This window comes from Nonomuraea sp. JJY05 (genome assembly GCF_043496855.1).
Classification (GTDB): domain Bacteria; phylum Actinomycetota; class Actinomycetes; order Streptosporangiales; family Streptosporangiaceae; genus Nonomuraea.
The window spans coordinates 57,057-229,364 of record NZ_JBIEIS010000017.1 but is presented as its reverse complement, the minus strand read 5'-3'; the positions used below and the strand labels follow the sequence as shown (position 1 = coordinate 229,364).

Sequence of the window (172,308 nt, the reverse complement as noted above, 5' to 3'; positions counted from 1 at the left end):
AACCTGCTCAAAGGCAACCGCGGCATGGCGACCCGTTACGACAAGCTCGCCGTCCGCTACGAAGCCGTCGTCATCATCGCTGCGATCAATCAGTGGCTCAAGGCCTTATGAAACACGGCCTAGGCGTGCCAGAGGGCGGCAAGTTGTCGGGTGGCGAGGCGGGAAGGGACGGCGCGGAGCAGCGTGTCGCGCAGCCATGCGGCGAGGCCGGTCTGGGACGTCAGCCGCGACTGCCGGGACGCCGCCCGCATCATGCGGTTGGCGCTGGGTCTGCGCTCGGCGTCGTAGCGCAGGAGCCGCTCGGCGACGTCGGCCGGCGCGGCGCCGGTCAGGTGGCGGCTCAGTGCGGCCGCGTCCTCGAACGCCTGGCTGGCGCCCTGGCCGAGGTCGGGGGGCATGGCGTGCGCGGCGTCGCCGAGGAGCGCGATCCGCCCGGACACGAACGAGGGCAGGGGTTCGGCCAGGCGGGTGATCGGGTCGACGTAGATGTCGCCGGCCGGCGTGGCCTCGATCAGGGCGGTGACGAGGGGGTGCCAGTCGGCCATCAGGGACAGCATCTGCCGGCGCGCCTCGTTCGCCTCCGGCGGCGTGCCGTGCAGGACGGAGTCGGTGAACCAGTACAGGCGGTCCTCGCCGACGGGGAACAGGCCGAACATCGCCCCGCTGCGGCGATCGACCAGCTGACTGACGAGCAGGTCGGCGGCCAGGCCGGCCGGGCGGGGCAGCATGCCGCGCAGGTCCATCCGGCCGGTGCGCCGCAGCCCGGGGTGGCCGGGGAAGAGCTGCGCGCGCAGCTTGCTGCCGATGCCGTCGGCCGCGATCACGGCGTCCGCCCTCGCGACGGGGCCGCCGTCGCTGATCACGGTGACCCCGTCGGGGTCGGGCTCCAGGCGCTCGACGGGGGTCGCGGCACGCACCAGGGCGGCGGGCAGCGGGGCGCGTAACGCTCGGTGCAGTTCGGCCCGGTCGACGATGGCGGGCGCCCCGACCTCCTGCTGCGCCCGGGCCAGGTCGGTGACCAGCAGCGGCCGCCCGCGCCAGTCCCGCAATCCCCCGAAGGTCGCGCGCATGACGTGCCCGCGAACGTCGTCAGCCAGCCCCACCGCGTCCAGCGCGCGAAGCCCGTTGGGCATGACCACGATCCCGGTGCCGGCCTCCCTGAGCTCGGCGCCCCGTTCGAAGAGGGTCACCTCATGGCCCAGGCGATGCAGCCCCACCGCGGCCGCCACTCCTCCGAGCCCGGCACCGACCACGACGACCTTCATGGGACCTCCTCGGTCGATTCACTACGATCGTACTAGTACGGATATTGGTAGCATGACCGCATGCCCCCCACGAATCCAGCCCGTCGCCAAGCCCTGACCGATGCGGCCATCGAGTTGCTGGCGTCGTCGGGCGTGCACGGGCTGACGCACCGCGCGGTGGAGAAGGCGGCGGACCTCCCGCCGGGAACGGCCTCCAACTACTTCCGCAGCCGGGAAGCCCTGCTGGTGGCCGCCGCGGAGCGCATCGCCGAGCTGCACCACGCCGACACCGGCCGGGCCATGGAGCGACCCGCGACGCTGGTCGACCTGCTGGCGGAATCGCTGCTCACAGCGGCGACCACCCTGCGCAACCGCTATCTGGCGATCTTCGAACTGCAGCTGGAGGCCACGCGCCGGCCGTCGCTCGCCACGGCGCTCGCCGGCCTGCAGGACACGGCGCTGCTCGTCACCGCCGGACACCACGACCGGCTCGGCCTCACCATCCCGCGCGAGCAGATCCCCGCCATGATCGCGCTCTACGGAGGTGCGCTGTTCACCCTGGTCAGCGCGCCGCCGGGGAGTGTCAGCAGGGACGCCGTCCGGGACGTGGCGCAGACCATCGTGTACGGCTGCGCCGGAAGAAAAGGTCAATCCGGGGCAAAAAATATCGAGGGCAGCGACAAATAAGAAAGCTTCGTCAGGCCGCACTGGAAGCGTGTGCTAGGGTGGGGCAAGTTGCAGTTGTGGTACCCATGAGACTTGCGCGCCCGACGAAATACGATCTTCGGGCGCGTTTTTGCTTGCCGGTCATTTCCGGGATGGGTCATGTTTTCTGCACTTATCTAAAGGAGATCGGCATGGCAACCGGAACCGTCAAGTGGTTCAACTCTGAAAAGGGCTTCGGCTTCATCGCGCAGGACGGCGGCGGCGCCGACGTCTTCGCGCACTACTCCAACATCGTCTCCAACGGCGGCTACCGCGAGCTGAACGAGGGCCAGAAGGTGTCCTTCGACATCGTCCAGGGCCAGAAGGGCCCGCAGGCGGAGAACATCGTCCCCGCCTGACTCGCCGGAAAACGGGCCCGCACCCAGGGGGTGCGGGCCCGTTTTTCTTCAAGGAGCCTGGAAGGCCACCTCGGGGTTGGCGGCGGACGGGCCGTCGAGCAGCGGCCGGTGCTCGCCGCGTAGGTGCTGGTCGAAGAAGGCGCCCACATAGGCCGTGGTGATCTCGCCCGACCGTTCGCCCGAGAGCGGGGCGGAGGGGTCGCTGGCTCCCGCCTGCCCGCCGATGATCGGCAGGTCGATGAAGGTGAAGTGGCCGGAGTCGGCGACCGTCAGCCAGCGCTTCCAGCCGTCCAGCCGCTGCCAGGCCGTCGGCCAGCTCGTGTCGACGCCGTCGGGCGAGTGCTGGGCCTTGGTGCCGAGCATGAGGAAGGGCCGCTTGCCGAGGCCCGACCGCGGCACCTGCGCGAAGAACGTACCGTCCAGGTCCACCCCGGCGCGGATGCGGCGGTCGGCGGCCATGGCGACGGCGGCGGCGTTGCCGCCCAGGGAGTGTCCGGCGGCGCCGATCCGCCTCGGGTCGATCATCTTCCAGCGCTTCCAGTGGGTCAGCTCGCCGGCCACGAAGGAGAGATCGGTTCCTCGCCCTTCGGCGGCCTTGGCCATCAGCTTCTTCTCCGTTTCGTCGGAGGGGGCCCGCTCGATCGTCTCGCAGGCGACGCAGGTCAGGGTACGGCCGCCGGGGAAGGCGGTCCCGTACGACTCGTAGGCGTGGTCCACGAGCGCGACGACGTACCCCTTGGACGCCAGTTCCTCGGCGAGCGTCGTCAGGGTGGCGCGGTTGAGCGTGAAGCCCGGCGAGAGCAGCACCAAGGGATGCCTGCCACCGACCGGGCGGGCGCCGACGCGGGCGTTCACGCGGACGCCGGCGAGTTGCCCCGCCTTGAACCTGGTGTCCAGCTTCAGCCCCTTGAGCAGGAGTCCGGCCTCGTCGACGGTCATGTACGGGGCGGGGCTGCCGCCGGTGGAGGCGGGGTAGTACATCGACACCATCAGCTCCCGCCCGCCGGCGGTGGGCACCCACGGGTCGGGACGCTTCTTGTCGACGAGGTGCAGGGTGTCGCGCCCGACCGCGTACTGCCCGGTGGGGCGGGGTATGGAGAGGGCTTCCGCGGTGGCGGAGGCCGCGGAAGCCGGAAACATGGCGCCGAGCAGAGCGACGATTGCGGCCGCAAGACGAGATCTGGTCATGGCAGGAGCGTAGAAATAGCCCCTCTGTGACTAATACTCCCGAAAGACCCGTTCGCCCCCTTACTTTCGTCAACCTATTCGCCGGCGGCGCTCCGGTATTGGGCGGCGAGGGCGGTCGTCTGCTGCGCGGTGTACGGGTCGAAGGTGCGCAGCGCCCGGGCGTCCAGGCCGGCCAGCAGCTGGGCGGCCTGCGCGGGGTCGCCGTCGCGGCGGACGTACTCGTTGTCCTGGAAGCGGATCGACGGGCGGGCGGCGTCGAGCGCGGCGGTACGGACGATCGCCGCCACGACGGGGTCGTGACTCCCCGTCTCGGCCTGGCGGCGCTCGCGTACCCCTTCCAGCGCCTCGCCCGCCGAGGCGAGGGCGTCGCTGCCGCCGAGGGCGAACCACGCGCCGACCTCCGACGCGTGCAGCACCTCGGCGTCGCGCTCCTCCGCCACGCCCAGCGGGGGCGTGATGCGGACGCGCAGCGGCTCGCCGGTGACCACCCACTGCACGGGCTCGCCCGCCGGGTCGCGGGCGGGGATGCCGAGGACCGGCGTGATGTCGTATTCGCCGGGTTCGGCGAAGGTGAAGCCGGCCGAGCCGAAGGTGAGGTTGACGTTGTTGCTGAGCGCCCCGCCGGGCGGCAGGGTGAGCTTGGCGGTGGAGTCCATGCACCGCTGGGCGATCGGGGTGAACGCGGTCACGTCCGCCGGCGGGTCGCTGCGGCGGCGCACCAGGATCTCCAGCGGCCCGGCCTTCGGGTCGAGCACCCAGCGCTCCACCTCCAGGTCCGCCGCCGTGCGGTTCTCCAGGGTGACCTTGAGGAACACCGGCTGGCCGAAGGCGAAGACCGGCCCGGATTCGGGCGCGGCGAGCGCCAGCCGGTAGCCGTCGAACGGGATCTCGGGCGCGTACGGCGAGTGCCCGCCGCCCCCGTCGGCCCAGTAGCGAACGGAGTGGAAGGGCTCGCCCCCGGGGATCAGCGCCGTCAGCGGCCCGTGGCGGAGGAACGCCAGCTCGTCGGCGTCGAAGGTGAACGCGAACTCCCGCCAGTAGTCCTGCTCGTGCCCGCCGCCCAGGTAGCGCCAGTCGTAGTTCATGAAGGAGGTCGAGTCGGCCCGGCCGACCACGCGCTCGAAGCGGTGCGCGAGGTTGAGCGCGTGCCCGAGCTCGTGGACGATGGTCCTGATGATCTTCTGATCCCTGGTCGCCCCCTGGAACCCGGCGGTGAAGACCGCCGCGCCCTGCCGCTGGAGCAGCCCTTCGGCGTCGAACATCACCCCGGCCAGCCCGGGGATGGCCGCCCGGGACAGCAGGAGCAGATGCAGCTCCCATGCCCTGGCGCGCAGCGACGCGTCGCCGGTGATGAGCATGAGATCGCTCAGCATGGTGTAGAGCAGCGAGTCGTCCCACGCTCCGGCGATCCCGGCCGGGATGGGGCTCTGCCGCCCGACGTCCTTGACCGCGAACCCGGCCCCCCGCAGGCAGCCGTTGATCGTGCGCTCCACGCCCTGGAAGATCACCGGGTTCGGCGCCGGGACGTTCTGCTCCAGCTCGATCTCCAGGCCCAGCTCGCGCAGCGCGTCGTCCTTGTGCTCGACGGGCACGACCACCTCGGTCCGGGCGGGCAGCCCGTTCAGCGGGGCGTCGAGGGTGAACGTGACCGACACGCCGCCGGTCTGTGCCTGGGCCAGGGCCAGCGACCCCGTCGTCCTGTTCGTGGGACCGGCCTGCCAGATCGCCGGCCACGTCCCGTCGTCGAGCGCGACCTTGGTGCCGGGCGCGGTGCGCGCCGACGCCAGGTATGCCTTCCGGCCGTCCGCCGCGACCTGGAACACGTCCGCGCTGATCACCCCCGAGCCGTCCGCGTCCACCCGCAGCGTGAGCGCGATGCCGCCGCTCTGCCCCTCATAGCGTCCGTCCCTGATCATGGGATCTCCTCGATGTCGAATGCACCGTTCCAACGATGACGCACGGCAGGCCGGGATCGCATGAGTAAGCCCTACTCAACCGCCGCCTGGGCGATGGAGCGGTCGTCGTCCACCAGGAAGCCGCCGGACTGGTGGCGCCAGAGCCGGGCGTAGGGGCCGTCGGTCTGGAGCAACTCGCCGTGGGAGCCCTGCTCCACGATGCGGCCCCGGTTGAGCACGACCAGCCGGTCCATGCGCACGACGGTGCTCAGGCGGTGTGCCACCACGAGCGCGGTGCGGTCGCGCATCAGGTGCCACAGGGCCTCCTGGACGAGGAGCTCGCTCTCGGAGTCGAGGGCGCTGGTGGCCTCGTCCAGCAGCAGGATCGGGGCGTCGCGCAGGATGGCGCGGGCGAGGGCGAGGCGCTGCCGCTGGCCGCCGGAGAGCTTGACGCCGCGCTCGCCGACCAGGGTGTCGAAGCCGTCAGGCAGGGACTCGGCGAACTCCGTGACGTGCGCCGCCCGCGCCGCCGCGAGGATCTCGGCGTCGCTCGCGCCCGGCCGGGCGAACGCGATGTTGTCGCGCACCGACCGGTGGAACATGGCGGGTTCCTGGGGGACGTACGCGATGAGGCTGCGCAGGTCGGCCTGGCGCAGCCGGGTGATGTCCTGGCCGCCGATCAGGATCCGGCCCGCGTCGACGTCCATGAGGCGCAGCAGCAGCCGGGTGAGGGTGGTCTTGCCGCCGCCGGACTGGCCGACCAGCCCGATCTTGGTGCCGCTGGGGATGTCCAGGTCGAGGCCCTCGAACAGGGGCGCGGCGCCGTCGTGCGCGAACCTCACGCGCTCGAAGCGGACGCTCGAGTCGGCCGGGCGCAGCGGCTGCGGGTCGGCGGGGTCCAGCACGGTCGGCGGCACGAGCAGCAGCTCGGTGAACTGGGCGGCCTCGGTGAGGACGCTCTCGATCCGCCGGTAGATCTGGTTGAACTCGAACATGATGCTGATCGTGTTGGAGTAGTAGGAGAACACCACCACGATGGCCTCCACGCCCAGACCGCCCCGCAGCGCCACGGCGAGCAGCAGGCCGATCGCACTGGTGAGGACCGAGATCGGGGCGACGACCGTGTCCACCCGCAGGTTGCCGTAGTCCCAGGACCGCAGCGTCAGCCGCTGCTGCTCGGCGATCCTGGCCCGGTGTTCGGTGGCCTCGCGGCCCTCGGCGGCGAACGCGCGGACCGTCTCCATGTTGGCCAGCACGTCGGCGACGTGGCCGGACACCAGCACCTTGGCGGCCTCGCGATCGTCGACCATCGCCTGGCGACGGCGGATCAGCGGGGCGACGAGCACGCCGGTGACGATGATGAGACCGACGAGAACGAGGACCAGCAGCGGGTGATACTGCCACAGCACCACCGAGGCGAAGATCAGCGGCACCAGCTTGGCCATGATCGAGAAGGTGAGCAGGTCGGCGAAGTCCTCGAACCGGGAGGAGAACCCCAGCACCCGTTTGGTCAGCGAACCGGCGAAGTTGTTGTGGAAGAACGCGGCGTCCTTGGCCAGCAGCTCGTCCATGCCGACCACGCCGAGCCGTTCGATGCCCCGGGCGTCCGTGCGGTTGAGGAAGTGCAGCCCGATCCGCCACAGCACCTCGCCCCCCAGCAGCAGCGCGCCGAAGCCGAGCACGTACGGCAGGAGCGCGGCGACGCTGCCTTCCCCGCCTCCCGCCAGATGCCCCACCAGCCCGGCCACCGCCAGCGGCGCCAGGTAGAACAGGCAGATGTTGCCCAGCGCCGGCATCGTCAGCGCGGGCACCGCGACCCACCGCTGGCGGACCAGCTCCCCGCAGTAGTAGCGCAGTGCGAGCAGCACCGCCGACCTCCGCGCAGATGGAGCGCTTTGGGATTCCTCAAGTGATCCGAGCACAGCCATCCGCCCTCCCGAATGCAGACACCGCCCCGTTCATGCTGCCGTCCGGGGGTACGAGGGAGCGAACGATTTTTGGCCGCCGCCCCCTCGTACGACGCGGGTTTTACTGGATTGCTCCGAATTGGGAGAGAAGGTTCTGGTACCACGTGTCATACGGGTGGTTGGTCGCCGGATAGTTGGCCGGCGGGCTGGTCGCGTCGCCGGTGGAGTCGAAGTCCCAGCCTCGTACGATCCGTCCCGCCTGCCGGGCGGCGGTGATGAACGAGGACTGCGTGGCGGGCGCGGCGTAGAACAGCGCGCCCTGCTGGAGCTCGGCGCTGTCGCCCTGCTGGAACTCGTCGAAGGCGACCTGCTGGTAGCGGATGCGGTCGCCGGTGTACCTGTCGGTGTCGATGCGCAGCGTCTGCGACGGGGTCGGGCCGTCGGCGCCGGTCCACACGCGCACGCGTGACGTGCCGCTGGCCGAGGTGGCCTTGTCGTAACGGGCGTCGGAGGTCTTGGCGTTGCCGCTCCACGACACCGTCATCGCGCCGGCGTCGAGCACGCCGTCCCAGTTCCAGTTCTGGCTGCTGCTCTGGCTGCGGTGGATCTCGCGCAGCCGGGTGCCCGCCGGATCGGTGAACCTGATGGTCGGCTGGACGCCGTCGTCGTACTTGCGGCTGGCCGACCAGGTGATCTCGCCGTCGGCGCCGAGGCGGCCCACGCGGTACCACAGCGTGGTCGCCGTCTGCGACTGGTGGACCTCGACCAGGTCGCCGTTGTCGTTCAGTGCGACGGCCGGCGTCACGCCGTTGTCGTACTTGCCGTGGCGCAGCCAGGTCACGCGGCCGTCGGCGCCGTACGTGCCGGACCAGTACCAGAGCGCGCCCGCACCCGAGTCGTGCACCTCGACGACCTGGCCGCGGCCGTTGATCGCGATGGCCGGGTTGGAGCCGACGTCGCGCTTGTACAGGGTGCGGGTCGTCCCGTTGCCGGAGATCAGGGGCAGCACCCGGCCGCGCAGTTCGTCCACCGTCGGCGGGGTGGCCGGGTAGTCCTCGGCCCAGAGCAGCCGCGGGCCGAAGACGGAGACGAGCTCCTGGTTGAGCGCCGCCAGGTTGCCGGCGGCGTACGAGGTGTTGTCGGTCAGGTCGTCCTTGATGTCGAGGGCGACGACGATCGGGGCGGCGGCGGGATGCTGCGCCGACCAGGTGTTGATCACGTTGAGCCAGTCGCGCAGGAGGTTGGAGGCGGGGTTGCCGGTGTGGTCGACCTGGTTGCCCGGGGAGTCGTGGCCGATGGAGTAGTCGTTCGAGGTGGCGTAGCCGTTGTCGTGTATGTCGAGTTCGATGAAGCGGATGCCGTGGTCGAGCTGGTAGGCGATCGAGTTCCTGGCGCCGGCGACATTGCCCGAGTAGCTGTTGTGCGTGGCGCGGAAGATCGCCGAGGGTAACGGCTGGTCCGCCTGCGCCTCGGCGGGCCCGCTGATCAGCAGCGCGGACACGGCGATGGAGAGCACGGACAGGACGGTTCTTGATCGGAGCATGCTCTGATCATCACGTCGTGGATCTTTCCCGACAATACGGCTGCCGAGGCCGTTCAGGTAGGGCTGGCCCTACCACGTACACGCCCGCGCGCAGGGTCGATGCGCCATGGGCCCGGCTCGTAGCGTCTTCCCCATGAGAACCCTCCAGCGCCGCCTCGCCACCGACACCCGCTACACCCTGCTCGGCCTCCCGCTCTCCGTCGCCTCCTTCGCCACCACCGTGATCGGCGTCTCGGCCGGCCTGGGCAGCGCGGTCGCCTTCGTCGGCCTGCCGGTGCTGGCCGCGACCGCCGCCACGGCCAGGCACCTCGCCGACCTCGAACGCGTCGCGCTCCCCGGCGTGCTCGGCCACCCCGTCGCCCGCCCGGCGTACACGCCCGTCCCCGAGGGCGCGGGCTGGTTCCGCCGCGTGATGAACCCGCTGACCAGCGGGCAGGCGATGATGGACCTGCTGCACGGGATCATCGCGCTGCCGTTCGCGCTGGTCGCCTTCGTCCTCAGCGCCGTGTGGTGGGCCGGGGCCGTCGCCGGCCTCACCTTCCCCATCTACGGCTGGGCCATCGCCCGGATCCCCGGCGCCCTTGAGAACGGGCTGCCCGAGTGGCTGGGACTCGCCGCCACCCCCACGACGTTCGTGCTGGTCACCACGGCGGTGGGCGCCCTGTTCGCGCTGACGCTGGTGCCGGTGGTCCGGATGGCCGCCCTGCTCAAGGCGAGCGTGGCGCAGACCATGCTCACCCGCGCCGTCCACCCGGAGCCCGCCGTGAGCCGCGAGGCCGCCTGGGTGATCGCGCGATAGCCCGTCGCACTGACGGGTCAGGCGCGCAGCGCCTGGACCACGCGTACGCCGCTGAAGACCCCCATCGCCAGGTGCGCCCCGACGAGGGCGATCTGGAAGAGCCGCAGGGACGCGGTGAGCCGCGGGTCGTCGTAGCCGCCGTCGTAGAAGCCGGAGACGAACGCGAGACCCCCCGCGATCGTGAGCAACCCGGCGCAGACGGCGGCCACGCCGCGGTTGCGGCGGGTGGTCCCGAAGGCCAGGACGGCCTGGGCGATCATCATGGGGAGCGGCGCGGACAGGCGTGCTTCCGAGCCGAGCGCGTCGAGCAGGGTCGGGCTGAGCCCGGTGCTGAGGGAGATCAGGGCGCCCGTGACGTCCATGACGAGCAGCAGGGCGACGAGGGCTGGAACGGTCCGGTTCATGGTGATTCCTCCGTGTGTCGATGGATCAACCATGGGCGCCCGGTCGTCCGCGTTTCACGAGGCCACGGTCATGATCGCGACGGGACCTCCTGTCCCGTCCGGGCGGGACGTGACAGTCGGGACATCCTGTCCCGTGACCCGCGCACGCGCGGCGGGCACAATGGCGCCGTGCCACCACGCGACAGGCAGATCAAGGCGGGCGCCGCCGTCGGCGCGGCCCTCACGCTGGGCCTCACCGCGGCCGGCATCGTGCTGCACGTCGCCGACGGGCAGGCGCCCGGAAACCCGGATCTCATGGCGTGGTGGCCGATGAGCGCGACGGCCGCCTGCTCGTACGGCCTGTTGGGCGCCTGGCTCGCCGGCGCGCGCCCGCGGCTGGTCATCGGCTGGCTGCTGCTGGCGATCGGACTCCTCCAGGCGATCAGCTTCGCCGGCCCGCAGTATGCCGTGCACGCGCTGGCGGTCGGGCACCCCCTGCCGGGCGCCGAGGCCGCGCTGTGGGTCGGCAACTGGACGTGGCGCACCGGGTTCGCCCTCATCGCCCTGGTGCTGCCGCTGCTGCTGCCCGACGGGCGGCTGCTGGGACGCGGCTGGCGCCCGGTGATGTGGCTGGCGGCGGCCGGCGTGCTGGCGGCGAGCGTGGACGCGGCGAGGACCGGCTACACCGTGGACGCGCCCAGCCTGACCGGCACCCACCTGCGTAACCCCGTCGGCGTGGACCGGCTGCCGGCGTGGCTGGAGCTGGCGGTGAACGCGGTTCCGGCGGCCGCGCTGGCGTGCGCCCTCGTGTGCCTGTGGCGCAGGTGGCGCGAGGGCGGGCTGGCGCAGCGGCAGCAGCTCAAGTGGATCGGGCTGGGGTTCGCGGCCACGGTGGTGCTGTTCGGGCTGGGGTTCCCCGTCGGCCCGGTGGTGACCGCGGCGGCGATGCTGCCGTTGCCGCTCGGGTGCCTGGTGGCGGCCATGCGGTACGGGTTGTGGGACGTCGACGTGATCGTCAGCCGGTCGCTGCGCTACACCCTGCTCCTGCTGTGCGCCCTGGTCGGTTACACCGCGCTGGTGGACATCCTGAGCGGCGTGCTGGGGCGCTCGACCGGCGCGCCGCTGGTCGCCGTGGCCGTGGTGGCGCTGGCCGGCCGCCCGTTGGAGGGCCTGCTGCGGGGCCGGGTCAACCGGCTGGTGCACGGCCGGCGCGAGGACCCGTACGCGGTGCTGGCCGGCATCGCCCGGCGCCTGGACGCCGCCCGCGACGCGGACGTGGTCGGGGCCGAGCTGCTGCCCGAGATGACCCGTACGGTGGCCTCGACGATGCGCCTGCCGTACGTGGCGATCGAGCTTGCGGACGGCCAGCGCGTCGCGCACGGGAGCCCCGTGGCGGAGACCGAACACCTTCCCCTGCGTTACGGCGGGGCCGACGTCGGCACCATGCTGGTCGGCCACCGCGCCGACGGCCTGAGCCGGGTCGAGCGCAGGCTGCTGGCCTCCCTCGCCGAGTCCGCCGCAGTGGCCGTGCACACGGTCGCCCTCACGCGGGACCTGGTTCGCTCGCGCCAGCAGCTCGTCACCGCGCGGGAGGAGGAGCGGCGGCGGCTCTACCGGGAGCTGCACGACGGCTTCGGCCCCCTGCTGGCCGCGGCGGCGCTGCAGGCCGAGACCGCCCGCGACCTGATCGGCGAGGACCGGGCGGCGGCGACGCGGCTGCTGGACAAGGTGGTGCCGCGGCTGCGCGGGGCGGTGGACGACGTTCGCGGGATCGTGCACGGCCTGCGGCCGCCCGCGCTCGACGATCTCGGCCTGCCGTCGGCCGTGCGCGAGCTGGCCGGCCGGTTCGCCGGCGCGCGCCTGCGGATCGACGTCGAGATCGCCGAGCCCCTGGATCAGGCGCCGGCCGCCGTAGAGGTCGCCGCGTACCGCATGGTGGCCGAGGCCCTGACCAACATCACCCGCCACGCGGGCGCGGCCACGGCCCGGGTCGAGCTGCGACGCGAGGCGGACGATCTGCGGGTCGTGGTCGAGGACGACGGCCGCGGCATGCCGCGGGCGCCGGTGCCGGGCATGGGGGTGGCGTCCATGCGGGCCAGGGCGCGCGAGCTCGGCGGTGACCTGACCATCGGCGCCGGGGCCGGTGGCGCCGGAACCCGCGTCGAGGCCCGCCTGCCGCTGCACACGCGCGGCGAGATCGAGCTGACCGAGGAGGTGCCCGCGTGAGAGTGCTCGTCGTCGACGACCATCCGCTCTACCGGGAGGGACTGATCACCGCCTTGGAGGCCCTGCCGGACGTGGAGGTGATCGGCGAGGCGCCCGACGGGCACGAAGCCGTCCGGCTCGCCGCCGAGCTGACACCGGACATCGTGGTGATGGACCTCAACCTGCCCGCGCGTGACGGCGGCCCGGCGCTCAACGGCATCGACGCCACCCGCGAGATCGTCCGGCACCGGCCGGAGACCGCGGTGCTGGTCCTGACGATGCTGGACGGTGACGACTCGGTGTTCGCGGCGATGCGGGCGGGCGCGCGCGGCTATCTCGTCAAGGGCGCCGACCGGCAGGAGATCGCGCGGGCGCTGCGGGCCGTCGGCAGCGGGGAGGTGGTCTTCAGCGCGGCGATCGCGGGGCGGGTGCTGTCGTGGTTCGCCTCCGGCGGCCGGGCGGCGACCACGCCGTTCCCCGAGCTGACCGAACGCGAGCGCGAGGTGCTCGATCTCGTGGCCCGTGGCCTGACGAACGCCGCCATCGCCAAGAGGCTGTTCCTGTCGGACAAGACGGTCCGCAACCACGTGTCCAACGTCTTCACCAAGCTGCAGGTCGCCGACCGCGCCGAAGCCGTCGCCCGGGCCAGGGACGCGGGCCTGGGCTCGGGCGGGTGATCACCCCGTACGGACCGGGGCGGCCGGCCCGACGCGGGCGGCATGTGGTCAACTGGCGGCATGACCGCGGAGAGCTGGGACGGGATGATTGTGCGTGAGCTGGGCCGCACGGGGCTGCGGGTGACACCCGTGGGGATCGGGCTGGCCGCGCTGGGCCGGCCGGCGTACATCACGCTCGGCCGGGAGGAGGACCTCGGCGGTGATCGCAGCGTCGACGCGATGCGGGCCCGGAGCTGGGCGGTCCTGGACGCGGCGCTGGCGGCCGGGGTGCGCTACTTCGACGTGGCCCGCTCCTACGGCCGGGCGGAGGAGTTCCTCGGTGGCTGGCTGCGCGAGCGCGCCATCGCGCCCGGGACGGTGACCGTGGGATCGAAATGGGGGTACGCCTACGTCGGCGACTGGCGGATGGACGCCGACCGGCACGAGGTGAAAGAGCTGTCCGCCGGGCGGTTGCGACGGCAGCTCGACGAGACCAGGAAGCTGCTGGGCGAGCACCTGTCGCTGTACCAGATCCACTCGGCCACCGTGGAGAGCGGCGTGCTCGACGACCAGGACGTCCTGGCCGAGTTGCGCGAGTTGCGCGCCTCCGGCGTGTCGGTCGGCCTGTCCACGACCGGCCCGCGTCAGGCGGACACCATCGACCGGGCGGTCGAGGTCGGCCTGTTCGACGCGGTCCAGGCGACCTGGAACCTGCTCGAACCGTCCGCCGGCCCGGCCCTGGACCGGGCGCATCGAGCCGGCCTGGGAGTGATCGTCAAGGAGGGCGTGGCGAACGGCCGCCTCACCGCCCACGCCGCGCCGGGCGCGCTCGCCCGGGCCGCCCGGGAACGCGGCCTCACCCCGGACGCTCTGGCCCTGGCCGCCGTCCTGGCCAGGCCGTGGACCGGCGTGGTGCTGAGCGGGGCCGCCTCGGTGGAGCAGTTCCACAGCAATCTCGCCGCGGTCCACGTCGCCTGGGGCCCGGAGCTGGACGAGCGGCTCGCCGTGCTGGCCGAGGACCCCGAGACCTACTGGACGACCCGGGGCTCGCTGGCCTGGCAATGACCGCAGGCGGCCGGCCGGATCGAAAGGACGGCGACCCGGCCGCAGGCGGCCGGCCGGCTCGGAAAACGCGTGCGGCGGCCTGGCCGCCCGCACCGAGGAGGCGGCGCTGCGGCCCCGCGCGGACTCACGTGACGGGCCGCTGAATCATCGCCGCCCCGCGCGGACTCACCTGACGGGCCGCCCGGCTCGCGCGGCGTCGAGGCGGCGCCGGGCCAGCTCCGTCGCGGCCCGGGCGGGGGTCACGTTCCGGTGTTCGGCCTCGCGGAGCAGTTCGGCGACGGTGAGCTCGATGGCCTCCACGCGCAGGCGGGCCTCCTCGGGAGTCTCGTGACGCAGTTCGACGGCGAGCGCGTTGATGGCGCCGCCCGCGCTGACGACGTAGTCCGGCACCCAGACGATGCCGCGCTCGTGCAGCAGGTCGGCGACGGGCTCGGCGGCGAGCTGGTTGTTGGCGGGCCCGGCGATGGCGGCGCAGCGCAGCTCCGGTACGACGTCCCCGGTGAGGATGCCACCCAGCGCGGCCGGGACGAGGAGGTCGGCCTCGGCGGTGAGGGCCTCTCCGGGCGAGGCCCAGGTCGCGCCGAGCTCGCGGGCCGGGGCCCGCTTGGCGGGGTCGATGTCGCCGACCAGCAGCTCGGCTCCCTCCTCGGCGAGCAGACCGGCCAGGCGAAGGCCCACGCTGCCGAGTCCCACCAGCGACACGCGCGCGCCCTTGAGGGTCCGGGTGCCGTGGAGGCGGTGGCGTACGGCGCGCAGGGCCGCCAGCGTGCCGAGCGCGGTGGCCGGCGAGGAGTCCCCGCTGCCGCCCCGCCCCACCGGCCGGCAGAAGACATGGGCGGTACGTTCGCCGATGACAGCCATGTCCTCGGGGCTCGTCCCGACGTCCGGACCGGTCGCGTACGTGCCGTCCAGGGCCGTGACGGCGTCCGCCACGTCCTCCAGCACCCTGCGGCGCAGCGCCGGATCCAGCTCGGTGCCCTCGGGCACGGCGACGACGGTCTTGCCGCCGCCGTTGGCCAGCCCGGCCACGGCGCACTTGGCGGTCATGCCGGCCGACAGGCGCAGCGCGTCGGCGAGCCCGTCGCGCCAGTCGGCGTAGCGCCAGACGCGGCATCCGCCGACCGCCTGGCCGAGCGCGGTCGAGTGGACGGCGACGATCACCGGCAGCCCGGAGCGCGGGCCGGTGCGGATGGCGACGTGTTCGTGGTCGAGTCCGGGCACGGCTGCGGTCCTTCCGGTCGAGCGGCATCAGGGCTCCAGCGTCCGCCATACGCCGGTGCGCGTGCCCTTCGGCCCGAACGAACGGCCGGAAATCGGCGTGACTCCGCGAACGAGGCGAACTTCGTTCGGCGATCGGGCAGCTCCGCCGACCGATCGGTGAGACATCGGATGAACGCTCCCCGTCGGACCTGCCCAGGCCGGGAAAGGTTCCGGAAATCGGCGATATAGCTCCGATCTAAGGCATTGACGTCCGCCACATCGCAGGGTCATATCGGTTGTAACACCCGACGGAAGGCAGGTACACATATGTCCCAGCCGAAAGAGCAGGGCAAGAAGCAACCTCGCAGGATCCACGAGAAGAAGGTCAGGACCCGCGGCGAGGAGACGACCTGGCACAAGCCCGACTACCAGGTCGTCGAGGCATCGATGGAGATGACCGCGTACTTCCTGGCCACCCGGTAACCGGGCGCCGCCATGCGACTGCAGGTGCTCGGCACCGCGGCCGGTGGCGGCGTGCCCCAGTGGAACTGCGCGTGCCCCGGCTGCTCCGGGGCGCGCGCCCATCCGGGCCGCCGCCGACGTCATGCCAGCCTGGCCGTCCAGCTCGACGACGGCGCTTACGTCGTCAACGCCACGCCCGACATCGCCGAGCAGATCGAGTCTTGCGCGTGGTTGCGCCCTGGGCCCGGTCCCCGCGAGTCGCCGCTCAGGGGCGTGATCCTCACCGACGCCGAGCTCGACCACACGATCGGCCTGCTCAGGCTCAGGGAGGCCGACGCGCTGGAGGTGCGTTCCACCCCGGTCGTACGGCACGCGCTGCGCCCCTTCGCCGAGCTCCTGCGCCCCTACCTCCAGCTGACCTGGGCCGACGCCGCCACCATCCCGGTGTCGGGCAAGCGGCCCCGGTACGCCGCCGACTCCCCCGAGGCCACGGGCTGGGTGTCGGCGCTGCGCCTCGGGCCGCTGGTGTACGCGCCCGCCATGGGCGAGTGGCCGGACGAGCTGGACGAGGCGTTCCGGCAGGCCGCGTGCGTGATCGTCGACGGCACGTTCTGGGACGACGAGGAGCCCCGCCGTACCGGGATCTCCGCCAGGACCGCCACCCAGATGGGCCACCTGCCGATCGAGGCGACCATGGAACGGCTCTCCAAGCTGCCCGGCCGCCGCCTGTACACCCACCTCAACAACACCAACCCCCTCGTGGACCCGGCGGCCGAGCAGCACGAGGTGCTCGCCGAGCTGGGGATCGAGGTGGCCGCGGACGGGATGGTGATCGACCTTTGAACGGCTTCGAGGCCGAGCTGCGCGCCGTACCGGAGAAGCGTTACCACCACCTGCACCCGTTCAACCAGCGCATGCACGCGGGCGAGCTGACCCGGGACGAGCTGCGGGGCTGGATACTCAACCGCTTCCACTACCAGCGGCACATCCCGGTCAAGGACGCGTTCATCCTGGCCAAGCTGACCACGCCCGAGCTGCGCAGGATGTGGTTGCGCAGGATCCAGGACCACGACGGCGCCACGCCCGGCGAGGGCGGCATCGAGCGGTGGCTGCGCCTGGGCGAGGCGGCCGGGCTGGAGCGGTCGCTGCTGCTGTCGGGCGAGGGCGTGCTGCCCGGCGTGCGGCTGGCCGTCGACGGCTACGTGAACCTGTGCCGCAACGGCTCCGCGCTGGAGGCCGTCGCGGCGTCGCTGACCGAGCTGTTCGCCCCGGACCTCATGCGTACGAGGATCGCGGCCTTCGAACGGCACTACCAGTGGATAGACCCGAACGGACTGCGATATTTCCAGGTACGCGTCTCCCAGGGCCGCCAGGACGGCGGCGAGGCCCTGGCCCTGGTGCTCGACTGGGCGCGGACGCGCGCCGACCAGGAGAAGGCCGTCGCGGCACTCGCCTACAAGTGCGACCTCCTGTGGTCCTTGCTCGACGCCGTGGACGGGGCGTACCGATGACCTGGCGACCGGGGCTGTCCCGCTCGGCCATGCTCCGCCACGACCCCGTACGCGGGGCGGACCTGCTGATCGTGCCCGAGCGGATCGTTGTGCTCAACGCGGAGGCCGCGGCCATCGTCGCCCTGTGCGACGGCGCGCGGACCGTGGCGGACATCGTGGCCGAGCTGCCCGAGGGCGCGGAGCCGGACATCGTGGAGTTCCTCGAACGGGTCCGGGCCGAGGGCTGGCTCCGGTGAACGCCCCCTGGGCCATGCTGGCCGAGCTCACGCACGCGTGCCCGCTGCGCTGCCCGTACTGCTCGAACCCCACCGAGCTGGCGGCCAGGTCGAGCGAGCTGGACACCGGCGAGTGGCGGCGGATATTCGGCGAGGCGGCGGCACTGGGCGTCGTGCACGCGCATCTGTCCGGCGGCGAGCCGCTGCTGCGACGCGATCTACCGGAGATCGTGGCGGCGGCTGACCAGGCGGGCGTCTACACGCAGCTGGTCACCAGCGGCGTCGGGCTGACCGAGCGCCGGATGGGCGAGCTCGCGGCGGCGGGGCTGCGCAGCGTGCAGCTGTCGGTCCAGTCGGCCACGGCGCAGGAGTCGGACCGGATCGCCGGGGTCGCGTCGTTCGCGAGGAAGGAGCGGGCCGCCGCGGCGGTGGTCGCGAGCGGGCTGCCGCTCGGGCTCAACGTGGTCCTGCACCGGGCCAACCTCGACGCCGTCGGCGAGATCATCGAGCTCGGGCTGGCGTGGGGCGTGGAGCGCATCGAGCTGGCCAACACCCAGTTCTACGGGTGGGGGCTGCTCAACAGGCCGGCGCTGCTGCCTACGAGGGAGCAGCTCGCCCGCGCCGAGGCCGTAGTCCAGAAATATCGGGAAAAAACGGCCGTTGAGCTGATCTGGGTGATCCCGGATTACTTCGACGGCGTGCCCAAACCCTGCATGGGCGGCTGGGGCGCGATCTCGATCACCGTCGCGCCCGACGGCCGGGTGCTGCCCTGCCCGGCGGCGTACGACCTGCCGCTGGACCTGCCCAACGCCCGCGATCACTCGCTCGGCTGGATCTGGGAGCACTCGCCCGCCTTCAACGCCTACCGGGGCACCGGCTGGATGCGCGAGCCGTGCGCGAGCTGCCCGCGCAAGACGCTCGACTTCGGCGGCTGCCGCTGCCAGGCGTACGCGCTGACCGGCGACGCCGGCCGTACCGATCCGGCCTGCGGGCTCTCCCCCGACCACCACCTCGTCACGGAGCTGACGGCGGGCGGCACGTACACCTACCGGCAGCCGGCGCGCTAGGAACGGCGGCGTATGCGCGGCGTCAATCCCCCATGGATGACCGCGCGGCCGCCGCCGAACTCGCCGGTGGATCAGCCCATGGGCAGGGCCGCCGGTCGCCGTGAGTGGAACCGCAGCAGCCGGCTCAGCGCGGCGTCGCACTGTTCGACGCCCTCGCACGCCCAGGCCTGCCGCCTCGCGAACGCCTGGACCAGGCCGTGGTACCGGTAGGTACCGCCCGGCCCGGCCAGCAGCAGGTGGGCGTCGACCAGCGACTCCAGCAGCCGATGGGCCCGCGGTCGCGGCAGGCCGAGCAGCGCCGCGACCGACTCCGCCGTCAGCTCGCCGTAATCGGGCAGCGCGGCGAGCCGGAAGGCCGTGGCCTGCTGCGGATCGAGCCGGCTCTGCGCCAGCAGCAAGGGGGCCTCGATCAGGGCGCAGCCGTCGTTGGCGCCCGCGGGCCGGTACAGGTCGTCCTCCAGGCGCATGCGGACCTGCCGTACCGTCCAGTGCGGCCTGGCCTGCAGCAGGTCGGCGGCCACGCGTACGGCCAGCGGCTGGTGCGAGCACAGATCGACCAGCTCGACCGCGTCCTGCCGGTGCCCGAGGACCCGCCCGTGGCCGGCCAGCCGGGCCAGCAGCTCCAGCGCGTCCGCCGGGGGCAGGGCGTCGAGCCCGATCCAGCGGACGCCGGGCAGGTCGATGAGGTGCCGCCAGGTGGTGACGATCGCGGCACAGCCGGGTGCCGCCGGCAGCAGGTGGCGTACCTGGTTCGCGTCGGCGGCGTCGTCCAGCAGGATCAGCGCCCGCCGGTCGGCCAGCACGGTTCGCCACAGCGCCGCCCGCTCCTCCAGCCGGTCGGGCAGCCGATCCGCCGGCACGCCGAAGGAGCGCAGGAAGAAGCCCAGGACCGCGGCGGGGTCCGCCGGGCGACCGGCGGACGTTCCGAGATCCGCGTAGACCTGGCCGTCCGGGAAGCGGTCCCGCATCGCGTGCGCCGCCTGCACGGCCAGCGCGGTCTTCCCCACCCCGCCGAGCCCGGTGATCGCCACCACCGGCGTCCACCCGGCGGGACCGAGCGTGTCGTGGACGGCGGCCAGCTCCGCCTGCCTGCCCACGAAGCCGGGCGGCGCGGCGGGCAGCTGGGCGGGCGGCCGCTCGGCCGCGACGGCCGCAACCGGGCGCGGCGCCGGCGGCGCGAGCCCGGGGTCCGCGCGCAGGATGCGCTGACGCATCTCGCGCAGGCCGGCGCCGGGATCGATGCCGAGCTCCGTGGCGAGCAACCGCCGCACCTCGTCGTACGCGGCCAGCGCCTCCGCCTGCCGGCCCGACCGGTAGAGGGCGAGCATCTGCAGCTCGCGCAGCCGCTCGCGCATGGGCTCGGCGGCGACGGCCCCGGCCAGCTCCTCGCTCGCCTCGGCGTGCCGGCCGAGCTCCAGGTCGAGCGACAGCCGCTCCTCCAACGCGGCGACCCTGCGCTGGACCAGGCGGGTCCGCTCCTGGTCGACGTAGTCGCCGCGGGCCCCGCCCAGCGGCGGCCCCTGCCACAGCCGCAGGGCGCTGCGCAGCAGGCCGGCCGCCTCGGCCAGGCTTCCCCCAGCACGTACGGCCGGCGCCTCGGCCAGGCTTCCCCGAGCGCGCACGGCCTGCGCCTCGCGCACCTGCCCGAGGAAGGTGTGCCAGTCCACGGCCACCGCGCCGGCGGATATGGCGTAGCCGCAACCGGACGACCTGATCACCCGGTCGTCGTCCTCGGCGGCCGACACGACGCGGCGCAGCCGGCACACGTAGGTACGCACGACGGCCCGCGCGCTCTCCGGCGGCCGCTCCCCCCACAGCGCGTCCACGATCTCGTCCATCGACGCCGCCTCGCCCTCGCGTAACAGCAGGAAGGCGAGCAACGCCCGCTGCTGGGGCGCGCCGAGGTCGAGCTCCGCGTCACCGCGCCACCCCCGGACCGGCCCCAGCAGGGCGAACCGCAACCCCGTCCTCATGATCGATCGTTCCTTCCCCGCGCTTCACAGTTCGGTAAGACTCCTGGTCAGACCGCGGGAAATCGTAGGCCGCCCTTGTGACCAAGAACTGACCGAAGTGTGATCGCGGCTCACCCTCGACGAGCCGCCACCAGTTCGGCGATCGACTCCAGGGCGTCGAAGCGGGCGATCTCCTCGCGCAGCTCCCGTGCGCGGGCGCGGTAGGACGGCGTCGACAGGACGGTGTTCACGGCCGAGCGGAGTGCGGCGTCGTCGGGTCGCGCCGTGCCCAGGTTGACGCCCGTACCGCTCCACTCGACCCGGGCTGCGATCAACGGCTTGTCCTCCGTGACGCCCCCGACGACGAGCGGGACACCGTGCCGCAGGGCGGTGTGCACCCCGCCGTAGCCACCGTTGGTGACCAGGACGTCGGCATGGGGCAGCAGCAGGTCGAAGGGGATGAAGTCGGCAAGCCTGGCGTTGCCGGGCACGGTCCCCATGATGTTCCGCACGTCCTCGACGCCGCCCGGCCGCGCGGTGGCCGCGACGACGAGGGCGTCGGAGTCGGCGAGGACGCGCAGCGTGGGGACGACCAGCTCCTCCAGGTCCACGTTGGCGAACGTCCCCTGCGTGGTCACCACGACCGGGCGGCCGTCCGACAGTTCCTTCCACCACGACGGCCGCTCGAAGGCCCCGGCAGCTGCCGACGGCACGGGGCCGACGAAGCGGAAGGAGCTCGGGAGGTCGTCACGGGGGAACTCGAACCCGGGGACGGTCAGCTGCAGGTAGTGGTCGGGGACGGTGATCAGGCCGGTGAGCGCGAACTCGGGAAGGGCCACCCCGACCGACTCGAACAGCTTCTCCAGGTGCTGCTGCGCGTCCACGTGGATCTCCGGGCCCCAGCCGGTCGCCGGGGGCGGCGGCGAGACGCCCACGCTGACGGTGATCGGGCGGGTGCCCGGCCCGGCGGCCAGGGAGAGCGGCAGGGCCCCGAGGAACAGGTTGTCGGTGATCACCGCGGTGGCCGGGATGTCGGCCAGCAGCCGCCGCAGCGCCTCGTACTGGGCCGGGATCGGGTCGCCGAAGATGTGCTTGACGTCGAACCCGAGCTGGACCGGGCCAGGAGGGAGCTGGCTCCGTTCGGGAAACTCCAGGTCCATCCGCCGGTCGTCGTAGTCGGCTCCCTCGGGCAGCGCCGTGAAGTACGCGCCGACGGCCTCCGTACGCTCCTTGAACCTCGAGCCGGTGAGGAAGGTCACCTCGTGACCGCGCCTCACCAGGTCGGCGGCGACGGTGAGGAGGGGCGCCACGTGCCCGTGGGCGGGTGTGGCGGCGATAATGATCTTGGACATTGACATCTCCACTGTCAGAACGTGCGAAACAAGCGGTGGTCGTACGTTCGCTCTTGTGTATGGCCAGTGACCGGAGCCGGCACATGCGAACGGCCGTCGCCGGAGCCCGGTGCTCCGGCGACGGCCGCGCCCGTTACCTCAGGACCTGCTTTTCTTGCCCAGCATGCTCGTGGCGGCCGCCACGCAGATGACGGCGAGGACGAGCTGCACGACGATCACCAGCCAGGTCTTCTCGCTGAAGCCGAAGAGGTAGGCGATCCCGGTGCCGACACCGGCGGCCACGATGCCCGCGGCGATGGTGGCGAACCAGCCGATGTCCTGGCGTCCGGGCAGGAGCAGCCGTCCCAGGCCGCCGACGATGGCCCCGCCGATCACGGCGCCGAGCAGGATGGTGAGCATTCCGTTCTCCTTGTGTGAGTGTTCTCCGGCGGGCCGGGGCTTAGTTGCCGCCGTCCTGCTGGGCGAGGTCGCCGCAGGTGAAGCCCGCTCTGCGCTCGGGATCGAGCTGGATCTGGCCGAGGTTGGTGGTCTCCATGGGCCTGCGGAAGGTCTCGAGCTTGTCGCAGTCGTAAAGGACGTACGTGCCGTCGCTCTCGCCGAGCAGCATCATCCAGCGGCCGTCGTAGAGCGGCTTGTCGTCCTCGGCGCTCTTCACCACCGCCCACTGGTCCTGGAAGCCGACCGCGTTCAGCAGCTCGCTGGCCTGGCCGGTCTCCTGGACGTCGATCGCGCCCTCGACCAGGCTCAGGATGAGCAGGAACCCCAGGCCGACGCCGGTCAGGCCGCCGACGATCACCTTCGTCCCGGCGCGCCCGACGGGCTTGCGGCGTAGCAGCCGGAACGGGATCAGGAAGGCCAGCACGCCCAGCCCCACCGCGACGACGACCATGACGAACAGGTCGAGCGTGCCGAAGATGCGGAAGACGCCCCAGTACGTAGCCCCGCACCACAGCGCCGCCACCGTGGCGGCGATCCAGGGCCGCTTCCTGATCCCCTGGTAGAACCTGTTCGCCGCGCCACCGGTGATCTTGTCGATCAGCCATGCCAGGCCGGCGATGACGCCGAGCAGCGGAATGGCGACCAGCAGGAGCAGGACCAACGTGCTCGTCAGCCGGCCGAGCAGGACCGACTGGTCGACGCCCACCTGCTGCGGGTTGACGCCGAAGACGGCGTACATCTGCTCGACGCCGATGTAGAGGACCGCGTAGAGCGCCACCGTGATCGGCACGACGACGGATCCGATGCGTTCGAGCAGCGCCATGACGCCGCCCCCGTCCTCCTGCTCCTGCTCCGTGGTGACGGCGCTCTCCGGAGCTTCGGGAGGGTACGGGTGCTCCGGCGATATCCGATGACTCGACATGGCCCACGACCGTAGGACCCGTTTGCATGCGGAACGTTGACGGCGCGTATATGTGGCCTCGAGCCTCGGTCGCCTAGTGCGCGCCGCCCGGCTCGGTGAGGTGATCGAGGAGGACCTGGCTGATGTCCTCCAGCTGCCGGAGCTGCTCCGGGGTGAGCAGGTCGATCAGGTGCTCGCGCACGCCGGCCACGTGGCGGGGAGCCGCGGCCCGCAGGGCCTCCAGGCCGTCGTCGGTCAGGACGGCGAGCCAGCCGCGCCGGTCGCCCACGTAGTGCTCCCTGCGCACCCACCCCTTCTCTTCGAGCTTGTTGACCGCGTGGGAGATGCGGCTGGGCTTGGAGTTGGTCCAGTGCGCCAGCTCGCTCATGCGCATGGTCCGCTCAGGCGCCTCGGAGAGCAGGACCAGCAGCTCGTAGTAGGTCGGCGGCATGCCGGCCCCGGCCAGCAGGTCGCGCTCCAGGCGGTCGGTCAGCAGGCGGCTGGCCAGCCCGAAGGCCCGCCAGGCGCGCTGCTCGTCGTCGTTGAGCCATCGTGTCACAAAGTCATCGTACTCAATAGTTTCGTGCTGAAATAAGCTTAGGACGCCTTCGCGGGAGCGGAGTCGATGAGCTTGAGGGGTTCGACCCTGCCCATGATCACCAGGTAGTTGAACGCGCCCACGAGGGCGATCACCCCGATCACCAGCAGCGGCACCACGAACGACCCCGTGGAGTCGACCAGTGCGCCCACCACGATCGGCGTGATGATCCCGGCGAAGTTGGACGCGAAGTTCTGGACGCCGCCGATGGATCCCACGTGCTTGGAGCTGGGCGCGACGTCGGCGGGCAGGGACCAGATGCCGGTGCCCGCGACGGTGAGGCTGCCGTACGAGATCGACAGCAGCGCCAGCGCCATCCACGCCTCGGGCACCACGGCGGCGAACATGATCACCGATCCGCCGGCGAGGCCGCCGACGATGACCGTCTTGCGTACGCGGGTGACCGAGGCGCCCCTGCGGATGGCCCGGTCGGCCAGGAAGCCGCCGGCCCATCCGGACAGCACCGCGAACAGGCCCGGCACGGCCCCGAAGAAGCCCAGCTTCAGCAGGGAGAAGCCGCGTTCGGTCACGAGGTACGTCGGGAAGAAGGTGATGAAGAAGTAGATGGCGCTGTTCAGGCAGAAGAAGCCGAACATCATGCTGAGCACGGTGCGATAGCGGAACAGCGACCGCCACGGGATCCGGGCGGCCCCCTCGGCGTCGGTCTCCGCGGTGCGGGCGCCGCCGCCCTCGATGTACTCGATCTCGGCCGCGCTCGCGGCCGGGTGCTGCCGCGGGTCCCGGTAGACCTTCCACCAGAGCAGCGCCCAGGCGACCCCGAGCACGCCGATGACGACGAAGACGGCCCGCCAGTGCAGCAGCGCGATGAGGCCGGTCACCACGGGGAGCGCGATGACCGCGCCGACCCTGGAGCCGGAGTCCCAGATGCTGGTGGCGAAGGCCCGCTCCCTGGTCGGAAACCAGGTGCCCACGACCTTGGCCGCGGTGCTCGGGGCCGGGCTCTCGCCCACGCCGAGCAGGAAGCGGAGCATGATGAGGGACCAGAAGCCGCGGGCCAGCCCGGTCAGCGCGGTGAAGATCGACCACCACACCGCGGCGAGGAAGAACGAGCGCCGCGGCCCGACCTTGTCCACGTACCATCCGGCGACGAGCTGGCAGGCGTCGTAGGCCCAGAAGAAGGCGGCGAAGACCAGGCCCTGCTGGGTCGCGGAGAGGTGGAAGTCCTCTCCCATGAACGGCAGGGCGACGCTGAGACTCGCGCGATCGAGGTAGTTGATCGACAGCCCGGCGAACGCCAGCCAGATGATCATCCATCGGACCCGCGTGACTCCGGTGCGCGGCGTGAGCGGTGGGGGATGCGCTTGCGCCATAGCGACGCCTCCTTCGTACAGCTTTCCAAAATCATCTGATGAATAGTCGCGTAACGTCAAGGTTTCCTGGGGATTTTCCGGACGTTACCTCACTAGAGGCTCAATTGGTCTGATGATTGCCGTGTTGTTCGGCAAGGGACTGCGGCCCGGGTCCTAAACTGGGCGGATGACTACCCGCGAGCCGCGCGCATCGCAGTCCGACATCGTGGTCGAGGGCATCAAGCGCATGATCATCAGTGGCGCCCTCACGGCGGGATCCCGCCTGCCCGTGGAGAAGGACCTGGCCGCGCAGCTCGGCGTGTCCCGCAGCTCGCTGCGCGAAGGGGTGCGCGCCCTGGTCATCACCGGGGTGCTGGAGACGCGGCAGGGCGACGGCACCTACGTGACCGCGCTCGACCCCGGGATCCTGCTGAGCCCGATCGGGTTCCTGGTCGACCTCCACCGGCCGGAGAACGTCGCCGACCTGCAGGCCGTGCGGCGCGTGCTGGAGACGGAGGCCGTGGGGCGCGCCGCGATGCGCGTCACCGAGGAGGAGCTCGACCAGGCCGAGCAGATCCTGGCGTCCATGGAGCTGCTGCTCCAGGCCGAGCGGGTCGACCACGAGGCGATCATGAACGCCGACATCACGTTCCACCGCCTCATCGCCTCGGCCTCGCACAACACGACGCTGGAGGCGCTGATCGAGGCGCTGGCCAGCCGTACCGTGCGGGCCCGCCTGTGGCGGGCCATCAACGCGGAGGGGGCCGAATTCGACACGCACAAGGAGCATCGGGCGATACTCGACGCGCTCAAGAAGCGCGACCCCGACGCGGCCCGGCTACGGATGGGGGTGCACCTGCTCGCGGTGGAGCAGTTCCTGTCGGCGCATCAGGACTCCGTGGCGCTGGCCCAGTAGTCGCCGTCCGGGAAGGTGAACGTCTTGAGCGTGGCGTCGTACATCCGGGCGCTGTAGCCGGGCTGGACCGGCAGCACGTACGCGCCGTTCTTGACGACGCAGGGGTCGACGAAGTGCTCGTGCAGGTGGTCGACGTACTCCGTCACCCGGCCCTCGAGCGAGCCCGAGACCGCGACGTAGTCGAAGATCGACAGGTGCTGGACCAGCTCGCAGAGGCCGACGCCGCCCGCGTGCGGGCACACCGGCACGCCGAACTTCCTGGCCATCAGATAGACCGCGAGGATCTCGTTCACGCTGGCGAGCCTGGCCGAGTCGAGCTGGCAGTAGTCGATGGCCTCGGCCTGGAACATCTGCTTGAACAGCACCCGGTTCATCCCGTGCTCGCCGGTGGCCACCCCGATGGGGGCGACGGCCGAGCGGATGGCGGCGTGACCGAGGATGTCGTCGGGGCTGGTGGGCTCCTCGATCCACAGCGGCCTGAACTCCGCGAGCGCGCGTACCCACTCGATCGCCTGCGGCACGTCCCACACCTGGTTGGCGTCGATCATCAGGTTGGCGTCCTCGCCGATCACCTCGCGGGCGATGCGCAGGCGGCGGACGTCGTCGTCGAGGTCGGCGCCGACCTTCAGCTTCACGTGCTTGTATCCGGCGTCGACGGCCTCCTGGCACAGGCGCCGCAGCTTCTCGTCGGAGTAGCCGAGCCAGCCCGCGCTGGTCGTGTAGCAGGGGTAGCCGGCCTCGGCCAGCTCGGCGACGCGGTCGGCGCGGGTCGGCGCCAGCTCCTCCAGCAGCGCCACCGCCTCGTCGCGGGTGAGCACGTCCGACAGGTACGACAGGTCGGCGACGTCGGCCAGCTCCTCGGGGGTCATGTCGACCAGCAGCCGCCAGAGCGGCTTGCCCGCGACGCGGGCGGCCAGGTCCCACACGGCGTTCATGACCGCCGCCAGGGCGAGGTGCTCGACGCCCTTCTCCGGGCCCAGCCAGCGTAGTTGCGAGTCGGACTTGAGGTGGCGGTAGACGCCGCCCAGGTCCCGGACCACGTCCTCCACCGCCATGCCGACCAGAGGGAGGCCGCGCTGCTCGGCGGCGAGCACGCAGATGTCGTTGCCCCTGCCGATCGTGAACGTGAAGCCGAATCCGGACAGGTCCGGGTCGTCGGTCCTGATCACGACATAGGCGGCCGAGTAGTCGCCGTCCTTGTTCATCGCGTCGGAGCCGTCCTGGCTCAGCGACGTCGGGAAGCGGACGTCGTGGACATCGACGCCGGTGATTGCGGTCATTCGCCTCTCCTGCGGGCTCGAGTCGATCGCTTGCCACGATACATCTGATGACTGGCTGCCATAAACCGCCATTTCTGGGATAATTGGCTAGCCTTGACCATCTTTCGTCTGATGTTTCCTGTGTATGCTGCTGCCCGCAAGACCAGAACGATGGGAGCCCGAACGGTGCTAACCGCCAACTACCTGGGGGAACGGAAGATCGGCGTCCGTGAGGCGGATCCGTCTCCCCCGAAGGCCGGTCAGGTGCAGATCCAGGTCGCCTACACCGGCATCTGCGGCACGGACCTGCACATCCTCCACGGACACATGGACGCCAGGGTGCGACCGCCCGCCGTCGTCGGCCACGAGATGAGCGGGGTCATCGCCGGCGTGGGCGACGGGGTGAGCGGATGGGCCCCCGGCGACCACGTCACCGTCATGCCCCTGGACTGGGACGGCACCTGCCCCGCCTGCCGCGCGGGCAACCAGCACATCTGCCAGAACCTCGTCTTCGTCGGCATCGACTCCCCCGGCGCCCTCCAGGGCCTGTGGAACGTCGACGCCGATCTCCTCGTCCGCCTGCCCGAGACCCTCCGCCTGGACCACGCGGCGCTGGTGGAGCCCGTGGCGGTGGCCGTTCACGACGTACGGCGGGCCGAGCTCGCGCCGGGCAATCGCGTGGTGGTCGTCGGCGGCGGCCCCATCGGCGTGCTCATCGCCACGGTCGCCCGGCACGAGGGCGCCGAGGTGGTGGTCGTGGAGATCGACCCGCTGCGCAGGCAGGCCGCGGCGGCCATGGGGTTCACCGTGCTCGACCCCTCGGCCACCGACCAGGTCTCCTGGGTCGAGGAGTGGACCGAGGGAGCCGGCGCGGACGTGGCGTTCGAGGTGTCCGGCGCGGCGGCGGCGGTCCTGGGCGTGACGGACCTGGTGAAGGTGCGCGGCACCGTCGTCGTGGTGGCCATCCATCCGCAGCCGCGGCCGGTCGACCTGCAGCGCGTCTTCTGGCGCGAGCTGCGGCTGCTGGGCGCGCGGGTCTACCAGCGCGCCGACTTCGAGCGTGCCGTCGAGCTCCTCGCCACGGGGGTGATCCCGGCCGGCGAGCTGATCACCGAGATCGTGCCGATCACCGAGACGGCGAACGCGTTCGCGGCCCTGGAGTCGGGCCGCGCCATGAAGATCCTCGTCGACGTCTCAGGGGGTGCGGCGTGAGCGAGGGCCGTTCGGCTCATGACGACTCCGGAGGAGGCGGCATGAGCCGGGAGTTGTTCGACCTGACGGGCAGCACGGCGGTCGTGACGGGCGCGCGCCGCGGCATCGGCCTGGCCATCGCCGAGTCGCTGGCCCGGGCGGGCGCCGACATCATCGGCGTCAGCGCGGCCATGGAGCCGTCGGGCAGCGAGGCGGCGCGCCGCGTGGAGGCGGCGGGCCGGACCTTCACGCCGCTCCAGGCCGACTTCTCCGACCGGGCGGCCGTCACCGAGCTGGCCGCCCACCTCGAAGGGCTCGGCGTCGACATCCTGGTGAACAACGCGGGCACCATCGAACGCGAGCCGGCCGCCCAGCACTCCGGCGAGATCTGGGACCGGGTCATCGAGACCAACCTCAACAGCCAGTTCGTGCTCAGCCAGGCCGTCGGCCGGTCGATGATCGAGCGGGGTCGCGGGAAGATCATCTTCATCGCGTCGCTGCTGAGCTTCCAGGGCGGCATCAACGTGCCCGGTTACACCGCCTCCAAGTCGGCGATCGCCGGGCTGACGAAGGCGCTGGCCAACGAGTGGATGGCGAAGGGCGTGAACGTCAACGCCATCGCGCCCGGCTACATCGCCACGGACAACACGCAGGCGCTCCAGGACGACCCCGACCGCAGCCGGTCCATCCTGGAGCGCATCCCGGCCGGCCGCTGGGGCACGGCCGGCGACCTCGGCGGCGCCGCGGTCTTCCTGGCGAGCCGCGCCTCCGACTACGTCTCCGGCGTGGTGCTCCCCGTGGACGGCGGCTGGCTCGCCCGCTGACCACCCCCCTCGCCGAGCCCGGCCCGCGGGCCGGGCTCGGCGGGTGAGCCGGGCTCGGCGGGTGGTCAGAATCGGAGTTTGCGCAGGTAGCGGTATCCGACCTCCGCGGTCTGCCGGGGAGTCACGTCAGGGGTGTCGTTCTCCACGATGTACTCCTTCACCTGGTGCTTGTCGAAGATCCGCCGGAAGTCGATGGTCCCGGTGCCGAGGTCGGCCATGTCGCCGTCCAGGTGCCGGTCCTTGACGTGGAACTGCAGCACGCGCTGCGGCGCCCGGCGGATGACGTCGAGGGCGAAGCGCACCGGGTCGGCGGCGCCGCGCCCGACGCCGCCGGTGACCGCCCAGTAGATGTCGATCTCCAGGTGGACCAGGCGGGGATCGAGCTCGGAGGTGAGCACGTCCCAGGGGGTCTTCCCGCCTCCGAGGTCGGTCGTGAACTCGTGGGCGTGGTTGTGGTAGCCGTAGCGCAGACCCGCCGAGCGGGCGGCCTGGGCCTCGACGTTCATGCGCTCGGCCCACGCCTTCCACTCGTCCAGGCTGGTGGAGTTCAGGTAGGGGACGACCATGAAGGACTGGCCGAGGGTCAGCGCGTTGTCGATCTTCGTGTCCAGGGCGGCCTGGTCGGCGGTGAGGCCGTCGTGGCTGGAGGAGGCGCGGATGCCGAGCCCGTCGAGGAACGCGCGGAGCTGCTTGGCCGTGCGGCCGAAGTAGCCGAGCGCGACCTCGATCTTCGGGTATCCGGTCTCGGCCAGGTAGGCGAGGGTGGCGTCGTAGTTCTTGGCGAGGTCGTCGCGTACCGTCCACAGCTGGATGCTGATCTGGTCCCGGGGGATGCGGTTCCGGCCGGGGTGGTGGGAGGTGGCCGCGGCGGCGGCCGGGGAGGCGGCGGCGACGGCCGCCGCCCCGAGTCCGAGGCCCGCGGCGAGCAGCGAGCGCCTGCTGGGGCCGTATCCGTAGCACATGGGGGGGTCTCCTAACGTGTGGGCTGGAGGATGACCTCGTCGCTGCCGGTCAGCGGGGGCAGGTCCGCGCCGCCGGGGTCGGTGTAGGTCGCGACGAAGACGCCAGTGAGGTGGTCGCTTTCCGGATCGTGCCCGCTCGGCACGGTGGTCTTGATGGAGCCCGTGCAGCCGCGGGCCGTGGTCTGCGGGTGGCCGTGCTCGTCGTGGCCGAGGATGTAGTCCACGGTCACGTTGGCGCAGTCCACCGCCTGGTCGTCGGTGATCCGCACCTCGAACTCGACGGTGTCGCCGAACGTGAACGTCTGCCCCTCGGCGGGCCGGACCAGCTCGACGACCGGCGCGGCGTTGCCGACCACGATCCGCACCGACGTGGCCGCGGACCGGCCGGCGTCGTCGCTGACGCGCAGCGTGGCGTTGTAGAGGCCGTTCTGCCGGTACGTGTACGACGCCTGCGGGCTGCGGGAGTCGACCCGGCCGTCGGCGTCGAAGTCCCAGGCGTAGCGGATCCGGTCGCCGTCGGCGTCGGTCGTGCCGGCGCTGGTGAAGTCGACGGCGAGCGGCGCGTGGCCGGCGGTCACCGACGCGGCGGCGACCGGGACGGGAGTGTGGTTGCCGGTGTTGCCGATGTAGTCGAAGCGCGCGAGCTGGGCGTCCGGGTTCTCCTGGAAGTAGCCGTCGCCGTACTCCAGCACGTAGAGCGCCCCGTCGGGGCCGAACTCCATGTCCATCGGGTTGTCGAGCACGAGCGACGGCAGCACGTCCTCGATCCGCCCGTCACGGTGGAAGGCCTTGACGTAGTCGCGGGTCCACTCGTAGAAGAGCGGGACGCCGTCGTAGTACCTGGGCCAGGCCACGGTGGTGCGGCCGTGCGCGGCGCGCGGGTCGTAGTCGTACGCCGGCCCGGCCATCGGGCCGATGCCGCCGGTGCCCAGCTGCGGGAACTCCTGCGACGGCCCGTACGAGTACCACACGTCCGGCTGGACCGCCGGCGGCAGCCTGCGCAGGCCGGTGTTGTGCGGCGACTCGTTGACGGGCGCGGCGCAGGCGAACGCGCTGCCGGACGCGCCGGTCGCGAAGTCGTAGTCGACGTACGGGAGCCGCGCCGTCGCGCAGTACGGCCAGCCGTAGTTGCCCGCCTTGCGGATCTTCGTCCACTTGCCGTGCCCCGCCGGCCCCCGCCGGGGATCGGCCTCGGCCGCGTCGGGCGAGTAGTCGGCGACGTAGAGGTCACCGTTGGATCGGTTGACCTCGATGCGGAACGGATTGCGCAGGCCCATCGCGTAGATCTCCGGCCGGGCGCCCGCGGTCCCCGGCGGGAAGAGGTTGCCGCGCGGGACCGTGTAGGACCCGTCCGGGCGGACCTTGACGCGCAGGATCTTGCCGCGCAGGTCGTTGGTGTTGCCGGCGCTGCGCTGGGCGTCGAACGCCGGGTTCCGGTCGGACCGCTCGTCGAGCGGGGCGTAGCCGCCGGAGAAGAACGGGTTCGTGTCGTCGCCGGTCGACAGGTAGAGGTTGCCGGCGGCGTCGAAGACGATGTCTCCGCCGACGTGGCAGCAGATGCCGCGGTCCACGGGCACGTCGAGGATGCGCTGCTCGGTGCGCAGGTCGATGGTGGCGCCGGTGAAGCGGAACCGGGACAGCCGGATCAGCCCCTTGAAGGGCGCGAAGTCCGCCGGCGTGCCCGTGAACGGGGCGTCGCCCTCGTTCACGTCCGGCGTCGCCGGGTCGTCGATCGGGGTGTCGAGAGGCGGCGAGTAGTAGAGGTAGACCCAGTCGTCCTTCTTGGAGCCCGTGCCGAAGCCGGGGCCGAGGGCGATGCTCTGCAGCCCCTCCTCGTCGTGCCGGTAGACGTCGAGCCGGGCGGCCAGCGTGTTGAGGCCGGTCTTCGGGTCGTGTAACCAGACCTCGCCGCGCCGGGTGGTGTGCAGGACCCTCGAATCCGGTAACACCGCCAGGTCCATCGGCTCGCCCGGATTGTCGTTGAGCGTCACCTTCTGGAAGTCGCTGTCGGGCGGCGGCGCCGCGGCGCTCCCGGAGGAGGCTTGGGCGGCGGCAGGCAGGAGGATCGCCGCAGCAGACATGGCCGCGATCGCGGTTCTCACTCTCATTGCCTCTCCCTTCGGTCTACTCGGGGGATAAGAGAGGGCAAATCACCGTGAATGTAACCCGAGTTACGCCGATAGAGGAGGGGGCAATCGCGGATGATCGAGCATCTTTCGCCTTCTTCTCGGACTAAGTGGTCTCCAGCGGCTCCAAGCTTCGCTGCAGTGTTCTCCAAGTCGGCCTGATCACACTTGACCGGTGGAATTCCGAGTTCTGGGGCCCTTGGAGGTCCGTGCCGGGGACGGGCGGGCCGTCGCGCTGGGCGGGGCGCGCCCGCGGGCGGTGCTGGCGCGGCTGCTGGTCGCGCGGGGAACGGTGGTCTCCGCCGACGCCCTGATCGACGACCTGTACGGTGGAGCGCCGCCGCCCAGCGCACTGCCCACGCTGCACTCGTACGTGTCGAACCTGCGCCGTGCCCTCGAACCGGGCCGCCTCCCGCGCGCCCGGCCCGGCGTGCTGATCGGCCGGCCGCCCGGCTACCTGCTCGCCGCCGATCAGGTGGACGCCGACCGGTTCGGCGAGCTGCTGCGCCGGGCGGAGCTGCGGCCACCGGTGGAGGCGCTGGCCTGCCTGGAGGAGGCGCTCGGGCTGTGGCGCGGCACGCCGTACGGGGAGTTCGCCGAGGAGCCGTGGGCCGTCACCGAGGTGGGCCGGCTGCGTGAGCTGCGGCTGGTCGCGCTCGAACGGCGCGCGAACGTGCTGCTGGAGCTGGGCCGGGCCCAGGCGGTGATCACGGGCCTGGAGACCGAGGCGGTCGCGAACCCGCTGCGCGAGCGGCTGTGGAGCCTGCTCGCGATGGCCCTGTACCGTACCGGCCGCCAGGCGGAGGCGCTGGGCGTGCTGCGCCACGCGGCCGAGCTGCTGGCCGACCAGCTCGGCCTCGACCCGAGCCCCGAGCTGCGCGCGCTGGAGCAGGACATCCTGCGGCAGTCGGGTTCGTCGCTCCCCGCGCACGACGCCGCCGCGTTCGTCTCCGCGCTCCCGTCCACCCCCGCCATGCGCGGGCGTGACCGGCAGCTCGCCGAGCTGACGGCAGTGGCCGCGCGGGCGGCCGACGCCGGTCTGTCACTGGCGGCGGTGAGCGGCGAGCCGGGGATCGGCAAGACGCTCCTGCTGGAGGAGTTCGGGACGCACTGCGCCGCCCGGCTCGGGCAGCTCGTGCTCCGCGGACGCTGCCACGACGCCGAGGGAACGCCACCGCTGTGGCCGTGGATCCAGGTGCTGGAGGCGCTCGAACACCACTGCCCGCCGCCGGACCGGCAGGCGCTGGCCGGGCTGCTCGACGCGGGGACCCCGGCGGGTCCGGCCGACGGGATGCTGTTCCAGCGGAACCAGGCCGTCGCCCATTGGCTGTCGTCGGCCTCGCGCACCCGGCCGCTGGTGATCGTCCTGGACGACCTGCAGTGGGCCGACGCCGCGTCGCTGGACCTGCTCAGGGATCTCGTCGTGCTACTGCAGCGGGCCTCGATCACCCTGGTCATGGCCTTCCGCACCGGGTGCGACGACCCGCTGGGCCGGCTCGCCCGCTACGACCTGCTGAGCCTGCGCGTGTCCGGCCTGGAGCCGGCGGCGGTGCGGGCCATGGCGGCGGACCTGGGGGTGGAGCTCGACGCGGACGCCGCGGTGCGGATGGCCGGCCGGACCGCGGGCAACCCGTTCCTCATCCGGGAAAGCCTGCGGCTGCTGGCCCAGGGACGGGCCATGGACGCCGTCCCGGACGGCGTCGCCGAGCTGGTGCGGCAGCGGCTCGACGCGCTGGCCGGGGACCCGGCGGCGCTGGAGGTCGCCGCCGTGATCGGCAGGGAGTTCGACCCCGCGATCGTGACCGAGGTGGCGGGCCAGGAGGCGGGCGACCTGCTCGACCGTGCGGTCCGCTCGGGTCTCCTCCAGATCGCCGGGGGCGGCCGGCTGGCCTTCGCCCACGACCTCGTCAGGGAGGCGCTGGTCCGGGATCTCCCGCCGCTGCGCAAGGCCGCCGTCCACCGCGACCTGGCCGCCGCGCTGGCCGCCCGCCCGTCGACCGACGTGGCCGTCATCGCGCACCACGCCGTACAGGCCGGGCAGGAGTCCTACGGCCAGGCCGTGCACTGGGCCACCGCGGCGGCCGAGCAGGCCGGCCTGCGCCTGGCCTATCAGGAGGCGGCCACCTGGTGGGGGCACGCCGTCGCCGCTCACGACGCGGCCGGTGGTGACCCCGCGCAGCACGTGGAGCTGCTGCTCTGCCACACCCGCGCACTTCTGGCCGCCGGCGATCCGGCCACCGCCCGCCGCAGCGCCGCCGCCGCCCTGCGCACCGCCGACCGCGTCCCCGCTGGTCATGACCTGGTCGTACGGGCTCTCACCGCGCTCGACACCCCCGCCCTCTGGGTGCTGCGCGATCCCTACGAGACGATCCACCGCCCTCTCGTGCACCGCCTCGAAACCGCCCTCGACGACCTCCCGGCCACCGACTCCCCCGAACGCGCGCTCCTGCTGGCCCGCCTCGCACAGGAGCTCTACGACGGCACCGCCGACCCCCGCTGCGACACCCTCTCCGCCCAGGCCGTCGCCATGGCCCGCCGCCTCGGCGACCCCCACCTGCTCATCCGCGCCCTCAACGCCCGCCACCTCTCCATCCCCCAGCCCCAGTCCGTGCCCGAGCTGATCCGGCTCACCGGCGAGCTCCACGAGCTGGCGCGGCGCACCCGCAACCCCCGCGTCGAGCTGCTGGCCGGCATGATGGACACGCACAACCGGCTGGAGACCTTCGACATCGCCGGTGCCGACCAGGCCGCCGCCCGCTGCGAGGCCCTGCTGGAACGCCTCCCGCTGCCCTGGCCCCGCTTCCAGCACACCCTCTGGCGGGCCAACCGGCTCGCCCTCGACGGCCGCTTCGAGGAGGCCGACCAGATCTACGACGACGCCGACGTCCAGGCCCGCGACCTCAAGGTCTGGCACGCCCGCCCGACCGTCGCGGCCGGCCGCATCGCCCTGTCCTACCACCGCGGCGCCATCGCCGACGCCGCGCCCCTCATCGCCGCCGTCCGCGCCCACCCCACCCTGCACCACGACGCCACCACGCTGCACCTGTGCGCCCAGGGCCGCCTCGACCACGCCCGGCACCTCAACGGCGGCCCCCGCCCGGCCCCGCCCCGGGACTGGTCCTGGCTGTCGGCCACCTGCCTGCGCGCCGCCGCCGTCGCCGCGGTCGGCCGCACCCACGAATGCCGCACCGTCTACACGGCTCTGCTCCCCTACAGCGGCCGCATCTCCGCCCTGTCGGCGGTCCTGTGCCTGGGCCCCGTCGACTGGTACCTCGCCCTGCTCGCCGCCGCGACCGGACGCCACGACACCGCCGCCGCCCACCTCACCGCCCTCGAACAGCAGGCCGACGCCGCCGGCCTGCACTGGTGGCGCGACCGCGCCGCCGCGACCCGCAAGCCCCTTCAAGTGGCCACCAGTGGATGACAAGCGCGGCCTGGCCCGAAAGGCGTGCCGTTCAAGGTGTCCACCGGCAACAGCGGGGCTGCGCGACCGGCCCCAGGCGCCGCCCGGCCCACCGCCCGGACCACGGGCGCCGCCCGCTGCGGCCGAGCAGCGGCGGCGCGCACGCCCACGCCACCGTCCTCCGGTCAGCTCAGCAGCTCGCGGACCAGTGGCGCGCACGCCCACGCCGCCATCCCGGGTCAGCTCAGCAGCTCGCGGACCAGTGCCTCGCTCCACCAGCGCTCGACCTGGTCGGGTGACCAGCCGCGCTCGGCGGTGAGCGTGGTGTAGACGTCGATGCTGCACATGCCCGCATAGACGTCCACTGCCGTCGGCACGTCCAGGCCCGGGCGGAGCGCGCCGGCGGGCCAGGAGGAGAACACCGCCGTGCGGGTCTCGTCGGCCCGCCTGCGACCGTCGCGGTAGACCGTCGCCAGCTCGGGCTCGACGCGGCCGGCTTCGCGCAGCAGGGTGATGACGTCTCCGGCGCGCTCGTACAGGCGCCGGTCGAATCCGGCCATCGCGGCCAGTTGCCGCGCGGGATCCGTCCCGGGGGTCTCCAGCTCCGCGAGCTGCTGGGACGGGTCGGCCGACAGGTCGGCGGCGTCGGCCAGGGCCCGGGTCAGGCCGGTCTTGTTGCCGTACACCGAGTAGACCGTCGGCACGGAGACCCCCGCCTCGCGGGCCACGTCGCGTACGGTCGTCGCCGCCCAGCCACGCTCGACGAAGAGCCGCCGCGCGGCTCGGGCGATCTCGGCCCGCGTCTCCAGCGCCTGCGTCGTCCGGCGCAACGAGTCGTAACGGCGCGGCCCCGCCTCTGCCTCCATGACTTGCACCCTAAGGCTTCACGCTTCTCCGGCCGGACTGCGCTCACGAGCACCGGACCGTCGACCTCTCTCCGACCGGACTGCGCTCACGAGCACCGGGCCGTCAGCCTCTCTCCGGCCGGACTGCGCTCAGGGGCGCCACGTCGTCGGCCTCGGATCCGCTGCCCGGGCGCCGTCCCGCGTTGTGGGTGTCCGAACGGGGGCGGGCCAGTCGTGGCAGGTCCACCTGGAGCTCCTGGCCGGTGTCCTCCGGCGCTCCACCGAGCCCGGTGAACGGCGTGCGGCTCACACTGTCCCCATGGCCACGGCGATCGTGCTGTTCAACAGGGACCTGCGCGTCCACGACCACCCCGCCCTCGTCGCCGCCTGCGAGCGGGCCGAGCGGGTGGTGCCGCTGTTCGTGCTGGACCCGGCCGTACCGGAGGGGAATCGGCACGGCTTCCTCCTGGAGTGCCTGGCCGATCTGCGGGCCGCGCTCCGCGCCCGCGAGGGCGACCTGGTCGTACGGCAGGGCGACGTCGTCCGCGAGACGATGAGGCTGGCCGCCGAGGTGGACGCGACGACGATCTGCGCCAGTGCGGACGTCAGCTCGCTCGCCAGGCGGCGCGAGGAGCGCTTCACCCGGGAGCGGATCGAGTACCTGCGTTTCCCCGGCGTCACCGTCGTGCCCCCGGACGTGCTGCGGCCCTCGGGCGGCGGCGACCACTACCGGGTCTTCACCCCCTACTGGCGTGCGTGGGCCCGCCACCCACGCCGCCCGGTGCTGCCGCCACCGCGCGCGGTGCGGATGCCCTCGGGCCTGGCCGCCGGACGGCTGCCCGGGCCGCAGCCGCCCGGGCCCCAGCGGCCTGAGCACCAGCCGCCCGAGCACCAGCCGCCCGGGCCGATTGCCGGCGGCGAGTCGGCGGCCCGCGAGCGCGCCGACCGCTGGCTGCGGGAAGGGCTGGACGGCTACGTCGACGGGCACGACGACCTGGCGGGCGACCGCACCTCGCGGCTCAGCCCGTACCTCCGCTTCGGTTGCCTGTCGCCGCTGGAGCTGGCCTGCCGCGCCGAGCGCAGCGAGGCCTTCGTCCGCCAGCTGTGCTGGCGGGACTTCCACCACCAGGTGACGTACGCGTTCCCGCAGATCACCCGCGAGAACTACCGCCACCCCGAACGGCGCTGGCGGCACGACCAGGACGCGCTGCAGGCGTGGCAGGCCGGAATGACCGGCCTGCCCATCGTGGACGCCGGGATGCGGCAGCTGCTCGCCGAGGGCTGGATGCACAATCGGGCCCGATTGATCACGGCCGCCTATCTCGTCAAACATCTCGGCCTCGACTGGCGGGACGGTGTACGACACTTCTTCCAGCACTTGCTCGACGGCGATGTGGCCGACAATTCGGGCAACTGGCAATGGGTCGCGGGCACCGGGAACGACACCCGCCCCAATCGCACCTTCAATCCCCTGCGTCAGGCCAAGCGCTACGACCCCTCAGGCGACTACGTCCGGCGTTATGTGCCCGAACTCGCCGACGTGCCGACCCCCTACGTCCACGAGCCCTGGCGGCTGTCCCCGCCGCCCGCCGAGTACCCCGCGCGGCTTGACAGTGCCGATGACCAGGCATGACTCGCGGACGATCTATTGCACCGGCCGTGTCACGAAGATTCCGGTAACAAACATTTCCCGAAATAACCGGTCTATCGTATTGTCATTGACTGGAATTGTTGGAACATATGGTCAGAGTCATCGAGTGAAGTCCAAAGATCGCTTACCGCAAAAAGGTCAGCGGCGAGGGGAAAGGGGCAACGCTCATGCACCAACGTGCTGTCCGAAACCTGGCCAGGCTCGACACGACGCAAGCCAGAATCACTCGGATATTCGACGCTGCCGCAGGTGGGAAGGACAACTTCCTGGCGGACAAAGACGTGGTGCGCCATTTTGATCAAGTTACACCTGCCCTCACGACCGCGGCCCGCGCCGTTCTGCAATTCCTGTCCCGGGTGGTGGCACACCTGGCGGCCGAAGGCGTGGACCAATTCATGATCGTGGGCAGCGGCGTCCCCAGCGGCCTCTCGGCCGGCAACCGGTTACACGACATAGCCCGCCGGGCCTCGCCCGGCTCCGCCGTACGCGTCGTGTACGTCGAGAACAACCCGATGGTGGTGGCCACCGCCCAGGCCACCATCGAGCCCTTCACCGACCTGGTCCGCGTGGTGGACGGCGACATCCGGGAGATCGACGAGATGCTCCAGGACCACGTGGTCCAGACGTTCGTCGACTGGGAACGGCCCCTGGCCGTGCTGCTGCTGTCGTCGCACAGCCTCGACGACGACGAGTACGCCCACTACGTCGTCAAGCGGCTCCAGCACACGGCGCCCAAGGGCAGCTTCCTCGGCCTGCTGCACACCACGTTCGACGCCGTCCCGACGGAGTTGCTGCCCGCCATCCGCGACATGGTCTCCATGACGCTGCCCCGCCTCGCGATCCGCTCCCGGGACGAGGTCGCGGCCCTGCTCGACGGCCTCGACCTGGTAGAGCCCGGGCTGGTGTGGGTGCCGGAATGGCGTCCCGCCGGGCGTGACCTGGCCTGCGCCGACGATCCGAGCGCGTCGGGCAACTACGGCGCCGTCGCCCGCATCCCCTGACGCGTCTCTCCGGGCCCGGAATCGTAACAAAATCGCATTCGCATAAGTGAAGGCAAGAGCTTATCGTGGAGTTGGGAGCGCTCCCAATCTGAGAGACGTGATGCGTATGTCCCCCCGCCCCAGCTCCTTGTCCGCCGCTCCGATCCGCGCGGTCGCGTACCTGCTGCCGTCGGTGCCGGCCGGTGTCGGCGAGGCGCGCTCCCTGGTCCGGACCGAACTGACCGGTTGGGGCCTGGAAAGACTGATCGACGACTGCGTGCTCATTGTCAGCGAACTGGTGACCAACGCCGTCCGGTACGGCGGCTCGGCGTACGCGCTACGCCTTGAGGACCGTGCGGACCGGTTGTACGGGGAGGTCTTCGATCCGGGCGCGGGCGAGCCCCGCCCGTGCGCGCCCGACGCCGACGCGCTCTCGGGACGCGGATTGCAGATCGTATCGATGATCGCCGACGACTGGGGAGTGACCGCGACGGACGGCGGCAAGGTCGTCTGGTTCTCGGTCCTGAGCACCATCTGACCCCCGCCTGACCGCGGGACGGGACGCGAAACCGGCCGCGGGACGGGACGCGAAACGGGCCGCCGGACGGGCCGCGGGGCGGGACGCGGCGTCAGCGGGCGAGGACTCGTGCCAGGGCGTGCAGGGTCTCCAGGGGCGTGCCGGGTGGCGGGGAGACGCGCAGCACGGGTTCGCGCAGATCCAGCGGTGCGCGGGCGGTCGGCACGACGTTGACCAGCAGCGACGCCTCGGCGGCCCGGACGGCGGCGCTCTGCGCGCTGTCCCCTGGGGGCGGCCGGAGCGTGACGAGGGCGGACGGCTCGTCGAGCGGCTCGACCACGCGCCACCCGCCGGCCCCGTCGAGCACGCCACGCGCCGTACGACCGAGGTCGGCCAGGTGCGCGTGGACCGCGAACGGCCCGAGCTCGTGATGCTCCAGCACGGCCACCCCGAGCCCGGCCCGCGCCGCGACCGCCGCCTCCGAGCTCTCGAACCGCACCGCCCCGGGCAACGGCACCGGCCCGTCGCGTTCAGAACTCCACTCGTGACCCCCGAGGGCGGGGACCGCGGCGTCCATGGCCGGCGTGAGCCCGGGGACGATCAGGAAGCCGACCCCGCGCGGACCGGCCAGCCACTTGCGCGAGGTTCCCACGTACGCGCTCGCGCCCGCCCCGCGTACCTCGACCTGCCCGAGTGACTGGCAGACGTCGAGCACGAGCGGCACCCCCGCCGCGCGGCACAGCGCCCCGATCTCCTCGGCGGGCTGCACGACGCCGCGGTGGGAGGCCACGTGGGAGACGATCACCAGGTCGAGCCCGGCCGCCAGCAGGGCCCGCAGCCCGTCGAGGTCGAGGCGGGCGTCGCCGTCCGCCGGGAGCTCGACCGGCTGCCAGCCCCGCTGGGCGGCCAGGCGGTGCAGCAGCATCAGCGTGCTGCCGTACTCGGCGCGGGCGTGGCCGACGCGGCTGCCCGGCGGCAGCCGCCACCCGCCCAGGAGGGCCGCCATCGCCGCCGTCCCGCTCTCCAGGAACGCCACGTCCCGCGGACCGGCCCCGACCAACCCGGCCAGGGCCGATCTGGCCGGGGTGAGGTCGGGGACGGCCGCGTAGCCGCCGCGCTCCCGTTCGAGCCGCAGGTGCCCGGCGACCGCGTCGAGCACCCGGTCGCTGGGCACGTTGCAACCGGCCGCGTCGAGGTGCCCGGGCAGCACGACACTGCGCGCCGCCCGCCACAGCTCACCGGCCCGCGCCGCCCACCCGGCTCCGGCGGGCGGCGCCGCCTGCCCCGTTCCGGGGATCACGCCTCCGCCAGGATCAGGGTGAAGTCACCGTCCGGGTCGGTGTAACCGCGGCGGACGAGGAAGCCCGCCGCGGCCAGCTCCGTCCGCAGCCCCTCCGGCCGGAACTTCGCGCTGATCTCGGTACGCATCTCCTCCCCCGCGGCGAAGTCCACCTCCAGCCCGAGCTCCGCGACCCGCACCCGCAGGTCCCTGGCGGCCCGCAGCCGCATCTCGATCCATTCGTGCCGCTCGTCGTAGAGCGCCACGTGCTCGAACGCCTCGGGCTCGAAGTCGGCCCGCAGCTGCCGGTTGATCACGTGGAGCACGTTGCGGTTGAAGGCGGCCGTCACTCCGGCCGCGTCGTCGTAGGCGGCCACCAGCCGCTCGGTGTCCTTCACCAGATCGGCCCCGAGCAGGAACGTGTCGCCCCGCCGGAGCGTTGCGCGCACTTCCTTCAGAAACATGCTGCGGGCGACGGGTTCGAGGTTGCCTATCGTGCCGCCGAGGAAGGCCACCATCCGCCGCCCGGTACGCGGCAGGAGCCCGAGGTGGCGCTCGAAGTCGGCGCACACCGCCCGCACGTCGAGGCCGGGGAAGCGCCCGGCGACCCGGCGCGCCGCCGCCTCCAGGGTGACGGCGTCCACGTCCACCGGCGTGTACGCGCGCAACGTGCCCGCCGCGGAGAGCGCCTCCAGCAGCAGCTCGGTCTTCTCGCTGGTGCCCGAGCCCAGCTCGACCAGCGTGTCCGCGCGGGAGGCGGCGGCCAGGTCCGCGGCACGGCTGCGCAGGATCGCCAGCTCGCGCCGGGTCGGATAGTACTCGGGCAGCCGGGTGATGCGGGAGAACAGCTCGCTGCCCGCCGTGTCGTAGAACCACTTGGGCGGCAGCCACTTGGGCGAGGACGTCAGGCCCATCCTGACATCACGTTCGAGCGCCTGCCGCAGGTAGTCACGGTCGAGATGGTTGATCACATGCACGGACGACTGGCTGACGGCCATGAGGCCTCCTTGGTGAGATCACAACGGCTGCACGGCAACGCGGTCAGGGGTGACGGTCAGCAGGCTGCGCTCGGGAACGGCCTGCCAGCCCGGCAGGTCGTCGAGCGGCTCGCTGGCCACGCGCACGCCGTCGTGGCTTCGGTGGTGGAAGAGCGTGTCGCCCCAGACGGTCGCGGCGATCGACGCGCCGTCGCAGGCGAGCAGGTTGAGGCGAGCGCCGGGGTCCCTCTTTCCGGCGTGCACGACGACTTCGGCCATCGCCTCGCCCAGCCCCAGCCCGGCGCGCCCGCGCAGGAACACGGCGGTCGCGAGCCAGGCGGCGTCGCACGCGCTCTCCGCGCGGCCGGCCAGGTCGTCGGCGAGGTCGCGCAGCGCGTCCTTGCTGACGCGCCCGTTGTGGCTGAGCAGCCACCCCTTGTCGGTGAACGGCGCGGTGGCGCTCTCCTCGATCGGCATGCCCGCGGTGGCCGAGCGCACGGCCGCGAGCAGGCAGGTGGAGCGGGCGATCTGGGCGAGCGCGGGCAGGTTGGCATCCGACCAGATGGGCACGGTACGGCGGTAGCGCACGGGCTCGGGGCGCGTGGAGTCGTACCAGCCCATGCCGTAGCCATCGGCGTTGATCATGCCGTGGCGCTGGTGCCGGGGCGCGTAGGACTGCTTGAACAGGCCGTGCTCGGGTTCGTGGATGAGCCAGGTGAGCGGGCGGGGATCGCCCAGCCAGGCCGCGTGCCTGCACACCTAGACCAGCTCCGAACGCGCGCAGCGGAACCCGGTGAAGATCTGCCGCCGGATCGGGTAGTCCCAGTTCCTGAACGTGGTGCGCACCGCCGCCGGGTCGGCCGCCCAGGAGCCGCCGCGCAGCACCCGGTATTCCTGGCCGAAGAACACCTCGCTGTACTCCTTGTAGGGAAACGCGCGGAAGCCCGGGTAGGGCTGGAACCAGGAGCCGGTCCACTCCCACACGTCTCCGACCATCTGCTCGGCCCCGTACGCGCTGGCCCCGGCCGGGTAGGCGCCCAGGGGCGCGGGACGGGCGGCGCGATGGCCGAGGTTCGCCCTGGTCGGGTCGGGGCTGTCCGCTCCCCACGGGTAGCGGCGGGCGCGGCGGGCCTCCGGGTCCCAGCCGCAGGCCTTCTCCCACTCGGCCTCGGTGGGCAGCCGCTTGCCGGCCCAGCGGGCGTAGGCGTCGGCTTCGTACCAGCTCACGTGCTGGACGGGCTCGTCCATCGGGACCGGCTCGGTCCGGCCGAAGCGCCTGCGCCACCAGGCGTCGCCGTCCCTGACCCAGAACAGGGGCGCGGACACCCCGCTGCGCTGCCGCCACTGCCAGCCCTCGGCGGACCACCAGCGGGGGTCGTCGTAGCCGCCCTCCTCGATGAACGCCGCGTACGCGCGGTTGCCGACGGGGAGCCGGTCGATCCAGTACGCGGGCAGGTCCACCTGGTGGGCGGGGCGTTCGTTGTCGTAGGCCCAGGGCAGCGTGGCGGTGCCCATCATGAAGGGGCCCGCGGGCACGTACACCTCTTCCGGGCCGCCGCCGCGGCCCTGCGGCAGGTCGCCCTCGCGCACCAGGCCGGGCTGCCCGGACAGCTGCAGGGTGGCGAGCATGGTCTCGTCGTGCTGGTGCTCGTGCTGGATCACCAGGCCGAACACGAAGCCGTCGCGGTGCAGCGGGTCGGCGCTCTCCAGGTCGATCGCGTCGAGGACGTCGAGCACGCGCCCGCGTACGCCCTCGATGTAGCGGCGGGCCTCGGCCGGTCCCAGGAGGGGAAGGGTGGGGCGGTCCTTGCGCGGATGTTTGAACGCGTCGTAGATGTCGTCGATCTCGGGGCGGATCGGCTCGATGCCGCCGGCCGCGCGCAGCACCCAGAGCTCCTCGTAGTTGCCGACGTGCGCGAGGTCCCACACCAGCGGCGACATCAGCGGGGAGTGCTGACGCACCAGCAGGTCGTCGTCCGCCTCGGTGTAGGCGAGCGACCGGTCGCGCACGGCGAGGAGCTCGGCCGCGATGCGTTCCTTGGAGTCGTTCATTGCCGTCCTTCCCCGTTCAGCCAGGCCGGCACGCGCCGCCCCGGCACCGGATCCATCAGGTCGGCCGCCGGTGAGCGGCCCGGTGTCACGTGCCGGTCGGCGAACGCGGCCACCGCGCCGACCAGGCCGGGGTCCGCGCCGAGGCGGGGCAGCGCCTCCAGCGCGGCGCGGAAGCACGCCTCGGCGGCCCGGCCCAGGCGCGGCTCGCTCAGCCCGCACCGCGCCGCGTCCCTCCACAACTCGCGGCCTGGCGTCCGGCCGGACCCCAGGTATGGCTCCACCGCGGCCAGCGCGGCGTCGGCGGCCCGGTCGTCGGTGACGAGGGCGTGGGTCACGGCCACGCACACCGGCCAGGCCGCCGGGTGCTGGGCGTCGAGGTAGCGGATCTCCAGCCAGCCCCTGGGCCGCACCGGGGGGAAGACCGTCGTGGCGTGATAGGCCAGGTCGTCTGCCGTGGGGCGGCGCTCGCCGGCGCCGTTCAGCCAGTCGCGGAACGTCGAGCCGTCGCGAACCGGGCGACATCGCTCCCCGTCCTCGCGGACCAGCATGAGCCGGGCGTCGAGCAGGTACTCGGCCCAGTCGACGGCGGGGTCGACGGCGGGGTCGGCGGCGGGGTCGGCGGAGGCGGGCACGGGCGCGGTCCGGGTGCGGTCGAGGCGGTCCCAGACGGCCTGGCGGCCCGACATCCAGCCGCACGGCCGGCCGCCGCTGAGCGGCGAGTTGGCGAAGGCCGCCATCAGCACGGGGCCGAGCGCGTGCGCCCGCTCCCAGCGGGCCTGCGGACGCTCCCCCAGGTCCAGGTTGACCTGGACGGAGGCGGTCGAGCACATCATCAGCGCCCCGTACGGCTCGCCGAGGAACTCGGCCATGGCGTCGTACCTGGGCAGGTGGAGCTGGCGGCGGGCCGGGCGTACCGGGTCGAGGCCCACCCCGGCCAGCACCAGGCCCGCCGGGCGCAGGGCGGCGCGCACGGCGGAGACGTCGGCGGCCAGGAGGTCCAGCGCGTCCCGCAGCGGGGCCGCGGGGCCGGACAGCTCCAGCTGCCCGCCCGGCTCGAACGTCACCCGGCTGCCGCCCGGCAGCGCCGGAACGGCCCGCTCGACCTCGGCCATCGGGACCTGCGCGGCAGCCGCCGCACGGTCGAAGACCAGGAACTCCAGCTCGACGCCCACCCGCTCCTCGGCGTCCGGACCCCGCGCGGCCGGCTGGAAGCAGCGGCGCGCGAAATCCGCCACCTCGGAGGCGTCCCGCAGCGGCGTGCTCTCGGACGTCAGCCCGATCATCGTCGTCCCCTTCGCGTGGCGCACAGGTCTACAGACCCGCGAGCCGCGCGAACGTTACAGGCGGATTTTCGTGTAACGGATGGGGCGTGACCGGCACTAGGTCACATGGAGCGCGCAGCGGACGACCTCGGGTGCGACGACGTGCTGGAGCTGCTCACCGACTATCTGGAGGAGGCGCTCCCGGCGGGCCGACGTCGGCTGGTCGCGGACCATCTGGCTGCCTGCCCGGCGTGTTCGGGGTGGCTGGCGCAGGTTCTGGCGACGATCGCGGCGCTCGGCTGCCTGCGCGACGACGTCATGCCGGCGCCGGTGCTCGCCGCGCTGCGGGCGAGCTTTGACACGGGCCCCAGCTGGTGACGCGACTCGTGACGCCGCTCGTGCCGCCGCTCGTGACGCGGCTCATAACCGGCGCCGCTCGCGGAAGGCGGACATGAGCCGGTCGCGCACGTCGGCAGGCAGCTTCTCCGGATATGGGACACCGAGGGCGTCGATGGTCGCCTGGAACTGCTCGAAGTAGCGCTCGCACCCCTCGCAGCAGGCCAGGTGCGCCTGCACGCCGTCGCGGGCGGGCCGGTCGAGGGCGTCCTCAAGGTAGGCGGTGATGAGTCCCGCCAGCTCGTCGCAGGTGAACCGCTTCACGACGTCGACCGCCCTTGCCTCTGGATATGAACCGTTTCACTTATTGTCGCCGCTTCGCCGCCCAGGAGAAGCCCGCCGGCTACTCCGGCTGCTTCACGGACTCGAAATAGTCCGCCAGCCAGCCGCGCACGGCCGTGCGGGCGCGATGCAGCAGCACCCGCTGGTTGGCCTCGGAGATCTCCAGGATCTCGCACACCTCCTCGGACGTGCACCCTTCCACGTCCCGCAGGGTGATCACGATCCGCTGCCGGGGAGGCAGCCGCGCCAGCCCCTCGGCGATCATGCCGCGCACCTCCGAGGCGAGCGCCTCGCTCTCCGGCGTCGGCCAGGCCGCGGGCAGCTCCTTCCAGCCGCCCGGCAGCACCGCGTCGAAGCCCTGGTCCGCCACCGAGACGCCGTCGTGCTCGAAGGAGCTCCACGGCAGCGTGCGGCTCTCGCGGGCGCCGCGCTTCTTCGCGGTGTTGATCAGGATGCGGTAGACCCACGTCTTGACCGACGACCGGCTCTGGAACGCGTCGATCCCGCCGATCACCGCCAGCCACGTGTCCTGGACGACCTCCTCCGCGGAGTGGTCGGTGGACACGTAGGACCTGGCCACCCGCAACATGCCCCCGGACCAGGTGTCGAGCAGCGCCGCGAACATCGCCTCGTCCCCGGCGCGCAGGGCCGTGACGACGACGTCATCCGGGGGCAGCTCACCGCCCGCGAAAGACCCCACGATCGCTTCCCTCCGCTCGAACGCTGAGACACATCCACGGCGTCGGGACCGATCGCCGGCCCTAGCCCGGGACGTACCGCCCCACGCTAATCCTTCCCACTGACGTTCTTCCGTCTCGGCGAACGGCCACAAGATGCGTATTTTTCGGATAAACAGGTCAGAAGCTTCCCAAAGGCACAGTTCATGACGTTCCGGTGCCCGTGATCCGTTCTCTTAGGACCAGACCCCCAAGGTTCCGGACATCCTCGGCGCAACGTTCTGGTGGGGGTCCGTTATCGGGGCGATAGTCGCCTCATGTCTGATATCTCCGCCAACCCCGGTGCCCGCCTCGCCGTCCAGGGGGCCTGGGCATCCTGATGCCGGTCCGGACGTACGGCTCCGGCGGCCGCGGGCGCGACCGCCGGAGCAGGCATGACGCCCACCGCGGGCCACGGGTTCACTTGCGGTTGATCAAAAAAGCTTGAGCGTCGCCTTCCGGGGTGGCTCGCATCGCAATCCCCCTCACGGAATTACTTTCCGTCATGGCATACATCTGTCTGTAACCGAGGGGGACTTCATGCTCCGTCGTATCCTGGCGGGCGGGCTCGCTCTGACCGCCACAGGTCTCGTCCTGGCCACCGGCCCCGCCGCGTACGCCGACGACCTCAAGGCCCCGTACGCGCGGGCCGGGGCGGTCGTCGACGCGGACGGCAGGCTCAACCTGGGCAAGAACATCGTCGCGACCTGGCGGGCGGCCACCGGCAAGTACTGCGTGCAGGTCAGCCACGACGTCGACGTGACCGAGGCAGTCATCCAGATCACCGCGCGCCACGCGCTGCGGCTGCCGCACATCGCCTTCAGGAACCCCTCGGCGACCTGCCACCGGGACAACACCATCACGGTCAACGTCTTCAACCCTCACACGGCGCGGCTCGCCGACTCCGGTTTCGACCTCTCCATCTCCTGATCTGGCCCGAAGGGACAAACCAATGAAGAACATCAGGCGCATAGCCGCAGGGGTGCTCGCCGCAGCCGCCGTCCTGACACCGGTCGCCGCCCACGCGGACACGCCGTACGCCCAGGCGTCGGCCGAGGTGGACCTGGACGGCTCCCTGATCGAGGGCAGCCACGTCACCGACGTCTGGCACCCGTACAGGGGCGTCTACTGCGTGGCCGTCGACGAGAGCGTCGACCTCACCGGCTCGGTGGCGATCCACGCCACGCCCATCGGCGAGTACTCCGCTCCGCGCTCGCTGTCCGTCGAGCTCAACCCCTCGGCGTGCGGCAAGCAGCGGCTGGACACCATCGCCGTCTACAGCCAGGTCGGCTTCAGGGTGCGGGCCGACTCGGCGTTCTACCTGACCGTCTCCTGACGCCACCAGGGCCGCGCGCGCTGAACCCGATGCGCGCGGCCTCCCCCAAACGACGTCAGCCGTCGATCCGCAGCACCCGCATGTGTACGGCCAGCAGCCGGTAGTAGCCGACCAGCGTGACCAGCCCGTAGAGCCGGGCCTGGTCGAGCGACTCCAGCGCCGCCGCGAACGTCGCGTCCCCCAGGTCCCCCGTCTCCAGCAGCTCGCGGACGATCTCCAGCACGAGCCGTTCCCCCGGGTCGTCGAAGGGAGCCGGAGCGCGGTCGCGCAGGGCGGCGAGGTCATCCTCGGTCAGGCCCTCCTCGCGGCCCGCGTGGCTGTGCACCTCCCACTCGTAGTCGGAGCGCTCGTGCGCGGCCACGGCGAGAATGGCGATCTCCCGCTGCCGGGGCGTCAGGCCGGTGCCGAAGCGGACGGCCCCGCCCAGTTCCTGCAGGGCGTCGCCGAGCTCCGGGTTGAGGAGCATGGCGTTGAACGGGCCCTGCAGCCTGCCTTCCCCATCGGTCAGCGGGAAGGGCCGCGGCCCGCGGGCGCGGCGGCTGCCGAGCAGGCGGTCGTAGAGGCGGCGCTGCTCCGTGGTCAGGTCGGCGGGCTGGAAGGGTTCGAGACGGGCCGGCATGGTGTTCCCCCGAAGGTGAGATGGTGGGCGAAGAGGCGGCGTTCGCTCCTCGGGACCGAGGCCATCACTCTGGCACGCCAGGGAGTGCCGATGGCCGCGCGGTAGGCGTCGACAACCCGGCGGCGGCCTTCGGCTTCTAGCGGAGGAGTTACGCCGCATTTCCTGGCAAAAGCGCTGATCAGCGACCTGCAGTCGGAGCGAATCCCCTCCGGAACGCCGGCGAATACAGCATTCTGGGCATGCCATCACGCTCACCCCGCCCCCTTCAGCCAAGGAGGTCGCGTGACCCGGTACGCCATAGATCACAGCCGCAACGTGCTCATCGCCCAGTGGAGCACCGGCATCGGCGACACCGCCACCACCGTGGCCGAGCTGCCCCGGGCCCGCTCCCCCTGGGACGCCCTGCGGCTGGCCACCTCACTGACCGACCTGTCGCAGGCCTGCTGGCGCTGCTACACCCATCCGGCCAGCACCGCGGAGCGGCACGGGCCGAACAGCCTGGGCTGGTACCGGCAGTGCGAACGCGACGCCTTCGCCGCCATCGTCCCGGCGCTGACCAGCCCGGGCCCCACCGTCGACAGCCCGTTCGCCCCGTCGACCACCAGGGTCGAGGACAGCGCCCATCGCGTCGGCCGTTCCCTGCGCGCCTTCGACCTCTCGCCGCTCACGGTCCGCATCATCACCGAGGTCACCGACGAGCTGGCCGCCATCGAGCAGGCCGAGCTCGGCGACCTGTCCGACCGCGCCCAGCAGGCCGTCGTCCTCAGCCGCGAGGACGCCTCCCCTCTCCAGGTCGCCCAGGCCGACGACCTGCTGCACCGGCACCCCTTCGGCCCCGAGGAGCTGTTCACCCACGTCGATCCGGCCGCGGCCGCCATCGCCGCCGCGCACTGGCTCTACGCGGCGGCCTCCACCACCGGCCGCCGCGCCCGCCTGCACCCGGCGCAGGTCGTGGCCCGGGTCGACGGCATCAGGTCCCTCGTCCAGGAGAGCCTCACCGAGATCGTGACCTCGATAGGCACGGGCACGTCGCCGCGTCAGGCCGTCATGCCGATGATCCGCCACGCGCTGCACGTCGCCGAGGGCCACCTCAGCGGCGTCACGGAGGCCAGATACCGCATCACCGCGGCCGAGGAGCTCGCCGAGCGGGCCCATGCCGACCACCCCGAGCTCGGGCTCGACTTCGACGCCGTCTACCTGCCGATCAGCCCCCTCGACCCCGCCCGCCCGGCCCTCGACCTGCTCGAGAGCCTGCTGGAGGCCATCCACGGCTGCTGGCTGCTGGACGTGCACCGCGTGCACCCGCTGGGCACCCTCGTCGACGAGAGCACCGAGCCGCTGCGGCGGGGCCCGGTCGAGGCGTTCCTGGCGGAGGTCAGGCAGGAGGCGGCCGTCCGCCGCGAGGACCTGCTGTAGCGGGCCGACAGTTTCAGGCCTTTCGAAATGAGCCGGCCCCATGGCGGCCGCCGGTTAGTGTCGCTCTCCTTGATCGCCTCACTGGGGAGCAACATGCGAAAGATATCGGCATACGTCGGGGCGCTGGCGCTGGCCGGCGCGGTGGTCGTGGGTTCGGTCGCCCCCTCCGCGGCGGCGGCGACGGCTCACAGCGCCACGGCCGGAGTCGAGCGTACGACGTGGTTGAACCCGGGCCAGCTGCTCAAGGCGGGTGACTCCGTACGGTCGTCCGGCGGCGACTACGTCCTGCAGCAGCAGGCCGACGGCAACCTGGTCATGTACCGGGGCAGCACGGCGCTGTGGAGCAGCCAGACCGGCGACAGCCCCGGCGCGTTCACCGCCATGCAGGAGGACGGGAACCTGGTCGTCTACCGCGGCAAGACCCCGCTGTGGGCCTCGAACACCGACACCCCCGGCGCCCGCCTGGGCGTCCAGGACGACGGGAACCTGGTCATCTACGCCGGCAAGACCCCGCTGTGGACCCGCCACGCCACGATCAGCGTGCTCAAGCCCGGTTACGGGCTCAAGCCCAACGAGTACGTACGATCCCGCAACGGCGACTACCAGTTCGCCATGCAGGAGGACGGCAACCTCGTGCTCTACAAGGCCGGCAAGGCCCTGTGGGACTCGAAGACCGGCGGGAACCCGGGCGCGCGGGTCGAGATGCAGAAGGACGGCAACCTGGTCGTCTACAAGGGCACGACGCCGCTGTGGAACTCCAAGACCGGCAAGAACCCGGGAGCGCGGCTCGAGGTGCAGGACGACGGCAACGTCGTCATCTACGACGGCAGGCGCCCGCTCTGGTCCACCGAGACGGGCCGCTAGCTCCGGGACGGCCTCCTCGGCGACGGCGGTCAGTCGCCGAGGAGGTCTGCGTGATCGCGGCCGGCGGGGTTGTCAGCGGGTCCTGGCGACCTCGGCCGCCACGGCGCGGAACGCGGTCAGGGCCTCCTCCTGGTCGGGCCGGCCCCCGGCGACGGCCGACTTGACGACGACCACGCCGTGCCGGGGCGAGACGTAGATGTACTGGCCCCGAACCCGGCCGCCATGAAGTCGCCGCTCCCCCCGAGCCACCAGTGCAGGCCGTACCGCGGCCACGAGCCGCCAGCTCAGCCGCAGCACCAGCTCGCCCAGGTCGAACGGCTTGACGACGTAGTCGTCGGCGCCCGCCGCCAGGCCCGCCCGGCGGTCGGCCACCTCGTCGATGGCCGACAGCATCAGCACGGGGACCTGCGAGCCGGTCCCCCGTAATCGACCGCACACCTCGATGCCCGACATTTCCGGCATGGATACGTCGAAGATGATCGCGTCGGGCCGTTCGGCCACCCGTTCCAGCGCCTGCCGCCCGGACTCGGCGGTGTCCACGGCGAAGCCCTCCAGCCGTAGGCCGCGCCGGAGCGAGCGCAGGATGGCCAGGTCGTCGCCCACGGCCAGGATCCGGTACGCGGTCACCGCCGCAGTCTATTTCGCCCGGATCCGGTGACTCCCGGTATCGGCAGCAGTTCGTCCGGCAATGGCTCCATATCAATATGTGCATGCCTTGAGGAAGATAGTTGGCGCCGTACGTACCTCCATGCGGCAGATTCCGCGTTTCGGGAGGTACGTATGCATCGCAGAGTCGTCCTGCTCTCCGCCGTCGCGCTCGCCCTGGCGGGCGCGCTGGTACCGGCGGGCGCCGCCCAGGCGAGCGCACCGAGCGGCCTCGGCCCCAGGCCCGTCGGCTGGTCCGGCGCGGACTCCTGGTCGGAACGCAGGAGCGTCCTGCAGTACTGGACATCACAGCGCATGCTGGCGGCGCAGCCGCTGGGGGACCCGCCGCCACGCCGCAGCCAGTCGAGCGGACCGACCGAGGGCAGCCCGTGGGCCAGCCGGAACGGCTCGGTCCAGCGCTCTTCCTGGTCGACCGGCGGCGCCACCACCCAGGGCGCGGCCTGGTCGGTCCCCGGCACCCAGGCCGCCAACGCGCGGCTGCAGGCCGTGGTGCCCAACAGCCCCGGCCTCCGGTGGACCGACGGCGGCGCCGTCGTCCGCACCACCGGGCGCGTCTTCTTCACCACCGCCGACGGCGGTAATGCCTCCTGCTCGGGTTCGGCAGTGACCAGCGCCAATGAGAGCGTCGTGATGACCGCCGGGCACTGTGTGAAGATGAACGGGGCCGCGCACCGCAACTGGGTGTTCGTGCCCGGCTTCGACAACGGGCGGCGCCCGTTCGGCACCTGGGTCGCCACCAGCCTGCTCACCACGCAGCAGTGGAACGCCAACGAGGACATCAACTTCGACGTCGCCGCCGCCGTGGTCGCGCCGCTGCAGGGGCGGACGCTGACCGACGTGGTCGGCGGGCAGGGGATCGCGTTCAACCAGCCCAGGGGCCGGCAGATGTTCTCCTTCGGCTATCCGGCGGCCGAGCCCTTCGACGGCTCCCGGTTGATCTACTGCAGCGGGCGCACGTTCAACGACACCGTCCAGACCAGGGACCAGGGCCTGCGCTGCAACATGACCGGCGGGTCGAGCGGCGGACCGTGGTTCCAGGGGTTCAACGAGTCCACCGGGCTGGGCTGGCTGAACTCGGTCAACAGCTTCAAGTACGACTTCGCCCCCCAGTTCATGTTCGGCCCCTTCTTCGGGAACGAGGCCATGGCCGTCTACCAGTCCGCCCAGCGATCCAACGCGCTCTGAGACCGCTCGGTGGGGGCGCCGTCGTCCGGCGGGCTTCAAGGCGATTGTCTTAATAAGGCGGCCGACTTATATTCGGAAGGGTCAGGCTTCCGAGCTGGAGGACACATGACCGCTGACGCGATCCCCGATTTCCCGTTCGACCGCCCCACCGCCCTGGAGCCGCCGCCACAGCTGGCGGAGCTGCGGGACAAGTGCCCGGTGTCGCACGTACGGCTGCCGAGCGGGGACGTGGCCACCCTGGTGACCAGGTACGACGATGCCCGCGCCGTCATGGCGGACCCGCGCTTCAGCCGCAACCTCGCCAGGGAGGGCGCCGCCCGGCTGTCCACCACCAAGGACGGCGGCCTGTTCAACCGGCGCAACGAAGGCACCATGGACATCAGGGAGGGGCAGGGCCACATGCGGTGGCGACGCCTGCTCAGCCGCTGGTTCACGGCGCGGAAGATGGAGGTGTGGCGGCCCAGGGTCCAGGCGATGACCGACGACCTGCTGGACGCGATGCTGGCCAAGGGCTCCCCCGGCAATTTGTCGGCCGGGCTGAGCCTGCCGCTCCCGGTGCGGGTCATCTGCGCGCTGGTCGGCGCGCCCAGCGAGGACCAGGACAAGTTCGCGCACTGGTCCAGGACCATGCTCACGCTGACGCGCAACACGCAGGAGGAGGTCGACCAGGCGTACCAGGAGTTCACCTCGTACGTGTCCGACCTGGTCGACCACAACCGGGAGAACCCGGGCGACGACCTGCTCAGCGAGCTGACCCAGATCACCGACGCCGAGGACGGCCGGCTCAGCCAGGACGAGCTCATCTCCACCGTGCGCGGCCTGCTGCTGGCCGGCCACGAGACGACCTCGAACATGATCGCGATCATGGTGGCGATGCTGCTCGCCGACCGGGAGCGCTTCGAGGCCGTGATCGACGACCCCGACCTGATCCCGGGCACCGTCGAGGAGGTGCTGCGCCTGGACAGCACGCTGTCGGTCATCGGCGGGGTGCCCCGGTTCATCACCGAGGACGTCGAGCTCAGCGACGTCACGGTGCCCGCGGGCAGCACGCTGATCCCCAACATCACCGCCGCCAACCGCGACCCGGCCAAGTTCGCGGACCCCGAGCGGTTCGACGCGCGGCGGCAGAACGGCAACCAGCATCTCACCTTCGGCGCCGGGCCTCACTACTGCCTCGGGCAGCCGCTGGCCCGGCTAGAGCTCCAGGTCGTGCTGAGCACCCTGACGCGCAGGCTGCCCGGCCTGCGGTTGCGGGACGCCCCCGACGACCTGCGCCTTCGCACCGGAGGGCTGTCGGGCGGGCTCCAGGACGTCTGGGTCACCTGGTGACCTCCTGAGCACGGCGCCGGCGGACCGCACGGCGGGCCGCCGGCGTCATCCGTGCTCGTGGCGAGGGCGATAATCGATCGGGGGACGGCACAGCAAGACGAGCTCAAGGATCGATCATGAAAGTCAGCACGGCGGTCGCCACGCCGTCACCCCGCTCGCTGCGCGCCCGGGACAAGCTCATGCACACCGCCGAGCGGCTCTACGCTGAGCACGGGTTCGCGAACGTCTCGATCAGGATGATCCGCGAGGCGGCGGGCCAGCGCAACAAGTCCGCCGTCCAATACCACTTCAGCACCCGCGACGAGCTGATCCAGGCGATCCTCGCGCGCCACGCGGCCGAGATCGACCGGCTCCGGGCCCCGATGGTGGCCGAGCTGGAGTCCGCCGCCGAGGTGTCGCGCCGCGATCGGATGGCCTGCGTCATCGCCCCGAGCATCGAGCACCACATCGAGCTGGGCACCCCGTCCTGGTACGGACGCTTCCTGGCCCAGGCCGTCGTGGAGCCCACCCTGCGCGACTACACCACCCAGGCGACCGTGAGCACGCCCTCGTTCCAGCGCCTGGAGCAGCTGCGGCCCCCGGGCGGGCAGGAGCGCGACCCCGGGCTGTTCGAGCGGTACGCGTCCATGACCCGGCTGCTCATCGTGCACATGTGCGCCGAGCTCGAGGGCGACCTGGCCACCGGACGGGTCGATCCGGCCACCGCCGAGCGGTCGTGGCGCGAGCTGGGCGAAACCCTGGTCACCGCCGTCTGCGGTCTCAGCTCCGCCCTCCTCGACCAGGAGACCGGCCCCGAGCCGGGCTAGGGACGGTCAGCGGTGGCGGCGTGGGCGGGCCAGGAGGACGACCATGGCTCCGGCGCCGATCGCGAACAGCGCCGCGGCGGTGACCAGCCAGGGCATGCCGGTGTAACCGGTGAGCCGGTACGCGGTCGCCGGTCCGGGCTGGGCGCCCGCGCCGCCGGCGGCGGGAGCGGCGGCGGTGTTGCGGAAGACGACGTCAGAGCAGGAGTAATAGGTGTCCGGCGTATCGGAGTTCTGCCAGATCGTGTAGATCAGGTGACGACCGGTCCGGCCCGTGGGCAGGCGGCCCTTGATCACGTACGAGCCGTCCGTCAGCTTCGGGTCGGTGGCCTGGAGGAAGGGTTTGCGCTCCAGGTCAGACCACTTCAACGCCTTGGTCGGGTCGTAGCCCTTCTTCGTGACGTACAGCCGGAACGTGCCCTGGTGCGGGATCGTGCCACGGTAGCGGAAGGTGAAGCGCGTCCCCGGCTTGAGCGTGGTCGCGGGCCAGTCGGCGCGCGCCAGGTCGAGCCCCTTGAACGCGGGGATGCCGCCGCTGCACAGCTTGCCGTCCGGGATCGTCTCGCGATCCCGGCCGGCGACGTACGCCACCCGCAGGTTGTCCCATTCCGCGGTCGCGGTCCTGCCCCCGGCCGCCACGGCGGCGCGGCAGGCGGCCGGCCGCGTCTTCAGCGGGCTGTCGGCGCCGCAGGCCGCCGCCCGGCTGAGCGGGCTCTCCAGCGCTCCGTGCGCGCCCGCCGGAGCGGTGATCAGGCCCAGCGACAGCAGCGCTCCGACGCCTACGCTCGTGATCCGGTGCCGCACGTGGCCGACCTCCTCGCATAGTCCTGCAACGAGGTACGGCCATCCGGCTCCACAGGTTCATTCCGCCAATGACATACGTAATGAAGACCTGGTAGAAAAGGCAAAAACCGCAGATGCGACATATGAGGTGAAGCTCTCGTGACAGATCATTCACCCCTGGATCCCGCACTCCTCTCCAGGATCGACACCAGCAAGCCGCATCAGGCCAGGGTCTGGAACTTTTGGCTGGGTGGAAAGGACAACTATCCGGCCGACCGGCAACTGGCCGAGAAACTGCGGGACATCTATCCGGGCATGGAGGACATCGCCCGCCATTCTCGGGTCTTCTTGGGACGTGCCGTTCGATATCTCGCCGGAACGGTAGGTATCCGGCAGTTTTTGGATGTCGGTACGGGGCTGCCGACCGTTGATCACACCCACGAGGTGGCGCAACGGGTGGACCCCACCAGCCGAGTGGTCTACGTGGACAACGACCCTCTTGTCCTGGTGCACGCGCAGGCCCTGCTCACCAGCGACCCCCGCGGCGCCTGCGACTACATCGAGGCCGACGTCCGCTACCCGGACACCATTCTGGAGTTCGCCTCCCGGACGCTGGACTTGAGCCGCCCGACCGCGCTCATGCTCCTCGGCGTGATGGGCACGGTCTTCGACGACGACGAGGCGTACCGGCTGGTCGGGCACCTGCTCGGCGCGCTGCCCGCGGGCAGCTACCTCGTGTTCGAGGACGGCACGAACACCGTCAAGCCCGACGCCGCCGCGGAGGCCGAGCGGCTGCGCGACAAGGGCGAGGTCTACGAGTACCGGCTGCGGACCCCCGAGGAGATCGCGCGGTTCTTCGACGGGCTGGAGCTGGTGGAGCCGGGCATCGTGTCCGTCTCCCGCTGGCAGGTGGAGTCCGACGTGTTCGGGCTGCCCCCGGAGGTCGACGCGTTCTGCGGGGTCGCGCGCAAGCCGTGACGGTCAGAGCGCGTCGATGATCTCGCGCAGCAGCGCCGGCGTGGCGGTCGCGGGCAAGGCGTGCACGCCGAGCTCGTCCATCAGCCTCTGGTACGGCAGGACGTCCGTGTCCTTGGTGAGGTATTGGGCGTTGGTCAGCTGTTCGAGGTAGACGACGTCGTGCAGCTCGGACTGCGGGAAGCGCAGGATGGTGACGGGGCCGACGCCGCCCATGGCCCAGCCGGAGCCGAACGGGACCACCTGCACGGTGATGTGCGGTCGCGCGGCCATCCGGCCGAGGTGTTCGAGCTGGCCGAGCATGGTCTCGCGGCTGCCGACCTGGTGCCGGAGCACCGCCTCGTCCAGCACCACCCAGAGCCTGCGCGGCGCGGGCGGCTCGAGAATGCGCTGGCGCCGCATCCGCACCTCGACCCGGCGCTCGATCTGCTCCTCGGAGTCGCCCTTGTGGCCGATGGTGAAGATCGTGCGGGCGTAGTCGGCGGTCTGCAGCAGGCCGGGCACGAACTGCACCTCGTGGGTGCGGATCAGCGAGGCGTCCTGCTCCAGCCCCAGGTACGCCTCGAACCAGTCGGGGATCACATCGCGGTAGTCGTGCCACCAGCTGGGCTCGTTGGCCTGCTTGGCCAGGGCGAGCAGGGCCGCGCGCTCGGCCTCGTCGGCGACGCCGTACATGATGAGCAGGTCGGAGACGTCACGCGGCTTGAAGCTCGTGCGCCCGCCCTCCATGCGGCTGATCTTGGAGTGTGAGCTGCGGATGGCGTAGCCGGCGTCCTCCCGGGAGATGCCGGCGGACTCGCGCAGCCGTCGCAATTGCGCACCCACCAGAATACGCAGCGCGGTCGGCCCGGACTGGACGGCATCACCGCCGAGCGTTTCCGCCAGGTCACCCATACCGTGAGCAGTCGACATCCATATCCTCAATCGGCAACTCGCCACAGTCCGGCCCCGCCGTCAATATTGCCACGGGAGTCGCGACAGAGCGGATATTTCCTTGTGGCGCCGGAGGCGTGGTGCGGTGACCCCGCTCTTCCGGGTTCGTGAGCGGGGCCGCCGTGCTCGGGTGCGCCTAGATGGCGACGTCCCCGCACACGTGCACCTCCACGCCGAGGCGCTGGAAGAACGCCGCCTTCGCCACCAGCGCCCTGTCGGCCGTGGCGGCGTCGGGAGCGTAGGCGACCTGGACGTGGTTGGCCTTGTGGCGGGCCATGAACTGGTCGCGGTCGACCCCGTGGTGCACGACGTGCGCGATCGGCCACTCGGGGTTGGTGGCCGCCCACCGCCGTTCGGTCTCCTCCTCCGGCAGCTCCACGACGGAGGCGCGGCCGAGGTCGAGGTGGAGCCGGGCGCCCGCGATGTAGAGCCGGGACCAGACGATCTCGCCCGGCCTGCTCACGCCCTTGATCGTGCCGCCGCCGGCGGGGAAGTACATCGGGTTCTGCCGCCGGCTCACCGCGCCCTCGTACCCGCCGGTCAGGTGGGACGGCGGCACGGAGCCGGAGATCTCGTAGACCCAGACGAAGTCGTCGCCGTACTGCTCGCCCCAGCGCACGTCGTGCAGCGTGGTCGCGGGGTCGAGGCCCATGGCGGTCCACACCCGGTTGGTCACCAGCGCGTCCACGGCCACGCCCTCGTCCGCCTCGTTGAAGTGCGGCAGCGGGGCGCCGTCGTAGAGCACGCGGGCGCCGTCGCGGCTGGTCACCGGCGGGCGTACGACGTTGTTGAGCAGGCCCTCGGCCAGGTCGGAGGCCGGGGTCAGGTCCTTCAGGCCCTGCTGGTACTGGATCCCGACGGCGTCGAGGCCGAAGTCGTCGGCGATCCGCAGCGCGGCGACGTACATCTTGAACTGCTCGTGCAGCTGCCGGTCGGTGAGCTCCGTGGCCTCGTCGGCGCCGGTGGCGAAGCGCATCCCGGCGGCGTCGAGCCACTCGCGCACGGCCGTCGCCTCGGCGTCCGGCACCTTGAGCATCTCGGCGTACAGGGCGCTCTGCGACAGCCGCTCCTTGTAGATCCCGAGGGGGTTGAGCAGCTCGTCGTCGATGATCGCGTTGTACATGCCCATGCAGCCCTCGTCGAACACGCCGATGATGGCCTTGTCACGCAGCAGCTCCTCGGCCAGCGCGAGGCCGAGCTCGGTTTCCGGGCCGGGCGGCAGCGGGGGCAGCGGGCGGACGTGCGAGGAGTCGTGCTCGATGTGGCCGGTCCGCACCCAGCTCGCGAGGCCGTCCAGGAAGTAGCGGTCGGTGAAGTCGACCGACCAGATCGTCGAGTACGCGCGGCCCATCTTGGTCAGGCCGGCGTTGAGCCCGAGCAACCCGACCAGGCCCGGCCAGGTGCCGTCGAAGTTGGCGACGGTGAGGATCGGGCCCCGGTGCGTGCGGAGCCCGGCCAGCACGTGGTGGCTGTACTGCCACACGGCCTCGGCGACGATCAGCGGCGCGTCGGCGGGGACGGTCTTGAAGACCTCCAGGCCCATCCGCTGGCTGTCGATGAAGCCGTGCCCCTTGACGGGATCCACCTCGTGCGCGCGGACCACCGTCCAGCCGAGGTCGGCGAACGCCGCCGAGACGGCCTTCTCCAGGCCCTCCTGGGCGGGCCAGCCGGCCACGTTGGCCGACAGGCGCAGGTCTCCGCTGGCGATCAGGTACGCGGTGCGCGGCGCCACGGGCCGCTCAGCGCGCGGAAGCGGCATACGGTACGGGCTGGTCATGGCGTCTTCGGCTCCAGATCCGCGAGGGGCAGCCGGGCGAGGACGATCCCCCTGCGCTGCCAGGTGTAGGTGACGAGGAGGTCGCCGGGGGTGACGACGGCGAAGGGGTAGCTGTACTCGGCGACTCCGCTGGTCACGACGCCGTCGTCACCGGGCGCGAACCCCGGGACGGTGGCGCCGGACGGCAGCAGCCGGGGCACGGCCGGGTCCACGGAGAGCACGCCGTCGTCCAGGGTCGGCCCGGCGTGCCAGGTCAGCCCGTCGTCGTCCGACAGCGAGACGACGAGCGGGCAGCGGCTGCCCCACGACTCGGCGGCCGGGTTGTGCACGCAGGCCACCCGCCCGGACGGCAGCGCGACCACCGTGAGGCCGCTGTTGTTGTTCGGCAGGCCCGTGGGCTCGGCGGGCGTCCAGGTGCGCCCGCCGTCGAGGGAGAGCGAGCGGTACGCCCGCCCCTCGGTGCTGCGCATCAACGCGACCGGACCGCTCGCGCCCCACCACAGCGCGGGCTGGATGTGGCCGGCGCCGGTGAGCGCGTCGTGGTCCACGGGGATCGGGGCAAGCGTCCAGGTCAGCCCGCCGTCGTCGGAGACGTCCACGAACGGGTCCCACCGGGGCGGCGCGCCCCACCGCTCCGTCGAGCCGGGCGCCAGCCAGGGGCCGCCCCCGGGGGCGAGCAGCGGCGGGTTCTTGACGGGGCCACGGCCGCCGGACCGGTCTCCCGGGACGAGCTCGCGTACCGACTCCCAGGTGAGGCCGCCGTCGTACGAGCGGGTGACCAGCGTGATCCACTCGGAGATGCGCGCGCCGGCCTTGCAGAACAGCCACAGGGCCCCGTCGGGGCCGATCGCCAGCACCGGGTTCCAGTGGGCGACGTCGCGGCCCGTCTCCAGGGTGCGCACCTCGCCGCTGCCGCGGGCGACGCGGATGCGGTTGTCGGGCGTGCCCTCCCTGGTGCCGGCGAACCACGCGACGACGGTGGTGCGGTCCACCACCGCGAGCGTGGACGCGTGGCACTGCGTCCAGCGGGGGTCGTCGACGGTCACGAACTCCCGGTGGATCCGCTCGTCCTGTCTCATCTGGTCGTCCGCGCCGGGATCATCGTGCCTGAGCGGTCTCGACCAGCCGCGCGATGCGCTGCCGCTGGTCCGCGCCGATCTCGGGAGCCGGCATGCGCAGGGCGCCCGTGCCGCGGCCCAGCCGGCTCAGCGCCAGCTTGATGCCCTCCACGGTGCCGCCGAGCGCGGCCAGCACCTCGTCCACCTGAGCCTGAGTGGAACGTTCCGCCTCGACGTCCCCGGCGGCCACGGCGTCGGCCAGCCGCGCGAACGGGTCCGGGAACGCCGACGAGAGGCCCGAGACGACCCCGTTGCCACCGCCGCGGACGACCTCGGCGAGCCTGGTGTCCGAGCCCGACCACAGCCCGGCCGACGCGGGCAGCGCCGCGCGGTACTCGGCGAACCGGTCGGCGGCCAGACCGCTCAGCTTGGCCCCGGCCAGCCCGGTCTCGGCGGCCATCACGGCGAAGTCCGCGGGCTCGACGACCACGCCGGAGCGCTCGCTGAACAGGTAGCCGTAGACGGCGGCCGGACCGGCCGCCCGCGTCACCGCGGCGAAGTGCCGCAGCACGGCGCCGTTGTCGGCGGGCAGGTAGTACGGGGTCAGCGTGGCCAGCCGGCGTGCCCCCATCGCGACGGCGTCGCGGGTCAGCGCCACCGCCTCCCGGGTAGCCGCGGCGCCGACGTGCACCACGACCCGGTCGGGGCCGAACACGGCCAGCGCGGCCTCGGTCAACGCCCGGCGCTCGGCCCGGTCCAGCGCCGGGAACTCGCCGGTGGTGCCGCACACGAAGACACCGTCGACGCGACTCGCGAGATCCGTGAAGTGCGCCTTGGTGGTGGCGTGGTCGAGCTCGCCCGCCTCGTCGAAGAAGGTCGGGACGGCGGAGAGGATCTCGGCGCGGCGCCGGGTGTTCTCTGGCATGGCAAGGCCTCGGTTCGTCAGTGGTTTTCCGTTGTTGAGGCGCGGCGGGCCTCGGCTGGTGAGGGGTGGCGGGCGAAGGGGTGACGGCAGGCTGAGGACTGCCCCGGACCCCGGGGAGGTCCGGTGCGGGCGGTGGGACGAGAAGGCTAGAGGGCGGCCTGGGCGCGCTCCCGCTCGATCAGCGTCGCGCGGATCCGGTCGCAGGAGCCGTCGAGGTGCGAGGCGAGCGCGGTGAGCGCGGCGTCGACGTCGCCCGAGCGGACGACGTCGCGCAGATCGGCATGGTCCTGCGCGACGGGGACCAGGTCACGGGCGGTGTTGGTGATCTCCAGCACCGCCGCGAACAGCGGCCGGTGCAGCGCCCACGTGGCGGTGAGCCAGCGGTTGTCGCCGATCACGTAGAAGCCGCTGTGGAAGTCGAGGTCCGCGGCGGCGAACTTGGCGGCGTCGCGGTCGTCCGCGGCGGCCTGCATCTGCCCGACGGCCTCGTCGATCGAGGTCCAGTCGGCGGCGTCGAGGCGCGCGATGGTCTCCTTGATGGCCAGGCTCTCCAGAGCGCCGCGCAGCGAGTAAAGCTCTTGGAGATCTTTGTCGGACAGCCCCCGGACGAAGACGCCCCGCTTGCGCGTCTCGACCAGCCCTTCGATCTCCAGCTGGCGAAGCGCGTCGCGGACCGGCCCGCGACTCACCCCGAACTGCTCCGCGATCCGGCCTTCGACCAGGTGCGTCCCCACGATCAGCTCGCCACGCACGATGAGCGAGCGAAGCTGGATGAGCAGCTGGTCCCCGAGCGGTGGATTACGCAGCGGATTGGTGATCGTCACCAGCTCTCCTCTCGTCTTCCCGCCCGAAGGTTCTTCGCCGAACGGAGACTATCCCGGGCAGCTCCATACGGTCAACGTTAACCGATGACCGTTGACGGTTAACCGTCTTCCAAGTAATAGTGTGCGACAACTGAACCACTGCGGAAACTCAGAAGCCGCCAGCAGAAAGGGAGGCGCCATGGTCGCGACCCTTCCGAAGACCGATCTTCGCTACACATGGAAGGTCACGGCCTCCAGCTTCCTCGGCAACACGCTGGAGTACTACGACTTCCTCGTCTACGGGACAGCTGCCGCCGTCGTCTTCCCCAAAGTCTTCTTCCCCGACGCCAGCGGCTTCGTGGCCACGCTGTCCGCCTTCGGCACGTTCGCCGTCGGCTTCCTCGCCAGACCCCTGGGCGGGCTCTTCTTCGGCAGCCGGGGCGACCGGCACGGCCGCAAGTCCACCCTGATGGTCACGCTCGTCGTGATGGGCCTCAGCACCATCCTCATCGGGCTGCTGCCGAGCTACGGGACGATCGGGATCTGGGCCCCCGTCCTGCTGGTGCTGCTGCGGCTGCTGCAGGGGTTCGCGGTCGGCGGCGAGTGGGGCGGCTCCATGATCATCGTTTTGGAGTCGGCGCCACCGAACCGCCGCGGCTTCTTCAGCGCCTGGCCCAACACCGGCGGCTTCTCCGCGCAGATCCTCATCACCGGGATCTTCGCCTACATCTACACGCTCCCCAACGATCAGTTGCTGAGCTGGGGATGGCGGATCCCGTTCCTGCTGTCGGCCGTCGTCCTCATCGTGACGTTCTGGATGCGGCGCACCCTGCACGAGACCCCCGTCTTCACCGAGGCCGTGGCCGGTGACAAGCAGGGCGAGGCGGGCGCGGTGGAGGCCGAGCGTCCCAAGCACGGCCCGATCCGTACGATCTTCGTGGACGACTGGCGCAACCTGCTGCTGATCATCGGTCTGCGCTTCGCCGAGTCCGTGCCGTACTTCCTGCTCACGGTGTTCGCGCTGTCCTACGGCACCAGCGCGCTCGGCCTGGAGAAGACCCAGCTGAACAACGCGATCCTCATCGCCGCCGTGCTCTCCTTCGTCAGCCACGGCGTCTTCTCCGCCATCTCCGACAGGATCGGGCGGCGTCCGGTCTACTTCTTCGGCGCGGTCGTGGTGTTCGTGATGGCCTTCCCGTTCTTCGCGATGCTGCACAGCGGGTCGATGGTGCTGATCGTGCTGGGTTACGTGCTGGTGCTGAACCTCGGGCACAATGCCATCAACGCCATCCAGCCCGCGTTCTTCGCCGAGCTGTTCCCCGCCGAGCGCCGCTACACCGGCGCGGCGGCCGGCCGCGAGATCGCCTCCATCTTCGCGGGCGGCCTGACCCCGTTCATCGCCACCGCCCTGGCCGGCGCGGACGGCACCCGCTGGCCGCTGGTCGCCGGGTACGTCATGATCGGCGCCCTGATCACCATGTTCGCGGTGTGGAAGGCGCCGGAGTCCTTCCGCCGCGACCTCAGCGCCACGGGCAAGACCGTCCGCTGATCAAAACCTCCAGTCCTCGACCGGCCCCTGACCGACGGGGCCGGTCGGGCTGAACCCGACGGGCAGGGCGTCGAGACCGCGCATCCACACCGACGCCCGCCAGCGCAGCTCCTCCGGAGCCCCGAGGAGATGGACGTCGGGCAGCCGGTCCAGCAGCACCTCGATGGCCGTCTTGACGATGATCTCCCCCAGCTCCGGCGCGGGGAACGGGCAGCCGTACTCGCCGTGGCTGAACGACATGTGCGCCCGGTTGGCGCCCGAATGGGCGTGCGCGACCGGCTGCACCTGCGGATCGGCGTTGGCCGCCGCGAACCCGAGCAGCAGCAGGTCACCCCTCCGCACCCGCTTCCCGCCGAGGTCGCAGTCGCGTACGGCGAAGCGCGAGGGCATGTTCTGCACGGGCGGGTCCTTCCACAGCACCCTGATCAGCGCCTCGCCGACGCTGCTGCGGCCGCCCTGGAGCGTCATCGAGAAGTCGTCGTCGATCAGCATGAGCCGCAACGTGTTGCCGATCCAGTTGGCGGTGGCGGTGTGGGAGGCCGCCACCAGCACCAGCAGGTCCTGGATGATCTCCAGCTCGGCCAGCCCGGCCGGGTGCGCCAGCAGGTAGGAAGTGAGGTCGTGCCCCGGCCGGTCGCGCTTGGCGGCCATCAGCCCGCCCATGCGGTCCTGGACGCGGAGGAACCCGGCGAAGGACTCCTCGCCGCCGTCCAGCATGAAGCCCAGGTCCTCGACCAGCTCCGGCAGCTCGGACTCCGCCAGGCCGTAGAGGCGGGCGATGACCCGGGCCGGGATCCGGTTGGCGTACTGGGCGATCAGGTCGGCCCGGCCGTTCCCGGCGAACTCGTCGATCAGGAGATCGGCGACCTGCTCGCAGATCGCGGTCAGCTCGGTGCGGTCGATGGTGTCCAGCGCGTCGCCGATGGCGCCGCCGCGCCGCTTGCGCTCGGCGCCCTCGGTGAACATCAGGGACGGCGTCCACTCCAGGTACGCCCGCGACGGCCAGTCGTCGTGGATGCGGTCCTTCAGGTTCCAGCGCCTGGGGTCGCGGCCGAAGAGCTGCGGCTGGCTGGTCACGTGGTGCAGCTCGCGGTAGCCGGCCACCAGCCAGGCCGGTACGTCGTCGTCGAGCAGGATCGGCACGATCGGGCCGTGCTTGCGGCGCATCTCCTCGTACACCGCGGCCGGGTCGGCGAAGACCTCGGGCCCGTACAACCGCACGGCGTCGGCGTGGCCGGGGTAGCCCTCCAGGAGTGGGTTGGTCACGACTTGCTCTCCGGGGCCGAAAGGGCGTTCATGCGGGTGATGTGCTCCACGAGCGTGATGAGCACGTGCTTGGACGAGGACCGCTTGCGCGCGTCGCACTCGATGAGCGGCACGTCGGGCGACAGCGCGAGCGCGTCGCGCACGGCGTCCAGCGAGGGCCCGTCGGCGAAGCGGTTGACGGCCACGACGAACGGCATCCGGTGGTGCTCCAGCCGGTCGATGGAGTACCACGAGTCCTCCACGCGCCTGGTGTCCACCAGGACGACCGCGCCCAGGCTGCCCGCGAAGAGCTGATCCCACACGAACCAGAAGCGCTCCTGCCCCGGCGCCCCGAACAGGTAAAGGACCTTGTCCGGCGTCACCGTGATCCGGCCGAAGTCGAAGGCCACCGTGGTGGTGGTCTTCTCCCGCACCCGGCTGGCGTCGTCGATGCCCACGCTGGCCTGGGTCATGACCTCCTCGGTGCTCAGCGGGCGGATCTCGCTCACCGAGCCGACCATGGTCGTCTTGCCCACGCCGAAACCGCCGACGACCACGATCTTCAGTGCGTCCAGGGCGGTCTCGCGCAGCGGTGTGCGTACGTCGTCAGAGGTCGTGGAGGGCACTGAGCACCTGCCTCAGAGTTTCGGGATCCGGCCGCCCGGACTGGAGAGCGGCCGACGGATGGCGGACGGTGATGCGGCCGGTGTCCAGCAGGTCGCGCAGCAGGATCTTCACCACGCTCACCGGCAGCCGCAGCTCGGCGGAGATCTCCACCACCGCCGTCGGCTGCCGGGTCAGCTGAAGGATCCTGACGTGCTCCGACTGCATTCCGGGGGCCGGCTCGCACTCGCTGACGATCAGGGAGACCGAGTCGAACGCGTTCTCGTCGGCGCGGGTGCGGCCGCCGGTGACCGTGTAGAGCCGGTCCGGGTTCTCCCGGTCGATCGGGCGCGGCGTCATGGGCGATCGCCGCTTGGCTGCGCTCGCCGCGGCGCCGCGGAGAGGAAGACCCCGATCTGCTCGACCATCTCGTTCATGTTGTGCGCGATCAGGCCCACGTCGCCGTCCTCCTCGGCCACCACGGCGAGGTGGGCGCCCTCGCCGGCCGGCACGATGAGCAGCAGCCCGCCGGCGAACTCCACCATCGCCTGCCCCGCGCCGATGCCGTCGCCGAACTCGGCGGAGGCGCTCAGCGACAGGCTCTGGATGCCGGCGGCCAGGGCCGCGAGCTGGTCCGCGCGGTCCCGCTCCAGGCCGGCGGTGACGCACATCTTGAGTCCGTCCCTGGTCAGGACGAGGACGTACCTGACCCCGGGGGTCTTCTCCTTGAGGTTCTCAAGCAGCCAGTCGAGCTCGCGATCGGTGGTGCCTGCAGCGTCGATTGTGCTCATCGAAACGACGGGGCGGGCGTCCGGCGCGGGCGCCGGAGGGGCCGCCCCTGCCTCCTTACTGTGATCCGATAAGTTCCGGTGACCGGCGGCGCGTGCTCACGCGTCGTCCGCGGCCGGAGAAGTGGCCGGAGAGGTGGCCGGAGGAGACGTCCGATTGCGGCCGCCCGCCTGGCGGAACGCGGCGAACCTGGCCGCCGAGTCACGCCCCTCGCGCGCCACCGGCCGGGCCGCCGGCGACTGCCGCGCCTTCATCGCCTCGGCCAGCGTCTGCCCGCGCTGCCTCCGGGGCAGCAGCTCCTCGCCGGTCGGATGCTCCTGCGCGGGCTCAAGTTCCGCGGGCGGCGCGGCCTGGGCGGGCACGGCCGGTGGCTCGGCGGCCGCCGTCCTGGGCTGCGTGATCAGTACGCGCGGGATCAGCACGACGACCCCGGTGCCGCCGCGGGCCGACGGCCGGAAGCTCACCGTGAGGCCGTACTTGTCGACCAGGCGCCCCACGACCGCGAGGCCCAGCCTGGTGCCGGAGAGCGTGCGCAGGTCGAGCGGCTCGGACACGAGCTTGGTCGCGTGCTGCCGCTCGCGCGGCCGCATGCCGAGGCCGCTGTCGTCGATCGTGATCACCACGCCGGCGTCCTCCTCGTCCGCGTACACGTGCACCTCCGTGCCGTGCGCCGAGAACGTGGCGGCGTTGTCCATCAGCTCGGCCAGCGCGTGCATCACGCCTTCGGCGGCGTACCCGGCCACGGCGACGGTGCTGGTGGAGTGGAGCCGGATGCGGCGGTAGGCGCCGATGCGGCCCATGGCGCCGCGCAGGATGCTCTCCATGACGATCGGCCGCGTCCACCGCCGCCCGGACCGGCCGCCGCTCAGCAGGGCGATGTTGTCGGCCAGGCGGCTCAGCTGGGAGACCCGGTGGTCGAGGTCGAGCAGGTCGCTGAGGATCTCCTCGTGCTCGCCGTACTGCTCCTCCAGGCCGCGCAGCTGGGCGAGCAGGCTGGTCGCCTGGGCCTGCACCCGGGCTGCGGCGCCGGCGCAGGCGGCCATCACCGCGGCGCCCCCGCGCTCGCTCTCGCCGAGCTGCTCCGCCGTCTCGCCGAGCAGGTCCCGCAGCGGGCCGTAGGCGGGCTGGCCCACCTCGGCCAGCGCCGCGCGGACCGACATCCGGTCCGTCCGGATCCGCCGTACGAGCTCGGGCAGCTTCTCGGCGGACAGCCGCGAGATCTCGTCCTCGATCGCCTGGCGGGCCGCGCGGGCGTTGGTCTCGGCGACCGCGCGTGCCTTCTGGGCGGCGGCGCGGTCGCTCTGGAGCAGGTCGAGCTCGTTGCCGATCGCCTGGACGAGCGGCTGCACCGAGGTCTCCACCATCCGCGACACGCTGGCGAGCGCGTCGGCGAGCGGCACGCCCTCGCGTACCTGGCGCCCGAGCGCGGGCAGCGCCTCCTCTGCCACCCGCGCGTTCTCGCGGCGCAGCCACAGGTAGCGCGCCTCCGCCCACCTGGCCTGCTCGCGCAGCTGGCGGGCGGTGGCTGCGTGATGCACGGCCGCGCCGACGGCGCCGGTCAGCAACAGGGCCGAGCCTCCGCCCGCGGCCGCCATCAGCCCCATGGCGCCGGCGGGGGCGGCCAGGAGTGCCCACAGCCACAGGCCGGCCGTGACGATCAACGTGCCCAGGGAGGCCGTGACCGCCAGCTCCTTCGGGGACAGCCTTCGCTGTGTCGTCCGTTGAGGTACGTCTGCTTGCATGTTCTGGGAGTCCTCAGAGCGGGGGGTGGTGTGCCCTTTTCACGCATGCGATCGGGAACGGCACACACCGTAGCACCAGGGGTATCTTCAAGAACAGACAAGCACTCCTTAACCAATCGCTTCAGCAGCAACCAGGACAAGCCACCGCCCGCGGCCGGGTGGCTACACCTCCTCGCCCACCCCCAGGTACATCACTCCGGGGTTCGACGGGTTGAAGGCGATGGAGGTGACCCGGTCGTAGGCGTTGTGGTTGACGGTGACGCGGTTGCGGCGGGCGTCGTACTTGTAGAGGTCGGTGCCGGTCGCCGCCCAACCCGTGCCGAAGTCGAAGTAGAGCACCCCCGGGTCCGTCGGGTGGGGGGCGAGCAGCGGGCCGTTGGGGATGGTGACCCCGTTGCCCTGGTCCACGACCGGGGCGAAGCGCCGGCCCCCGTCGAACGAGCGGTAGATGTGCCGCCCGCCGGACGGCGCGCCCGCGTCGGCCTCCGCGATGTCGAGGCCCATCGCGTACACGACGTTGGGGGCGGCCGGGGAGATCGCGGCGCTGAACACGTTGACCTTGCCGCCCGTCCCGCTCAGGCCGGTGGCGGCGGTCCAGGTCCGGCCGCCGTCGAAGGTGACGCGGGCGCCGGTGTCGGAGCCGCCCACCACCACGTGGTTCAGGTCGTACGGGTCGAACACCGCCGTGTAGACCAGCACGAGGTCGCCCTGCGCCCAGGCGGGCGCCCCGACGGTCCGCCAGGTGCGCCCGCCGTCCCGCGACTCATGCAGCTGCCCGCGGCCGTCGGCGACCCGCAGGCGGTCGGCGCGGTAGCGGTCGACGCCGAGCCCGGCCACCTCACCGGCGGGTGAGGTGAGCTGGGTGACGGCGCCGGACGTGGCGAGGGCGAGGTTGCCGTCACGGTCCCAGGCGTAGGCGCGGCCGCCGCGGGCCGCGACCAGCTCGATGTTCCTGCCGTTCACCTTGCCGGCCGTCGCCCAGGTGCAGCCCGCGTCCTTCGAGGTCAGCAGCGCGTTGTTCGACATGGCGAGCAGCTCGTCAGGACGGTCGAGGGCGACGAGTCCGGTGGTGTAGACGATCGGCCGCAGCACCTGGCTGGTCGGCGTGATCGTCCTGCCGTCATTACGCGTGTACGTCACCGAGCCGTCGCCGGTGACGGTCCCGCAGGCCGGCTGGCGCCAGCGGCCGAAGGGCTCGTCCACCGCGGCGGCGGGCCCGGCTGCAGACAGGACCGCCAGCGCGGTCGCGACTCCGATGGTGAATGCCTTCTTCAAGACTGCCTCCCCGAACAGGCCGGACTTACGGATCCGTCCTATCGGGGACGGGATCGCACGGGCCAGGGCGTATGGAGGCGGATTTATGACATTGCAGGTATCTGACACACTTGCCGACCATGGACACGGATGACAACGCGCTTGCCGCCGTCGGGGTGGACGCCGAGGACGAGCGGATCTACCGCGACCTGCTGCGCCGGCCCCGCGCCACGCTGCCCGAGCTGGCCGCGCACACCGGCCGCACCACGGTGGCCCTGCGCCGGGCCTGCTCCCGGCTTGAGGCGCTGGGCCTGGTCAGCCGCATGGCGGGCCGTCCGGTCCGGTTCCTGCCGACCCGGCCCGACGTCGCGGTGGCCGCCCTGATCTCGCGCCGGGAGGAGGGGCTGGCACAGGCGCGGCTGGCCGCCCTCGCGCTGCTCGCCGAGACGCCGCGGACGGAGAACCAGGCCCCCGAGGAGCTGGTCGAGGTCGTGCAGGGCCAGGCGGCGGTGGTGCAGCGGTTCACGCAGCTGCAGCAGACCGCGACCGAGGAGCTCCTGGTGCTGGACCGGCCGCCGTACGCGCAGGACCCCGGCCGGCAGAACGCCGCCGAGATGGACCGCCTCGCGCACGGCCTCCTGGTGCGCGGCATCTACGACGCCGCGGCCCTGGAGATCCCCGGCAAGCTGCGCCTCGCCCAGGAGGCCGTGGCCGCCGGCGAGCAGGCCAGGATCAGCCCCGAGGTCCCCATGAAGCTGGCCATCGCCGACCGGAAGACCGCCATCCTGCCGCTGAGCACGGCCGCGACCTCGCACGCCGACAGCGCGGTCATCGTGCACTCCTCGACGCTGCTCGACGCGCTGGTCACGCTGTTCGAGGTCCTGTGGCGGTCGGCGTTGCCGCTGCCCGCCAAGCCGCTCGCGACGCTCCCCTCCGGCCCGGCCGAGCTGCCCGACCCGGAGCTGTTCACGCTGCTCGCGGCCGGTCTCAAGGACGAGGCGGTCGCGCGCCAGCTCGGCGTGAGCCTGCGGACCGTGCACCGGCGGGTCAGCGAGCTGATGGACCGGCTCGGCGCCCGTACCCGCTTCCAGGCCGGGCTGCTCGCCGCCCGCCGCGGCTGGTGGGGCGCGAATTAGAGGGTGTCGCCGTGGGCCATCAGGTGGGCGGCGCGGTGCCGCCGCTCGCGTAGGTCGGACGGCGCGGCGCGGAACACCTCGCGCTGGTCCGGTTGAACTGCCGCAGGCTCCCGAACCCCGAGGCGAGGGCCACGTCGAGCACCGTCAGGTCGGAGTCGTCCAGGAGCCGCCGGGCGAAGTGCGCCCGCCGCGAACGCGCGAGCTGGTCGGCGTCGCGCCCAGGTGCCTGAGGAAGAGCCGGCGGATCGAAGCCCGGCTCCTCCACAGCCGGGTCCGTCTCCAGGAAGAGCGGCGGTTGCAAGCTGGGACCTCCCGATGTCGCGTACCCGGAACATGGTGCGCGCGAGCCCGGGGGCGAGTCCGGCCACATCCGGACAGACGAGTCAGCTAGCTTCCGAACCCGGTGCGCCAGGTGGCGTGCCGCGGCCTCCAGCCGAGCGAGCGGGCGAGGCCGTTGTCGGCGCCGCGCTGCCAGCCGGCCCGCCCGGTGGTGGGAGCGGGGGCGGGAGCCCCGACGGCGGCGGCCAGCGCGGGCAGCCACTGACGGGCGGGGGCGGGCTCGTCGTCCACGATGTTGACGGTCCCGCTCGGCCAGCTCAGCGCGGCGACGGTGGCCTCGGCCGCGTCCTCGACGTGCACGAACGAGCTGACCGCGTCGTCGGCGGCCAGGCGGCTGAGGAAGACCGAGGCCGGGTCGCCGGTGGGGCCGCCGTTGCGCAGCACGTCCGCCACGAGGCCGCCGGGCCGGTACCACGTGCCGGGTCCGTAGAAGAGGCCGTAGCGCAGCACGACGTGCTCGTCCAGCTCCGCGACGGCCTCTTCGAGCGCCTGGACGCCGCCGACCACGCCCGAGCGCGGCGCGGGCGCGGTCACGTCCAGCGGCGTGTCCTCCGTGGCCGGGGCGTCGCCCGCCTCGTACGCCCAGGCGATGGACTGGGCGACGACGCGCCGCACGCCGGCCCGTTCGGCGGCGTCGACCAGGTTGCGGGTGCCGATCCTGCGGATGCGGCCGTTGTCCGCGGGGGTGCCGCCGTTCAGCGCGGTGAGCTGGTGGACGATCGCGTCGGGCGCGGCATCGGCCACCGCGCGGGCGACCGCCTCGGCGTCGAAGACGTCCAGCCGTACGGCGCCGGCGCTCTGGGCGCGCAGCCGGTCGAGGCCGGAGTCGGTACGGGAGGTGCCCGTGACGCGGTGACCGGCCTCGATCAGCCGGGGGACGAGGTAACGGCCGATGGCGCCCGCGGCACCGGCGACGAAGACGTGCATGCGGAGGTTTCCTTGCGTTAGGCGGCGTGGGCGGTCGGGTGGATCGACGCTCACACGGCCAGGCTAGGAGACAACTGTCCCAGTATTATGGTCCAGTCATCGGCCGGAAAATTGGACCATTCACATGACCGACGCGCTCGGGCCCGAGCTCCTGCTGGAGCTGCCCGGCTGGGGTTCTCGTGGCAGGGCGCTGGAAGAGGCGCTGCGGTCCGCGATCCGCGGCGGGCGGCTCGTGGCCGGGACGCGCCTGCCGTCGAGCCGCGATCTCGCCTCCCAGCTGGGACTGTCGCGGGGGACAGTGACGCAGGCGTACGAGCAGCTGGTGGCCGAGGGCTGGCTGACGGCGCGGCAGGGCTCGGGCACCCGCGTGGCGGCGGGCACCGCGGAGCCCCCGGCCCGCTCCGGCGCCCAGGTGCCGAACGTATCGACGCAGGCCCGCTCCGGCGCCCAGTCGCCGAACGGACCGACGCACGCTCGCTCACCGCTTCACGACCCGCGGCCCGGGCGGCCGGTGGAGACCCGCTCACCGCGTCACGACCTGCGGCCCGGGCGGCCGGACACGTACGCGTTCCCCCGTGAGGCGTGGGCCCGTGCGATGCGGCACGTGCTGCGGGAGGCGCCGACCGAGGTGTTCGGGTTCGGCGACCCGCGGGGGCGCATCGAGCTGCGCACGGCGCTGGCGTCGTATCTCGGCCGGACCCGCGGCGTCCGGGTCGACCCCGCGAACCTGGTCGTCTGCTCCGGGTACACGCAGGCGCTCGGCCTGCTGGCGGAGGTCTTCACCGAGCTGGGCGTGCGTACGGCGGGCATGGAGGACCCGGCCATCGGCGACCACGTCCGCCTCCTGGCCGGCCGGCTGCGCGTCGCCCCCATCCCGGTGGACGCCTCGGGCATGCGCGTGGACGCGCTGCGCGACTCGGGCGCCGAGGTGGCCGTCTGCACGCCGGCGCACCAGTTTCCGCTGGGCGTGAGCATGGCGCCGGAGCGCCGCTCCGAGCTGCTGGAATGGGCGGACGACAGCCTCGGCTGGATCGTCGAGGACGACTACGACGGCGAGTTTCGCTATGACCGGCATCCCATCGCCGCGCTCCAGTCCCGCCGCCCCTCCAGGATCGTGTACGCGGGCTCGACCAGCAAGACCATCGGCCCCGCCGTCCGGCTGGGCTGGATCGCCTGCCCGCCCCTGCTGCTGGAGCCGCTCGCGGAGGCCAAGCGCCGCGCGCGCGAGACCCGGCCTCTGGAGCAACTGGCCCTCGCGCGCATGATCGAGCTGGGCGACTACGACCGCCACCTGCGCACGATGCGCCGCGGCTACCAGCGGCGCCGGGACACGCTGGTCGCGGCCGTGCGATCCGGCCTGCCGGACGTCCGGGTGCGCGGCATCGACGCCGGCCTGCACGCCCTGCTCGAACTGCCCTCCGCGCCGTCGGAGCGGGCCGCCGTGGAGGCGGCGCGGGCGGCCTCGGTCGACGTGCATCCGCTGGGCGAGTACATGCGCGGCGACCGCGACCGGCACCCGCCGTCGCTGGTCGTCGGGTACGCCACGCCGCCGGCCCACTCCTACCCCGCCGCGCTCGACGCGCTGGTCCGCGGCCTGCGCGGGCTCTGACCGGAACCCCGCGGCCGACTGATTCGTTTTCCCATCAGCACGGGCCCCCGGGGGAAAGGCGGACATGGGCACGAGCAGAACGAGTGAGCGGCGGCTGAGAAGGCGCGCCCGCCGGCAGGCGGGCAGATTCGTGTCGGTGCCTCCGGAGCAGCGCCGGCGCCTGACCCAACGGCAGCGGCGGCGGATGGCGCGGCAGGCCGGGGCGGACGCCGCGCGGCGCCGCTCGGCGTGGCGGGAGTGGGGACCGGTCACGGCGATCACGCTGGTCGTCTTCGAGCTGATCTACTTCTTCCTGGTCGCCGACATGGTCGGGGGGACGAGCATCGCCGGTGTGATCGTGACGGGCGCCATCGGCTGCGTCACGGTCTGCTCCAGATTCGTACAGGAATATGCGGGGTCGAACAGCGCCGATTCCAGGGCCGTTCCGTTCCTCGTCGTGGGCCTGGTCTCGGTGGCCGTGACGCTGGTCGCCCTGGGCGCCGAGACGCTGTCGAAGATGATCTGATCACGTCTCGTGCGAACGTGTTTTCGAGTAAACTGCCTGCCATGCCGAACCCGCTGGTCCTCAGCCTGGAGAGCGCGCGACGCCTGGCCGTGACGTGCCAGCACCTGGCCGGCCCGCGCCCCGGCGGCGGCCTCGACGGGCTGCGGCAGGTGCTGCGCACGCTGCGGTGCCTGCAGCTCGACCCGATCGACGCGGTGGCCCGCAGCCACTTCCTGGTGCTCTGGAGCAGGCTCGGCGGCTACGACCGCGCCGACCTCGACACGCTGCTGTGGCAGGAGCGGTGGCTCTTCGAATACTGGGCGCACGCCGCGTCGATCGTGCTGGCGGAGGACTATCCGATCCACCACGTCATGATGCGCGGCTACGCGCAGGGCGAGTCCCCCTACGCGCAGCGGGTCCGCGGCTGGATGGAGGCCAACGACGGGCTGCGGCAGCACGTCCTCGACCGCTTACGCACGGCCGGGCCGCTGCCGCCGGGGTCGTTCGACGACCTCACGAGCGTGCCCTGGCAGTCGAGCGGGTGGACCAACGGCCGCAGCGTCGAGCGGATGCTCGACTTCCTGTGGTCCCAGGGCCGCATCATGGTCGCGGGCCGGGCAGGCCGCACGCGCCACTGGGACCTGGCCGAGCGCTGGCTGCCCGCCTGGGCCGACGCCCCGCCGCTGTCCCGGCGGGAGGCGGTGTCACTGGCGGCCGAGCACGCGCTGCGCGCCCTCGGCGTGGCCCGCGTGGCCGACATCGAGCGCCACTTCATCCGCGACCGCTATCCCGAGCTGCCCGAGATCCTCGACGAGCTCCAGCGCTCCGGCCGCGTGGTGTCCGCCGAGGTCGAGGGCGGCACGGAGCGCTGGCACGTGCACCGCGACGTCCTTGAGCTGCTGGAGCGCGAGTGGCAGCCGCGCACCACGCTGCTGTCGCCGTTCGACAACCTCATCTGCGACCGGGCGCGCACCGAGCGGCTGTGGGGCTTCGAGTTCCGTACGGAGATGTACGTACCCAAGCACAAGCGGCGCTACGGCTACTACATCATGCCGATCCTGCACGGCGAGCGGCTCATCGGCCGGCTCGTGCCCCGCTTCGACCGGCGCAAGCAGGTGCTGGAGATCGAGGGCCTGTTCCCGGAGTCCGGATTCCCGGGCGACAAGGTCTCCGTACGGGCCGTCGGGGCGGCGGTGACCGAGCTGGCCGCGTTCGCGGGAGCCCGAGAGGTCGCCTACGCGGGCACCGTACCGGCGACCTGGCGGGCCGCCTCGGGCTGAACGGCCGCCGCGCATATCCCCGTTCGATTCCCTCGATCGTGGGCAAGTAGGGCATGCTAATGATCCGTCAGCATCCGCCCATGCATCACCACGAGAGCCGTAGTCATCCACCGCATCACCGCCCGCAGCACCCGGCGATGGATCCCCGTAGGACGTCTGACCAGTGACGACGCCCCCCGTCCCATCGCCCGCGCGACGGTGCCGTGTCGCCTCCCCCCATCCGGCCGTGAGCGCCGATCAACGAGGCAATTACCGCTTACCCTGCAGTGATAACATATCGCAATCATATGGCTACTTTTCGTTAATCGGCGGTTGCGAGACTCATCGAAAAGCTTGAGGGAGGTCTCATGCCGTACCTGACACAGCTGGCCGACGTCGCCCGCCGCACAGGATGCCCAGTGACCGAAGTGGCCGGGTGGCAGACCCGCGGCCACGGGCCGCAGCCCCAGGTGCAGGGCATCGTGTGCCACCACACGGCGGGCCCTGCCGGCGGCGGCGACTACCCGTCGCTCGCGGTGGTCCGCGACGGCCGCCCCGGCCTCGACGGGCCGCTGTCCCAGTTCGGGCTCGGCAGATCCGGCCACATCTACGTCATCGCCGCCGGACGCTGCTGGCACAACGCCCCCTCGACGTCGACGATGCACACCAACTCCGCCTCCCTCGGCATCGAGGCGGAGAACGACGGCACCCAGCCCTGGCCCGATGTCCAGAAGGACGCCTACATCCGGCTGTGCGCGGAGTTGTGCCGCGAGTTCGGGCTGCCCGCCTCGCGCGTGAAGGCGCACCGGGAGGTCAACACCTCCAAGCCGGACCCCCACTCCATCGACATGAACGACTTCCGGGCGGCCGTCGCCGCCCTCATCCAAGGCGCCCCGGCGCCTCAGCCATCCTGGACGGAGGAGATCGTGAAGCAACTGCCCATGATCCGGCCGGGCGACGACAACTTTGACGTCAAGACCGTCAGAGGCTGCCTGTTCGCCCGGGGCCGGGTTCCCGTGTCCGCTTACGCGCAGGTCGGGCTGGAGGACTGGCTCAAGTCCACCCGCTGCGACCCGGGGCTCGTCGAGCTGGTCCGCGGCTTCCAGCAGGCGGAGGGCATCGGCGCGGACGGCGTCGTCGGCCCGAAAACCTGGCCGTCCCTGCTCCGCGTCTGACAGCCGCAACCTCCCGCCGCCGCCCCGACAGCCCCGCCACCGTCCGACGGTCCGGGCCCACCACCGCCGCCGTCCGACGGCCCGGGCCCACCTCCCAGGCCCAGCGGCAGGGGCCTGATTCGCAAGGATTCCCGGCGGCATGCGTCCCTCGGGATGGCCGGCGGCCCTCGGCGGCAGGCGCCCCACGGAGGAGCAGGCGACCCTCGGTGGCAGGCGGCCGTCGGCGGCAGGTGCCCCTCGGAGTGGCAGGCGACCCTCGGCAGCAGGCCGCCCGACGCTGGGCGGTCCAGCGGTAAGGGCGCCGGCAGCAAGAGCTCCGCGGCAGGCGAGCCGGTGGGGCAATGGCGCGGAGCTCGGGTGAGGGGGCGTCACTTCTCGTTGCGATGGAGGGCGTCTGGCGGGTGGCGGGCGAAGCGGGCCGGGCGTCCGAGGCGGAGGGGCCCGAGCGGAGCGACGCGGGCGTCCGAGGCGGAGGGGCCCGAGCGGAGCGACGCGGGCGTCCGAGGCGGAGGGGCCCGGGCGGAGCGACGCGGGCGTCCGAAGCGGCGGCGGTCAGGAGGCACCGGCCGCCCACCGGCGTACCCGGCCCGATGCGGCCGGTTGCGGCCCGGTGCGGCCCGGTGCGGCCGGTTGGGGCCCCGCCCTATGCGGCCCGGTGTGGCCTGGGTGCGGCCCGCCCGCCCTATGCGGCCCGATGCGGCCCGCCCGATGCGGCCCCCCGATGCAGCCCGGCGGGACCCTGGTGTGTCAGCTGTCGGGATGGGGTGTTGGGCGGGGCTCAGTCGGAGACCTTTGGGGTGGCGCGCATTCCGACGTAGCACACCAGGGTCCCGTCGGGCAGGGTCGAGAAGACGACGGGCATGTAGTCCTCGCTGAACGACGCGCCGATGCCCGAGGCGGCGAACACCGTGTCCGAGACCGGGGTCAGATCGGCCTCCAGCGGCGGGGACAGGTCCTTCATGCCGTCGACGAACTCGTACCGGATCCGGTTCGGGCTGATCGTGATGACGACGCCCTCCCGCTTGTACGTGCCCACCAACGGCGTCATGTCCACCACGGGCGGCTGCGCGGGCGGGGCGAACGCGTCCGGCATGCGGACCCCGGCCAGCTCGGCCAGCAGCTCGCGGAACAGGGCGGCGTACACCGGCCGGGCCCCGCCCCCGTTGGTCATGAGCGCGACGGCCAAGCCGGCCTGCGGGACGACGCGCAGGTAGGCGTACTGGCCGATGGCGGCCCCATCATGGCCGTAGCCGAAGACGCCGTCCCAGTCGTAGAGGGTCCAGCCCAGGCCCCAGCCGTCCGCGCTGACGGTCCACTTGTCCGGGACGTCCACCTCGCGCCGTTGCATGGCCGCCACCGCGTCGGCGGACACGACCCGCGTGCCGTCGGGGGCCAGGCCGCCGGCCAGGTGCATCTGGGCGAAGCGGACGAGGTCGCCGGACGAGGTGATGATCCGCCCGGCCGGGCCTGCCGAGCGCGGCATCATGTCCCAGACGGGCGCCGGGTCGGGGTCCTGGCCCGGCTCCCCCAGGTGGCTCATCGCCGCGCGGAAGCGCAGCGCCTCTTCCGGCAGCGTCATGGAGCGTTCGAGCCCGAGCGGCGTGAACACCAGGTCCCGCAGCGCCTGGTCCCAGGTCGTGCCGGTCAGCACCTCGACGAGGCGGCCGAGCACGACGTAGCCGAGGCCGCCGTAGGAGACGGCCATGCCGGGCCGGCAGTCCAGGGCCACGTCTCTGGCCGCCTCGACGTACCTGGCCAGGCAGTCGTCGCCCCGGCCCGAGTCGTGGTTGAAGTCGTTGGTGACCCCGCCGGTGTGGCTGAGCAACTGCCGGACGGTGATCACCTTGGTGGCCTCCTCGTCGGGAGTGGCGAACTCCGGCAGCACGTCCACCACCCGGGCGTCCAGGTCCAGCCGGCCCTCGCCGACGAGCCGCATGACCAGCGTCGCGGTGTAGACCTTGGCGATCGAGCCGGACAGGAACACCGAGTCGGGGGTCATCGGCACGCCGGTGGCGCGGTTCAGCACGCCGGTGGCCAATTCGTGGACGTTCCCGCCGGTCAGCACGGCCAGGGTCGCGCCGGGCACGTGGTGGGCGGCGCACAGCTCGTCGAGCCGCCGCTGCCAGTGCTCGACGTAGAAGCCGCGGCCGGTCGAGTCCAGCGTGCCCAAGTCGCCCGTGGCGTTCCAGTTCAGGTTCATGATCTCTCTCCTTCGAATGTCAGGTCAGTTGCTCAGGACGGTCTTCTTGGGCATCACCAGCAGGGCCAGTACGGCGGCCGCCACCACGCCGGCGGCGCTGATGAGGAAGGCGGACGACATGGCCGCGGTGAAGGCGTCGCGGGCGGCGGCCGCGATCCCGGCGTCGCCGAGGCCGAGCGCGTTCCCGATCGAGAGGCGGGCCGCCGCCGGTGCGGTCGCGGGCATGGCCGCGGTGTAGGCACTGGCGAGCACGCTGCCCAGGACGGCGATGCCGAGGGCGGCGCCGGCCTGCTGGATGGTGTCGTTCAGCGCCGAGCCGACGCCGGCGTGCTCGGCCGGGATCGTGCCCATGAGGGCGGAGACCGCGGCGGGCATGGCCAGGCCGCCGCCGGCGCCCATGAGGAGCAGCGCCACGGCCGCGGTGGCCAGGCCGCTCGACGCGTCGAGGGTGCTCAGCAGGGCGAATCCGGCGGCGCTCACGGCGAACCCGGTGACGATCAGCTGACGGTTGCCGATCCGCGCGCCGAGGGTCGCGCCCAGGGTGTTGCAGGCCAGCGAGGCGACGGCCATCGGGATGAAGGCCAGGCCCGACTCGGTGGGCGTGTAGCCGAGGACGTACTGCAGGTACTGGGTGAGCACCAGCAGCAGGCCGCCGTTGCCGATCTGGACCAGGGTGAGCGAGAAGCTGCCGCCGCTGAAGGTGCGGTTGCGGAACAGGCTGAGCGGGACCATGGGGTGCGGCGTGCGCAGCTCCCAGATCACGAACCCGGCGAGCGCGACGACCGCCACGGCCAGCGCCGGCACCGACAGCCCGTGCGGCAGCTCGATGATCGTCCAGACCAGGGCCGACATGCCGGCCACCGACAGCACGGCGCCGATCGGGTCGGGCCTGGTCTGCGGCCCCTTGGACTCGGGCATGAGCACCAGCGAGGCGACGATGGCCAGCGCCGCGATCGGCACGTTGATCAGGAAGACGGCGCCCCACCAGAACCACGCGATCAGCGCGCCGCCCAGCACCGGCCCGCCGACCAGGCCGACCATGGCGACCGCGCTCCAGGCGGCCATCGCCTTGCGCCTCTCCTGCTCGTCGAACACGGTGATCAGGATCGACAGGGTGCTCGGCATGATGAGCGCGCCACCGATGCCCATCACCGTACGGGCGGCGATCAGCGTCGCCGGATCGGCGGCGTAGGCGGCCGCCAGCGAGGCCACCCCGAACAGGGCCAGCCCGATGACCATGACCCTGCGCCTGCCGAACCGGTCGGACAGGCTGCCCGCCGTCAGCAGCAACCCGGCGAAGACCAGGATGTAGGAGTCCAGGATCCACTGGATGTCCTGCGCGCTGGCGCCCAGCTCGGCGGTCAGCGGCGGGATCGCCACCGAGAGCACCATGTTGTCGATCACCAGCACGAGCGTGCTGAGACACAGCACCACCAGGATCAGCCAGCGGCGCGAATCACGTGCTTGCATCAAACCCTCCCAGGCCGCGAGTACGTCGTCCTCACTATGCGAACACTGTACGCATGAGGGAGAGGCGTGCGCAACCCGTGGGCGGGCCCACGATCGGACGCGGGCCCGCCTACCAGGTCAGTCCCGGTTGCGGGTGAAGTGGAACGGGCAGTGGCTGCCGCCCAGGCCGATGGTGGTGCGGCGCTCGAATCCGAAGCCGTGCCTGTCGGGCTCGATGGCCTCGATCCAGTTGGCGTCGAACGCGCACATGACCGGGGTCAGCCCGGGGGCCCCGTTGGCGGTCAGCACGTCGTGGTAGAAGCAGCGGCGGACGTCGACGTGGTAGCGCCGGTCGTCGTCGGCCGGCCGGTCGAAGAGGAACCCCTTGCCGAACGCGTGCTCCTCCCGCGACTTGGACACCGCCACCATGGCCAGGAAGGGGTCGGGAGCGGTGTCCAGCATGGCCCGGGTGCCCTGCCGGGTGGCCTCGCCGAGCGGCTCGACGAACGCCGCGCGCACGGCGTCGATCGTCGCCGGCCGTCCCAGCCTGGGCGACAGCAGCTCGTACGCGGCCACGAGGGCCAGGGTCATACGCAGGTTGTGGCGGGCGGGCTCGTCGACGATCAGGTGCCGGTTCGCCGCCTCGAGCTCCTCGTGACGCGCCCGCATGGCGGCCACGAGATCGCCGTGCTCGCGGGCGAGGTGGTCGTAGAAACCGTCGAGGAGAAGGGCGGTGTCGCGATCGGGGTCGGGAACGTAGTCGCCGTCGGTGAGCCCGAACTGGTCGGTGGACATTGCGGTCCTTTCGGTACGGTGCTCGGTCCGTACACGGCCGCGATCTCGCCCGGAGGCGTGCCTGGCCGTGCTCGCGACCGAGCGAGCACGCCAGCGCGCTCCACCGACCTACCAGGCGCTGACAAGCTTGAGTTGATGTTGTCCCGGCCAGTCTAGGCCCTGGACGGCACCCGCCGGGCGGCGGAGAGTGGCTGTTGCACACCGAACCCACGGCCGACGCGGACCCCCATCGGACGTCCCGCGCCCCTGAACACCGAGGAGGAAGTATGCCCGCGAACCACCACGCCGAACATGTCGGCAGCCTCTTGCGCCCGCCCGAGCTGCTGCGGGCCCGGGAGGCGCGCGAGCGCGGCGAGCTGAGCGCCGAGGAGCTGGCGCGGCTGGAGGACGAAGCGGCGCTGGCCGCCATCGACGTCCAGCGCGAGGCCGGGATGGAGGTCTTCACCGACGGCGAGGTACGGCGGGCCACCTGGATGGCCGGCCTGCTGGAGTCGCTCGGCGGGGTCGAGCCCGTGGAGGTGCCCAGCTCCGCCTGGTTCCGCGACGACGGCACGATGCCGCCGCCCGAGGAGACCTCCTTCCGGATGGTGGCCGTGAGCGGCAGGCTCACCCAGCAGTCCGGCCTGACCGCCGTCGAGGCGGACTTCCTCGCCCGGCACGCTCCCGGCCAGTTCAAGATCACCATGATGAGCTCGTCGATGGGGAACCTGCTGTGGCGGCCGGGCCTCAGCGACGCCGCCTATCCCACGCCCGGCGACATGATGCGCGACCTCGTCGCCCTGCGGATCAACGAGATCAAGGGCCTGCTGGACCGGGGCGTCAACTGGATCCAGCTCGACTCGCTGGGCTACAACCACATCATCGACCCGGAGTTCCGCCACCGTCTCTTCGGGCCCCACGCGCCCGCCCCGGAGGCCATCCTCGACTCGACGATCTCGGTGGACGCCGAGCTGGTACGCGCGACCAAGAGCATGAACCCGCAGGTCACAGTGGGCATGCACATCTGCAGGGGGAACAACCGCAGCGCGTGGATGTCCAAGGGCGGCTACGAGCCGATCGCCGAGCGGCTGTTCGGGGAGGTGCCGGTGGACCGGTTCCTCCTCGAGTACGACACGGACCGGGCCGGCGGGTTCGAGCCGCTGCGCTTCATCCCCCAGGGCACCACCGTCGTGCTCGGGCTCGTCTCCTCCAAGACGCCGCAGCTGGAGTCCCAGGACGAGCTGCGCCGCCGCATCGACGAGGCCGCCAAGTACGTGCCGCTGGAGAACCTCGCGATCAGCCCGCAGTGCGGCTTCGCCTCCACCGCCAGGGGCAACCTGCTCACGGTGGACGACGAGCGCCGCAAGCTGGAGCTCGTCGCGGACACCGCCAGGAAGGTCTGGGGCTGACCGCTCAGGCGAACAGCGACAGCGTGGCGAACATGACCGCCCCGGCGGCCGCAGCCGCTCCTGGACCCGGCGCGCTGGCAGGAGAGCCTGGGCCACTACTGCAGGGAGCTGCGGGGCTGGTACCGCTCGCACCGCGGCATGCTGGCCCTGGCCCGCACGGAGGACCTCACCTACCTGGTGGCGTCCGGCCACCTGAGCGCCGACGACACGCTCGTGGGCTTCTTCCTGGACATCGGGCTGGGGCCGCAGGCCGCGTACCGGGCCTGGACGATCACCGTGCTCCAGGTCGCCGGGTTCGCCGAGATGTGGGACTCCTGGCACGACAATCCGCCCGCCGGCGCCGACCCGGCGAGCTGGACGGCGCCGGCGGCCTCGGCGAAGCCGCCGCACCTGCGGCGCCTGGCCGGGGAGGCCGCGGCGGAGCCGCCCGACGAGCTGTTCGAGTCGGTGATCGCCATGCTGACGTCGGGCATCGCGGCGATGGCCGGCTAGATTTTTTCGGCCTGTTCCGGCCGTGGCGGGACCGTCGCGGCCTGCGGCGATAAGGCGCGCGTCAGGGTGGGCCGGGTGCCGGGATCTTGGCCTTAAGCAGGACTTACCCGCCGTTCGTCACGCTTGTGTCATCGGGACTCTAGGAGATGACATGGACGCGAACACGCCTCGCGAGGACAGGGCCGGCGGCTGGAGCCAGTTCGGAGACACCCCGCCCACCACCGGGACCTTCACCCGGCCCGGGCCGGTGCTGCCGCCTCCTCCGCCGCCGCAGCCGCGGCGGGCCGGGTTCGTGCTCACGCGCAAGGCGGTCGCCGGGCTGGCGCTCGCGGCGTTCACGGCGCTGACGGCGGCTGCGCTCGGGGGCGGCGCCGTCGGCGCCTACGTCGCCGGTGCCGGGCAGCCGGTCCCGACAGTGACCAAGACCGTGGCGAGCCCGGCCTTCCGAACGGCCTCCGGCCAGCTCACGATCGCGCAGGTGGCGGAGAAGGTACAGCCGTCGGTCGTGATGATCCAGGGGCAGTCCGCCGAGGGCTCCGGCGTGGTGCTGTCGGAGGACGGGCTGATCCTCACCAACAACCACGTGGTGAGCGGGCAGGGCAGGCAGCTGACGGTGAAGTTCAGCGACGGCAAGACGGCCAAGGCCACCGTGGTCGGCACCGACCCGGCCACCGACCTCGCCGTCATCCGGGCCGAGGGCGTCTCGGGGCTGGCCAAGGTCACGCTGGGCGACAGCGACCAGCTCAAGGTGGGGGACGACGTACTGGCCATCGGCAGCCCGCTCGGCCTGGACGGGACGGTGACGTCGGGCATCATCAGCGCGCTCGACCGTACCGTGACCGCCGGGAGTGGCGGCCGGGGCGACCAGCAGCTCCCGCCGGGCTGGGGCGGGCAGCAGCAGAGCCAGGCGGAGGAGCCGACCACGCTCGGCGGCATGATCCAGACGGACGCGGCGATCAACCCGGGCAACTCCGGCGGCGCCCTGGTGAACGCGGCCGGCGAGCTGGTCGGCATCAACAGCGCGGTCGCCGCCGACGGCGTCAACCTCGGCTTCGCGATCCCCGTCAACACCGCCAAGCAGGTCTCCGATCAGCTCATCAGCCAGGGCAAGGTGACCCACGCCTTCCTCGGGGTGAGCGTCACCGACGCCACCGGCGACGTGCCCGGCGCGCTGGTGCGCCAGGTGAGCGCCGGCAGCCCGGCCGAGAAGGCCGGGCTGAAGCAGGGGGACCTGATCACCAAGATCGGTAACACGGCGGTCTCCGGTGGCGACACGGTGGTGGGGCAGGTCCGCGGGTTCAAGGTGGGCCAGCAGGTGCCGGTCACGTACCAGCGCGACGGCAAGACCGACACCGTGACCGTGACCATGGAGGAGAAGAAGTAATCCGGCTCCCGCGAGCTTCCCGGTCAGGCACCGACCGGGAAGTTCGCGCGGAAGACGCCCTGCGGGTCGCGGGCGCGCTTGAGCTCGCGCAGCCGGGCCAGAGTCCCCTCGTCGAACGCGTCCGCCGCCCGCTCCCCCGCCGTCAGGAACGTGTACGGCTTGCGCCCGCTGATGCGCAGCTCCCCGACCAGCTCGGCCCGCTTGGCGGCCACCGCGTCCTTGAGGTGCGGCAGCCCGAGCCCGATCAGATAGAGCAGGTACGGCTCCGCGACCGCGCCCCGGGCACCGGCCCCGGCCCGTTCCTCGGCCAGCGCGCCACCCAGGTGCCGCACCTGGAGCCCGAGCAGCGGCGCCAGCGGCGCGTCGAGCAGGACCGCCTCGTCCAGCTCCGTCAGCAGCTCGGCACGGGCCATGGCGGGAGCCGGGTCGGTCGGCTCGGCGGTGATGTCGGCCAGGTTCGCGACCGGCAGCGCGGCCCGCTTGTCCACGACGGCTCCGTCGATCTTGTCCAGGGCGGCCAGCAGCGCGGCGCCCTCGGCGGCGTCGCCCAGGTAGGCGGCGTCCACGGCCACCATCGGCGGCCCGTCAGGGAGCTGGACCCGGTTGAACCAGACCGACAGCTCGTCCGGCGCGTTCTCGGTGATCCGCCGGTAGGCCTCGAACACCTCCGCGGTCCGCGCGCCCGGCCACATCACGCGCCCTCCGTACAGCTGCGGCGCCGGGTGCAGGTCGAACTCCACGGCGGTCACCAGCGCGAAGTCGCCCCCGCCGCCCCGCAGGGCCCAGAACAGGTCCGGGTCGGAGCCGGCGGTCACCCGGGACCGGTCGCCGTCGGCGTCCACGACGTCGAAGGCCCGCACGGAGTCCGAGGCCCAGCCGTACTTCCTGCCGAACCAGGACAGCCCGCCGCCCAGCGTGTAGCCGACCACGCTGATGGCCGGCATGCTGCCGGCCAGCCCGGTCAGGCCGTGCGGCCCGGCCTCCTGGAGCACCTGACCCCACCGGGCGCCCGCGCCCGCCCTGGCCACGCGCTGCCCGGCGTCCACATCGACGGCGTTCAGGCGCCCCGTACGCAGCAGGATCACGCCGTCGGTGGCACCGGAGGCGCCGTGGCCGTTGGGCTGGGCCGCCACCGTGAGGCCGGTCTTGCGGGCGTAACGCACGAGGGCGGCCACGTCGTCGGCGTCCTCGGCCGTGACCACGGCGGCCACCGGCTGGGCGACCGTCAGGTTCCACGCCTTGGCGGCCGCGTCGAACCCGCCGTCCTCCGGCAGCAGCACCTCGCCCTGCACGGCGTTCCGCAATTCGTTGAGTGTCATCATCTCTCCTGTTTCTGAGGTCGTCCGGGGCTATGACGGAGCGGGGGACGAGAAGGTGACCGCGATCTGCGGTCACCTTTGGCGGAGCTGCGCCGTCATGAAGGTAAAAGCCCTGATCGAGGATGTGACCGTGGACGCCGACGACTTTCTTGCCGACCGGTTCGAGGAGCACCGCACCCATCTCAAGGCGGTGGCCTACCGGATGCTCGGCTCCCTGACCGAGGCCGAGGACGCTGTCCAGGAGTCGTGGCTGCGGCTCAGCCGTACGGACTCGGGTGAGATCGACAATTTGGGGGGTTGGCTCACCACGGTCGTCGGCCGGGTCTGCCTCGACATGCTGCGCACGCGTACGTCACGGCGCGAGGCCCCGCTGGAGCAGCGGCTGCCCGACCCGATCGTCAGCCCCGAGCACGGGGGCGACCCCGAGCAGCAGGCGCTGATCGCCGACTCGGTCGGGCTGGCGCTGCTCGTGGTGCTGGAGTCGCTCAGCCCCGCGGAGCGGCTGGCGTTCGTGCTGCACGACATGTTCGGGGTGCCGTTCGAGCAGGTCGCCCCGATCGTGGACCGCACTCCCGCGACGGCCAAGAAGCTCGCGAGCCGGGCCCGGCAGCGCGTACGGGGGACGGTCCCGCCGCCCGACCCGGACCCGAGCCGGCAGCGCCAGGTCGTGGACGCCTTCCTGGCCGCCTCACGCGACGGCGACTTCGAGGCGCTGCTCGGCATCCTCGATCCGGACGTGGTGATGCGCGTGGACGTGGGAGCCGCGGCCGCGGGCGGGATGCGGACGATCGTCGGCGCGGCGGCCGTGGCCGGCGAGGCGGCGAGCTTCCGGCGGTTCAGCCGCGCCTACACGGTGGAGCCGGTGCTGGTCAACGGCGCCGTCGGGCTCGTCAGCAGGGAGAACGGCCGGCCCCGGTCGGTGCTCGGCTTCACGGTCACCGACGGCAGGATCGTCGCGGTGGAGCTCCTCACCGACCCGGAGCGCCTCGCCCTGCTCGACCTGAGCGCGCCGGCCGAGTGAGCGTCAGCGCAGGGAGATGTAGAGGGCCTCGCCGACCTTGCTGTAGCCGACGCGGGCGTAGACCCGCGCGGCGCCGTCGTCGGCCGGGGTCAGGAAGGGGGCCGAGACCCCGGCGCCCGCACCCTCGCGGGTCAGCAGCGCCGTGACCGCGCCCGCGATGCCGCGCCGCCGGTGCGAGGGCAGCACCGCGATGCCCGCGACCTCGGCGACCCCCTGGTGCGGGCGGCCGAGCTGCCCGGCGCCGACGGCCTCCCCGGCGTCGAAGGCGGCGGCGATCAGGCCGCCGCCGTCGAGGACCCGCCGGAACCGCGCGATGTCGTGCTCGGTGGGCTCCGGCGCGTCGAACGCCTCGTTCATCACCCGCGCGACCTGCCAGAGGTCGGCGTCCTCGGTCACGAGCGCGACCCGTACGTCCACCGGCCGCTCCACCACCTCGTCCGGCGGGCACACCAGCAGCGGGTAGCGCCCCTCCTGGGTGAACCCGGCCGCGAGCAGCGCGTCCTCGACCTTCGGGGACACCTGCGGCACGTATTCCAGGCGGGGCGTCCTGGCCCGCGCGCGAAACGCCTCGATCAGCGCGGCGACCTCGTCCGCCGTGGGCGCGGCATCGTCGTCGGGAATGGCGTAGTTGAACGGGAGCGCGTCGTCGTGCTCGTCGAACTTGATGGTGAACGGCCCGGACCGGACCGCCCGGTCCCCCGCCATCGACCTGAGATAGGCATGCACGTGAGCGCTCAGCAAATGCGTTTCCCTTCCCTGAGGATCCGACGCATACGCTATCGCCGGCGCCGCCTGATCACCCCGCACCTGGGACGATCAGGCCGCTCTCGTAGGCGGCGATCACCGCCTGCACCCGGTCACGCAGCCCCAGCTTGGTCAGCACGTTGCTGACGTGGGTCTTCACGGTGTGCTCGCTGACCACCATGGCCTGCGCGATCTCCGCGTTGGACAGGCCGCGGGCGATCATGCTCAGCGTCTCCTGCTCGCGGGCCGTGAGCACGGCCAGCCGCTCAGACGGCGGCACGGCCGGACGGGCGGCCGTTCTGGAGGTGAACTCGGCGATCAGCTTCGTGGTGACCGACGGCGCGAGCAGCGACTCGCCGGCCGCCACCACCCGTACGGCGTGGATGAGGTCGTCGCGGCGGACGTCCTTCAGCAGGAACCCGCTCGCCCCCGCGCGCAGCGCGTCGTAGACGTAGTCGTCCAGGTCGAACGTGGTCAGCATGAGGACGCGGCAGCCGCTCTCCGCGCACACGATCCTGGCCGCCTCGATGCCGTCCATGACCGGCATGCGGATGTCGAGCAGGAGCAGGTCGGGACGGTGCTCGCGGACGGCCGCGACGGCCTGTTCGCCGTCTCCCGCCTCGGCGACGACCTCGATGTCCGGCTGGGCGTCGAGGATCATGCTGAACCCGGCGCGTACGAGCTCCTGGTCGTCCGCGACCACCACGCGCACGCTCACGCCGCCACCGCCCGGCCGGCCAGCGGGAGCCGTACGAGGACCCGGAAGCCCGGCCCGTCGGCGCGCCGGCCGACGTCGGCGCTGCCGCCGCAGGCCGCGGCCCGCTCGCGGATGCCGATCAGGCCGTTGCCGCCCGAGGGGAGCGAGGTTCCGGAGCCGCGGCCGTCGTCGGCGATGTCGATCATGAGGGTGTCGTCCTGCCAGGTGAGTCTGATGTCGGCACGGGCCGCGCCCGCGTGCTTGACGATGTTGGTGAGGGCTTCCTGGGCGATCCGGTAGACGGCGATCTCCGTGTCGGGAGTCACCGGCCCCGGCTCGCCGGAGGTGGAGTATGTCACGTCGAGCCCGGTGGCCCTGACCTGCTCGGCCAGGGTGGTGAGCGCGGCGATCGTCGGCTGCGGCGCCCGCGGGCCCTCTTCCTCCTTCAGCACGCTCAGCATGCGGCGGAGCTGGACCATGGCGTCGCGCCCCGCGGCGGCGATGGCGTCGAAGACGGCCTCCGCCCTGGCCGGGTCGCTCCTGACCACCACCGGTCCGGCCTCGGCCTGGACGACCATGAGGCTGACCGCGTGGGCCAGGATGTCGTGCATGTCGCGGGCGATCCTGGCCCGCTCGCGCTCGGCGGCGCGCTCGGCCTCGGCCTGGCGCTCGCGGGCCAGCTGGACGGCGCGTTCCTCCAGCGCGGCGGCGTGGGCGCGGGAGGCGGCGGCGGCCCGGCCGATGGCGTAGGCGGCGGCGAAGAGCACGATGCCGCGCATCGCGGTCTCGGACGAGCCGACGATGAGCAGGCCGCCGGCGATCGTGAAGACCAGCATGATCAGGCGGGGCCACCTGGCGGAGTAGGCGGCCACGGTGTAGAGCGCCATGAGCGAGCCGTACCAGACGGGCTGCGCGGCCACCTCGTCGACGACGTCGTAGAGCGCGGTCGCGATGAGGCTGGCCACCAGGACGGCCACCGGCGCGCGGCGCCGCCAGATCAGCGGCACCACGGCGACGACCACGACCGCGTAGCCCCACCAGTGCCAGGGCCCGCCGTACGGGTTCTCGCGGGAGAACAGCGGCCACAGCTGCGCGATCAGCGCCAGCAGCGCGAGCGTGGCGTCCAGCCAGATCGGTGGCAGCGAGCTCGACCACCGGCGAACCTGCGCGAAGAACCGTAGATCGGACACGGCATCCCATCTTGCCTCGTACGTCATGCGAGCGCGGCGGCGGGCCTGGGCGTGGCGGGGGCCTGGCGGGCGAGGGGGACGAACGAGACCAGCAGGCAGAGGGCGCCGAGCGGGATGAGGTCCTTCTCGATGAACGGCAGGACGAGGTCGGCCAGGACCAGCAGGGGCGTCCACACCCGGACCCGGCGCAGCACCGCGAGCTGGACGACGAGGGCGAGCTGGCCGGCGAAGAACAGGAGGGGGACAGCGTCGTAGACCACGATCGATACGCCGGGAACGCTCCGGACCTGGTCGAACAGCACGCCCATCGCCTCCTTGTCGGCGGACATGAAGCCGACCACGATGTCGATGCCGAACTGCCCGAGCAGCGCCACGACGCCGACGGTCCCGGCCGCCGCGCTCGCGGTGGCCAGGGCGTTCCCGCCGGCCATCCGCCGCATCTGCCAGAAGACGGGGACGAACAGGACGAGTGCCGCCATGAAGGCGAGGTGGCCGGTGGTCCACGCGAGGCCGGGGCCCCTGCTGCCGTCGAGTCCGTCGAGGATCCGGATCACGCCGTAGGCGAGCACGAGCAGGGGCGCGGCGATGAAGGCGATACGGAAGTTCATGGGGACGATCCTCGGCGTCGCGGGGGTCCTCGGACATCGCCGGTGAGGGTGATTCCGCGGCTCCCTCTCAGGAGCGAGGACGAGTCCGCCTAGTCGCGCCGCCGCGCGTAGTGCTGCTGGATCAGCGCGGCCGCGCAGGCCAGCGTGGCCAGTCCGAACCCGAGGCCGACGAACAGGTTGAGATCGGAGGTCGAGGTGACCATGTTGGCGACCGCGAAGATCGCCAGCAGCAGCCACAGCAGGGGGCGGGGGATACGGACGGGGGTCATGACGTGCTCCTCGCAAGATCGGGTGACACCCGAGACGCTACGGATCGCCGTCCGCCACGGGCGATCCCGCCAGTGCGACAGCCCGAGGTACAGCAGGCTGTACTGTTCATCCTGGATCGCCGCTTCGCCCTGGGAGATGCCCTAGGGTCTGAGGATGCCGACTCCCGACGCGGGGCCCTTACGCCGGTGGGACGTGACGGCCCGGGCTCGTGCCACCTTCGACGCCCTCGAACACCTCGTCGGCGGTGTCGGCACCGCGATCCTGGCGGTCCTGGCCGTGTTCGTCCTGGCCCTCACCGCGCTGGCCTGCCTCGTCGGCGTGGGCTTCCTCCTGGTGCCCACCGCTCTGCGCGTGCTGCGCATCGTCGCCGACCGGGAGCGGGGGCGGCTCTCCCGCTGGGGCCCGGACGTCGTCATCAGTCCTGACCCGGTTCCGTCCGGGTCGCGGGCGGCGATCATGAATCCGGCGAGCCGGCGCGAGCAGTGCTGGGCGCTGGTCCACGCGTCCCTCGGGCTGATGCTCGGGGCGATCGGCATGACGCTGCCGCTCAGCGCGGTGCGCGACCTCACGTTCCCGCTGTGGTGGCGGCTGCTGCCGGACGGGGCGGGCGTGGACCTCTGGGTGGTGCGCGACCTCCCGAGCGCCCTCGCGGTCGCCGCGCTGAGCGTGGTCTGGATCGCGCTGACCCTGGCCCTCGTCCCCGGCCTGGCGCGCCTGCAGGCGTGGCCGGGGCGGCGGCTGCTGGCCGCCGATCCCAGCACCGACCTGGCGCTGCGGGTCGCCCAGCTCACCGCCACCCGCGCGGAGGCGCTCGACGCGCACGCCGCCGAGCTGCGGCGGATCGAGAGATCGCTGCACGACGGCACGCAGAACCGGCTCGTCGCCGTCAACGTCATGCTCGGCGCGGCCCGCCGCGCGCTGGCCCGCGACCCGGCCACCGCCGACGCCATGCTCGAACGCGCGCAGGACGCCGCCGAGCAGGCGCTGGCCGAGCTCCGCGCGGTCTCGCGCAGCATCCTGCCCCCGGTGCTGACGGACCGCAGCCTCGCCGACGCGCTGACCGGCCTGGCCGCCGGCTGCCCCGTCCCCTGCCGGATCGACGTCGACATGCCCGGCAGGTGCGCCGCGTCCGTCGAGGCCACGGCCTATTTCGTGGTGGCCGAGGGGCTCACGAACATCGCCAAGTACAGCCGGGCGCGGCGGGCCACCGTCACGATCCGCAGGCACGACGACCGGCTGGACCTCCAGATCACCGACGACGGCCGCGGCGGAGCGGACGAGCGGCGCGGGTCGGGGCTGGCCGGGATCCGCCGCCGTGCCGAGGCCCTCGACGGGACCTTCGCGCTGACCAGCCCAGAAGGCGGACCTACCACCATGAATGTGAGCCTCCCATGCGGATTGTGATCGCCGAGGACGACCCGCTCCTGCGCGAGGGCCTCGCGCTGTTGCTGCGGGCGGAGTCGCTGGACGTCGTGGCCACCGCGCCCGACCCGGACGGCTTCCTGACCGCGATCGACGCCCACAAGCCGGACGTCGCCATCGTGGACGTCCGGATGCCCCCGACCCACACCGACGAGGGCATCGTCGCGGCCGTCGAGGCCAGGCGGCGACAGCCGGAGCTGGCCGTGCTCGTGCTGTCGGCGTACGTGGAGCAGGCGTTCGCCACCGACCTGCTCGCCCACGGCAGCGCCCGGTTGGGCTACCTGCTCAAGGAGCGGGTCGGACGGGTCGAGGAGTTCATGGGCGCGCTGCACCGGGTGGCGGAAGGGGGCACGGCCATCGATCCGGAGGTCGTCGCACAGCTGCTGGCCCGCAGCAGGCCCGACAACCGGCTCGACCGGCTCAGCCCGCGCGAGCGCGACGTGCTGGCGCTGATGGCCGAGGGCCTGGGCAACGCCGCCATCGCCGAGCGGCTCTTCGTCACCGACGGCGCCGTGCACAAGCACATCCGCAGCATCTTCTCCAAGCTCGACCTGGCGCCGACCGACCGGACCGACCGGCGCGTGGCGGCCGTCCTGCACTACCTGGAGAGCGGGAAGTAGCTGATCAGGCGCCCAGGTCGCGGGCGATGTTGTCCAGCCGGGTCGCCAGGTCCTCCAGGGCCTCCTCGCTCAGGCCGTCCTGCGGCAGCCGGGCCGCGAGCTCGTCGCGGTGCGCGATGACCAGGCCCTTGTGCGCGTCGTCCACCTCGTCGGCCGGCAGCACCACGCAGTCACCCCGGACGAACACCAGCGTGGCGTCGGGTTGCTCCGACTCCAGCAGCCGGCGGACGCATTCAAGATCGATGAGAGACATTTCGGCTCCTCTTCCCCGGCGGACCTCAGCTGGGCGCTTACCCAGACGGCACTCATCCGAACGTCGGGGGGCCGCCGTCGGCGTGTGAGCGCCGCACGCCGAACGTCACCAGATACACGGCCGACCCCAGTGCCACGAGCGCGGGCGGCACGGCGAGCAGCGGCCGCGCGGCCAGCAGGGCCAGCACGGTCAGGACCACCCCCACCAGCAGCCCGAGCGCGGCCGCCAGCAGGCGCACGCCGAGCCAGTTCGACGGCGGCGGCGCCTGCGGCCACTCGCCATGGCCGCCTCCGTGCACGTCGGGCACGCCTGTGTCGCTCACCACGCCGGAGGAGGTGATCTCCTCGGGAGGCGGCGGCTCGCGCAGCACGGGAGCGAAGAACTCGTCCTCCGGATCCTCGTCGCGCCTGTTCATCCAGGATCACCTCGCCGGATCGGCTTCCTCCAGCTCGTGCAGGAACGGGTTGACCACGGCGTTCAGCTCGGCCAGGAGCGCTTCGAGCGAGGCCTGGGCGTCGTCGAGGTTCGGCAGGCCCTCGGCCCGCGCATGGGTGGGCGTGGGCAGGCGCTCGACCGGCAGGGGCACGCGGAGCTCCAGCGTGCTCAGCGCGGTCGGCCGCTCGTACGGCGGCGGCACGTAGGTGGGCTCCTGGCGCTGCCAGCTCGACCAGCCCTGCGGCAGCGGGACCGAGGGCGGGGCCGCGAGCTCGACCACCGCCAGCAGGCCCGCCGCCTCCTCCGGGCGGTGGCAGGCCGCGTCCAGCACCCGGGGGTGGCGGCGCACGTAGGCGTGCTCCGCCACCGGGCGCGTGGCCACCTCCCACGCGCCCAGCGCGAAGTGCAGCGGGTCCAGCGTGACGCCGCCCGCGGCCGGCTCGCCGTCCACGGCTTCGAAGGCATGCCGCCATCTGCGCAGCTCCTCGCCGTAGCGCTCCTGCGCGCTGCCCGGCTCCGCGCCGTCGCGCCCTCGCGCGGCGCCGATCCAGAACGCCTGCGTGCCGGCCATGCGCCTCCCCCGGGGTCAGCCCTTGATCTCGATGCGGCGGGCCCGGCCCTTCTCGGTCTTGGGCACCCGGACGATCAGGATGCCGTCCGCCAGCTCGCCACCGATGTGCTCGGTGTCGGCGTCGCTCGGCAGGATCGTCCGGTAGACGAACCGCCCGGTGCGCCGGCGCAGCATCTGCCCCTTGTCCTCCTCGTTGATCTCGCCGGACACGCACAGCTCGCTGTCGTTGACCTCGACGTTGATGTCCTCCCGCTTCAGGCCGGGAAGCTCCGCCCGTACGATGTAGGCGTCCGGGGTCTCCTCGGTCTCCGCCACCGGCCGCCAGGCGGCCGTGTCGCTCTCCACGCCCTGCTCGAAAAGCCGTCCCATCTGATCCCACAGCTGCTGGAACTCGGTGAAGGGATCCCAGGACCGCCTCTGCCAGGGAACACCCGCCTGCATCGCTCCGCGATTGCGCCTTATCGGCAAAGCCACTGCTTTCTCACCTCCGTGACGTGAGGGACACCGTCGTCCCCCTCCCCCAAATTCACCTCTTACCCGCAATCTCCCGCCGTGAACGGTTCCGTCGCAGGTCAGAGGGCGTGTCGAAGCCATCGGACGGGGAAGCTGGGTGGACATGACCGACGGAACGGGGAGCATGCCGGACCCGGGCGCCGGGGAATCCGCCACCCCCACGGTCACCCTGGCGCTCGCGGGCGACACCATGCTCGGCCGCGGCGTGGCCGAGCGGCTGAGGCTGAGCGCCGACCCGGCCGACTTCTTCGACACCGGCGTGCGCGCGGTGCTCTCCCGGGCCGACCTGGTCCTGTTCAACCTCGAATGCTGCGTCTCGGACCGCGGCCGGCGCTGGGACCCGCTGCGCAAGGCATTCCACTTCCGCGCCCCGCCCCAGGCCGCGGCGATGCTGGCGGAGCTGGGCGTGCACGCGGTCACGCTGGCCAACAACCACGCCCTGGACTACGGCCACGAGGCCCTCCTCGACACCCTCGACCACCTGGCGGCGGCCGGGATCCGCACCGTGGGCGCGGGCGCCGACCTGGCGCGGGCCTGGGAGCCCGCTGAGCTGAAGGTGGGCGACCTCCGCCTGGCGGCACTGGGAGTCACCGACCATCCCGCCGACTTCGCGGCCACCGAGCGCAGGCCGGGCGTCGCGTACGCCGACCTCGGCTACGGCGTGCCGGACCGGCTCACGAGCACGATCGCCAGCCTGGACGCCGACGTCGTCCTCGTCTGCGTCCACTGGGGCCCGAACATGACCTCCAAGCCCGTCACGCACGTCCGCCGCGCCGCCCGGACGCTGGTGGAGGCCGGCGCGTCCCTGGTGGCCGGGCACTCCGCGCACGTCTTCCACGGGGTGGCCGGACCGGTCCTGTACGACCTGGGCGACCTCATCGACGACTACATCGTGGACCCCGAGCTCCGCAACGACCTCGGGCTGATCTTCCTGGTCACCCTGGACGAGCAGGGCCCGGTACGGCTGCGCGCCGTCCCCATCGCGCTGGACTACTGCCGTACCAGGATCGCGAACGACATGGAGGCCCGCTGGATCCGGGCCCGGTTCACCGCCGCCTGCGCCGACCTCGGCACCGAGGTCCGGCCGGAGGCCGGCACGCTCACCGTCGAGCTCCGGCCACCGGCGGATTGACCGGACGCGCCACCCACTTCGGGTACACGGTCAATTACCCATAGTGACCATATGGTGAGGTCAGTGGCCCCTTTGGGGTCCGGCACCCAGCGAGAGGATCGGCATGGCGCACGAACCCAGAATCGACGTCGAGAGCAGAGCCCAGTCGGTCAGGAACAGCCTGACCGAGGAGCAGTCCGAGCGGATCGCGGACGCGCTCGGCGAGCAGGGGATCTGGTTCGCCACCCCGCATCCCCCCGTGAACGAGGCGCCCAGGGCCGACCGCGTCTGGGAGCTGGTGGGCGACAAGCCGCACCTGGGGCGCACGGCCACCGGGCGGGCCGCCATCTACCTGGCCGACGGGCACACCGCGCTGACCCGGCCGCTGATCTTCGCCGACGGCTTCGGTTACGGGCCCAGCGACCTGGACGCGTTGTGGGCCCACTTCAACAGCGAGCGCAGCCCCGGGTTCCTGGACCAGCTCAGGACCATGGGCATCGACGTCATCCTCCTGGGCTTCGACCAGCGGCAGACGTACATGCAGGCCAACGCCGCCGTGGCGGTCACCTGCGTCCAGCGCGCCATCCAGGAGCGGCAGGGTGACCTCCCGCTGGTCGTCGGCGGCGTCAGCATGGGCGGCATGGTCACCAGGTACGCGCTGGCGCGCATGGAGACCGAGGGCGCCGACCACCAGACCGACAAGTACTTCTCCTACGACACGCCGCACCTCGGGGCCTGGATCCCGCTGGTGCTCCAGCAGCTCGCCTACCTGCACGAAGCGCTGGAGCCGCGCTCGAACGGCCCCGGGCAGGCCGAGCTGATCCGCAGCCCGGCCGCGCAGCAACTCCTGTGGGCCTGGGTCGAGAACGAGGACTACTCGGGCCCCGTGACCACCGCCAGCCCGCTGCGCACGGAGTTCCTGGACGACCTGCGCCGGGTCGGCTGGTTCCCCATCCGCCCGTACAAGCTGGGCCTGGCCAACGGGGTCGGCGACGGCGCGGGGCGCGACCTGCCGCCGGGCACGCCGGTGTTCGACCTGCACTACGACCCGCTGCAGCTCACGGCCAGGATCCAGCCGGACATGGGCCAGCTGCAGAACGTCGGCACGGTCAAGTTCGGGGCTCCGACGTGGACGAGCGCCACCTCGCACGTGGCCGCGTTCGACGGGGCGCCGGGCGGCACGCTCGACTCGTGGGGCAGGGTGGCCGACGCGATCGGGCTGCCCGTCCAGGAGCGGCTGCGCCACAGCTGCTTCGTGCCCGCGGTCAGCGCCATCGCCCTGGCCAGGGACCCGTACCAGTGGCAGACCGACCTGTACAGGGACCTCACCGAGCTGCCGAAGGACGAGACCTTCCTGGACGCGTTCTGCTGCGACACGGCCAACACCGAGCACGGCAACGTCTCCGAGGTGCTGGTCGACTGGTTCCTGGAGCAGCTCGCCGGCTGGTAGCGGCGGTGAGGCGCCGGCTCACACGCGGTCCGGCGCCTCTTCGTGTCTAGCGGGTGCCGCGGTGCACGACCAGGAGCTGGTCGCGGGTGGCGTTCCGGTCACGGTAGGCGATCGCGGCCGGGGCCTCGGCGCTGTGATGGCCGGGCAGCCGCTCGTCGGCGCTCCACGAGGAGCCGTCGAAGACGGTCCACCACAGGCGCTGGTCGGTGGCGCCGCGGTGGACGCAGTAGAGGCGGTCCTTGTAGACGGTCAGCGCGGGGCCCTCGGCGGCCGAGTGCATGGTCAGCTTCTGGTCGGGCGTCCAGGCGGAGCCGTCCCAGCGCGTCCACCACAGGCTGGAGTCCTTGCCGGTGTGCACGCAGTAGAGGTGGCCCCGCCAGACGGCCAGCGCCGGGTTGGACCGGCAGGCGTGCTCGGGCAGCTGCGTGCAGGGGCTCCACGAGGCGCCGTCCCACCGCGTCCACCACAGGGTGGAGTCGGTGCCGGCGTGCACGCAGTAGAGCTGCCCGTCGAACGTGGCCAGCGCGGGGGCCGAGGCGCTGGGGTGCTCGGGCAGCCTGGCGTCGGGGCTCCAGGTAGAGCCGTCCCACCGCGTCCACCACAGGTTGTCGTCGCCGTCGCCACGGTGCACGCAGTAGAGCCGCCCGTCGTACGCCGCCAGCGCCGGGGCCGAGTCGCTGACGTGTCCGGGCAGCCTCCGGTCCTCGCTCCAGCCCTCCTGCGCGTCGTAGACCGTCCACCACAGGCTGGGATCGTCGGCCCTGCCGCGGTGGACGAGGACCAGCCCGTCCTGGAACTCCGCGAGGGCCGGGGCCGACACGCCGAAGTGCTCGACGAACGTCTGGTCAGGGGTCCACCCCTCGCCGGGCTCGTGCACCGTCCAGTACAGCCGCTCGCCGTCGCGCCGGTCCTCGCGGGCCGGCACCATCATGGCGGGCGCGACCCACGGCGAGACCAGCTTCACCCCGTACGGCCGAGCGACCGAGGTGATCCAGTCGGCCTTGGCGCGCACCTGCCGCTCGATGAGCGGCGCGAGCCAGGAGCCCAGCACGGTGGCCGCGGTCTCGCCGACGAGCTGCGGGATCTGCGCGGCCAGCAACGCGGCGCTCTCGTTGAGGTGGATCTCGAAACCCCACCACCTGGAGACCGGCCAGACCTCCGCGCCCATGGTGCCGAGCTCGCTCTGGAGCCGGCGTACGCGGTCCTGGGCCTGGGGCGACAGCGCGGCGACCTGGCGCCCGCTCTCCCGCTTGGCCGCCGACCACTCGACCTCGACGGCCTCCCGTACGGACGACTCGTCCAGCAGCTCGCTCTCGACGGCCGCGTCCACGGCGGCGGCGGCCACCGGGTCGTCCGCGCTGTGCAGCAGCACCTCCTCACCGTCCACCGCCGCCGTGTCCAGCCCCGCTCTGTCGGCCCGGGTGTCATCAGTCATTTCCAGCCCCCCTGGAGTGATACGCAGCATTCGATGCGCATATGTACCAACCATGGTAACCAGACGTAGTCATCCGATTACTCTCCAGGGGGCTGAGACTACCTCTCGATGTCCACGGTGAACGCCTCGAAAACCGCCTGGCCCGCGCCGTCCCCCGCCGCGAACAGGCCCAGCACCGCCCCCACCCACCGGCTCTGCGTGGCCTGGAAGGGAGCGCCGACCTCGCGCAGCCCGTCGCCGGTGTCGGCCAGGAACGTGACGAGCGCGCCCTCCCCGATCCGCGCGCCGACGGTGACGGGTGTGCCGTCCTTGACGGGCACGGGCTCCATGTCGCCGCACACCAGGACGGTCCCGTCCGCCGTGCGCTCCAGCCCGACGTAGGCGTAGGTGAAGCCGAGCACGACCAGTCCCGCCCGCCCCTCGCCGTCCAGGGTGAGGCCGGTGGTGACCGTGCACGAATCGCCGGGCAGCCGCTGCCCGAGCACCGACGGGCGCTCCCTCAGGTCCTCCGGCCCCGGCGCGCAGGTCAGGCGGAGGGCGCCGTCCCGCAGCTCCCACCAGGAGGGGTCGGGGTTGGCCTGCCAGCTCCACTGCAGGCCGAGCTCCGGCCCGGCGAAGTCGTCGGAGGTGGCGGGCTCGGCCGGCATGCCGCCGGGAACGGGCACGGGGCCACCGGGCACCGGCTCGCCGTTCGCGCCCATGACCGGCCAGCCGTCCTCCCAGGTCATCGGCTGCAGGTGGACGACCCTGCCATAGGCGCCGCGGTCCTGGAAGTGCATGAACCAGTGCTCGCCCGACGGGGTGTCCACCCAGCCGCCCTGGTGCGGCCCGTTCACGTCGGTGCCGCCCTGCTCCAGCACGATCCGGTCCTCGTACGGGCCGAAGATCGAGCTCGCCCGGAACACCGACTGCCAGCCCTGCTCCACGCCGCCCGCCGGGGCGAAGACCCAGTACACGCCGTCGCGTTTGTAGAGCTTGGGCCCTTCCAGCGTCCGGTAGCCGGGCAGCTGGTCGGCGTCGATGATCAGCGTGCCCTCGTCCAGCACCTCGCGGGCGTCCGGCGACATGCGGTGCAGGGTGAGCCGGTTGTTGACGCCGGCCCGGCTCTTGGCCCAGCCGTGCACCAGGTACGCCTGGCCGTCGTCGTCCCACAGCGGGCACGGGTCGATGAGCCCGGCGCCCGGCTTGACCACGTGCGGCTCGGTCCACGGACCCCGGGGATCCTGCGCGCTCACCACGTGGATCCCCACGTCGGGGTCGCCGTAGAAGATCCAGAACCGCCCGTCGTGGTGGCGCAGCGAGGGCGCCCACACGCCGCAACCCGGCCGCACGTCGTCATAGCCGCTCGTGACGGCATGCCCGATGATCGTCCAGTTGACCAGGTCGCGCGAGTGCAGGATCGGCAGGCCCGGGACCTTGGTGAAGGTGGAGGCGGTCAGGTAGAAGTCCGCGCCGACGCGGATCACGTCGGGGTCGGACCAGTCGGCGTTCAGCACGGGGTTGCGGTAGGTCGTCATCCCTCACTCCTTGGCGGCACTGCTGCAAGCGGTTGCAGGAAACGTCGCATCCGCACGTACGCGCCGTCAAATGGCCAGGTGCCCGTCGGCGGCCGGGAGCAGGCGGTTATGGCGGAATTTCGAAATTTTCGAGGCGCTGGCCTGGCGATTCCCAGGCGCGGCGGGGAGAGTGGGGGTCATGACGGTCGAGGACCAGCCCCAGCAGTTGCCCAAACTGGCCGTGATCGCCCGCGAGGCCGGCGTGTCCGTTGCAACCGTTTCCAAAGCTCTCAACGGCCGCTCCGACGTCTCGGCCCACACCCGCCGGCTGGTCGCCGAGGTGCTGGAGCGGCGCGGCTACCCCAGGCAGCGGGTCAGGCCCGCCCGGGGGAGCATGGTGGACGTCATGCTGCAGGCCCTCGACTCGCCGTACGCGCTGGCGATTCTGGGCGGGGTGGAGGACGCGGCCTGGCGGGCGGGCGTGGACCTGGTGGTCTCGGCCGTGTGCGACCGCACCAAGCACGGCCAGCCCCCGCCCGCGTGGCTGGACCGGATCGGCGCCCGCGACAGCGCCGGAGTCCTGCTCGTACGCACGTCGCCGACCGCCGCGCAGCGGGCCTGGCTGGCCGACCGCGGGATCCCCGCCGTGATCGTCGACCCGCGCCGCAAGCCGCCGTCCGGCCTGCCCGCCGTCGTCTCGGCCAACATGGACGGCGCGCGGGCGGCCACCGAGCACCTGATCGCCCTCGGCCACTCGCAGATCGCCGTCGTCACCGGCCGCCCAGGGGTCCCGTGCGCGGCCGAACGGCTGGCCGGCTACCGCCAGGCCATGGCCGCCGCCGGGCTCAGGGTGGACCCCCGGTGGGAGGTGTGCGGCTACTTCCAGCAGGGCGACGCTCTGCGAGCCACCCGCCGCCTGCTCACCTCCCTCCCCCATCCGCCGACCGCCGTCTTCGCCTGCTCCGACTCCATGGCCGTCGGGGTGTACCAGGCCCTGGCCGAGTACGGGCTCCGCGTGCCCGACGACGTGAGCGTGATCGGCTTCGACGACTCCTGGGCCGCCGCCCACGTCACGCCGGCCCTCACCACGGTCCGCCAGCCCTGGCCCGAGCTGGGCGCGGCGGCGCTGACGGCACTGCTCACCGACGGCGCCCCGGCCCGGACCGAACTGCCGACCGAACTGGTCACGCGCTCGAGCACCGCTCCGCCCCGGCCATCCTGACCACTTTGTTCAAGTTCACCTACTCGCACATGAACCTTGGTGGTCGAGCAATTGCCTTCGCTTCGTGGGTGGATCGGATGGCGGCGGCGGCTTGGCACGCTGGCCGATCACATTCGGGTGGAGAAAGCGCCTGCTAGAGAACCGGTTCCAGACTGGCTCGCGGACCGGTTGATCTACACGGTCGGGATGGCCCGCGAGGACGTTGCCGCTCTTGATCTCCAAGAGGCGGTCGACTTGTGGGCCGAGCACCGGTCCAAGCCCCATTAGGCTGCGTCGCCCCATACTCCCCGGCCCACGAATTGTCCGAAGGCAAGCCGGTTTGGGGCGGGCAGCAGACGGCCCACCATCCAACCGGTCAACGGGCGGGGGCTGATGGTGCCGGAGGCGCCTGAATGAGGGCGTCTGAGCCCTTGCGCGAAGCGCCTCCGGCGAAGCCCTTTGTCCGGGGCGGGTGTCAGCGGGCCCACCCACCCGGACGGGCGACGGGCGGGTGGCCCTGGCCCACCTACTACTTGCCGTCGTGGCCGCGGTGCTCGTCGCGCTTCGAGGCCAACGACGAGGCGAGCGATGTGCGGTGGGTTGAGCCGGGTGAACTGTACTTGCTGGACATTCACCCCACGCAGTGGCGGCAGCTCAACGACTACCTGAAGCAGAGGCATCCCCACGTTGATTGAACCCAGGCCATCCGTAGCCGCCATGGGGCCGTAGAACGCTCCAGCCTGTGCCTCTTCTGTTCGCAGGAGTAGCCGTGGATAGTTGTGAAATCACTTTGAGTGGTCAGATTCTGCGATCGCGTGATCGGGGAGTCCTGCCGGTCATAGCATCGTTGCTATGGCCTGGGGGTAGCGTAGAGCTGGAACCGGAAGTTCGGGAGTGGCTGGAGAAGCTCTCGGCGGACTCGTTCGCGCGAGCGGCTTTCTACATCGATCTGCTGGCGGCGGAAGGCCCGTTGGTGGGAGAGCCGTACACGCGACAGATCGATGGCAAGCTGCGCGAGCTGCGGTTCTACCTTGGTGATCTGACAATGCGGATCAGCTACTGGATCGCTTCGGATCGGCGGATCATCCTTCTGACCGTTTTCCACAAAACGCGAATGAGGAAGATCGAGAAGCGGACCGGGCGCGGCGGGCGCTGTCTCGCTGCAAGGGCGCGGCGCACTCGGTGGACGAGGAGTGGTGATGACCGAGCGGACCGATTGGGCTGATCTCCGCGACCGACGACTGTCCGAGCCCGGGGCGGCCGAGGCATACGATGCGGCTCGTCTCGCCTTCGAACTCGGTCGGGCAGTACGACAGATGCGGGAATCTCGTGGGTGGAGCCAGAGTGAGCTGGCTCGTGCGGCCGACATGACGCAGTCGGCAGTGGCCCGTTTCGAAGGAGGAGGCACCGTGCCGACGCTGCCGGTCCTCGAGCGACTGGCCAGGGCTCTGGACGCCCAACTGGAGGTGCGGATCAGTCCACGTGCTCCCGCAGCCTGAGCCTGATTTATCCGGCGAGATTAAGCGCGACCACCAGCAGCATCAGACGGGTCCACCACCCGGCAGGCCCGATCGCTATCTCGTGAATTCTTACGCTGCCCGGGTCGAAGCTGAGGCCGTAATGATGGGTGTCACGCCCTATGCGTGACGCTTGTTCATGAGCGCGACCGAGAGGCCCCACACATCGGTTCTGTGGAAATGGGTCTCCCCATGCTTCCCCGGCCCACGAATTGTCCGAAGGCGAGCCGGTTTGGGGCGGGCAGCAGACGGCCCACCATCCAACCGGTCAACGGGCGGGGGCCGATGGCGCCGGAGGCGCGGGGGGTGCGCCGGAGGCGCCTGAACAAGGGCGTCTGAGCCCTTGCGCGAAGCGCCTCCGGCGAAGCCCTTTGTCCGGGGCGGGCGTCAGCGGGCCCACCCACCCGGACGGGCGACGGGCGGGTGGCCCTGGCCCACCTACTACTTGCCGTCGTGGCCGCGGTGGCGCTGCGGGCGGAGGGTCAGCACGTCGAAGGAGGCCGTGGCGGTCTTGTTGCCGACCTTGACGGTCACGGTCTTGCTGCCGGCCTTGGCCTTGGACGGCACGGTCAGGGTCTTGGTGGCCTTGCCGTCGGAGAGCGCCACGCGGTAGCTCTTGCCCTCGGGGCTGGTCACGACGGCCGTGCCGGAGCGCAGGCCCTTGGCGACGATCGTCACGTCGTACGAGTCGCCGGCGCGCACGCGGTCAGGGTCGACGGAGACCTTCAGCGCGAACCTGCGAGCGTCGTCGCGGCCCTTGGCCAGCTGGTCCTGGGACACGGTGGGCATGGCGGGGTTCGAGTGCGTCGGCTGCGGGGCCTTGACGGTGGCCGCCGGGTGCGGCTTGGCGTCGGCGAAGGCGGCGCCCGACAGCGGCAGCGTCAGCAGGGCGGCGCTGGCGAGGGTCACGGCGAAAGGCTTGGAGAAGCGCACCGGATACGAATCCAATCCGGGATGGACCTGGCCGAACATCTGAATTCAGCCCCGAAGGTCTTCCCTCGCCAAACACCCTGCCGAGCCAACCTGAGAAACGCCTGTGCGCACCTTATGTGTTGGATAAGCGCAGGTAGTGGCCTCGACCTGGGGTCAGTGATCTGCAACACATGATTTCTCTTATGCGATTCTCAGATTCCCCCGGGGTTCGTTCTCAGGATCGGCGGCCGCCTTGGGGAATCGGCGCGGTGACGCGATCTTGATGAGATCACGGCACGATCACGGCGAGCTGTGCGCCAGCTAAATCCCGACATATCGGGGCATAAAGGCTGGGCCGAGAGGGATACCTTCCTGCCTCACAGACGCACCGAACGCTCCTGGCGTTCCCGCGACGAGCAAGGAGTACTCCCCTTGAAGATCAAGCACACCCTCGCCCCCATCGGCGGCGGGCTGGCCGCCACGGCGCTGCTCGGCGCCTCGCTGGCGGGCGCCGCGCAGGCCGCACCGCACGTGAAGCCGACCGAGAGCGTCAGCACCGCCACCGCCAAGGGCATCGCCGCCTACTGGCTGGAGAACAACGGCGCCGCGCTGAAGGCCGCCACCTACGTCGAGGAGGACACCACCGACGTCGACAAAGCTCACCTCCACGGGCACCCCGTCCACCGACACCAAGGCGGGCTCGGTCGCCCCGATCGGCACCACCACGACTACCACCAAGACGAAGAACGTCAACCTGCCGAAGACCATCGGCAAGGTCTTCTTCGTCGACTCGGCGGGCAAGAAGCGCTGGTGCTCGGCCTCCTCCATCCAGGGCAAGTACGCCAATGTGGTCGCCACGGCCGGCCACTGCGTGTACGACACCGCCGACGACGAGCAGCTCATGGACAACTGGGTCTTCGTGCCCGGCTACTACCAGGGCAAGGCCACGTGATCGACGCCACGGACGCGGGCCGGCTGGGCGACAACGTCGGCGGCCAGGGCATCTCCTGGAACCAGCCGCTGAAGAAGGCGCACTACGTGTTCGGCTACCCGCAGGCCGCGCAGCCCGACGGCAACAAGCCGTTCACGGGGGTCACGCCCAAGTGGTGCTACGGCACGACCACGGCCAAGACCGTGGGCTCGGCCGCCAAGAAGATCGAGGAGCACGTCGGGCTCAAGTGCTCCATGACCGCCGGCGCCGACGGCGGGCCGTGGCTGCTGAAGTACAGCAGCGCCAAGCGGCTCGGCTACCTCAACGGCGTGACCAGCGCGTTCTACGACCAGGACGAGAACGACCGGGTCGACTACATCAGCTCGCCGTACTTCGACGCCGAGACCTACAGCGTCTACGCCTCCGCGGCCAACGTCTGGTCCGGAAAGCTCTTCTGACCGAACCGGGGGTGACGGCTTCGCGTGGCTCTGATCGCGTCTTGAAGGGACAGGCAGGGCCCGGCACGCCGCCGGGCCCTTCCGCGCTCCGCCCCTGAGCAGCTCACAGGCGATTCACAAGCAGGCATCATCAAACCTTCATAGAGGGGGGTCATCGTCACGGATATGCACACGACCAGCCCGAACGTCCGGTCCGAGCCCGTGCGCCGATCGGACGGCAGCTCGATCAACATCCTCGTCGTGGATGACGAGCCGCCGCTGACCGAGCTCCTTTCCATGGCGATGCGCCAGGAGTCCTGGGACGTCCACAGCGCGCACAACGGCAGCGAGGCCATCCGCGCGGCGCGCGGGTTCCGCCCGGACGCGATCGTCCTGGACGTCATGCTGCCCGACATGGACGGGATCCAGCTCCTTCCCCGGCTGCGCGCGGTGCTGCCGGGCGTGCCGATCCTGTTCCTGACCGCCCTGGACTCGCTCCAGGACCGGCTCGTGGGCCTGCGGGCCGGCGCCGACGACTACGTCACGAAGCCGTTCAGCCTGGAGGAGTTCGTCATCAGGCTGCGGGGCCTGCTGCGCCGCTCGGGCGCGGCGCGGGCGCGGGCCGACGCCGGACTCGTGGTCGGGGACCTCACGCTGGACCAGGAGACCCACCAGGTACGGCGGGCCGGCAAGGAGATCAGGCTCACGCCCACGGAGTTCGAGCTGCTGCGCTTCCTCATGCACAATCCGGGCCGGGTGCTCAGCAAGTCGCAGATCCTCGACCGGGTGTGGGCCTACGACTTCGGCGGCCAGAGCAACGTCGTCGAGCTGTACATCTCCTACCTCCGGCGCAAGATCGACGCGCAGCGGGAGCCGATGATCCACACCGTGCGCGGGGTGGGCTACACGCTCCGACCCGCCGGATGACGATGTCGCTGGAGACCAAGCTGGTGGTCTCCTCGATCGCGCTGCTGGCCACCGTCAGCGCCGTCATCGCCACTGCGACGACGCTGCTGTTCCACGACTTCCTCACCGACCGGCTCGACAGCCAGGTCACCTCGGCCGCCCGGCGCTCGACCAGCGCGGCGGCCCAGCGCGACGACCCGCCGCCGCAGGCCCGGGAGGTGTCGTTCCTGCTGTCGCCCGGTCAGGCCGAGGGCACGTTCGGCGCGCGGATCCGCCAGGGCGTGGTGCGGCGGGCCGCCGTGCTGACCGGCATCGCCACCGTGCGGGAGCTGCCCGCGCCGCCGTCGCTCGCCACCGTCACGCGCACGCCCGTGACGGTCAACCTGGGTCCGCTGGGCGACTACCGGATGGCCTCCGCCCGCACGCCCGACGGCGACGTGCTGGTCACCGGGCTGCCCATGACCGCCGTGGACTCCATGCTGACCAGGCTCGTCGTGGTGGAGGCCGCCGTCACGCTGGCCGGCGGCAGCGGGCTGGGCCTGGCCATCGTGTCGGCGGTCACGGCGGCCCACGACGGCCGGGTCGAGGTACGCAGCGAGCCGGGGGACACGGTCTTCACACTCAGCCTGCCGCGGAAGTAGTTTTTGCGCCGAGTTATCGCGACCCTTTCGAGGGCTTTCCGTGATGGGCCGTCCCCCGGTGCTACCTTTCAGTGGATCATGTCGCGAGAAATGGCGGGCAGCGCATTGAGGGCATTCGTACGGATTGTTGCGGGCGTCGCGTTCGGGTGCGCTGTGCTGCTGCCCCCGACCGCCGCGTCGGCCGCGCCGCCGCCCAGCGGGAGCTCCCTGCTCACCGAGCTGGTCGGCGCGGATCTCGGTACGGTGCTCAGGGCGCTTCCCGGCGTTTTCTGCGGAAACCGGCTGATCGCCTACAACTCGCCGTCGCCCGATTCTCCGACCAAGTGCGTGAATGGCGCCGAGAACAGCGGGAACTCCACCAACAGCGGTAACTACCATAACGAAGGAGATCCCATCAACAGCGGCAACTTCGAGAATGCGAACGGCGCCGTGAACACCAACAACGTCACCAACGGCGGCAACAACGCCAACGGCGCCCAGTCCGTTTCCCGGTGACCGGCGATGCGGACCTTCAGGCGGCGAACCGGGGCGGTCGCGGCGCAGCTCGCGCTGATGTTGTCGCTGCCGCCCGCCTTTCCCGCTCTCGCGCACGGGGTTCCCAAGGACAGTGGCAACTCCTGGAAGAGCGGCAACTACCGGAGCAAGGGCGGCCGGCAGATCAACAACGGCAACTTCCAGAACGCGAACGGCGCCGTGAACAGCAACAACACCATCAGCGGCGGCAACAACGCCAACGGGCCCCAATGCATCGTCGAACGCAGGGCCGCCCTCAAGGGCGGCTGCTGACAGCAGGGCGGTGACCGAGCGCCCGTCTCAAGGCGCCGTCGGGGTGCTCGCCACGCCAGGCCACGTGCTGGTCGGGACGGACCAGCGTCAGGGGCACATCCGGCAGATCCACCACCCGCAGCGGCACCCCCAGCTCGCGCGCCTCCTCGGCCAGCGCCGCGGCCCCCGGCATGCGCTGGTCCCCGACCACGCTGAAGCCCCGGCCCAGCCGGTCGTACAGGGAGTCGCCGGGAGCCAGCCACCGGTGCGGCAGGCGCTCCCCCGTGCCCTCGGCGACGATGGGCGAACCCTCGTACGTGTAGCCGAGCACCAGCTCCAGGCTGTGGAACTCGCTGTCCTTCGTCCTGCGCACCGCCTCCGCCACGGCGGGCCGTACCTTCTCGAACTCGGCCTCCTCCCCCATCAGCGCCGGATCGGCCAGCTCGGGGGCGAGGGTGGCCATGTTCGCGGCGGCGGCCTCGATGGTGGCGGCCGCCACCGGGCGGCGCTCGGTCTCGTACGTGGCCAGCAGCGTGGCGGGCGCCCATCCATGCAGTACGGCGGCCAGCTTCCAGCCGAGGTTGACCGCGTCCCCGATCCCCGTGTTGAACCCGTGCCCACCGTACGGCGGGTTCTGGTGCGCCGCGTCGCCCGCCAGGAACACGCGCTCGCTCGCGTACCGGTCGGCCAGCAGCATCCGGGCGTTCCACGGGTCGGTGGCCAGGATCTCCGCCTCGATGTCGGCCCCCACCAGGTTGCGGACCAGCCGCATCGGATCCGCGCCCGCGGCGGGGACGCCCTGGGCGATGCACCACCAGGTGTCCTCCAGGTCGAGGCGGCCGACGATGCCGGGCTGGGCCGGGTTCAGCACCCAGTAGTGCACGGCCGGGCCGTGCGGCATGCGTTCGGCCAGGCCGGGGGCGCGGAAGACGATGTTGAAGTTGGGCCTGGCGTCCTGGCGGCCCTCGTAGCGGGCGCCGATGGCCGCCCTGGTCACGCTGCGCGGGCCGTCGCAGCCGACCACGTACCGGGCGCGTACCTCATGCTCCTCGCCCGTGGCGGACGCGACGCGTACCGACACCCCGTCGGCGTCCTCCCGCAGCCCCGCCACCTGCCGGCCGGTGAGCAGCGCGTCGCCGACGGCCTCCCGCAGCACCTCCTCCACCAGCGGCTGCGGCACCTGCTGGCCCGGCTCGGCCGCCAGCTCGGAGCCCACCAGGTCCAGCCCGAAGCACCCGCCGATCCTGGTGATCTCCCGTCCGAGCAGGCTGCTGACGAACACGGCCTCGTCGGACCACCCGACCGCCAGCGGGGAACGCTCCCGCACCCGCGCCGCCAGGCCCCACCTCCGCAGCAACTCCATCGAACGCGCCGACGTCGTCTTCGCGCGGGGCCGCAGCCACGACACCTCCTCGCGCGGCTCGACCACCAGGCACCTCACGCCCTGGTACGCCAGCTCCACGGCGACCGCCAGCCCCACGGGCCCGCCCCCGGCGACCAACACGGGCACATCCATCGGAACCGCCCTCTTCGTCGTAAGGATCAAGGGCATGCTGTCCCCTCCCCCACCCCACCGCAACCCCACCGCCTCGCCGCCCCTCGCCGGGCGCAGACGCAGAGCGCTTGCACGCTGGGCGCGGGAGCCGATCCCGGTGGCCCACCCACCGCACGCCACCCGCCGCGGGGCGTGCACCGTCGGCCGGGCACCGTGGATCGGGCGTGGGTCGGGGTGCGCTGTGCCGCCTCGCGCCGTGCGGGCGTGCTTGCTGCGCCCGGCGCCTGAGTCCGCAGGCCGGTCCCCCGGGTAGGCCGCAGGGCGGTGGGAGTGCCGCCGCATGCGCCTCTCCCAGGGGCCGCAACGCCGGGCGGTGGGCACTGGAGACCGGCTCGGGGGGTTGTTACGGTTTACCCTTCAACCGACGATCATCAAGGGGTTCGCATGACCGAGTCCGCGACGATGCCGCTGCACATGCGGCGGGTGGGGTTCGACCCGGCTCCCGAGCTGGCGGCGCTCAGGGACGAGGAGGGGGTCAGGCGCGTCACGACCCCGTTCGGCCTGGACGTCTGGCTCGTCACCAGGTACGCGGAGGTCCGCGAGGTCCTGGGCGACGCCGAGCGGTTCAAGATCGCCCAGCAGACGGTGGCGCGCCTGCCCGGAGCCCCCGAGATGACCCCCGAGCAGTTAGCCAAGATCCAGGCGGGCAACCTCCTGGGCGTGGACCCGCCCGAGCACACGCGGCTGCGCAAGATGCTGACTCCCGAGTTCACGAACCGGCGGATGCAGCGGCTGGAGCCGCGGATCAAGCGCATCGTGGACGACCACCTGGACGCGATGGAGGCCGCCGGTTCGCCGGCCGACCTGGTCACGTCGTTCTCGCTGCCGATCCCGTCGCTCGTCATCTGCGAGCTGCTCGGCGTCCCGTACGAGGACCGGGACGGCTTCCAGCGCCGCACCAGCAGGATGCTCGACATGTCGGTGCCCGGTGAGGAGCGGCTGGGGCTGCAGTTCGAGGCGCGCGCGTACATGGAGGCCCTGGTCCACCGCATCCAGCAGGACCCGGGCGAGGAGCTGCTCGGCATGCTGGTGCGCGAGCACGGCGACGACCTGAGCACGGACGAGCTCGTCGGCATCGGCAGCCTGCTGCTGTTCGCGGGCCACGAGACCACCTCCAACATGCTGGCCCTGGGCACCCTGGCCCTCCTGCGCCACCCCGAGCAGCTCGAACTCCTCAGGAAGGAGCCCGAGCGCATCGGCGCCACGGTGGAGGAGCTGCTGCGCTGGCTGAGCATCGTCAACTCGGGCACGACCAAGGTCGCGACGACGGAGGTCGAGCTGAGCGGCCAGGCCATCCAGCCGGGCGAGCTGGTCCTCTGCGCCCTGCCCGCCGCGAACCGCGACCCCGCCCTCATGCCCGACGCGAGCACGTTCGACATCTCCCGCGGCGCTCCCGGCCACGTCGCCTTCGGCCACGGCGTCCACCACTGCCTGGGCGCCCCGCTGGCGCGCATGGAGCTGCGGATCGCCCTCCCGGCGCTGCTCCAGCGCTTCCCGGGCCTGCGCGAGGCGGGCGCCGCGGACTTCCGCTCCGCCCACATCGTGTACGGCATGAGCTCCCTGGAGGTGGCCTGGTAAGACCTGCGGAAAACCGCAGGTGGATCCGGGCACGCGCATCATTCCGCCGCCATGGCCCGCGTACCTAGCGTTCCTGGCCATGACGGGAAAGTTGTTCGACGTCCCCCGCCGGGCCCTGGCGGGGATGTGCGCCCTGCTCGCGCTGGCCGGTGTGATCATGCTGACCGCCATGGCGGACAGCACCATGCAGCCCCTGCCCGCCTCCGCGCCGGACGGGGAGTTCAGCGCGGAGCGGGCGCTGCGTCACCTTGAGAGGTTCGCCACCGAGCCGCGCCCGATCGGCAGCCGGGCCGGTGAGCGGGCCAGGGACTACCTCGCCGGGCAGCTGCGCGCGGCGGGGCTCGACGTGCGGGTGCAGCGGGCCGTCGGCGCGAACACGTCTTCCGGGCTGGCGTCGTTCGGGCAGGTGGACAACATCGTGGCCACGGCGAAGGGCAGCGACCCGACCGGGACGGTGGTGATCGCCGCGCACTACGACTCCGCGGCCATGGGCCCGGGCGCCTCCGACGACGCCGCCGCGGTCGCGGCCATGCTGGAGACGGTGCGGGCGCTCAAGGGCGGCGCGCTCCGCAACGACCTCGTGCTGCTGATGTCGGACGGCGAGGAGGACGGCGTGCTGGGCGCCGAGGCGTTCGTCAGGGAGCACCCGCTGGCCCGCAAGGGCGGGGTGCTGCTCAACTGGGAGGCCCGGGGCGTGAGCGGCCCGTCGCTGATGTTCCAGACGTCCAGGAACAACGCGGGGCTGGTCGAGACGTTCTCGGACGCCGTGCCGCACCCGCGCGGCGACTCCACGCTGGGCGAGCTGTACCGGCTGCTCCCGAACAACACCGACTTCACGCCGATGGCCAGGAGCGGCTTCACCGGCATGAACTTCGCCTACATCGAGGGCTCCTCCCGCTACCACACCGCCGACGACTCCCTCGCCCATCTCGACCGGGGCAGCCTGCAGCACCACGGCTCGAACATGCTGGCGCTGACCCGCGCGCTCGGCGGCGCCGACCTCGAAGCACTGGCCACGGACCACGATGTCACTTATTTCCGGATCTTCGGGACCATGGTCACGTACCCGAACGCGCTCGTCTGGCCCCTGGCCGGGCTCGCGGCGGCGGCAGTCGTGGGGCTGGCGGCGCTGGCCCGCAGGAGGCGGCTGGTCAGCCTGCCCCGGCTCGCCGTCGCCGCCGCGTCGGGGGTCGTGCCGCTGCTGCTCGCGGCGGTCCTGGCGCAGGGGCTGTGGGAGGTGCTGGTGGCCTGGCGGCCCGCGTACGACGGGATGGGCGGGCTGCTGCACCGGCCGCAGGCGTTCCAGGCGGCCGTCGTGGTCCTGGCCGCGCTGGCGCTGCTCTGCTGGTACCTGCCGCTGCGCCGCCGCCTCGGCCCCGCGGCCCTGGCCATCGGCGCGCTGGGCTGGCCGGCCGCGCTCGGCCTGCTGTGCGCCCAGGTCGCGCCGGGCATGTCGTACGTGGTGACGCTGCCCGCGCTGTTCTGCGCGCTCGGCGGGACGGCCGCGCTCCTGCTGCGCGACGCGGCCCGCCATATGGCGGCCTTCCAGGTGGCGGCGGTGACGCTGGGCGCGGTCATGGCGGCGGCGCTGCTGCCCGCCCTGGCCAGGACCGCGTTCGACGGGATGGGCCTCGCCCTCGGCGGGGTGCCCGCGCTGGTGCTGGCGGTCTTCGGGCTGACGGTGCTGCCGGTCGTCGAGCTGTGCCTGCCGGAGCGCAGGCAGCCCCTGGTCCCGCTCGCCGCCGCCGCGCTCGCGGTGCTGCTGGTGCCGATCGGCCTGGCCCGCGACGGCTTCGACCCGGCCAACCCCTTGCGTACGCACCTCGCGTACGTGATGGACGCCGACACCAGGACCGCGAGCTGGGTCAGCGCCGACGCGGAGCCACCCGCCTGGGCCAGGCGGTACGTGTCCGGCCACGACACCACGCCGCTGCCTCCCGGCTACGCCCGCGGCACCTCGCTCTGGACGGGACGGGCACCGGCGGCGACGGGCGTCGCCGAGCCCCGCGTGACCGTGCTCGGCCGCGACGGGGACACGGTCAGGCTCCGCGTGACCACCGGCAGGGCGGCGCGCTCGGTCACGCTGCGGGTCGAGCGCCCGATCACCGCGGCGACGGCCACCGCCGACGGCCTCAACCCGGTGAGCGTCGACGTCACCGGCGTCCGGTCCAACACGTGGCCGGGCGAGATCCGCTTCCGCGGCCTGCCCGGCACCGGAGCGGAGATCTCGCTGCGGGTCCCGGGGGCGGACCGCTTCCGGCTGACCGCCATCGCGGAGACCGACGGACTCCAGCGGGTGCCCGGATTCGTCCCGAGGCCGAAGGGCGTGGTGGCGGCGACCCGGGAGGACGGCGACCTTGTGGCGGTCACCCGTACGTACGAGATCAGCGCGAGGTGAGACCCGGCACCGGCCTCAGCGCGTGATGGTGCCCGCCCGGACCAGCCAGTCGACCGCCTCGGAGATGGCCTCGAGCGGCGCGTAACGGGGCCGGTGCCCCAGCAGCCGCTCGGCCTTCTCCATGCTGCAGTGCGGGCTGTAGGAGATGTGGTCGAGCGTGATCTGCGCGTCCCGCTCCGGCACCGTCTCCCGCCACCGCTCCCACGGCAGGAACGTCAGCCGCGCCTCCTGCCCGAACCAGCCCGCCACCGCCTCGGCGTAGCCGCGCAGCGTCAGGGCGGTGGTGGCCACGGAGTGGAAGCTCTCGCCCACGGAGGCCGACGGGTTGACCATGGCGTCCACGAACAGCCGCGCCACGTCGTCGGCGTGCACGTGCTGGACGGTCTCCATGCCGAAGTTCGGCAGCGCCAGCTCGTCGCCGTCGGCCAGCGTCTGGAACACGGCGGGATCGACGTTGCCCGCCGGGTTGACCGGCACCCAGCCGGGGCCGGTGATGTGCCCGGGGTGGATGATCGTGGCGGGGAAGCCGTCGCGGTGGGCGCGGTCGAGGAGGTGGGCCTCGATGGCGGCCTTCTGCTTGCCGTACTCGCCGAGCGGGCGCTTGGGCATGTCCTCGGTCGTCGGCACCCGGCTGCTCGGCCCGTGCGTCCAGATCGTCCCGCAGTGCAGGAACTGCCGGACCTTCCCAGTCAGCGCCGCCGCCAGGTCGCGGGCGCTGGTCTCCGTGAAGCAGATGAGGTCGATGACGACGTCGGCCTCCAGCTCCACGATCCGCCGCCCGAACGTGCCGTCGGCGTCCTCCGCCTCGCGGTCGGCGGTGATCTGGGTGACCCGCTGCCAGGCCCCGTGCGGGCTGTAGGGCTCCCGCTTGCCCCGGCTCACGGCCACGACATCGTGTCCGCCTTCGACCAGCCGGGGAATGAGATACGTGCCGATATGACCGCTCGCGCCAATCACCGCTACTCGCATGCGCCCCAGCGTAGACCCGCTGCTTCGTCGGTCAACCATCCCGATACGCTGCTGAACGTCCCATTTCGGAGGTTGGTCAGTGTCGGGGGTTGTCGCGGCGTTCGCCGCCCTGGTGTCCGTTGCCGTGATCGGCTACCTGATCGGGATGGGGGGCCTGCTGCGGGCCAGCGACGAGCTGGTGCTGTCGCGGCTGGCCTTCTTCGTGGCCACCCCGGCGCTGATGTTCGCCACCGTGTCCCGGGCGGATCTCCACATCCTCTTCTCACCGGTGCTGCTGACCGAGGTGGTGGCGGTGGCGTGCGTCCAGCTCGTCTACGTGCTGGTGGCGCGGCTGGCCTGGGGGCGCGACCGCCGCGAGGCCACGATCGGCGCGCTGGCCTCGTCGTACGTGAACGCCGGCAACCTGGGCGTGCCCATCTCCATCTACGTGCTGGGCGACGGCGCGCTGGTCGCCCCGATCCTGCTCTTCCAGCTGATCGTCCTCACCCCGGTCTCCTTCCTCATCCTCGACAAGGGGGCCCGCTCGGTGCGCGCGGCCCTGCTCCTCCCCTTCCGCAACCCCCTCACGGTCGCCTCCCTCCTCGGGCTCGTGCTGGCGGTCACCGGGATCTCCCTGCCCGTCCTGGTCATGCGCCCGGTCGAGTTGCTCGGCGGCGCGGCCGTGCCCGTCGCCCTCGTCGCCTACGGCCTCAGCCTGTACGGCTCCCAGCGCACCCCCGCGGCCCCCGAGGCGAACAGCTTCGGCAAGGACATCTTCCTCGCGGTCACGCTCAAGGCCGTCGTCCAACCGGCCGTCGCCTACCTGACCGCGCGCCTGGTCCTCGGCCTGGACGGCAGCGCGCTCCTGGCCGCCACCCTCTTCGCCGCCCTGCCGACGGCGCAGAACATCTACGTGTACGCGGTGAACTACGACACCGCCCGGCGCCTGGCCCGCAGCGCGGTGCTGCTGACCACGGGCCTGTCCATCCCGATCATGACGGCGATCGGCGCGGTCCTCGGGTGATTACCATGAAGGCGTGCTTCGCTCCTTGTGGAACGAGCCCCGTCCTCCCGACCCTCCGTCGCGAGTCTGGCGGGACTGGGCGCTCGTAGGGGTGCTCGTGCCGCTCGCGGTGCTGGAAGGGGTCGTCCGCCCCGACCTCCCGTGGCGGGCCGTCTCCGTGACCGTCACGGTCGGGCTGGTGTTCACGCTGCTCTGGCGGCGCACCAGGCCGCTGCTGATGCTCGCGATCCCCTTCGTCACCACGATGCTGGCCCCGCTGGTGACGGGCGGTCACCGTGCCGAGACGTACACGATGGCGTTCCTGCTGATCATCGTGTACGCGCTCTACAGGTGGGGGTCGGGGCGCGAGATCGTGCTCGGCTTCGCGATCATGCTCCTGTCCGTCGGCGTCTCGGCGTCCTTCTACGACCTCGCCCCGACCGACGCGATCGGCGCGTTCGCCGTCATCTTCTCGGCCGTCGCGCTGGGGGCGGCGTTCCGGTTCCGGGCCAGGGCGCGGATGCGCGAGCTCGACCAGGTCAAGCTGCTCGAACGCGAGCAGCTGGCCCGCGAGCTGCACGACATCGTCGCCCACCACGTCTCCGCCATGGCGATCCGGGCGCAGGCGGGCCTGGCGACGGCGCCCTCGAAGCCGGAGGCCGCCATCGACGCGCTCCGAGTGATCGAGGCGGAGGCGTCGCGTACCCTTGCCGAGATGCGCGCCATGGTCCGCGTCCTGCGCCGCAACGAGCCGGCGGAGCTCGCGCCCGGACGGCGGATCACCGATCTCGAGGAGCTCGCCGGGCGCGCCCGCGTCGGCCCGTCCGTGGAGGTGGAGATGCTGGGCGACCTCGACGACCTGCCTCCGGCGGTCGGAGCCGCGATCTACCGCATCGCGCAGGAGTCGGTCACCAACGCCCGGCGGCACGCCCGGCACGCCACCCGCATCCTGATCCGCGTCGCCGCCGACGACACGTCGGTGCGCCTGCGCGTCAGCGACGACGGCGAGACGGGCTCCGCGCACCCGATGCCCGGCTACGGGCTCCTGGGGATGATCGAGCGCGCCGGCCTGCTCGGCGGCACCTGCGAGGCCGGCCCCGACCCCGACCGCGGCTGGACCGTGACCGCCGTGCTCCCCCGCACCGGGGCGGCGACGTGACCGCCCAGGACCGCGACATCCAGGTGATCGTCGCCGACGACCAGGAGATCGCCCGCACCGGGCTCAGGATGATCCTCGACGCGCAGCCCGGCATCGAGGTCGTCGGCGAGGCCGGCGACGGGCGGCGGGCCGTCGAGCTCGCGCAGCGGCTGCGCCCCGACGTGTGCCTGTTCGACATCCGCATGCCCCGCCTCGACGGCATCGAGGCCACCCGCCGCCTGGCCGGGCCGGGCGTCGCCGATCCGCTCGCCGTCGTCGTCATCACCACCTTCGACCTCGACGAGTACGTCTACGCCGCCCTCAGGGCGGGCGCCCGCGGCTTCCTGCTCAAGGACGCCGGCCCGGACCTGCTCGCCCAGGCCGTCCGCGCCGCGGCCGACGGCGACGCGCTCATCGCCCCCAACATCACGGCCCGGCTGCTGCAGACCTTCGCCTACTCCGGGCGCGCCACGCCTCCGGCGCAGCCCCGCGAGGCGCTGACCGGCCGGGAGGAGGAGATCCTGGCCACCGTGGCGCGCGGGCGGACCAACAACGAGATCGCCGACGAGCTGCACATCTCCCTCAGCACGGTCAAGAGCCACATCGCGAGCCTCATGCTCAAGCTCGGCGTCCGCAACCGCGTCGAGATCGCCATGTGGGCGTACGAGACCAAGCGCGTCAGGCTCTGATCGGGCCGATCGGCCAGGGAAGACGTCGTACTTTCGGCCGTAGAGCGGGCGTGGCGGGTCTGGCGACACTGGTCCCCACAAGGAGAAAGCCTTGACTTCCTCCCCCTCGTAAACGACGGGGGATTCCACGGTCACCCGTGGAAGTTCCTGTTTCACTGCCGGTCGCCCGCCTGAGAGGACTCTCGTTGAGGTCTTACACCAGCTCCGCAGGCGTTTTACTTGTCCGCCAGCCCGGCGGCCAAGATGTTGCGAGCCGCGTTCACGTCCCGGTCATGGATCGCGCCACAAGCGCAGCCCCATGTCCGGACGTTCAACGGCAACCTGTCTTGCGCGCTCCCGCACGCCGAGCACAGTCTGGAAGAGGGAAACCAGCGATCCACCGCGACCACTGCCCGCCCGTACCAGGCGGCCTTGTACTCCAACATGCCCCGCAGCTCCCGCCACGAGGCATCGGAGATGGCGCGGGCGAGCTTGCCGTTCTTCACCATGTTGCGGACGGTGAGGTCCTCGATCACGACCGTTTGGTTCTCGCGGACGAGTCGAGTAGTGAGCTTGTGCAGGAAATCCCGGCGACGGTCAGTAATCCTTGCGTAGACGCGGGCCGCCTTGAGCCGGGCCTTGGCGCGGTTGTTGGAGCCCTGTGCCTTGCGGGCGAGCTCACGCTGAGCCTTCGCGAGCTTGCGCCGGTCGGCTCGCTCGTGCCTGGGGTTGACGACCTTCTCCCCGGTGGACAAGGTGACCAGCGCCGTGATGCCCGCGTCCACCCCCACCGACACCTCGACCGGCGGGAGCAGGGAGATCTTCTCCTCCACCAGGATCGACACGTACCATCGCCCGGCCGCATCGCGCGAGACCGTCACCGTGGACGGCTCCGATCCCTCCGGCAGCGGACGCGACCAGCGAATGTCAAGCGGCGTGTCCATCTTGGCCAGCCATAGCTGGCCATCGCGCCAGCGGAAGGCCGAGCGGGTGTACTCGGCCGAGGCCCGCGACTTCTTACGGGACTTGAACGTCGGGTAGTTGGCCCGCTTGGCGAAGAAGTTCGCGAATGCGGCCTGCAGGTGGCGAAGCGCCTGCTGCAACGGGACGGAGGAGACCTGTGGCAGGAAGTCGTAATCGCCGCTGCGTTTCCACGCCGTCAGGGCCGCCGACGACTCCACGTAGGAGACGCGACGCCCTTCGATGACATAGGCGCGGGTGCGCTCATGCAGCGCCTTGTTGTAGACGAGACGGACACAGCCGAACGTCCGGGCAAGCTCTTCGGCCTGCTCGGGGGTCGGGTAGAAGCGGTACTTGTAGGCCCGCTTCACGATCTGCGCCACAGTTCACATTCTAGTACGCGATCAGTCACGCTTCGTGCACATGTTCGATCCCGCCGCACCGTTCTGCGTTTACTCCCCGTCCTGAAGGACGGGGTCTCCACGCTCAAGGAGATTTGATGAAAGCGTTCGTCCTTCCCTCGTACGGCTCACCCCTCGTCCTGACCGACCTCGACCAGCCCGTGCCCGGCGACGACGAGGTGCTGGTGCGGGTGCGCGCCACCTCCGTCCAGCCCTACGACTGGCACTTCCTGCGCGGCGAGCCGTACGTCGCCCGCGTGATGGGCGGCGGCCCGGGGCTGCGCGCCCCGCGGTTCAGCGTCCTCGGCGCCGACGTGGCCGGGGAGGTGGAGGCGGTCGGCAAGGACGTGACCGGGTTCCGCCCCGGCGACGAGGTGTACGCGATGCCCAAGCAGGGCGGCTTCGCCGAGTACGTGTGCGTGCCGGAGAGCGAGCTGGCGCTCAAGCCGAGGAACGTGTCGTTCGAGGAGGCGGCGGCGGTGCCGATGGCGGCCTGCACCGCCCTGCTGGCCCTGCGCGACGACGGCCACGTCGAGCCAGGCGACCGCGTCCTGATCAACGGGGCCTCCGGAGGCGTTGGCACGTTCGCCGTCCAGCTCGCCAAGGCGTTCGGCGCGCACGTCACCGGCGTGTGCGGCTCCAGGAACGTGGGCCTGGTCAGGTCGCTCGGCGCCGACGAGGTCGTCGACTACACCAAGGAGGACTTCACCCGCAGCGGGCGGCGCTACGACCTGCTGCTGGACATCGCGGGCAGCCGCTCCGGCTCCGCCTGCCGGCGGGTGATGACCCGCAAGGCGACCCACGTCCTCATCGGCGGTCCGGCCGGCCGCTGGTTCCAGCCCGCGAGCCACGTGTTCGCGACGCTCGCGGCGGGGCTCTTCGTGTCCCAGCGGGTGGTCGTCACGGAGGTGGTGCCCTGCACGGAGATCAGGCAGAACCTCATGACGCTGGCCGAGCTGATCGAGGCGGGCGAGATCCACCCGGTGATCGACCGGACGTACCCGTTCGCGGAGATCCCGGCGGCCGTCAGCTACCAGGAGCAGGGCCACGCGTCGGGCAAGGTCGTGGTCTCTCTCTGAAATCATGCCCGCATGGACGCGTGCGCCTTACGGCCCGCAGCGCCGTCTCCATCTCCCTGGCACTGGCCGACTTCTCACATCCTGGAATGATTTGTCTTAGCAAGAGAGATATGTCCTAGAGTCTCCGAGCATGACACCACTGGAGATGGTCGCGGTGCTGGCGGCCGGGGTGGCGGGCGGGGCCATCAACACCGTCGTCGGCTCCGGGTCGCTGATCACGTTCCCCACGCTGCTGGCCGTCGGCCTGCCGCCGATCACGGCGAACGTCTCCAACAACATCGGCCTGGTCCCCGGCGGCCTCACCGGCGTCATGGGCTACCGGCCCGAGCTGAAGGGCCAGCGGGAGCGGCTGCTCAGGCTGGCCCCGGCCTCCGTCATCGGCTCGCTGGCCGGCGGACTGCTACTGCTCACCCTGCCCGAGAGCAGCTTCAACGCGATCGTGAGCGTGCTGATCGCCCTGTCCTGCGCGCTGGTCCTCATCCAGCCCAAGCTCAGCCGCCTGCTGTCCAGCCGGCCCGGGCGCGCGCACGGCGGGCCGTGGCTGTGGCTCGGCACGCTCGCCGCCGGTGCCTACGGCGGCTACTTCGGCGCGGGCCAGGGCATCCTGCTCATCGGCCTGATGGGCATCATGCTGGACGAGGAGCTGCAGCGCATCAACGCGGCCAAGAACGTGCTCGCCCTGCTGGTCAACCTCACCGCCGCCGTCCTGTACACCCTGGTCGCGGACGTCGACTGGCAGGCCGTGCTGCTGGTGGCGCTGGGCTCGATGATCGGCGGCTTCCTCGGTGCGCGTCTGGGCCGCAGGCTGCCCGCGCCGATCCTGCGCGGCCTGATCGTCTGCATCGGCGTCGTCGCCATCGTCAAGCTGCTGGGCACCTGATCAACCGGACAGGCCGAGGAAGAAGGCGACCGGGATCAGCGCCACGACCAGGGTGGCGGCCCACCACCGGGGAGCCGGCCCGTCCTTCAGGACGGAGACGCCGAGCGGCACGAGGGCGACGGCGAGCCCGGCCAGCGCGACCAGCGAGATCGGGTCGCTGCTGCCCTTGAGCACGCCCAGCGGCAGCCCGGCCGCCAGCGCCAGGCAGACGCACCGGACGACGCCGAGCGCCCTGGCGCGGTAGGCGCCGACTGCGAGCACGACCCAGCCGGCCATGATGCAGATGTTGACCGCCTTGAACACGTGGAAGGCGCCGTAGGTGGCCTCGACCGCCCGCCGCGCCGCGTCCAGCCCGAGGACGTCCACCAGGTGGAAGGCCAGGTGGCTCACCCCGGCGTGGAAGACCCGTCCGAAAAGGCCGAGGATCACCAGCGTCACGCCCCATTGCGCCCAGCCGGGCTGCGACCTGCTGATCAGGCGGGCCAGCGAGGTCACGGCGGGCCACAGGAGCACGATCCCGGCCGCGTACAGGCTGTAGGACAGGACCATCCGCTCCGGCTGGGCGGCGTAGGCGGCGAGCTGGTCGGGGAAGAAGTCGCCCTCGCCCGCCCGGATGAGCACCCCGGCGAGCAGCAGCGACGGGCCGAGCACCAGCCCGGCGCCCTCGACCCAGCGCCCGGGAAGCGTGTGTGTGATCGTCATGCCACCGATCCAAGCGGCGGGCGTGCCCGCGCACACGGGCGCTGTCACGAGAACCCGTGGTAGAGCCAGGACTACCGCTCGCCCGGCTCCCGAGAGGGTAATCTGCGTAGTTTTAGTACGACCGAATCCTGCGACAGAAGGGACCAGGCACGTGCTCGACGATGCCGGCCTCCAGGCACTACGCGAGGCGGCGCGCCTGTCTCCGGACAACCTCCCGCTCCGTCGGCATCTCGCCGAGCAACTGCTGACCAAGGGGTACCTGGCCGACGCGGAGGCCGAGTTCCGCGCCGCGCTCCTGCTCGCGCCGAAGGACCCCGGCATCTCGGCGGGGCTGGCGGAGGCGTTCGTCCGGCAGAGCGCCCACGGCGCGGCGCTCTCGGCGCTGGAGCCGTTCCTGGCCTCGCCCGGCTACCCGCCGCGGATGGGCGTGCTCGCGGCCAGGGCGCTGCTCGGCGAGGGCGACTTCGGCCGGGCGGCCTACCGCTACCACGAGGCGATCGCCCGCGACGCGTCCGTCGCCGACCCGGAGCTGGCCGCCCGCCTGACCACCCCGGTCGCCCCGTCCGTGCCCGCGGCGCCGCCCCAGTACGCGACGACCCCGGCGGACGCGCCCTCCGGCGCGGAGGTGGAGAAGTCGAAGGTCACCTTCGCCGACGTGGCCGGGATGGACGCGGTCAAGGAGGCGCTGCGGGTGAAGCTGCTGCTGCCGCTCCAGCAGCCCGAGCTGTTCGCCGCGTACGGCAAGCGCGCCGGCGGCGGCGTCCTGATGTACGGCCCGCCCGGAGCGGGCAAGACCCACCTGGCCAGGGCCGCGGCCGGCGAGCTCGGCGCGTCGTTCGTCAACGTCGGCCTGTCCGACATCCTCGACATGTACGTCGGGTCCAGCGAGCGCAACCTGCGCGCCACGTTCGACCTGGCCCGCCGCAGCCGCCCGTGCGTGCTGTTCTTCGACGAGGTGGACGCGCTGGCCGCGCGCCGCTCCGACATGCGCCAGGCCCACACCCGGCAGCTGGTCAACCAGTTCCTGGCCGAGCTCGACGGCGTGGACCAGGACGCCAACGAGGGCGTCCTGGTGCTGGCCGCCACCAACGCGCCCTGGTACATCGACGTGGCCTTCCGCCGTCCGGGCCGCTTCGACCAGCTCGTGTTCGTGCCGCCGCCCGACGCCTCGGCGCGCGCGGCCATCCTGCGCCTCCTCTGCCGCGACAAGCCGCTGGCCGAGATGGACTTCGACGCGGTGGCGCGGGTGACCGACCACTTCGTCGGCGCGGACCTGAAGGGCGTGGTGGACCGCGCGGTGGAGGTCAAGCTCCAGCAGTCGCTCAGCGCCGGCCGGCCCATCCCGATGACCACCAACGACCTGCTGGCCGTCGCCCAGAACGCCAGACCCACGGCTGTGCGCGAGTGGCTGGCCACCGCGCGCAACTACGTGCTGCACGCCAACGAGTCCGGCGCGTGGGACGAGCTGATGCCGTGGATCAAGGGCAAGCGGTGAACCCACGCGAGTCGATCCTGCGGGCGGGCACGCTGCTGCAGATGCGCCGCCCGGCCGACGCGGAGCGGGAGCTGCGCGGCGTGCTCGCCGTCCAGCCCGAGCACTTCACCGCGTTCTCGCTGCTCGGCCTGGCCCTCGTCCAGCAGGGCAGGACCGCCGAGGCCGTGTCCGCGGCCCAGGAGGCGGTACGGCTGGCGCCGGACCAGTCGTACCCGCACTACATGGCCGGGCAGGTCTACCTCCGCATCCAGCGGCCGGACCTGGCCGTCACCGCCGCCGAGACGTCGCTGGCGCACAACCCCGAGTCGGCGTCGACCTGGGAGCTGCTGGCCCGCGCCCACCTGCGGCTGGGCCGGTACCGCCAGGTCGTGGAGGCGGCCCGCCGGGGGCTGGCCATCGATCCGCAGGAGTCGGACCTGGTGAGCCTGCTCGCCATGGCGCACGTCAAGCTCGGGGAGGCGGAGCAGGCCAGGGCCGCCGCCGCGAACGCCGTACGGCTCGATCCGGAGAGCGAAACCGCGCACCTGGCGTACGGGCACGCGGCGCTGGCCGCCGGCGACGCGAAGACGGCCGCCGCGGCCTTCCGCGAGGTGCTCCGCCTCGACCCCGGCTTCGACCCGGCCAGGGACCTCCTCGTCATGGCGCTCAAGGAGCGCAACCCGCTCTACCGGATCCTGTCGAACCTGCGCAGCCGGTTCCTGGGCGGCTGGCGGATGGTCCTCCTGCTGCCCGCGGCGCCGCCGCTCGTCGCCGTGTTCGTCCTCATCGCGGTGCTGCACTGGGCGGCATGGGTGGCCGAGGCGGTGACCGTGCTGCGGCTGGCCCGCGCGAAGGCGACCAAGCTGCTGTTCGAGGGCGTCGAGGCCCGCGTGGCCGTCGCGAGCTGCGCGCTGCTGGCCGCCGGGGTGGGCGTGCTCGCGCTGGGCATCGCGCTCGGACAGGACGCGCTCGGCACGGCGGGGGCGGCCCTCATGGCGCTGGTCACCCCGGTGCAGGAGGCCACGCACACGGGCTCGGCCCGCGGGCGCCGCGTGCTGTACGGGTGGACGGGGCTGCTCGTGGTCGCGATCGTCACGTCCGTGATCCTCGGCTCGCCGAGTGCCGCGCTGCTGGCCGTGTACGCCGGGATCGGCACGATCTGGGTGGCCGCGGGCGTACGCCGGTTGTTCCCCGCTCCCGAGCGGTAGTCCGAATGTATCTGTGACGTACCTGCCTGGTATGTGAATTGTCACGACCGTTTCTAACGTCTTCGGTGATCCCAAAAACGCCCGACGAGAGGCGGTTCACATGAAGATCGGAAAACTGACGGACTGGGTGCTGGCCAAGGTGGTCCCGGAGCACTCGGCGCAGGCGGCGTGTCCGTGCTGGTACGAGGGCACCACCTGCCTGTACCGCAAGTGCTGCACCTGGGGTGCCTCCTGCGGCACCGGCGAGTCGTGCGGCCCCTGGATCTACAACTGCTGACATGACCATGCTCGCGTGGACGGCCGGTCTCCTCGCGGTCGCCGGGCTCCTGCCTTCCCTCCTGGTCCTGCGCCGCCGGCTCGCCGTCGTCGTGGTGTCCGGCCTCAGCATGGAGCCGACCTTCCACGCGGGCGACCGGCTCCTGGTCAGGCGGGCCGGACTGGCCCGCATCTCGGCCGGGGACGTCGTCGTGTTCGAGACGCCCGACTGGCTGGGCACCGGCGAACCCCTGCCGCCCGAACGGCGCTGGATGGTCAAGCGGGCGGTGGCGCTGCCCGGCGACCCCGTGCCGGACTCGGTCCGCGCGGCCGTGCCGGACCTCCGGGTGGCGCCTGACCGGCTGGTGGTGCTCGGCGACAATCCGTCGGCCAGCTTCGACTCCCGCCAGTGCGGCCTCATCGACGGGGGCACCCTGCTGGGAGTGGTGCTCCGCCGCCTGGCCTGACCCCTCACCCATCTCCCCGACCTGGAGGCCGGCCATGCCCTACCTTGTCACCCTCGTCATCCTCCTGGGTGTCCTGTGCCTGGTGAACCTGGCGCTCACCCTCGGCGTGATCCGGCGGCTGCGCCGGTATTCGGATCAGCTCGCCACCCAGTCCGGCCAGGGGCAGGGGGCGATCCTCGCCGAGGGCGCCCTCGCGCCGCCGTATGTCGCTTCGGCCACCGACGGATCCGCCGTCTCCCGCGACCTCATCACCGAGCCGGTCGTGGTGGGCTTCTTCTCCACCGGCTGCGACGCCTGCCACGAGGCCCTGCCGGACTTCCTCACCCTGGCCGCGGCCTTCCCCCGCGAGCAGGTGCTCGCCGTGATCGTCGACCGTACGGGCGAGGCGGGCCCGCAACGGGAGCGACTGGAGCCGGTCGCCCGCGTGGTGGTCGAGGACCTCGGCGGGCCGGTCGCGTCGGCGCTGCAGGTGCGGGCGTTCCCGGCGTTCGCGCTCGTGGGCGGCGGCGGCCGGATCCTGGCCAGCGGGCTCCGGCTCGACCAGGTCATCACCCTCTCCCGGGCCTGACGACCCGTGACCCCCAAACCCGCCCTCCCCCCGACCACCCCGCCAAACCCCAACCCACCGAACCCCACGCCACCGGATCCCGCGTCGCTGAACCTCACCCCACCGACCCCCGCGCCGTCCGACCCGGCGCCGCCGGATCCCGCGTCGCTGCGTCCCACCGCGTCGAGGCCCATCCCGCCGAGCCCCACCTCACCAGATCCCTCCGCGCCGACGGCGGCGGGCGATGGGGGCATGAAGGCTAGCCCCGCGGCCCTGGTCCGCGCGCTCGGCCTGGCCTGGCGGGCAGGCCGAGGGCACGTCCTCGCGTACGCGGTCCTGGCCCTGCTCGAAGCGGCCGTGCCCGTGGCCGCCGCCTGGCTGACCAAGTCGGCGCTCGACGCGATCGCCCACCCGGGCGGCGCGTCCACGCTGGTCGCGGTGGGCCTGGCCCTGGCGGCGGCCGGCCTGGCGGCCACCGCGCTCCCGCATTTGTCCCGGTACGTACGCGGAGAGCTGGAGCGCCGCACCGGCCGCCTGGCCCAGGACCGGCTCTTCGTAAGCGTCGAACGCTTCACCGGCCTGGCCAGGTTCGAGGACCCGGCGTTCCTGGACCGGATGAGCCTGGCGCACAGCTCGGGCGGCGCCACTCCCAGCGCGGTGGTCGCCGGGACGCTGGCCATCTGCCGGGGGCTCGTCACGGTGACCGGATTCCTCGGGGCGCTGCTGGTCGTCAATCCGCTGCTGGCGGGCGCGGTCCTGGTGGCGGCCCTGCCCGCGCTGGCCGCCGAGCTGCGCCTGTCGCGCCAGCGGGCGTCCATGATGTGGCGGATCGGGCCGATGGAACGTCGCGAGCTGTTCTACCGGCAGCTCCTGACCAGCGTCCGGGCCGCCAAGGAGCTGCGCCTGTTCGGCGCGGGCCGGTACTTCCGGTCCAGGATGAACGCCGAGCGGGCCGCGGCCGACTCAGAACGGCGTCACCTCGACCGCCACGAGCTGGGCGTCGAGGGCGGGCTGGGCCTGCTGTCCGGCGTGATCGCCGGGGCCGGGCTGGTCTGGGCGCTGCTCGCCGCCCGGGACGGCCGGCTCACCGCGGGCGACATCGCCCTGCTCGCCACCTCGATCGTGGGCGTGCAGTCGGCGCTCGCCGCGCTGGTGAGCGAGGTGACCATGGCCCACCAGCAGCTCCTGAACTTCGACCACTACCTGACCGTGACCGGCGCCGAGCCCGACCTGCGGCAGCCTGCCCGGCCGGTGCCCCCGCCCGCGCTGCGGCGCGGCATCGAGTTCCGCGACGTGTGGTTCCGCTACTCGCCCGGACATCCCTGGTCCCTGCGCGGCGTCAGCTTCACGATCCCGTACGGCTCGGCGGTCGCGCTCGTGGGCAGGAACGGCGCGGGCAAGAGCACGATCGTCAAGCTGCTGTGCCGCTTCTACGACCCGGACCGGGGCACGATCCTGTGGGACGGCGTCGACCTGCGCGAACTCGACCCGGCGGAGCTGCGCGGCCGCATCGGCGCGGTGTTCCAGGACTACATGGAGTACGACGTGACCGCCGCCGAGAACATCGCGATCGGCGACGTGGCGGGCCGCGACAGCCTGACCGCCTCCCCTGACCGGATCGAGGCCGCGGCCAGGAAGGCCGGGGTGCACGACGCGGTCAGCGCGCTGCCGCGCGGCTACGACACGCTGCTGACGAGAATGTTCTTCGGGCCTGGCCCCGAGGCCGCCGAGGCCGGGGTGGTGCTGTCGGGCGGGCAGTGGCAGCGGCTCGCGCTGGCCAGGGCGGTGCTGGGCGACGGACGCGATCTGCTCATCCTGGACGAGCCGAGCTCGGGGCTGGACGCCGAGGCCGAGGCCGAGATCCACAATCGGCTACGCGAGCATCGGGCGGGGCGTACGAGCCTGCTGATCTCGCACCGGCTGGGTGCCGTGCGGGAGGCGGACGTGCTCGTGGTGCTCGACGACGGCCAGATCGCCGAGCAGGGGTCGCACGAAGAGCTGATCATGCTGGACGGGCTCTACCGGCGGCTGTTCACCCTGCAGGCCCAGGGCTACCAGGGGTGACGCGGAGGAGGTCATGCACAGCCTGTGGAGCAAAGGCGGACGGGGCGACGCCGGCAGCGCAGGCGGCGGTGCTGCCAGCCCGCCGCGGGGCCGCTGAGGCGCGGGTCCCGGTTCAGCATGAGGTGATGCAGCTCGGCCAGCTCGGGCCCGGGCGCGATGCCGAGCTCCCGGTCGAGCGCCTGCCTGGCCTCGGCGTACACCCTCAGCGCCCCCGCCACGTCCCCGGTGCGGTACAGCGCCACCATGAGGTACTCCCACAGCCGCTCCCTGGTGGGCCGCAGTGCCAGCGTCTCCCGCAGGCCGCCGATGATCTCGCTGTGCCGGCCGAGCGCCAGCCGGGCCCGCGCGCACTCCTCGATCGCCAGGTAGCGCTGCTCCTCCAGCGCGTCGAGGTGGGCGGCCACCCCGACGGTCCTGGGCAGGTCCTCGGCCGCGGCGCCCCGCCACAGCGCGAGCGCGGCGGTCAGGTGTCCGAGGGCCTCCTCGTAGCGGTCGCCCGACATCGCGGCGCGGCCCTGCCGTACGCGCTCGTTGAACTCGGCGACGTCCAGCTCGCCGGGCTCGACGGTGAGGAGGTAGCCGGGCTGACGGGCCCGCAGGCGGTCGCAGAGGTCCTTGCGCAGCAGGTTGGCGTAGCTGCGGACGTTCGCAAGAGCAGACTTGGGTGGATTGTCCTCCCACAGCGCGCTGAACAGGCGGTCGTGAGAGACCGCGCGGTTCGGCTCCAGGAGGAGGCGGGCGAGGAGGAGCCGCTGTTTCGTCGTTCCGAGCTGCACGATCGCGCCGTCTCGCCACAGCCGTACCGGTCCGAGGATGCCGAACCGAAGATCCATCGTTCCCTCCCGCAACGCGTTCTTTGGGAGCGCTCCCACGCCACGCTACGGATGCGTCGATCATGTGTCAATGGTGTCAAGTCCATCCGGCCGCAGAGGCGGCGTTCGTGAAACTTTCAAGCATTCCGCCTGGTCACAGCCACAGAACGCACCGTGCGTTGACGGGCGCGAAGACGGCAGCCGAGCATGACGCCGCGTTCTCCCTCTCCGAAAGGCACCCCCATGCACTTGTCCAAGGCGATGACGGCCGCCCTGGCCACGCTGGTGGCCGGAGCGGCGGTCGCGGTCGCGGTGACCACCGCCGCCCCGGCAGGCGCAGCCGCCGGCACGGGCACCGGTTACCTGCACACCAGCGGCAACAAGATCGTTGACAGCACGGGCGCGACCGTGCGCCTGACCGGCATCAACTGGTTCGGCATGGAGACCGACAACCGGACCTTCCACGGCCTGTGGTCGAGCACTCCATGGAAGGGCCACATCGACAAGATGGCCTCGCTGGGCTACAACACGATCCGCGTGCCGTACTCCAACGACGCGCTCAAGTCCGGTGCCACGGCCACCGGCATCAACGACTACGTCAACCCCGACCTGATCGGCCTGTCGCCGCTGCAGATCCTGGACAAGATCATCGCCTACGCGGGCGGCAAGGGCATGCGGATCATCCTCGACCGCCACCGCCCGACCGCCGCGGGCCAGTCCGCGCTCTGGTACGTCTCCGCCACCCCGGAGAGCACCTGGATCAACGACTGGAAGGCGCTGGCCCAGCACTACGCGAACAACCCCACCGTCATCGGCGCCGACCTGCACAACGAGCCGCACGCCGAGGGCACCAACCCCAACGCGACCGGCTCCTGCTGGGGCTGCGGCGACCAGGCCCGCGACTGGCGACTGGCCGCCGAGCGGGCCGGCAACGCGGTCCTGTCGGTCAACCCCAACTGGCTGATCTTCGTGGAGGGCGTGAGCTGCCCGAGCGGCGGCCTGTCCAACGTGTGGGACGGCGATCCCAGCAACGACGAGGACTGCGGCTGGTGGGGCGGCAACCTGTCGAAGGCGGGCCAGTATCCGGTACGGCTCAACGTGGCCAACCGCCTGGTCTACTCGCCCCACGACTACGCGACCTCGGTCTACCACCAGACCTGGTTCGACGCCCCCGACTACCCGGCGAACCTGCCGGCCATCTGGGACAAGTACTGGGGATACCTGTACAAGCAGAACATCGCGCCGATCATGATCGGCGAGTTCGGCACCACCCTGGCCGCGAACGTGGACAAGATCTGGCTGCAGGAGCTCCTGAAGTACACGGGGACCGGGGTGAACGGGATGTCGTTCACCTACTGGTCGTGGAACCCGAACTCCGGTGACACGGGGGGCATCCTCAACGACGACTGGACCACCGTCAACCAGGCCAAGCAGGCCATCCTCCAGCCGTACCTGATCCCGCCGACCGGCGGCACCGGGCAGCCCTCCGAGACGCCCACGCCCAACCCTCCCGGGCAGTGCACGGTGACGTACAAGCAGACGAACTCCTGGCAGGGCGGCTTCCAGGGCGAGCTGACGGTGAAGAACACCGGCACCGGCACGATCAGCAACTGGAGTGCCACCTGGACGTTCCCGTCGGGGGTGACGCTGGTCAACGGCTGGAACGCGGTCGTGACCCAGTCGGGCACCACGTGGACCGCCAAGGGCCCCGACCACGCCAAGAACCTCGCCCCGGGTGCGTCCGTCGCCGTCGGCTTCACCGCCAACGGCCCGGCCGGCCAACCCACCAACGCCACCTGCTCCTGACCCTCCCACCGGTCACGGGCTCCCGGCCCTCGTCGCGAGCTCACGACCTTCCAGCCGTCGCGGGCGGACGCGCTCCCGCCCGCGGCTCCCGAACGAGCGCCCGCCCCGCGATCCACGACCAAGCACCGCGGGGCGGGCGCTCGCTTTCCCGCCTCCAAGGGACAGCACCCCCACGGCTCTCCCCCCAAGGGACACCACCCCCTACCACCCTCCCCCCGAGGACGGCGAACCCCGTGCTCCTCCCAAGGGGCGGCAACCCACTACGGCCCTCCCGCTCCCCAAGGGACGGCAACCCCAACGCGCCTCCCCCCTCCCAAGGCAACCCCCAACGCGCCTCCCGCTTCCAAGGGACAGCAACCCCCAACGCGCCTCCTCCCCCAAAGGGACGGCAACCCTCTACGGCGGGAAGGAGGGTTGACCACGGGTCGCACGTAGTGGATAACGGATTCCGACAAAGGGAGTAAACCTGCACTGTTACGGAGACCCCGATGGCAAGCGCGGCTTCTCCCGCATTGGTCGGGCGCGACACCCAGTTGCGGCTGCTCACCGGCGCCATCACGGAGCCGCCCTCCGTCATCCAGGTGCAGGGCGAGGCGGGCATCGGCAAGACCAGGCTCGTCAGGGCGGCGATCGACCCCCTGCGCGAAAGCGAAGGCGGCCGAACCGTCCTGCTCGGCCACTGCCACCAGATCCGCGAGCCGCTCCCGTACGGCCCCGTGCTCGACGCGCTCCGGGACGTCGCCCCCGCACTCCCGCCCCACGACCGGCTCAGCCCGCTCACCGGCGTCCTGCACGGCCACCTGCCCGAGCTGGCCGGCCACCTCCCGCCCGCCCCGTCGCCGCCCGCGTTCGACGACCCCCGGGCCGAGCGGCACCGGCTGTTCCGGGCCGTCCACGCGCTGCTGGCCGCGGCCGGTCCCGTCGTCCTGGTCGTGGAGGACCTGCACTGGGCCGACGACGGCACCCGTGACCTGCTGCGCTTCCTCACCGACCAGCCGCCCGACGGGCTGGCGCTGGTGGTGACGTTCCGGCGGGAGGAACTGCCGGTGCCCGGGCTGCCGTTCGGGCACGCGTACCGGCGGACTCCGGGGGTGCGCGGCGAGGTGATCTCGCTGACCCCGCTCGACGTCGAGGGCGTGCGCCGCCTCACCGGCGCGCTGCTCGGCCGGTCGGCGCCGACCGCCGAGTTCGCCGCCCGGCTGCACGAACGCACCGCGGGCGTGCCGTTCGTGATCGAGGAGGTGGTGCGCTCGTTGCTCGACGACGAGGGCCGCTTACCCGAGCCGGACGCGCTCGACCGCATGGCCGTGCCGCTGCTGCTGCGCGAGGCGATGGCCGAACGGCTCGCCGGGCTGTCGCCGGCCGCGCTGCGCGTCGTACGCGCCGCCGCTGTCCTGGGGTTACCCGCCGACGAGCCCTTGATCGCCGCCGTCTCCGCGCCGACCCCGTCCGAGCCCGGGCTGGGCCAGGCGCTGGAGGCCGGCGTGCTGCTCGAGCACAAGGACGGCCAGTACGGCTTCCGCCACACCCTCGCCCAGCAGGCCGTCTACGACACGATCCCCGGCCCCGAGCGCCGCCAGATCCACCACCGGGCCATGACCGCGCTGTCCGGGCTCGACCTGCCGCCCCTCGTCCAGCTCGCCCACCATGCCCGCCGCGCCGGCGACTACGCGGCCTGGCAGCGCCACGGCGCCGCCGCCGCCGACCACGCCGCCGCGCTCGGCGACATCCCGCTCGCCGTCGAGGTGCTCGAAGGGCTGCTCGCCGACCCCAAGCTCCCCCACGACGCCCGCGGCCCGCTGGCGCTCAGGCTCAGCAGGGTCGCCGCCATCGGCCTGTCCCACCGCCGCGTCGTACGCATCCTCCGCCACCTGCTGTCGGACGACTTCCTGTCCCCGCAGGTACGCGGCCAGGCCCGGCTCAACCTGGGCGTGCTCCTGTCCAACCAGGCGGGCGCGGTCGCCGCCGGGCGGCAGGAGATCCTGGCCGCGCTCCCCGACCTGCACGACAGCCCCAGCCTGGCCGCCCGCGGGCTGGCCCTGCTGGCGATGCCCGCGTGGGGCGGCGAGCCGCTCTCCATGCACCAGGAGTGGATGGTCCAGGCGGAGAAGCTCCTCGACGACCGCGACCCCGAGCTGACCGCCGCCGTGCTGGCCAACAAGGTCACCCTCGCCATGCTGGTCGGCGCGCCCGACGCGTTCGAGCTGGTCGGGGAGCTGCCGGTCAACGACCCGGCCCCGGCCGTGCGCCGCCAGGTGGCGCGCGGCTACTCCAACCTGTACGACGCCGCGGTGGCGCTCGGACACTACGCGGCGGCCGGACGGTTCGCGGACCAGAGCAGGCGCATCGCCGAGGAGACCGGCGCGCTCTACCCGGAGTTCCTGGTGGAGATGTCGTCGATCCGGCTCGACCTGCTGACCGGCCGCTGGAAGGGGCTGCGCGAGCGGGCCGTCGCCGCCGTCGAGATGTCCTTCGAGGCGCCGCTGCTGGCGGTGGACGCCCGGCTGACGCTCGGCATGCTGGCCCTGGCCAGGGGCGAGTGGGACGAGGCCGGCGAGCATCTGGAGGCGGCCGGCGTACGCGACCTGGACTCGGGCTTCCTGCCCGTCGCCGCGGCGGCCTCCAGCGGGCTGGTGGAGCTGCACCTGACCCGCGACTCGCCGGACTCGGCGGTGCGCGAGGCCGATCTGGCGGTGGGCAGGCTCCGGCGCAAGGGCGTGTGGGTGTGGGGCGACCAGCTCGTGCCGGCCGCCGTCCTCGCGCTGCTCAAGGCGGGCAGGCGCGGGGTGGCGGCGGATCTGGTGGCCGAGTTCGCGGCGGGGATCGACGGCAGGAACGCGCCGTCGGCGCAGGCCGGGCTCGACACCGCCAGAGGGGCGCTGGCCCAGGACGCGGAGGAGGCGGCCCGCTACCACGCCCTGGCCCGCGGCGCCTACGAGGCGATGCCGCGGCCGTACGGCGCGGCGCGGGCGGCCGAGTCCGAGTCGGTCGCGCGGTTCGCGCTCGGCGACCGGGCGCGGGCCGCCGACCTCGTCGCCGACGCGGGCGAGCGGTACGCGGCGCTCGGCGCCACCCACGACGCGGCCCGCTGCCGCCACCTGCTGCGCGAGATCGATCCGACCGGGGCGCGGCGCAGGGGCCGGCGGGGCCGCAGCGGGGTGCTGTCGCCTCGGGAGAGCGAGGTGGCCAGGCTGGTCGCGCTCGGCCGGACGAACCGGGAGATCGCGGAGGTGCTGTTCCTGTCGCGCCGCACGGTGGACACCCACGTGGCCAAGGTGCTGCAGAAGCTCGGCGTGCGGACGAGGGCGGACGTGCGGGAGCCCCGGCCGGACGACCGGCCGGGGCTCGTGGAGAGCTAGACGGTGATGCTCCAGGAGTCGATGAAGCCGGTGTCACCGGCGTAGACGTCCTCGATGTCGAGCACCCAGGTGCCCGCCGCCTGCTGGCTCACCGGGACGGAGAACGTCCTGGTGCCGTACTGCGTGCAGGTCGTGCCGCCGTACCTGTCGACCGCGTACCAGGTGCCGCTCGGCCCGCGTACCCAGATGTCGAGGTCCTCCGCGCAGGTGTGGCTGATCGTGATGGAGATCCGGACCGGTGAGGTCGCGGTGCCCGTCGCGGTGGAGGTGATCGAGCTCTGGGTGTTGTTGAAGTCGGTGATCGGATAGTTGGTGTCGTTGGTGAACGTCCGGCCGCCCGAGGTGCTCTGGACGGTCAGCGCGTACGTCGCCGTGTGCGTGGCCGTCACACCGGTGCCCGTCACCGTGATGGTGTAGCTGCCGGCCGGGGTGGTGGGCGCGGTCGAGATCGTCAGCGTGGACGAGCCGCCCGAGGTCACCGAGGACGGGTTGAACACGGCCGTGGCGCCGGTCGGCAGGCCGCTGGCCGACGACAGGTTCACCGTCTGCGCGGTGCCCGCCGTGGTGGCCGTGCTGACCGTGGTCGTGGCCGCCGAGCCCGCCTGCACCGTGCCGGACGTCGGGCTGAGCGACATCGAGAAGTCACGCGTCGGCGGGTTCGAGCTGACGGTGAGCGCGTACGTCGCCGTGTGCGTCGTCGAGCCGGTTCCCGTGACGGTGATGTTGTAGGTGCCCGCCGCCGTCGACGAGCCGACCGAGAGCGTCAGCGTCGAGGAGTTGCCCGAGGTCACCGAGGACGGGCTGAAGCTCGCCGTGGTGCCGCTGGGCAGCCCCGACGCGCTCAGGCTCACGGTCTGGGCGCTGCCGGAGGTGGTCTGCGTGCCGACCGTGGCCGTCGCCTGGCCGCCGGGCGCCGCGCTGCCGGAGGTCGGGCTGAGCGAGATCGAGAAGTCGCTGGTCGAGGTGCCGCACGCGGGCTCGCCCGAGGCCGCCGCCACGCTGATCGCGCTCCACGCCGCCTTGGTCGTGTTGCACTGGGCGCTGTTGGCACCGAACAGCTCGATCGCGGCCGCGACGGAGGCGGCGCGAACGTTGGTGTAGCGCCAGGACGAGGTCTTGCGGGCCAGGGCGCCCATGTAGATCTTGCCGGCGTTCTGGATGCCGACGCCGGTGACCGACGAAGGGCCGCCGGAGCAGATCGGGCTGGACGGCTTGCCGCCACCGGGGTTGTTGCCCTCGGCGAGCAGGTAGAACCAGTGGTTCAGCGGGCCGGCCGCCGCGTGCACCTCGGTGCCCGGGATCGAGGACGAGTAGCAGTTCGGGTCGCCGAGCGCGCTCGGGTTGTACATGTTCCTGATCGGCCCGTCGCCGACCAGGTCGACCTCCTCGCCGACCAGGTAGTCGGCCGGGTCGTTGGGGTTGGCGGCGTACGCCTCGGTCAGGGCGCCGAAGATGTCGCCGGTGGCCTCGTTGAGCCCGCCGTTCTCGTTGCCGGATCCGGCGCCGCCCGGCGTGGTCTGGAAGATCGCGTGCCCGAACTCGTGCGCCACGACGTCGATCGGGGTCGCCTGCCGGGTGTTGGCCTGGTTGTGGCCGAAGTTGGTGTAGCTGCCGTTCCAGTAGGCGTTCACGTCGGCGAGCCCGACCCGCGCGGGGAAGCCGCGGCCGCTGCCGTTGATGCCGTTGCGGCCCAGCCAGTCGCGCAGCATGTCCCACTCGCGCTGCACGCTGTAGAGCGCGTCCACGCAGGCGGTCTCCAGGTTGGTGCCGGAGCCGTTGCCCCACGCGTCGTCGGTGCCGGTGTAGGCGCTGCCGTTCTGGCCGCCGCACTGGATGCCGGGCCTGGACGTGTCGGTCATCGAGTACGAGCTGCCGGAGCCGCTCGTCCCGATGGTGACCTGGCCGTAGTAGTAGCCGTTGCCGGTGCCGGCGCGTACGAGGTCGTACGAGTCGGCGATCTCACCGGTACGCGCGTCCACGAACACGTGCTGGATGCTCGGCTTGCCGTCGGCGATGCCGCTGACCATGGCGTCCCAGGCCAGCCTCGGCTTCTCGCCCCAGGCCAGCACGACCAGGCGGGGCGCCGCGGTGTCGTCCACGCGCGAGAGCTTCGTCCTGGCGACCTCGGTGGCCTTGCCGGCGCTGATCGTGGCCCGGGTCGGCACGTCGCCCGGGGTCGGGCCCGTCGCCGCGACCGTGTCCCTGACGTTCCCCGCCGCGTCGGTGACCACGACGGCGTCGCCGCCGACCATCGGCAGGCCCTTGTACGTGCGCTCGTACGACACGTAGAACATGTCGGCCGCGCCCGGGGTGACCGCCACACGGCTGTAGGCCTCGTCGGGGCCCCGGGTGAGCTCGTCGAGCTGGCTGGAGACGGCCTTGTCGGCCACCTGTGCGGCGAGCGAGGCGGGGTCGCCCATGCGCGCCGTCTGCTGCTGCGGTGCGGCTCCCGGAGGGGCGGCGTTCGCGGGCGGCGTCTGTAACGCCAGTGTGGTGGCCGTGGCCACGCCGACGACCGCCGCGAGTAAGGCTTTGCGTTTCACGGCTGTGCTGCTCCTTTCGAGGATCTCCCTCGGGATCGGCGCGCTTCGTGAGCGCACGACGGTCCGCTCGCCGCACGGGGATCGCCTCGGCGGCGGGATTGCAGGGAGATTGGGGGGTGGAAGCTAGCAGTGCTGTTGCGCCTTGATGCCGCGACGCTAAACGGTCACTCCCGACTGGGAAATACGTATACGCATCGGTAGGTATACCGATAATTCCTTTTTAACTGCTCAGTTAGGGGACAATCGGGGCGTGCAATTCGGCATCCTGGGCCCGCTCCTGGTGCGCTCTGCCAGTGGTGACACCCTGGCGATCGGGGGTCCGCGCCCGCGTGCCCTGCTCGCGCTGCTGCTGCTCGACGCCGGGCGGATGGTCAGCGTCGACCGGCTCATCGACGGCCAGTACGGCGACCGGCCGCCCGCGGAGGCCGCCAATGCCATCCAGGCGCAGATCTCCCGGCTCAGGCGGAGCCTGCCGGCCGGCCTGATCGAGTTCCACGGGGCGGGATACCGGCTGGCGGTCTCGCCGGACGACGTGGACGCGCACCGGTTCGAGCGGCTGTCCCGCGAGGGGCGCAGGCTGCTGGCGGGCGGTCGTTCCCAGGGGGCCGCCTCCTCGCTCAGGGAGGCCCTGGAGCTGTGGCGGGGACCGGCGCTCGCGGACGTGGCCGACGCGCCGTTCGCGGGGCCGCAGGCGCTCCGGCTGGAGGAGCTCCGCCTGTCGGCCATGGAGGACCTGATGGAGGCCGAGCTGGGCCTGCCCGAGGGCAGCCCGGTGGCCGCGCTGCAGGACCTGGTGGCCGCGCACCCGCTGCGCGAGCGGCCGCGCGGGCTGCTGATGCGCGCGCTGGAGGCGGCGGGGCGGCCGTCCGAGGCGCTGACGGTCTTCGACGAGACGCGCCGCCTGCTCGCCGACGAGCTCGGCACCGACCCCTCGCCCGAGCTGGCGGCCCTGCACCTGGCGATCCTGCGGGCCGAGCGGCACCAGGTCCGGCGGGCCGCGCCGCCGGCCCAGCTGAACCGGCTCGTCGGACGGGAGGAGGAGCTCGCGCGGCTGGCCGCCCTGCGCGACGTCCGCCTGGTGACGCTCGTCGGCCCCGGCGGCATCGGCAAGACCCGCCTGGCCATCGAAGCCGCCACCCGCCTCCTCCGCCCGGACACCGCCACCCGCCTCCTCCACCCGGAGACCGCCACCAGCGACGAATCTCCGGGGAGAGCCACCAGCGACGAAGTCCCGGGGACGGCCGCCGCTGGCGAGGCGGCGGCGCAGCGCGCCCGGGAGGCGTGCTTCGTGGACCTGTCACTGGTGGAGGGGGCCGGGCAGGTGGCGGGGGCGGTGCTGGCGGCGCTCGGGTTGCGCGAGTCGGCGCTGCGCGGGCTCCCCGACCCCGCCGAACGCCTGGTGGCGGCGCTGGCCGAGCAGGACCTCCTCCTCGTCCTGGACAACTGCGAGCACGTGCTCTCCGAGGTCGCCACGCTGGCCCGCCGCCTCCTCGCCGCCGCCCCCGGCCTGACGATCATGGCCACGAGCCGGGAGCCGCTGGGCCTCACCGGCGAGCACCTGGTCCCGCTGGCGCCCCTGCCCGCCGACCCGGCCGTCAAGCTGTTCGCCGAACGGGCGGCGGCCGTGCGGCAGGAGTTCGCGGTCGGGCCCGGCAACCTGGACGCCGTCCTGCGGATCTGCGCGGCGCTGGACTGCCTGCCGCTGGCCATCGAGCTGGCGGCGGCCCGGATGCGCACGTTCGGCGTGGAGGAGATCGCCACCCGGCTGGCCGAGCACGACAGGTTCCGGCTGCTGTCGCGCGGGGACCGTACCGCCCCCACGCGCCACCAGACGCTGCACGCGGTCGTGGAGTGGAGCTGGAGCCTGCTCGGCACCGAGGAGCAGGCGCTGGCCAGGCAGTTCTCCGTGTTCGCCGGGGGCGCGAGCCTGGAGGCGGTGGAACGGGTCTGCGGCGCGGACAGCGCCGACCTGCTGGCCGACCTGGTGGACAAGTCGCTGGTCGAGACCGACGGCGAGCGCTACCACATGCTCGACACCATCCGCCTGTTCTGCGCGGAGCGGCTGGCGGAGACGGGCGAGGAGGACCGGCTGAGGGCGGCCCACGCCGCCTGGTTCCTGGAGTTCGCGCGCCGGGCCGACGGCCACCTCTACAGCGCCGAACAGCTCCAGTGGCTGGCCCTGCTCTCGGCCGACAACGCGAACCTGCAGGCGGCGCTGCGGTGGGGCGTCGAGCACGACCCGCCGACGGCGGCGCGGCTGGTGGCGGCGCTGGCCATGTACTGGTGGCTGAGCGGGCGGCGGGGCGAGGCGACCCGGCATGCCGTGCGGCTCCTCGACGCGATCGGGCCCGAGCTGGGGGACGAGTACGTGCTGGTGGTGCTGCACGCCGTACCCGACGCCGAGTCCCCCCACTGGAAGCGGGCCTGGAAGGTCGTGGGCTCGTTCGACCGGCCGATGCGCTACCGGTTCGGCCCGGCCCTGTGGGGGATGCTCGCGGGACCGCCCGCGCCCGGGGAGACGGTGGCCGTGCACGCGATCGGATCCGATCCGTGGAGCCAGGCGCTCGGACGGTTCAGCGGCGCGCTGCTGGCGCTGCTGCGCGGCGGCGTCGCCGACGCGGAACGGGACCTGGAGTCGATGCTCGCGGAGTTCGGCGCCTTGGGCGAGCGCTGGGGGAAGGTGCAGGGGCTCGACTGGCTCGGGCTGATCGCGAGCTGGCGTGGCGAGTGGGGGCGCGCCATGGAGCTGTGGCAGGAAGCGGTCGGCCTGCTCGAGGAGCTCGGGGCGATGGAGGAGCTGGCGGACGTCCTGCACCGGCGCGCCGAGGCGCACTGGCGGGCCGGGGACGCTCGGGCCGCCCGGGCCGACTGCGAGCGGGCCGGGGACCTGGCGCGCCGGCTCGGGCGGCCGGAGCTGACGGCTTGGGTGGATCTGCGGCTCGGCGAGATGGCCCGCCTGGAGGGTGACCTGGCGGGGGCGTCCCGCCACCTGGAGGCCGCGTTGGCCGCCTCCGAGACCGGCCTGTTCCAGGCCCACGCGGCCAGGTCGCACGTGCTGACGGCGCTCGGCCGCCTGGCCGAGGCGACCGGCGACGCCGCCGAGGCCGCGCGCCGGCACGCGGAGGCGCTGGCCATGACGCTGAAGTCGCCGCTGACCATCGACCTCGCCGACGCCGCTGAAGGCCTGGCGGGCCAGTGCCTGCTGGACGCCGCGGAAAACCTGGCCCACCAGCACCCGGACGGCGCAGAAGACCTGGCCCACCAGCAGCCGGACGGCGCGACGGCGGTGGGCGGAGAGCCGGCGGAGCGGGCGGCGGTGCTGCTGGGGGTGGGGGTGGCGCTGCGCGGCATGGCCGTCGCCGGGGATCGGGACGTCGCCAGGATCGCCGCCGCCGCCACGGAGGTACTCGGGCCCGCGGGATTCGCGGCGGCGTACTCCAAGGGGGCGTCGATGAGCAGGGACGACGCGCTCGCCACCCTGATCGCGACCGCCGGCCCCGGCCGCTGACGGAGCCCGCCCCGGCTGTCAGCCGACGGTCGCCCCGCTGTCAGCGGCGCTCGCGAAGCTGACGGGCATGAAGAACACCACCGTCCTCATCTCCGGCGCCAGCATCGGCGGCCCCGCCCTCGCCCTCCAGCTCTCCCGCTACGGCTTCAACGTCACCGTCGTCGAGAAGGCGCCGTCGCTGCGCCCCGGGGGCCAGGCCGTCGACTTCAAGAGCCATACCCACCGCACCGTCCTGACCCGCATGGGGGTGCTCAAAGACATCGAGGCGCTCCAGACCGGCGGCACCGACCAGGTGATCGTCGACGCGGACGGCCACAAGCTGGCGGTCATCCCCGGCGAGTTCACCGGCGGCGAGATCGAGATCAAGCGCGGCGACCTGTCCAGGGTCTTCTACGAGAAGACCGCCGCGAGCTGCGAGTACGTCTTCGGCGACTCGATCACCTCGCTCACCGAGACCCCCAGTGGCGTGCACATCACCTTCGAACGCTCCGCCCCCCGCACGTTCGACCTGGTGGTGGGGGCGGACGGCATCCACTCCAACGTCCGCCGCCTCGCCTTCGGCCCCGAGTCCGACTACGTGAAGCACCTCGGCTACTACTACGCCCTGGTCGACGTCGAGGGGGACTTCGGCACGGTCTCGGAGATGTACAACGAGCCCGGCAGGATGGCCGCCGTCGGCGGGCCGAAGGCGCCCGCGCTCTTCGTCTTCGCCTCCGAGCGCCTCGACTACGACCGGTACGACATGCGGCAGCAGAAGGACCTGCTGACCCGCGCCTACGCGGGCATGGGCTGGCAGGGCCCGGCGCTCATGGAGGCGGTGCGCCGCTCCCAGGACGTCTACCTCGACTCGATCAGCCAGGTGCTCCTCGACCGCTACTGCCAGGGCCGCGTGGTGCTGCTCGGCGACGCCGCGTACGGCAACACCCTGGCCGGCTTCGGCTCGGGCCTGGCCGTGGTCGGCGCGTACGTGCTCGCGGGCGAGCTCAAGCGGGCCGGCGGCGATCACCGGGTGGCTTTCGCGCAGTACGAGGAGCAGATGCGCGAATACGCCAAGATCGCCAAGAACGGCAACACCGGTCCGTTCCTCGCCCCCCGCACCCCGAGGGGGATCCGGATGCGGAACTGGGTTTTCAAGTACAGCTTCCTGCTCGGTTGGATGATGAAGATGACCGACAAGTTCGCGAACAACATCGCGCTGAAGGAGTACTGAAGGACAGCGACGCCCGGCCACGGCCGGTACGCGGGCTGGGTCGAGCGCACGGGAGTCGTCGTCACCGTAAGGCCGGCACGCCCCTCGTCCCCGAGTTGCCGGAGATCATCAAGGGGATCAAGCTCTGAGCAGGCCGACCCCGCCCTCGATGCGCAGCTGCGGGGTGCCGTCCAGAAGGGGGATGTGCGGCTCCTCCTCGCCGATGTGCCAGTCCTGGACGGGCACCAGGCCCGGCTCGATCAGCTCGAACCCGTCGAACAGCCCCAGCACCTCCTCCCGCGTCCGGAAGCGCGCCTGCGCGGGGGTGCCGGCCGTCGCCATCGTGAGCTGGGCGATCGCCTCGGGGGCGCTCTCCGCCATCGCGTGGGTGGCCACCAGGCAGCTGCCCGGCACCATGCGCTTCCTGAAGGCGGCCACGATGCCGCCGGGGTCCTCCTCGTCCATCACGTAGTGCAGCACCCCGACCATCAGCACGCACACCGGCTGCTCGAAGTCGATCAGGCCGGTGACGCTGGGGTCGGAGAGCACGTCGTCGGGGCGGCGCAGGTCGGCCTGGATGCTGGCGATGCCCGGCGAGTCGGCGAGCAGCACCTGCGCGTGCAGCCGCACCACGGGGTCGTAGTCCACGTAGACCACCCGGCAGGCCGGGCTGACCGAGCGGACGGTCTCGTGGATGCTGGGCGAGGTCGGGATGCCGGTGCCCAGGTCGATGAACTGCCGCAGGCCCTGCTTCGCCAGATGGCGGACGGCCTCGACCTGGAACCTACGGTTGGCCCGGGCCACCAGACGGGTGTCCGGGGCGACCGCGAGGAGCTTCTCCGCCACCGCCCGATCGACCGCGACGTGGTCCTTGCCGCCGAGCAGATAGTCGTACACCCGGGCGGAGCTGGGAACCGTCGGGTCCACTCCGGGCGGAACGCGTTCTAGCTCGGTCACTGGGGGCCGTCTCCTTCCACGCGTGCGACTCCGAACGCCATACTACTCGGCAGTACCGCACGTTATAGGGCAGATTGAGCAGGCCCCCTTCGGCCGTACCGGCAGACCGAACAGAACAGGTTCTCGCCTGCCCGCTGATCAGGCGAAGCGGGCCAGGAGCTCCTCGGCGGCGGCGAAACCGGCGACCACGTCGGCCGCCGTGCGCCGCTCGCGGACCATCCCCACGGCCTGCCCCGCGTAGATGCAGGCCGTGTCGAAGTCGCCTCCGGCCCGCGCCGCCGCCTGCCGGGCCGGGGCGTCGTCGTCCGCGGCCAGCTCGTCCTCCCGCCCGGCCCACTCGTCGAAGAACGCGTTGCGCAGGGCCCGCCCGCCGTACTCGGGCGGCCAGTCCAGGCGCTGGGCGATGTCGAAGACCCGCCCGTAGGCGGTGCCCGTTTCCCCGGCCGCCAGCAGGCGCTCCGTGGCGGTCTCCGAGAGGGCCGTCTCCGCGCACCCCATGAACGCCGTCCCCACCCAGGCCCCGGCGGCGCCGGCGGCCAGCACGGCGGCGAGCCCGCGCGCGGTCGAGATGCCGCCTGCCGCGAGCACCGGGACGCTCACCGCGTCGAGCACGCTCTGCAGCAGCGGCAGCGTGGCCACCGCGTCGCGCCCGTGGCCGCCCGCCTCGGCCCCGCGCGCCACGACCGCGTCCACCCCGGCCTGCTCGGCGGCGCGAGCCTCGTCGGTCGTGCCCGCCTGGGTGACGACCGTGATGCCCGCCTGCCGGAGCTCCTCCACATAGCGCGCATATGGCCCGAAGCTCACGGAGACGATCGTGGGCCGGAGCTCGAGCACGGCGTCGAACTGGGCGGGGTTGCCGGTCAGCGCCCAGGCCATGAGCCCGATCCCGTACGGACCGCCGCCCGCGACGGCGGCCTCCTTGGTGATCCACTCCCCCGCGGCCGCGGCGGCGACCCCGATCATGCCGAGCGCGCCCGCCTCGGAGACGGCGGCGGCCAGCCGACCCGCGCCCACCCCCGCCATCGGAGCCCCCACCACGGGCACCGCCAGGCCGAACCGTTCAGTAAGCCATGTGCGCAAGGTCATCTCCCCTGGAAAAACCCCTGTTGGGGCCAGTCTTCCACGGCTTTCCCGACCCCTGTATCGGAAATACAGCCGGATGACCGATGCGCTCGCGGCACACACCTGTGCATCCTGGTGGGGAACGGCTTTCGTTCCGCAGCGGAGAGGAGTCACGAGGGCATGGACAACGCGGCAGGCCGCCCGACCGTGATCTTGGATAATGGCGTGGTCGGCAGGATCATGCTGGCTCATCCGTCCAGGCGTGACCTCGTGCTCGTGCTGGGCATGGACGGCACCCTGCTCAGCTGCCAGCTCGACGACATCGCCTGCGTGGTCGGGGGCAAGCCCCTCTGCCGCGACGGCTGACCGGCGGGCCGGACACTCTAGGCACCGGTCACGATGCCGCCGATCAGGCTCGCGGCCGCGAAGTCGTTGGTGAGGCGGTTCTTGGTGAGCGCGAACGCGGTGCCGGTCGCCGTGTCGGCCCAGGCCGCGCTGCCGCCCGCACCCGGCACCCCGAACACGGTCGGGCTCGCCTCGGCGGTCGAGCCGGGGCCGCCGATGCCGTAGCCGAGCCCCCAGGACGACGGCATGCCGAACACCTCGTCGATCCCGCTGGAGGCCACCGCCGTCACCTCGCGCAGCCGCTCGGTCGAGATCAGCCGCGTCCCGTCCACCTCGCCGAGCAGCGCGGCGTACATCCGCGCGATGGCCCGGGCCGAGGTCTTGCCGCCCGCCGGGATGTCGGAGGACAGGTAGTCGGCGCGGTTGCCCAGCTCGGCGGTCGGCATCAGCGACATCGGCCCCGCCTTGAACATCGGCAGGTCCGCCGGCATCTCGCCCCACGCCGCCGGGTCCACCGGCGCGTCCTCCAGCCTGGCCAGCCGGTGGTGCTCCGCCTGCGGCATCCCGAAGTAGAGCTCGCCGGCCACGCCCAGCGGGCCCGCCACGTCCTCCAGCAGCACCTGCGAGATGGGCTTGCCGGTGACCCGCCGGACGATCTCGCCGACCAGGAACCCGAAGGTGTACGCGTGGTAGCCCACCTTCGTGCCCGGCTCCCACCACAGCTCGGCGTCCTCCAGCGCGGCCACCATCTTGTCCCAGTCGCAGACGTCCTCCGGCGTGGTGTCGAGCGGCACGCCCGGCACGCCCGCCGTGTGCGACAGCACGTGGCGCACGGTCACACCCTGCTTGCCGTGCCGCCCGAACTCCGGCCACAGCTCCACCACCGGGGTGTCGTAACCGAACAGGCCCCGCTCGGCCAGCACGTGGGCGACGGTCGCGGTGGCGCCCTTGCCGATCGAGAAGTTGTAGAAGGGCGTGTCAGCCGTGACGGGCCGCCCGCTCCCGGGGTCGGCCACGCCCGCCACCACATCCACGACCTGGACGCCGTCCCGGTAGACGGCCACCTGGAGCCCGCGCTCCGCGCCGGACTCGACGAGGCCGTCGGCGGCTTCCTGCACCTGCTGCTGAAGATCACTCATGACGTGCTTTGTCCTTTTCATCGTGAGTACTAGACGGTACCGTACTCACATCAGTACGGAACTGTCCAGTACTGTGTTTTCGTCGAAGGGCGAAGGGATGGGCATGGCACCGGAAGAGGACGGCCGCACGGCACGCAAGCGCAGGCAGATCATGGAGGCGGCCCGGCCGGTGTTCCTGCGCAACGGCTACGTGGGCGCGAGCATGGACGAGGTGGCGGCGCTGGCGGCGGTCTCGAAGCAGACCGTCTACAAGCACTTCACCGACAAGGAGCAGCTGTTCACGAGCATCATCCTCGACACCACGACCCAGGTCGAGGGGCTGGCCAAGCTCATCACCGCGGCGCTCGACGACAGCGAGGACCTGGCGAAGGACCTGGGCGAGCTGGCCCGCCAGTTTCTCGGCGCGCTCATGCGGCCCGACGTGCTCCGCCTGCGCCGGCTGGTGATCGCCGAGGCCGACCGGTTCCCCGACCTCGGCCGCACCTGGTACCAGCAGGGCTTCGAGCGCTCGCTGGAGACGCTGGCCGCCGCCTTCGAACGCCTCGCCGGCCGCGGCCTGCTCCGCCTGGACGACCCCGAGCTGACCGCCCAGCACTTCGTGGGCCTGCTGCTGTGGATCCCGGTGAACAAGGTGATGTTCTGGGGCGGCGGCGACCACTACACCGAGGCCGACCTCGAACGGCTCTCAGAGGCCGCCGTCGCCGCGTTCCTGCGCGCGTACGGGGCCTCCCCGACCGACAGGGCTAGGCCAGGTATTTCCTGAGCCCGGCGGCCAGGGCGACGGCCATGCGCTCGCGGAAGGCGGGGTCGGACATCTTGGCCGCGTCGCCGCGGTTGCGCATGTTGCCGCACTCGATGAACACCGCGGGGCGCACGGAGAGGTTGAGCCCGCCCAGGTCGGTGCGGGTCTGCAGCCCGTCCACGCCGGTGTAGGTGGCGTACGGCAGGCCCGTGCCGTCCCGGTAGGCGTTCCTGATGTCCACCCCGAGGCGCCGGGACGGCTTGATGATCTGGTCGTTGTGCCCGGAGACCAGCCCCGGCATGATCACGTGGAAGCCGTGCCCGCCCGGCGCGGCGCCGTCGCCGTGGAGCGACAGGACTGCGTCCGCCCTGGCCTCGTTGCCGATGGCGGCCCGCTCGGTGACGCACGGGCCGACGCCCTTGTCGTCGGGCCTGGTGAGCACGACCTTGGCGCCCATCTTCTCCAGCATCGGCTTGAGCCGGTTGGCGAGGTCCCAGGTGAAGGCGTGCTCCGGGAATCCGGTGTTGGTCTGCGTGCCGGTCGTGTTGCAGGGCTTCTTACCGGTGATGATGTCGACCTGCCGGTTGATCTGCTCGGGGTGCGCGGCGTTGCCGCCGTTGTGGCCGGGGTCGATCACCACGATCTTGCCCGCCAGCGCGCCGCCCTTCGGCGTCCGGCTGGGCGACGGCGCCGCGGGCAGCGCCGCCTCCTGCGAAACGGGCACGGCGGTGCCGCACGCCGTGGTCAGCGCGGCCAGCGTGACGACCGCCACGAATCCGGTCCGGTACGCGCACATGATCCCGACCGTACCGGCTGCCGCGCGGCAAGCCCAAGACCCGCCTGACCTGCGTTTTCGTGTCGCAGCGCGGGTTGGGCCTACCGGGCGATGACGTTCTCGGTGGATATTTCCGCTGACGGCCACACGCTGCCGACCGAAAGCAGGAACTTGATGCGTCCCGTAGGGAGCCGGGCGGGGAGGCGTTCTCGCGGCGGGTGGCCGCTCCGGTGCCCGCCGCGATCGCGCTGGCCGTGATGGTGTGGCTGGCGGTGACGAACTTCGCGGCGCTGCTCAACGTACCCCAGGGTGATCCGTTGACCTGGATTCTGCCCGGTCTTTACGGGGTAACTGCGGTAATTGGGGTGATATGGGCGTTCATCCTGCGTGCCGGGCAACCCGCCGTGTACTCCCTGGTCGGGATGGGCGCCAAGGCGGCGACCGCCCAGGACGGCGTATGACGAGACGAGAGGAGCCTGGGCGATGAAACAGCAGACGTGGGCGATGCGGCCGGTCATCCGCCACGCGACGGCGGACGACGCGGGGCGGGTGGCGGAGCTCATCGCGACCGCCTTCTCCGGGCTGAAGGTGGTGCACTACCTCGTGCCGGAGCGCAGGGAGCGGCACCGGGTCATGTCCGCCAGCTACCGGATCCTCGTCGACCACGCCGTCGAGCACGGAGAGATCCACTTCATCGACGACGGGCCCGCGGTCGCGGTCTGGTTCCCGCGCACCGCGCCGCTGCCCCAGCCGGCCGACTACGACCGCCGCCTGGCCGAGACCGCGGGCGAGTGGGCCGAGCGCTTCCGCGCGCTCGACGCGCTGTACGAGGCGAACCATCCGGCGGAGCCCTACCACCATCTGGCCTTCCTGGCGGTGCACCCGGACCGCCAGAACGAGGGGCTCGGGTCGGCGCTGCTGCGCTACCACCACGCCCGGCTGGGCGGCGTGCCCGCGTACCTGGAGGCCAGCGACCCGCGCAACCGCGACCTGTACGCGCGCCACGGCTACCTGCAGGGCGAGCCGTTCGCGCTGCCGGACGGGACCCTGTTCTGGCCGATGCGGCGCCCCTGAAAGTTTCACAGTTTCCGCAGGCCGTTGACGGGACGGCGACGGGACAGGAGGATCGGAGGGCTCCGATTGGGAGCGCTCCCAACCCGTGAGGACCTCCATGACCCGAAGCCGGGCCGCCTTACTGGCCCTCCTCACCATGGTCGCCCTGTCCCCCGCCACGACGGCACTGGCGGACGAGGGACCCGAGCAGATCGTCAACGGCACCTTCGACGCCGGCACCGCCCCCTGGTGGAGCACCGGCAACACCACCCTCGCCATAGACGCGGGCCGGCTCTGCGCCGACATCCCCGGCGGCACCGCCAACCCGTGGGACGTGATCATCGGCCAGAACGACATCCCGCTGGTGGCGGGCGACACGTACGCGTACAGGTTCAGCGCCTCGGCGACCCCCGCCAAGGTCGGCAAGGCGCTGATCCAGCTCCCGGTGGACCCGTGGACGCAGTATCTGTCGGCGAACCCGGAGCTGAGCGTCTCGGGCAACGACTACTCCTACACGTTCACCGCCCCCGTGTCGCTGCCGAACTCCCAGGTCGTCTTCCAACTGGGCGGCAGCGCCGAGCCATGGAGGTTCTGCATGGACAACGTGTCGCTCAAAGGCGGCGCCGAGCCCGAGGTGTACGAGCCGGACACGGGCCCGCGCGTCCGCGTGAACATGGTCGGCTACCTCCCCCAGGGCCCCAAGAACGCCACGGTCGTCACCGCCGCGACCTCGGCCCTGGACTGGGAGCTCAAGAACGCCGACAAGCAGACGGTCGCCAGGGGCCGGACCACCCCCAGAGGCGTGGACGCCAGCTCCGGCCAGAACGTGCACACGCTCGACTTCGGCTCCTACCGCAAGCCCGGCAAGGACTACACGCTGACGGCCGACGGCGAGACGAGCCGGCCGTTCGACATCGCCGCGGACATCTACGACCAGCTCCCCACGGACGCGCTGAAGTTCTACTACACCCAGCGCAGCGGCATCGAGATCCTCGACAGCCTGCGGCCCGGCTACGGCCGGCCCGCCGGCCACATCGGCGTCGCGCCGAACCAGGGTGACGTGAGCGTCCCCTGCCAGCCCGGCGTCTGCGACTACTCGCTCGACGTCAAGGGCGGCTGGTACGACGCCGGCGACCACGGCAAGTACGTCGTCAACGGCGGCATCTCGGTCTACCAGCTCATGGCCGCGTACGAGCGGGACAGGGCGGCCTTCAAGGACGGCCAGCTCGCCATCCCGGAGAGCGGCAACGGCCGGCCGGACATCCTGGACGAGGCCCGCTGGGAGCAGGAGTTCCTGCTGAGCATGCAGGTGCCGGAGGGCAAGCCGTTCGCGGGCATGGCCCACCACAAGATCCATGACCGGAACTGGACGGGCCTGCCGCTGCTGCCGCACCTGGACCCGCAGCCGCGCGAGCTGCACCCCACCTCCACGGCCGCCACGCTCAACCTCGCGGCCACCGCGGCGCAGGCGGCCAGGCTGTTCGCCCCGTACGACCCGGCGTTCGCGGCCAGGAACCTCAAGGCCGCCCGCAGGGCGTGGGCCGCGGCCAAGGCCAACCCGGCCAGGTACGCCGACCCCAACGACGGCACCGGCGGCGGCGCCTACAACGACGCCGACGTGAGCGACGAGTTCTACTGGGCGGCGGCGGAGCTGTTCATCACGACGGGCGAGAAGGAGTTCAAGGACTTCGTCCTGGCCTCGCCGCACCACACCGGCGACATCTGGCGGGATCGGGGCTTCGACTGGGGCAACACCGCCCAGCTCGGCCGCCTCGACCTGGCGACGGTGCCCAACGCCCTGCCCGACCGGGCGCGGGTGCGGCGGTCCGTGGTCGAGGGGGCCGAGAAGTATCTGGCGATCCAGCGGGCGCACCCGTACGGGCTGCCCTACAACCCGCCGGACTTCGACTGGGGCTCGAACAACCTGGTGCTGAACAACCTGGTCGTCCTGGCCACGGCGTACGACCTGACCGGCCATGAGAAGTACCGGGCGGCCGTGCGCGAGGGCATGGACTACATCCTCGGCCGCAACGCGCTCAACCAGTCGTACGTGACCGGCTACGGCGAGGTGGCCTCGCACAACCAGCACAGCCGCTGGTACGCCCACCAGCTCGACCCGGCGCTGCCCGACCCGCCGCGCGGCACGCTGTCCGGCGGCCCGAACTCCGGCATCCAGGACCCGCTCGCCCAGCGGCTGCTGAAGGGCTGCAAGCCGCAGTTCTGCTACATCGACGACATCGAGTCGTGGGCGACGAACGAGCTGACCATCAACTGGAACTCCCCGCTGGCCTGGGTCTCCGCGTTCCTGGCCGACAAGAGCGGGCGCTCCGACTGCCGGGTGCGCTACACGGCGCACGGCTCGGGCACGTTCACCGGCCAGATCGTGATCGAGAACACCGGCAGGCAGACCGTGGACGGCTGGACCCTGCGGTGGTCCTTCCCGGGCGCCCAGCGCGTCCGGCAGGACTGGGGCGCGGAGCTGTCGCAGTCCGGCTCGACAGTGACGGCCAGGAGCTCCGGCAAGATCAAGCCGGGCAGGTCCGTGACTTTCGGCTTCGTGGCCACGAACCCCTCGGGCCCCAACCCGTCCCCTGAGGTCTTCCACCTGAACGGCGAGCGCTGCGGGTGACCCCGCCCGCCCCCGGCGGCCTCTCCGCAAGAGGCCGCCGGGCGTTGCGGACGCTCCGTTGAACGTAATAATCTGGGCCATGCCCAGGGGAACCTCAGAAGTCAGCGAGCCGATGTTCTTCGTGCTCGCCGCCCTACGCGCCGGCCCGCTGCACGGCCACGCGATCAGCAAGTCGATCAAAGAGCTGTCGGGCGGCCGGGTCCAGCCGTCGGTCGGCACCCTCTACGGCATCCTGGAGCGCCTGAACGAGCGGGGCGTGATCACCGTGGACCGGGAGGAGACGGTCAACGGCCGGAACAGACGCTATTTCCGGATCACCGACGAGGGACAGTCCCTGGTCGAGGCCGAGGCCAGGCGCATGCAGGAGGCCGCCTCCCTCGTGCTGCGCCCCATCACATGACCGCTACCGCGCCCCAGCCCATGACGTCCCTCGAACGGCGCTACCGCCGGCTGCTGCTGGCGTACCCGAGGCAGTATCGCGTGGCGCACGGCGACGAGCTGGTCGACGTCCTGCTGGAGTCGGCCGACCCCGGCAGGAACGTCCCGGTGCCCAGGGAGGCGTGGGGCCTGCTGGTGGGCGGCGTGCGCAGCCGCATCGTGCACCTGGCGACGGGCAGCGCGTGGGAGGACGGCCTGCACCTGGGCATCACGGCCGTGGCTGCCGCGAACCTGGCGGCGCTGCTCCCCTACGCGGGCGCGGTGCCGCTGTGGACTCTGGTGTCGGCGCTCGCGCTGCTGGCCGTCCTGCGCGGGCGGCCGGCGGTGGCGTTCCCGCTCACGCTCGTCGCGGGCGTGAAGGCGGTCGCGGTCGCGGGCGGCTGGCAGGCGTTCGAGCCGACGCTGCTGCCGGTCTACCCGTCGGTCCTCACCGACCGTGCCCTGTTCGCGGACAGCAGCCCCTTCGCCGTGGCCTTCGCGTACGCGGTGGTGCTGCTCGGACTGCTGGTGCTCATGGCGAGAAGGCGGCAGGCGCCGCGGATCCGGTCATGGTGGTGGCCGGCGGCCGTGCTGGTCGTCGCGTGGGCCGGCCCTCACTGGATGGAGCAGGACACGGCGTTCCAGATCAGCCTGAGCCGGATCGCGGCGGAGGCGGCGGCGTTCGGGCTGGCCATAGCGGGCTGCTACCTGGCGCGCGACCTCCGGTGGGCGCTCGCGTCGGGCATCTACCTGCTGGTGAGATCGGTCGAGCTGACCATGAACGCCGACCAGCTGACCAGGCAACATCTGGCCTACTGGGGCGTGCTGGCGGTGCTGGCCCTCGGGGCCGCCTCCGTGCCGTTCCGGAGGCGACGACACTGTCTGGATTGACCATGCTTCGTTAAACGGAGTATGGTAGCCCGCCATGACGAGGAAGACGCTGCCCACCGCGCTGCTCGCCCTGGCCGTCCTCTGCGGCTGCGGGGGCGCCGCAGAGACCGCCGCCCCGCCCTTCCCCAGCGCGCCGGCGGTGGCCAAGGACAAGAAGCACCAGCTCGAAGCGGCCAAGGCCGACTGCATGAAGCAGAAGGGCTTCAAGTACGTCGCGTGGGTGAAGCCGGAGACGCCGCAGAGCGACGAGGACCGCCGCCGGGACGCGGGCGACTACCAGGCCATGAGGAAATACCGCGAAAAATACGGCTTCGGGATCTTCGCCGAGTTCATCTACCCCAAGGAGATGGACAGCCCGCAGGCCCAGATCGACCGCGGCGTCGTGGACCCGAACATGAAGATCCAGGAGGTGCTCTCCGAGGCTCAGCTGAACGCCTACCACAAGGCCAAGGACGCCTGCATGGTCACGGCGGCCAAGCAGGTCCTCGGCGTGAACCTGAAGTCGAACCTCGACTACTACAACCAGATAGCCCTGACCAGGAAGCGCGCGACCGCCGGCACGCTCGACAGCGACCCCGAGCTGGTGGAGCTGGCCACCACCATGGCCACCTGCCTGAAGGGCAAGGGCTACACCGTCACCGACACCACTCCGACGGCGCTGGCGAAGCGCGGCGAGGACGTGTTCCTCAAGGAACAGGACAAGGTGGGCCGGGAGCAGGACGACAGCGTGCCGGATGTCGCGCCTCCGGCGAAGAAGGGCCAGGGCCAGGAGATCCACATGCCCTCGCTCACCGCCGAGCAGGCCAAGCCGTACCTGGCCAAGGAGATCAAGGCCGCGCTCGACGACCTGGAGTGCGGCAAGGACTTCTACCCGGTCTACACGCCGCGCAAGTCGGCGATCGACGCGCAGGTCAGGGCTCAGTTCGCCTACTGACACCCCCTGATCGGAGGACGGACTTCGCCATGCTCACGAAATTCACCGTGACCGCCACCGCCCTGCTGGCCCTGGCCGCACTCTGCGGCTGCGGGGGCGCCGCAGAGACCGCCGCACCCTCGCCCGGCTCGACCGCCGAGGGCAAGGAGGTCCAGATGGAAGCGGCCAAGGCGGACTGCATGAAGCAGAAGGGCTTCAAGTACGTCGCGTACGTGACCCCGCACAAGCCGGGTACCGAGGACGACAAGAGCCGCATGCGCGGCAATTACCAAGCAATGCGGAAATATCGCGAAAAATATGGCTTCGGGGTCTTCGCGCAGCACGTCTATCCCAAGGAGATGGGAGCCGCGCCGACCAGCCCCGACAACGAACCCAACCCCAACATGAAGATCCAGAACGCGCTCTCCAAGACGCAGATGCAGGCGTACCGGAAGGCGATGGACGCCTGCCAGGTCTCGGCGGCCAACAAGGTCCTCGGCCTGAAGCTGAAGTCGACGGAGGACTTCTACGACGCGCAGTTCAAGGCCTCCGCCCGGGCCCGCAAGGGCAAGCTGAACACCGACACCGAGCTGGTCGAGCTGGCCACCGCCATGGCCACGTGCCTGAAGGGCAAGGGCTACGCCGTCACCGACACCACGCCGGTCACCATGTCCGAGCTGGGGCAGAAGACGTGGCTCGGCAAGGAGGACAAGCTGGGCCGCGAGCAGATGGACGACGTGCCCGACGTCGCTCCCCCCGCCGAGGACGACAAGGTGCCGATGTACTACGCGCCGACGCTCGCCCCCGAGCAGGCCAAGCCCTACCTGGCCAAGGAGATCAGGGCAGCGCTCGACGACCTGGAGTGCGGCAAGGACTTCTACCCTGCCTACCTGCCGAAGGAGCAGGCGGTCCAAGGGCAGGTCAGCGCCCAGTTCGGCATGTGACCGCGCTCATGAGGTCACCGCGCAAGCTCCTCGCCGGCGTCGTCGCCGGAGTAGTGATCATCGCGGGCGCCGGCTGGGCCGTGGGCTCCCGGCTGCGCTCCCCCGCCGACGAGGCGGCCCGCCGCGCCGCGCCACGGGCCTCGCTCGTCACCGCCGCCGTCGAGCGCCGCAAGCTCGTCAGCACCGTCGTGGTCAGCGGCACGCTGGAGTACGGCTCGCCCCTGCCGGTCAGCCTGGCCGGGGCGGTCGGCGGCACGTCCGAGCAGCAGCGGGCCACCCGCGCGCCGCGCCAGGGCCGGCTCAAGGAGGGCGCGGTCTTCATGGAGGTCAACGGCCGCCCGGTGTTCGCGCTGCGCGGGTCGGTGCCGATGCACCGCACGATCGCCCCCGGCAGCAAGGGGGACGACGTCAAGCAGCTGCAGCGGGCGCTGCGCAGGCTGGGGTACGGCGGCCCCGTCTCCGGCGTGTTCGACCAGGCCACGATCGCCGCCGTCACCCGCATGTACACGAAGAAGGGGTACGAGGCGCAGCAGCCGACGCTGACCGACCGGCAGGCGTACGACACGCTGCGCAAGGCCGTGCAGACCGCCCAGGAGACCCTCGCCGCCGAGAAGAAGGCGCTGGACCAGGGGCGCGACGTGCTGCCGCTCAAGATGAGGCTGGCCAACGCCAGGACGGATCTGAAGGCGGCGGAGCGCGCCCTCCGGGAGGCCGAGGCCCGGTGGGTGACGCCGGAGGACGAGACCAGGACGGCGGCGGCCGAGGCGGCCGTGCGCGCGGCGCAGGAGAAGCTCGCCGAGGCCGAGCAGGCGCTGGCCGCGGCCAGGAGTCAGCCCACGCCGGCGGCCACCACCACTCCCCAGCCCACGGCCTCCACCGACACGAGCCTGCTGGAGCTGCGGGTCCAGAACGCCCGGGCCGACCTGGCGGCGGCCCTGGAGGCGCGCGAGCGGGTCGCGGAGGAGGCGCGGCAGGCCAGGGAGAAGAGCCTGGTGGAGCTGCGCAAGGCCGTACGGACCGCGAAGGAGGCCGAGGCCACCGCCGAGCAGGCGCTGCGCCAGGCCAGGCAGCTCTCCCCGACCAAGCTCAAGGTGGCCAACGCCGGCAAGGACGTGGCGGCGGCCAAGGGGATGCTGGCCGAGTTCGCGCGTACGTACGGGACCTCCGTCCCGCCCGGCGAGGTGGTGTTCCTGCCGAAGCTGCCCGCCCGGGTGCGCAAGGTCTCGGTCAAGCAGGGACAGCAGGTGGAGAAGGAGGTCGCCACGGTGACCAGCTCGACGTTCATGGTGACGGGATCGGTGGAGGCGACGGAGGCCGAGCTGCTGCGTACGGGCATGGAGGCGGCCATCGAGCTCGACACGGGAAAGACGTACAGGGCGCGCCTGACCGCGTTCGGCGATCAGGCCAAGGTGCCCGGCGTCGAGGAGGCCAAGGACGGGTCGGAGCCCGTCCTGCTCACGCCCGCCTCGATGAAGGGGCTCAAGCCGGGGACCGCGGTGACGGCGCGGGTGACGGTGGGGGCGACCAAGGAGCCGGTGCTGGTCGTGCCGGTGGCGGCCGTGATCACGGGGGCCGACGGGAGGGCCCGGGTACGGGTCGAGTACGCCACGGACAAGACCAGGGACGTCGAGGTGCGTACGGGGCTGACCGCCGACGGGAACGTCCAGGTCTCCGGCGCGCTCAAGGAGGGCGACCGGGTGGTGGTCAGCGGTGCCTGAGCCGGTGATCTCGCTGGTGGAGGTCAGTAGGGAGTTCCCCGCCCAACCGCCGGTCCGGGCGCTCGACCGCGTCACGCTCCGGGTGGACAGGGGCGACTACCTGGCCGTCGTCGGCCCGTCGGGCTCGGGCAAGTCGACCCTCCTCAACGTGCTCGGCCTGCTCGACCGGCCCAGCTCGGGCAGCTACCGGCTCGACGGCACGGAGACCACGACCATGCGTGACGGGGCCAGGACCAGGTTGCGCGGCGACCGGATCGGCTTCGTCTTCCAGTCCTTCCACCTGCTCTCCCACCGCAGCGTGGTCGAGAACGTCATGCTCGCCGAGATCTACGGTAGGCAGGCGCGCAAGGGCAGGCGGGAGCGGGCCCTGGCGGCGTTGGAACGGGTCGGCCTCGGCCACCGGACCGGGTTCGCGCCCGACCGGCTGTCCGGGGGCGAGCGCCAGCGCACGGCCATCGCCAGGGCCCTCATGGGCGAGCCGTCCCTGCTGCTGTGCGACGAGCCCACGGGCAACCTCGACAGCCGCAACACCGAATCGGTGCTCGGCCTGTTCGACGAGCTGCGGGGACAGGGGATGACGCTCGTGGTCATCACGCACGAGCAGGAGGTCAGCGAGCGGGCCGGGCGCCGGGTGCGCATCACCGACGGCCTCTTGGTGGAGGAGTGATGCACATCCGCGATCTGCTCGGGGAGGCGGTGGCCGGCATGCTCGCCCGGCCGGTGCGTTCGGCGCTCACCACGCTCGGGACCGTGCTCGGCATCACCACGCTGGTCATCACGCTCGGCGTGGCAGCCACCGCGGGCAACCAGATCGTCGGCCGCTTCGACGCGCTGGTGGCCACGGCCATCACGGTGGAGGTGCCGGAGTCGCCGGACACGCCCCTCGTGGAGTGGGACGCGATCGACCGGCTGACCAGGCTGCGCGGCGTCGAGTCCGCCGCCGCCGTGGCCGAGTCGGACGACAGCGCGAACCTGTCCGTACGCTCCAACGACATCGTGGACCCGACCAGGGTGACCGCGCAGTCGTTGACCGTGCTGGCCGCGACGACCGGGCTGCCCGAGGCGGCGCGCGGCAGGATGGTGCAGGGCAGGTTCTACGACCTCGGGCACATCGAGCGGCGCGACCGGGTGGCGGTGATCGGCGACCAGGCGGCCAAGCTGCTCGGCGTCGGCCGCCTCGACCGGGCGCCGGCCATCTTCATCGGCAAGCACGCGTACACGGTCATCGGCATCCTGGGCGACCTGCGCCGCGAGCGGAACCTGAGCACCGCCGTGTTCGTGCCGCCCACGGTCGGCAGGCAGTTCGGGCTGCGGGACGTCACCAGGGTGCTGGTCAACACGAGCCTGGGCGCCGCGGACCTGGTGGCCCGGCAGGCGCCGACCGCGCTCAGCCCGGGGAACGGCGACCTGCTGCAGGTGATCGCCCCGCCCAGCCCCACCAGGGCGCGCGACCAGGCGCAGGACGACGTCAACGCGCTCTTCCTGATACTCGGCCTGGTCTCGCTCGTGGTCGGCGCGGTCGGCATCGCGAACGTCACGCTCGTCACCGTGATGGAACGCGTGCCGGAGATCGGCCTGCGCCGCTCGCTCGGGGCGGCCCGGCGGCACATCGCCGCCCAGTTCCTGCTGGAGTCGACGCTGATCGGTCTCGCGGGCGGCGTGATCGGCGCCAGCCTGGGCGTCGTCACGGTGGTCGCGGTGTCGGCCGCCAAGCAGTGGACGCCGCTGCTGGACGTGCGCCTCGCGGTCGCGGCGCCGGTGGCGGGGGCCGTGGTGGGGCTGCTGGCCGGGCTGTACCCGGCGCTGCGGGCGGCCAGGATGGAGCCGGCCGACGCGCTCAGGTAGCGTAGACGGCCGACAGGAACCGTACGAGCACCGCCTCCCTGGCGGGCGCGGGCAGCGCGTCGAGGATCGTGTTGACCACCGCCATCTCCGGCTGCTGCGCCTCCGGCCGCAGGTCCACCCCCACGGAGGAGGCCAGCTCGGCGAAGGCCGCCTCGTCGAGCGCCTCCAGGTCCGTGACCGCCACCAGCTCGACCAGCCCCTCGGGCAGCACGACGGGCCCCCGCTCCCGGGCGGCCTCGGCCGACTCGGCGATCACCTTCAGCATGGCCTCGACCCCTGCCAGCGTCACCCCGGTGACCGTGATGTGGAGGTTGGCCGGGATCCCGGCATACGAGAGCTGCGGCTGCAGGAACCAGCCCCGCTCCCGAGCCTCGTCCGCCAGCACGAACACGTCGATCCCGTCCCCGGCGAACGCCACCAGCGACGACTCCGGCTCGCCGAGCACCCGCAGGCCGGGGATCCGCGCGAGCCCCTCGCGCAGCCTGGTCGTCGCCTCCAGGGTGGCCCGGCCCAGCTCCAGGTAGCCCTCCCTGCCCAGCGCCTGCAGGGTGGCCCAGGCGCCGCCGAGCGGCCCGGCCGACCTGGAGCTCTGCACGGTCGCGTTGACGATCGTGTAGCCGGGCCACGCGGCGGAGGCGAAGTACGCCTTGCGCCGCATCGCGGGATCGGCGAAGAGCACGACCGAGGCGCCCTTGGGGGCGTACCCGAACTTGTGCAGGTCGCACGAGAGCGACGTGACGCCCGGCACGGACAGGTCGAACGGCGGGACCGCCGCGCCCGCCGCGCGCAGCCACGGCAGCAGCCACCCACCGACGCACGCGTCCACGTGGCACGGCACGCCCGCCGCCGCGGCCACGGCGGCGACCTCCTCGACGGGGTCGATCACCCCTTGGGGGTAGGAGGGCGCGGAGGCGACGACCATGATCGTGTTCTCGTCGATCGCGTCTGCCACGTCCCGCGCCCGCACCTTGTACGTCTCCAGGTCCACCGGCACGGCGACGACCTCGACGCCGAGATAGTGGGCCGCCTTGTGGAAGGCGGGGTGGGCGCTCACGGCGCACACCAGGTTCGGACGCTCCTTGCGGGCGGCGTCGCGGGCGGCCTTGACCGCCAGCATGATCGACTCGGTGCCGCCGCTGGTGAAGATGCCATGGCCGCCGCCGAGCAGGTCCGCGACCGCGCCGACGACCTGCCGCTCCATCTCGACCACGCTGGGGAACGCGGTCGGGTCGAGGCAGTTGACCTCCAGCATCTCGAAGTACGCCCGCGCCGCTGCCTCGTGGACCTCGGCCCGGCCGGTGTCGTAGACGTACGCCGTCACCTGGCCGCCGCGCACGGGTAAGTCGTGCGACCTCAGCCTGGCCACCTCGGCCAGCAGCTCCTCGGTCGTCCTTGCTGCGGGGTTCACGTGGACTCCTTCGTGGGTCGGGCCCTCGTCCGGGGCTCGCCCGGGAGGCCGAGCGTGCGGTGGACGCTCAGGTGCAAATGGGTGCGGAAGCGGCGCAGGGCGGCCCGGTCGCCGGCGGCCCTGCGGCGGCCCTCCGCGTCCAGCACGCCCCCCTTGGCGAACCCGTGCACGGACCAGATGACCATCCACATCGAGTATTCGAGATCGACCCTCTCGTCGATCAGCCCGCTCTCGACCGCGGGCCGGACGGCGGCGCTCACCGAGGCCACCAGCGGCTGCACGTACTCGCGCTCCAGCTCGGTGATGTCGCTGGCGTCGGAGAGCCAGCGGTGCATCCACAGGGCGGGCACCTCGGGGTTGTCCACGCAGAAGTCGAGGTAGTCGTCCAGCAGCCGGTGGATGGCCGCGACGGGGTCCTCACCGGGCAGCCGGGCGAGGGCCAGGTCCAGGGCCGCCTTCTCCGCCTGGTGCGCCCGCTCCATGACGGCGAGATAGAGCTCGCGCTTGCCGCCGACGTGGTAGTTGACGGTGGCGATGTTCATCCCCGCGGCCTCGGCGATCTGGCGCGTGGAGGTGCCGTCGAAGCCGAGCGCGGCGAACAGCTGTGTCGCGACCTTCAGGATCAGGTTGACCTGTCCGCTATCCATGCGGCCGAAGGTAGTACCACCCTTACCTTTCGGTCAATCACTTGATGGAGAGCCGGCTCAGTCCGGCGCCCAGTACTTCACCATGATCTTGTCGAGCTGCTGCACCACCGGCTGCCAGCTCGGCGGCAGCGTGTAGCGGCTCACGCGGTGCTTCTTATAAACAAGTGTGTACTTGAGGAAGTCCGCCCCCGGCGGCCTGTCCTCGGACCGCCCGAGCTTCAGTCCCTTGAGGTACGTGCGCAGCCGGCGCTCCTCCTTGCCGGTGAGGCACTTGTCGACGGTCGGCCCCGTACGGCGGCTGAGCCGCACGCAGCCGTTCGTGTAGACGATCACATGGTCGCTCAGTCCCGCGAACCCGCCTTGCTTGCGGTAGTCGACCAGCACCTTCTTCGGCGCGACGGCCGCCTGCGCCGGCGCCGGGAGCGCGGACAGGGTCAGGGCCGGCAGGAGCACCGGCACGAGCACGATTCGCCACATCTTCTTCACATCTACTTGGACGGATGGGAGCGCCGAACGGCTCACCCTCAGCCGAACTGGTCGACGTTCTCCTTGGTGGCCGGTTTCACGGGCACGGCCACCGCCTTCGGAAGGCTCTCCCCCTTGGCGGCCTTCACCGCGGCGTCCACCGCCTGCTGCCCCAGCATCCTCGGCTGCTGGGCGACGGTGGCGGACAGCGTGCCGGCCCGGACCGCCTTGATCGCGTCGGGAGTCCCGTCGAACCCGACCACCTTGACCTGCCGCCCCGCCCGGCCGCCCAGGGCCTTGATCGCGCCCAGGGCCATCTCGTCGTTCTCGGCGAACACGCCGGCGAGGCCGGAGTGCGACTGGATCAGGTTCGTCATGACGTCCAGGCCCTTGGTCCGGTCGAAGTCCGCCGGCTGCTGGGCCACGACCTCGATGTCCGGGTACGCGGCGATGCCCTCGGCGAACCCCCTGCCGCGGTCGCGGGAGGCGGAGGTGCCCGGCACGCCCTGGAGCACGGCCACGTTCCCCTTCTCGCCGAGCAGCCTGGCCAGCTCCTGGGCGGCGACCCGCCCGCCGGCCACGTTGTCGGAGGCCACGGTCTGGACCACCTCGACGCCGTTGACGCCGCGGTCGGCGGCGATCACCGGGATGCCGGCCCGGTCGGCCGCCTTGACCGCGGGGGCGGCCGCGTCGGAGTCGACCGGGTTGACGATGATCGCCTTCATGTTCTGGCTGGTGAAGTTCTGGACCTGGTTGACCTGCTGCGACGGGTCGTTCTGGGCGTCGGTGACGGTCAGAGTGGCGCCCAGCCTCTTCGCCTCGGCCTGCGCGCCGTCCCGGAACTGCACGAAGTACGGGTTGTTCAGCGTCGACACCGACAGGCCGATCTTGACGTCGTCCGTGGCCGCCCCGCCGCCGCACGCGGTCAGGACGACCAGCGCGGCACCCGCTATGAGCATCCGCATTGATCATTCCCCCCAAGTGGTTCCCCTGCGCCGCAGGGTGTCGACGAGCACCGCCAGGGCGATGACCACACCGATGACGACCTGCTGCCAGAACGCCGAGACCGACAGCAGGTTCAGGCCGTTGCGCAGGACGGCCAGGATGAGCGCGCCGACGAACGTGCCGAGCGCCCTGCCCTTCCCCCCGGACAGGCTGGCGCCGCCGATCACGACGGCCGCGATGGCGTCGAGCTCGTACCCGGCCGCGGCCTGCGGCTGCGCCGAGGCCAGGCGGCTGGCCAGCACGATCCCGGCCACCGCCGCGAAGCCGCCGGCCAGCGCGTACGTGATCAGCTTCTGGCGGCCGACCTTGATGCCCGACAGGCGGGCGGCCTCCTCGTTGCCGCCGATGGCGTACATGGCGCGGCCCGCGTACGTGCGGTTGAGGATCACGGCGGCGATCACGCCCATGACCACCATCACGATCACGGGGATCGGCAGGAATCCGCCGGCCGTGTCACCCAGGTGCGAGACGGCGTCCGGCATCGGGATCGGGCTGCCCTGCGAGATGACCAGGGCCAGGCCGCGGGCGACGCCGAGCATGGCCAGCGTGGCGATGAACGGCGGCAGCTTGCCGTACGCGATCAGGACCGCGTTGACCAGCCCGCACGCCACCCCGACCAGCAGGGACACCAGGGTGGCCGGCGGCCACGGGAGGCCGGCGACGGTGGCGGTCCAGGCCAGGACGATCGCGGACAGCGCCGCGACCGAGCCCACGGACAGGTCGATGCCGCCCGTCACGATCACGAACGTCTGCCCGAACGCCAGGATCGCGGTGACGGCGGCCTGGACGCCGACGTTGAGCAGGTTCGTCACGCTCAGGAAGTCGGACGACAGCAGCGACAGCGCCACGACCAGCACCACGAGCGCCGCCAGCGCGCCGTTCTCGGCGAACCAGGCGGCCGCCGGTGACCGGCGGCCCAGGAGCGCGTCACTCGGCACGGGAACCCTCCACCTCCGCGACGGCCAGGGCCATCACGTCGTCCTGCGTGGCCCCGGCCGCGCGCAGCTCGCCGACGAGCCGCCCCCGCGCCATGACCAGGATCCGATCGCTCATCCCGAGGACCTCCGGCAGGTCGCTGGAGACCATCAGCACGGCGTCGCCTTCGGCCGTGAGCTCGTTGACGAGCTCGTAGATCTCGACCTTGGCGCCGACGTCGATGCCGCGCGTCGGCTCGTCGAGGATGAGCACGCGGGCGTCCGCCACCAGCCACTTGCCGATGACGACCTTCTGCTGGTTGCCGCCGGAGAGCGTGCGCACCTCCTGGTCCAGCCCGGCCATCCGGATGCCGAGCCGCTCGGCGGCCTTCGCGGCGGCCGAGCGCAGCCTGGAACGATCCACGAAACCGGCCCTGGTGGCCTCGCGCATGGTGACCAGGCCGAGGTTCTCGGCGACGCCCGCCCGCGGCACCAGGCCCTGGCCCTTGCGGTCCTCGGGCACGAGGCCGAGCCCGGCCTCCATGGCGGCGTGCACGTCGCCGGGCGGCAGCCGCGTCCCCCGCACGGTGACCTCGCCCGCGTCGTAGCGGTCGGCCCCGAACACCGCCCGCACCACCTCCGTGCGGCCCGCGCCCACGAGCCCGGCCATCCCGACCACCTCGCCCGCCCGCACCTGGAACGACACCTCGCCGAACGCGCCCCTGCGGGTCAGCCCGGACACCTTGAGCAGCGGATCGCCCCGCCTGGCCGGTCGCCGGGGATACTGCTGGTCGACGGGCCGCCCGACCATGAGGGCGACCAGCTCGTCCCTGCGGGTGTCCGCCGGGACCCGGGCCACGGACCTGCCGTCGCGCAGCACGGTCACCCGGTCGCCGATCTCGGCGATCTCCTCCAGGTGATGGGTGATGAAGACGACCGCCACGCCCTCGTCCCGCAGCTGCCGCACGATCGCGAACAGCCGGGCGACCTCGCCGGTGGTGAGCACGGCCGTGGGCTCGTCCATGATCAGCACCCGGGCGTCCAGGGCCAGCGCCTTGGCGATCTCGATCATCTGCATGCGCGCGATGCCCAGCCTGGCGACCGGCGTGCGCGGGTGCACGTCCACGCCGACCCGGTCCAGCAGGCTCATGGCCTGCTGTTCCATGCGCCCGGTGGCCACGAACCCGAACCTGCGCGGCGGGCGGCCGAGCGCGAGGTTCTCCGCGACCGTGAGCTGCGGGACGAGGTTGAACTCCTGGTAGATGGTGGAGATCCCCAGCCGCTGCGCGTCGCCGGCGGTGCGGAGGTGCACCGGCCGGCCGGCCATCAGGATGCGGCCCTCGTCGGGGTGGTAGGCGCCGGAGAGGATCTTGATCAGCGTGCTCTTGCCCGCGCCGTTCTCGCCCAGCAGGACGTGCACCTCGCCGGTGCGCAGGCCCAGGTCCACACCGTCGAGGGCGACCACCCCGGGGAAGGTCTTGCGCAGCCCCTCGGCCTTGAGAATCTCCTCGCTCACGTGGTGGTCCCTATCCGCTCACGAGGCCGGCGAACCACTGAAAGCCCAGGTCAGGGTTATTGCCTTGCTGAGTGGGGAGTGAAAATGGGATGACGTCCTCGCGGCTGCGCATCGGAGTGCCCGTCTCCCTGTCCGGCAAGCACGCCCGTTTCGGCGGGCAGGTCCGGCTCGGCCTTGACGTGTGGCAGTCCTTCGACCCGTCCGTGGAGCTGGTCGTCGAGGACGACCACAGCGAGCCCGGCTCCCTGGACGTCGTGCTCCCCCGGCTGGCGGGGCACTGCGACCTCCTGCTGGGGCCGTACTCCACGCAGCTCATGCGGCGGGCGGGGCGCATCGCCGCGGCGCTCGACCGGCTGATCTGGAACCACGGCGGTTCGGGCGACGACGTGCAGGCGGCCAATCCCGGGCATGTCGTCTCCGTCCAGACGCCGGCCGGCCGGTACGCCGAGCCGTTCGTCCGCCGGCTCGCGGAGAGCGGCGACCACAGCCCGCTCCGGATCGTGAGCGGCAAGGGGCGCTTCGCCCTGCAGGTCGCGGAGGGCGCGGCGCGGGCCGCGCACGCGGTGGACATCCCGGTGGTCTTCGGCGGCCCGGTGGACGACTCCTGGAACCTCTTCTGCGCCGGGTCCTTCGACGAGGACGTCGAGGTGGTCAGACAGGCGGGGCGCGCACGCACCATCTGCGCCGTGGCCGCCGGGGTGCGGGAGTTCGGCGCGGCCGTCGGCGACCCGCGCGGGATCTACGGGGTCGGCCAGTGGTTCCCCGGCGGCGCGGGCGAGGTGGCCTTCGGGGTCTCCGAGCGGGAGTTCGTCGCCGCCTACGAGAAGAGGACCGGGGTGCCGCCGAACTACATCGCCGTCCAGGGGGTCGCCGCCGCGATCATCGCGACGTACTGCGCCGCCCGGGCGGGTGGCACGGGGCGGGCGGAGCTGTGGACGGCCGCCGCCGGGCTGGAGGCGGCCACCCTGTTCGGCGACTTCGCGATCGACCCGGGCACCGGCCTGCAGACCGGGCACCGGACGGTGCTCACCCGGTGGGAGAGCCAGGGGCCCGTCGCCGCCTGAGGTCAGCCGGCCGGGGCAGACGCTTCCGCTCGTCCCCTGGTAGGACTCCGGCATTAGACCCAGGTCGCCCCCCGAGTGCCCGCGCCGGCCGTTCTGTCAGTCCGCCCCGTCCAGCCAACTCTGGGCGAAGGAACGGATCTCCTCATCCTCCGCGTTGACCGCGTGCTCCAAGAGCCCCGTGTCCTCCTAGGACAGGCGCGCGGCGGCCGCCGCGGCGAACAGCCGGGCCGTCGGGTCGGACCCTTCGAGCCGGGCGAGGACGTCACGCGGGTCGGGCTCCTCGTCGTCCTGACGGACCAGCCATTCGGCCGACTCCTTGACCGGACCGGCTTCCAGGCTCGACGCCCCCGCCTGCAACTGGTCGGTCGAGGCCTCGGACAGGAACTCGAGGACCTTCCAGCGGACGGCGGTGTCGTACTCCGTGCTCATGCTCATGACGCGCGCGATGGCGGACCCGTGCTGGTCGTCGGCGTTCGACAGCACGACCTCGATCGCGAAGTACCGTACGTTGCGGATCGGGCTGGACAGGAGGGCCGGGACCTCGCCCATCATCGGGGCGGCGAGTTCTCCCAGCTCGGACAGCAACCAGGTGCCCGTCCGCACGACCACCTCATCGTCGCTGTGCAGGAGCCTGCCGAGGTTCTCGACAGGGTATCCGGCGTACAGCTCGGCAAGCAGATCGTTGGCCGCCGTACCGACGATGTCGTCGGACGGATGCGCGAGGATGCGCTCCATCAACTCGTCGCCTGTTTGTGTCTGCATCAACTGCCGCTATCTCCCGAAAAGTCGCCTAAGGGTGCTTTTTTCCCGATTGATTCTCTCCTCGTGGCCAGCCTCGTAGCCCAGGCGCTCCTGCTCCTGTTCGCGCTTTTTGATACTGGCTTTCAGATCCCTCTCGAGCTTCTGCTTCTCCTGCTCCGACATGCCCCTCGTGCTTTGGGGGAGGTCACCGTGGAACTTCCCGGTCTGGTCCCTCCCACCCATCCTGCGTCCGCCGCCCCGGCCGCCACCGCTGTTGTTCCTGTTGTTCCTGCGGCCCATCTTGGCCATGCCATCGGTGACCGAGCGAGGGCCTGATGACGTCCGCAAGCCGGCGGGCCGCAGCGGGAGGCTCCGGCCGCCTGCGCCGGCGAGGGCGGGGGTGCCTCCGGGGCCGCCGGGGCGGCGGAGGCCGTCCAGGACGCGGCGCATGGGTTCGGTGATGCGGCGGCGGATGATGGGGGCGATGACCTTGCCGGTGCCTTCGCCGCCTTCGTGCAGGATCTTGCCGACGGTTTTGCGGGCCATGAGGGTGCGGGCGGTGGCGTAGGTGACGCCGGCGGCGCCGCCGAAGGCGAGGGCTTTGTAGACGGCGACGGTGGTGGAGATGGCCTGGGTGCCGGCGGCGACCTTGACCGCCGAGACCACGGAGGCGCCGGCGTCGAGTACGGCGGGGGCGAGTTTCATGGCGTTGCCGGCCTGGGTCAGGTGGCCGCCGTCGGCGCCGGTTCTGGCCCAGTGTGCTTGGGCGCTGGTGCCGCTGTCGCCGCGGTAGACCTGTTGCACGCCGCGCATGGAGGCGTCGGCCCCGCTGGCGGCCGGCACGCTCGCGGCCTGCGCGACCCGCGACGCGTTCCCTTCTGCCCGGACGTCGTCCTCGTCGAGGTTCGGCCACGGCCCCAGCATCGCCATCATCCCGGCCGCCGCCGGGGGCAGCGTCACACCCATGTGCGGCCGAGCTGCTCGGTGTTCTGCACGTTCGCGGCCTCGGTCTCGGCCGTGTTCTTGACCACGGTCTGCAGGCCCTCGCCGGTCCCGCTCATCTCCGTGGACAGTCCGGTGAGCGCGGCCATCGCCGTCGCGCGGCATTCGGCGTACGCGCTGGTGAACACGGCGAACAGGCCGTCATCCCCCCAGGAGGACACCCCGTCCCCGCGTGCCTTGAGCGGCTGGAGAGCGGCGTCGTAGTCCTCTCCATGGCCCCTGATCCGCGAGGCCTCCTGCCCCACCGCCCCCAGAGCGATCTCGAGTCCCGTCATGGCGAATGACCATATAGGGACGTATCACGTTCTGCGCAACATTTCGCGTTAATGAGATCTACATCGCCAAGTAAGGATCTTGTGCGTGTATGTCTAGACTTGGCCACCTGGTCCGCTCTCCTGACGACCGGAGGTCGCCATGTCCTTCCCCTCACCCGAGCACGACGCCGCATACCTGGAGGATTACTTCGCCCAGGGCCGGCGGATCATCCGTGACCTGCGCGCGGCGCAGGCCGCGATCCGGCAGTTGGAGGGCGTGGCCAAGAGCAAGGACGGGCTGATCGAGGCGGCCGCCGACGGCCAGGGCGGGCTGACCCGCCTGCGCATCGACCCGCGCGCCCTGCGGGTCGGCGAGGCGGCGCTCGGACGCGAGGTGACCGCCGTGCTCCAGGCGGCGCAGGCGGACGCGGCCCGCAAGGCGGAGGAGATCGCGGACGAGGCCATGGGCGCCGCGCATCTGCCCGACCCGCTCGACGAGACGTTCGTACGCCAGCGGGTCGAGCAGGCGGCCCGCGATCTTCTCTAGGCTCGGAGGCAAGTGTGTTCGGCCATCCCTACGACCCGGCCAACATCAGGGAACAGGACCTGAACGAGGCCGGCCGCCAGAGTGAGCAGATGCTGGCCTGGCTCGAGACGGCCCAGGAGGACCTCGAAAAGATCGTCGGCACCGGCGAGGCGGCCTCCGGCCAGGTCAAGGCGACCGTCGACGTCAACGGGCGCGTCCTGGACGTCCGGTACGGCCCGCGCGCGACCCGTCTGACCAGCCACGAGCTGGCCGAGCAGACGCTCGCCGCGGTGGGCGAGGCGTGCGCGGACGCCCAGCGCCAGACCCAGGACTTCATGCGCGAGGCCCTGCCCGGCTACGACCCCGCGGAGGCGAACGCCCATTTCGAGCGCCTGCTGAACGACTGGCACTGACGTCCCGTTCATTGGGGCGGCGTGCTGAACCTCCCGCTCACGGAGACGGCATGGGGAACGTCGCCTCGATCCGGAAGCCGCCCTCCCGGACCTCCCCGGTCTCCAGGGTGCCGCCCACCAGCTCCACCTGCCGCCGCAGGTCCAGCAGCCCCATCCCGGGCCCGGCGCCGCCGACCCAGGCGTCCGGCTGGCCGGGGGTGTTGATCACGGCGATCCGTACCGATCCCGGGAGATAGCGCACGCGCACCCGTGCCTCCGCCCCGGGCGCGTGCTTGCGGACGTTGGTGAGGGCCTCCTCGACCATCAGGTACGCGGTGCGCCCCACCACGCCCGAGACGGGCACGGGCGTGCCGTCCACCAGCAGCTCCGCGGGGACGCCCGCGCAGGCCGACTCCGTGACCAGCGGCCGCAGGTCGGGCAGCGGCAGCCCCAGGTCGAACCCCTCCCCGGTGCCGCGCCGCAGCAGTGCCACCATGTGACGCAGCTCGTCCAGCGCCTCGAACCCGGTCGCCCGGATCTCCTCCGCCGCCGCCCGCGCGCGCTCGTCGCCCGCCGCCATGGCCAGCACCCCGGCCTGCAGCACCATCCGGCTGACCCGGTGGGTCACGACGTCGTGCATCTCGCCGGCCAGCCGTTCGCGCTCGACCCGCTGGGCCCGCTCCGCCAGCTCGCGGCGCAGGCGCTCCCTGGCGGCCACGTACATGCCGTACAGGGTGGCCAGGGCGAGCGCCGTCTCGGTGCGCAGGATCAGCGGGAGGCGGTCGGGGAGCGACAGGACGGCCAGACCCAGGATGATCACCGGCAGCCAGCGCTGGATGCCGTGATACCGCTCCGCCGCGAACGCCATCGCGCCGTAGGCGGCGAAGGCGCACGTCGGCGGCCAGAGCGGCGCCGCGTCCGGCAACGGCACGTGCCAGACCACCGACAGCACGGGAAGGGCGATCGCCGTCCCCGCGCTGACCCAGGCGACGGTGAGCGGCGCTCTGCGCGTCCAGAGCACCGGCACCGCCGCCGCGAGCAGGACCACGAGGACCGGGCCGGTGTAGCCGGTCGCCAGCGTCAGGCCTCCCGCGGCCAGGACCGCGACCGCGTCGATCGGCCGCGGTCGGACACCGTCCACCGGCTCATCGTACGATCACGCACCGGCCCTGCCCAGCCTCCAACCTGACGAAGGTCAGGTCTTGGTGATGCGGACCGCGTCGGCGATCACGTAGCCCGCCGCCGAGGTCCACCGGCTCACCCCGACCACGTTGTACGTGCCCGCCGCCAGCGTGTACGTGCCCAGCACCCGCCACTGCCCGCCGCCGGTGCGCTGGTCCACGGTGACCGTCTGGTTCCCGCCGGAGGCGGCGACGATGTACGGAGTCGCGCTGTTGTAGCCGGAGTCGGCCGGGTACCACACCTCCACCCGATAGGTCCCGGCGCTGGGGATGGTCGTCTGGTACCAGGCGGGATCGCTGGCCGAGACCGGGTTGGCGAAGCGGTAGTCGGCGCCGTGCAGCTGCCCGGAGAAGGCGGACGTGCCCCAGTTCGAGCTGGCGGTGAAGCCCGTGTCCGAGTTGTCGATCACGACGCTGAACCCGTCGCCGGACGACCCCACGGGCTTGCCCGCGCTGGGCTCGCTCTCCTGGTGCGTGCGGTTGAGGGCGGTCACGTAGTACGTGAACGCCCCGGAGGCGGCGGACGGATCCGTGAAGGATGTCTTCCGGGTGGTCGTGACCAGGTTCCGGGCGTCGGCGAAGGAGCACGGGTCGGCGGTGGACTGCAACCCGTTCACCCGGTACACCGCGTAGTACGTGCCCGACCCCGTCCACGCGAGCTGGACGCCGGTCGAGCCCTGGGTGGCCGAGGTGATCGCGGGCGCGGACGGCGCCGCCGCCGAGCCGCGGGCGGGCAGCAGCGCGGGCCGGGTGTAATGGGTGTTCACCACCCGGGTGATCGACCCGATCCGGTCCGCCTTGACGTCCTTCGCGCTGAAGAAGATGTCTCCGGCCACCTCGGGATGCCGGCGGTTGTCGGTCAGGTGGTCACTCAGCTCCGCCGGGTTCTGCCAGGCGGAGCCCTGCCCGGAGGCTCCGGCGCGGTAGGCGGCCTGGCCGATCACGAGCTGCACGCCGGTGCCCCGCACCTGATCGGACCACCAGGCCGTGAGCACCTCATAGGCCGCGGCGGAGAAGCCGATGTTCCAGTAGATCTGGGGTGCGATGTAGTCCACCCAGCCCTGCTTGACCCACTTCCGGCTGTCGGCGTAGATCTCGTCGTACGACTCCAGCCCGGACGTGCGCGAGCCCAGCGGGTCGCTCGCGACGTTGCGCCAGATGCCGAACGGGCTGATCCCGAACGACACGTGCGGCTTCGCGGTGTGGATGCGCCGGCCCAGCTCCTGCACGAGCAGGTTGACGTTGTTGCGCCGCCAGTCCGCGATCTTGCTGAACCCGCTGCCGTGCTGGGTGAACGTGCCCGCGTCGGGGATGGTCTGGCCGTCCACCGGATAGGGGTAGAAGTAGTCGTCGAGGTGCACGCCGTCCACGTCGTACTTGGAGACGGCGTCCATGATCGCGTCCTCGATGAAGGCGCGTACCGCCGGGATGCCCGGGTTGTAGTAGAGCTTCCCGCCGTAGGCGAAGCGCCAATCGGGGTGCTGCCGCGCCGGGTGCGTGGACACGAGCTTGTTCGGGTCGGCGTGGTTGGCGATCCGGTACGGGTTGAACCAGGCGTGGAACTCCAGGTTGCGGGCGTGCGCCTCGTTGACCATGAAGGCCAGCGGGTCGTACCCCGGATTCCCGCCCTGGGTCCCGCTCAGCCACTGCGACCACGGCTCGAACGGTGACGGCCAGAACGCGTCGGCCGTGGGCCTGATCTGCACGACCACGGCGTTCATCCGCTTCTGCACGGCCACGTCCAGCCACGCGCGGAACTCGGCCTGCTGCTTCGCCGCGCTCAGCCCCGTGTCGCTGGGCCAGTCGATGTTCGCGACCGTGGAGATCCACATGGCCCTGAGCTGGCGTTTCGGGGTGGCGGGGTCAGGCGTGCAGGCGGCTGCGGCGGCGGAGAAAGTGGAGGTCACGAGGTGGACGATTGCGGCGAAGGCCGCGAGGGCGGTGCGCAGCGCGATCACGAAGAGAAGTTTCAGCGCATTCAGAAAGAAGTGCAATAGTCTTCACCACTTCGGTGGGGCCCAATCTCGGGGCGCAGAACACGCACCACGTCAGGCGCGCCCGCTCTCTTTTCAGCGGCACCCAGACCCCTTCCCCTGAGCGACCTCGGCACCGGACCACCGCCGTCAAAGGGGCGAAAAGTTTCACCTAACACGTGAGTAATGTCAATTATCGACATATGTCAAGACGTGCCATACGGTGGGCGCGTCTAGCGGTCCACCGGAGGTAGCGGGTTCCGCGCACCTCTGGTGCGCCGCTTATCACCAACGAGGAGCACCCCATGACTCTCGCCCGCACGCGATTAGCGGCCCTCGCCACCTCGATCCTCGCCGTCCTCCTCATCGCCGCAGGCCAGCCCGCCCTGGCGGTGGCCAAGGACAGTCCGCTCCAGGCGGCGTTCGCCAAGGCGGCCGCCGCGCAGGACGTCCCCCGCGACCTGCTCGTCGCGCTCGCCTACGCCGAGACCCACCTCGACGGCCACAAGGGCGAGCCCAGCGCCAGCGGCGGATACGGCGTGATGCACCTGGTCAGCAATCCGACCAACCACTCGCTCGAGAAGGCCGCCGAGCTGACCAAGCTCCCGGTCGACCAGCTCAAGGCCGACGACGAGGCGAACATCCTCGGCGGCGCGGCCGTGCTGCGTGCCCTCGCCGACGGGCTGGGCCTCGACGAGACGGCCAGGAAGGACGCCGGGCGCTGGTACCAGGCCGTGGCCAAGTACGGCAACGCCTCCTCGCCCGAGCTGGCCCGCCTGTACGCCGACGCCGTGTACGAGCAGCTCGGCCTCGGCATCGACATCCGCGGCGTCCAGGTCAAGCCGCAGGAGGTCACCGCCGACCGGGGCGAGCTCGCCAAGGCCCGCCAGCTGAACGCGCAGGCCGAAGTGGCCAGCCCCGACTACCCGCCGGCCGCGTGGGTGGCCGCCAGCTCCAGCAACTACACCGCCTCCAGCCGCCCGTCGGCCTACGCCATCGACCGGGTGATCATCCACGTCACCCAGGGCTCGTACGCCGGCACCATCTCCTGGTTCCAGAACTCCGCCGCGCAGGTCTCCGCCCACTACGTGGTCAAGTCCTCCAACGGCGCCATCACCCAGATGGTGCGTGACAAGGACATCGCCTGGCACGCCGGCAACTGGACCTACAACACCAGGTCCATCGGCATCGAGCACGAGGGCTATGTCAACGACGCCTCGTGGTTCACCGACGCGATGTACCGCGCTTCCGCGGCCCTGACCAAGGCCATCTGCGACAAGTACGGCATTCCGAAGGACCGCAGCCACATCATCGGGCACAACGAGGTCCCGGGCGCGACCCACACCGACCCGGGCTCGTACTGGAACTGGACCACGTACATGAACTACGTGACCGGTGGCGGCACCCCGTCGTGGTCCACGACCATCGACAACACCACCTCCGGCCAGTTCACCGCCAGCGCGAACTGGAGCACCTCCACCTACTCCAGCCAGCGCTACGGCACCGACTACCGTTACGCCGACCCCGTCGCCGCCAGCGACCCGGCGTGGTACTCGGCCACCATCCCGAGCGCGGGCACGTACCGGGTCGAGGTCTGGTATCCGGACGATCCCGGATACAACAGCTCGGCGCCGTACATCGTGGCGGCTTCGGGCGGCAACCAGACCGTCTACGTCGACCAACGCTCCGGCGGAGGGGCCTGGAAGAGCCTGGGCACCTTCTCGCTCAACGCCGGCACGTACAACGCCGTCGGCGTGAGCCGCTGGACCTCGGGCACGGGCTACGTCATCGCCGACGCCGTCCGCATCAGCCGGGTCTGAAGAAGTCCGTACGGCTCGCGCCCTCCAGGAGGGGGCACGAGCCGTATGGATCTTTTTGTCCCGCTATGGTCGTCTGGCATGACGGAACTTGAGACTTCGGGCCACGCATGGCTGTAGTGCTCCCCAGAAGCAGCCGGGATGATGGCGATGCTGGGGCCGTGGCCGAACCTCGACGAGGCGACGGCGGCCACCTGACCCAGGCCGGCAACGCCATGAAACTCGCTCCCGCTGAGCAGCAACAAGAAGGGCCGCAACACCGGAGGCGGTCGCGGGTACGACACCCGTCACGCCGCGGAGCGCAAGGAACAGCGCAACATCAGCGACGCCGACGTCAACCGGACGCTGTCCGAAGGCACCAAGAAGCCCGGCAAGACGCCGGGGACGTCCGAGTACGAGGGCAAGGACGGCGTGGTCGTGATCAGGAGCAACACTACCTTTAGGATCATCACCACCTTCAGGCGAGACAGGAAGCGAGGTTGACGTGCGCATCAAACACGACGACGAGAACGACGTCGCCTACATCTACCTCGTGGACCGCATCGGGCCGGGCGAGGCGGCCAGGCAGGTCGTGGTCGAGGCCGACGGGGTGCCGGGCGAGGTGATCCTCGACCTGGACGAGCACGGCGTGCTGCTGGGGCTGGAGATCCTCGGCGCGTCCCACGTCCTGCGGCCCGAGACCCTGGCCAGGGCGGCGCACGACGAAGACTCCGACGGCGAGGAGTGACCCCGGCCCCAGGCGACGGCGAGTGACCCCGGTCTAGGCGGTGGCGCCGCCGTCGATCACGTGGTCCTGGCCCACGACGAAGCTCGACTCCGGGGACGACAGCCACAGCGCCGCCGCGGCGACCTCCTCGGGCGTGGCGACCCGGCCGATCGGCAGCGCGCCCCTCATGCGCTCGTCCCGCTCCTCCCGGGTCTCGCCGGGCCGCGTGGCCATGGGCGAGTCGATCGGGCCGGGGCTGACGGCGTTGATCCGCACCCCGTCGGCGATGTGGTCGCGGGCGGCGGTGCGGGTCAGGAAGCTCACGCCGGCCTTGGAGGCGGCGTACGCGGCGGCCCCGGGCAGCCGCCAGTGCGCGCCGAGGTTGGAGGCCACGTTGACGATGACCCCGCCGCCGTGGGCGCGCATGTGGGCGATCTCGTGCTTCATCGACAGGAACACGCCCTTGAGGTTCACCGCGAGGGCGGTGTCCCAGACGTCCTCGTCGTAGTCGGCCAGCGGCGCGAGCATGCCGAAGACGCCGGCCGCGTTGAGCGCGACGTCGAGCCCGCCGTACCGGGAGACCGCGGCCTCGACCATGGCGGCGACCTCGGCCGACCGCGTGACGTCCACGGCGAACGCGCTCGCCCGCCCGCCCCGCTCCTCGATCAGCTTCACGACCTCGGCCAGCCTGGCCGTGTCGCGCCCCGCGACCAGCACGGAGGCGCCCTCACCGGCGTACGCCAGCGCCGCGGCCCGCCCCAGGACGCCGCTCGCGCCGGTGACCAGGGCGACCTTGCCCTCAAAACGATTCATCTATTTCATACCAATCGTTCTCAAATTTGGACGGCGATCATGGCCTGGTCGACCGCGTCGCGCAGGCGGCGCGGGTCGGGGTCGGCCCTGCCGAGCACCCTGATGCCCTGCAGCAGCACGAGCAGGAACCTGGCCAGCGCGTACGGGTCCTTCTCCGCCGGGATCTCCCCCTGCGCCCGGGCCCTGACGAGGGTGGCGGCGAGCATGGTCTCCAGTCCGGCCCAGCTCTCCGCCACCTTGCGGGACACGACGGCGTCGCGCGAGGCGAACTCCACCGCCGTGTTCACCACCATGCAGCCCCGCCGCAGCTCGTCGGCCAGGCACTCCGCGACGTACGAGTCGAGGAAGGCCCGGACGGCGGGCAGCGCGGGCCCCGGCCCCGACAGCCGCTCGACCACGTTGTGCTGCTCCAGGTAGCGCTCCAGCGCCTTCAGGTAGAGCTCGCGCTTGCCGCCGAAGGTGCCGTAGATGCTCGCCCGCGCGATCCCGAGGTGCTCCACGAGGTCCGCCATCGACGTCGCCTCGTATCCGCGCTCCCAGAACAGCTCGAGGGCCTTCTGCAACGCGACCTCGGGATCGAACTCCTTGCTCCTCGCCACGGGACCAAGCTAGCACATTCAAGAACGATCGATCTAATTACCTAGGGGTGAGCACCCATCGCCACGAGCCGTCCTTGTTGGAGTCACGGTTCGCGCCGAGCTGCGTCGTCCGCTTGCCGTCCACGCTCACCAGGACCAGCCCGTTGTTGAACTCGCTCTCGCACGACCCGGCGCACCCCAGGGCGATGACGTTGTCGTCGTCGGCCCAGGCGTGCAGCTGCAGCACCTTCTGCCGCCCGACGATCTGGCCCGTCCCCGCATCGGTGATCTGGGTGGGCATGCCGTCGGGGCCCAGGACCAGGCGGCCGTTCGGAGAGGTCGCCGAGACGCGCGAGAAGTCCACGTACCGGTCCCCCTTGGGCCACTCTCCCTGTTCGCCGTCGAGGGTGTAGAAGACCCGGTCCGGAGTGGTGGAGGTGGGCGCCCACAGCATCGTGCCGTCCAGGCTCCAGCCGAGGTCCTGGCGGCCGTTCATGTTGAAGGGCTTGTCGTCGTTGAGCGTCCCGTCGCCCATCGGCGACAGCTCGTGATAGTCGGCCGTGCCCGCTTCGACGTCGACGATGTAGTAGCCCGTACGTGGGCTGCTCCCGGCAACGGGGCTCGCCTGGTCGCCCTCCCCCCGCAGGATGTCCGGATAGCTGGAGTACGCCGTGGCCAGGACCCTGGTTCCGTCCGGGGACCACGTGACCGACCCCACCGGGTGCTCCAGGTCGATCCACTTCAGGATCTGCCGGGTGTTCAGGTCGAGGATGCCCAGCCGCTTGCTGATCAGCTCCCCTTCCAGCACGGCGGCGACCTGCAGCCCCGGAGCCACGTCCACCCAGGCCCACGAGGTCTCCTCGTAGCCGTCGGTGCGCGGGTCGTACAGCGACCACGTACGCACGACCCGCTGTTCGTCGTCCGAGACCGGCTCCCGGCGGGTGGTGTAGTACGCGGACACGGCCATGCGTCCCGCGGCGATCAG

165 protein-coding genes and 1 pseudogene (1 of these 166 cut by a window edge) are annotated in these 172,308 nt (G+C 71.9%); 84 read left to right on the top strand and 82 right to left on the bottom strand.

What is annotated here, in order from left to right; all coding sequences use genetic code 11:
* Nucleotides 1–119 precede the first annotated feature (119 nt).
* A complete protein-coding gene (locus tag ACFKCF_RS27665; RefSeq protein WP_394497984.1) occupies nt 120–1,265 on the bottom strand; it encodes an FAD-dependent oxidoreductase in 1,146 nt (381 codons plus the stop codon).
* Nucleotides 1,266–1,325: 60 nt separating this feature from the next.
* On the opposite strand from ACFKCF_RS27665, the gene ACFKCF_RS27660 reads away from it, so the two are divergent.
* Both ACFKCF_RS27660 and ACFKCF_RS27655 read left to right on the top strand, forming a co-directional pair.
* On the top strand, nt 1,326–1,931 hold the full coding sequence (locus ACFKCF_RS27660; protein ID WP_394497982.1) for a TetR/AcrR family transcriptional regulator: 606 nt from the start codon (nt 1,326–1,328) through the stop codon (nt 1,929–1,931).
* A gap of 170 nt (nt 1,932–2,101) precedes the next feature.
* Complete coding sequence (locus tag ACFKCF_RS27655) at nt 2,102–2,308, top strand: cold-shock protein (protein WP_185069135.1); 207 nt, start codon at nt 2,102–2,104, stop codon at nt 2,306–2,308.
* Between the two features lie 48 nt (nt 2,309–2,356).
* On the opposite strand, the gene ACFKCF_RS27650 is transcribed toward ACFKCF_RS27655, so the two are convergent.
* The 4 genes from ACFKCF_RS27650 to ACFKCF_RS27635 form a co-directional block, all read right to left on the bottom strand.
* Nucleotides 2,357–3,496: an alpha/beta hydrolase family protein gene (locus ACFKCF_RS27650; RefSeq protein ID WP_394497980.1), complete on the bottom strand. Its 1,140-nt coding sequence runs from the start codon at nt 3,494–3,496 to the stop codon at nt 2,357–2,359.
* A gap of 74 nt (nt 3,497–3,570) precedes the next feature.
* Nucleotides 3,571–5,412 (bottom strand): hypothetical protein, encoded by a 1,842-nt coding sequence (locus ACFKCF_RS27645; RefSeq protein WP_394497978.1) that lies wholly within the window; start codon nt 5,410–5,412, stop codon nt 3,571–3,573.
* Between the two features lie 71 nt (nt 5,413–5,483).
* Nucleotides 5,484–7,259 carry an ABC transporter ATP-binding protein gene (locus tag ACFKCF_RS27640; protein WP_394497976.1) on the bottom strand — a complete coding sequence of 592 codons (1,776 nt, stop codon included), beginning with the start codon at nt 7,257–7,259 and terminating at the stop codon, nt 5,484–5,486.
* Between the two features lie 160 nt (nt 7,260–7,419).
* The gene (locus ACFKCF_RS27635; RefSeq protein WP_394497975.1) at nt 7,420–8,841 is read right to left on the bottom strand and encodes a hypothetical protein; all 1,422 of its coding nucleotides are present in this window, start codon (nt 8,839–8,841) and stop codon (nt 7,420–7,422) included.
* A gap of 133 nt (nt 8,842–8,974) precedes the next feature.
* Here ACFKCF_RS27635 and ACFKCF_RS27630 point away from each other — a divergent pair, with 133 nt between their 5' ends.
* A complete protein-coding gene (locus ACFKCF_RS27630) occupies nt 8,975–9,640 on the top strand; it encodes a sensor domain-containing protein (RefSeq protein ID WP_394497973.1) in 666 nt (221 codons plus the stop codon).
* A gap of 17 nt (nt 9,641–9,657) precedes the next feature.
* On the opposite strand, the gene ACFKCF_RS27625 is transcribed toward ACFKCF_RS27630, so the two are convergent.
* Complete coding sequence (locus ACFKCF_RS27625; RefSeq protein ID WP_394497972.1) at nt 9,658–10,044, bottom strand: hypothetical protein; 387 nt, start codon at nt 10,042–10,044, stop codon at nt 9,658–9,660.
* Nucleotides 10,045–10,212: 168 nt separating this feature from the next.
* On the opposite strand from ACFKCF_RS27625, the gene ACFKCF_RS27620 reads away from it, so the two are divergent.
* The 3 genes from ACFKCF_RS27620 to ACFKCF_RS27610 are packed head-to-tail and all read left to right on the top strand — an operon-like array spanning nt 10,213 to nt 13,949.
* Nucleotides 10,213–12,249 carry a sensor histidine kinase gene (locus ACFKCF_RS27620; protein ID WP_394497970.1) on the top strand — a complete coding sequence of 679 codons (2,037 nt, stop codon included), beginning with the start codon at nt 10,213–10,215 and terminating at the stop codon, nt 12,247–12,249.
* Nucleotides 12,246–12,905, top strand: coding sequence for a response regulator (locus tag ACFKCF_RS27615; RefSeq protein ID WP_394497969.1), 660 nt, complete (start codon nt 12,246–12,248; stop codon nt 12,903–12,905). Before ACFKCF_RS27620 ends, ACFKCF_RS27615 begins: the two co-directional genes overlap by 4 nt.
* 60 nt (nt 12,906–12,965) lie before the next feature.
* Nucleotides 12,966–13,949, top strand: a complete 984-nt coding sequence (locus ACFKCF_RS27610) for an aldo/keto reductase (protein WP_394497968.1) — start codon at nt 12,966–12,968, stop codon at nt 13,947–13,949.
* 165 nt (nt 13,950–14,114) lie between these two features.
* Here the strand turns inward: ACFKCF_RS27610 and ACFKCF_RS27605 are convergent, their stop codons facing one another.
* Entirely contained in the window at nt 14,115–15,170 is a 1,056-nt protein-coding gene (locus ACFKCF_RS27605; protein ID WP_394497967.1) for a Glu/Leu/Phe/Val dehydrogenase dimerization domain-containing protein, read from the bottom strand.
* A 306-nt stretch (nt 15,171–15,476) separates the two neighbouring features.
* On the opposite strand from ACFKCF_RS27605, the gene pqqA reads away from it, so the two are divergent.
* The 5 genes from pqqA to pqqE are packed head-to-tail and all read left to right on the top strand — an operon-like array spanning nt 15,477 to nt 18,404.
* The gene (pqqA, locus tag ACFKCF_RS27600; protein WP_225963807.1) at nt 15,477–15,632 is read left to right on the top strand and encodes a pyrroloquinoline quinone precursor peptide PqqA; all 156 of its coding nucleotides are present in this window, start codon (nt 15,477–15,479) and stop codon (nt 15,630–15,632) included.
* Between the two features lie 12 nt (nt 15,633–15,644).
* On the top strand, nt 15,645–16,454 hold the full coding sequence (gene pqqB, locus ACFKCF_RS27595; protein ID WP_394497964.1) for a pyrroloquinoline quinone biosynthesis protein PqqB: 810 nt from the start codon (nt 15,645–15,647) through the stop codon (nt 16,452–16,454).
* Nucleotides 16,451–17,122, top strand: coding sequence for a pyrroloquinoline-quinone synthase PqqC (pqqC, locus tag ACFKCF_RS27590; protein WP_394497962.1), 672 nt, complete (start codon nt 16,451–16,453; stop codon nt 17,120–17,122). Before pqqB ends, pqqC begins: the two co-directional genes overlap by 4 nt.
* On the top strand, nt 17,119–17,358 hold the full coding sequence (pqqD, locus tag ACFKCF_RS27585; protein ID WP_394497960.1) for a pyrroloquinoline quinone biosynthesis peptide chaperone PqqD: 240 nt from the start codon (nt 17,119–17,121) through the stop codon (nt 17,356–17,358). The genes pqqC and pqqD overlap by 4 nt, the downstream gene beginning before the upstream one ends.
* Nucleotides 17,355–18,404, top strand: coding sequence for a pyrroloquinoline quinone biosynthesis protein PqqE (gene pqqE / locus ACFKCF_RS27580; RefSeq protein WP_394497959.1), 1,050 nt, complete (start codon nt 17,355–17,357; stop codon nt 18,402–18,404). The genes pqqD and pqqE overlap by 4 nt, the downstream gene beginning before the upstream one ends.
* Nucleotides 18,405–18,475: 71 nt before the next feature.
* On the opposite strand, the gene ACFKCF_RS27575 is transcribed toward pqqE, so the two are convergent.
* The 6 genes from ACFKCF_RS27575 to ACFKCF_RS27550 form a co-directional block, all read right to left on the bottom strand.
* Nucleotides 18,476–20,377, bottom strand: coding sequence for a BTAD domain-containing putative transcriptional regulator (locus ACFKCF_RS27575; protein WP_394497957.1), 1,902 nt, complete (start codon nt 20,375–20,377; stop codon nt 18,476–18,478).
* 110 nt (nt 20,378–20,487) lie between these two features.
* The gene (locus tag ACFKCF_RS27570; protein ID WP_394497955.1) at nt 20,488–21,708 is read right to left on the bottom strand and encodes a glycosyltransferase; all 1,221 of its coding nucleotides are present in this window, start codon (nt 21,706–21,708) and stop codon (nt 20,488–20,490) included.
* Between the two features lie 138 nt (nt 21,709–21,846).
* Nucleotides 21,847–22,107, bottom strand: a complete 261-nt coding sequence (locus ACFKCF_RS27565) for a GlsB/YeaQ/YmgE family stress response membrane protein (RefSeq protein ID WP_394497953.1) — start codon at nt 22,105–22,107, stop codon at nt 21,847–21,849.
* Nucleotides 22,108–22,147: 40 nt separating this feature from the next.
* Nucleotides 22,148–23,068 carry a hypothetical protein gene (locus ACFKCF_RS27560; protein WP_394497952.1) on the bottom strand — a complete coding sequence of 307 codons (921 nt, stop codon included), beginning with the start codon at nt 23,066–23,068 and terminating at the stop codon, nt 22,148–22,150.
* A 73-nt stretch (nt 23,069–23,141) separates the two neighbouring features.
* Nucleotides 23,142–23,606: a MarR family winged helix-turn-helix transcriptional regulator gene (locus ACFKCF_RS27555; RefSeq protein WP_394497950.1), complete on the bottom strand. Its 465-nt coding sequence runs from the start codon at nt 23,604–23,606 to the stop codon at nt 23,142–23,144.
* A gap of 38 nt (nt 23,607–23,644) precedes the next feature.
* Nucleotides 23,645–24,916 carry an MFS transporter gene (locus tag ACFKCF_RS27550; RefSeq protein ID WP_394497948.1) on the bottom strand — a complete coding sequence of 424 codons (1,272 nt, stop codon included), beginning with the start codon at nt 24,914–24,916 and terminating at the stop codon, nt 23,645–23,647.
* Nucleotides 24,917–25,142: 226 nt separating this feature from the next.
* Here ACFKCF_RS27550 and ACFKCF_RS27545 point away from each other — a divergent pair, with 226 nt between their 5' ends.
* Nucleotides 25,143–25,871: a FadR/GntR family transcriptional regulator gene (locus ACFKCF_RS27545; RefSeq protein ID WP_394497946.1), complete on the top strand. Its 729-nt coding sequence runs from the start codon at nt 25,143–25,145 to the stop codon at nt 25,869–25,871.
* Here ACFKCF_RS27545 and ACFKCF_RS27540 read toward each other — a convergent pair.
* Nucleotides 25,844–27,151 carry an L-fuconate dehydratase gene (locus ACFKCF_RS27540; RefSeq protein ID WP_394497945.1) on the bottom strand — a complete coding sequence of 436 codons (1,308 nt, stop codon included), beginning with the start codon at nt 27,149–27,151 and terminating at the stop codon, nt 25,844–25,846. The two genes, ACFKCF_RS27545 and ACFKCF_RS27540, sit on opposite strands and share 28 nt — an antisense overlap.
* A 165-nt stretch (nt 27,152–27,316) precedes the next feature.
* Here ACFKCF_RS27540 and ACFKCF_RS27535 point away from each other — a divergent pair, with 165 nt between their 5' ends.
* Complete coding sequence (locus tag ACFKCF_RS27535) at nt 27,317–28,342, top strand: zinc-binding dehydrogenase (protein WP_394497943.1); 1,026 nt, start codon at nt 27,317–27,319, stop codon at nt 28,340–28,342.
* Between the two features lie 41 nt (nt 28,343–28,383).
* A complete protein-coding gene (locus tag ACFKCF_RS27530; RefSeq protein WP_394497942.1) occupies nt 28,384–29,145 on the top strand; it encodes an SDR family oxidoreductase in 762 nt (253 codons plus the stop codon).
* 65 nt (nt 29,146–29,210) lie between these two features.
* Here ACFKCF_RS27530 and ACFKCF_RS27525 read toward each other — a convergent pair whose 3' ends face one another.
* Entirely contained in the window at nt 29,211–30,107 is an 897-nt protein-coding gene (locus tag ACFKCF_RS27525; RefSeq protein WP_394497940.1) for a sugar phosphate isomerase/epimerase family protein, read from the bottom strand.
* Between the two features lie 11 nt (nt 30,108–30,118).
* On the bottom strand, nt 30,119–32,215 hold the full coding sequence (locus tag ACFKCF_RS27520) for a PQQ-dependent sugar dehydrogenase (RefSeq protein WP_394497938.1): 2,097 nt from the start codon (nt 32,213–32,215) through the stop codon (nt 30,119–30,121).
* Nucleotides 32,216–32,408: 193 nt separating this feature from the next.
* On the opposite strand from ACFKCF_RS27520, the gene ACFKCF_RS27515 reads away from it, so the two are divergent.
* A complete protein-coding gene (locus ACFKCF_RS27515; protein WP_394497937.1) occupies nt 32,409–35,657 on the top strand; it encodes a BTAD domain-containing putative transcriptional regulator in 3,249 nt (1,082 codons plus the stop codon).
* A gap of 218 nt (nt 35,658–35,875) precedes the next feature.
* Here the strand turns inward: ACFKCF_RS27515 and ACFKCF_RS27510 are convergent, their stop codons facing one another.
* Together ACFKCF_RS27510 and ACFKCF_RS27505 are read right to left on the bottom strand one after the other, a co-directional pair.
* Nucleotides 35,876–36,502, bottom strand: a complete 627-nt coding sequence (locus ACFKCF_RS27510) for a TetR/AcrR family transcriptional regulator (RefSeq protein WP_394497935.1) — start codon at nt 36,500–36,502, stop codon at nt 35,876–35,878.
* A gap of 103 nt (nt 36,503–36,605) precedes the next feature.
* Nucleotides 36,606–36,791, bottom strand: a complete 186-nt coding sequence (locus tag ACFKCF_RS27505; protein WP_394497934.1) for a hypothetical protein — start codon at nt 36,789–36,791, stop codon at nt 36,606–36,608.
* 9 nt (nt 36,792–36,800) lie between these two features.
* Between ACFKCF_RS27505 and ACFKCF_RS27500 the strand changes: the two genes are divergently transcribed.
* The 3 genes from ACFKCF_RS27500 (at nt 36,801) to ACFKCF_RS27490 (ending at nt 39,650) form a co-directional block, all read left to right on the top strand.
* On the top strand, nt 36,801–38,114 hold the full coding sequence (locus ACFKCF_RS27500; protein ID WP_394497933.1) for a cryptochrome/photolyase family protein: 1,314 nt from the start codon (nt 36,801–36,803) through the stop codon (nt 38,112–38,114).
* 185 nt (nt 38,115–38,299) lie between these two features.
* On the top strand, nt 38,300–39,133 hold the full coding sequence (locus ACFKCF_RS27495) for an SAM-dependent methyltransferase (RefSeq protein WP_394497932.1): 834 nt from the start codon (nt 38,300–38,302) through the stop codon (nt 39,131–39,133).
* A gap of 100 nt (nt 39,134–39,233) precedes the next feature.
* Nucleotides 39,234–39,650, top strand: coding sequence for an ATP-binding protein (locus ACFKCF_RS27490; protein ID WP_394497930.1), 417 nt, complete (start codon nt 39,234–39,236; stop codon nt 39,648–39,650).
* 91 nt (nt 39,651–39,741) lie between these two features.
* On the opposite strand, the gene egtE is transcribed toward ACFKCF_RS27490, so the two are convergent.
* From egtE to egtA, 5 genes are read right to left on the bottom strand one after another with little or no spacing between them, the layout of a single operon-like run.
* Entirely contained in the window at nt 39,742–40,929 is a 1,188-nt protein-coding gene (gene egtE / locus ACFKCF_RS27485; protein ID WP_394497928.1) for an ergothioneine biosynthesis PLP-dependent enzyme EgtE, read from the bottom strand.
* On the bottom strand, nt 40,926–41,906 hold the full coding sequence (gene egtD, locus ACFKCF_RS27480; RefSeq protein WP_394497927.1) for an L-histidine N(alpha)-methyltransferase: 981 nt from the start codon (nt 41,904–41,906) through the stop codon (nt 40,926–40,928). Before egtD ends, egtE begins: the two co-directional genes overlap by 4 nt.
* Nucleotides 41,907–41,924: 18 nt before the next feature.
* Nucleotides 41,925–42,644, bottom strand: a complete 720-nt coding sequence (gene egtC / locus ACFKCF_RS27475; protein WP_394497925.1) for an ergothioneine biosynthesis protein EgtC — start codon at nt 42,642–42,644, stop codon at nt 41,925–41,927.
* Entirely contained in the window at nt 42,645–43,937 is a 1,293-nt protein-coding gene (gene egtB / locus ACFKCF_RS27470; protein WP_394497923.1) for an ergothioneine biosynthesis protein EgtB, read from the bottom strand.
* Nucleotides 43,934–45,220 (bottom strand): ergothioneine biosynthesis glutamate--cysteine ligase EgtA, encoded by a 1,287-nt coding sequence (gene egtA, locus ACFKCF_RS27465; RefSeq protein WP_394497921.1) that lies wholly within the window; start codon nt 45,218–45,220, stop codon nt 43,934–43,936. The genes egtB and egtA overlap by 4 nt, the downstream gene beginning before the upstream one ends.
* 105 nt (nt 45,221–45,325) lie before the next feature.
* Here egtA and ACFKCF_RS27460 point away from each other — a divergent pair, with 105 nt between their 5' ends.
* Nucleotides 45,326–45,577, top strand: a complete 252-nt coding sequence (locus tag ACFKCF_RS27460; RefSeq protein ID WP_394497920.1) for an anti-sigma factor family protein — start codon at nt 45,326–45,328, stop codon at nt 45,575–45,577.
* Between the two features lie 42 nt (nt 45,578–45,619).
* On the opposite strand, the gene ACFKCF_RS27455 is transcribed toward ACFKCF_RS27460, so the two are convergent.
* Nucleotides 45,620–45,859 (bottom strand): anti-sigma factor family protein, encoded by a 240-nt coding sequence (locus ACFKCF_RS27455; RefSeq protein ID WP_394497918.1) that lies wholly within the window; start codon nt 45,857–45,859, stop codon nt 45,620–45,622.
* Nucleotides 45,860–45,938: 79 nt separating this feature from the next.
* Entirely contained in the window at nt 45,939–46,577 is a 639-nt protein-coding gene (locus ACFKCF_RS27450; protein WP_394497916.1) for an RNA polymerase sigma factor, read from the bottom strand.
* 556 nt (nt 46,578–47,133) lie between these two features.
* Here ACFKCF_RS27450 and ACFKCF_RS27445 point away from each other — a divergent pair.
* Both ACFKCF_RS27445 and ACFKCF_RS27440 read left to right on the top strand, forming a co-directional pair.
* Nucleotides 47,134–47,523 (top strand): hypothetical protein, encoded by a 390-nt coding sequence (locus tag ACFKCF_RS27445; protein ID WP_394497914.1) that lies wholly within the window; start codon nt 47,134–47,136, stop codon nt 47,521–47,523.
* Between the two features lie 22 nt (nt 47,524–47,545).
* Nucleotides 47,546–47,929, top strand: coding sequence for a hypothetical protein (locus ACFKCF_RS27440; protein ID WP_394497913.1), 384 nt, complete (start codon nt 47,546–47,548; stop codon nt 47,927–47,929).
* 55 nt (nt 47,930–47,984) lie between these two features.
* Here the strand turns inward: ACFKCF_RS27440 and ACFKCF_RS27435 are convergent, their stop codons facing one another.
* On the bottom strand, nt 47,985–48,548 hold the full coding sequence (locus ACFKCF_RS27435) for a carboxymuconolactone decarboxylase family protein (RefSeq protein ID WP_394497912.1): 564 nt from the start codon (nt 48,546–48,548) through the stop codon (nt 47,985–47,987).
* A 282-nt stretch (nt 48,549–48,830) separates the two neighbouring features.
* Between ACFKCF_RS27435 and ACFKCF_RS27430 the strand changes: the two genes are divergently transcribed.
* On the top strand, nt 48,831–49,964 hold the full coding sequence (locus ACFKCF_RS27430; protein WP_394497911.1) for a hypothetical protein: 1,134 nt from the start codon (nt 48,831–48,833) through the stop codon (nt 49,962–49,964).
* Nucleotides 49,965–50,057: 93 nt separating this feature from the next.
* Nucleotides 50,058–50,828, top strand: a complete 771-nt coding sequence (locus ACFKCF_RS27425) for a hypothetical protein (RefSeq protein ID WP_394497909.1) — start codon at nt 50,058–50,060, stop codon at nt 50,826–50,828.
* A 72-nt stretch (nt 50,829–50,900) separates the two neighbouring features.
* On the opposite strand, the gene ACFKCF_RS27420 is transcribed toward ACFKCF_RS27425, so the two are convergent.
* Complete coding sequence (locus ACFKCF_RS27420; protein ID WP_394497907.1) at nt 50,901–51,455, bottom strand: response regulator transcription factor; 555 nt, start codon at nt 51,453–51,455, stop codon at nt 50,901–50,903.
* Between the two features lie 153 nt (nt 51,456–51,608).
* Between ACFKCF_RS27420 and ACFKCF_RS27415 the strand changes: the two genes are divergently transcribed.
* From ACFKCF_RS27415 to ACFKCF_RS27405, 3 genes are all read left to right on the top strand, one after another.
* On the top strand, nt 51,609–52,679 hold the full coding sequence (locus tag ACFKCF_RS27415; protein WP_394497905.1) for a trypsin-like serine peptidase: 1,071 nt from the start codon (nt 51,609–51,611) through the stop codon (nt 52,677–52,679).
* Nucleotides 52,680–52,784: 105 nt separating this feature from the next.
* Entirely contained in the window at nt 52,785–54,008 is a 1,224-nt protein-coding gene (locus tag ACFKCF_RS27410; RefSeq protein ID WP_394497903.1) for a cytochrome P450, read from the top strand.
* A 116-nt stretch (nt 54,009–54,124) separates the two neighbouring features.
* Complete coding sequence (locus tag ACFKCF_RS27405; RefSeq protein WP_394497902.1) at nt 54,125–54,814, top strand: TetR/AcrR family transcriptional regulator; 690 nt, start codon at nt 54,125–54,127, stop codon at nt 54,812–54,814.
* Nucleotides 54,815–54,820: 6 nt separating this feature from the next.
* Here the strand turns inward: ACFKCF_RS27405 and ACFKCF_RS27400 are convergent, their stop codons facing one another.
* Entirely contained in the window at nt 54,821–55,615 is a 795-nt protein-coding gene (locus ACFKCF_RS27400) for a lytic polysaccharide monooxygenase (protein ID WP_394497901.1), read from the bottom strand.
* A gap of 138 nt (nt 55,616–55,753) precedes the next feature.
* Here ACFKCF_RS27400 and ACFKCF_RS27395 point away from each other — a divergent pair, with 138 nt between their 5' ends.
* On the top strand, nt 55,754–56,572 hold the full coding sequence (locus ACFKCF_RS27395; RefSeq protein ID WP_394497899.1) for an SAM-dependent methyltransferase: 819 nt from the start codon (nt 55,754–55,756) through the stop codon (nt 56,570–56,572).
* Nucleotides 56,573–56,575: 3 nt separating this feature from the next.
* On the opposite strand, the gene ACFKCF_RS27390 is transcribed toward ACFKCF_RS27395, so the two are convergent.
* From ACFKCF_RS27390 to ACFKCF_RS27370, 5 genes are all read right to left on the bottom strand, one after another.
* A complete protein-coding gene (locus ACFKCF_RS27390) occupies nt 56,576–57,481 on the bottom strand; it encodes a helix-turn-helix domain-containing protein (protein ID WP_394497898.1) in 906 nt (301 codons plus the stop codon).
* Between the two features lie 157 nt (nt 57,482–57,638).
* A complete protein-coding gene (locus ACFKCF_RS27385) occupies nt 57,639–59,261 on the bottom strand; it encodes a hypothetical protein (RefSeq protein WP_394497896.1) in 1,623 nt (540 codons plus the stop codon).
* Nucleotides 59,262–59,275: 14 nt separating this feature from the next.
* Entirely contained in the window at nt 59,276–60,358 is a 1,083-nt protein-coding gene (locus ACFKCF_RS27380; RefSeq protein ID WP_394497895.1) for an exo-alpha-sialidase, read from the bottom strand.
* A 19-nt stretch (nt 60,359–60,377) separates the two neighbouring features.
* Nucleotides 60,378–61,262 carry a dihydrodipicolinate synthase family protein gene (locus ACFKCF_RS27375; RefSeq protein ID WP_394497893.1) on the bottom strand — a complete coding sequence of 295 codons (885 nt, stop codon included), beginning with the start codon at nt 61,260–61,262 and terminating at the stop codon, nt 60,378–60,380.
* A gap of 146 nt (nt 61,263–61,408) precedes the next feature.
* The gene (locus tag ACFKCF_RS27370) at nt 61,409–62,086 is read right to left on the bottom strand and encodes a GntR family transcriptional regulator (protein WP_394497892.1); all 678 of its coding nucleotides are present in this window, start codon (nt 62,084–62,086) and stop codon (nt 61,409–61,411) included.
* 178 nt (nt 62,087–62,264) lie between these two features.
* On the opposite strand from ACFKCF_RS27370, the gene ACFKCF_RS27365 reads away from it, so the two are divergent.
* Nucleotides 62,265–63,614 carry an MFS transporter gene (locus ACFKCF_RS27365; protein WP_394497890.1) on the top strand — a complete coding sequence of 450 codons (1,350 nt, stop codon included), beginning with the start codon at nt 62,265–62,267 and terminating at the stop codon, nt 63,612–63,614.
* On the opposite strand, the gene ACFKCF_RS27360 is transcribed toward ACFKCF_RS27365, so the two are convergent.
* The 6 genes from ACFKCF_RS27360 to ACFKCF_RS27335 all read right to left on the bottom strand — a co-directional run bounded on the left by ACFKCF_RS27360 (nt 63,615) and on the right by ACFKCF_RS27335 (nt 69,268).
* The gene (locus tag ACFKCF_RS27360) at nt 63,615–64,880 is read right to left on the bottom strand and encodes a cytochrome P450 (protein ID WP_394497889.1); all 1,266 of its coding nucleotides are present in this window, start codon (nt 64,878–64,880) and stop codon (nt 63,615–63,617) included. It abuts the gene before it with no gap.
* Entirely contained in the window at nt 64,877–65,485 is a 609-nt protein-coding gene (locus ACFKCF_RS27355; RefSeq protein WP_394497887.1) for an ATP/GTP-binding protein, read from the bottom strand. The genes ACFKCF_RS27360 and ACFKCF_RS27355 overlap by 4 nt, the downstream gene beginning before the upstream one ends.
* The gene (locus tag ACFKCF_RS27350; protein ID WP_185069178.1) at nt 65,466–65,822 is read right to left on the bottom strand and encodes a DUF742 domain-containing protein; all 357 of its coding nucleotides are present in this window, start codon (nt 65,820–65,822) and stop codon (nt 65,466–65,468) included. Before ACFKCF_RS27350 ends, ACFKCF_RS27355 begins: the two co-directional genes overlap by 20 nt.
* On the bottom strand, nt 65,819–66,253 hold the full coding sequence (locus ACFKCF_RS27345; RefSeq protein WP_394497885.1) for a roadblock/LC7 domain-containing protein: 435 nt from the start codon (nt 66,251–66,253) through the stop codon (nt 65,819–65,821). Before ACFKCF_RS27345 ends, ACFKCF_RS27350 begins: the two co-directional genes overlap by 4 nt.
* Nucleotides 66,254–66,349: 96 nt before the next feature.
* Nucleotides 66,350–67,993 (bottom strand): sensor histidine kinase, encoded by a 1,644-nt coding sequence (locus ACFKCF_RS27340; RefSeq protein WP_394497883.1) that lies wholly within the window; start codon nt 67,991–67,993, stop codon nt 66,350–66,352.
* Between the two features lie 162 nt (nt 67,994–68,155).
* The gene (locus ACFKCF_RS27335; RefSeq protein WP_394497881.1) at nt 68,156–69,268 is read right to left on the bottom strand and encodes a hypothetical protein; all 1,113 of its coding nucleotides are present in this window, start codon (nt 69,266–69,268) and stop codon (nt 68,156–68,158) included.
* 119 nt (nt 69,269–69,387) lie between these two features.
* Between ACFKCF_RS27335 and ACFKCF_RS27330 the strand changes: the two genes are divergently transcribed.
* Nucleotides 69,388–70,383 (top strand): LuxR C-terminal-related transcriptional regulator, encoded by a 996-nt coding sequence (locus tag ACFKCF_RS27330; protein WP_394497880.1) that lies wholly within the window; start codon nt 69,388–69,390, stop codon nt 70,381–70,383.
* A gap of 19 nt (nt 70,384–70,402) precedes the next feature.
* Here ACFKCF_RS27330 and ACFKCF_RS27325 read toward each other — a convergent pair whose 3' ends face one another.
* Complete coding sequence (locus ACFKCF_RS27325) at nt 70,403–70,684, bottom strand: hypothetical protein (RefSeq protein WP_394497879.1); 282 nt, start codon at nt 70,682–70,684, stop codon at nt 70,403–70,405.
* 86 nt (nt 70,685–70,770) lie between these two features.
* A complete protein-coding gene (locus ACFKCF_RS27320) occupies nt 70,771–71,649 on the bottom strand; it encodes an NAD-dependent epimerase/dehydratase family protein (RefSeq protein ID WP_394497878.1) in 879 nt (292 codons plus the stop codon).
* Between the two features lie 124 nt (nt 71,650–71,773).
* Here ACFKCF_RS27320 and ACFKCF_RS27315 point away from each other — a divergent pair, with 124 nt between their 5' ends.
* From ACFKCF_RS27315 to ACFKCF_RS27300, 4 genes are all read left to right on the top strand, one after another.
* Nucleotides 71,774–73,258: a PLP-dependent aminotransferase family protein gene (locus tag ACFKCF_RS27315; protein WP_394497876.1), complete on the top strand. Its 1,485-nt coding sequence runs from the start codon at nt 71,774–71,776 to the stop codon at nt 73,256–73,258.
* 64 nt (nt 73,259–73,322) lie between these two features.
* On the top strand, nt 73,323–73,763 hold the full coding sequence (locus ACFKCF_RS27310) for a hypothetical protein (protein WP_394497874.1): 441 nt from the start codon (nt 73,323–73,325) through the stop codon (nt 73,761–73,763).
* 41 nt (nt 73,764–73,804) lie between these two features.
* On the top strand, nt 73,805–75,022 hold the full coding sequence (locus tag ACFKCF_RS27305) for a winged helix-turn-helix domain-containing protein (protein ID WP_394497872.1): 1,218 nt from the start codon (nt 73,805–73,807) through the stop codon (nt 75,020–75,022).
* 347 nt (nt 75,023–75,369) lie between these two features.
* The gene (locus ACFKCF_RS27300; protein WP_394497870.1) at nt 75,370–76,176 is read left to right on the top strand and encodes an N-acetylmuramoyl-L-alanine amidase; all 807 of its coding nucleotides are present in this window, start codon (nt 75,370–75,372) and stop codon (nt 76,174–76,176) included.
* A gap of 778 nt (nt 76,177–76,954) precedes the next feature.
* On the opposite strand, the gene ACFKCF_RS27295 is transcribed toward ACFKCF_RS27300, so the two are convergent.
* The 3 genes from ACFKCF_RS27295 to ACFKCF_RS27285 form a co-directional block, all read right to left on the bottom strand.
* Complete coding sequence (locus ACFKCF_RS27295; protein ID WP_394497869.1) at nt 76,955–78,376, bottom strand: serine hydrolase domain-containing protein; 1,422 nt, start codon at nt 78,374–78,376, stop codon at nt 76,955–76,957.
* Between the two features lie 24 nt (nt 78,377–78,400).
* Nucleotides 78,401–79,846: an MFS transporter gene (locus tag ACFKCF_RS27290; protein ID WP_394497867.1), complete on the bottom strand. Its 1,446-nt coding sequence runs from the start codon at nt 79,844–79,846 to the stop codon at nt 78,401–78,403.
* A gap of 117 nt (nt 79,847–79,963) precedes the next feature.
* Entirely contained in the window at nt 79,964–80,620 is a 657-nt protein-coding gene (locus ACFKCF_RS27285) for an L-2-amino-thiazoline-4-carboxylic acid hydrolase (RefSeq protein WP_394497866.1), read from the bottom strand.
* Nucleotides 80,621–80,886: 266 nt separating this feature from the next.
* Here ACFKCF_RS27285 and ACFKCF_RS27280 point away from each other — a divergent pair, with 266 nt between their 5' ends.
* From ACFKCF_RS27280 to ACFKCF_RS27270, 3 genes are all read left to right on the top strand, one after another.
* Nucleotides 80,887–82,008 (top strand): cobalamin-independent methionine synthase II family protein, encoded by a 1,122-nt coding sequence (locus tag ACFKCF_RS27280; RefSeq protein ID WP_394497864.1) that lies wholly within the window; start codon nt 80,887–80,889, stop codon nt 82,006–82,008.
* A 60-nt stretch (nt 82,009–82,068) separates the two neighbouring features.
* Complete coding sequence (locus ACFKCF_RS27275; RefSeq protein WP_394497993.1) at nt 82,069–82,500, top strand: TetR/AcrR family transcriptional regulator C-terminal domain-containing protein; 432 nt, start codon at nt 82,069–82,071, stop codon at nt 82,498–82,500.
* A gap of 151 nt (nt 82,501–82,651) precedes the next feature.
* On the top strand, nt 82,652–83,884 hold the full coding sequence (locus ACFKCF_RS27270) for a S1C family serine protease (RefSeq protein WP_394497863.1): 1,233 nt from the start codon (nt 82,652–82,654) through the stop codon (nt 83,882–83,884).
* Between the two features lie 23 nt (nt 83,885–83,907).
* On the opposite strand, the gene ACFKCF_RS27265 is transcribed toward ACFKCF_RS27270, so the two are convergent.
* On the bottom strand, nt 83,908–85,203 hold the full coding sequence (locus ACFKCF_RS27265) for an FAD-binding oxidoreductase (protein ID WP_394497861.1): 1,296 nt from the start codon (nt 85,201–85,203) through the stop codon (nt 83,908–83,910).
* 130 nt (nt 85,204–85,333) lie between these two features.
* Between ACFKCF_RS27265 and sigJ the strand changes: the two genes are divergently transcribed.
* Nucleotides 85,334–86,224 carry an RNA polymerase sigma factor SigJ gene (gene sigJ / locus ACFKCF_RS27260; RefSeq protein WP_394497991.1) on the top strand — a complete coding sequence of 297 codons (891 nt, stop codon included), beginning with the start codon at nt 85,334–85,336 and terminating at the stop codon, nt 86,222–86,224.
* A gap of 3 nt (nt 86,225–86,227) precedes the next feature.
* Here the strand turns inward: sigJ and ACFKCF_RS27255 are convergent, their stop codons facing one another.
* From ACFKCF_RS27255 to ACFKCF_RS27235, 5 genes are all read right to left on the bottom strand, one after another.
* A complete protein-coding gene (locus tag ACFKCF_RS27255) occupies nt 86,228–86,929 on the bottom strand; it encodes a GNAT family N-acetyltransferase (protein ID WP_394497859.1) in 702 nt (233 codons plus the stop codon).
* A gap of 91 nt (nt 86,930–87,020) precedes the next feature.
* Complete coding sequence (locus ACFKCF_RS27250) at nt 87,021–87,686, bottom strand: response regulator (RefSeq protein ID WP_394497858.1); 666 nt, start codon at nt 87,684–87,686, stop codon at nt 87,021–87,023.
* Nucleotides 87,683–88,855: a sensor histidine kinase gene (locus ACFKCF_RS27245; RefSeq protein WP_394497856.1), complete on the bottom strand. Its 1,173-nt coding sequence runs from the start codon at nt 88,853–88,855 to the stop codon at nt 87,683–87,685. Before ACFKCF_RS27245 ends, ACFKCF_RS27250 begins: the two co-directional genes overlap by 4 nt.
* Before the next feature lie 23 nt (nt 88,856–88,878).
* Nucleotides 88,879–89,463, bottom strand: a complete 585-nt coding sequence (locus tag ACFKCF_RS27240; protein ID WP_394497855.1) for a hypothetical protein — start codon at nt 89,461–89,463, stop codon at nt 88,879–88,881.
* Between the two features lie 89 nt (nt 89,464–89,552).
* Complete coding sequence (locus tag ACFKCF_RS27235) at nt 89,553–89,732, bottom strand: hypothetical protein (RefSeq protein WP_394497853.1); 180 nt, start codon at nt 89,730–89,732, stop codon at nt 89,553–89,555.
* Nucleotides 89,733–89,886: 154 nt separating this feature from the next.
* Here ACFKCF_RS27235 and ACFKCF_RS27230 point away from each other — a divergent pair, with 154 nt between their 5' ends.
* Both ACFKCF_RS27230 and ACFKCF_RS27225 read left to right on the top strand, forming a co-directional pair.
* On the top strand, nt 89,887–91,137 hold the full coding sequence (locus ACFKCF_RS27230; protein WP_394497851.1) for a sensor histidine kinase: 1,251 nt from the start codon (nt 89,887–89,889) through the stop codon (nt 91,135–91,137).
* The gene (locus ACFKCF_RS27225; RefSeq protein WP_394497849.1) at nt 91,125–91,775 is read left to right on the top strand and encodes a response regulator; all 651 of its coding nucleotides are present in this window, start codon (nt 91,125–91,127) and stop codon (nt 91,773–91,775) included. Before ACFKCF_RS27230 ends, ACFKCF_RS27225 begins: the two co-directional genes overlap by 13 nt.
* Before the next feature lie 4 nt (nt 91,776–91,779).
* Here the strand turns inward: ACFKCF_RS27225 and ACFKCF_RS27220 are convergent, their stop codons facing one another.
* The 4 genes from ACFKCF_RS27220 to ACFKCF_RS27205 are packed head-to-tail and all read right to left on the bottom strand — an operon-like array spanning nt 91,780 to nt 93,403.
* Entirely contained in the window at nt 91,780–92,028 is a 249-nt protein-coding gene (locus tag ACFKCF_RS27220) for a hypothetical protein (RefSeq protein WP_394497847.1), read from the bottom strand.
* A 52-nt stretch (nt 92,029–92,080) separates the two neighbouring features.
* Nucleotides 92,081–92,443, bottom strand: a complete 363-nt coding sequence (locus tag ACFKCF_RS27215) for a hypothetical protein (RefSeq protein ID WP_394497845.1) — start codon at nt 92,441–92,443, stop codon at nt 92,081–92,083.
* 6 nt (nt 92,444–92,449) lie between these two features.
* The gene (locus tag ACFKCF_RS27210) at nt 92,450–93,034 is read right to left on the bottom strand and encodes a hypothetical protein (RefSeq protein WP_394497843.1); all 585 of its coding nucleotides are present in this window, start codon (nt 93,032–93,034) and stop codon (nt 92,450–92,452) included.
* A 15-nt stretch (nt 93,035–93,049) separates the two neighbouring features.
* The gene (locus ACFKCF_RS27205) at nt 93,050–93,403 is read right to left on the bottom strand and encodes an Hsp20/alpha crystallin family protein (protein ID WP_394497841.1); all 354 of its coding nucleotides are present in this window, start codon (nt 93,401–93,403) and stop codon (nt 93,050–93,052) included.
* A gap of 247 nt (nt 93,404–93,650) precedes the next feature.
* On the opposite strand from ACFKCF_RS27205, the gene ACFKCF_RS27200 reads away from it, so the two are divergent.
* Both ACFKCF_RS27200 and ACFKCF_RS27195 read left to right on the top strand, forming a co-directional pair.
* Nucleotides 93,651–94,679 carry a CapA family protein gene (locus tag ACFKCF_RS27200; protein WP_394497839.1) on the top strand — a complete coding sequence of 343 codons (1,029 nt, stop codon included), beginning with the start codon at nt 93,651–93,653 and terminating at the stop codon, nt 94,677–94,679.
* Nucleotides 94,680–94,782: 103 nt separating this feature from the next.
* Nucleotides 94,783–96,108, top strand: coding sequence for a hypothetical protein (locus ACFKCF_RS27195; RefSeq protein ID WP_394497838.1), 1,326 nt, complete (start codon nt 94,783–94,785; stop codon nt 96,106–96,108).
* Between the two features lie 46 nt (nt 96,109–96,154).
* Here ACFKCF_RS27195 and ACFKCF_RS27190 read toward each other — a convergent pair whose 3' ends face one another.
* Both ACFKCF_RS27190 and ACFKCF_RS27185 read right to left on the bottom strand, forming a co-directional pair.
* Complete coding sequence (locus tag ACFKCF_RS27190; protein ID WP_394497836.1) at nt 96,155–97,543, bottom strand: hypothetical protein; 1,389 nt, start codon at nt 97,541–97,543, stop codon at nt 96,155–96,157.
* Nucleotides 97,544–97,641: 98 nt separating this feature from the next.
* Nucleotides 97,642–99,060, bottom strand: coding sequence for a glycoside hydrolase 43 family protein (locus ACFKCF_RS27185; RefSeq protein ID WP_394497835.1), 1,419 nt, complete (start codon nt 99,058–99,060; stop codon nt 97,642–97,644).
* 178 nt (nt 99,061–99,238) lie between these two features.
* On the opposite strand from ACFKCF_RS27185, the gene ACFKCF_RS27180 reads away from it, so the two are divergent.
* From ACFKCF_RS27180 to ACFKCF_RS27170, 3 genes are all read left to right on the top strand, one after another.
* A complete protein-coding gene (locus tag ACFKCF_RS27180; protein WP_394497833.1) occupies nt 99,239–100,261 on the top strand; it encodes a LacI family DNA-binding transcriptional regulator in 1,023 nt (340 codons plus the stop codon).
* 721 nt (nt 100,262–100,982) lie between these two features.
* On the top strand, nt 100,983–101,465 hold the full coding sequence (locus ACFKCF_RS27175; protein WP_394497831.1) for a type II toxin-antitoxin system RelE/ParE family toxin: 483 nt from the start codon (nt 100,983–100,985) through the stop codon (nt 101,463–101,465).
* Nucleotides 101,440–101,739 (top strand): helix-turn-helix transcriptional regulator, encoded by a 300-nt coding sequence (locus ACFKCF_RS27170; protein ID WP_355193818.1) that lies wholly within the window; start codon nt 101,440–101,442, stop codon nt 101,737–101,739. Before ACFKCF_RS27175 ends, ACFKCF_RS27170 begins: the two co-directional genes overlap by 26 nt.
* A gap of 459 nt (nt 101,740–102,198) precedes the next feature.
* On the opposite strand, the gene ACFKCF_RS27165 is transcribed toward ACFKCF_RS27170, so the two are convergent.
* Both ACFKCF_RS27165 and ACFKCF_RS27160 read right to left on the bottom strand, forming a co-directional pair.
* Entirely contained in the window at nt 102,199–102,666 is a 468-nt protein-coding gene (locus tag ACFKCF_RS27165) for a hypothetical protein (protein WP_394497829.1), read from the bottom strand.
* A 324-nt stretch (nt 102,667–102,990) separates the two neighbouring features.
* On the bottom strand, nt 102,991–103,497 hold the full coding sequence (locus ACFKCF_RS27160) for a hypothetical protein (RefSeq protein ID WP_394497827.1): 507 nt from the start codon (nt 103,495–103,497) through the stop codon (nt 102,991–102,993).
* A 120-nt stretch (nt 103,498–103,617) separates the two neighbouring features.
* Between ACFKCF_RS27160 and ACFKCF_RS27155 the strand changes: the two genes are divergently transcribed.
* The 5 genes from ACFKCF_RS27155 (at nt 103,618) to ACFKCF_RS27135 (ending at nt 106,370) form a co-directional block, all read left to right on the top strand.
* The gene (locus ACFKCF_RS27155; protein WP_394497825.1) at nt 103,618–104,058 is read left to right on the top strand and encodes a hypothetical protein; all 441 of its coding nucleotides are present in this window, start codon (nt 103,618–103,620) and stop codon (nt 104,056–104,058) included.
* Nucleotides 104,059–104,223: 165 nt separating this feature from the next.
* Nucleotides 104,224–104,964: a response regulator transcription factor gene (locus ACFKCF_RS27150; RefSeq protein WP_394497824.1), complete on the top strand. Its 741-nt coding sequence runs from the start codon at nt 104,224–104,226 to the stop codon at nt 104,962–104,964.
* The gene (locus ACFKCF_RS27145) at nt 104,961–105,584 is read left to right on the top strand and encodes an ATP-binding protein (RefSeq protein WP_394497822.1); all 624 of its coding nucleotides are present in this window, start codon (nt 104,961–104,963) and stop codon (nt 105,582–105,584) included. Before ACFKCF_RS27150 ends, ACFKCF_RS27145 begins: the two co-directional genes overlap by 4 nt.
* 78 nt (nt 105,585–105,662) lie before the next feature.
* Nucleotides 105,663–106,079, top strand: a complete 417-nt coding sequence (locus tag ACFKCF_RS27140; RefSeq protein ID WP_394497820.1) for a hypothetical protein — start codon at nt 105,663–105,665, stop codon at nt 106,077–106,079.
* A 6-nt stretch (nt 106,080–106,085) separates the two neighbouring features.
* The gene (locus tag ACFKCF_RS27135; RefSeq protein ID WP_394497819.1) at nt 106,086–106,370 is read left to right on the top strand and encodes a hypothetical protein; all 285 of its coding nucleotides are present in this window, start codon (nt 106,086–106,088) and stop codon (nt 106,368–106,370) included.
* Here the strand turns inward: ACFKCF_RS27135 and ACFKCF_RS27130 are convergent.
* On the bottom strand, nt 106,354–107,865 hold the full coding sequence (locus ACFKCF_RS27130) for an FAD-dependent monooxygenase (protein WP_394497817.1): 1,512 nt from the start codon (nt 107,863–107,865) through the stop codon (nt 106,354–106,356). The two genes, ACFKCF_RS27135 and ACFKCF_RS27130, sit on opposite strands and share 17 nt — an antisense overlap.
* 423 nt (nt 107,866–108,288) lie before the next feature.
* Between ACFKCF_RS27130 and ACFKCF_RS27125 the strand changes: the two genes are divergently transcribed.
* Together ACFKCF_RS27125 and ACFKCF_RS27120 are read left to right on the top strand one after the other, a co-directional pair.
* On the top strand, nt 108,289–109,482 hold the full coding sequence (locus tag ACFKCF_RS27125) for a cytochrome P450 (protein WP_394497815.1): 1,194 nt from the start codon (nt 108,289–108,291) through the stop codon (nt 109,480–109,482).
* 79 nt (nt 109,483–109,561) lie between these two features.
* Nucleotides 109,562–111,880: a M28 family peptidase gene (locus tag ACFKCF_RS27120; RefSeq protein WP_394497814.1), complete on the top strand. Its 2,319-nt coding sequence runs from the start codon at nt 109,562–109,564 to the stop codon at nt 111,878–111,880.
* A gap of 15 nt (nt 111,881–111,895) precedes the next feature.
* On the opposite strand, the gene ACFKCF_RS27115 is transcribed toward ACFKCF_RS27120, so the two are convergent.
* Nucleotides 111,896–112,849 (bottom strand): NAD-dependent epimerase/dehydratase family protein, encoded by a 954-nt coding sequence (locus tag ACFKCF_RS27115; RefSeq protein ID WP_394497812.1) that lies wholly within the window; start codon nt 112,847–112,849, stop codon nt 111,896–111,898.
* A gap of 79 nt (nt 112,850–112,928) precedes the next feature.
* Here ACFKCF_RS27115 and ACFKCF_RS27110 point away from each other — a divergent pair, with 79 nt between their 5' ends.
* From ACFKCF_RS27110 to ACFKCF_RS27100, 3 genes are read left to right on the top strand one after another with little or no spacing between them, the layout of a single operon-like run.
* Entirely contained in the window at nt 112,929–113,852 is a 924-nt protein-coding gene (locus tag ACFKCF_RS27110) for an AEC family transporter (protein WP_394497811.1), read from the top strand.
* A 13-nt stretch (nt 113,853–113,865) separates the two neighbouring features.
* Entirely contained in the window at nt 113,866–114,990 is a 1,125-nt protein-coding gene (locus ACFKCF_RS27105; RefSeq protein WP_394497809.1) for a sensor histidine kinase, read from the top strand.
* The gene (locus ACFKCF_RS27100; RefSeq protein ID WP_355193791.1) at nt 114,987–115,658 is read left to right on the top strand and encodes a response regulator transcription factor; all 672 of its coding nucleotides are present in this window, start codon (nt 114,987–114,989) and stop codon (nt 115,656–115,658) included. The genes ACFKCF_RS27105 and ACFKCF_RS27100 overlap by 4 nt, the downstream gene beginning before the upstream one ends.
* A gap of 117 nt (nt 115,659–115,775) precedes the next feature.
* Here the strand turns inward: ACFKCF_RS27100 and ACFKCF_RS27095 are convergent.
* Nucleotides 115,776–116,980: pseudogene (locus ACFKCF_RS27095) on the bottom strand (RNA-guided endonuclease InsQ/TnpB family protein); the annotation flags it as partial.
* Nucleotides 116,981–117,096: 116 nt separating this feature from the next.
* Between ACFKCF_RS27095 and ACFKCF_RS27090 the strand changes: the two are divergent.
* Nucleotides 117,097–118,077 (top strand): NAD(P)-dependent alcohol dehydrogenase, encoded by a 981-nt coding sequence (locus tag ACFKCF_RS27090; protein WP_394497808.1) that lies wholly within the window; start codon nt 117,097–117,099, stop codon nt 118,075–118,077.
* A 130-nt stretch (nt 118,078–118,207) separates the two neighbouring features.
* On the top strand, nt 118,208–118,957 hold the full coding sequence (locus ACFKCF_RS27085) for a sulfite exporter TauE/SafE family protein (RefSeq protein WP_394497807.1): 750 nt from the start codon (nt 118,208–118,210) through the stop codon (nt 118,955–118,957).
* Here the strand turns inward: ACFKCF_RS27085 and ACFKCF_RS27080 are convergent, their stop codons facing one another.
* Complete coding sequence (locus tag ACFKCF_RS27080) at nt 118,958–119,659, bottom strand: hypothetical protein (protein ID WP_394497805.1); 702 nt, start codon at nt 119,657–119,659, stop codon at nt 118,958–118,960.
* 151 nt (nt 119,660–119,810) lie between these two features.
* Here ACFKCF_RS27080 and ACFKCF_RS27075 point away from each other — a divergent pair, with 151 nt between their 5' ends.
* The 6 genes from ACFKCF_RS27075 (at nt 119,811) to ACFKCF_RS27050 (ending at nt 125,674) form a co-directional block, all read left to right on the top strand.
* Nucleotides 119,811–121,154: an AAA family ATPase gene (locus ACFKCF_RS27075; RefSeq protein ID WP_394497804.1), complete on the top strand. Its 1,344-nt coding sequence runs from the start codon at nt 119,811–119,813 to the stop codon at nt 121,152–121,154.
* Complete coding sequence (locus tag ACFKCF_RS27070; RefSeq protein ID WP_394497802.1) at nt 121,151–122,341, top strand: tetratricopeptide repeat protein; 1,191 nt, start codon at nt 121,151–121,153, stop codon at nt 122,339–122,341. Before ACFKCF_RS27075 ends, ACFKCF_RS27070 begins: the two co-directional genes overlap by 4 nt.
* A 100-nt stretch (nt 122,342–122,441) precedes the next feature.
* Nucleotides 122,442–122,618: a hypothetical protein gene (locus ACFKCF_RS27065; RefSeq protein ID WP_364833224.1), complete on the top strand. Its 177-nt coding sequence runs from the start codon at nt 122,442–122,444 to the stop codon at nt 122,616–122,618.
* Nucleotide 122,619: 1 nt separating this feature from the next.
* Complete coding sequence (locus ACFKCF_RS27060) at nt 122,620–123,063, top strand: S26 family signal peptidase (protein WP_394497801.1); 444 nt, start codon at nt 122,620–122,622, stop codon at nt 123,061–123,063.
* Nucleotides 123,064–123,097: 34 nt separating this feature from the next.
* The gene (locus ACFKCF_RS27055; RefSeq protein ID WP_394497799.1) at nt 123,098–123,631 is read left to right on the top strand and encodes a hypothetical protein; all 534 of its coding nucleotides are present in this window, start codon (nt 123,098–123,100) and stop codon (nt 123,629–123,631) included.
* A gap of 231 nt (nt 123,632–123,862) precedes the next feature.
* Nucleotides 123,863–125,674, top strand: a complete 1,812-nt coding sequence (locus ACFKCF_RS27050) for an ABC transporter ATP-binding protein (RefSeq protein ID WP_394497797.1) — start codon at nt 123,863–123,865, stop codon at nt 125,672–125,674.
* A gap of 11 nt (nt 125,675–125,685) precedes the next feature.
* Here the strand turns inward: ACFKCF_RS27050 and ACFKCF_RS27045 are convergent, their stop codons facing one another.
* Nucleotides 125,686–126,507: a BTAD domain-containing putative transcriptional regulator gene (locus ACFKCF_RS27045; protein WP_394497795.1), complete on the bottom strand. Its 822-nt coding sequence runs from the start codon at nt 126,505–126,507 to the stop codon at nt 125,686–125,688.
* A gap of 222 nt (nt 126,508–126,729) precedes the next feature.
* On the opposite strand from ACFKCF_RS27045, the gene ACFKCF_RS27040 reads away from it, so the two are divergent.
* Both ACFKCF_RS27040 and ACFKCF_RS27035 read left to right on the top strand, forming a co-directional pair.
* Complete coding sequence (locus ACFKCF_RS27040; protein WP_394497793.1) at nt 126,730–128,292, top strand: cellulase family glycosylhydrolase; 1,563 nt, start codon at nt 126,730–126,732, stop codon at nt 128,290–128,292.
* A 488-nt stretch (nt 128,293–128,780) separates the two neighbouring features.
* Nucleotides 128,781–131,651 carry an ATP-binding protein gene (locus tag ACFKCF_RS27035; protein ID WP_394497791.1) on the top strand — a complete coding sequence of 957 codons (2,871 nt, stop codon included), beginning with the start codon at nt 128,781–128,783 and terminating at the stop codon, nt 131,649–131,651.
* Here ACFKCF_RS27035 and ACFKCF_RS27030 read toward each other — a convergent pair.
* Entirely contained in the window at nt 131,648–134,194 is a 2,547-nt protein-coding gene (locus tag ACFKCF_RS27030) for a M4 family metallopeptidase (protein ID WP_394497790.1), read from the bottom strand. The two genes, ACFKCF_RS27035 and ACFKCF_RS27030, sit on opposite strands and share 4 nt — an antisense overlap.
* 250 nt (nt 134,195–134,444) lie before the next feature.
* Here ACFKCF_RS27030 and ACFKCF_RS27025 point away from each other — a divergent pair, with 250 nt between their 5' ends.
* Nucleotides 134,445–137,702, top strand: coding sequence for a BTAD domain-containing putative transcriptional regulator (locus ACFKCF_RS27025; protein ID WP_394497788.1), 3,258 nt, complete (start codon nt 134,445–134,447; stop codon nt 137,700–137,702).
* Nucleotides 137,703–137,769: 67 nt separating this feature from the next.
* Nucleotides 137,770–138,912 carry an FAD-dependent monooxygenase gene (locus ACFKCF_RS27020; RefSeq protein ID WP_394497787.1) on the top strand — a complete coding sequence of 381 codons (1,143 nt, stop codon included), beginning with the start codon at nt 137,770–137,772 and terminating at the stop codon, nt 138,910–138,912.
* A gap of 117 nt (nt 138,913–139,029) precedes the next feature.
* Here the strand turns inward: ACFKCF_RS27020 and ACFKCF_RS27015 are convergent, their stop codons facing one another.
* Nucleotides 139,030–139,848 (bottom strand): SAM-dependent methyltransferase, encoded by an 819-nt coding sequence (locus tag ACFKCF_RS27015; RefSeq protein ID WP_394497785.1) that lies wholly within the window; start codon nt 139,846–139,848, stop codon nt 139,030–139,032.
* Nucleotides 139,849–139,986: 138 nt separating this feature from the next.
* A complete protein-coding gene (locus ACFKCF_RS27010; RefSeq protein ID WP_394497784.1) occupies nt 139,987–141,162 on the bottom strand; it encodes an NAD(P)H-dependent flavin oxidoreductase in 1,176 nt (391 codons plus the stop codon).
* On the opposite strand from ACFKCF_RS27010, the gene ACFKCF_RS27005 reads away from it, so the two are divergent.
* Nucleotides 141,091–141,276 (top strand): hypothetical protein, encoded by a 186-nt coding sequence (locus ACFKCF_RS27005; protein ID WP_394497995.1) that lies wholly within the window; start codon nt 141,091–141,093, stop codon nt 141,274–141,276. The genes ACFKCF_RS27010 and ACFKCF_RS27005 overlap by 72 nt on opposite strands.
* Nucleotides 141,277–141,293: 17 nt before the next feature.
* Here the strand turns inward: ACFKCF_RS27005 and ACFKCF_RS27000 are convergent, their stop codons facing one another.
* Nucleotides 141,294–142,394 (bottom strand): serine hydrolase domain-containing protein, encoded by a 1,101-nt coding sequence (locus tag ACFKCF_RS27000; protein ID WP_394497782.1) that lies wholly within the window; start codon nt 142,392–142,394, stop codon nt 141,294–141,296.
* A 103-nt stretch (nt 142,395–142,497) separates the two neighbouring features.
* On the opposite strand from ACFKCF_RS27000, the gene ACFKCF_RS26995 reads away from it, so the two are divergent.
* A complete protein-coding gene (locus ACFKCF_RS26995) occupies nt 142,498–143,157 on the top strand; it encodes a TetR/AcrR family transcriptional regulator (RefSeq protein WP_394497780.1) in 660 nt (219 codons plus the stop codon).
* Here ACFKCF_RS26995 and ACFKCF_RS26990 read toward each other — a convergent pair.
* Entirely contained in the window at nt 143,138–143,932 is a 795-nt protein-coding gene (locus ACFKCF_RS26990; RefSeq protein WP_394497778.1) for an N-acetylmuramoyl-L-alanine amidase, read from the bottom strand. The genes ACFKCF_RS26995 and ACFKCF_RS26990 overlap by 20 nt on opposite strands.
* Nucleotides 143,933–144,141: 209 nt before the next feature.
* Between ACFKCF_RS26990 and ACFKCF_RS26985 the strand changes: the two genes are divergently transcribed.
* From ACFKCF_RS26985 to ACFKCF_RS26940, 10 genes are all read left to right on the top strand, one after another.
* Nucleotides 144,142–144,372: a hypothetical protein gene (locus tag ACFKCF_RS26985; RefSeq protein ID WP_394497777.1), complete on the top strand. Its 231-nt coding sequence runs from the start codon at nt 144,142–144,144 to the stop codon at nt 144,370–144,372.
* 22 nt (nt 144,373–144,394) lie between these two features.
* On the top strand, nt 144,395–144,985 hold the full coding sequence (locus ACFKCF_RS26980) for a GNAT family N-acetyltransferase (protein WP_394497775.1): 591 nt from the start codon (nt 144,395–144,397) through the stop codon (nt 144,983–144,985).
* A gap of 97 nt (nt 144,986–145,082) precedes the next feature.
* Nucleotides 145,083–147,593, top strand: coding sequence for a glycoside hydrolase family 9 protein (locus ACFKCF_RS26975; protein WP_394497773.1), 2,511 nt, complete (start codon nt 145,083–145,085; stop codon nt 147,591–147,593).
* Nucleotides 147,594–147,672: 79 nt separating this feature from the next.
* A complete protein-coding gene (locus ACFKCF_RS26970; RefSeq protein ID WP_394497772.1) occupies nt 147,673–147,993 on the top strand; it encodes a PadR family transcriptional regulator in 321 nt (106 codons plus the stop codon).
* Nucleotides 147,990–148,901 (top strand): hypothetical protein, encoded by a 912-nt coding sequence (locus tag ACFKCF_RS26965; RefSeq protein ID WP_394497770.1) that lies wholly within the window; start codon nt 147,990–147,992, stop codon nt 148,899–148,901. The genes ACFKCF_RS26970 and ACFKCF_RS26965 overlap by 4 nt, the downstream gene beginning before the upstream one ends.
* Before the next feature lie 34 nt (nt 148,902–148,935).
* A complete protein-coding gene (locus ACFKCF_RS26960; RefSeq protein WP_394497768.1) occupies nt 148,936–149,835 on the top strand; it encodes a hypothetical protein in 900 nt (299 codons plus the stop codon).
* Between the two features lie 29 nt (nt 149,836–149,864).
* The gene (locus tag ACFKCF_RS26955) at nt 149,865–150,758 is read left to right on the top strand and encodes a hypothetical protein (protein ID WP_394497766.1); all 894 of its coding nucleotides are present in this window, start codon (nt 149,865–149,867) and stop codon (nt 150,756–150,758) included.
* Nucleotides 150,755–152,476 (top strand): peptidoglycan-binding protein, encoded by a 1,722-nt coding sequence (locus tag ACFKCF_RS26950; RefSeq protein WP_394497764.1) that lies wholly within the window; start codon nt 150,755–150,757, stop codon nt 152,474–152,476. Before ACFKCF_RS26955 ends, ACFKCF_RS26950 begins: the two co-directional genes overlap by 4 nt.
* Entirely contained in the window at nt 152,469–153,143 is a 675-nt protein-coding gene (locus tag ACFKCF_RS26945) for an ABC transporter ATP-binding protein (RefSeq protein WP_394497762.1), read from the top strand. The genes ACFKCF_RS26950 and ACFKCF_RS26945 overlap by 8 nt, the downstream gene beginning before the upstream one ends.
* Nucleotides 153,143–154,321, top strand: coding sequence for an ABC transporter permease (locus ACFKCF_RS26940; protein ID WP_394497760.1), 1,179 nt, complete (start codon nt 153,143–153,145; stop codon nt 154,319–154,321). The genes ACFKCF_RS26945 and ACFKCF_RS26940 overlap by 1 nt, the downstream gene beginning before the upstream one ends.
* On the opposite strand, the gene ACFKCF_RS26935 is transcribed toward ACFKCF_RS26940, so the two are convergent.
* Genes ACFKCF_RS26935 through ACFKCF_RS26910 form a run of 6 tightly spaced genes read right to left on the bottom strand, consistent with a single transcriptional unit; the run spans nt 154,314 to nt 160,276 of the window.
* Entirely contained in the window at nt 154,314–155,729 is a 1,416-nt protein-coding gene (locus tag ACFKCF_RS26935; RefSeq protein ID WP_394497758.1) for a pyridoxal phosphate-dependent decarboxylase family protein, read from the bottom strand. The genes ACFKCF_RS26940 and ACFKCF_RS26935 overlap by 8 nt on opposite strands.
* Complete coding sequence (locus ACFKCF_RS26930) at nt 155,726–156,376, bottom strand: TetR/AcrR family transcriptional regulator (RefSeq protein ID WP_394497756.1); 651 nt, start codon at nt 156,374–156,376, stop codon at nt 155,726–155,728. The genes ACFKCF_RS26935 and ACFKCF_RS26930 overlap by 4 nt, the downstream gene beginning before the upstream one ends.
* 57 nt (nt 156,377–156,433) lie before the next feature.
* Nucleotides 156,434–156,853 carry a hypothetical protein gene (locus tag ACFKCF_RS26925; RefSeq protein WP_394497754.1) on the bottom strand — a complete coding sequence of 140 codons (420 nt, stop codon included), beginning with the start codon at nt 156,851–156,853 and terminating at the stop codon, nt 156,434–156,436.
* A 47-nt stretch (nt 156,854–156,900) separates the two neighbouring features.
* Complete coding sequence (locus ACFKCF_RS26920; RefSeq protein ID WP_394497752.1) at nt 156,901–157,806, bottom strand: substrate-binding domain-containing protein; 906 nt, start codon at nt 157,804–157,806, stop codon at nt 156,901–156,903.
* 3 nt (nt 157,807–157,809) lie between these two features.
* Nucleotides 157,810–158,784 carry an ABC transporter permease gene (locus tag ACFKCF_RS26915; protein WP_394497750.1) on the bottom strand — a complete coding sequence of 325 codons (975 nt, stop codon included), beginning with the start codon at nt 158,782–158,784 and terminating at the stop codon, nt 157,810–157,812.
* On the bottom strand, nt 158,774–160,276 hold the full coding sequence (locus ACFKCF_RS26910) for a sugar ABC transporter ATP-binding protein (protein WP_394497748.1): 1,503 nt from the start codon (nt 160,274–160,276) through the stop codon (nt 158,774–158,776). The genes ACFKCF_RS26915 and ACFKCF_RS26910 overlap by 11 nt, the downstream gene beginning before the upstream one ends.
* Before the next feature lie 89 nt (nt 160,277–160,365).
* On the opposite strand from ACFKCF_RS26910, the gene ACFKCF_RS26905 reads away from it, so the two are divergent.
* A complete protein-coding gene (locus ACFKCF_RS26905; protein ID WP_394497747.1) occupies nt 160,366–161,340 on the top strand; it encodes a hypothetical protein in 975 nt (324 codons plus the stop codon).
* A gap of 186 nt (nt 161,341–161,526) precedes the next feature.
* Here ACFKCF_RS26905 and ACFKCF_RS26900 read toward each other — a convergent pair whose 3' ends face one another.
* The 3 genes from ACFKCF_RS26900 to ACFKCF_RS26890 are packed head-to-tail and all read right to left on the bottom strand — an operon-like array spanning nt 161,527 to nt 163,358.
* On the bottom strand, nt 161,527–162,102 hold the full coding sequence (locus tag ACFKCF_RS26900; RefSeq protein WP_394497746.1) for a hypothetical protein: 576 nt from the start codon (nt 162,100–162,102) through the stop codon (nt 161,527–161,529).
* Between the two features lie 9 nt (nt 162,103–162,111).
* Nucleotides 162,112–163,047 carry a hypothetical protein gene (locus tag ACFKCF_RS26895; protein WP_394497744.1) on the bottom strand — a complete coding sequence of 312 codons (936 nt, stop codon included), beginning with the start codon at nt 163,045–163,047 and terminating at the stop codon, nt 162,112–162,114.
* The gene (locus ACFKCF_RS26890; protein ID WP_394497742.1) at nt 163,038–163,358 is read right to left on the bottom strand and encodes a hypothetical protein; all 321 of its coding nucleotides are present in this window, start codon (nt 163,356–163,358) and stop codon (nt 163,038–163,040) included. Before ACFKCF_RS26890 ends, ACFKCF_RS26895 begins: the two co-directional genes overlap by 10 nt.
* Nucleotides 163,359–163,497: 139 nt before the next feature.
* Between ACFKCF_RS26890 and ACFKCF_RS26885 the strand changes: the two genes are divergently transcribed.
* Entirely contained in the window at nt 163,498–163,884 is a 387-nt protein-coding gene (locus tag ACFKCF_RS26885; RefSeq protein WP_394497741.1) for a YbaB/EbfC family nucleoid-associated protein, read from the top strand.
* Between the two features lie 14 nt (nt 163,885–163,898).
* Complete coding sequence (locus ACFKCF_RS26880; RefSeq protein ID WP_394497739.1) at nt 163,899–164,276, top strand: YbaB/EbfC family nucleoid-associated protein; 378 nt, start codon at nt 163,899–163,901, stop codon at nt 164,274–164,276.
* A gap of 37 nt (nt 164,277–164,313) precedes the next feature.
* Here ACFKCF_RS26880 and ACFKCF_RS26875 read toward each other — a convergent pair whose 3' ends face one another.
* Both ACFKCF_RS26875 and ACFKCF_RS26870 read right to left on the bottom strand, forming a co-directional pair.
* The gene (locus tag ACFKCF_RS26875; protein WP_394497737.1) at nt 164,314–165,396 is read right to left on the bottom strand and encodes a sensor histidine kinase; all 1,083 of its coding nucleotides are present in this window, start codon (nt 165,394–165,396) and stop codon (nt 164,314–164,316) included.
* 54 nt (nt 165,397–165,450) lie between these two features.
* A complete protein-coding gene (locus ACFKCF_RS26870) occupies nt 165,451–167,394 on the bottom strand; it encodes a family 10 glycosylhydrolase (protein WP_394497735.1) in 1,944 nt (647 codons plus the stop codon).
* A gap of 320 nt (nt 167,395–167,714) precedes the next feature.
* On the opposite strand from ACFKCF_RS26870, the gene ACFKCF_RS26865 reads away from it, so the two are divergent.
* The 3 genes from ACFKCF_RS26865 to ACFKCF_RS26855 all read left to right on the top strand — a co-directional run bounded on the left by ACFKCF_RS26865 (nt 167,715) and on the right by ACFKCF_RS26855 (nt 169,953).
* The gene (locus tag ACFKCF_RS26865) at nt 167,715–169,229 is read left to right on the top strand and encodes an N-acetylmuramoyl-L-alanine amidase (RefSeq protein WP_394497733.1); all 1,515 of its coding nucleotides are present in this window, start codon (nt 167,715–167,717) and stop codon (nt 169,227–169,229) included.
* 228 nt (nt 169,230–169,457) lie between these two features.
* Nucleotides 169,458–169,709, top strand: a complete 252-nt coding sequence (locus tag ACFKCF_RS26860) for a DUF4258 domain-containing protein (RefSeq protein ID WP_394497989.1) — start codon at nt 169,458–169,460, stop codon at nt 169,707–169,709.
* Nucleotide 169,710: 1 nt separating this feature from the next.
* Nucleotides 169,711–169,953: a DUF2283 domain-containing protein gene (locus ACFKCF_RS26855; RefSeq protein ID WP_394497731.1), complete on the top strand. Its 243-nt coding sequence runs from the start codon at nt 169,711–169,713 to the stop codon at nt 169,951–169,953.
* A 33-nt stretch (nt 169,954–169,986) separates the two neighbouring features.
* Here ACFKCF_RS26855 and ACFKCF_RS26850 read toward each other — a convergent pair whose 3' ends face one another.
* The 3 genes in view from ACFKCF_RS26850 to ACFKCF_RS26840 are tightly spaced (at most 37 nt apart) and all read right to left on the bottom strand, a layout consistent with a single transcriptional unit that may run on beyond the window.
* Nucleotides 169,987–170,745 (bottom strand): SDR family NAD(P)-dependent oxidoreductase, encoded by a 759-nt coding sequence (locus tag ACFKCF_RS26850; protein WP_394497730.1) that lies wholly within the window; start codon nt 170,743–170,745, stop codon nt 169,987–169,989.
* A 20-nt stretch (nt 170,746–170,765) separates the two neighbouring features.
* Nucleotides 170,766–171,344: a TetR/AcrR family transcriptional regulator gene (locus tag ACFKCF_RS26845; protein ID WP_394497728.1), complete on the bottom strand. Its 579-nt coding sequence runs from the start codon at nt 171,342–171,344 to the stop codon at nt 170,766–170,768.
* A gap of 37 nt (nt 171,345–171,381) precedes the next feature.
* Nucleotides 171,382–172,308: the 3' portion of a hypothetical protein gene (locus ACFKCF_RS26840; protein ID WP_394497726.1), read on the bottom strand. Its footprint extends 297 nt past the window's final position; the window shows 927 of its 1,224 coding nt (coding positions 298–1,224); its start codon lies beyond the right edge, outside the window; it ends in the stop codon at nt 171,382–171,384.

Coding starts and splice junctions, on each gene's coding strand:
- ACFKCF_RS27305 (WP_394497872.1), top strand. CDS start 73,805: ATGCCGAACCCGCTGGTCCTCAGCCTGGAGAGCGCGCGACGCCTGGCC.
- ACFKCF_RS27510 (WP_394497935.1), bottom strand. CDS start 36,502: ATGGAGGCAGAGGCGGGGCCGCGCCGTTACGACTCGTTGCGCCGGACG.
- ACFKCF_RS27565 (WP_394497953.1), bottom strand. CDS start 22,107: ATGCTCACCATCCTGCTCGGCGCCGTGATCGGCGGGGCCATCGTCGGC.
- ACFKCF_RS27170 (WP_355193818.1), top strand. CDS start 101,440: ATGACCGAGCGGACCGATTGGGCTGATCTCCGCGACCGACGACTGTCC.
- ACFKCF_RS27080 (WP_394497805.1), bottom strand. CDS start 119,659: ATGACGATCACACACACGCTTCCCGGGCGCTGGGTCGAGGGCGCCGGG.
- ACFKCF_RS27460 (WP_394497920.1), top strand. CDS start 45,326: ATGGAGCGCGCAGCGGACGACCTCGGGTGCGACGACGTGCTGGAGCTG.
- ACFKCF_RS27225 (WP_394497849.1), top strand. CDS start 91,125: ATGCGGATTGTGATCGCCGAGGACGACCCGCTCCTGCGCGAGGGCCTC.
- ACFKCF_RS26940 (WP_394497760.1), top strand. CDS start 153,143: ATGCACATCCGCGATCTGCTCGGGGAGGCGGTGGCCGGCATGCTCGCC.
- ACFKCF_RS27230 (WP_394497851.1), top strand. CDS start 89,887: ATGCCGACTCCCGACGCGGGGCCCTTACGCCGGTGGGACGTGACGGCC.
- ACFKCF_RS27255 (WP_394497859.1), bottom strand. CDS start 86,929: ATGGCGGGGGACCGGGCGGTCCGGTCCGGGCCGTTCACCATCAAGTTC.
- ACFKCF_RS27315 (WP_394497876.1), top strand. CDS start 71,774: ATGACCGACGCGCTCGGGCCCGAGCTCCTGCTGGAGCTGCCCGGCTGG.
- egtA (WP_394497921.1), bottom strand. CDS start 45,220: ATGATCGGGCTGACGTCCGAGAGCACGCCGCTGCGGGACGCCTCCGAG.
- ACFKCF_RS27235 (WP_394497853.1), bottom strand. CDS start 89,732: ATGACCCCCGTCCGTATCCCCCGCCCCCTGCTGTGGCTGCTGCTGGCG.
- ACFKCF_RS26865 (WP_394497733.1), top strand. CDS start 167,715: ATGACTCTCGCCCGCACGCGATTAGCGGCCCTCGCCACCTCGATCCTC.
- ACFKCF_RS27265 (WP_394497861.1), bottom strand. CDS start 85,203: ATGACACTCAACGAATTGCGGAACGCCGTGCAGGGCGAGGTGCTGCTG.
- ACFKCF_RS27330 (WP_394497880.1), top strand. CDS start 69,388: ATGGACACGGATGACAACGCGCTTGCCGCCGTCGGGGTGGACGCCGAG.
- ACFKCF_RS27300 (WP_394497870.1), top strand. CDS start 75,370: ATGCCGTACCTGACACAGCTGGCCGACGTCGCCCGCCGCACAGGATGC.
- ACFKCF_RS26885 (WP_394497741.1), top strand. CDS start 163,498: ATGTCCTTCCCCTCACCCGAGCACGACGCCGCATACCTGGAGGATTAC.
- ACFKCF_RS26965 (WP_394497770.1), top strand. CDS start 147,990: ATGACCGCTACCGCGCCCCAGCCCATGACGTCCCTCGAACGGCGCTAC.
- ACFKCF_RS27150 (WP_394497824.1), top strand. CDS start 104,224: ATGCACACGACCAGCCCGAACGTCCGGTCCGAGCCCGTGCGCCGATCG.
- ACFKCF_RS27055 (WP_394497799.1), top strand. CDS start 123,098: ATGCCCTACCTTGTCACCCTCGTCATCCTCCTGGGTGTCCTGTGCCTG.
- ACFKCF_RS27130 (WP_394497817.1), bottom strand. CDS start 107,865: ATGGATGTGCCCGTGTTGGTCGCCGGGGGCGGGCCCGTGGGGCTGGCG.
- ACFKCF_RS27320 (WP_394497878.1), bottom strand. CDS start 71,649: ATGCACGTCTTCGTCGCCGGTGCCGCGGGCGCCATCGGCCGTTACCTC.
- ACFKCF_RS27575 (WP_394497957.1), bottom strand. CDS start 20,377: ATGAGGACGGGGTTGCGGTTCGCCCTGCTGGGGCCGGTCCGGGGGTGG.
- ACFKCF_RS26980 (WP_394497775.1), top strand. CDS start 144,395: ATGAAACAGCAGACGTGGGCGATGCGGCCGGTCATCCGCCACGCGACG.
- ACFKCF_RS27220 (WP_394497847.1), bottom strand. CDS start 92,028: ATGTCTCTCATCGATCTTGAATGCGTCCGCCGGCTGCTGGAGTCGGAG.
- ACFKCF_RS27610 (WP_394497968.1), top strand. CDS start 12,966: ATGACCGCGGAGAGCTGGGACGGGATGATTGTGCGTGAGCTGGGCCGC.
- ACFKCF_RS27655 (WP_185069135.1), top strand. CDS start 2,102: ATGGCAACCGGAACCGTCAAGTGGTTCAACTCTGAAAAGGGCTTCGGC.
- ACFKCF_RS27405 (WP_394497902.1), top strand. CDS start 54,125: ATGAAAGTCAGCACGGCGGTCGCCACGCCGTCACCCCGCTCGCTGCGC.
- ACFKCF_RS27365 (WP_394497890.1), top strand. CDS start 62,265: ATGGTCGCGACCCTTCCGAAGACCGATCTTCGCTACACATGGAAGGTC.
- ACFKCF_RS27005 (WP_394497995.1), top strand. CDS start 141,091: ATGGACAACGCGGCAGGCCGCCCGACCGTGATCTTGGATAATGGCGTG.
- ACFKCF_RS27650 (WP_394497980.1), bottom strand. CDS start 3,496: ATGACCAGATCTCGTCTTGCGGCCGCAATCGTCGCTCTGCTCGGCGCC.
- ACFKCF_RS26975 (WP_394497773.1), top strand. CDS start 145,083: ATGACCCGAAGCCGGGCCGCCTTACTGGCCCTCCTCACCATGGTCGCC.
- ACFKCF_RS27550 (WP_394497948.1), bottom strand. CDS start 24,916: ATGATCATCTGGCTGGCGTTCGCCGGGCTGTCGATCAACTACCTCGAT.
- ACFKCF_RS27060 (WP_394497801.1), top strand. CDS start 122,620: ATGACCATGCTCGCGTGGACGGCCGGTCTCCTCGCGGTCGCCGGGCTC.
- ACFKCF_RS27280 (WP_394497864.1), top strand. CDS start 80,887: ATGCCCGCGAACCACCACGCCGAACATGTCGGCAGCCTCTTGCGCCCG.
- ACFKCF_RS26905 (WP_394497747.1), top strand. CDS start 160,366: ATGACGTCCTCGCGGCTGCGCATCGGAGTGCCCGTCTCCCTGTCCGGC.
- ACFKCF_RS27435 (WP_394497912.1), bottom strand. CDS start 48,548: ATGCCGGCCCGTCTCGAACCCTTCCAGCCCGCCGACCTGACCACGGAG.
- ACFKCF_RS27160 (WP_394497827.1), bottom strand. CDS start 103,497: ATGGAGGAGGCCGAGCACCAGCGCTTCTTGCCCGCCGAGTCGACGAAG.
- ACFKCF_RS27020 (WP_394497787.1), top strand. CDS start 137,770: ATGAAGAACACCACCGTCCTCATCTCCGGCGCCAGCATCGGCGGCCCC.
- ACFKCF_RS27140 (WP_394497820.1), top strand. CDS start 105,663: ATGTCGCGAGAAATGGCGGGCAGCGCATTGAGGGCATTCGTACGGATT.
- ACFKCF_RS27635 (WP_394497975.1), bottom strand. CDS start 8,841: ATGCTCCGATCAAGAACCGTCCTGTCCGTGCTCTCCATCGCCGTGTCC.
- ACFKCF_RS27410 (WP_394497903.1), top strand. CDS start 52,785: ATGACCGCTGACGCGATCCCCGATTTCCCGTTCGACCGCCCCACCGCC.
- ACFKCF_RS27495 (WP_394497932.1), top strand. CDS start 38,300: ATGCACCAACGTGCTGTCCGAAACCTGGCCAGGCTCGACACGACGCAA.
- ACFKCF_RS27375 (WP_394497893.1), bottom strand. CDS start 61,262: ATGCCAGAGAACACCCGGCGCCGCGCCGAGATCCTCTCCGCCGTCCCG.
- ACFKCF_RS26990 (WP_394497778.1), bottom strand. CDS start 143,932: ATGTGCGCGTACCGGACCGGATTCGTGGCGGTCGTCACGCTGGCCGCG.
- ACFKCF_RS26960 (WP_394497768.1), top strand. CDS start 148,936: ATGACGAGGAAGACGCTGCCCACCGCGCTGCTCGCCCTGGCCGTCCTC.
- ACFKCF_RS27295 (WP_394497869.1), bottom strand. CDS start 78,376: ATGAACCTGAACTGGAACGCCACGGGCGACTTGGGCACGCTGGACTCG.
- ACFKCF_RS27665 (WP_394497984.1), bottom strand. CDS start 1,265: ATGAAGGTCGTCGTGGTCGGTGCCGGGCTCGGAGGAGTGGCGGCCGCG.
- ACFKCF_RS27050 (WP_394497797.1), top strand. CDS start 123,863: ATGAAGGCTAGCCCCGCGGCCCTGGTCCGCGCGCTCGGCCTGGCCTGG.
- ACFKCF_RS27390 (WP_394497898.1), bottom strand. CDS start 57,481: ATGTCGACTGCTCACGGTATGGGTGACCTGGCGGAAACGCTCGGCGGT.
- ACFKCF_RS27385 (WP_394497896.1), bottom strand. CDS start 59,261: ATGCCGCTTCCGCGCGCTGAGCGGCCCGTGGCGCCGCGCACCGCGTAC.
- pqqD (WP_394497960.1), top strand. CDS start 17,119: ATGACCTGGCGACCGGGGCTGTCCCGCTCGGCCATGCTCCGCCACGAC.
- ACFKCF_RS27290 (WP_394497867.1), bottom strand. CDS start 79,846: ATGCAAGCACGTGATTCGCGCCGCTGGCTGATCCTGGTGGTGCTGTGT.
- ACFKCF_RS26955 (WP_394497766.1), top strand. CDS start 149,865: ATGCTCACGAAATTCACCGTGACCGCCACCGCCCTGCTGGCCCTGGCC.
- ACFKCF_RS27190 (WP_394497836.1), bottom strand. CDS start 97,543: ATGACTGATGACACCCGGGCCGACAGAGCGGGGCTGGACACGGCGGCG.
- ACFKCF_RS27530 (WP_394497942.1), top strand. CDS start 28,384: ATGAGCCGGGAGTTGTTCGACCTGACGGGCAGCACGGCGGTCGTGACG.
- ACFKCF_RS27185 (WP_394497835.1), bottom strand. CDS start 99,060: ATGACGACCTACCGCAACCCCGTGCTGAACGCCGACTGGTCCGACCCC.
- ACFKCF_RS27040 (WP_394497793.1), top strand. CDS start 126,730: ATGCACTTGTCCAAGGCGATGACGGCCGCCCTGGCCACGCTGGTGGCC.
- ACFKCF_RS27540 (WP_394497945.1), bottom strand. CDS start 27,151: ATGACCGCAATCACCGGCGTCGATGTCCACGACGTCCGCTTCCCGACG.
- egtB (WP_394497923.1), bottom strand. CDS start 43,937: ATGAACGACTCCAAGGAACGCATCGCGGCCGAGCTCCTCGCCGTGCGC.
- ACFKCF_RS26920 (WP_394497752.1), bottom strand. CDS start 157,806: ATGCGGATGCTCATAGCGGGTGCCGCGCTGGTCGTCCTGACCGCGTGC.
- ACFKCF_RS27085 (WP_394497807.1), top strand. CDS start 118,208: ATGACACCACTGGAGATGGTCGCGGTGCTGGCGGCCGGGGTGGCGGGC.
- ACFKCF_RS27310 (WP_394497874.1), top strand. CDS start 73,323: ATGGGCACGAGCAGAACGAGTGAGCGGCGGCTGAGAAGGCGCGCCCGC.
- ACFKCF_RS27215 (WP_394497845.1), bottom strand. CDS start 92,443: ATGAACAGGCGCGACGAGGATCCGGAGGACGAGTTCTTCGCTCCCGTG.
- ACFKCF_RS26970 (WP_394497772.1), top strand. CDS start 147,673: ATGCCCAGGGGAACCTCAGAAGTCAGCGAGCCGATGTTCTTCGTGCTC.
- egtD (WP_394497927.1), bottom strand. CDS start 41,906: ATGGCCGTCAGCCAGTCGTCCGTGCATGTGATCAACCATCTCGACCGT.
- ACFKCF_RS27120 (WP_394497814.1), top strand. CDS start 109,562: ATGACGGGAAAGTTGTTCGACGTCCCCCGCCGGGCCCTGGCGGGGATG.
- ACFKCF_RS27135 (WP_394497819.1), top strand. CDS start 106,086: ATGCGGACCTTCAGGCGGCGAACCGGGGCGGTCGCGGCGCAGCTCGCG.
- ACFKCF_RS27270 (WP_394497863.1), top strand. CDS start 82,652: ATGGACGCGAACACGCCTCGCGAGGACAGGGCCGGCGGCTGGAGCCAG.
- ACFKCF_RS27415 (WP_394497905.1), top strand. CDS start 51,609: ATGCATCGCAGAGTCGTCCTGCTCTCCGCCGTCGCGCTCGCCCTGGCG.
- ACFKCF_RS26930 (WP_394497756.1), bottom strand. CDS start 156,376: ATGGATAGCGGACAGGTCAACCTGATCCTGAAGGTCGCGACACAGCTG.
- ACFKCF_RS27425 (WP_394497909.1), top strand. CDS start 50,058: ATGCGAAAGATATCGGCATACGTCGGGGCGCTGGCGCTGGCCGGCGCG.
- ACFKCF_RS27350 (WP_185069178.1), bottom strand. CDS start 65,822: ATGACGCCGCGCCCGATCGACCGGGAGAACCCGGACCGGCTCTACACG.
- pqqA (WP_225963807.1), top strand. CDS start 15,477: ATGTCCCAGCCGAAAGAGCAGGGCAAGAAGCAACCTCGCAGGATCCAC.
- ACFKCF_RS27125 (WP_394497815.1), top strand. CDS start 108,289: ATGACCGAGTCCGCGACGATGCCGCTGCACATGCGGCGGGTGGGGTTC.
- ACFKCF_RS27440 (WP_394497913.1), top strand. CDS start 47,546: ATGAAGAACATCAGGCGCATAGCCGCAGGGGTGCTCGCCGCAGCCGCC.
- pqqB (WP_394497964.1), top strand. CDS start 15,645: ATGCGACTGCAGGTGCTCGGCACCGCGGCCGGTGGCGGCGTGCCCCAG.
- ACFKCF_RS27490 (WP_394497930.1), top strand. CDS start 39,234: ATGCGTATGTCCCCCCGCCCCAGCTCCTTGTCCGCCGCTCCGATCCGC.
- ACFKCF_RS27200 (WP_394497839.1), top strand. CDS start 93,651: ATGACCGACGGAACGGGGAGCATGCCGGACCCGGGCGCCGGGGAATCC.
- ACFKCF_RS27340 (WP_394497883.1), bottom strand. CDS start 67,993: ATGCAAGCAGACGTACCTCAACGGACGACACAGCGAAGGCTGTCCCCG.
- ACFKCF_RS26995 (WP_394497780.1), top strand. CDS start 142,498: ATGGCACCGGAAGAGGACGGCCGCACGGCACGCAAGCGCAGGCAGATC.
- ACFKCF_RS26900 (WP_394497746.1), bottom strand. CDS start 162,102: ATGCAGACACAAACAGGCGACGAGTTGATGGAGCGCATCCTCGCGCAT.
- ACFKCF_RS27380 (WP_394497895.1), bottom strand. CDS start 60,358: ATGAGACAGGACGAGCGGATCCACCGGGAGTTCGTGACCGTCGACGAC.
- ACFKCF_RS27145 (WP_394497822.1), top strand. CDS start 104,961: ATGACGATGTCGCTGGAGACCAAGCTGGTGGTCTCCTCGATCGCGCTG.
- ACFKCF_RS26925 (WP_394497754.1), bottom strand. CDS start 156,853: ATGTGGCGAATCGTGCTCGTGCCGGTGCTCCTGCCGGCCCTGACCCTG.
- ACFKCF_RS27500 (WP_394497933.1), top strand. CDS start 36,801: ATGGCCACGGCGATCGTGCTGTTCAACAGGGACCTGCGCGTCCACGAC.
- ACFKCF_RS27525 (WP_394497940.1), bottom strand. CDS start 30,107: ATGTGCTACGGATACGGCCCCAGCAGGCGCTCGCTGCTCGCCGCGGGC.
- ACFKCF_RS27115 (WP_394497812.1), bottom strand. CDS start 112,849: ATGCGAGTAGCGGTGATTGGCGCGAGCGGTCATATCGGCACGTATCTC.
- ACFKCF_RS27010 (WP_394497784.1), bottom strand. CDS start 141,162: ATGAGCCAGCATGATCCTGCCGACCACGCCATTATCCAAGATCACGGT.
- ACFKCF_RS27205 (WP_394497841.1), bottom strand. CDS start 93,403: ATGGGACGGCTTTTCGAGCAGGGCGTGGAGAGCGACACGGCCGCCTGG.
- ACFKCF_RS26890 (WP_394497742.1), bottom strand. CDS start 163,358: ATGACGGGACTCGAGATCGCTCTGGGGGCGGTGGGGCAGGAGGCCTCG.
- ACFKCF_RS27545 (WP_394497946.1), top strand. CDS start 25,143: ATGACTACCCGCGAGCCGCGCGCATCGCAGTCCGACATCGTGGTCGAG.
- ACFKCF_RS26850 (WP_394497730.1), bottom strand. CDS start 170,745: ATGAATCGTTTTGAGGGCAAGGTCGCCCTGGTCACCGGCGCGAGCGGC.
- ACFKCF_RS27210 (WP_394497843.1), bottom strand. CDS start 93,034: ATGGCCGGCACGCAGGCGTTCTGGATCGGCGCCGCGCGAGGGCGCGAC.
- ACFKCF_RS27520 (WP_394497938.1), bottom strand. CDS start 32,215: ATGAGAGTGAGAACCGCGATCGCGGCCATGTCTGCTGCGGCGATCCTC.
- ACFKCF_RS27035 (WP_394497791.1), top strand. CDS start 128,781: ATGGCAAGCGCGGCTTCTCCCGCATTGGTCGGGCGCGACACCCAGTTG.
- ACFKCF_RS27000 (WP_394497782.1), bottom strand. CDS start 142,394: ATGAGTGATCTTCAGCAGCAGGTGCAGGAAGCCGCCGACGGCCTCGTC.
- ACFKCF_RS27285 (WP_394497866.1), bottom strand. CDS start 80,620: ATGTCCACCGACCAGTTCGGGCTCACCGACGGCGACTACGTTCCCGAC.
- ACFKCF_RS27045 (WP_394497795.1), bottom strand. CDS start 126,507: ATGGATCTTCGGTTCGGCATCCTCGGACCGGTACGGCTGTGGCGAGAC.
- ACFKCF_RS27240 (WP_394497855.1), bottom strand. CDS start 89,463: ATGAACTTCCGTATCGCCTTCATCGCCGCGCCCCTGCTCGTGCTCGCC.
- ACFKCF_RS27065 (WP_364833224.1), top strand. CDS start 122,442: ATGAAGATCGGAAAACTGACGGACTGGGTGCTGGCCAAGGTGGTCCCG.
- ACFKCF_RS27090 (WP_394497808.1), top strand. CDS start 117,097: ATGAAAGCGTTCGTCCTTCCCTCGTACGGCTCACCCCTCGTCCTGACC.
- ACFKCF_RS27570 (WP_394497955.1), bottom strand. CDS start 21,708: ATGTCCAAGATCATTATCGCCGCCACACCCGCCCACGGGCACGTGGCG.
- ACFKCF_RS27630 (WP_394497973.1), top strand. CDS start 8,975: ATGAGAACCCTCCAGCGCCGCCTCGCCACCGACACCCGCTACACCCTG.
- ACFKCF_RS27560 (WP_394497952.1), bottom strand. CDS start 23,068: ATGTCGAGTCATCGGATATCGCCGGAGCACCCGTACCCTCCCGAAGCT.
- ACFKCF_RS27445 (WP_394497914.1), top strand. CDS start 47,134: ATGCTCCGTCGTATCCTGGCGGGCGGGCTCGCTCTGACCGCCACAGGT.
- ACFKCF_RS27660 (WP_394497982.1), top strand. CDS start 1,326: ATGCCCCCCACGAATCCAGCCCGTCGCCAAGCCCTGACCGATGCGGCC.
- ACFKCF_RS27180 (WP_394497833.1), top strand. CDS start 99,239: ATGACGGTCGAGGACCAGCCCCAGCAGTTGCCCAAACTGGCCGTGATC.
- ACFKCF_RS26895 (WP_394497744.1), bottom strand. CDS start 163,047: ATGGGTGTGACGCTGCCCCCGGCGGCGGCCGGGATGATGGCGATGCTG.
- ACFKCF_RS27195 (WP_394497838.1), top strand. CDS start 94,783: ATGGCGCACGAACCCAGAATCGACGTCGAGAGCAGAGCCCAGTCGGTC.
- ACFKCF_RS27625 (WP_394497972.1), bottom strand. CDS start 10,044: ATGAACCGGACCGTTCCAGCCCTCGTCGCCCTGCTGCTCGTCATGGAC.
- ACFKCF_RS27345 (WP_394497885.1), bottom strand. CDS start 66,253: ATGAGCACAATCGACGCTGCAGGCACCACCGATCGCGAGCTCGACTGG.
- ACFKCF_RS27645 (WP_394497978.1), bottom strand. CDS start 5,412: ATGATCAGGGACGGACGCTATGAGGGGCAGAGCGGCGGCATCGCGCTC.